This is a genomic window from Lysinibacillus sp. FSL H8-0500 (assembly GCF_038051955.1).
Lineage (GTDB): Bacteria > Bacillota > Bacilli > Bacillales_A > Planococcaceae > Lysinibacillus > Lysinibacillus macroides.
In genome coordinates this window covers 4,602,501-4,825,430 of record NZ_CP150292.1, presented here as the reverse complement: position 1 = coordinate 4,825,430, position 222,930 = coordinate 4,602,501, and the positions used below count along the sequence as shown (strand labels likewise).

General features: G+C 37.0%; 224 protein-coding genes, 2 rRNA genes, 2 pseudogenes and 2 other annotated features (1 of these 230 cut by a window edge). Of the genes and pseudogenes, 180 read left to right on the top strand and 48 right to left on the bottom strand.

Annotated elements, in window-relative coordinates; genetic code table 11:
- Window positions 1-536 precede the first annotated feature (536 nt).
- From rpmH to noc, 8 genes are all read left to right on the top strand, one after another.
- A complete protein-coding gene (rpmH, locus tag MHB44_RS23285) occupies window positions 537-671 on the top strand; it encodes a 50S ribosomal protein L34 (protein WP_004233310.1) in 135 nt (44 codons plus the stop codon).
- A 100-nt stretch (window positions 672-771) separates the two neighbouring features.
- A complete protein-coding gene (gene rnpA / locus MHB44_RS23280) occupies window positions 772-1,116 on the top strand; it encodes a ribonuclease P protein component (RefSeq protein WP_341301089.1) in 345 nt (114 codons plus the stop codon).
- A gap of 340 nt (window positions 1,117-1,456) precedes the next feature.
- Window positions 1,457-2,227, top strand: a complete 771-nt coding sequence (gene yidC, locus MHB44_RS23275; protein ID WP_341301088.1) for a membrane protein insertase YidC — start codon at window positions 1,457-1,459, stop codon at window positions 2,225-2,227.
- Window positions 2,224-3,030, top strand: a complete 807-nt coding sequence (gene jag, locus MHB44_RS23270) for an RNA-binding cell elongation regulator Jag/EloR (protein ID WP_341301087.1) — start codon at window positions 2,224-2,226, stop codon at window positions 3,028-3,030. The genes yidC and jag overlap by 4 nt, the downstream gene beginning before the upstream one ends.
- Before the next feature lie 240 nt (window positions 3,031-3,270).
- Window positions 3,271-4,656, top strand: coding sequence for a tRNA uridine-5-carboxymethylaminomethyl(34) synthesis GTPase MnmE (mnmE, locus tag MHB44_RS23265; protein WP_341301086.1), 1,386 nt, complete (start codon window positions 3,271-3,273; stop codon window positions 4,654-4,656).
- A gap of 27 nt (window positions 4,657-4,683) precedes the next feature.
- The gene (mnmG, locus tag MHB44_RS23260) at window positions 4,684-6,576 is read left to right on the top strand and encodes a tRNA uridine-5-carboxymethylaminomethyl(34) synthesis enzyme MnmG (protein ID WP_341301085.1); all 1,893 of its coding nucleotides are present in this window, start codon (window positions 4,684-4,686) and stop codon (window positions 6,574-6,576) included.
- Between the two features lie 101 nt (window positions 6,577-6,677).
- Window positions 6,678-7,394, top strand: coding sequence for a 16S rRNA (guanine(527)-N(7))-methyltransferase RsmG (gene rsmG, locus MHB44_RS23255; protein WP_341301084.1), 717 nt, complete (start codon window positions 6,678-6,680; stop codon window positions 7,392-7,394).
- A 179-nt stretch (window positions 7,395-7,573) separates the two neighbouring features.
- Entirely contained in the window at window positions 7,574-8,470 is an 897-nt protein-coding gene (noc, locus tag MHB44_RS23250) for a nucleoid occlusion protein (RefSeq protein ID WP_341301083.1), read from the top strand.
- 193 nt (window positions 8,471-8,663) lie between these two features.
- On the opposite strand, the gene MHB44_RS23245 is transcribed toward noc, so the two are convergent.
- Window positions 8,664-9,605 (bottom strand): IS3 family transposase, encoded by a 942-nt coding sequence (locus MHB44_RS23245; RefSeq protein WP_341303033.1) that lies wholly within the window; start codon window positions 9,603-9,605, stop codon window positions 8,664-8,666.
- Window positions 9,491-10,054 (bottom strand): helix-turn-helix domain-containing protein, encoded by a 564-nt coding sequence (locus MHB44_RS23240; RefSeq protein ID WP_341301082.1) that lies wholly within the window; start codon window positions 10,052-10,054, stop codon window positions 9,491-9,493. The genes MHB44_RS23245 and MHB44_RS23240 overlap by 115 nt, the downstream gene beginning before the upstream one ends.
- A 208-nt stretch (window positions 10,055-10,262) precedes the next feature.
- On the opposite strand from MHB44_RS23240, the gene MHB44_RS23235 reads away from it, so the two are divergent.
- The 3 genes from MHB44_RS23235 (at window position 10,263) to MHB44_RS23225 (ending at window position 12,659) form a co-directional block, all read left to right on the top strand.
- Window positions 10,263-11,024 carry an AAA family ATPase gene (locus MHB44_RS23235; RefSeq protein ID WP_053997078.1) on the top strand — a complete coding sequence of 254 codons (762 nt, stop codon included), beginning with the start codon at window positions 10,263-10,265 and terminating at the stop codon, window positions 11,022-11,024.
- Window positions 11,017-11,868, top strand: coding sequence for a ParB/RepB/Spo0J family partition protein (locus MHB44_RS23230; RefSeq protein WP_053997079.1), 852 nt, complete (start codon window positions 11,017-11,019; stop codon window positions 11,866-11,868). The genes MHB44_RS23235 and MHB44_RS23230 overlap by 8 nt, the downstream gene beginning before the upstream one ends.
- A gap of 74 nt (window positions 11,869-11,942) precedes the next feature.
- On the top strand, window positions 11,943-12,659 hold the full coding sequence (locus MHB44_RS23225) for a DUF554 domain-containing protein (RefSeq protein ID WP_053997080.1): 717 nt from the start codon (window positions 11,943-11,945) through the stop codon (window positions 12,657-12,659).
- On the opposite strand, the gene yyaC is transcribed toward MHB44_RS23225, so the two are convergent.
- The gene (gene yyaC / locus MHB44_RS23220; protein ID WP_341301081.1) at window positions 12,576-13,208 is read right to left on the bottom strand and encodes a spore protease YyaC; all 633 of its coding nucleotides are present in this window, start codon (window positions 13,206-13,208) and stop codon (window positions 12,576-12,578) included. The two genes, MHB44_RS23225 and yyaC, sit on opposite strands and share 84 nt — an antisense overlap.
- 91 nt (window positions 13,209-13,299) lie before the next feature.
- Between yyaC and MHB44_RS23215 the strand changes: the two genes are divergently transcribed.
- From MHB44_RS23215 to MHB44_RS23195, 5 genes are all read left to right on the top strand, one after another.
- On the top strand, window positions 13,300-14,172 hold the full coding sequence (locus MHB44_RS23215; protein WP_341301080.1) for a mechanosensitive ion channel family protein: 873 nt from the start codon (window positions 13,300-13,302) through the stop codon (window positions 14,170-14,172).
- Between the two features lies 1 nt (window position 14,173).
- Window positions 14,174-14,374: a DUF951 domain-containing protein gene (locus MHB44_RS23210; protein ID WP_341303032.1), complete on the top strand. Its 201-nt coding sequence runs from the start codon at window positions 14,174-14,176 to the stop codon at window positions 14,372-14,374.
- Between the two features lie 97 nt (window positions 14,375-14,471).
- Complete coding sequence (gene ychF / locus MHB44_RS23205) at window positions 14,472-15,572, top strand: redox-regulated ATPase YchF (RefSeq protein ID WP_341301079.1); 1,101 nt, start codon at window positions 14,472-14,474, stop codon at window positions 15,570-15,572.
- A 193-nt stretch (window positions 15,573-15,765) separates the two neighbouring features.
- On the top strand, window positions 15,766-15,966 hold the full coding sequence (locus MHB44_RS23200) for a hypothetical protein (RefSeq protein WP_341301078.1): 201 nt from the start codon (window positions 15,766-15,768) through the stop codon (window positions 15,964-15,966).
- Between the two features lie 87 nt (window positions 15,967-16,053).
- On the top strand, window positions 16,054-16,776 hold the full coding sequence (locus MHB44_RS23195; protein ID WP_341301077.1) for a hypothetical protein: 723 nt from the start codon (window positions 16,054-16,056) through the stop codon (window positions 16,774-16,776).
- A 57-nt stretch (window positions 16,777-16,833) separates the two neighbouring features.
- Here MHB44_RS23195 and MHB44_RS23190 read toward each other — a convergent pair whose 3' ends face one another.
- Window positions 16,834-17,382 carry a DUF3267 domain-containing protein gene (locus MHB44_RS23190; protein ID WP_341301076.1) on the bottom strand — a complete coding sequence of 183 codons (549 nt, stop codon included), beginning with the start codon at window positions 17,380-17,382 and terminating at the stop codon, window positions 16,834-16,836.
- 166 nt (window positions 17,383-17,548) lie between these two features.
- On the opposite strand from MHB44_RS23190, the gene rpsF reads away from it, so the two are divergent.
- The 10 genes from rpsF (at window position 17,549) to MHB44_RS23140 (ending at window position 26,892) form a co-directional block, all read left to right on the top strand.
- Window positions 17,549-17,836, top strand: coding sequence for a 30S ribosomal protein S6 (gene rpsF / locus MHB44_RS23185; RefSeq protein ID WP_053997086.1), 288 nt, complete (start codon window positions 17,549-17,551; stop codon window positions 17,834-17,836).
- 40 nt (window positions 17,837-17,876) lie between these two features.
- On the top strand, window positions 17,877-18,446 hold the full coding sequence (gene ssb / locus MHB44_RS23180; protein ID WP_341301075.1) for a single-stranded DNA-binding protein: 570 nt from the start codon (window positions 17,877-17,879) through the stop codon (window positions 18,444-18,446).
- Window positions 18,447-18,487: 41 nt separating this feature from the next.
- The gene (rpsR, locus tag MHB44_RS23175) at window positions 18,488-18,724 is read left to right on the top strand and encodes a 30S ribosomal protein S18 (RefSeq protein WP_004233359.1); all 237 of its coding nucleotides are present in this window, start codon (window positions 18,488-18,490) and stop codon (window positions 18,722-18,724) included.
- Between the two features lie 142 nt (window positions 18,725-18,866).
- Window positions 18,867-19,127 carry a hypothetical protein gene (locus tag MHB44_RS23170; RefSeq protein WP_341301074.1) on the top strand — a complete coding sequence of 87 codons (261 nt, stop codon included), beginning with the start codon at window positions 18,867-18,869 and terminating at the stop codon, window positions 19,125-19,127.
- 449 nt (window positions 19,128-19,576) lie between these two features.
- Entirely contained in the window at window positions 19,577-19,978 is a 402-nt protein-coding gene (locus MHB44_RS23165) for a topoisomerase (RefSeq protein ID WP_341301073.1), read from the top strand.
- Window positions 19,979-20,631: 653 nt separating this feature from the next.
- Entirely contained in the window at window positions 20,632-21,573 is a 942-nt protein-coding gene (locus MHB44_RS23160) for a YybS family protein (protein ID WP_341301072.1), read from the top strand.
- Window positions 21,574-21,586: 13 nt separating this feature from the next.
- Complete coding sequence (locus MHB44_RS23155; RefSeq protein WP_341301071.1) at window positions 21,587-23,560, top strand: DHH family phosphoesterase; 1,974 nt, start codon at window positions 21,587-21,589, stop codon at window positions 23,558-23,560.
- On the top strand, window positions 23,557-24,003 hold the full coding sequence (rplI, locus tag MHB44_RS23150; RefSeq protein ID WP_341301070.1) for a 50S ribosomal protein L9: 447 nt from the start codon (window positions 23,557-23,559) through the stop codon (window positions 24,001-24,003). Before MHB44_RS23155 ends, rplI begins: the two co-directional genes overlap by 4 nt.
- A 13-nt stretch (window positions 24,004-24,016) precedes the next feature.
- Window positions 24,017-25,378: a replicative DNA helicase gene (gene dnaB, locus MHB44_RS23145; protein ID WP_053997098.1), complete on the top strand. Its 1,362-nt coding sequence runs from the start codon at window positions 24,017-24,019 to the stop codon at window positions 25,376-25,378.
- 224 nt (window positions 25,379-25,602) lie between these two features.
- Window positions 25,603-26,892, top strand: a complete 1,290-nt coding sequence (locus tag MHB44_RS23140) for an adenylosuccinate synthase (RefSeq protein WP_341301069.1) — start codon at window positions 25,603-25,605, stop codon at window positions 26,890-26,892.
- 42 nt (window positions 26,893-26,934) lie between these two features.
- Here MHB44_RS23140 and MHB44_RS23135 read toward each other — a convergent pair whose 3' ends face one another.
- Entirely contained in the window at window positions 26,935-27,774 is an 840-nt protein-coding gene (locus MHB44_RS23135; RefSeq protein ID WP_341303031.1) for a YitT family protein, read from the bottom strand.
- 449 nt (window positions 27,775-28,223) lie between these two features.
- On the opposite strand from MHB44_RS23135, the gene MHB44_RS23130 reads away from it, so the two are divergent.
- From MHB44_RS23130 to rlmH, 9 genes are all read left to right on the top strand, one after another.
- Window positions 28,224-29,687, top strand: a complete 1,464-nt coding sequence (locus tag MHB44_RS23130; RefSeq protein WP_341301068.1) for a M23 family metallopeptidase — start codon at window positions 28,224-28,226, stop codon at window positions 29,685-29,687.
- A 373-nt stretch (window positions 29,688-30,060) separates the two neighbouring features.
- Window positions 30,061-30,774 (top strand): response regulator YycF, encoded by a 714-nt coding sequence (gene yycF / locus MHB44_RS23125; protein WP_341301067.1) that lies wholly within the window; start codon window positions 30,061-30,063, stop codon window positions 30,772-30,774.
- Window positions 30,775-30,779: 5 nt separating this feature from the next.
- Window positions 30,780-32,645, top strand: a complete 1,866-nt coding sequence (walK, locus tag MHB44_RS23120) for a cell wall metabolism sensor histidine kinase WalK (RefSeq protein ID WP_341301066.1) — start codon at window positions 30,780-30,782, stop codon at window positions 32,643-32,645.
- On the top strand, window positions 32,642-33,970 hold the full coding sequence (yycH, locus tag MHB44_RS23115) for a two-component system activity regulator YycH (RefSeq protein WP_341301065.1): 1,329 nt from the start codon (window positions 32,642-32,644) through the stop codon (window positions 33,968-33,970). Before walK ends, yycH begins: the two co-directional genes overlap by 4 nt.
- Window positions 33,957-34,781 carry a two-component system regulatory protein YycI gene (gene yycI / locus MHB44_RS23110; RefSeq protein WP_341301064.1) on the top strand — a complete coding sequence of 275 codons (825 nt, stop codon included), beginning with the start codon at window positions 33,957-33,959 and terminating at the stop codon, window positions 34,779-34,781. Before yycH ends, yycI begins: the two co-directional genes overlap by 14 nt.
- A complete protein-coding gene (locus MHB44_RS23105; RefSeq protein ID WP_341301063.1) occupies window positions 34,781-35,569 on the top strand; it encodes an MBL fold metallo-hydrolase in 789 nt (262 codons plus the stop codon). Before yycI ends, MHB44_RS23105 begins: the two co-directional genes overlap by 1 nt.
- 291 nt (window positions 35,570-35,860) lie before the next feature.
- A complete protein-coding gene (locus MHB44_RS23100; protein ID WP_341301062.1) occupies window positions 35,861-37,159 on the top strand; it encodes a trypsin-like peptidase domain-containing protein in 1,299 nt (432 codons plus the stop codon).
- Between the two features lie 212 nt (window positions 37,160-37,371).
- Window positions 37,372-37,536 (top strand): CxxH/CxxC protein, encoded by a 165-nt coding sequence (locus MHB44_RS23095; protein WP_341301061.1) that lies wholly within the window; start codon window positions 37,372-37,374, stop codon window positions 37,534-37,536.
- A 90-nt stretch (window positions 37,537-37,626) separates the two neighbouring features.
- Window positions 37,627-38,106 carry a 23S rRNA (pseudouridine(1915)-N(3))-methyltransferase RlmH gene (rlmH, locus tag MHB44_RS23090; protein WP_053997108.1) on the top strand — a complete coding sequence of 160 codons (480 nt, stop codon included), beginning with the start codon at window positions 37,627-37,629 and terminating at the stop codon, window positions 38,104-38,106.
- Here rlmH and MHB44_RS23085 read toward each other — a convergent pair.
- The 3 genes from MHB44_RS23085 to MHB44_RS23075 form a co-directional block, all read right to left on the bottom strand.
- A complete protein-coding gene (locus MHB44_RS23085; protein WP_341301060.1) occupies window positions 38,047-39,762 on the bottom strand; it encodes a recombinase family protein in 1,716 nt (571 codons plus the stop codon). The genes rlmH and MHB44_RS23085 overlap by 60 nt on opposite strands.
- A gap of 306 nt (window positions 39,763-40,068) precedes the next feature.
- On the bottom strand, window positions 40,069-41,298 hold the full coding sequence (locus tag MHB44_RS23080) for a recombinase family protein (protein ID WP_341301059.1): 1,230 nt from the start codon (window positions 41,296-41,298) through the stop codon (window positions 40,069-40,071).
- 7 nt (window positions 41,299-41,305) lie between these two features.
- A complete protein-coding gene (locus MHB44_RS23075) occupies window positions 41,306-41,479 on the bottom strand; it encodes a hypothetical protein (RefSeq protein WP_341301058.1) in 174 nt (57 codons plus the stop codon).
- A gap of 533 nt (window positions 41,480-42,012) precedes the next feature.
- Here MHB44_RS23075 and MHB44_RS23070 point away from each other — a divergent pair.
- The 10 genes from MHB44_RS23070 to MHB44_RS23025 all read left to right on the top strand — a co-directional run bounded on the left by MHB44_RS23070 (window position 42,013) and on the right by MHB44_RS23025 (window position 54,581).
- On the top strand, window positions 42,013-43,011 hold the full coding sequence (locus MHB44_RS23070) for a hypothetical protein (protein WP_341301057.1): 999 nt from the start codon (window positions 42,013-42,015) through the stop codon (window positions 43,009-43,011).
- A gap of 290 nt (window positions 43,012-43,301) precedes the next feature.
- A complete protein-coding gene (locus MHB44_RS23065; protein ID WP_341301056.1) occupies window positions 43,302-43,736 on the top strand; it encodes a helix-turn-helix transcriptional regulator in 435 nt (144 codons plus the stop codon).
- A 295-nt stretch (window positions 43,737-44,031) separates the two neighbouring features.
- Window positions 44,032-45,123 carry a hypothetical protein gene (locus MHB44_RS23060; protein ID WP_341301055.1) on the top strand — a complete coding sequence of 364 codons (1,092 nt, stop codon included), beginning with the start codon at window positions 44,032-44,034 and terminating at the stop codon, window positions 45,121-45,123.
- 135 nt (window positions 45,124-45,258) lie between these two features.
- Window positions 45,259-45,855, top strand: coding sequence for a restriction endonuclease subunit S (locus MHB44_RS23055; RefSeq protein ID WP_205180320.1), 597 nt, complete (start codon window positions 45,259-45,261; stop codon window positions 45,853-45,855).
- A complete protein-coding gene (locus MHB44_RS23050) occupies window positions 45,852-47,381 on the top strand; it encodes a type I restriction-modification system subunit M (RefSeq protein WP_341301054.1) in 1,530 nt (509 codons plus the stop codon). The genes MHB44_RS23055 and MHB44_RS23050 overlap by 4 nt, the downstream gene beginning before the upstream one ends.
- A gap of 111 nt (window positions 47,382-47,492) precedes the next feature.
- Window positions 47,493-48,509, top strand: coding sequence for a virulence RhuM family protein (locus tag MHB44_RS23045; protein ID WP_341301053.1), 1,017 nt, complete (start codon window positions 47,493-47,495; stop codon window positions 48,507-48,509).
- A 39-nt stretch (window positions 48,510-48,548) separates the two neighbouring features.
- On the top strand, window positions 48,549-49,682 hold the full coding sequence (locus MHB44_RS23040; protein ID WP_341301052.1) for a restriction endonuclease subunit S: 1,134 nt from the start codon (window positions 48,549-48,551) through the stop codon (window positions 49,680-49,682).
- 47 nt (window positions 49,683-49,729) lie between these two features.
- Window positions 49,730-52,837 (top strand): type I restriction endonuclease subunit R, encoded by a 3,108-nt coding sequence (locus tag MHB44_RS23035; protein WP_341301051.1) that lies wholly within the window; start codon window positions 49,730-49,732, stop codon window positions 52,835-52,837.
- A gap of 14 nt (window positions 52,838-52,851) precedes the next feature.
- Window positions 52,852-53,577 (top strand): SprT family zinc-dependent metalloprotease, encoded by a 726-nt coding sequence (locus MHB44_RS23030; RefSeq protein WP_341301050.1) that lies wholly within the window; start codon window positions 52,852-52,854, stop codon window positions 53,575-53,577.
- Window positions 53,578-53,666: 89 nt separating this feature from the next.
- A complete protein-coding gene (locus tag MHB44_RS23025; protein WP_341301049.1) occupies window positions 53,667-54,581 on the top strand; it encodes a hypothetical protein in 915 nt (304 codons plus the stop codon).
- An 84-nt stretch (window positions 54,582-54,665) separates the two neighbouring features.
- Here the strand turns inward: MHB44_RS23025 and MHB44_RS23020 are convergent, their stop codons facing one another.
- Window positions 54,666-55,160, bottom strand: a complete 495-nt coding sequence (locus tag MHB44_RS23020) for a hypothetical protein (RefSeq protein WP_341301048.1) — start codon at window positions 55,158-55,160, stop codon at window positions 54,666-54,668.
- A 78-nt stretch (window positions 55,161-55,238) separates the two neighbouring features.
- On the opposite strand from MHB44_RS23020, the gene MHB44_RS23015 reads away from it, so the two are divergent.
- Both MHB44_RS23015 and MHB44_RS23010 read left to right on the top strand, forming a co-directional pair.
- The gene (locus MHB44_RS23015; protein ID WP_341301047.1) at window positions 55,239-56,381 is read left to right on the top strand and encodes an SIR2 family protein; all 1,143 of its coding nucleotides are present in this window, start codon (window positions 55,239-55,241) and stop codon (window positions 56,379-56,381) included.
- Between the two features lie 63 nt (window positions 56,382-56,444).
- A complete protein-coding gene (locus MHB44_RS23010; RefSeq protein WP_341301046.1) occupies window positions 56,445-56,825 on the top strand; it encodes a hypothetical protein in 381 nt (126 codons plus the stop codon).
- 175 nt (window positions 56,826-57,000) lie between these two features.
- On the opposite strand, the gene MHB44_RS23005 is transcribed toward MHB44_RS23010, so the two are convergent.
- Entirely contained in the window at window positions 57,001-58,137 is a 1,137-nt protein-coding gene (locus MHB44_RS23005; protein WP_341301045.1) for a Fic family protein, read from the bottom strand.
- Window positions 58,138-58,862: 725 nt separating this feature from the next.
- Here MHB44_RS23005 and MHB44_RS23000 point away from each other — a divergent pair.
- The gene (locus MHB44_RS23000; RefSeq protein ID WP_341301044.1) at window positions 58,863-60,326 is read left to right on the top strand and encodes a hypothetical protein; all 1,464 of its coding nucleotides are present in this window, start codon (window positions 58,863-58,865) and stop codon (window positions 60,324-60,326) included.
- A gap of 53 nt (window positions 60,327-60,379) precedes the next feature.
- On the opposite strand, the gene MHB44_RS22995 is transcribed toward MHB44_RS23000, so the two are convergent.
- The gene (locus MHB44_RS22995) at window positions 60,380-60,820 is read right to left on the bottom strand and encodes a MarR family transcriptional regulator (RefSeq protein ID WP_341301043.1); all 441 of its coding nucleotides are present in this window, start codon (window positions 60,818-60,820) and stop codon (window positions 60,380-60,382) included.
- 100 nt (window positions 60,821-60,920) lie between these two features.
- Between MHB44_RS22995 and MHB44_RS22990 the strand changes: the two genes are divergently transcribed.
- The 7 genes from MHB44_RS22990 to MHB44_RS22960 all read left to right on the top strand — a co-directional run bounded on the left by MHB44_RS22990 (window position 60,921) and on the right by MHB44_RS22960 (window position 68,868).
- Window positions 60,921-61,934 (top strand): GNAT family N-acetyltransferase, encoded by a 1,014-nt coding sequence (locus tag MHB44_RS22990; RefSeq protein ID WP_341301042.1) that lies wholly within the window; start codon window positions 60,921-60,923, stop codon window positions 61,932-61,934.
- A gap of 326 nt (window positions 61,935-62,260) precedes the next feature.
- Window positions 62,261-63,859, top strand: coding sequence for a nickel ABC transporter substrate-binding protein (nikA, locus tag MHB44_RS22985; RefSeq protein WP_341301041.1), 1,599 nt, complete (start codon window positions 62,261-62,263; stop codon window positions 63,857-63,859).
- Window positions 63,860-64,807 (top strand): nickel ABC transporter permease, encoded by a 948-nt coding sequence (gene nikB, locus MHB44_RS22980; protein WP_341301040.1) that lies wholly within the window; start codon window positions 63,860-63,862, stop codon window positions 64,805-64,807.
- Window positions 64,804-65,652 carry a nickel transporter permease gene (nikC, locus tag MHB44_RS22975; RefSeq protein ID WP_341301039.1) on the top strand — a complete coding sequence of 283 codons (849 nt, stop codon included), beginning with the start codon at window positions 64,804-64,806 and terminating at the stop codon, window positions 65,650-65,652. Before nikB ends, nikC begins: the two co-directional genes overlap by 4 nt.
- Window positions 65,649-66,449 (top strand): ABC transporter ATP-binding protein, encoded by an 801-nt coding sequence (locus MHB44_RS22970; RefSeq protein ID WP_341301038.1) that lies wholly within the window; start codon window positions 65,649-65,651, stop codon window positions 66,447-66,449. The genes nikC and MHB44_RS22970 overlap by 4 nt, the downstream gene beginning before the upstream one ends.
- Window positions 66,446-67,207, top strand: coding sequence for a dipeptide/oligopeptide/nickel ABC transporter ATP-binding protein (locus MHB44_RS22965; protein ID WP_341301037.1), 762 nt, complete (start codon window positions 66,446-66,448; stop codon window positions 67,205-67,207). Before MHB44_RS22970 ends, MHB44_RS22965 begins: the two co-directional genes overlap by 4 nt.
- A 419-nt stretch (window positions 67,208-67,626) precedes the next feature.
- Window positions 67,627-68,868 carry a VWA domain-containing protein gene (locus MHB44_RS22960; RefSeq protein ID WP_341301036.1) on the top strand — a complete coding sequence of 414 codons (1,242 nt, stop codon included), beginning with the start codon at window positions 67,627-67,629 and terminating at the stop codon, window positions 68,866-68,868.
- Between the two features lie 419 nt (window positions 68,869-69,287).
- Here the strand turns inward: MHB44_RS22960 and MHB44_RS22955 are convergent, their stop codons facing one another.
- Both MHB44_RS22955 and MHB44_RS22950 read right to left on the bottom strand, forming a co-directional pair.
- Window positions 69,288-69,764 (bottom strand): DUF4188 domain-containing protein, encoded by a 477-nt coding sequence (locus tag MHB44_RS22955; protein ID WP_341301035.1) that lies wholly within the window; start codon window positions 69,762-69,764, stop codon window positions 69,288-69,290.
- 3 nt (window positions 69,765-69,767) lie between these two features.
- Window positions 69,768-70,313 carry a PadR family transcriptional regulator gene (locus tag MHB44_RS22950; RefSeq protein WP_341301034.1) on the bottom strand — a complete coding sequence of 182 codons (546 nt, stop codon included), beginning with the start codon at window positions 70,311-70,313 and terminating at the stop codon, window positions 69,768-69,770.
- A gap of 146 nt (window positions 70,314-70,459) precedes the next feature.
- Between MHB44_RS22950 and MHB44_RS22945 the strand changes: the two genes are divergently transcribed.
- Window positions 70,460-72,325, top strand: a complete 1,866-nt coding sequence (locus MHB44_RS22945; RefSeq protein ID WP_341301033.1) for a leucine-rich repeat domain-containing protein — start codon at window positions 70,460-70,462, stop codon at window positions 72,323-72,325.
- 402 nt (window positions 72,326-72,727) lie between these two features.
- Entirely contained in the window at window positions 72,728-73,372 is a 645-nt protein-coding gene (locus MHB44_RS22940; RefSeq protein ID WP_341301032.1) for a peptidylprolyl isomerase, read from the top strand.
- Between the two features lie 50 nt (window positions 73,373-73,422).
- Here MHB44_RS22940 and MHB44_RS22935 read toward each other — a convergent pair whose 3' ends face one another.
- The gene (locus MHB44_RS22935) at window positions 73,423-73,746 is read right to left on the bottom strand and encodes a BRCT domain-containing protein (RefSeq protein ID WP_341301031.1); all 324 of its coding nucleotides are present in this window, start codon (window positions 73,744-73,746) and stop codon (window positions 73,423-73,425) included.
- A 135-nt stretch (window positions 73,747-73,881) separates the two neighbouring features.
- Between MHB44_RS22935 and MHB44_RS22930 the strand changes: the two genes are divergently transcribed.
- Entirely contained in the window at window positions 73,882-75,420 is a 1,539-nt protein-coding gene (locus MHB44_RS22930) for a diguanylate cyclase (protein WP_341301030.1), read from the top strand.
- A gap of 219 nt (window positions 75,421-75,639) precedes the next feature.
- Here MHB44_RS22930 and gnd read toward each other — a convergent pair whose 3' ends face one another.
- From gnd to MHB44_RS22910, 4 genes are read right to left on the bottom strand one after another with little or no spacing between them, the layout of a single operon-like run.
- On the bottom strand, window positions 75,640-77,043 hold the full coding sequence (gnd, locus tag MHB44_RS22925) for a decarboxylating NADP(+)-dependent phosphogluconate dehydrogenase (protein ID WP_341301029.1): 1,404 nt from the start codon (window positions 77,041-77,043) through the stop codon (window positions 75,640-75,642).
- A 33-nt stretch (window positions 77,044-77,076) separates the two neighbouring features.
- Window positions 77,077-78,423, bottom strand: a complete 1,347-nt coding sequence (locus MHB44_RS22920; protein WP_341301028.1) for a GntP family permease — start codon at window positions 78,421-78,423, stop codon at window positions 77,077-77,079.
- 20 nt (window positions 78,424-78,443) lie between these two features.
- Entirely contained in the window at window positions 78,444-79,979 is a 1,536-nt protein-coding gene (gene gntK / locus MHB44_RS22915) for a gluconokinase (RefSeq protein ID WP_341301027.1), read from the bottom strand.
- Window positions 79,972-80,700: a GntR family transcriptional regulator gene (locus tag MHB44_RS22910; protein ID WP_053997141.1), complete on the bottom strand. Its 729-nt coding sequence runs from the start codon at window positions 80,698-80,700 to the stop codon at window positions 79,972-79,974. The genes gntK and MHB44_RS22910 overlap by 8 nt, the downstream gene beginning before the upstream one ends.
- Before the next feature lie 282 nt (window positions 80,701-80,982).
- Here MHB44_RS22910 and MHB44_RS22905 point away from each other — a divergent pair, with 282 nt between their 5' ends.
- The 6 genes from MHB44_RS22905 to MHB44_RS22880 all read left to right on the top strand — a co-directional run bounded on the left by MHB44_RS22905 (window position 80,983) and on the right by MHB44_RS22880 (window position 86,379).
- Window positions 80,983-81,183, top strand: coding sequence for a hypothetical protein (locus tag MHB44_RS22905; protein ID WP_341301026.1), 201 nt, complete (start codon window positions 80,983-80,985; stop codon window positions 81,181-81,183).
- Between the two features lie 172 nt (window positions 81,184-81,355).
- On the top strand, window positions 81,356-81,631 hold the full coding sequence (locus MHB44_RS22900; protein WP_341301025.1) for a hypothetical protein: 276 nt from the start codon (window positions 81,356-81,358) through the stop codon (window positions 81,629-81,631).
- 506 nt (window positions 81,632-82,137) lie between these two features.
- Complete coding sequence (locus tag MHB44_RS22895; RefSeq protein ID WP_341301024.1) at window positions 82,138-82,695, top strand: RNA polymerase sigma factor; 558 nt, start codon at window positions 82,138-82,140, stop codon at window positions 82,693-82,695.
- Entirely contained in the window at window positions 82,692-83,633 is a 942-nt protein-coding gene (locus tag MHB44_RS22890) for a hypothetical protein (RefSeq protein WP_341301023.1), read from the top strand. The genes MHB44_RS22895 and MHB44_RS22890 overlap by 4 nt, the downstream gene beginning before the upstream one ends.
- A 536-nt stretch (window positions 83,634-84,169) precedes the next feature.
- Entirely contained in the window at window positions 84,170-85,651 is a 1,482-nt protein-coding gene (locus tag MHB44_RS22885; protein WP_341301022.1) for a malate:quinone oxidoreductase, read from the top strand.
- 146 nt (window positions 85,652-85,797) lie between these two features.
- Entirely contained in the window at window positions 85,798-86,379 is a 582-nt protein-coding gene (locus MHB44_RS22880; protein ID WP_341301021.1) for a Crp/Fnr family transcriptional regulator, read from the top strand.
- Here MHB44_RS22880 and MHB44_RS22875 read toward each other — a convergent pair.
- Window positions 86,363-87,007: a DUF4386 domain-containing protein gene (locus MHB44_RS22875; RefSeq protein WP_327037055.1), complete on the bottom strand. Its 645-nt coding sequence runs from the start codon at window positions 87,005-87,007 to the stop codon at window positions 86,363-86,365. The two genes, MHB44_RS22880 and MHB44_RS22875, sit on opposite strands and share 17 nt — an antisense overlap.
- Before the next feature lie 224 nt (window positions 87,008-87,231).
- Here MHB44_RS22875 and MHB44_RS22870 point away from each other — a divergent pair, with 224 nt between their 5' ends.
- Window positions 87,232-88,305, top strand: a complete 1,074-nt coding sequence (locus tag MHB44_RS22870) for an ankyrin repeat domain-containing protein (protein WP_341303030.1) — start codon at window positions 87,232-87,234, stop codon at window positions 88,303-88,305.
- 410 nt (window positions 88,306-88,715) lie between these two features.
- Here the strand turns inward: MHB44_RS22870 and MHB44_RS22865 are convergent, their stop codons facing one another.
- The 6 genes from MHB44_RS22865 to MHB44_RS22840 form a co-directional block, all read right to left on the bottom strand.
- Window positions 88,716-89,375, bottom strand: a complete 660-nt coding sequence (locus MHB44_RS22865; RefSeq protein WP_341301020.1) for a hypothetical protein — start codon at window positions 89,373-89,375, stop codon at window positions 88,716-88,718.
- 147 nt (window positions 89,376-89,522) lie between these two features.
- Window positions 89,523-89,930 (bottom strand): MarR family transcriptional regulator, encoded by a 408-nt coding sequence (locus MHB44_RS22860; protein WP_341301019.1) that lies wholly within the window; start codon window positions 89,928-89,930, stop codon window positions 89,523-89,525.
- 87 nt (window positions 89,931-90,017) lie between these two features.
- On the bottom strand, window positions 90,018-91,049 hold the full coding sequence (locus MHB44_RS22855) for an alpha/beta fold hydrolase (protein ID WP_341301018.1): 1,032 nt from the start codon (window positions 91,047-91,049) through the stop codon (window positions 90,018-90,020).
- A gap of 12 nt (window positions 91,050-91,061) precedes the next feature.
- The gene (locus tag MHB44_RS22850) at window positions 91,062-91,718 is read right to left on the bottom strand and encodes a hypothetical protein (RefSeq protein ID WP_341301017.1); all 657 of its coding nucleotides are present in this window, start codon (window positions 91,716-91,718) and stop codon (window positions 91,062-91,064) included.
- 2 nt (window positions 91,719-91,720) lie between these two features.
- Window positions 91,721-92,128 carry a permease prefix domain 1-containing protein gene (locus tag MHB44_RS22845; RefSeq protein ID WP_341301016.1) on the bottom strand — a complete coding sequence of 136 codons (408 nt, stop codon included), beginning with the start codon at window positions 92,126-92,128 and terminating at the stop codon, window positions 91,721-91,723.
- Window positions 92,125-92,454 (bottom strand): PadR family transcriptional regulator, encoded by a 330-nt coding sequence (locus MHB44_RS22840; protein WP_341301015.1) that lies wholly within the window; start codon window positions 92,452-92,454, stop codon window positions 92,125-92,127. The genes MHB44_RS22845 and MHB44_RS22840 overlap by 4 nt, the downstream gene beginning before the upstream one ends.
- 184 nt (window positions 92,455-92,638) lie before the next feature.
- Here MHB44_RS22840 and MHB44_RS22835 point away from each other — a divergent pair, with 184 nt between their 5' ends.
- Both MHB44_RS22835 and MHB44_RS22830 read left to right on the top strand, forming a co-directional pair.
- The gene (locus MHB44_RS22835; protein WP_341301014.1) at window positions 92,639-95,380 is read left to right on the top strand and encodes an ATP-binding protein; all 2,742 of its coding nucleotides are present in this window, start codon (window positions 92,639-92,641) and stop codon (window positions 95,378-95,380) included.
- 5 nt (window positions 95,381-95,385) lie between these two features.
- Complete coding sequence (locus MHB44_RS22830) at window positions 95,386-96,240, top strand: protein-glutamate O-methyltransferase CheR (protein WP_341301013.1); 855 nt, start codon at window positions 95,386-95,388, stop codon at window positions 96,238-96,240.
- Window positions 96,241-96,319: 79 nt separating this feature from the next.
- Here the strand turns inward: MHB44_RS22830 and MHB44_RS22825 are convergent, their stop codons facing one another.
- The 3 genes from MHB44_RS22825 to psiE all read right to left on the bottom strand — a co-directional run bounded on the left by MHB44_RS22825 (window position 96,320) and on the right by psiE (window position 99,267).
- Entirely contained in the window at window positions 96,320-97,453 is a 1,134-nt protein-coding gene (locus MHB44_RS22825; RefSeq protein ID WP_341301012.1) for a fused response regulator/phosphatase, read from the bottom strand.
- A gap of 115 nt (window positions 97,454-97,568) precedes the next feature.
- A complete protein-coding gene (locus MHB44_RS22820; RefSeq protein WP_341301011.1) occupies window positions 97,569-98,576 on the bottom strand; it encodes a hypothetical protein in 1,008 nt (335 codons plus the stop codon).
- Between the two features lie 235 nt (window positions 98,577-98,811).
- Window positions 98,812-99,267 carry a phosphate-starvation-inducible protein PsiE gene (gene psiE / locus MHB44_RS22815; protein WP_341301010.1) on the bottom strand — a complete coding sequence of 152 codons (456 nt, stop codon included), beginning with the start codon at window positions 99,265-99,267 and terminating at the stop codon, window positions 98,812-98,814.
- Window positions 99,268-99,593: 326 nt separating this feature from the next.
- On the opposite strand from psiE, the gene MHB44_RS22810 reads away from it, so the two are divergent.
- Window positions 99,594-99,818: a phosphate-starvation-inducible protein PsiE gene (locus MHB44_RS22810; RefSeq protein WP_341301009.1), complete on the top strand. Its 225-nt coding sequence runs from the start codon at window positions 99,594-99,596 to the stop codon at window positions 99,816-99,818.
- 46 nt (window positions 99,819-99,864) lie between these two features.
- Here MHB44_RS22810 and MHB44_RS22805 read toward each other — a convergent pair whose 3' ends face one another.
- Complete coding sequence (locus MHB44_RS22805; RefSeq protein ID WP_341301008.1) at window positions 99,865-101,598, bottom strand: cache domain-containing protein; 1,734 nt, start codon at window positions 101,596-101,598, stop codon at window positions 99,865-99,867.
- A gap of 183 nt (window positions 101,599-101,781) precedes the next feature.
- Window positions 101,782-102,765, bottom strand: coding sequence for a GMP reductase (guaC, locus tag MHB44_RS22800; protein ID WP_341301007.1), 984 nt, complete (start codon window positions 102,763-102,765; stop codon window positions 101,782-101,784).
- 225 nt (window positions 102,766-102,990) lie between these two features.
- On the opposite strand from guaC, the gene MHB44_RS22795 reads away from it, so the two are divergent.
- Window positions 102,991-103,410 carry a VOC family protein gene (locus tag MHB44_RS22795; protein ID WP_341301006.1) on the top strand — a complete coding sequence of 140 codons (420 nt, stop codon included), beginning with the start codon at window positions 102,991-102,993 and terminating at the stop codon, window positions 103,408-103,410.
- 56 nt (window positions 103,411-103,466) lie between these two features.
- On the opposite strand, the gene MHB44_RS22790 is transcribed toward MHB44_RS22795, so the two are convergent.
- Window positions 103,467-105,416 carry a methyl-accepting chemotaxis protein gene (locus MHB44_RS22790; protein ID WP_341301005.1) on the bottom strand — a complete coding sequence of 650 codons (1,950 nt, stop codon included), beginning with the start codon at window positions 105,414-105,416 and terminating at the stop codon, window positions 103,467-103,469.
- Between the two features lie 700 nt (window positions 105,417-106,116).
- Window positions 106,117-106,842: a hypothetical protein gene (locus MHB44_RS22785; RefSeq protein WP_341301004.1), complete on the bottom strand. Its 726-nt coding sequence runs from the start codon at window positions 106,840-106,842 to the stop codon at window positions 106,117-106,119.
- 281 nt (window positions 106,843-107,123) lie between these two features.
- Here MHB44_RS22785 and MHB44_RS22780 point away from each other — a divergent pair, with 281 nt between their 5' ends.
- From MHB44_RS22780 to MHB44_RS22760, 5 genes are all read left to right on the top strand, one after another.
- Window positions 107,124-108,293 carry an acyl-CoA dehydrogenase family protein gene (locus tag MHB44_RS22780; protein WP_341301003.1) on the top strand — a complete coding sequence of 390 codons (1,170 nt, stop codon included), beginning with the start codon at window positions 107,124-107,126 and terminating at the stop codon, window positions 108,291-108,293.
- Window positions 108,294-108,357: 64 nt separating this feature from the next.
- Window positions 108,358-109,227 (top strand): transporter substrate-binding domain-containing protein, encoded by an 870-nt coding sequence (locus MHB44_RS22775; RefSeq protein WP_341301002.1) that lies wholly within the window; start codon window positions 108,358-108,360, stop codon window positions 109,225-109,227.
- Between the two features lie 84 nt (window positions 109,228-109,311).
- A complete protein-coding gene (locus tag MHB44_RS22770) occupies window positions 109,312-110,019 on the top strand; it encodes an amino acid ABC transporter permease (RefSeq protein ID WP_341301001.1) in 708 nt (235 codons plus the stop codon).
- Between the two features lie 12 nt (window positions 110,020-110,031).
- Window positions 110,032-110,733: an amino acid ABC transporter permease gene (locus MHB44_RS22765; RefSeq protein WP_341301000.1), complete on the top strand. Its 702-nt coding sequence runs from the start codon at window positions 110,032-110,034 to the stop codon at window positions 110,731-110,733.
- 13 nt (window positions 110,734-110,746) lie between these two features.
- On the top strand, window positions 110,747-111,502 hold the full coding sequence (locus tag MHB44_RS22760) for an amino acid ABC transporter ATP-binding protein (protein ID WP_341300999.1): 756 nt from the start codon (window positions 110,747-110,749) through the stop codon (window positions 111,500-111,502).
- A 50-nt stretch (window positions 111,503-111,552) separates the two neighbouring features.
- Here the strand turns inward: MHB44_RS22760 and helD are convergent, their stop codons facing one another.
- A complete protein-coding gene (gene helD, locus MHB44_RS22755; protein ID WP_341300998.1) occupies window positions 111,553-113,856 on the bottom strand; it encodes an RNA polymerase recycling motor HelD in 2,304 nt (767 codons plus the stop codon).
- A gap of 794 nt (window positions 113,857-114,650) precedes the next feature.
- Between helD and MHB44_RS22750 the strand changes: the two genes are divergently transcribed.
- From MHB44_RS22750 to MHB44_RS22740, 3 genes are all read left to right on the top strand, one after another.
- On the top strand, window positions 114,651-115,607 hold the full coding sequence (locus MHB44_RS22750; RefSeq protein ID WP_341300997.1) for an AAA family ATPase: 957 nt from the start codon (window positions 114,651-114,653) through the stop codon (window positions 115,605-115,607).
- Window positions 115,608-115,622: 15 nt separating this feature from the next.
- Window positions 115,623-116,261 (top strand): RNA ligase family protein, encoded by a 639-nt coding sequence (locus MHB44_RS22745; RefSeq protein ID WP_341300996.1) that lies wholly within the window; start codon window positions 115,623-115,625, stop codon window positions 116,259-116,261.
- Between the two features lie 264 nt (window positions 116,262-116,525).
- Entirely contained in the window at window positions 116,526-116,960 is a 435-nt protein-coding gene (locus MHB44_RS22740; RefSeq protein WP_341300995.1) for a hypothetical protein, read from the top strand.
- Between the two features lie 75 nt (window positions 116,961-117,035).
- On the opposite strand, the gene MHB44_RS22735 is transcribed toward MHB44_RS22740, so the two are convergent.
- Complete coding sequence (locus MHB44_RS22735; RefSeq protein WP_341300994.1) at window positions 117,036-118,226, bottom strand: coenzyme F420-0:L-glutamate ligase; 1,191 nt, start codon at window positions 118,224-118,226, stop codon at window positions 117,036-117,038.
- A 121-nt stretch (window positions 118,227-118,347) separates the two neighbouring features.
- Here MHB44_RS22735 and MHB44_RS22730 point away from each other — a divergent pair, with 121 nt between their 5' ends.
- Complete coding sequence (locus tag MHB44_RS22730) at window positions 118,348-119,265, top strand: LysR family transcriptional regulator (protein WP_341300993.1); 918 nt, start codon at window positions 118,348-118,350, stop codon at window positions 119,263-119,265.
- 12 nt (window positions 119,266-119,277) lie between these two features.
- Here MHB44_RS22730 and MHB44_RS22725 read toward each other — a convergent pair whose 3' ends face one another.
- The gene (locus MHB44_RS22725; RefSeq protein WP_341300992.1) at window positions 119,278-120,162 is read right to left on the bottom strand and encodes a LysR family transcriptional regulator; all 885 of its coding nucleotides are present in this window, start codon (window positions 120,160-120,162) and stop codon (window positions 119,278-119,280) included.
- A 113-nt stretch (window positions 120,163-120,275) separates the two neighbouring features.
- Between MHB44_RS22725 and MHB44_RS22720 the strand changes: the two genes are divergently transcribed.
- Window positions 120,276-121,289: a YeiH family protein gene (locus MHB44_RS22720; protein WP_341300991.1), complete on the top strand. Its 1,014-nt coding sequence runs from the start codon at window positions 120,276-120,278 to the stop codon at window positions 121,287-121,289.
- Window positions 121,290-121,374: 85 nt separating this feature from the next.
- On the opposite strand, the gene MHB44_RS22715 is transcribed toward MHB44_RS22720, so the two are convergent.
- Entirely contained in the window at window positions 121,375-121,707 is a 333-nt protein-coding gene (locus MHB44_RS22715; RefSeq protein ID WP_341300990.1) for a heme oxygenase, read from the bottom strand.
- Between the two features lie 812 nt (window positions 121,708-122,519).
- Between MHB44_RS22715 and MHB44_RS22710 the strand changes: the two genes are divergently transcribed.
- The 5 genes from MHB44_RS22710 to MHB44_RS22690 all read left to right on the top strand — a co-directional run bounded on the left by MHB44_RS22710 (window position 122,520) and on the right by MHB44_RS22690 (window position 126,389).
- The gene (locus MHB44_RS22710) at window positions 122,520-122,834 is read left to right on the top strand and encodes a hypothetical protein (RefSeq protein WP_341300989.1); all 315 of its coding nucleotides are present in this window, start codon (window positions 122,520-122,522) and stop codon (window positions 122,832-122,834) included.
- 183 nt (window positions 122,835-123,017) lie between these two features.
- Window positions 123,018-123,281, top strand: a complete 264-nt coding sequence (locus MHB44_RS22705; protein ID WP_341300988.1) for a hypothetical protein — start codon at window positions 123,018-123,020, stop codon at window positions 123,279-123,281.
- A 217-nt stretch (window positions 123,282-123,498) separates the two neighbouring features.
- Window positions 123,499-123,933, top strand: a complete 435-nt coding sequence (locus MHB44_RS22700) for a hypothetical protein (protein WP_341300987.1) — start codon at window positions 123,499-123,501, stop codon at window positions 123,931-123,933.
- A gap of 382 nt (window positions 123,934-124,315) precedes the next feature.
- Window positions 124,316-125,002, top strand: coding sequence for a response regulator transcription factor (locus tag MHB44_RS22695; protein ID WP_341300986.1), 687 nt, complete (start codon window positions 124,316-124,318; stop codon window positions 125,000-125,002).
- On the top strand, window positions 124,986-126,389 hold the full coding sequence (locus MHB44_RS22690) for a HAMP domain-containing sensor histidine kinase (RefSeq protein ID WP_341300985.1): 1,404 nt from the start codon (window positions 124,986-124,988) through the stop codon (window positions 126,387-126,389). The genes MHB44_RS22695 and MHB44_RS22690 overlap by 17 nt, the downstream gene beginning before the upstream one ends.
- Before the next feature lie 55 nt (window positions 126,390-126,444).
- Here MHB44_RS22690 and MHB44_RS22685 read toward each other — a convergent pair whose 3' ends face one another.
- Window positions 126,445-126,570 carry a hypothetical protein gene (locus MHB44_RS22685; RefSeq protein ID WP_341300984.1) on the bottom strand — a complete coding sequence of 42 codons (126 nt, stop codon included), beginning with the start codon at window positions 126,568-126,570 and terminating at the stop codon, window positions 126,445-126,447.
- A 181-nt stretch (window positions 126,571-126,751) separates the two neighbouring features.
- On the opposite strand from MHB44_RS22685, the gene MHB44_RS22680 reads away from it, so the two are divergent.
- From MHB44_RS22680 to MHB44_RS22640, 9 genes are all read left to right on the top strand, one after another.
- A complete protein-coding gene (locus MHB44_RS22680; protein ID WP_341300983.1) occupies window positions 126,752-127,453 on the top strand; it encodes a polyphosphate polymerase domain-containing protein in 702 nt (233 codons plus the stop codon).
- 19 nt (window positions 127,454-127,472) lie between these two features.
- Window positions 127,473-128,156 carry a DUF4956 domain-containing protein gene (locus tag MHB44_RS22675; RefSeq protein ID WP_341303029.1) on the top strand — a complete coding sequence of 228 codons (684 nt, stop codon included), beginning with the start codon at window positions 127,473-127,475 and terminating at the stop codon, window positions 128,154-128,156.
- A gap of 17 nt (window positions 128,157-128,173) precedes the next feature.
- Complete coding sequence (locus tag MHB44_RS22670) at window positions 128,174-129,934, top strand: CotH kinase family protein (RefSeq protein WP_341300982.1); 1,761 nt, start codon at window positions 128,174-128,176, stop codon at window positions 129,932-129,934.
- An 86-nt stretch (window positions 129,935-130,020) separates the two neighbouring features.
- On the top strand, window positions 130,021-130,623 hold the full coding sequence (locus MHB44_RS22665; protein ID WP_341300981.1) for a class I SAM-dependent methyltransferase: 603 nt from the start codon (window positions 130,021-130,023) through the stop codon (window positions 130,621-130,623).
- 457 nt (window positions 130,624-131,080) lie between these two features.
- Complete coding sequence (locus MHB44_RS22660) at window positions 131,081-132,313, top strand: ABC transporter substrate-binding protein (protein WP_341300980.1); 1,233 nt, start codon at window positions 131,081-131,083, stop codon at window positions 132,311-132,313.
- 144 nt (window positions 132,314-132,457) lie between these two features.
- Window positions 132,458-133,333, top strand: coding sequence for a branched-chain amino acid ABC transporter permease (locus MHB44_RS22655; RefSeq protein ID WP_341300979.1), 876 nt, complete (start codon window positions 132,458-132,460; stop codon window positions 133,331-133,333).
- A gap of 12 nt (window positions 133,334-133,345) precedes the next feature.
- Window positions 133,346-134,281 (top strand): branched-chain amino acid ABC transporter permease, encoded by a 936-nt coding sequence (locus MHB44_RS22650; RefSeq protein WP_341300978.1) that lies wholly within the window; start codon window positions 133,346-133,348, stop codon window positions 134,279-134,281.
- The gene (locus tag MHB44_RS22645) at window positions 134,281-135,060 is read left to right on the top strand and encodes an ABC transporter ATP-binding protein (RefSeq protein WP_341300977.1); all 780 of its coding nucleotides are present in this window, start codon (window positions 134,281-134,283) and stop codon (window positions 135,058-135,060) included. Before MHB44_RS22650 ends, MHB44_RS22645 begins: the two co-directional genes overlap by 1 nt.
- Window positions 135,060-135,767 carry an ABC transporter ATP-binding protein gene (locus tag MHB44_RS22640; protein ID WP_341300976.1) on the top strand — a complete coding sequence of 236 codons (708 nt, stop codon included), beginning with the start codon at window positions 135,060-135,062 and terminating at the stop codon, window positions 135,765-135,767. The genes MHB44_RS22645 and MHB44_RS22640 overlap by 1 nt, the downstream gene beginning before the upstream one ends.
- Before the next feature lie 55 nt (window positions 135,768-135,822).
- Here MHB44_RS22640 and MHB44_RS22635 read toward each other — a convergent pair whose 3' ends face one another.
- Both MHB44_RS22635 and rluF read right to left on the bottom strand, forming a co-directional pair.
- On the bottom strand, window positions 135,823-136,542 hold the full coding sequence (locus tag MHB44_RS22635; RefSeq protein WP_341300975.1) for a hypothetical protein: 720 nt from the start codon (window positions 136,540-136,542) through the stop codon (window positions 135,823-135,825).
- A gap of 26 nt (window positions 136,543-136,568) precedes the next feature.
- Window positions 136,569-137,270 (bottom strand): 23S rRNA pseudouridine(2604) synthase RluF, encoded by a 702-nt coding sequence (gene rluF / locus MHB44_RS22630; RefSeq protein ID WP_341300974.1) that lies wholly within the window; start codon window positions 137,268-137,270, stop codon window positions 136,569-136,571.
- Window positions 137,271-137,510: 240 nt separating this feature from the next.
- Between rluF and adh the strand changes: the two genes are divergently transcribed.
- From adh to MHB44_RS22605, 5 genes are all read left to right on the top strand, one after another.
- On the top strand, window positions 137,511-139,031 hold the full coding sequence (gene adh, locus MHB44_RS22625) for an aldehyde dehydrogenase (RefSeq protein ID WP_341300973.1): 1,521 nt from the start codon (window positions 137,511-137,513) through the stop codon (window positions 139,029-139,031).
- 21 nt (window positions 139,032-139,052) lie between these two features.
- Window positions 139,053-139,412, top strand: a complete 360-nt coding sequence (locus MHB44_RS22620; protein ID WP_341300972.1) for a DUF779 domain-containing protein — start codon at window positions 139,053-139,055, stop codon at window positions 139,410-139,412.
- A 389-nt stretch (window positions 139,413-139,801) separates the two neighbouring features.
- On the top strand, window positions 139,802-140,770 hold the full coding sequence (locus tag MHB44_RS22615; protein ID WP_341300971.1) for a DUF4003 family protein: 969 nt from the start codon (window positions 139,802-139,804) through the stop codon (window positions 140,768-140,770).
- A 43-nt stretch (window positions 140,771-140,813) separates the two neighbouring features.
- On the top strand, window positions 140,814-142,241 hold the full coding sequence (locus MHB44_RS22610; protein ID WP_341300970.1) for an aldehyde dehydrogenase family protein: 1,428 nt from the start codon (window positions 140,814-140,816) through the stop codon (window positions 142,239-142,241).
- A gap of 68 nt (window positions 142,242-142,309) precedes the next feature.
- Entirely contained in the window at window positions 142,310-142,789 is a 480-nt protein-coding gene (locus MHB44_RS22605; RefSeq protein WP_341300969.1) for an acyl-CoA thioesterase, read from the top strand.
- Window positions 142,790-142,835: 46 nt separating this feature from the next.
- Here the strand turns inward: MHB44_RS22605 and MHB44_RS22600 are convergent, their stop codons facing one another.
- Window positions 142,836-144,146 carry a globin-coupled sensor protein gene (locus MHB44_RS22600; RefSeq protein ID WP_341300968.1) on the bottom strand — a complete coding sequence of 437 codons (1,311 nt, stop codon included), beginning with the start codon at window positions 144,144-144,146 and terminating at the stop codon, window positions 142,836-142,838.
- Between the two features lie 252 nt (window positions 144,147-144,398).
- Between MHB44_RS22600 and MHB44_RS22595 the strand changes: the two genes are divergently transcribed.
- Window positions 144,399-144,608 carry a hypothetical protein gene (locus tag MHB44_RS22595; protein WP_053997198.1) on the top strand — a complete coding sequence of 70 codons (210 nt, stop codon included), beginning with the start codon at window positions 144,399-144,401 and terminating at the stop codon, window positions 144,606-144,608.
- 44 nt (window positions 144,609-144,652) lie between these two features.
- On the opposite strand, the gene corA is transcribed toward MHB44_RS22595, so the two are convergent.
- Both corA and MHB44_RS22585 read right to left on the bottom strand, forming a co-directional pair.
- Complete coding sequence (corA, locus tag MHB44_RS22590) at window positions 144,653-145,615, bottom strand: magnesium/cobalt transporter CorA (RefSeq protein ID WP_341300967.1); 963 nt, start codon at window positions 145,613-145,615, stop codon at window positions 144,653-144,655.
- A 133-nt stretch (window positions 145,616-145,748) separates the two neighbouring features.
- The gene (locus MHB44_RS22585) at window positions 145,749-146,432 is read right to left on the bottom strand and encodes a class I SAM-dependent methyltransferase (protein WP_341300966.1); all 684 of its coding nucleotides are present in this window, start codon (window positions 146,430-146,432) and stop codon (window positions 145,749-145,751) included.
- A gap of 126 nt (window positions 146,433-146,558) precedes the next feature.
- Between MHB44_RS22585 and MHB44_RS22580 the strand changes: the two genes are divergently transcribed.
- From MHB44_RS22580 to ispD, 8 genes are all read left to right on the top strand, one after another.
- Window positions 146,559-146,864, top strand: coding sequence for a DUF4870 domain-containing protein (locus MHB44_RS22580; protein ID WP_053997201.1), 306 nt, complete (start codon window positions 146,559-146,561; stop codon window positions 146,862-146,864).
- A gap of 268 nt (window positions 146,865-147,132) precedes the next feature.
- Window positions 147,133-147,606 carry a CtsR family transcriptional regulator gene (locus MHB44_RS22575; protein WP_341300965.1) on the top strand — a complete coding sequence of 158 codons (474 nt, stop codon included), beginning with the start codon at window positions 147,133-147,135 and terminating at the stop codon, window positions 147,604-147,606.
- Between the two features lie 10 nt (window positions 147,607-147,616).
- Window positions 147,617-148,159, top strand: a complete 543-nt coding sequence (locus tag MHB44_RS22570) for a UvrB/UvrC motif-containing protein (RefSeq protein WP_341300964.1) — start codon at window positions 147,617-147,619, stop codon at window positions 148,157-148,159.
- Window positions 148,156-149,268, top strand: a complete 1,113-nt coding sequence (locus MHB44_RS22565) for a protein arginine kinase (RefSeq protein ID WP_341300963.1) — start codon at window positions 148,156-148,158, stop codon at window positions 149,266-149,268. Before MHB44_RS22570 ends, MHB44_RS22565 begins: the two co-directional genes overlap by 4 nt.
- Window positions 149,258-151,702 (top strand): ATP-dependent Clp protease ATP-binding subunit, encoded by a 2,445-nt coding sequence (locus tag MHB44_RS22560; RefSeq protein WP_341300962.1) that lies wholly within the window; start codon window positions 149,258-149,260, stop codon window positions 151,700-151,702. The genes MHB44_RS22565 and MHB44_RS22560 overlap by 11 nt, the downstream gene beginning before the upstream one ends.
- An 89-nt stretch (window positions 151,703-151,791) precedes the next feature.
- Window positions 151,792-153,168, top strand: coding sequence for a DNA repair protein RadA (gene radA / locus MHB44_RS22555; protein ID WP_053997206.1), 1,377 nt, complete (start codon window positions 151,792-151,794; stop codon window positions 153,166-153,168).
- Window positions 153,169-153,451: 283 nt separating this feature from the next.
- Entirely contained in the window at window positions 153,452-154,537 is a 1,086-nt protein-coding gene (locus MHB44_RS22550) for a PIN/TRAM domain-containing protein (protein WP_341300961.1), read from the top strand.
- Window positions 154,538-154,548: 11 nt separating this feature from the next.
- Entirely contained in the window at window positions 154,549-155,241 is a 693-nt protein-coding gene (gene ispD / locus MHB44_RS22545) for a 2-C-methyl-D-erythritol 4-phosphate cytidylyltransferase (protein ID WP_341300960.1), read from the top strand.
- 56 nt (window positions 155,242-155,297) lie between these two features.
- On the opposite strand, the gene MHB44_RS22540 is transcribed toward ispD, so the two are convergent.
- The gene (locus tag MHB44_RS22540) at window positions 155,298-156,932 is read right to left on the bottom strand and encodes an SWIM zinc finger family protein (protein WP_341300959.1); all 1,635 of its coding nucleotides are present in this window, start codon (window positions 156,930-156,932) and stop codon (window positions 155,298-155,300) included.
- 177 nt (window positions 156,933-157,109) lie between these two features.
- Between MHB44_RS22540 and ispF the strand changes: the two genes are divergently transcribed.
- The 23 genes from ispF (at window position 157,110) to MHB44_RS22425 (ending at window position 183,077) form a co-directional block, all read left to right on the top strand.
- Window positions 157,110-157,586 (top strand): 2-C-methyl-D-erythritol 2,4-cyclodiphosphate synthase, encoded by a 477-nt coding sequence (gene ispF, locus MHB44_RS22535; protein WP_341300958.1) that lies wholly within the window; start codon window positions 157,110-157,112, stop codon window positions 157,584-157,586.
- 90 nt (window positions 157,587-157,676) lie between these two features.
- Window positions 157,677-159,137 carry a glutamate--tRNA ligase gene (gene gltX, locus MHB44_RS22530; RefSeq protein ID WP_341300957.1) on the top strand — a complete coding sequence of 487 codons (1,461 nt, stop codon included), beginning with the start codon at window positions 157,677-157,679 and terminating at the stop codon, window positions 159,135-159,137.
- A gap of 51 nt (window positions 159,138-159,188) precedes the next feature.
- Window positions 159,189-159,408: a binding site (T-box leader), on the top strand.
- Window positions 159,409-159,657: 249 nt separating this feature from the next.
- On the top strand, window positions 159,658-161,058 hold the full coding sequence (gene cysS / locus MHB44_RS22525) for a cysteine--tRNA ligase (protein WP_341300956.1): 1,401 nt from the start codon (window positions 159,658-159,660) through the stop codon (window positions 161,056-161,058).
- Between the two features lie 5 nt (window positions 161,059-161,063).
- Complete coding sequence (locus tag MHB44_RS22520; RefSeq protein ID WP_341300955.1) at window positions 161,064-161,483, top strand: Mini-ribonuclease 3; 420 nt, start codon at window positions 161,064-161,066, stop codon at window positions 161,481-161,483.
- Window positions 161,483-162,235, top strand: a complete 753-nt coding sequence (gene rlmB, locus MHB44_RS22515) for a 23S rRNA (guanosine(2251)-2'-O)-methyltransferase RlmB (RefSeq protein WP_341300954.1) — start codon at window positions 161,483-161,485, stop codon at window positions 162,233-162,235. The genes MHB44_RS22520 and rlmB overlap by 1 nt, the downstream gene beginning before the upstream one ends.
- Before the next feature lie 2 nt (window positions 162,236-162,237).
- Window positions 162,238-162,750 (top strand): NYN domain-containing protein, encoded by a 513-nt coding sequence (locus MHB44_RS22510; protein ID WP_341300953.1) that lies wholly within the window; start codon window positions 162,238-162,240, stop codon window positions 162,748-162,750.
- Window positions 162,751-162,818: 68 nt separating this feature from the next.
- On the top strand, window positions 162,819-163,466 hold the full coding sequence (gene sigH / locus MHB44_RS22505; RefSeq protein ID WP_341300952.1) for an RNA polymerase sporulation sigma factor SigH: 648 nt from the start codon (window positions 162,819-162,821) through the stop codon (window positions 163,464-163,466).
- Window positions 163,467-163,544: 78 nt separating this feature from the next.
- The gene (gene rpmG / locus MHB44_RS22500) at window positions 163,545-163,691 is read left to right on the top strand and encodes a 50S ribosomal protein L33 (RefSeq protein WP_341300951.1); all 147 of its coding nucleotides are present in this window, start codon (window positions 163,545-163,547) and stop codon (window positions 163,689-163,691) included.
- A gap of 47 nt (window positions 163,692-163,738) precedes the next feature.
- Window positions 163,739-163,924 carry a preprotein translocase subunit SecE gene (gene secE / locus MHB44_RS22495; protein ID WP_053997217.1) on the top strand — a complete coding sequence of 62 codons (186 nt, stop codon included), beginning with the start codon at window positions 163,739-163,741 and terminating at the stop codon, window positions 163,922-163,924.
- A gap of 331 nt (window positions 163,925-164,255) precedes the next feature.
- On the top strand, window positions 164,256-164,789 hold the full coding sequence (gene nusG / locus MHB44_RS22490) for a transcription termination/antitermination protein NusG (protein ID WP_341300950.1): 534 nt from the start codon (window positions 164,256-164,258) through the stop codon (window positions 164,787-164,789).
- A 229-nt stretch (window positions 164,790-165,018) separates the two neighbouring features.
- Window positions 165,019-165,444, top strand: coding sequence for a 50S ribosomal protein L11 (rplK, locus tag MHB44_RS22485; RefSeq protein WP_004233593.1), 426 nt, complete (start codon window positions 165,019-165,021; stop codon window positions 165,442-165,444).
- A gap of 116 nt (window positions 165,445-165,560) precedes the next feature.
- Window positions 165,561-166,259, top strand: coding sequence for a 50S ribosomal protein L1 (gene rplA / locus MHB44_RS22480; protein ID WP_341300949.1), 699 nt, complete (start codon window positions 165,561-165,563; stop codon window positions 166,257-166,259).
- 51 nt (window positions 166,260-166,310) lie between these two features.
- Window positions 166,311-166,457 (top strand) — a sequence feature (ribosomal protein L10 leader region).
- Between the two features lie 32 nt (window positions 166,458-166,489).
- Window positions 166,490-166,990, top strand: coding sequence for a 50S ribosomal protein L10 (gene rplJ, locus MHB44_RS22475; RefSeq protein WP_341300948.1), 501 nt, complete (start codon window positions 166,490-166,492; stop codon window positions 166,988-166,990).
- Between the two features lie 73 nt (window positions 166,991-167,063).
- Window positions 167,064-167,426, top strand: a complete 363-nt coding sequence (rplL, locus tag MHB44_RS22470; RefSeq protein ID WP_341300947.1) for a 50S ribosomal protein L7/L12 — start codon at window positions 167,064-167,066, stop codon at window positions 167,424-167,426.
- 78 nt (window positions 167,427-167,504) lie between these two features.
- Window positions 167,505-168,107 (top strand): methyltransferase, encoded by a 603-nt coding sequence (locus MHB44_RS22465; RefSeq protein WP_341300946.1) that lies wholly within the window; start codon window positions 167,505-167,507, stop codon window positions 168,105-168,107.
- A gap of 241 nt (window positions 168,108-168,348) precedes the next feature.
- The gene (rpoB, locus tag MHB44_RS22460; protein WP_341300945.1) at window positions 168,349-171,924 is read left to right on the top strand and encodes a DNA-directed RNA polymerase subunit beta; all 3,576 of its coding nucleotides are present in this window, start codon (window positions 168,349-168,351) and stop codon (window positions 171,922-171,924) included.
- A 203-nt stretch (window positions 171,925-172,127) separates the two neighbouring features.
- The gene (gene rpoC, locus MHB44_RS22455; RefSeq protein WP_341300944.1) at window positions 172,128-175,811 is read left to right on the top strand and encodes a DNA-directed RNA polymerase subunit beta'; all 3,684 of its coding nucleotides are present in this window, start codon (window positions 172,128-172,130) and stop codon (window positions 175,809-175,811) included.
- 139 nt (window positions 175,812-175,950) lie between these two features.
- Entirely contained in the window at window positions 175,951-176,199 is a 249-nt protein-coding gene (locus tag MHB44_RS22450) for a ribosomal L7Ae/L30e/S12e/Gadd45 family protein (RefSeq protein ID WP_341300943.1), read from the top strand.
- Window positions 176,200-176,297: 98 nt separating this feature from the next.
- Window positions 176,298-176,717: a 30S ribosomal protein S12 gene (gene rpsL / locus MHB44_RS22445; RefSeq protein WP_004233609.1), complete on the top strand. Its 420-nt coding sequence runs from the start codon at window positions 176,298-176,300 to the stop codon at window positions 176,715-176,717.
- Between the two features lie 41 nt (window positions 176,718-176,758).
- Entirely contained in the window at window positions 176,759-177,229 is a 471-nt protein-coding gene (gene rpsG, locus MHB44_RS22440; protein ID WP_053997226.1) for a 30S ribosomal protein S7, read from the top strand.
- Between the two features lie 42 nt (window positions 177,230-177,271).
- Window positions 177,272-179,353: an elongation factor G gene (gene fusA, locus MHB44_RS22435; protein ID WP_341300942.1), complete on the top strand. Its 2,082-nt coding sequence runs from the start codon at window positions 177,272-177,274 to the stop codon at window positions 179,351-179,353.
- Window positions 179,354-179,487: 134 nt separating this feature from the next.
- Window positions 179,488-180,675, top strand: a complete 1,188-nt coding sequence (tuf, locus tag MHB44_RS22430) for an elongation factor Tu (RefSeq protein WP_053997228.1) — start codon at window positions 179,488-179,490, stop codon at window positions 180,673-180,675.
- Window positions 180,676-180,899: 224 nt separating this feature from the next.
- The gene (locus tag MHB44_RS22425) at window positions 180,900-183,077 is read left to right on the top strand and encodes a malate synthase G (RefSeq protein WP_341300941.1); all 2,178 of its coding nucleotides are present in this window, start codon (window positions 180,900-180,902) and stop codon (window positions 183,075-183,077) included.
- A gap of 198 nt (window positions 183,078-183,275) precedes the next feature.
- Here MHB44_RS22425 and MHB44_RS22420 read toward each other — a convergent pair whose 3' ends face one another.
- A complete protein-coding gene (locus MHB44_RS22420) occupies window positions 183,276-184,163 on the bottom strand; it encodes a LysR family transcriptional regulator (RefSeq protein ID WP_341300940.1) in 888 nt (295 codons plus the stop codon).
- Between the two features lie 178 nt (window positions 184,164-184,341).
- On the opposite strand from MHB44_RS22420, the gene MHB44_RS22415 reads away from it, so the two are divergent.
- From MHB44_RS22415 to rpsI, 40 genes and pseudogenes are all read left to right on the top strand, one after another.
- Window positions 184,342-185,025, top strand: coding sequence for a response regulator transcription factor (locus tag MHB44_RS22415; protein ID WP_341303028.1), 684 nt, complete (start codon window positions 184,342-184,344; stop codon window positions 185,023-185,025).
- Between the two features lie 6 nt (window positions 185,026-185,031).
- Window positions 185,032-186,048, top strand: coding sequence for a sensor histidine kinase (locus MHB44_RS22410; protein WP_341300939.1), 1,017 nt, complete (start codon window positions 185,032-185,034; stop codon window positions 186,046-186,048).
- Window positions 186,049-186,145: 97 nt separating this feature from the next.
- Window positions 186,146-186,907, top strand: coding sequence for an ABC transporter ATP-binding protein (locus tag MHB44_RS22405; protein WP_341300938.1), 762 nt, complete (start codon window positions 186,146-186,148; stop codon window positions 186,905-186,907).
- A complete protein-coding gene (locus MHB44_RS22400) occupies window positions 186,897-188,918 on the top strand; it encodes an ABC transporter permease (protein ID WP_341300937.1) in 2,022 nt (673 codons plus the stop codon). Before MHB44_RS22405 ends, MHB44_RS22400 begins: the two co-directional genes overlap by 11 nt.
- A 390-nt stretch (window positions 188,919-189,308) precedes the next feature.
- Complete coding sequence (gene rpsJ, locus MHB44_RS22395; RefSeq protein ID WP_004233624.1) at window positions 189,309-189,617, top strand: 30S ribosomal protein S10; 309 nt, start codon at window positions 189,309-189,311, stop codon at window positions 189,615-189,617.
- A 46-nt stretch (window positions 189,618-189,663) separates the two neighbouring features.
- Window positions 189,664-190,293, top strand: a complete 630-nt coding sequence (rplC, locus tag MHB44_RS22390) for a 50S ribosomal protein L3 (RefSeq protein WP_053997234.1) — start codon at window positions 189,664-189,666, stop codon at window positions 190,291-190,293.
- A gap of 26 nt (window positions 190,294-190,319) precedes the next feature.
- Entirely contained in the window at window positions 190,320-190,943 is a 624-nt protein-coding gene (gene rplD / locus MHB44_RS22385) for a 50S ribosomal protein L4 (protein ID WP_053997235.1), read from the top strand.
- Window positions 190,943-191,227, top strand: a complete 285-nt coding sequence (rplW, locus tag MHB44_RS22380) for a 50S ribosomal protein L23 (protein WP_004233628.1) — start codon at window positions 190,943-190,945, stop codon at window positions 191,225-191,227. The genes rplD and rplW overlap by 1 nt, the downstream gene beginning before the upstream one ends.
- A 48-nt stretch (window positions 191,228-191,275) precedes the next feature.
- Window positions 191,276-192,106 (top strand): 50S ribosomal protein L2, encoded by an 831-nt coding sequence (gene rplB / locus MHB44_RS22375; protein ID WP_036124661.1) that lies wholly within the window; start codon window positions 191,276-191,278, stop codon window positions 192,104-192,106.
- A 60-nt stretch (window positions 192,107-192,166) separates the two neighbouring features.
- Window positions 192,167-192,445, top strand: a complete 279-nt coding sequence (gene rpsS, locus MHB44_RS22370) for a 30S ribosomal protein S19 (RefSeq protein WP_004233637.1) — start codon at window positions 192,167-192,169, stop codon at window positions 192,443-192,445.
- Between the two features lie 22 nt (window positions 192,446-192,467).
- Entirely contained in the window at window positions 192,468-192,812 is a 345-nt protein-coding gene (gene rplV, locus MHB44_RS22365) for a 50S ribosomal protein L22 (protein ID WP_004233639.1), read from the top strand.
- 3 nt (window positions 192,813-192,815) lie between these two features.
- Complete coding sequence (gene rpsC, locus MHB44_RS22360; protein ID WP_004233642.1) at window positions 192,816-193,469, top strand: 30S ribosomal protein S3; 654 nt, start codon at window positions 192,816-192,818, stop codon at window positions 193,467-193,469.
- Window position 193,470: 1 nt separating this feature from the next.
- Window positions 193,471-193,905 carry a 50S ribosomal protein L16 gene (gene rplP / locus MHB44_RS22355; RefSeq protein ID WP_341300936.1) on the top strand — a complete coding sequence of 145 codons (435 nt, stop codon included), beginning with the start codon at window positions 193,471-193,473 and terminating at the stop codon, window positions 193,903-193,905.
- Window positions 193,895-194,095, top strand: coding sequence for a 50S ribosomal protein L29 (gene rpmC, locus MHB44_RS22350; RefSeq protein WP_004233646.1), 201 nt, complete (start codon window positions 193,895-193,897; stop codon window positions 194,093-194,095). Before rplP ends, rpmC begins: the two co-directional genes overlap by 11 nt.
- 18 nt (window positions 194,096-194,113) lie before the next feature.
- Entirely contained in the window at window positions 194,114-194,377 is a 264-nt protein-coding gene (rpsQ, locus tag MHB44_RS22345) for a 30S ribosomal protein S17 (protein ID WP_004233648.1), read from the top strand.
- 43 nt (window positions 194,378-194,420) lie between these two features.
- Entirely contained in the window at window positions 194,421-194,789 is a 369-nt protein-coding gene (gene rplN, locus MHB44_RS22340) for a 50S ribosomal protein L14 (RefSeq protein WP_004233650.1), read from the top strand.
- Window positions 194,790-194,824: 35 nt separating this feature from the next.
- The gene (gene rplX / locus MHB44_RS22335; protein ID WP_053482809.1) at window positions 194,825-195,133 is read left to right on the top strand and encodes a 50S ribosomal protein L24; all 309 of its coding nucleotides are present in this window, start codon (window positions 194,825-194,827) and stop codon (window positions 195,131-195,133) included.
- Between the two features lie 28 nt (window positions 195,134-195,161).
- The gene (gene rplE, locus MHB44_RS22330; RefSeq protein ID WP_053997238.1) at window positions 195,162-195,701 is read left to right on the top strand and encodes a 50S ribosomal protein L5; all 540 of its coding nucleotides are present in this window, start codon (window positions 195,162-195,164) and stop codon (window positions 195,699-195,701) included.
- Between the two features lie 21 nt (window positions 195,702-195,722).
- Window positions 195,723-195,908 (top strand): type Z 30S ribosomal protein S14, encoded by a 186-nt coding sequence (locus MHB44_RS22325; RefSeq protein ID WP_004233656.1) that lies wholly within the window; start codon window positions 195,723-195,725, stop codon window positions 195,906-195,908.
- 29 nt (window positions 195,909-195,937) lie between these two features.
- Window positions 195,938-196,336, top strand: a complete 399-nt coding sequence (gene rpsH / locus MHB44_RS22320; RefSeq protein ID WP_053997239.1) for a 30S ribosomal protein S8 — start codon at window positions 195,938-195,940, stop codon at window positions 196,334-196,336.
- A 30-nt stretch (window positions 196,337-196,366) separates the two neighbouring features.
- Window positions 196,367-196,906: a 50S ribosomal protein L6 gene (gene rplF, locus MHB44_RS22315; protein ID WP_341300935.1), complete on the top strand. Its 540-nt coding sequence runs from the start codon at window positions 196,367-196,369 to the stop codon at window positions 196,904-196,906.
- Between the two features lie 32 nt (window positions 196,907-196,938).
- Window positions 196,939-197,298, top strand: a complete 360-nt coding sequence (rplR, locus tag MHB44_RS22310) for a 50S ribosomal protein L18 (RefSeq protein WP_341300934.1) — start codon at window positions 196,939-196,941, stop codon at window positions 197,296-197,298.
- A gap of 21 nt (window positions 197,299-197,319) precedes the next feature.
- Complete coding sequence (gene rpsE / locus MHB44_RS22305) at window positions 197,320-197,823, top strand: 30S ribosomal protein S5 (RefSeq protein WP_341300933.1); 504 nt, start codon at window positions 197,320-197,322, stop codon at window positions 197,821-197,823.
- 13 nt (window positions 197,824-197,836) lie between these two features.
- Complete coding sequence (rpmD, locus tag MHB44_RS22300; RefSeq protein WP_053997242.1) at window positions 197,837-198,019, top strand: 50S ribosomal protein L30; 183 nt, start codon at window positions 197,837-197,839, stop codon at window positions 198,017-198,019.
- Window positions 198,020-198,053: 34 nt separating this feature from the next.
- Window positions 198,054-198,494 (top strand): 50S ribosomal protein L15, encoded by a 441-nt coding sequence (gene rplO, locus MHB44_RS22295; RefSeq protein ID WP_053997243.1) that lies wholly within the window; start codon window positions 198,054-198,056, stop codon window positions 198,492-198,494.
- Window positions 198,494-199,789: a preprotein translocase subunit SecY gene (secY, locus tag MHB44_RS22290; protein ID WP_341300932.1), complete on the top strand. Its 1,296-nt coding sequence runs from the start codon at window positions 198,494-198,496 to the stop codon at window positions 199,787-199,789. Before rplO ends, secY begins: the two co-directional genes overlap by 1 nt.
- Before the next feature lie 70 nt (window positions 199,790-199,859).
- On the top strand, window positions 199,860-200,513 hold the full coding sequence (locus tag MHB44_RS22285) for an adenylate kinase (RefSeq protein ID WP_341300931.1): 654 nt from the start codon (window positions 199,860-199,862) through the stop codon (window positions 200,511-200,513).
- A 249-nt stretch (window positions 200,514-200,762) separates the two neighbouring features.
- Window positions 200,763-200,840 (top strand): annotated as a pseudogene (locus MHB44_RS22280) (type I methionyl aminopeptidase); the annotation flags it as partial.
- An 86-nt stretch (window positions 200,841-200,926) separates the two neighbouring features.
- Window positions 200,927-201,145, top strand: a complete 219-nt coding sequence (gene infA, locus MHB44_RS22275; RefSeq protein WP_004233690.1) for a translation initiation factor IF-1 — start codon at window positions 200,927-200,929, stop codon at window positions 201,143-201,145.
- Between the two features lie 37 nt (window positions 201,146-201,182).
- The gene (rpmJ, locus tag MHB44_RS22270; RefSeq protein ID WP_000868344.1) at window positions 201,183-201,296 is read left to right on the top strand and encodes a 50S ribosomal protein L36; all 114 of its coding nucleotides are present in this window, start codon (window positions 201,183-201,185) and stop codon (window positions 201,294-201,296) included.
- Between the two features lie 23 nt (window positions 201,297-201,319).
- Entirely contained in the window at window positions 201,320-201,685 is a 366-nt protein-coding gene (rpsM, locus tag MHB44_RS22265) for a 30S ribosomal protein S13 (RefSeq protein ID WP_053997246.1), read from the top strand.
- Window positions 201,686-201,710: 25 nt separating this feature from the next.
- Window positions 201,711-202,100 (top strand): 30S ribosomal protein S11, encoded by a 390-nt coding sequence (gene rpsK / locus MHB44_RS22260; protein WP_004233731.1) that lies wholly within the window; start codon window positions 201,711-201,713, stop codon window positions 202,098-202,100.
- Between the two features lie 139 nt (window positions 202,101-202,239).
- Entirely contained in the window at window positions 202,240-203,184 is a 945-nt protein-coding gene (locus MHB44_RS22255; RefSeq protein ID WP_004233733.1) for a DNA-directed RNA polymerase subunit alpha, read from the top strand.
- 56 nt (window positions 203,185-203,240) lie between these two features.
- On the top strand, window positions 203,241-203,621 hold the full coding sequence (gene rplQ, locus MHB44_RS22250) for a 50S ribosomal protein L17 (RefSeq protein ID WP_008181938.1): 381 nt from the start codon (window positions 203,241-203,243) through the stop codon (window positions 203,619-203,621).
- A gap of 502 nt (window positions 203,622-204,123) precedes the next feature.
- Complete coding sequence (locus tag MHB44_RS22245) at window positions 204,124-204,969, top strand: energy-coupling factor ABC transporter ATP-binding protein (protein ID WP_341300930.1); 846 nt, start codon at window positions 204,124-204,126, stop codon at window positions 204,967-204,969.
- A complete protein-coding gene (locus MHB44_RS22240; protein ID WP_341300929.1) occupies window positions 204,945-205,817 on the top strand; it encodes an energy-coupling factor ABC transporter ATP-binding protein in 873 nt (290 codons plus the stop codon). Before MHB44_RS22245 ends, MHB44_RS22240 begins: the two co-directional genes overlap by 25 nt.
- Window positions 205,814-206,611: an energy-coupling factor transporter transmembrane protein EcfT gene (locus tag MHB44_RS22235; RefSeq protein ID WP_341300928.1), complete on the top strand. Its 798-nt coding sequence runs from the start codon at window positions 205,814-205,816 to the stop codon at window positions 206,609-206,611. The genes MHB44_RS22240 and MHB44_RS22235 overlap by 4 nt, the downstream gene beginning before the upstream one ends.
- Before the next feature lie 13 nt (window positions 206,612-206,624).
- Window positions 206,625-207,368, top strand: a complete 744-nt coding sequence (gene truA / locus MHB44_RS22230) for a tRNA pseudouridine(38-40) synthase TruA (protein WP_341300927.1) — start codon at window positions 206,625-206,627, stop codon at window positions 207,366-207,368.
- A 175-nt stretch (window positions 207,369-207,543) separates the two neighbouring features.
- Complete coding sequence (gene rplM, locus MHB44_RS22225; protein WP_341300926.1) at window positions 207,544-207,981, top strand: 50S ribosomal protein L13; 438 nt, start codon at window positions 207,544-207,546, stop codon at window positions 207,979-207,981.
- 25 nt (window positions 207,982-208,006) lie between these two features.
- Window positions 208,007-208,399, top strand: coding sequence for a 30S ribosomal protein S9 (gene rpsI / locus MHB44_RS22220; RefSeq protein WP_004233744.1), 393 nt, complete (start codon window positions 208,007-208,009; stop codon window positions 208,397-208,399).
- A 105-nt stretch (window positions 208,400-208,504) separates the two neighbouring features.
- On the opposite strand, the gene MHB44_RS22215 is transcribed toward rpsI, so the two are convergent.
- Window positions 208,505-209,491: a site-specific integrase gene (locus MHB44_RS22215; RefSeq protein ID WP_341300925.1), complete on the bottom strand. Its 987-nt coding sequence runs from the start codon at window positions 209,489-209,491 to the stop codon at window positions 208,505-208,507.
- A gap of 746 nt (window positions 209,492-210,237) precedes the next feature.
- Between MHB44_RS22215 and MHB44_RS22210 the strand changes: the two genes are divergently transcribed.
- The 4 genes from MHB44_RS22210 (at window position 210,238) to MHB44_RS22195 (ending at window position 213,009) form a co-directional block, all read left to right on the top strand.
- The gene (locus MHB44_RS22210) at window positions 210,238-210,732 is read left to right on the top strand and encodes a phage holin family protein (protein ID WP_341300924.1); all 495 of its coding nucleotides are present in this window, start codon (window positions 210,238-210,240) and stop codon (window positions 210,730-210,732) included.
- Entirely contained in the window at window positions 210,729-211,391 is a 663-nt protein-coding gene (locus MHB44_RS22205; RefSeq protein ID WP_341300923.1) for a M15 family metallopeptidase, read from the top strand. Before MHB44_RS22210 ends, MHB44_RS22205 begins: the two co-directional genes overlap by 4 nt.
- Before the next feature lie 390 nt (window positions 211,392-211,781).
- Complete coding sequence (locus MHB44_RS22200; protein WP_053997257.1) at window positions 211,782-212,396, top strand: hypothetical protein; 615 nt, start codon at window positions 211,782-211,784, stop codon at window positions 212,394-212,396.
- Window positions 212,397-212,535: 139 nt separating this feature from the next.
- Complete coding sequence (locus tag MHB44_RS22195; protein ID WP_053997258.1) at window positions 212,536-213,009, top strand: hypothetical protein; 474 nt, start codon at window positions 212,536-212,538, stop codon at window positions 213,007-213,009.
- Between the two features lie 158 nt (window positions 213,010-213,167).
- Here the strand turns inward: MHB44_RS22195 and MHB44_RS22190 are convergent, their stop codons facing one another.
- Complete coding sequence (locus MHB44_RS22190) at window positions 213,168-213,929, bottom strand: hypothetical protein (RefSeq protein ID WP_341300922.1); 762 nt, start codon at window positions 213,927-213,929, stop codon at window positions 213,168-213,170.
- 1,086 nt (window positions 213,930-215,015) lie between these two features.
- On the opposite strand from MHB44_RS22190, the pseudogene MHB44_RS22185 reads away from it, so the two are divergent.
- From MHB44_RS22185 to MHB44_RS22175, 3 genes and pseudogenes are all read left to right on the top strand, one after another.
- Window positions 215,016-215,843: pseudogene (locus MHB44_RS22185) on the top strand (DUF4822 domain-containing protein); the annotation flags it as partial.
- A 132-nt stretch (window positions 215,844-215,975) separates the two neighbouring features.
- Complete coding sequence (locus MHB44_RS22180) at window positions 215,976-216,689, top strand: N-acetylmuramoyl-L-alanine amidase (protein WP_341300921.1); 714 nt, start codon at window positions 215,976-215,978, stop codon at window positions 216,687-216,689.
- A 73-nt stretch (window positions 216,690-216,762) separates the two neighbouring features.
- The gene (locus tag MHB44_RS22175; RefSeq protein WP_341300920.1) at window positions 216,763-217,818 is read left to right on the top strand and encodes a P-loop NTPase; all 1,056 of its coding nucleotides are present in this window, start codon (window positions 216,763-216,765) and stop codon (window positions 217,816-217,818) included.
- Between the two features lie 53 nt (window positions 217,819-217,871).
- Here MHB44_RS22175 and gerD read toward each other — a convergent pair whose 3' ends face one another.
- The gene (gene gerD / locus MHB44_RS22170; RefSeq protein ID WP_341300919.1) at window positions 217,872-218,483 is read right to left on the bottom strand and encodes a spore germination lipoprotein GerD; all 612 of its coding nucleotides are present in this window, start codon (window positions 218,481-218,483) and stop codon (window positions 217,872-217,874) included.
- Window positions 218,484-218,634: 151 nt separating this feature from the next.
- Here gerD and MHB44_RS22165 point away from each other — a divergent pair, with 151 nt between their 5' ends.
- Window positions 218,635-219,309 (top strand): KinB-signaling pathway activation protein, encoded by a 675-nt coding sequence (locus MHB44_RS22165; RefSeq protein WP_341300918.1) that lies wholly within the window; start codon window positions 218,635-218,637, stop codon window positions 219,307-219,309.
- 158 nt (window positions 219,310-219,467) lie between these two features.
- Here the strand turns inward: MHB44_RS22165 and MHB44_RS22160 are convergent, their stop codons facing one another.
- Window positions 219,468-220,124: a hypothetical protein gene (locus MHB44_RS22160; RefSeq protein WP_341300917.1), complete on the bottom strand. Its 657-nt coding sequence runs from the start codon at window positions 220,122-220,124 to the stop codon at window positions 219,468-219,470.
- A 267-nt stretch (window positions 220,125-220,391) separates the two neighbouring features.
- Here MHB44_RS22160 and MHB44_RS22155 point away from each other — a divergent pair.
- Together MHB44_RS22155 and MHB44_RS22150 are read left to right on the top strand one after the other, a co-directional pair.
- Window positions 220,392-221,943: ribosomal RNA gene (locus tag MHB44_RS22155) — 16S ribosomal RNA — on the top strand.
- Window positions 221,944-222,342: 399 nt separating this feature from the next.
- Window positions 222,343-222,930 (top strand): 23S ribosomal RNA (locus MHB44_RS22150); it runs 2,341 nt beyond the window's last position.
- The 16S and 23S rRNA genes sit together here, the layout of an rRNA operon.

Sequence of the window (222,930 nt, the reverse complement as noted above, 5' to 3'; positions counted from 1 at the left end):
GCTGCTAATCTCCTTTACATAGTTCAATACATAAAAACGCGCATTTATAGAAAAGGTAAATACGTTCATTTTACAACCCATCCACATACTCACATATTGTGGATAACAGTTAACCAAAGGCTGTGATAAAAATTATCCACAACATATTAACAACTGTGGATAATTTAATTATTCATTTTAGTTTTCAACAAAGTGAAGCACAGTAATCGTATCAGAAAAACAAAGCTATTTCAATAGTTTGTGAAACTTATCCACACACCTTATAGTTATGCACTTTTGAGTTGTCCACAGGAGCTGATTATGTGAAAAAGCTGTAGATAATGACTGTGGATAAAAAATATTGCAAAAAATACTATACACAACCCTGTGTAAAAAAAACAAGAGGTCTGTGGATAATTATTTTTTACAATCAATGCTGTAGATTAATTGGTTAAAAGAAAATTATGAAATACATTGACAGATTAGCTAGATACCTTATATAATATTCGAGTCTGTATGTTGAAAAATTCAACTCATTCAGGAGGTGTCTATATACAATGAAACGTACTTACCAACCAAAAAAACGTAAGCACAGTAAAGTTCACGGTTTCCGCGCACGTATGAGCACGAAAAACGGTCGCAAAGTTCTTGCTGCTCGTCGTCGTAAAGGAAGAAAAGTTTTATCAGCATAAAATAAGTCCACTGAGCCACATCAGTGGTCTTTTTTTTCTTTATTTTTGGTAAACCTAGAAATGAGGATCAAAAGATATTATCTAATAGCAGGTGAAAGTAATGAAAAAACGCCAGAGGGTTAAAAAAAATGAAGATTTTCAAAAGGTGTTTAAAAAAGGTAAATCTTTCGCTAATCGTCAATTTGTCGTTTATTTCTTACCGAAAGAGGGACAAATAGAATTTCGTGTAGGTTTATCGGTTAGTAAAAAGCTAGGTAATGCGGTAACTCGCAACCAAATAAAACGCTATATTCGACAAAGCATGCATGAATTAAAAGATGAGCTAAAGCCGAATATGGATTATGTTATTATCGCCAGACATCCGGCGGCCACTATGGATTTTCATGAAGTGAAACAAAGTTTGCAGCATGTACTACGAATCGCAAAAGTATTAAAAAAAGTGTAATATATGCAACCAAGTGGTCTGTATTGTTAACAATAAAAAAGGAAAATTTATATCTTTAAAATACACTAAGGGGTATTTTTTGCAGGATTTTACTGACATATATGTAAATTTTCCAGAAAACTTAATGTATAAATATATATAGTTAGAATATTTAGTAGAGTGAAACGTTATAGGCATGATAAAATAACTGATAGCTTTACCTTCATTTATCAGTGAGCGTCTAAGCACAAAATGAATGAAGTGGCGATGTCACTGATTTTTGAGGCGAGAAACTGTCAGTGAAGAAAGAAAATGCATATAGAATAAGAAAAAGTGAATAGTAATTGTAGGAGGAAGAAGGTTGAAAAAACAACATTGGGTAATTTTGTCGCTAGTATCAGTAGCTTTATTACTGTCTGGTTGTACAGAATTCAATGAACCAATTTCCAAAGACAGCACTGGCTTCTGGAATGAATTCATTGTTTGGCCACTTGTATCAGCGATAAAATTCTTTGCTGATCTGCTTGGTACGTATGCATGGGGAATCATTGCCGTAACGATTATTATCCGTTTAGCAATTTTGCCATTAATGATTAAACAAACAAAGAGCTCTAAAAAGATGCAAGAAATTCAGCCAAAATTGAAGGAATTGCAAAAGAAGTATGCTTCTAAGGATGCACAGACACAGCAACAGTATCAGAAAGAAATGATGAAGCTAATGAGTGAATCTGGTGTAAACCCAATTGCGGGATGTTTACCAGCACTCATTCAAATGCCAATTTTAATTGGCTTCTATCATGCCATTAGTCGTATGAATGCTACATCTGCGTTTGATTTAGGGAATTTCTTTATCTTCCCGTTAGCAGATCCTGCACCAGCATTGGCGATCATCGCAGGCTTAACGCAATTTATTGTATTACGTACAGGACCAGCAATGGATAATCCTCAAATGAAAATGATGATGTATATTATGCCATTTATGATTATTGCCTTTGGTATGGCTTTACCAGCTGCATTACCACTATATTGGGTAATCGGAAACATTATTTCGGTTGTTCAAAACCTGCTTATTTACAAACCTTGGAATAAAGATAAAACACAACCTGCTCAAAATGGAGGGGCTAAAAAGTGAAACAACTTACGCAAATAGGCGCAACAACACAAGAAGCGATCTCATTGGCGTTACAGAAACTTGGCAAAACCCGTGAACAAGTAGATGTTGAAGTTTTACAAGAAGGTAAAAAAGGATTTTTAGGTTTTGGCGCACGTTCTGCAGAGGTACGTGTAATAGTAAAGGAAGTTCAGGTTCCAACAATTGAAAGTGACAAAGCCGAACCGCAAAATGCTACTCAATTAGACGAACCATTATTAGTAGTAGATGATGTTGAAACAATAAGTTCACAAGTTTCTGAACAACCAAGTGAAATCGAAGAAGTTCAACAAGTTGTGAAAGAGCAAAATGATGAAATAGACTCGGCAAACCCAATTGAAGAGGCAAAAGCTTATTTAATAAGTATTGCTGAACAATTGGCTATTAATGATCTTGAGATTACAACGACACGTGAGGGGAAATATGTATTATTTCAACTAAAAAGTGAAAAAGCTGCACTGCTTATAGGAAAACGTGGTCAAACATTGAATGCCCTACAGCATTTGACACAGCTAATGTTAAATAAAAGTGCCAAGCAGTTCTTAATGGTGAAATTAGATGTAGAAAACTATCGTGAACGTCGTCAAGAGGCTTTAGAATTACTGGCAGATCGAATGGCGGACAAAGCGTTACGCTTAAATCAACGTGTGGCATTTGAACCAATGCCGTCTTACGAACGAAAAATAATTCATAATCAATTAGCCAATCGTTTAGATCTTGAAACGTATTCTGAGGGCACAGAGCCTAATCGTTATTTAGTGATCGAACCGGTAAAAAATAATTAAACGAATCACATACAGACAATATAGTTTGAAAGGTCATTTTATCTTCGCGATAAAGTGACCTTTTTTAATGAGACAGAGCAAATTTTGTCGAAAATAACAGTAGCTAAAAAAAATGATTTTATCCACATTTGGCAATGATCCTTACTTTAGATTTTGTTGAAAATATGTTAGTCTAAGGTGTTAGTAAGTATTGGTCGGTTTCGATTATCCACATGTGGATAACATTGAGGAGGTCATGAAATGGAGTTCGATACAATTGCTGCGATATCCACACCGATGGGTGAAGGTGCCATCGCTATTGTTCGCTTAAGTGGAGACGAAGCTGTGGCGATTGCAGATAAAATATTTAGATCACCAGGTGGAAAAAGTTTAATAACGAAGGATTCGCACACCATTCATTATGGACATTTAATTGATCCTAAAACAAATGAGGTAGTAGAGGAAGTTATGCTATCGCTGATGCGTGGACCAAAAACATTTACACGTGAGGATGTAATTGAAATAAACTGTCACGGTGGACTCGTTTCTGTTAATCGTGTATTGCAACTTGCGTTAACGAATGGAGCAAGATTAGCTGAGCCTGGCGAATTCACAAAACGAGCATTTTTAAATGGACGTATTGATTTATCACAGGCTGAAGCGGTTATGGATTTGATCAGGGCCAAAACAGATCGTGCGATGAATGTTGCTTTGGGTCAAATGGATGGAAAATTATCGAGACTTATTGGTGATTTACGCCAAGCTTTACTAGAGACATTAGCACAAGTAGAGGTTAATATAGATTATCCAGAGTATGATGATGTAGAAGAAATGACAGTACCTGTATTAGTCGAAAAATGTACATGGGTAAGCAATGAAATTCGTAAACTTCTACAAACATCTTCTCAAGGAAAAATTTTGCGTGAAGGCTTATCAACTGTTATTTTAGGTCGTCCAAACGTAGGGAAATCTTCGCTTTTAAATAGCCTAGTCCAAGAAAATAAGGCCATAGTGACAGATATTGCAGGGACGACTCGTGATATTATAGAAGAATACGTCAATGTACGTGGTGTTCCGCTTCGTTTAGTGGATACAGCAGGTATTCGAGAGACAGAAGATATTGTGGAACGAATTGGTGTAGAACGCTCACGGGAAGCCCTCCGTGGAGCAGATTTAATTCTGTTTGTATTAAACTATGCAGATGAATTAACTACTGAGGATGAGCGTCTATTCGAAACAATTGAAGCGATGGATTACATTGTCATTGTCAATAAAACAGATTTACCGCAAAAAGTTGATTTGGCACGAGTCAAAGAATTAGCTGGTGAGCATCGCATTGTAACGACATCTCTGTTACAAGAGGAAGGTATTACAGAGCTAGAGGAAGCTATTGCTGCATTATTCTTTGAGGGACAAATCGAAGCAGGCGATTTAACATATGTTTCAAATGCAAGACATATTGCACTTCTGCATCAAGCACAAGCAACGGTGGAGGATGCAATAGCAGCTGCACAGGCTGGAGTACCCGTGGATATGGTACAAATTGATGTCACAAGAACATGGGAAATACTTGGTGAAATCATTGGTGACACTGTACAAGAGAGCCTTATTAATCAACTATTTTCACAGTTCTGTTTAGGAAAATAATTTTATTATAGAGAGGAAGATACGAGCATGCCAACAAAATATGAGGCAGGCACGTTTGATGTTATTATAATTGGCGCAGGCCATGCAGGTGCTGAGGCTGCACATGCTGCGGCTAAAATGGGTGCTAAGACACTCATGTTAACAATCAATTTAGATATGATTGCATTTATGCCATGTAATCCATCTATCGGTGGCCCTGCCAAAGGAATTGTCGTACGTGAAATTGACGCTTTAGGTGGCGTCATGGGAAAAGTTATTGATAAAACACATATCCAAATGCGAATGTTAAATACAGGGAAAGGTCCAGCAGTACGTGCATTGCGCGCCCAAGCGGACAAAGTTTTATACCAACAAGAGATGAAACGTGTGTTGGAGGAAACTGAAAACTTAACAATCCATCAAGGAATGGTGGAAGAGCTGATTATTGAAGAGGAGGAAGTGAAAGGAGTTATTACACAAATTGGTGCTGTTTATCGTGCTAAAACAGTCGTTGTAACAACTGGTACTTTCCTACGTGGTGAAATTATTATTGGTAGCATTAAATATTCAAGTGGTCCTAATAACCAACAACCATCGATCCGCTTAGCAGATAATTTAAAAGAGCTTGGTTTTGACCTTGTTCGTTTTAAAACAGGTACACCACCACGTGTGAATAACCGTACAATTGATTACGATAAAACAGAGATTCAACCGGGAGATGATGTTCCACGTGCATTCAGCTTTGAAACAACTGAATTCATTATGGATCAACTACCTTGCTGGTTAACCTATACAAGCCCCGAAACACATGAAATTATTGAGGCGAATTTACATCTTTCACCAATGTATTCGGGAATGATTAAAGGGACAGGCCCTCGTTATTGCCCTTCAATTGAGGATAAAGTTGTGCGCTTTAATGATAAGCCACGACACCAAATTTTCTTAGAGCCTGAAGGCCGTAATACGCGTGAGGTCTATGTACAAGGTTTATCAACGAGCTTACCAGAGCATGTCCAAACCCGTTTACTAAAATCTATACCCGGCTTAGAAAATGCGGAAATGATGCGTGCTGGTTATGCGATTGAATACGATTCAATTGTGCCAACACAGCTATGGCCAACACTCGAAACAAAGCGTATTAAAGGCTTATATACAGCAGGGCAAATTAATGGTACATCTGGTTATGAGGAAGCGGCTGCACAAGGCTTAATGGCAGGAATGAATGCTGCTGCGAACGTCCTTGGTAAAGCTGAGTTAATTTTAAGTCGTTCTGATGCTTATATTGGCGTTTTGATTGACGACCTTGTGACAAAGGGAACAAATGAGCCATATCGTTTATTAACATCTCGTGCAGAGTATCGTCTACTGCTACGTCATGATAACGCTGATTTACGCTTAATGGAGCTAGGCTATAAAATGGGCATGATTTCAGAAGAACGTTATGCAAAATTCAATGAGAAAAAACAATTGATTGACAATGAAATTGCCCGTCTTCGCGAGGTAATTATTAAGCCAAATGAAGCAACACAGACTGCTATTCGTTCTGTTGGTGGTAGTGAACTAAAAGATGGTATACGTGGTGCAGATTTATTGAAACGTCCAGAAATGCATTATGAACTGATTTCCTCATTAATTCCTACAGATATCGAACTGACAGAAGAAGTGAAGGAGCAAATAGAAATTCAGCTTAAATATGAAGGCTATATTGAAAAGGCACTGCAACAAGTAGAAAAGCTGCATAAAATGGAAAATAAAAAAATTCCTGAAAATATTGATTATGATGCTATCTCAGGCTTAGCCACAGAAGCACGTCAAAAACTAAAACAGGTTACACCACTTTCCATTGCACAAGCTTCTCGTATTGCAGGTGTGAATCCAGCAGATATTTCAATTCTTCTCGTGTATATCGAACAAGGTAAAATTGCACGAGTAAGCAGCTAATAACCGTAAAGTGAATAAGAGGCGGGCATACGATTGTGCCCGCTTCCTATTTTTAAGGCTATACTATAATAGTACCGCCAGATTGATAAAGGAGACTTTACATGAATGAACAACAATTTATTGAGGCACTAAAAGAAAAGGGCATTGAGCTTTCCGAAAAGCAGATTGCGCAATTTAAAAAATACTTTGAATTACTTGTTGAGTGGAATGAAAAAATGAACTTAACTGCTATTACCGATGTAGAAGGCGTTTATTTAAAGCATTTCTTTGACTCAATTAGTGCCTCATTTTATTTTGATTTTTCAAAGGTAGTAACAGTATGTGATGTTGGGGCAGGAGCAGGTTTCCCAAGTATCCCTATTAAAATCTGCTTTCCGCATTTACAGGTCACAATTGTAGACTCTTTAAATAAAAGAATTACATTTTTAAATCACCTTAGTGATGCATTACAATTAGAGAATATGCACTTTGTACATGCTCGAGCAGAGGAATTTGGTCAAAATGCAAATTATCGTGAACAATTTGATGTGGTAACAGCACGTGCTGTAGCTCGTTTAGCTGTTTTATCAGAGCTATGTGTCCCACTAGCAAAACAGGGTGGATATTTTGTCGCTTTAAAAGCCGCAGCCGGAGCAGAAGAATTAAAGGACGCTAAAAAAGCGCTAACAACATTCGGAGCTCAATTGAAAGAAGAGTATTCTTTCAAGCTACCTGTTGAAGAAAGTGACCGCATTTTATATATATTTGATAAAATAAAAGGAACGCCTAAAAAATATCCGCGTAAATCAGGTGTACCAAATAAAACACCAATTCAATAATTAGTGTTTCATGTGAAACTTTTCAAAGTAGAAAATATTTTTTCTATTTTGAGCATACATACTAGTTAGGGATGGTTCACGCAAAAGACATCTATGAACTATATACATTTGAGGAAATATAATAAATAATAATAGAATGACACAGAGCAAGATAGTTACTTAAAGGTGGTGCCACTTGGATGAAAAGTCCTTTTTCACGTTTTTTTGGAGGCGGAAGTAAAACAGAGCCTATTGTGAAAAATGAAGTAGAACAAGCAGAGGCGGCTCATGCAGCGGAAGAAGTTATAAAATTGCCTATTGATCAAATAGTACCTAATCGTTTTCAGCCCCGGACTATTTTTGATGATGAGAAAATTGAAGAATTATCGAGAACCATCCATACACACGGTGTGATTCAGCCAATTGTTGTACGTAAAACATCAGAATATCAATATGAAATCATTGCCGGTGAACGTCGTTATCGAGCGATGAAAAAACTACAATGGACAGAGGTCCCTGCTATTGTACGTAATTTAACTGATAAGGAAACAGCCTCTATTGCATTAATAGAGAATTTGCAGCGTGAGGAGTTAACTGCAATTGAAGAAGCAGTAGCCTATCAAAAATTATTAGAGCTTCATGAGCTAACACAGGAAGCACTGGCCCAACGACTTGGAAAAGGACAATCCACTGTAGCCAATAAATTACGTTTATTGAGGCTGCCTGATGAAGTACAACAAGCCATTTTAAAGCGTAAGATCTCTGAACGACATGCGCGTGCATTAATTGCGGTTAAGGATCAACCACTGCAATTAGAAATCCTACAGCAAACACTTGTTAATGATTGGAATGTTCGTCAGCTAGAAGAGCAAATTCAAGCCATATTACATCCAGAAACAGATGAACAGGAAGAAGCACCAAAGAAAGCCAAGCCCAAGCGTAAGGCTATCAGTAAAGATGTACGCATTGCTTTAAATACGATTAAGCAATCAGTAACAATGGTAACAAAAAGCGGTATTACAGTAAAAACAGAAGAAGAAGATACAGAAGAGTATTACCAAATTACAGTAAAGATACCTAAAAAGAAAAAGCTGTAATAAAGGATGGGGCAATATCAAAAGGTGAGTGTGTAATTAAATAAGCTGTAATGGAATAGGGCAACAAACGCATGTTCTAATAAAGAGCTTAAATAATTGTAAAAAAACAATTTAAAGACTTTACCTTTACAAAATAAAAAGAGACATCTCAGAAAGTCGATAGGGTAGTGACCCCTTAAAGTTAGAGTTTTTATTATGCAGCTAATTGGCTGGCTAGAGTTCGGTATTTTACTGGACTCATGCCAGCCAATTTTTGTTTAATACGTTCATTGTTATAGTAGTCGATATATCGTTCGATTTTTTCCTTCAATTCTTCAAACGGGATTAATACTTCACCGTAATACATCTCTTGTTTGAGTATACCAAAGAAGTTTTCCATCGCCGCATTGTCTGCACATGTCGCTTTGCGAGACATGCTTTGGAAAACCTTGTTTTGCCGTAATGTTTTCACCCATGAATTATGTTGATAATGCCAGCCTTGATCCGAATGAATTGTTGCACGATATGTAGCTTGGTTCTGAATAATTGGCAGAACTTGATGTAGCGATTCTAATACGAAATCCAATGTTGGGCGTTTAGACATACTAAACCCAATAATTTCGCCATTATAGAGATCCATAATTGGACTTAAATAAAGTTTTTCATCTTCTGTACACTTGAATTCTGTTACGTCTGTCACCAGTTTTTGTAAAATGTTTGGCGTATTGAAACGGCGGTTTAATCGATTATTTGCGACTTTGCCCACCTTGCCCTTGTACGATTTATAACGAGATTTACGAACGAATTTCACACACTTTAAGCCCAATTCCTTCATGATTCGCTGTACTTTTTTGTGATTGATGGCGTATCCTTGCGCTTTTAATTCTGCATGGATTCGGCGATAACCATATCTACCTTCATGCTTCTCAAATAGCGCTAAAATCAACGTTTTCCATTCTTGATTGGGATCTTCATTTTTTAACTGTTGAATATGATAATGATACGTTGCTTCTGGGATCTCAACGATTTTCAATACATCTTTCAATCGGAACCCTTCTTCTTTGAGTTTGAATGCCAACGCTGCTTGTGCTTTTCGAGGAAGGCATCCGGATTCGCCTCGAAAGCGTCTAACTTTTTTAAGTACGCAATCTCTAATCGGAGAAGCTCATTTTCACGTTCTAGCTGTTCTTCATGAGACAATGTGTTTGGTCGTTTGACAGGTTTATTTTTAGGATTAGTAGACATAGGTGGCCGTCCCTTCGCTTTTTCTTGCAGGCCTTCTATACCTTCCTTCAAAAATTTACTGTTCCAGTTCGCTATTAACCCTGGATTATTCATGTTAAATTCAATCGCTGTATCTTGATAAGAAGCACCTGTTTGTTTCATAAAGTGTAATACATCGAGCTTGAATTGAACAGAGTAAGCCTGTTTTGTTACTTTTCTACGTAATCCAACTTCTCCAAATTCTTTGAAGGCACGTACCCACCGCTTTATTTGCGAATGATTTGGTATGTCATGTTTTTTCGCTAATAATTTATAACCTAAAGGGCCTTTCATGTATTCATTAACCACATGTATTTTGAATTCTTCGCTGTATTTCGCCATATAAAAACACCCCTAAAGTTTAGATTTTTGACTCTAACTTTAGGGGTGCAGGACCATAGAGATGTCTCTTTTTTGTTTATATTCTCAATATTTTATACAACTCTTTTCTGTTTTTTTGATAGAATGAAAGATAGAGAGCGGATTAAACAGTGATTTTACAAATGATTTATCAAAGTAAACTTTGATGGATGAAAGCAGGTGCTTTTAAATGGGTAGAATTATAGCAATCGCCAATCAAAAGGGTGGCGTAGGTAAAACAACAACTTCGGTCAATTTAAGCGCTTGCCTAGCATACTTAGGTAAGAAAGTGCTATTAATCGATACAGATCCGCAGGGGAATACAACAAGTGGACTTGGTATCGATAAGGGAGAAGTCCAAGGATGTATTTATGATGTGCTAATTGACGATGAAGATGTTGAAAATGTCATTCAAAAAACAAGTGTAGAAAACTTATCAATAGTACCAGCAACCATCTCACTAGCAGGTGCTGAAATTGAATTAGTTTCAACCATTTCAAGGGAAGTGCGTTTAAAGCATGCACTTCAGAATGTAAAAGATGATTTTGATTATATTATTATTGATTGTCCACCATCCTTAGGACTATTAACGATTAATGCCTTAACAGCTTCGGATGCATTGATTATCCCTGTACAATGTGAATATTATGCATTAGAGGGGTTAAGTCAGTTATTATCAACAGTTCGTCTTGTCCAAAAGCATTTGAATCAGCAGCTATATATTGATGGTGTGTTACTTACAATGCTGGATGCACGAACAAATTTAGGCTTACAAGTTATTGATGAGGTAAAAAAATATTTTCAAGATAAAGTATATAAAACAATCATTCCTCGTAATGTGCGCTTAAGTGAGGCGCCGAGTCATGGGCAACCAATTATCACTTATGACGCAAAGTCAAGAGGTGCAGAAGTTTATTTAGAGATGGCGAGGGAAGTGATTAAAAATGGCTAAAGGTTTAGGAAAAGGCATTGGTGCATTATTTCCAGGAGAGTCATTAGAACAAAGCGGACAGGTAGAAGAAATTCAATTAGATAGTATTGTTGCGAACCCATTTCAGCCTCGGAAAGTTTTTGATGAAGAAACTTTACAAGAGTTAGCAGATTCTATAAAGGAACATGGTATTTTACAACCAATTGCTGTACGAAAAAAAGCACGTAAATTTGAAATTGTTGCGGGTGAACGTCGCTATAGAGCCTGTGTAATGGCTGGTTTAGAGGTAATTCCAGCTATTGTTAAAGATCTATCAGATGCACAAATGATGGAGCTAGCGATTTTAGAGAATCTTCAACGCGAAGATTTAACCGTAATTGAAGAAGCTGAAGCCTATCAAAGCCTAATGGAAAACTTGCATTTAACACAAGAAGAGCTTTCTAAGCGTTTAGGGAAAAGTAGACCACATATAGCCAATCATGTTCGCCTGCTAGCTTTACCTCCAGATGTGCGTCACTTGCTAAATGAAGGCATTCTATCAATGGGACAAGGGCGTGCATTACTTGGCTTAAAAAATAAAAGAAGAATATCAGAGGTAGCTGATAAGATAATTAAACAAGGCTTAAATGTACGGCAGGTTGAGATGCTTGTACAAAACCTAAACGAAGAAGTTTCACGTGAAACAATTCCACCGAAGAAAAAGGATATTTTTGTAGCAGCTAAAGAATCACAGCTACGTGATTACTTTGGAACGAATGTTCAAATCAAAAAAACAAACAATAAAGGGAAAATTGAAATCGAATTTTATTCTGAAGATGATTTAGAGCGTATTTTAGAAATATTAAATTTACAGGAACAGGAATGATTATTTCTATAATTTAATTAGAGCGCCGAGCAAGCAGGCGCTCTCTATTTTTTAGAGAGAAGGAAGGCTTTAGCGTGGTATTACTTGGAGCATTAATTAATGCAGGGCTAATTGTAGCAGGGGCATTAGTTGGGCGTATTTTTAAAAATATTCCTGAATCAATGAAGTCTACTGTATTATCTATTATTGGATTGGCAGTAGCATTATTAGGAATAAAAATGGGCTTTGAAAGCGATAATTTTATCATATTAGTAGTAAGTTTAGTGGTAGGAACAGTAGTAGGTGAATGGTTAGATTTAGACCGACAAATGAATCGTCTTGGAAAATGGGTGGAAACATTATTTCATACAAAACGTAACGCTCAAAATCAAATTAGTATAGCAGAGGGCTTTGTAACAGCCTCACTAATATTTGTTGTTGGTTCAATGGCTGTTATTGGGGCACTTGATAGCGGTCTTCGTAATGATCATAATGTACTTATTACAAAAGGATTGATAGATGGTTTTACCTCTATTATTTTAGCATCTACATTAGGTATAGGTGTACTGCTATCTGCGGTGCCCGTTTTTATTTATCAAGGGTTAATAGCTCTTTTTGCTGGTGTTATTAGTTTATTTATTCCGGATGCTGCCTTACAAATGTTTATTACAGAAATGACAGCGGTCGGTGGTGTAATGATTATGGCTATTGGTTTAAATATAGCAGGCCTAACTAAGATCAAGGCTGCTAACCTGCTGCCAGGTATTATCGTTGTTGGAGTTATGGTTGCTATCTTCTACATTTTTCAATGAGTAACGATGAGCAGCTAGTAAAAGGGCTCTTGCAAGTTTTTCAGCCATTGCATAAGAAATATGAAGTCTTGTATTTTGTAACACAAGCATTTCCATAAAGCCTCCAATATTGACGATTCCCTTCACGGAAATGTCTCCAATTGGAGGTAATTCTTTTTTAACCGCTTTTCCAGGAAAGATAGGTCCACTTTGTACTGAAATATGCCCCACATTTTCTTCATTGCCAAGGCAGGCATCAATCGCAATAATAAATGGTTTTGTAGTATGATTATATAGCTGTTGCATGGTAGTACCTAAATTTAGAGCATGTAAGGGCTCATCTAAAGAACCTATAACTTCATAGGGAAAACTAACGGATTTTTTTAGGAAGCTACCTGTTAATGGCCCAAGTGTATCGCCTGTGCACCGATCACTGCCAATACAACAAAAAATTAATCGTTCATGTTGAAATGGTATATGTTCTAAAAATAATGTGCTTAATTGCCAAACAGTATTTTTACTTTCATGATGAAGGGAATAAGGTAGTAATAAATTTGGTATAGTATTCATAAAAAAACTCACTTTCTTCTTAAATTTAGAAGTGCCTAATTTTTATGCAGTATACACAAATTTTTAACATGTTATTCAAGAGGTGGTAATAATGGAAGAGAGTAAGAAATTAGTGGATAGATACTGGGATAAGCTAACATCTCAGGCATTATGGGAGCGGGTTATTGATGCATCCATTGAAATAATCATTATTTTATTAGTATCATGGCTAGCTGTAAGATTAGGGAAAAAATTTATTAATAAAGTATTTTTGATGCGTATGCGTTCACCATTAAATCATTCAGAGCGTCGGCAACGTACAATTGCAAGATTGTTACAAAGTGTCATTTCCTATGTTGTTTATTTTTCAGCAATTATTGGTATTCTTTCTTCACTAGAAATTAAAATTGCTGGGTTGTTAGCGGGTGCGGGAATTGTTGGTTTAGCAATAGGTTTTGGTGCTCAAAGCTTAGTAAAGGATGTTATTACTGGATTCTTTATTATTTTTGAAGATCAATTTGGTGTAGGGGATTATATAAAAATTAATGCGGCAGAAGGTACGGTTGTAGAAATTGGTTTACGTACAACAAAAATTAATGGTGCTACTGGTGAGCAGTTCATCATACCTAATGGTGCCATTGGCGAAGTTGTCAATTATTCTATTAACAACTCTAAAATTTTTATAGATTTACAAATGACCACAAATGCTGATTTTGAAAAAGCTGAAGCCATTATTCATAAGTATTTAGAGACATTGCCTAATTTGCATGAGGAATTAATAGCGACTCCAGCATTTTTAGGTGTGCAAAATGTTAAAGGGACAGAGGTAACCATTCGTATAGCTGCTGAAACATTACCACAGCAACAATATGGTATTGCACGTATTATTCGTAGAGATGTTACAAAGCTCTTTGAGGAAAATAATATACCAATGGCCTATCCAAAAATGATGTTCTATGGCAAAGATGAGGGGAGAAGTGAGTAAGATGGAAGCAAAGAAATTTGGTTTAAATGATGTTGTTGAAATGAAAAAACAACATCCATGTGGTACAAATAAATGGAAAATTATTCGGATGGGTGCGGATGTACGTATTAAATGTGAAGGTTGTCAGCACAGCGTAATGATTCCACGCCGTGAATTTGAGAAAAAAATGAAAAAGGTTTTAATTTCTGCTAATGAGGCTTAACATCAGGCATATTAGACTTTTTCTAAGTGAATCAATATAATAGATAAGGTTATATAAGAGAAAATTTGAACTGAGTATAGAAAGGTTGTGTCCATTCATGGCATTAACAGCTGGAATCGTTGGTTTACCTAACGTTGGTAAATCAACATTATTTAACGCAATTACAAAAGCGGGCGCATTGGCTGCAAACTACCCATTCGCAACGATTGATCCGAACGTTGGTATCGTTGAGGTCCCTGATGCACGCTTAGATAAGTTAACAGAATTAGTGGTACCCAAAAAAACAGTCCCAACAGCATTTGAGTTTACAGATATTGCAGGAATTGTAAAGGGTGCTTCCAAAGGCGAAGGATTAGGAAATAAGTTTCTCGCTCATATTCGTGAAGTAGATGCAATTTGCCAAGTTGTTCGTTGCTTTGTAGATGAAAATATTACACACGTATCAGGTGCAGTGAATCCAATTGATGATATTGAGGTTATTAACTTAGAGCTTGCACTTGCAGACTTAGAATCTGTCGATAAACGCTTACAACGTGTTAGCAAAATGGCAAAGCAAAAAGATAAAGAGGCGATGATGGAAGAGCCTGTGCTGGTAAAAATTAAAGAGCAATTAGAAAATGGACGTCCAGCCCGTGCTGCCGAGTTATCGGTTGATGAGCTAAAGGTTATTAAAGGTCTTCATTTGCTAACAATTAAACCAATGCTATATGTGGCAAATGTTTCTGAGGATGAGGTAGCAGATGCTGATAACAATGAGTATGTTAAAAAGGTGCGTGAATATGCGGCTGCTGAAGGTGCTCAAGTGATTACAATTTGTGCAAAAATCGAAGAAGAAATTTCTGAGCTTGATGATGAAGAAAAAGCAATGTTTTTAGAAGAGCTAGGTATTAAAGAATCTGGTTTGGATCAACTAATTCGTACATCCTATGATTTATTAGGCTTAGCCACATACTTCACTGCAGGTGTACAAGAGGTGCGTGCATGGACTTTCCGTAAAGGGATGAAGGCTCCACAATGTGCAGGTATTATTCATACAGACTTTGAACGTGGCTTTATTCGCGCAGAAACAGTTGCCTATGAGGATCTACTAGAGGCTGGATCTCAAGCAGCAGCGAAAGAAGCGGGTAAAGTACGTCTCGAGGGGAAAGATTACGAAGTTCAAGATGGCGATATTATGTTATTCCGCTTCAATGTATAAGCTATATGCAATGACTTAAAAAGCCCTTTAATGTCACATTATAAAAATCTGCATCGCTTTCTGTGAGCAAGGCACGAGGTGTATCTGTTGTATACGTATCTGCTAGATTTCGTGCTCTTCCTACAGTAGCTACGCGGATTTTTATTTTTATAAAGAATTAGCTGAACTTTTAACATGTGGAGGCGAAGAAGAAGTGGATGTAATACGAATTAAAGAACGTGGATTAGAATTTGAGCAGCTAGGAAAGCTACCACAGGATATATTGAATTTTATTTATGAACAGCAATTGTTTAAATTATTTACAGCGAAAGAATTAGGTGGTAAAGATTTAGATTTATTAGAGGGGATAAAGGTATTTCAGCAAATGTCTGCACTTGATGGTAATTTTGGCTAGCTTATTACAATTGGTACAGGTGGCAATGCATTTATTCCAGCATTCAATAAAGATATTTGCGAAAAGGTCTATACACCTAAAAATGCTGTGATAGCAGGTAGTGGCTATCCAACAGGTATCGCTGTTAAAACGGATAACGGCTATTATGTAACGGGACAGTGGAAATATTGTAGTGGCGCTGATTATGCCACAACCTTTACAATGAATTGCTTTGTGGAACAGGATGGTGTAAAAACAGAAAATATTATTAGTTGCTCGATGGATCGTCAGCATGTTGAGGTGTTAAATGATTGGCGAGCAATGGGGCTAAAGGCTACAGCTAGCCATACCATTCGTGTTCATCATATATGGGTGTCACAGGAGGCTACCTTCCAATTAGGAACGATTAAAAATAATTATGGTAACCCAGTACATAGCTTTCCATTTACCACTTTTGCGGAAGCATCCTTTTTAAGTGTCTGTCTAGGGATAACAGCAAACTTTTTAGAGGAATCTTTTCTTTTAATAAAACAGCGACAACGTGATAGTAGCATGTTACAAGTTCAGCAAAAGCATTTTAAGCAATACGAGGAACAATTTTATAAAACCTTATCTACATATTGGCAGAAGCATCAACAAGATGTGGAATTAACAGCCGAAGAACTACTTCAGTTTACACAAATGAGTAAAGAGATCGCTGCAGCTTGTGTAGAAATAGCAAATAGTTTAGTGCGTAGCTTAGGGATGGATGCTATTACTGAAACAGCTACCATTAACCGCATTTGGCGAAACCTGTATACAGCAGCACAGCATGGATTTTTAACACCTTAAAGGAAAGTAGGCTGTTAAGGGAACATTTACTTTCCTAACAGCCTACTTTTCTTTTTGCTAAGGGAGATATACATATAACTTTGGCAAATGGGGGTCATCCTGAATAAGCGCATCTTTTGGATATTTGCGTAATTCTTTATACATAGCAAAATCACCTACAGCTCCTGCTATTAAAAAAGCACCGATCAATACAAAAACGGTGCTATTACAATAAAACCCAATGATAGTTGGTAGGACGCCAGTTGTCCAAAATGGTAATAATAAAGCCTTTTTCATAGCATGATTAGGGAGAGGCTGATTAGTTGTTGCATAGGCAATACCAAGCTTTAAATTAATGCCATAGTTTAAAGATTTATAAGGCACCTTCCCAAAAATCATAAAGCCGATTAAATGAAAGGCTTCATGCAGAACAATAAAAACAATATATAAAATAGCAAATAATACTGTGCCGCCCATCATGGTCCAAATAGAAAAATGAAAATCCTTAAAGCAAATGTATTGAATGGCTGTAAATAATAGGACAAGACCAAGTGTAACAACAATATTGTCCATCATTAGCTTTTTTAAATCGACTTCAATGATGATCGGCTCTTTGTCTGGTAGCATAAAAGCTCTCCTTTCCGCTCTTTAATTATATAAAATGAATTATTACTTTGCGACTTGAAAGACACCTATCTATGTGTTACAATTCATTGATGTGAGTAATAATTAATTACTTACTCCTTGCTCCCTTACTAGAGGAGAGCCTAAGTCCATAAGGAGGTGTAAATAGATGAGAAAATATGAATTAATGTACATTGTACGTCCAAACATTGAAGACGAAGCGAAGAAAGCATTAGTTGAACGCTTCAACGAAATTCTATCTTCTAACGGTGCAGAAGTTATCGAGTCAAAAGAGTGGGGCAAACGCCGCTTAGCTTATGAAATTCATGACTTCCGTGAAGGTTACTACCAAATCGTAAAAGTAAACGCTACTTCAGAAGCAATCAACGAGTATACACGTCTTGCTAATATCAGTGAAGATATCATTCGTCACATTGCTGTTCGTGAAGAAGCTTAATCATTTTTTAACAAAATGCTGAAAAGGAGGTTGTATTCTGATGATAAACCGTGTCGTATTAGTTGGAAGACTAACAAAAGATCCTGAGCTGCGTTATACACCAAATGGCATTGCGTCCACAAGATTTACAGTTGCTGTTAATCGTACATTCTCAAACCAACAGGGTGAACGCGAGGCAGATTTTATAAGCTGTGTTGCATGGCGAAAACAAGCTGAAAACCTAGCGAACTTTATGCGAAAAGGAAGTTTGATTGGGGTAGAAGGTCGGATCCAAACAGGCAGCTATGAAGGACAAGACGGTAAACGAGTATACACAACAGATGTTGTAGCGGATAGCGTACAGTTTTTAGAACCCCGTAGTGGTGGCGGTGCTCCTGCTCCTCAATACGGTGCTGGACAAACTTACGGTAATAACCAACCACCATATGGCGGTGGTCAGCCACAACAACAGTTTGGTGGTGCTATGCCAGGTCAAGGTGCTTATGGCGGCGATACGTATCAACAAAATCAACCACCTATGAATCAGCCAAATTATACACGTGTAGATGAGGATCCATTTGCAAATAGCAAAGGACCAATCGAAGTATCTGAGGATGATCTTCCATTCTAATGCTTCAAAATAATAAAAAAAGATAAGGAGGAGAACACACTATGGCACCACGTCGCGGAGGCCGCAAACGCCGTAAAGTTTGCTATTTCACTTCTAATAACATTACGCATATCGACTATAAAGATGTAGATTTATTAAAAAAATTCATCTCTGAGCGCGGTAAAATTTTACCACGTCGCGTAACTGGCACTAGCGCTAAGTACCAACGTAAATTAACTTCAGCTATTAAAGTATCTCGTATCATGGGATTACTTCCATTCGTAGCAGAAGATAAATAAAAATATGAAAAAGTACAACGAGGTTTAATTAACCTATGTTGTACTTTTTTATTTTGGCTATTCATAACAAGTAGTGGAAACTAATTTTTAAAAATTATATTTCACTATACATTTAAAAGATATTGTGAAGAAAGGAATTCACATGATGTTTAATGTATATGTAGATGATTTAAGAGATTATCCTATTGGTTTTGTTGTGGCTGAAATATGGGTAAGAAATGATGATACTCAAAGATTGCATTTTAAAGTTAAACGAAAGGACCTTCTTTTTGATAACCAGATAGGACCAACATACGAAGTAGGAGTAGGTAAAAGTGGTTCAGTAAATGTGTCACTTGATGCGTCTTCTAACTATTATATTGAATTTCAGGGACCATGTAAATTTAGTGGATGGATCCGATAATTTTTAAACAATATGAGTACATCTTCATTGAAATTGATTATACTAATTTTTATGGTGATTACTCATATTGAACAGTTTATACAAAACACTTCTGATAAAAAAGAGAAATCAAACGGCATCGATTTCTCTTTTTTAAATATCAGCTAGGTCCCTACTTACTAATTTATGTATAATCAATTAACTTAAATTCACATTTTAGGTGATTTGGAACAAAGAATACAAACATACACGTTATATATAATGAGAACAAGTAGGGGTAACACCAGAAAAATGCGGATTTCTAACGTTAAGCAAAGAAAAGTCCCAAACGACGCTTCAGATGCATTATTTGTCAGCACTTAATCAAAATGCAAAAGGGTATATTTTGGAACATTTATTTTTTATTTACGTTAAATTTACAAGAGTTATTTTTTCACAATTTATAATTTATTTGAAATGAGGGAGTAGAAGTGTTAAAAAAAGCTATAATTTCGGGAATTATATTTAGTTCAATTTTGTTAGGTGGGTGTAATGAAGAGAAAGAAAAAACATCAGAATTAGTATTAACTGATAGCGAGCAGGAAGTAGCAGCTGATGACCAGGAAAATGCTGAATTATTATTAGAGTTAAAAAATGAAATAATAGATTCCATTGCAGAGCAAACAGGAATTGATAGTAAGTCAATAGTAATTATGGTAGGTGGTAACCCTATTAAAGAGATTATTAATGTATCAGTAAGTTTCCCTAAGGATGTAAAAGTTGACGATACGATGATTCAACAAATAGCTGAAGATTCTATAAAGAAATTTTCTGAAACAGAAAGTATAAAAATTAGCGAAGAAAATATAACAATAAAAATTGAGAAATACTAACGCTAACTGCATATTTTCTATTCATCTCGATAAAAAACGTTACCAAATGAAAGTTTGAAAATGTACTAAAAAGCCACAAGCCCTGATTTGTCAGTGTTTGTGGCTTTTTTGGTGGAATATTCTTTATACAGCTTTTTTATGCAAACGTCTTAAACGGTTGATCCAGCTGTGTTTTTGGTTATAGGGCGTGTGCTTCTTTTTGTATAAAATCCTGTATATTTTTAGCGTTGCAAACCCACATTTTCTGGAGAGATTCCCCTCTTGATCCAAGCTACTTTTAATTTCCCATAAATTGTCCAAAAATTTAATTAGATATGTTCAATTACATACGAATATTATCTTCCACAATATAGCACGAATTACACACTAAATTCCAAAATCGTATACAAACTCATTTATACCAACGAATTATACACATTATACTAAACATAACTTCCATTCGTAGCAGAAGATAAATAAGATTGATGACGTTAAGGTAATAATGACCTTACATCAACCTCAAATACCAGCATATGACGATATTTTTATCGGAGTATGCTGGTATTTTATTATTGTTCAACAGGCTGTTTATAAGCTAAGCGTGTTTTGTTCAATGCTATAAAAAATGGTACAATAAAGGGTAGTAAGTTTGACTGAAAAAAGGAAGGTTTTCAATGCCGAATAATCAAACAAAAGCGCTTGTACAAGGCTCGATGATGGTCGCAATTTTTACAATTTTAATGCTCATTTCTGCATATGTACCATTCATCTTTATAGTAGCTTTACTATTCGCTCCACTGCCAATTGCTTGGTATAGCGCAAATTACAAGCGTTCTGCATCAATACTTGTAGCAGTAGTAGGCTGTATTTTAACAACACTTACAAGTGGCATTACAATGTTGCCATTTGCCTTTATGTTAGGGTTAGTGGGTGTTGTTATGGGGAGCGCTATTTACCAGAAGAAAAGTAAGCTTTATCTATTTTTATCAACTGGCATCACTAATCTAATTTCTATGGCAATTATTTATATGGCTTATGTACAGCTTGCAGGCATCAATTTTATTAGCATGAGCTTAGAGATGGTTCGTGAAAATTATGAGCAATCTAATGAATTTGCCAAAAGTGTGACGGGTCAGGTAGCGATTACGCCCGAACAGTTGGAGACGATGTTTAACACCATTGAGTTAACGATGCCTGCAACAATCACGATTTCAGCATTTTTTGTAGCGTTTATCATTATAACGGTAAATTTACCGGTTTTAAAACGACTTGGTGTAGACGTTCCAAAATTTGCTCCATTCCAACATATGCGTTTACCACGATCTATTTTATGGTACTATATGATTGTTTTATGCATTAATTTATTTATGCGACCAGAGGCTGGTTCTACATTAGATATTATTGTCTTAAATGTTTCTTATGTTTTATGGATGTTACTTATTCTACAGGGGATATCTTTTATCCATTACTTTATTGCTAAAAAAGGTATGCCGAATGCGGTTAAATGGGTGGCTACCTTGTTAGCTATTCCATTGTCATCCTTTATTATCTTATTAGGTATTATTGATTTAGGCTTTGACGTACGTTCACTTGTAAAGGGGAAGACTAAAGAATAAGGGGCTGATTGTAATGGGGGCTTTTAGAAAACGACCAATTCGCTATCCGCTTTTTGTTCTTTCCATTTTTGGCATTGTGACGTTCGTGCTTCTATGTATATGGAATTTTGGGATAGGTATTGGTTATGGGATAGGCTTTGTGGTGCTAATGGTCTATACATGGAAGGTGGAGCAACATGTCTTTGTAGAAACTGAAAAGCATATAGAATCCATTTCCTTCCGTATGAAAAAAGTCGGAGAAGAGGCATTGCTGGAAATGCCGATTGGAATATTGCTAGTGAATGAGCAATATGAAATAGAATGGTCAAATCCGTATATGCAAGGTGTTTTAGACAAGGAAACATTAGTAGGAGAAGGCATCGTTGATATATCGGATGATATATATGTATTAATGAAGACTGAAGAGACCAATGAAGCGACGATTACATTACGTGATCGTAAATATCGAGTGTATTATAAAAGAGAAGAAAGACTACTATACTTTTTTGACATAACAGAACAAATTGCTATAGAAAAACAATATTATGCGGATCGTACAGTTATTGCGATTTTATTTGTTGATAATTATGATGAAATTACCCAAGCAATGGATGACCAACTACGTAGTTTAACCAATACAATGGTTACTTCGATTGTCAATGAATGGGCTGCAGAGCATGGTGTATTTGTTAAGCGAATATCATCTGATCGATTTTTAGCTGTATTAAATGAATCTATTTTAACAGAGCTGGAAAAGAAAAAATTTGCTATTTTAGATACGATTCGTGAAAAAACAGCACAAAAGAATTTATCATTAACACTTAGTATTGGTGTTGGTGCAGGGTCATCCTCTCTAGTAGAGCTGGGTGAATTGGCACAGTCCAGCCTAGACCTTGTCTTAGGGCGTGGAGGCGACCAGGTAGCGATCAAGCAGCCAACTGGAAAGCTTAAATTCTATGGTGGGAAAACGAATCCAGTCGAGAAGCGCACACGTGTAAGAGCACGGGTTATTTCACATGCATTACGTGACTTAATTCAGGACAGTGACCAAGTGTTTGTAATGGGACATAAAAATCCTGATATGGACTCTATCGGTGCATCAGTAGGGGTACGTAAGATGGCACAAATGAATGATGTAAAAGGTTATGTTATCATTAATTTTGATGAATTAAATGGTAGTGTTACACGGTTAATGAATGAGATTGAGCGTAAATCAGACTTCTATGAAAATTTCCTAACACCTGAAGAAGCTGCAGGAAAAATGACAGAAAAATCATTGCTCGTTATTGTTGATACACATAAACCTAATTTAGTGATTGATGCACATTTATTGAAAATAGCTGAAAAGGTAGTTGTGATTGACCACCATCGCCGTAGTGAGGATTTTATTGAAAATCCAACACTTGTTTATATGGAGCCATATGCCTCGTCTACAGCTGAATTGGTGACAGAGTTACTAGAATATCAGCCAAAGCGTGCAAAAATTAATATGCTAGAGGCTACGGCATTATTAGCAGGGATTATTGTCGATACGAAAAGCTTTACACTTCGTACAGGTGCGCGTACATTTGAGGCAGCCTCATATTTGCGCACAAATGGTGCAGACACCGTGCTTGTACAGCGTCTCTTAAAAGAAGATATAGACACCTATATTGAGCGCTCAAAAATTGTGCAAACTGTTCAATTTATAAAACCTGGGGTAGCTGTAGCGGTAGGTGAGGAATCGAAAATATACGATTCTGTTTTAATTGCACAAACAGCAGATATTTTACTGACAATGAAGGATGTGGGTGCTTCCTTTGTTATTGCGCATCGTGCAGATGGTAAAATTGGTATAAGCGCACGTTCGCTAGGTGAGGTGAATGTACAGCTGATTATGGAAAGGCTTGGCGGCGGTGGACATTTAACAAATGCAGCGTGTCAAATAGAGGAAAAATCCATTAATAGGGTGAAAGAATATTTAGAAGAAGCCATAAATGAGGTCTTTGAAGGGAGTTTTGACGAATGAAAGTTGTGTTTTTAAAGGATGTTAAAGGAAAAGGGAAAAAAGGTGAAATTAAAAACGTAGCTGATGGCTATGCACAAAACTTTTTAATTAAAAATGGCTATGCGGCTGAAGCAAATGCTCAAGCGTTAAGCCAGTTAGAAGGGCAAAAAAAATTAGCAGAAAAAAATGCTGCGGCTGAATTAGCAGAAGCACAAGCTTTAAAGGACAAAGTAGAGACTTTAACAGTGGAGCTAAAAGCGAAATCAGGTGAAGGTGGACGCTTATTTGGTTCCGTATCTACAAAGCAAATTGCAGATGCTTTGCAAAAAGTACATGGCATTAAAATTGATAAACGCAAAATGACTTTACCTGATGGAATTCGTGCACTAGGCTTTACAAATGTTCCTGTAAAACTACATCAAGAAGTAACAGCTACATTAAAAGTACATGTAACAGAAGAATAAGGAGCGACTATGCATGAGCGAACCGATGATAGACCGCGTTCCACCGCATAACCGCGAGGCGGAGCAATCGGTTATCGGTGCTATTTTCCTTGAGCCCCAAGCACTTATTACAGCATCTGAAATTTTATTAGCAGATGATTTTTATATTAATGCGCATAAAATGATTTTCGAAACGATGCTACGCTTGAGTGACCAAGGAAAGGCGATAGATGTTGTAACAGTTACGGAAGAATTATCAGCTAAAAAAGAGATTGAAGACGTTGGCGGGCTATCTTATTTATTAGAGCTCGCCAATGCTGTCCCTACAGCTGCAAACGTTGCCCATTATGCCAAAATTGTTGAAGAGAAAGCACTATTACGTCGATTAATTCGTGTAGCTACTAAAATTGTTGAGGATGGCTACACACGTGAAGACGAGGTAGAGGCATTACTAGGCGAAGCAGAAAAGAAAATGATGGAGGTCGCCAATCGAAAAAATGCGGGCGACTTTAAGCATGTGAAAGATGTACTTGTAGAAACCTTTGATAATATTGAGCAGCTTCAATCACAAAAGGGAGAAGTAACAGGTATACCAACAGGCTTCCGTGATTTAGATAATATTACTGCTGGCTTTCAACGTAATGACTTAATTATTGTAGCAGCACGGCCATCTGTAGGGAAAACAGCCTTTGCCTTGAATGTGGCGCAAAGCGTTGCTGTACAGGCACGTGAAAATGTGGCGATCTTCTCCTTAGAGATGGGAGCTGAGCAGCTTGTTATGCGTATGCTTTGTGCAGAGGGTAATATCGATGCACAAGTTTTACGTACAGGTGCTTTAACTACAGAAGATTGGGGTAAACTAACGATGGCAATGGGGAGTTTATCGAATTCAGGAATTTTTATTGATGATACACCAGGAGTACGTATCAATGAAATTCGTGCAAAATGTCGTCGTTTAGCACAGGAAAATGGACTAGGAATGATCTTAATCGATTATTTACAGTTGATTCAGGGTAGTGGCAAGCCAGGAGAAAACCGTCAGCAAGAGGTATCTGAGATTTCTCGTTCATTAAAGGGGTTAGCCCGTGAATTAAAAGTTCCCGTCATTGCATTATCACAGCTATCTCGTGGTGTGGAGCAACGTCAAGATAAACGGCCAATGATGAGTGATTTACGTGAATCTGGAAGTATTGAGCAAGATGCTGATATTGTTGCCTTTTTATATCGTGACGATTATTACGATAAAGAGTCAGAGAATAAAAATATGATCGAAATTATTATTGCAAAACAACGTAATGGTCCAACCGGCACTGTTACCCTTGCCTTTAAAAAGGAATTCAATAAATTTATCAATGTGGATTGGTCACAAATGCCACCACCACCGCCACGTGATTAATTTATCATAGGTTATTCAGATAAATATCTCCTATTATCTGCCATTCATCTGAATGTTCGATAATATTCATATTATTTGGTTATCAAACACGAACATTGAATCAGATTTATTGATTTTATGTTCGTGTTTTTGGCTATTTTTTATTGACGGGGTGTTTCAATCATTGTTACAATGAGTGAGGCTTGAAAATTGAGATACAAAGGTATCTAACGGAGGTGCTGATTATGACATCAGTTGTAGTTGTAGGAACACAGTGGGGAGACGAAGGAAAAGGTAAAATTACAGATTTCCTTTCGCACAAAGCCGATGCCATCGCTCGTTTTGCCGGTGGAGATAATGCAGGACATACCATTAAAATTGATGGTGAAACATATAAACTACATTTAATCCCATCAGGTATTTTCTATAAAGATAAAACGTCAGTCATTGGCAATGGATTAGTCGTCAATCCAAAGTCATTAGTAACGGAACTGAAAGGCTTACAAGAGCGTGGCATTAACACAGAGAATCTACGTATTTCTAATCGTGCACATGTGATTTTGCCTTATCATATTAAACAAGATATTGCTGATGAAGAAAGTCGTGGAGACAATAAAATCGGCACAACTTGTAAAGGTATTGGACCTTGTTATCAAGATAAAGTAGCACGTATTGGGATTCGTATGGCTGACTTACTTGATAAGGAAATCTTTGAGGAAAAACTACGTCATAATTTAGCCATTAAAAATAAATTATTTGAGAAGTTCTATGAAATCGAAGGCATAGCATTTGAAGAAATTTTTGAGGAATACTATGGTTATGGACAAGAGATCGCAAAATATGTAACAGATACCTCTAAAATTTTAAATGATATTCTCGATGAAGGCGGTAAAGTGTTATTTGAAGGGGCTCAAGGTATTTTACTTGATGTTGATCAAGGTACGTATCCATTTGTAACTTCTTCAAACCCTGTTGCAGGTGGTGTAGCAATCGGTGCTGGTGTTGGACCCTCACAAGTAACAAGTGTTATTGGTGTATCCAAGGCTTATACATCTCGTGTAGGTGATGGTCCATTTCCAACAGAATTATTTGATGAAATAGGTCAGCAAATTCGTGAAGTAGGTCGTGAATATGGTACAACAACAGGTCGTCCACGCCGTGTAGGCTGGTTCGACACAGTCGTTGTTCGTCATTCACGTCGTGTAAGTGGGATTACCCATCTTGCTCTTAACTCTATCGACGTTTTATCTGGTTTAGAGACAGTAAAAATCTGTACAGCCTATAACTATAAAGGCGAAACCATTACAGAATATCCAGCAAATCTTCATATTATTGAACAATGTGAGCCAGTTTATGAGGAACTACCTGGCTGGTCAGAGGATGTCACAAGCTGTCGAACTTTAGAGGAGTTACCCGAAAATGCACGACGCTATGTAGGGCGTATTAGTGAATTAACAGGTATTCAAATTGCTACTTTCTCAGTTGGACCTGCTCGTGAGCAAACGAACGTTTTAATTGATGTTTGGGAAGCATAATTACACATAAAATGGGTGTGCCATATAAGGTACACCCATTTTTTAATGAATATCCTTTTTCTTAAAGCGGCCACCCTTAACCTCTGCAATATTACCAATGGCTAAAAAGGCATTGTCATCAATTTCAGCAACAATTGATTTTAGCTTGGATTCCTCTAAACGAGTAATAACGGTAAAAATGACTTTCTTATCGTTTCCCGTATAAGCTCCCTCCCCATGAAGGAAAGTAACGCCACGACCAAGTCGATCCATAATGGTTTGACCAATTTCATCAATGTCATCACTTATGATATAGACAGATTTCGATTCTTCTAATCCTTGAATAACGATATCAATCATTTTATAGGCAATATAGTAAGCAATGATGGAGTACATAGCTTGCTCCCAATTAAAAACAAAACCTGCCACTGTAAATATAATGACGTTGAAGAACATAATAATTTCGCCAACTGAAAAGGGTGTCTTGCTATTAAAAAGAATGGCTAGTATTTCAGTTCCATCCAATGAACCACCATAACGAATGACAATACCAACCCCAACTCCTAAAATCATTCCTCCAAAAACTGTAGCCAATAATGTGTCTTCGGTAAATGGATGTATATTATGTAAGACAAGTGTTGCTACTGAGAGTACGGTAATACCCAGCCCTGTAGATAGTGCAAAGGTTTTACCAATTTGTTTGTAGCCTAAATAAATAAAAGGTAAGTTTAAAATGAAGATGAAAATACCGAGGGGTAATTTTAATAAATGCGCTGTAATAATTGAAACACCTACGATGCCACCGTCCATAATGTGATTAGGTACTAAAAATAGCTCTAGGCCTAATGCCATAATGATGGCACCTAGTGACACCATGATAGTTCTTGCAAAAACCTTCTGCATGTTTTTTTTCTGAGATTTCAACGTTTTTGTTGTAGTCCCAGAGGTCTGTGAATCACTCAATTTAATCGCTCCAATCCAATAGTATCTTTCTTTTTTATTTTATCGAAATATTAGAAAAGTGAAAGTATTATGGCAAAATTCATGCAAAAAATAATAGAGAAGTATACTAATGACCTGATTTTTTCCGATACATGCCTTATTTAGCCCTAATCATTTTAATAATATATAACAATCATTTATCATCTAACTATTTATAGTGCTCTTAACAGACGAAGAAGTTACACTATAATTTATTGCTATGTAACAATGAACGACTAAATAATACATTTATATTACAAAAAGATGAAATCATTTAAACGATATTTTTTTTATGGTACATTATAAGGGTGCAAAAATTTATTATGGGTAAATTATCCTATCTTAAGGTGAAGTTGGAAGGGGCCTTATTAATGAATTCGTTTTGGAAAAATAAAGAAGAAAATAATAGAATTAGCTACAGTGTTTCTTCTTTTAAAAAAGTTTCAATTATTACTGTTTTAATGTCAAGCTTAATGCTTAATATGGGGTTTGCAAAAGAACCTAATAAAGAGAATCTGAATAAAATTTTCCATATTTACATAGGAAATGAATATATTGGTGCTGTATCTGATGAAACAGCCGTTCAAAAAATTATTGCAACTAAAGAACAAGAGGTAAGCCAGAAATTTGAGGAATTATCTATTGATGCAAGCTCAGCTATTAAAATAATCCCAGAGCAAGTATTTACAAATGAAACAAAAGATGCAGAAACTTTGTCGAAACTTGAGCAATCTTTGGAGATTAAATCTGATGCTTTTACACTATTAGTAGATCATAAACCAGTAGTATCTTTAAAAGATACAGAGGCGTATGAAAAAGCTGTCCGTATGTTAAAGCTACAATACATTTCTCAACAAGAGCTGGATAAATTACAACAAAACCAGCAATCTACTAATCAGTTACTAGAATTACAACCAGATGAATCAAGGCTGTTAAATATTTCTTTTAAGCAGGGAGTATCAGGAGTATCACAAAAAGTTGCGCCATCTCAGATTGTAACACCTGAGCAGGCAGTTCAATATTTAATGACGGGTTATCTTGAGCAAGAAACTTATCAAATTCAAGCAGGTGACGTTTTAGGTTCAGTGGCTAAAAAACATAATTTATCAACAGCTGAACTGCTAGCATTGAATCCTGATATTACTGTTGATACGGTTTTACAAATTGGACAGGGGCTAAATGTAACAGTCGCAAAGCCATTTGTAACACTTGAGATTAAAAAGGCTAAGAAAGTTGCTGAAGTTGTTCCGTTTAAAACAGTGGTAGAAGAAGATCCTTCAATGTATAAAGGTGAAAAAGTAGTGAAGCAAGAAGGCGCGAACGGTAAAAAAGAAACTATCTATGCATTAACATCTGAAAACGGTACACAAACATCGAAAACAATACTAGAAGAAAAAGTTACTCAACAGCCAGTCGATCAAATTGAAGTGGTGGGAACAAAAGTAATTTCTTCACGTGGCACAGGTGAATTTGTATGGCCAGCAGTTGGAGGCTATGTTTCAAGTGGCATGGGTGAGCGTTGGGGAGAATTCCATCGTGGAATTGATATTGCCCGTCCAAGCAACTATAATATTTTAGCAGCTGATAACGGTGTAGTTGTTGCAGCAGGCCAATCAGGTACTTATGGTAATCGAATTGTTATTAATCATAATAACGGCTATACAACACTTTATGGGCACCTATCTTCAATAAATGTTGGAGTAGGGCAAGTTGTAGAAAAGGGTTCAGTGATTGGTATTATGGGCTCCACTGGTTATTCAACAGGTACACATCTCCACTTTGAAATTGAAAAAAATGGCTCATTAGAAAATCCTTTATCATATGTTGGTCGATAAGTATAATGAATAGAGGGCAGTCCAATAAGTCAGAAGCAAAAATTTAGTATAGTATTTTTCTCTGAAAAAAAAGAGATTTTAATATATTTTTGTATCTGATGCTTTGCTTTCGCACAGAAGGGGTTTGTTGCTGATATTTCGTTACACACCACTTTCGCACAGAAAGGGTTTGTCTCAAATGACTTTTGAGACAAACCCTTTTGCTATTATTTCCCGAGAAATATTTGTTGAAATATAGCTTATAATGTCACAGACTTAGAAAGATCAGCCTCCAATTAATGCATAGAACTTGAAAGCATGATAGAGTTAAGGGTAGTGAATTTGCCAATACACATTGTTTAAATATAGAGAAAAAGTGAAAGGATGAAAATGTATGAACAAAACAATATTAGTTGTTGATGATGAAAAACCAATTGCAGATATTTTACAATTTAATTTAATAAAAGAAGGATATAAGGTAATTTGCGCTTATGATGGTGATGAGGCACTAAAAAAGGTTGAGGAGGAGCAACCAGATTTAATGCTTTTAGATATTATGCTGCCAAAGCGTGATGGAATGGAAGTTTGTAGAGAGGTACGCAAAAAATACGACTTCCCTATCATTATGCTAACAGCAAAAGGCTCTGAGATTGATAAAGTATTAGGCTTAGAAATGGGCGCAGATGACTATGTCACAAAGCCATTTAGTACTCGTGAGCTGATTGCACGAGTAAAGGCAAATATGCGACGTTTACAAGTAGTGGCTCCTATAGCAGAGGAGGCTGAAGAGGAATCCAATGAGATTGTTGTAGGCTCTCTTGTTATTCAGCCAGATGCTTACTTAGTGATGAAGCGTGATGAAGCCATTGAACTGACACATCGCGAGTTTGAGTTATTACATTATTTAGGAAAACATATTGGTCAGGTTATGACACGTGAGCATCTGCTACAAACAGTATGGGGTTATGATTATTTTGGAGATGTTCGAACTGTGGATGTGACAATTCGCCGTTTACGAGAAAAAATTGAGGACAATCCTAGTCATCCAGCTTGGATTGTGACACGACGAGGTGTAGGTTACTATTTACGAAATCCTGAACAGGAGTAAAAAGAATGCAAAAAGTAAGCTTCTTTAAATCTATTCATGTCAAATTAGTGCTAATTTATATTTTATTAATATTGCTTGCTTTACAAATTATCGGTATCTATTTCGCTCGCCAATTAGAACAAAATTTGAAGAGCAACTTCCAAGATTCTATTTTTCAGCGAGTTGACTTAATGCAATATAGTCTTCGTGAGGAAATTTTAAAGGAACGCGATGAAAGCATGCCTAAACTTGAGGAAAGCTTAAAGTCAATTGTTATGGAGTTTTCTACAGGTTTAAGGGATGTTTCGAATGGCGATATTTTAGAAATTCGTGTTATTGATGATAGACAAAGAATACTTGCAACATCTGAGCTTGAAAATCAGAATTTAATTGGACAACGCTCTAACACAGACCTTGTGCGTCGTGCGATCTCTGCTGAAACGCTCTTTGATATTATTAAACTTGATAACAAAACAAGGAATCGAGTATGGGTATTAGCTAACCCGATTCGAGCGGGTGCAGGGCCAGATGATGAAATCATTGGTGTTCTCTATATTGAAGCGAATATTGAATCCGTTTTTGAACAAATGAATGATATTAATCAAATTTTCCTTGGTGGCACAGCCATGTCTTTAGTGATTACGGTTTTTTTAGGTATTTTAGTTGCACGGACAATTACACAGCCAATTGCTGATATGCGAAAGCAAGCGCAGGCGATGGCGAAGGGGAACTACTCTCGAAAAGTACGAGTATATGGTACAGATGAAATTGGACAGCTCGCAATTACCTTTAATCATTTAACGAATCGTTTACAGGAGGCCCAATCTACTACAGAAGCTGAACGACGCAAGCTGGATTCGGTTCTAAGTAATATGACAGACGGCGTTATAGCAACAGATCGCAAGGGACGTATTATTTTAATTAATGACCCTGCATTAGAGTTACTGCATATTTCAAGAGATATTACATTAGGACGTCCAATTGCCTCTGTGTTAGGGATTGATCAGGAATATAGCTTTGAAGATTTAATTCATATGCATGATGCTATTAACTTAAATTTTAGTACTGTGGATGCACCTTATATTTTACGTGCAAACTTTTCTGTTATTCAAAAAGAAACAGGCTTTATTAATGGGCTGATTACTGTGCTACATGATATTACAGAGCAGGAAAAGATAGAAATGGATCGTCGGGAATTTGTATCGAATGTTTCACATGAATTAAGAACACCATTGACAACCATGCGCAGTTATTTAGAGGCACTAGCAGATGGGGCATGGAAAGATGAAAATATTGCTCCTACATTTTTAAATGTAACACAAACCGAAACAGAGCGTATGATTCGTCTAGTAAATGATTTATTGCAATTATCGCGAATGGATAGTTCAGATTATGAGTTGAATAAAGATATTGTGTTATTTAATTCATTCTTTAATCGTATTATTGATCGATTTGAAATGTCTAAGTCTGACAAAGTCCGGTTTGAACGATTATTTCCTGAAACATCTTTCTATGTAGAAATTGATACCGATAAGATAACGCAAGTCATTGATAATATTATTTCGAACGCTATTAAATATTCACCAGATGGTGGGAATATTCGCTTTGGCTTTACGGGGCAAGAGGATATGCTGAAGGTCATGATTTCAGATGATGGCATGGGGATTCCTAAAGAAAATGTAAGCCGAATTTTCGATCGCTTCTATCGTGTGGATCGTGCACGTGCTCGCTCCATGGGTGGAACAGGTCTAGGCTTGGCTATTGCGCGGGAAATGATTGAGGCACATGGTGGTAAGATTTGGGCTGAAAGTGAGGAAGGGCAAGGTACAACCATTTTCTTTACATTACCTTATGATGCAGATGAATTTAGTGAAGCAGGTGAGTGGGAATGAGATATGTAGAGCCAGTTAAATCTGTTGTATTATTTCTACTTGTTATGCTAAGCGTTGTATTAACCTTTTTAATTTGGACCTATACACCTGATTATAAATATATTGAAAAAACTGAGGGTGAGGAAATTTTAATTAAGCCACAAAAGGGTATGGAGGATATTATTCGTCCATACAAGGCAATTTTCCGTTCCGAAGAAGGGTTTACAGGCACAGTATCTAACACGACTATGAAAGATATTATGCAAATATTTAAGGGTTGGAATGTTCTCGATTTAGCGCCTATTAATAATAGTCTTTCATCAAATTATATCAATGAAATTATTCGTGCAGATAAGCGTATGACGGTATTTTTTACAGGTGAAGTACCATTCTCGGCCTTCAACACTATTTTCCAATTTACGGATAAGGAGCTTCCAGAAACTACTTTTAACCGTATGATTATTGACTGGAGTAATTATGATAATAAAGAGCTAACACTTTATTATATTAGTAATAATAACCAATCGTTATTTCGTTCACATGTTAATGTTTCAAATATCAATCAATTTATGCAAGAGGTTATTGAACCTGCCCAAAAATATGACACATTTAAAGAAATAGAACGAGCTGGTTACACATCACTTTATCTCGCTAATAGTAACATTGAATCTGTAAAATATACGTATTATATTGAAGATATCACACCAGAGTTATTTAAAAATATACTATTCCCTGATGCAAACATTGTGCAGCGCAATGTTGAAAGTGCAACTTCTGAAAAATATACAGATGGAATGTCGTTAATGACATTGGATACAAATCTTAAATCATTAAACTATGTCTATCCTGCTGCAGAAAGTAGTATAAGAGTTGAGCCGTCCAAGTTATTAAAGGATAGTTTTGAATTTATTAATGAACATGGGGGATATACCTCTGATTTTCGTTATGTCTCAACTGGAACCAATAAAAATCAAATGGATTATCAATTGTATTTGCAGGGATTACCCGTTTATAGTAATCACGTTATTACGCGAATGACAACTATTTGGGGAGATAGCCGGATTTTCCACTATAAGCGCCCATACTTTTCTTTAGATATGGATATTCCAACTGAAAAAGAAATTATAGAATTACCGTCTGGTGCAGAAATTGTAGAGCTTATCCAACAATCAAACAATCTCGTATTATCAGATATTGATGAAATTGTGCTAGGCTATTATTTAATTACACAAAATCAAGAATTAAATATATTTACATTTGAGCCTTGTTGGTTTGTTATTCGTAAAGGTACATGGACAAAGTTGACACCTGAAATATTAGGAGGTGTCAAAAATGGATTGGAGTAGAACGAAATCTATTTTTATCGTTGTTTTTTTAATTTTAAATATCTTCCTCTATTCGCTATATTTAAATCGTTATAATGAAGCAAAGGATATTGAAGTACCTGGAGAAAAGACAATAGAGGCTCGATTAAAAGATGATAATATTACGTATGGAACATTACCAAATAATATTGAATCTGCTTCGTATATGACAGCTCAAGTGCATAAATTCATACCACCTGAATTTAGTAATAGCAACCAACAAATTGAATTTAAGGATGATAATAATACAAAGGCACGTGTTATTTTTATGAGGCCTGTTAAATTACGTAATGTGAGTGATGATGCAAGCTTTACAGATTTTGCCCTTGCAAACATAATTGAAGGAGCATCTTATGCTTTATGGAAAATAGACCGCGAAGAACGAGTCGCAATTTTTTTCCAAAAGGCAAACAACCGAATGTTCTATTATAGCGGTTCATTAAAAATAAAATGGAATGCTAATAACGAAGTAACAATGTATGAACAAACAATGATTGATAATATTGAGGAAATGGAACAGCAGGAAAGTGTAATTCCACCACTACAAATTATTCAAACGTTGTATGCCAAGGGAACACTAAAGTCAGAGTCACAAATTACGCAAATGAAGCTGGGTTACTCAACACTTGTGAAATTAACACGTACACAAGTATTGGTACCAACATGGGAAGTACGAGTCAAGCTATCGGATGGCACATCAGAGGAGTATTTTGTAAATGCTGTTGAGGGGAAAGTTATCGAAATTCAAGAGGACAAGCAAGAGATTGAAGAAGAAGACTGGGGAGTTGAATAATGCGATTTAGTGTTTTAGCAAGTGGCAGTACAGGCAATTCGATTTATGTAGAAAATGATGATTATGCCTTTATCGTTGATGCTGGTCTTAGTGGGAAAAAGATGGAGCAGCTTTTTGCAAAAATCGATCGTAATATGAAACAGCTTAACGGTATTTTTGTTACCCATGAGCATAGTGATCATATTAAAGGAATTGGTATATTGGCGCGAAAATATAATGTCCCCATTTATGCAAACGCCAAAACGTGGCAGGCTATGGATGGACTTGTAGGCGATATTCCTCTGGAGCAGCGTTTTGAATTTGAAATGGATACAGTGAGGCACTTTGGTTCATTAGCTGTTGAATCCTTTGCCGTATCACACGATGCAGCTGACCCGATGTTCTATACTTTTCATGAAAATAACCGAAAGCTCGTAATTATCACGGATACAGGCTATGTTAGCGACCGTATGAAGGGGATTATTCGTGGGGCAGATTCCTTTGTTTTTGAAAGTAATCACGATGTGAATATGCTGCAAATGGGCCGCTATCCATGGTCCATTAAACGTCGCATTTTAAGCGATGTAGGGCATGTATCCAACGAGGATGCTGCCATTGCTATGAGTGAGGTTGTATTTGATAAACCTACAAATATTTATCTCTCCCATTTAAGTAGAGATAATAATATGAAGGAGCTTGCACGTATGAGCGTTACACAAACCTTGCACTCTTGTGGCATTATTGTAGGCGAGCATATCCATCTTTTTGATACAGATGCAGACGAACCAACAAAATTAGTGACTGTTTAAGGGTTTCTCGATAAGTAAAATAATAACTGCTATTTCTATATGAAAAGCAAGAGCTTGTGGCATCACCTTATCGATCTAAAGAAAACTAAAATCGCTTTGATTTTAAGAGAATGAAGATAATTGTTATTGGAAGTATTTAAAAAAATAAGGCTGTTCAATTGCATTTTTAGCATAATGCATTGGACAGCTATTTTTATGCCCATTTTATTTGTTTTTCATCTAATTTTAATGTTTGAATTGTAAGATTAGGGTAACAATTAACAAATAGCAGTATATGAAAGGATGAAGAACATGAGTTATTTTCAAGATGATGATAAAAACAATGATTTCCTAAAGAACGATGAAATCCCAAAAACACCTCTTCAAGAACGACTAGAGCGAGAGGAGCAAGAATTGCAGGCTAAGCGCTATAAAAAGAAAGGCGGCGGCAGCAAGGGAGGCTATTTTTTCAGTGGCCTAATCGGTGTTATTATAGGCGCTTTACTTGTATGGCTGCTATTACCTGGCCTTGTTAATCAAATGCCAGGCACAACAACAAGTAACTCAACTGCAAATCATAATACAACAATTAATCAAGTAGCAACAGAGGTACAAACAGATGTGACAGCAGCAGTGGATAAAGCTTCAGCAGCAGTTGTCGGCATCACAAATATTCAAGAAGTAACAAGTGGTGGCTTTTGGAGTCCACCATCAACAACAACACAGGAGGCAGGAAGCGGCTCAGGTGTTATTTATAAAGTGGAAGGAGATAAAGCCTTTATCGTCACAAATAACCATGTAATTGAAGGAGCTAAACAGTTAGAAGTGACAATGCCAGATGGCACAAAAGAGGAAGCCCAATTGGTAGGTCTTGATGTTTGGACAGATCTTGCCGTCATTTCAATTAACTCAAAAAATGTAAAAACAGTCGCAACTTTTGGCAATTCTGATGTTTTAAAGCAAGGTGAAACGGTTATTGCTATCGGAAATCCGCTTGGCTTAGACTTTTATGGTTCTGTTACAACAGGTGTTGTGTCTGGTAAAGATCGCTCTGTACCTGTTGACTTAAATGGTGATGGTACAGAAGACTGGCAACAAGAAGTTTTACAAACAGATGCAGCGATTAACCCAGGTAATAGTGGGGGAGCCCTTGTTAACTTAGCTGGAGAATTAGTAGGCATTAACTCCATGAAAATTGCTGAATCCTCCGTTGAAGGCTTAGGTTTCTCCATTCCTGTTAACTCAGCTATTCCAATTATCGAGGAATTAGAGAAAAATGGCAAAATGGAACGTCCAACAATGGGTGTATCCTTAGCAGATTTAACAGATGTCCCTGCATTCTATCAGCAACAAACATTAAAATTACCTGAAGAAGTAACAACAGGTGTGGTTGTAACAGATGTCATCAATAACTCACCAGCATCAAAAGCAGGTGTTCAACAATATGATGTTATCGTAGAAATGGATGGTCAAAAAATCGAAACAGCCATTGATTTACGTAAGCATTTATATAATGAGAAAAAAATTGGCGATAAACTTACATTAAAAGTATACCGTCAAGGTAAATTAGAGGAACTAACATTAACTTTAACAAATGGTAACACACTGTAAACAAAAAGCGATGAGGACTTAAAAATCCCCATCGCTTTTTATAGTTATGTGGATAACTTGAAAATTGTGAATAATAAATTTACACAGAAAATGTAGAGAAAAAGGCACTTCTTCCATACAAGCTATTCCTTTGTTACAATAGATTGTGGATAACATAGACGAGATTGTGAATAAGTTTGTGGAAATTTCGGAAAATAAGGAGATATGAAAAAATGATAAAGTATAGCTGTGAAAACCATATAGATCACGCTTTAGACATGTTTGTGGCTGAGCAAAAAGTATTCCCAATTATGGATAAAATCGATGAGGATAAAAAGTTATCCACAAAATGTAGCTACTGTGAACAGCCAGCAGAATATATTGTATCAAGTAAATAACTTTACACAATATATAGGATGGTCTTGTGGATATGTTGATAACTTTTGTGGATAAATTGTTTGTAAATGAATTGTAAAGGTGGATAACGTGTGAATATAACGATTGTATCAGTCGGCAAGCTAAAAGAAAAGTATTTAAAAATGGGTATTGATGAATACGTCAAACGTCTAGGTAGCTATGCAAAAATAGAGATCATCGAGGTGCCAGATGAAAAAGCCCCTGAACAACTAAGCGATGCCGAAATGGAGATCGTCAAGAAAAAAGAAGGCGAGCGCATACTAGCCAAAATTAGTCCAGACACCTACATCATCGCCCTAGCCATCAACGGCAAAATGAAAACCTCCGAACAAATGGCAGCCGACCTCGAAGCCCTTATGACCTACGGCAAAAGCAAAATCGCCTTCGTCATTGGCGGCTCCCTCGGCCTGCATGAGGATGTGTTAAAGAGAGCCGATGAGCAACAATCTTTTGGTAAGATGACACTTCCTCACCAGCTCATGAAGCTCGTGCTAGTCGAGCAGATTTATCGGAGTTTTAGGATTATGAAGGGCGAACCGTACCATAAATAGAGGCAAAAAATGATGTAAATAAGGTGGTATTTTGTTGTCGGAAGCGGGTATTGGCTGTGGAAAACCATTTGCATTATCCGTTTTTCGATACAACATGTGGATAAGTGTAAAGGACTTAGAAATATTGACCTCTGAAAAGTCAAAGTCGAGTTCAACTTGATCGACCATTCGTGATTGCCCAATTGGGTGCTTTACTGTAATTTTGTTAAGCAAGAGTTGAAGTAAATGTTTTTGTCTTTCTCTTGATGATTGTTTATAGACTAAAAGGAATTTGTCTAAAAGCTTTTGGATAAGCTCTGGTTGGATTACTTTTGCATCGTTCGAGCTTAATTGCCCAGTGATTTCATTGTGCCTTTGTTCTAACTCTGCTTTTTCTTTAGACACATGCTGTAATCGTTCTTGCAAGATTGCTATTGGTAAGGTCTTTCGCTCAAATGCTTCCAAGTAACGATTCTGTAACTCTTGTATTTCAGAAAGGCGATTTTCTACTTGTTTCAATTCATTGCTGAGTTGGTTTAAAGATTCAATCGAAGTAGAATTTATAGATTGAAGTGTAGAGAATAACTGTTTTTGGTTGGAAAGGATCTTCTCAATCTTATTAATTACTTCGTATTCTGCTTCATAAGCTTTTATTGAATTTGCTCTACATGCTGATGAACCTTTGTTATGAAAGTTAGAGCAAACATAATAACGATATTTCTTCTTTGTTCCATCCTTTCGTTTATGTGTTGTAATTGCAGGAACCATACCTTGACTACAATCAGGGCAACGTAAAAGACTGCTAAGTAAAAAAGGTTCATTGGATTGCCTTTGTTTAAATGATTTGCTTTTCCGCCTTGCTTGAACCATACTCCATAATTCATCGGAAATAATGGCTTCATGCTGTCCTTCGACAATAATGGGATTAGGGTTTTTACCTCTCCTGCGTTTTGTATCCCAATTTTCTACCTTTAGCCAACTGATTTTACCGTTGTAAGTAATATTATCTAAGATTTGAGCAATACCATTGATGGAGAAAAGGCGATTTCGTTTAGTACGATATCCTGCTTTGTTTAGGTGGTTTGCTATTGCCTTTAAACCTTTACCATTAGCATATAACTGATAGATTAATTGCACTATCTTTGCCTCTTTTTGATTAATTACAAGTTCTTTTTCAATATTGTCATAACCGAATACAACGCCTCCGTTCCATGAACCTTCTAATGCTCGTTGTTTCATTCCCAATTTAACATTCTCTGCTAATGTGTTACGCTCCATTTCCGCAATGGAAGCCATTAGCTGAACAACTAAACGACCAATTGGACTGCCTGTATCAAAGTTTTCAGAGTAAGAGATGAATTTTACTCCATAATCTTCGAATTTGTCTAATAAAGTGAGAGTATCTAACATATTTCGTGATAGGCGTGAGATCTTCCAAACAAGAACAGCTTGAAATTTATCCTTTTCAACATCTGAAATAAGTTTTTGCATAGCAGGGCGACCGCTAATGTTCTTTCCGCTTATTCCCTCATCTACATATTCCTCTGCAATCTCCCAACCATACAATTGAGTGTATTGACGTAATGTTTGTAGTTGGGCTGATATACTATATCCCTCTGTTGCTTGTTCTTCAGTGCTGACACGACAATAAATAGCAACTCGTTTTATTTCATGCATAAAAATCCTCCCTTCCTTGTAATTTTAATATGAAACACAAAAAAGAGAAAGGATGTTCCCCTTCTCTTAGTTCAATTGATTCAAATATTTTAAATCAAATTTATAGATGATTTCTTTTATAGTTCTATCCTTAGTAGTCTTCCCTGGATTTACATGAATCTCTTCAATGAGAGAACGAAGCAATTCCTTTTTGTCATCATCTTCAATCATATCGAAAAAGGCTTTTAAATCGTGGAGTGAAGTTGAAATAATATCAGCTAAAAAGGTTTTATCTCTGAGTTTAATGAGGTGCTGTAAATTTTCAATTCAACTTAAAATCGTTTTCTCTTCCTCTTGTAAATCTACTATTTCCTCTTTCAAAATCGCTTCTGAAATAATATCTTTCAACTTCCAGTTTATAAGTTCTTTTCTCTTTGTTTTTAATTCATCTAATTCAACTTCATACGTCTTTAATTTCATTTCCAATGGCTCTATTTCACTCATAGCGTATGCGTGTAGCATACTGGTTATAGGTTCTATAATGTTGTATTTTTGTAACGCTATAAACACTTGGTTGAATACATGTTCTTCAGCATAATCCTTTTTTACAAGGTTTGAGGAACACGCCTTACTACCGCTATTTTTGTTTCTTGAACATTGATAGTATTTGTATTTTGGACTGCTATTTCCTTGTACCATGGCTGAGCCGCATTCTGGGCATTTTAGTAAGCCTGATAAGGGGAAGCTTCCAGGATGAACTTTCTCTTGTATATAACTACTTACTTTCAATACTTCTTGTGTTTTCTCCCATAACTTTGGGTCAACAATAGGGGCATGCTTTCCATCTCTCAGTTCACCACGCCATTTCATCTTACCAATATAGACGGGGTTGGTGAGTATCGTTTTTACAGCAGTTATTGACCATAAATTACTTTTTTTCGTAGTGATACCCAAAGTATTTAAGTTTGATGCTATTTTTCTATAACCCCACTGGTCAATTGCATACTTTTCAAAAATATATTTTACGACTCTTGCTTCTTCAGGAACAATTTTAAGCATCTTATTCTTCGATGCATATCCATAAATAACGCCTCCATTGAACTCTCCCTCGGAGGCTCTTTTTTCCATGCCAGAATTAGTTCGAAATATAATCATATCTCTTTCTAATTCAGCAACTAATGACATGATTTGATAAAGTATTTTTGCTCTTGGATCTCTTGTATCTATATTGTCAGCTATACAAATAAGATGTTTTTCAGCTTGGGTCAATCGCCTATAAATATAAAGGGATTCTAAATTGTCCCTTGATATACGGTCTGAATCATAGACGACAACGTAATCTATTCTATTTTGTTTATCAAAAACAAATGAGTACAACTCTTTAAACTCAGGGCGATTTTTAAATGATTCCGCCGATTTTGCCCCTTCATCGAAAATGCGAATGAGGGATAAACCATTATCATTGCAATATTTTTCAATTTCCTCTTTTTGTTTTGCAATAGAAGTATTGTCCAATTGTTTATCAGTACTAACACGAACGTAGCCAACAGCCCGCATAGATCAATCACGCTCCAACTCTGTTTTCCTTGAATTCATCATAAATAGTAGATTCGTATTTGACAATCATATCGGACAGTAAGTTAATAAACTTTCGTGCATTATATCTTTCCAGCTCAGGTCCAATTAATAATTGCTCTTCCATTTCTTCATTAAGATTTAAAGTAGGGGATTCTTTCATAGGGGATCTTCCTTTCGCAGTGGAAATTTGAGGTTATTAAGGTTAATGACATGAGGAATGGGTCAGTAACCTATATAAAAAAGAGGAAAATGTTCCGAAACAGAACCTCGGTACATCTAAAACAACAAAAAAGACTGCTTTACTTAGACATACGAAAAAACACAATAGGTAGTTAAACAAGAGAGCATACTCCTCCCCTTGAAACAAATACACCTATTGAATTGTTCATGTATCTAAGTAAAACAGTCTATAATCTATCAAAATATGTTATATAAAAAATTCTATAAACTATAATAAGAAATATTTTGCCTAATGTCAATAGTTAATTGACTGTTTCAATTTTTTATAGAAAAAACACCTCGAACACAAAACTTATTTATTTCAATTTGACTTTTTCGCTATATTGTCAGTAGCCCATTTGATTTGGGGGCAAGGAAGAATAAATATAGTGGGGCTGGGTGCAAAAATGTAACAGTAAACCCTTGGTGTACAAAGGTTCCCAGCCTCCCAAGATTCACTTGGAGGTGGAAAAAGTGATCCATACAATCAAGTTGTTTTTCCCTATCGAGTACTATGAAGTGATGGATTTACAAAAGAGGTTTAATATTTACTACAGGCAATTGAATGATTACTTCGCTGATCACTATGGCGGTAGGTTCAAAGGAATCACAATTCATATTTCAAACAAAGGGAACGGACAATGGAAATTATATATGTTCATAGATGGGATTCTTCTTCTTGGTAAGTCTGATCTGACGGAAGATGACTATCCTTTAATAGAACAAGAGATAAAAAATATTCTTTGGATTCTTTTTAGACACTTTTCGCATTTCAAACATCATATTTTGCAAAGAATTGATTACCGATACGATGTGGTTATAGAGGAAAAGCTCCACCGAGATATTCTGCTACACTTGTATCAGAAGCTTACTAAATCACATCGGTATCAAAAAAAGTATATAGGTAAGCTTGATGCAGAAGGTGTCTTTCAAAAGTATGAAACGACAGTTTATCATTCATCCAAATCGGTTCAAGCTGTAGTTTATTCTAAAGAAGAAGAACGAATGTTTAAAAAGGAAGAAATCCAGGAGTATGAAAAAAACGTATTAAGATTTGAAGTACGGATTTTACAAGATCATATTAATTATATGGCACGACAGGACAAAGGGAATAGTCGGTCTAAGAAATTAAAGGAATATATGAAAGAAGAAATTTATCGAGATTATTTCCAGAAATATATGTCTCCCATTTACCACGCTGGAGATTTTTATAAGTTAGACGAAGCACGAAAAAGAATACGAAAATCATCCTTCACTGATTCCAATAAAAATAAGCTCATAGAATTTTTAAAACAAGTCTCCTCCCACAGTATAGATACCCCATTGAAATCCATGACAAAATCCACATTTCGAAACCGTATAAATATGCTAAGTGAACTTGGCATCAACCCAATTCCCATTCCAAAAAATTATGCGAAAGCACCAAATACCTTATGCAATCCTCTTGACAGATTTTTATGGAAAAAGGATTAGGGTTTTTAGAAGAATTATGGTTGATGTATGGTTATTCATGGTTATAATAATAGTAAGCACGATATTGCGAGTATCGTGTACCATAACTGAACTTTAGGTTCGGTTCGGCAATAAGTAGATCCATGTGAAGAACCATTCCGCTTTCGAGGCTTCGAGTGGTTCTTTCATTATCTTTAAAGTTACTATCTTTCTTTTGTTATCAAATTCCTCAACCTGTCTATGATATAAAGATCATCCGATCAATTAAAACAGGATTCCTTGAATGGAAAGATTAAAAGGAGAGGATTTGTATGACAAGAGGAAAGCGAGAACTTGGAAATGATTTTGGAAAGTTATTAAAACATCTGAGGCAATCCAAAGGCTATTCCCTACAAGAGTTAGCAACATTGTGTAACGTCACGCCTTCGTACTTGAACCGCCTTGAAATGGGTCATAGGAAAAATCCAAGTGTTAATATTCTGGAAGATATTGCGATGGCGTTGGGAACTGGAATTGATACTTTTCTCGGTACAAAGTTTGATTCTATAGGAAGAGAAGCTACGCTTGAGGAACTATTCTTTGGCAATGAAATCGAGTGGGAAAATAAAAAGTTAAGTGCCAATACGAAAGATTCTTTGCTAAGAATTTGTACAACCATTTTAGCAATCGAATGGACAGCCGAGACTATATTGGAGGATTTGAAAAGGGTTGGAGAATTGATAAAAGAGCTTAAAGAAGAAATATGAAATTGGGGGAGGATTTTCTCCTCCTATGTATATAAGTTATCTATGTAGTTACTACAATATATTCAAGAAATATATATAATGTAATTATGCTATGATACTCTTTGACATACAATCTTTTTGCTATATTGTTAGGACAGTATGATTATTAAGGATTGATTACAATGGCGACTTTATTTGTAAAAGCTCAACTATATATGTTAAAAAACAGCACTTACCGTCTTGGCATGGGAGGTGCTTTTCTTTTTGTAAAAAATAAATGACAAAAATATAAAACAAATGTAGGAGGTATGGAATTATGAGCAAAAACGGAAGCAACAAGGAGTCAATTTTTGCAATTTATTTAAAGGAATTCTATAAAGGATGGCAAGCCTTGTTAGGATTTGAATTAAGCAATATCTCATTGGAACAAAGACATGCCAATCGCAACATTGATTTAATAGGGATAGATGTAAAGCGAAGAATCCCTGTTTATATGGAAATCCAATTAACTAAAGCCAACCGTTCCTATTTGGAAAGAATCAAAAAGATGGTAATGGCTAATCAAGAGGGGATCATCGTATGGCTGGCGTTATCATTCGATGAAGAAATATTAAAAGATCTTACCAATTGGATCGACAACAATAACTTCCACTATACAGATTTTTATGCAGTTTCCATTAATCCTTTAGCTATTGAAGTTTTAGAGCAGTTAAACCGAATGTACAAGCTTGAAGTATATGAAAACATGGTGCAATTGAGCGAAATCAAACAGCTTTTAACTGTGGAATATACGGTTGAAAACATTCATCCGCTACATGCTGGGCGTGCTTTATCATTCGCACCGCAATTCGATATGTCACGACTTGAAGACGTTAAAAGAGCAATGTTAGCTGTTCTTCGTAAGCGTATACCATACTATTTAAACTTTCATTACGACAAGAAAATGAATTTAAACGATTATACGCTAACAGTCGGAGCAGGACAAAGTGGTTTGCTATTTAGATGCTCATGGAATAATGCAAAATCACTTGCATTTGTAGAGCTGTATTTTGAAAAGCAAAGAATAGATTGGTACGAATCATTTTTACAACATAAGAAGTTAATCCAAAATAAGGTACATCCTGATATTCAATTTGATAATAGAAAGATTGGTGTTTACTTTGAACCAATGGATTCATTATATGAAACTTTTGAAATGATTGCTGAAGTATTTGAGAAATTTATTTTGTTTTTCTGCCCTTACACATATGGGAAAAAAGAAATATCGTATGAAGCCGATCACTTTATAATTAAGGAAGAGGGAAAGTTACACCACCAACAGCCGATAATGATTGAAGACGTATATGAAACCGAAGATAGCTACCGAATACGGCAAGAGGAACTGGCAGATTGCTTTTTATATCATTAATTGGATGAGAACCTTGTGTGAAATACACGAGGTTCTTTTTTCAAGAAAATTAGGGTTGATTTAATATCCATTTTGTTATATATTCAATTTAACGTATTTTAAATAGAGTATTTAACAAAAGAATGGAGGTGCAATATGTTACTTGGCGAGATTGCTGAAATTAAAACAGGTATGGTATTAACGAGGAAAAAGGCGGAGTTTCCAAAAGATGTGAAAGCTACTTATCGACTAATCACGTTAAAAAATATTACTGAAAATGGAATATTGAATGATGAGCCGTTTGAAGAATTCCAAAGCAATGATGTATTAAATCCTCAACACTTCACAGGGAACGGGGATGTATTAATCAGGCTAAGCTTCCCCCATACTGCGATTCACATTAATGAGGCAACGACAGGTCTGTTAGTCCCATCATACTTTGCTATTATTAAAGTAGATTCCCATAAGTTTTTACCAGAGTATATCGCATGGTACTTGAATACGGATGAAGTCAAAAAAGAGCTGGAACGTTCACAAGCTGGGACCCGTATTCCAAGTACAAATAAAACAGCATTAAGTGCGATCCCGATAGTAGGAATCCCATTAACAAAGCAACAGGCAATAGTGAATCTTTATAATCTGCATCAAAAAGAAAAGCTATTGTATTCACAACTGATTGAAGAAAAAGAGAAATGGTTCACAGCATTAACAAAGAAAATGATAAAAGGTGAAATGAAGGAGGATATATCATGAGTGAAAAAGTGACAAAAGACCAAATTAACGGTGTACTATGGCAAGCGGCCGATACATTTAGAGGAAAGGTAGATTCCAGTACATATAAAGATTATATACTGACAATGCTGTTCATCAAGTATTTAAGTGATGCGTATAAGGAGCATTTAGAAGAATATACAAAGCGTTATGATGGTGATGAACAACGCATTCAGCGTGCGTTATCAAGAGAGCGATTTGTGTTAGATGAACAGTCTACATTTGATTACTTGTATAGCAAACGCAATGATGCTGAGATTGGTGAAATCATCAATAAAGCATTGGAACGGCTTGAGAATGAAAACACAGGCAAACTTCGTGGCGTGTTCCGTAATATTGATTTTAACAGCGAAGCAGTTCTCGGTAGGGCAACAGAACGTAATGCAATGTTGCGTTCCTTATTGGAGGATTTTAATAAGCTTACATTAAAGCCATCAGTTGTAGGAAATGAAGATGTCATTGGTGATGCTTACCAATACATGATTGAACGTTTTGCATCAGATGCAGGTAAGAAGGGCGGAGAATTTTACACGCCGTCAATGGCTTCAGAATTGTTAGCATGCCTTGTCAAACCTCAAGAAAATGATCGTATTTATGACCCTACATGCGGATCTGGCTCTCTTCTTATACGTGTTGCAAACCAAGTGCCAAATAAGAAAGTAGCCATCTATGGTCAAGAACGCAATGGGGCAACACATTCATTAGCATTGATGAATATGTATTTGCATGGGATTGATGATGCGAAAATTGAGTGGGGCGACACATTGGCAAATCCTCTTCATTTAGAAGATGGAAAGTTAATGAAATTCCAAGCAATCGTAGCAAATCCGCCATTTTCGTTAGATAAGTGGGCAATGGGCTTTGCAGGTGAAGGCAATACGGACAGTAAATTTAAAATGGATGCAAGTTTGGATCCTTACAGACGTTTTGAATGGGGTGTCCCACCAAGTTCAAAAGGAGATTATGCTTTTGTTCAGCACATGCTCTATTCGTTAGCGGAAAATGGCAGAATGTCTACGATATTGCCTCATGGAGTATTGTTCAGGGGTGCAAGCGAAGGGAAAATCCGTCAGCAAATCATTGAGATGAACTTGCTGGATGCTGTAATCGGACTACCAGAAGGGTTGTTTTATGGGACTGGAATCCCTGCTTGTATTCTTGTATTCAAAAAGAACCGTACCCGCAAAGAAGTGCTTTTCATTGATGCGTCTGCGGAAGGCAATTATGAAAAAGGAAAGAACCAAAACCAATTAAGAGAACAGGATATTGCTAAAATCGTAGAAACATATGACAACTGGGAAACAATTGATAAATACTCTTATGTCGCTACATTAGATGAAATTAAAGAAAATGACTATAACTTGAATATTCCTCGTTACGTGGACACATTTGAAGAAGAAGAGCCTGTTGATATGGCACAAGTGAAGGGGAATATTCAGAACATTAAGCAGGAGCTTGCAGAAGTGGAAGAACAGATGGAGAAGTATTTGCAGGAGTTAGGGTTGTAGAATTTGCTTCACCTATACAAGCTTAGACCATTTTGCTGATGTCGGCAAAATGGTCTGGCAAGGGGTGTTTAATCTTTATTCATCCTACTTTTAAAGAAACGAGGTGTTGACATGAATAATGAATCGAATTTTTTAATGTATCAAACTGAAAATGGAGATACAAAAATCCAGGTACGTTTGGAAGGGGAAACGGTTTGGATGACACAAAAAGCGATGGCTGAATTATTTCAAACTTCTCCACAGAACATTACTTTGCATATAAAAAATATATATGAAGAAAGAGAATTATTAGAGGAGGCAACTTGTAAGAATTACTTACAAGTTCAAAATGAAGGTGAACGTGAAGTTAAAAGAAGAGTTAAACACTACAACCTTGAAATAATTATTGCAGTCGGCTATCGTGTACGATCGCATCGTGGAACACAATTTCGTCAATGGGCAACAGAGCGTTTAAATGAATACATGGTAAAAGGTTTTACGATGGATGACGAACGTTTAAAAGAAATTCGAAATATTGGTGCAGATTATTTTGATGAATTACTGGAACGTATTCGTGATATTCGTGCTTCTGAAAGACGTTTTAATCAAAAAATTGCTGACATTTATATGACTTCAATTGATTATGATAAAAATTCGTCTGTTACAAGAGAATTCTTTGCAACTGTTCAAAATAAGCTTCATTTTGCCATACATGGACATACAGCATCGGAGCTGATTATGAAACGAGCAGATGCCTCGAAGCCTAATATGGGGTTAACAAGTTGGAAAGGGGACAAAGTTCGTAAACAAGATGTAACTGTAGCGAAAAATTATCTTTCACAAGAGGAATTGAGTGATTTGAACCGTATCGTGACAATGTATTTAGACTACGCAGAAACACAAGCGAAAAAGAAGAAGCCGATGTACATGAAGGACTGGGCAGAAAAATTAGATGCATTTTTAGAATTCAATGAGCATGAAATTTTAACGAATGCAGGGAAAATTAGTGCGAAGTTAGCGGAACAATTTGCAACAGAACAATATGGAATTTTCCATCAGCAACAGTTAAATGAGCCGAAAAAAAATGACTTTGATTATTTTGTCGAACAGAATGATAGGTTGAAGAGGTTAGATAGTAGAAATAATTAAACTGGACCTAAATTAGTGAAATGACAGGAGGTGTACCGAATGGGAGAAACATTAAACGGCTGGAAAACTTTGAAACTGGGAGATATCTTAGATGTAAAACATGGTAAAAATCAAAAGGAAGTAGAGGTTCTTGGTGGAAAGTACCCAATTCTTGGTACAGGAGGGGAGATTGGAAGAACTAATGTCTATCTTTATAACAAGCCCTCTGTTCTAATAGGGAGAAAAGGTACAATTGATAAGCCAAGATATATAGATAATCCTTTTTGGACAGTTGATACATTGTTTTACACAAATATAAAAGCTGGGTATGATCCAAAGTGGCTATACTATAGGTTTTGTAAGATTCCTTGGAAGAAATACAATGAAGCTACTGGTGTTCCAAGTCTAAGTGCTTCAACTATAAAAAGTATAAAAATTGAAATTCCTACTTTTGATGAACAAAAAAAAATCGCCTCCATCCTCTCCACTTGGGACAAGGCAATTGAGCTAAAAGAAAAGCTAATCGAGCAGAAGAAAGAGCAGAAAAAAGGATTAATGCAGAAGTTGTTGACGGGTGAAGAAAGGTTACCTGGATTTGAAGGTAAGTGGCAAAATAAAAAAATTAAAGATATTGCACAAATTTTCCTTGGGCTAACCTATACGCCAAAATATGTTACTAAAGGTGTACCGTTTTTATCAGTAAAGGATTTAGATGGAGACAAACTTAATTTTGAAAATGTAAAATATATAAGCAGAGAAGAGTTTGAAAACTCTACAAGCAATGCAAAGCCTAAGAGGGGAGATTTATTGTTTGGCAGGGTAGGTACATTAGGTAATCCAGTAATTTTAAATGAGGATACGGAGTTTTGTATATTTGTAAGTTTGGGTTTCTTAAGAATGAAGAATAATAATTTTTTAAATTATTTTGTAAAGTATTGGATGCAATCAGATTTATTTATTAGACAGATAGAGTCAAAAGTTTCAGGTTCATCACAGAAAAATCTAAATACTGGGTGGTTAAAAGAGTTTGAACTAATACTACCAAAAATAGAAGAACAACAAGCAATTGTGAATATTCTAACTGAAGCTGATAAAGAGATAAATCTTCTTGAACAAGAACAAACTTTATTAAAACACCAAAAACAAGGTCTCATGCAATTACTTCTTACAGGAAAAGTCCGAGTAAAGGTATAAGTCCTTTGCTCCTTTTCCTATATTCTAAAAAAAATGGAGGTGGAAAGATGTCAATCCCACAAAATTATGATGAACGTACGATTAGCCAACAGCCTGCAATTGAAGTATTGCAAGGCTTAGGGTATGAGTACATAGAGGCAGAGCGAGCTGAAGCGATGCGTGAAAATCTCTATACTGTTTTGCTGAAAACGGTATTGGAAGAGAAACTGAAAGAGTTAAACTCCTATCAGTATAAAGGTGTCACATACAAGTTTAGCGATACAAATATCCAACAAGCGATGCGTGATTTAGATGAACCACTGACAAACGGGCTTGTAAAGGCGAATGAGAGCATTTATGAAACATTGATGTTAGGAAGAACGTACACCGAATTTCTGCCTGATGGTTCTAAAAAGTCATTTACGATTCAATTCATTGATTGGGAAAATATCGAGAACAATGATTTTCATATCGTTGAGGAGTTTTCTGTAGAGCGGGTTGATGGTAGGGGTATTGTTCGCCCTGATATCGTGTTATTTGTCAATGGTATACCTTTTTCAGTTATCGAGTGCAAAAAAGCATCAATTTCGATGGAACAAGGCATTAGCCAAATGATTCGTAACCAAAAAAACGATTATGCCCCGCAACTGTTTAAGTTTGTACAGATCGTCATGTCGACGAATAAAAACGAAACGAAATATGCGACATGTGGGACACCGAAGAAATTCTGGTCTGTTTGGAAGGAAGAGCAGGAAACGTGGCTCGACCAATGGTTAGATCAAACGGTTTCAGGTCGCTTACCAACGATGCAAGACAAAAACATCATTTCCTTGTTTCACCCAGAGCGTCTGCTGGAATTGACTTGTTTCTTTACATTGTTTGACAAAGACGTAAAAAAGGTGACTCGTTACCAGCAATACTTTGCGATTAAGGAAATATTGAAAACAATCCAGGAGCGAGATGAAAGCGGTAATCGACAGAGCGGGGTTATCTGGCACACCCAGGGGTCAGGTAAATCACTCACAATGGTCATGCTTGCTCGTTATATTTTGTCGGAATTAAATGACTACCACCCTAAAATTATTGTCGTAACAGACAGGGTAGAACTGGATAAGCAAATTCACAAAACGTTTAATCACACGAGATTAAAAGCAAGTAGAGCCATATCTGGAAGCCATTTAGTTTCGCTGATTAAAGATGGGAATGCTGATATTGTCACGACATTAGTGCATAAATTCGATACGGCATCAACAATACAACAGCCAATTGAATCAAGAGACATCTTTGTACTTGTCGATGAATCGCACAGAAGCCAATATGGAGAATTGCACATTAAAATGAAAAAAGTGTTCCCTTATGCCTGCTACTTAGGCTTTACAGGAACACCCCTGATGAAAAAAGAAAAAAGCACAATGATTAAATTTGGTAAGCTCATTCATAAATACACAATTGCAGATGGCGTAAAAGATCGTGCAATTGTTCCGTTGCTGTATGAAGGGAAAATGGTTGATCAAACGGTCAACAAAACAGCGATTGATAACCGACTTTCAATGATAACTCGTCATCTGAATGATAAACAAAAGGATGAAGTAATGAAGAAATGGAGTCACTTTGAACGAATTGCTTCATCTGATCAACGCATTAGCATGATTGCTTTTGATATTAATGAACATTTTAATCGCAATTACAAAACACAAGGATCACAGTTCAAAGCAATGCTTGCAACGAACAGCAAAATGGAAGCCATTCGTTATTTGGAAGCTTTTGAAGAGCTGGGCGATTTAAACTGTGCTGTCGTTATCTCACCTCCTGACCAAAGAGAAGGTCATGATGCGATAGATGAGGAATCAAATGACAAAATCCAACGTTTCTGGCAACGGATGATGAATCGTTATGGAACGGCTGAAGACTATGAAGACGCAATCAAAGATGAGTTTATACATGGTGACGATATTGATTTACTTATTGTTGTGGATAAGCTATTAACTGGCTTTGATGCACCACGAGCGTCAATTTTATATATTGATAAGCCAATGAAAGAACATACGCTACTGCAGGCGATTGCCAGGGTGAATCGTCTGTATGAAGGCAAAGACTACGGTTTAATCATTGATTACCGAGGGCTTTTATCTAAGCTGGATGAAGCTTTGCAAATGTATTCAGGAGCAGGCTTAGAAAACTTCGATCCAACTGATTTAAAAGGTGCAATCCATGATGTTATTACTGTGATTGGTTCACTTCGTCAGCATCATTCCGACTTACTGCAACTCTTTTCTGCTATTAGAAATAAACGAGATGTAGAAGAGTATGAGGTATTGTTAGAAGACGAGGAAAAAAGAGAAACGTTTTATGATACACTAAGCCAGTTCGGCCGCAACCTTGCTATCGCATTGGAATCCGAACGAATCTATAATGCATTACAGCCAGAAGAACTTTCCACATACAAAAGGGACTTGAAGTTTTTCCAAGAACTACGAAAAAGCGTGAAGTTACGTTATTCGGATACGATTGATCATAAAGAATATGAAGCGAAAATGCAAAAACTAATGGATCAATATATCTCTGCTGAACAAGTCATTCGTATAACAAACCCAGTTGATATCCTCAATGAAAAGCAGTTTGAGGAGGAACTGGAGCGTTTGGAATCGAAACGTGCTAAAGCTGATGCAATTCGGACCCGTCTAACGAAAAGTGTCCATGCAAAATGGGATGAAAACCCCGCTTATTATAAGAAGTTTTCTGAGCGGATTCAGGAAGCGATTCAGGAATATAAGGATAAGCGGATTTCCGAAGCCGAATACTTAAATAAGATGAAAGATATTATGAACGATTATCGTAACGGTGAATCAAAAGAGGACTATCCGAGCGTCATTAAAGAAAATATAGATGCACAAGCTTTTTACGGCGTGACAAAAGATATATTATCTGAAACGAAGGAAACACCCGCAAGTTACGGAGAGGACCTTCTTGGCGAATTAGCTTTGAAGATGGATGAAATTATTAAACAACATCAAAAGGTAGATTGGCACAATAACCTGCAAATACACAATCGCATCGCACAAGACTTAGATGACCTTTTATACGACTTTTCAAAAGAACAGGGTGTCAAGCTTGATTATGATACGATTGATAAGGTGATTGAACAAATCAAAACAGTAGCGATCAGACGTTACTAAGGGTTGTGAACAACATGGAAAGACATCAAATCTACTACAGCAATAAACGAATTGACTTTTTTATCGAACGTAAAAACGTTAAAAATATCAATTTAAACATTAAGCCTGATATGACGATTCAAGTATCGGCGAATGAGAAAGTGCCACTTGACGTTATCTATGATTTTGTGAAAAGCAAAGGGGCATGGATTGTTAAGAACGTAAAAACTTTCGAGGAAGCCATGCCACATAGGCGAAGTGAACGAGAATATGTAAGCGGAGAATCTTTTCGCTATTTAGGGAAGCAATACCGCCTGCGTGTCGAAAAGACGACAGACGAGGAAATAGTCAAGTATTTTCGAGGTTTTATTTACTTATATGTGAAAGACCTGCAAAACTTTCAACGAAAAGAAAAGCTGATGGATAGCTGGTATCGAGAAAAGGCACTCAAAATATTTCAAGAATCCCTCGATAAAATGAGTGAGTGTATGAAGAAATACGGGGTAGGAAAGCCATCTTTGGACTTTCGAACAATGAAAGCACGCTGGGGATCAGCATTAATCGAGAAAAACACCATCCTTCTTAATACAGAGCTGATAAAAGCTCCTAAGCATTGCATTGACTATGTTGTTTTACATGAGCTGATTCATTTTAAATATAACGATCACAGCGATAACTTCTACAACATGCTATTCACGCTTATGCCTGACTGGCAGAAGCGGAAAGCCATACTCGACGAAGAGATTGTCCAAGAACTTTAACAACACGAACTCACAACAAGATAAGAAGGAAAGGCAGTTTCTAATTGGATTAGAGCTGTCTTTTTTTTATTGAGAGGAGAAGGTGCAAAATGATTCAAGGAAAAAGTTATATTAGATCTATTGAAAAATATGTTAAGTCGATTGACGAAGTTTTTAGGTTGGGAGTAAAAATTACGAAAGAAAATAAAGAGCAAATAGGAAAGATAGGTTTTCCATCTTTAGAAGTTGGACAAGCAATGTTCCCGCCTGTAGTTGGAAGGTTCACTCGGTTTAATGTAGAGGGTAAGGAAATTACAAGGAGAGATCTTCCTAAAGAAACTATCTATGTTTCTATGTATTCTACACGTAGGGAGTTCAGAGGGAGAGATCAAACGGAGGAAGTTACTGATTTTGTTGATATTCCTCGACAAGTGTATAAAAAGGAGAGTATAGCTGGGACAGGATTTGAAATTGTAATAGAAGCAAAAGATGACGATTTATTTTTATTGATTAACGCAACTTTTAACAGAGAAACGGACTTGGAGAAAGCTGTAGTTGGAGCAAATATTATTTTAGAATTAGTAGGATATTGCGAAGTTTTTTCGGAACAATTGGATACCTATTATAAACCTTCACAGTTGAAGCGATACAATTGGGTCTTTTTAGAGAGTAATGGATGGCCATGGGAAAAAAGAAAGGAACGTTTTAAGAATATCGTTGAGTCAGGAAAGAAATCAAAACAAATGGTCATCTGGGAAAGACTCGAAACGATTGCTAACTATAATCCAGATTTCGAAGCGATAGGACAAAACGGTTTTTCTGGATATGTCATATTTGGTTTTAAAGATAAGGGATTATATGTATTTGAAAGTGCAAATGTAGGAAACGCAACCTATATTGTAAGAGGGGATTGGGAAAGCGTGTCTAAAATGAGTAAAGCAGAAATTATTCAAAACAATCTCCATGAATGGCGGCTTATTCATCGGAATGATTGGAAAGGAAAAGTAAAAAAGGTACTTGGATAATTAATTTTAAAATATTGATCCTTTAAATAAGGCAGTTCCATTCGAGTATTGCTATTGGCACTGCCTTATCTTTCAATTGTCTTCTTACTTGTCGGAGTATTTATCTGTGAAATCAAGAAGAAGCTGTGCAATTATGTCTTGGATTTTCAGATGAGGAAATTCATTCTCACAAGTAGCTACAAAGTTTTGATAGAGGTCATCAGGCATACGGAAGTTTTTACTGGAGATTTTAGAGGTGGAACGGAAAATACGCTTGTCAATGATGAAGTCGCCGTTGTGTTTATATCGTTCTATTAAACTCTTCAAAAGGGAAAAGTTCTTCTTAATATAGTCCATTTCGGAATCGGTTTGGTCAGAAATAGTGGAAACCTGACTCTCATCACGAACAAATTTGTAATACTGGTTTTCCCGCTTGATATAAACATAATCGTCTTCTTGCATTAGTTTTGTAAAGGTGGAATAGTTCATTTCAAGAGCATCCGCTACTTTTTGTAAATCAAAACCATCCCGTTTTAGCAACTCGTTTACGATGGCTACACGATTTTTGCTATTGGCTGTTTGGAATTTGTCTTTGTCCATGGGTACACCTCCTTTGTAATTGTCGATGTATTGTATTTTAGTATTTTGTTAGAAAAATATTCATTTGAGGTGAGGAAAATGAGAAAAGTAATACTAACTGGAAATGGATTATCGGTAGGGTTGAACGGAGCTTTCTCATTGCAAAATATTACACAAACTTTTTACAATAATTTACCTAATGAGCATCAAAAATTTGTTGAACATCACATGGAGAGAATTCAAAAGGGAAATTATGTGCAAGTAGACTTTGAAGAAGCAATTGCAAGTATAGAGCAAGTTCATGATTCATTGGACAGTTATGTAGCATTCTTAGACACGACAGACGAGGGAAAGATATACCTTGAATCTGAAAATTTATCAGTTGATGAGTTAAGAAGTCATTTAGAAAAGATTAAACAAATCATACTATCGTATACTTCTTCGATTGTAGAGATAATTGACGGGAATGTTCATTGGAATCAAATAGACGAAAAATTGTCTGGATTTATTAGGTGGCTACAAACTCAAGTGCAAGAAAATAATCAAGTAGACTTTTTCACGTTGAACTTTGATTTACTTCTTGAAACAATCCTTCTGAGTGTGGTTGGTACTGATGAATTTACTGATTTTCATGTACCAAGGGGCTATTTGGATGGTGCTGAAAAATTTAATTTTAGTCCTCATGAAAATATAGCTGATTTTGGGCGAAGAAACATTAGGTTGCATCACTTACATGGCTCACTGTCTTCATTTAAGCGATTAAATGATGGTCGGGTGTTTAAGTTAAAGACCGAGGATATTAGACTAAAAGATTTTTACAAAAGACTAAATACATCTGAATACTTCCCTTCAATAATAACTGGGGGTTATAAAAGTGCCAAAGTACAGATGTCCCCCTTCAATTATTACTACAATAAATTTAAAGTAAAAATGATGGATCCAGACGATATTTGTGATGAGTTATATATAATTGGATACAGCTTTAGAGATGAACATATAAATGAGGCAATAAAAGCAAGGTTGGAACTAACGAGAAAAAGAGGAGAAAAGCAAAGACCTTTAAGTCGATTTGTTATTGTAGATTTCAAGGCTGAAGAAGCAGATAAAATTGAATTTGTTAAATATGTAAATGAGGTGTTAGGATTGAAATCAGCAAGAACACAATTAAGCATAGAAAAGGGTAACTTTCTATTTGATGGTGCTGATTCGATTGAACAAATTAGCGATGAATTAGTTAAGTGATTTATAAGTGTTAGGGAAATATGCCCCATTCATTTTATAATGCAAAAAACGAGGAGGATGGAAATGAATAATGTTTTACTTTGTTCAGTTTGTAAGTTCGATTACACACATTTTATAGGGACAATACAAGTAACAGATAATGATGAATACCAAGCATGTGACTTTATAGTAAATCAAAAATATCCTATAACTGTAAAGACTAAATATGAATATCGTTCACAAGGCAACCTACATCTATTATTTAGATGTGAAGATGGACATTTCTTTATAAAAAGCTTTGACGGTCATAAAGGAAACGTTTTTATTGATAATAATCAATTGATGGATGATCTGGCAAGTTACTTGAATGAGGTTTACAAAGAAGAGGAAAAACGAAGTCTTTCTTTTGATTATGGATTATTAGGTAATATCGAGAAGTTTCTTTTTTCAAAGAAGATTGACTAAATCAAAGCAATTAGAAATCAAATAGATTAGTTGAAAAAGACGAGAGAAAAAGTCTCTCGTCTCTATTTTTTGCCTCTTAAATCACTACGGTGAACCTTATCATAAGTAAGTGAGGTTTTTAAAAAGAAGTAAACCTGCATCGAGTATCAATAGATTAGATGCAGGTTTAAAGTATTTAAGATTGAATCAATTGAGTAATATCGTAGTTATAATAAGCCACATTTCTTTTTGATTGATCATCTTTATAAAGTAACTGATTATCAACTAAAAAGTTTAAAGCTTGTCTAGCTGTAGATGGGGAAATATTTAAAGCTTGTGCCATTTCTACAGCATTTGTTTTAGGGTAGCGGAACGATAGTAAGTAAACATTTTTTTGTACATCTTTTTCACACTTTGTAAGACCATCAAAAGCAATTTTTTCAGCAGTTTCTAATAAAAGATTTAACTTATCGGCCATTCTATTAGAAGCTTCTAGGAAGAATTCAATCCACTGAGTCCAACTTGCATTATGACCTCTTGTGCTATTTAAAAAGTGGTAATATTTAAATCTTTGTTTCTCAAGTTCTTCACTAACAAAAAAGATTGGGCTTGCTATTAAATTTGATTGTACTGTATATAAAGCAATTAAGATCCTACCTAAACGACCATTACCATCTAAAAATGGATGTATAGATTCGAATTGGGCATGCATAATAGCAGCTTTTAACAACGCAGGACTGTTTTCATCAATTATAAATGTATTTTCTTTCTCTAGATGTTCTGTTGAGAGTTTTTGACCATAAGGATGTTTATTAATAAAGTTTTCCCAGTTATTTAAGTAATTGGGTATCTCGTTAGCTTCAATAGGGATATATGAAGCATCTTCAATTTTATTATTAGGTCCAATAAAATTTTGAATTCTCCTAAATTCACCACTTCCTTCTGTAGTTCCCCTAGAATTTTTCATTAAAATTTCATGTAATTCCAAAATTAATCGGGTGGAAATTGGATAGCCATTTCGAATTTGCTCATAACCATAATTTAAGGCCTTTCTATAATTATCTACTTCATGAATCTTAGGAGCAGTATTTTTTTTATGTGCCTGTTCAACCATTTCTATGAATGTAACTTGAGTGCCTTCAATTCTAGTAGATTGAACAGATTCATTTAATGAGAGTGTGTTGATTAATTCAGTACCTAGTAATGAATATTTAAATCGTTCATCTAATCTTCCCAGCTTATTTGAGACTTCATTTAAAAGAATCAATATCTTAGTTGCATCCGTTACAGGAATGCTAATAGGAAGCTTTTTAATGCCTCTAATTGGTGACATAATAAATCCTCCTTAAATAAATTTTTTTATTTTTTTTACTTAAATAAGTATAATATATCATTTAAAGTTTAAAAAATGAAGAAAAAAACCTTATTTTATGGGATTTAGTATATGTTTTTTAAATCCACTTTATTCAAACTAAAATAATTTATAAAAATTGCACTTACACTAGTTACGGTGAACCGTATCATAAGTATGTGAGGTTAACGAAAAGAACTGCTAAAGATATTTAAATTGGTAACTTATAATTTATTGTAGGGAAAAACAATTGTAAGTGAAATATGTTATCCAATTTCATTAGTAAAACAGAGAAATTTTCCATTTTCAATAAAAAAATTCTTGGAAAAGTGATGTAATGAATGAAGGACAAATCTAATTTTGAGATGGATAGTCAACTTTTTATTAAAAATCTATACAGGATAGAATAAACAGATCAATTTAATAACCCCTCCGAAATAGTGATGAATTATTATTTTTGGAGGGATTATTGTTTTGAGAACATAGATTTTCCAAGCGTTAAAGATTGTTTCATTATTCCGAAACACTATATTTTATGATAAAGGCGGTGTTTAGAAACAATGATATATCTAAAGAAATCGTTATTATTATGGCAGTAAAAAGCAGGATCTCACTTTAGAATATTTCTGAAAAAATTGACATTTGTATTCTTACAATATATAGTTAAGTAAAGTTAACTTAACTAAAGGATATAGGAGTTGAGATTATTGAGACTATTTGAAGGTATGTTGATTGTCATTCATATTGTATGGTTTTTTTCTTTTCTATTAAAAATTAATGTAAAGGTGAAAGGAACTCTTAATCTGATGGCTTTTCTCCTTTTAATTATTCATTTAAGGCTTGAGGGTGATCGGTGGCAAATGGGATTGACCTATATATTGTTTATACTTTTAACGGTATTTACAATAAAGTCCTATATGCAAAAGAATGCAGAAAAAGTCCTCCTTGAAGGCGTGAAAAATAACAGGAAAGTTAAAAGATTTGTACATATTTTGTGTATGCTTATTTATTCATTTGGCAGTGTGGGCTTAGTCACGATGATGCCTGTATTTCAACTTCCAAAGCCTACGGGTCCATTCGAAGTAGGTATGAATTCAAGACATTTGATAGATGAATCCAGATATGACTCGGAACAAAAAGCTCGGGAATTAATGATTCAAATATGGTATCCAGCAGAGATAAGGGACACATTGAAGGATATGCAGTATGAACCTTTTCCTTATGTAGAATGGTCAGGAACGATGGAATTTATTTTTTCTGTTCCACGCTCTTTATTTGAGTATTTAAAGTATGGGCAAACTAATAGCATAAAGGATATAGCTGTCTCTAATCGAGAAGACAAATTTCCAGTTCTTTTATTTTCTCATGGATATGGTAGTACCAGAATGCAAAGCTTTTCCCAAATGGAGGAATTGGCAAGTCACGGATATATTGTTGTCAGCGTTGACCATACAAATGATGCAGCTTATACAAGGTTTCCGGATGGACGGGAAATCATGAATCAGACAGATGCCTATTCCTATTCTTTTAATATTGATGATGAGAAAGATGTTAAAAGGCGCTCAAAAGATATAAGCTATGTGTTAGATCAATTAACAATAATTAATCATAGGGATCCTCAAGGTTTATTTAATGGAAAGATGGATATGGGCAAAATCGGTATATTTGGTCATTCATATGGAGGTTCAACGGCTGCTCAAGCACTGTTAGACGATAGCAGAATTTCTGGAGGAATCAATATAGATGGCCCCTTACATGAACCGGTAGCCAGCTCAGGGTTTGAACAGCCTTTTATGTTTATTTTAGATGAAGATTATCTTTATATACCAGATGAAGAAATTCAGTATACAAATATTACTCCAGCGGAATTTCAAAGGTATCATAGTAAAATTACAGAGCTTGCTGACTTTCACTATAAAGAGGGGATAAAGGGAGATACCTTTATGCTTACTTTTATAGCAGGCGATCATTATACTTTTACAGATTTCCCCTTTCTCTCGCCTCTATTATCATGGAATATAGATGTAAATCAATTCCATGAAGTTATGAATAAGTATGCTTTGGCTTTCTTTGACCATTATGTGAAAGGTAAAGAAGCTGACTCATTACTTAGGGAGGCGAAAAGGGAAGATGAGTTCTACTATTTTAAAGCGAATATGAAAAAGGATTGATAATAGTCAGTGTAGAAAAATTTGTTGAATGCTAAATATGGAATCAAACAGCTTTAAATTTTTTTAGTCCCAACAATCTTATTTAATGTATCCAGAACATTTTTTAACTCTGTTAAGCTTGCTTTCGAGTAGTATTTTTCTACAAGAATAGCATCAATTTTTTTTAGAAGTTGATGGAACTCTTGGCCCCTTTCGCCAAGATAAATAAGGGCCTCTCTACGGTTTACTAAATTTTCCTGGCGATAGATCATGTTCATTTCTTCAAGTTTTGAAATGACTTGACTAACTGCACTTTTTGAAATATCAAAATGGTTTACAATATCTTTTGCAATTACTGGTTCATGACGAATGATATAATACATTATCATTTCTTGTTGAGGAGTTAGATGAAAGCTTTCTAATTCCTCAGCCTCTTTTGTTTCTTGTAAAACTAATAATTTGAACTGCTCAAATTGTTGGTTAATTTTGTCTATAAGTACTAAATAATCATGCACAGATTTATCATCCTTAATTTATTTGAAAGATTTATAGTTAAGTTAATTCTCCTTAACTATTATAGAATTGTCAATGAATAAGGATAAGTGAGGAGGAATAATGTTGAAAGTATATGAGTTCAAAGCAATTAGTATTAATGACATACCCGCAATGGCTGATTTACTAATTCATCGGCAAAATGTTGAAGGTGAAGTATTTCCATTTTTAAAAAACAGTTGTCTCAATGTCAAATATACAATACGCATACTTGAGGAATTATTTATAAATAACAAAATGATTGGGATGGGAGCATTTACGAATAATGAGCTAGTAGGCTATATCATTGGAGAGATAAAGATCGATACTCTTAGAGGCAGATATGCATGGGTGCCCTATGAGGGTGTAGCAATCCGAATGGATCAATCCTCTGAACTGATACGAAATCTATATGCAAGGGTTTCAGAGGCATGGCTTGAGCAGGGTTGTTTTATGCACTATACAATCATCCCTCTTGGTAATCAGGCATACTATGATGCTTACCAACGATTAAGCTTTTTTATCCAGCAAGTCCATGCCGTAATGAACATAAAAGATTATAAATCCTTTGAAAATGTGTCGGATGTAGAGATTAGGGTTGCTAATAAAATGGATAGTGACATGATGGGGAAAATGTCTAGTATCATTCAATCGTATCATAATGCGGCACCTACGTTTGAGCCTGCGTTACCTGAAGTAGTATCGAATATAAAAGCTGCCTATAAAAGTATAGTAGAGGACAATGACGAAATATGTCTTATTGCGATAAAGGATACGGAAGAATTAGGCTTTCAATATTATTGTCCGATCACCTCTGATTTGATGACACCTGACAACGGAGTAGAGTTAAGCATTGCAGGCACGTACCATTCTCAAATGGGAAGAGGTGTAGGGAAAAAGCTAATGAATGAAGGCTATAGAATTATGAAAGAGAAAGGATACAATAGTATGATAACAGATTGGAGAATGACCAACCTTGCCTCTTCAACGTTTTGGCCTAAGTGTGGGTTTAAGCCAGTTGCTTATCGAATGGTTAGATATATTGATAGTAATATAGCATGGGCAAACTTTAACAATCCTAGTATAAAGCTGTTATAGCAAATTCAATTAGGTATTTTAAGCCTTTATTGCTATTATGTAGAAATTTATTATAAGTATGTCTTTTTGATAGATATGATGAATGGCCATCTCCTCTAAAATTTTTTGAGTAGATGGCTTTTTCATATTTATTAGATGAAGCTTAACCTTGTAGGACATGTTCCTATCCTTCATTCCTCCCTTCTAATTGTAAAATCCTCCGTATAAGTAGTTTAAAAAGTTATATTTTTGCTAAAAAAACCGTTGTTAAATAGTAACGATTACGATATAATGCAAAACGTAATGATTACTATTTTAAATGCGGATTAGAAAAGAGGTAGTTAACTATGAAATTTGTTAATGGAAATAAGAGGTACAGCCTGGCAAATATAAAAGATACCCCAACGTTTATAGGCAATTCAATATTAAAAGTAGGTATCTTACTAGTATGTCTTTGCTTATTGAGTGCTTGTACAACACCCTCTAAGGAAACAGCTAAAGAGAATACCACGGACAAGCATATTAACTTTCTCTATAATTTTTCCACGAATTCTTTAGATCCTCATGTTGATTCAAGTTATGTTCCATTAAGAGCTGGAATAACAGAAACACTTGTGCGTTTAGATGAGGAAAATTTAACTGTCGCTCCATGGCTTGCTGAAAGCTGGGAGGGGGAGGATGGTCGACATTGGACGATTCATCTTCGTGAGGATATTACATTTCAGAATGGTAAAGCAATGGATGCAGAGGCAGTGAAGGCTTCTCTTGAACGGGCATTGCAGGAGAGTGTGGCAATTCAGAACGCTCTTAAAATAGACAAAATTGATGCAGATGGATATACCTTAACTATTGCTACAAAGGTTCCTTTTCCAGAGTTTATTTCTGAGCTAGTGAATCCGAATGTTTCAATTATCGATGTAACAGAAGAGGATATTGTCAATAAACCAGTTGGTACAGGTCCCTTTGTACTAGAGTCATTTTCACCGGGCAGTAAATTGGAGCTTAAGCGTTACGATAATTATTGGGATGGTGCTTCCAATCTTGATTCAGTAACATTCTCCTTTAATGAGGATGCAAATGCTCGCTCCCTTGCGTTGAAGTCTGGACAAGTGGATATTGTGTATCGTCCAGAGGTAGAGAGCTTGGAATCGTTAGAAGCATTAGATGGAATAAAAGTAGAATCTACTGCGACATTCCGTGTTCATCAAATGACGATGAATATGCAACAAAAAAGTTTACAGGATATAAATGTCCGTCGTGCGGTGGATGCCTTAATTAACCGTCAGAAAATTGTAGATAATATACTTTTAGGGTACGGAGAACCTGCTGTTAGCCCCTTTTTACCATCATTGCCGTTTGCTCCATCCTATGAGAAAAGTGAAACTGGATCAGATATAGCAATTAAGTACTTAGAAGAAGCGGGTTATTCCCTTAAAGATGGCAAGATGCAAAAAGACGGAGAGCCGCTTAAATTTACACTTTTAACGTATAGTGCGAGAGCAGATTTGCCATTAATCGCTCAAGTATTTCAATCGGATGCTAAACAAATAGGCGTCGATGTAGAAATTCGTCAAATTGATATACCCGAGGAATATATGGCATCAAATCGGGATTGGGATTTGGCGACATATAGCAACCTAACGGCTCCAAGAGGGGATGCAGGCTATTATTTAAATGCAACCTATCATCCAACTGGTGCGCTTAACTTTAGTGGAGCTCATGAGTCAGAGTTGACTGCCATTATCGATAAGCTCAATCAAACTGTTGGTCAGGAGGAGCGAGCTGTACTAGCAGAGCAGGCAGCTAATTATGTTCATGACCATGTAATTAATTCATTTGTTCTGCATCCTTCTACAATTGTTGCTTATAAAGAAAATAAAGTGAAAAATTGGGTAACAACGAGAAGTGAATATTATATGATTACCAATCTGTTGGATGTGAAATAGATGCTAAGAATTCTTGCTCGAAAAATCTTTGAGGTTCTAATTTTTCTATTATTTATTACATTTATTAGTTTTTTAGTTGTTAGACTTGCGCCTGGTGACCCTGTTTTAACGATTTTAAATGTTGATGAACTATCTGTTAATCAGGAGCAGCTAGAGGCATTAAGAGAGGATATGGGATTCAACAAGCCATTGCTTGTACAGTATGGACTATGGCTACTAAAATTCTTTACGCTTGATTTCGGAGTATCCTATGTTACAGGTCAACCCGTAATGGATATGATTTTAATGGGCTTGCCTGCCACTATGGAATTAGCGGCTGGAGCATTAATTGTTATGGTGGTTATATCGGTTCCATTAGGATCGCTATCTGCACTTTACCGCAATAGCTGGATCGACCAATTAGGGAGAACCTTATCTGTTCTTGGTGCAGCCATCCCTAGTTTTTGGCTAGGTCTTATTCTTATTGAGCTATTTGGTGTTCGTATGCATTGGCTTCCGACTATGGGAAGAGATGGGTTCATATCTTTAATTTTACCATCATTGACACTGGGTCTAGCTATTTCGAGCGTATATGTTCGTTTGCTTCGTTCTAGCCTTCTCGATTCATTCAGTCAGGAATTTATCCGTGCTGCAAGAGCGCGTGGTTTATCAGAAAAACGTATTTTTCTCATGCATGCATTTCGACACAGCCTTCCTCCTGTTATTACTGTTTTTGGCGTTAGCTTAGGAAGCCTGATTGGCGGTGTAGTAGTAATTGAAGTGTTGTTTGCGTATCCAGGGATAGGAAAGCTTGTGGTTGATGCTATACGCCAACGTGATTATCCCCTTATCCAAGGATATATTTTAATTATGGCAATTATTGTTTTTATTGTAAACGCATGTGTCGACCTATCTTATAGATACTTAAATCCTGAAATGAAGCTAAAAGAAAGGGAGGCGAATCGATGAGTGGATTATCTTTACGTTTGCAAAAATTAAAAAAGTTCAGTTGGTCAGGTATAGTAGCTTTAATATGCCTAATCTTTATTTTATTTATTGTTCTGTATACTTTTTTCCATTTGCAACATGATCCAAATTTAACAAACCTTGATGAACGACTTCAGGGGATGAGCCTCCAGCATCCATTAGGGACAGACCAACTTGGTAGGGATGTTTTGACAAGATTAGTGCTAGGGGCTCAGCAGACAATTGGGTACAGCTTATTAGCCCTTCTTGCTGCGCTTATTATTGGTGTACCTTTTGGGCTTATTTCTGGCTACAAACGTGGGCTAGTTGATCGTGTATTTATGCGTATTGCAGATGGATTTTTAGCTTTTCCAGATACAATTATAGCCATTGTATTAAGTGGTTTACTTGGTCCAGGTATAGGTAATCTAGTGCTTGCTATTATTATGGTTAAGTGGGTAAGTTATGCACGTCTGGTACGTAGCACGGTTTTATCTGAGTCTCAAAAGGAATATGTACTGGTTGCACGTACGAATGGTCTTTCTCCAATAAAAATCATAAGAAAGCATTTATTTCCTCATATCATCGGGCATGTTTTAGTACTCGCAAGCCTTGATTTTGGCAAAATTCTTTTGCTTATTTCAGCTTTTTCCTACATTGGTTTAGGAGTACAGCCTCCAACACCTGAATGGGGAGCAATGTTGAATGAATCACGTCCGTACTTTCAATCGAGACCTGAATTAATGATTTATCCAGGATTGGCAATCGTAGTAGTGGTGTTACTAACGAATATGCTGGGCGATTATTTACGTGATCATTTTGATGTGAAGAAGGAGGTGAAGCAATGATTTTATCAATGGAGCAAGTTTCCATTCGTAGTGGAGAGAAAAAAATTATTGATAATGTGTCATTCTCCATTGATAAAGGCGAATGGTTTGCATTAGTGGGGCAAAGTGGAAGTGGGAAAAGCATTCTTTCCCAGGCAATAGGACAATTGCTTCCTAAAAATTTTCAAGTAGAAGGTAAGATCCTTTTAAACGAGGAGGATTTGTGTTCACTGTCGCCAAAGCAAATGCGTACAATTCGTGGTCAAACTCTGTCCTATATTTTTCAGGACTATCAAGGTACCTTTACACCATTTAGAACGATTGGACAACACTTAGAGGAATATCAAAAGGTGCATGGCAACCTAGATGCTAGACAGAGAAAAATAAAGTCAATTGAGGCCCTTCATTCAGTTGGATTAGATGAAGCCTTTTATAATAGCTACCCCTTTCAATTAAGCGGAGGGCAACTTCAACGCGCTTCAATTGCAATCGCACTTTTATTATCTCCGGATTTATTGATTGCAGATGAAATAACAACTGCATTGGACAGTGTATCAGGACATCGCATTTTAGAGCTGCTTGCAAAAAAGCAAAAGGAAATAGGTTGTACCATTCTATTTATCACGCATGATTGGCGGCATGTAAGACGGTATGCTGACCGTATAGCAATCATGAAGGATGGGGTAATTGTCGAGTCTGGTGGGAAGCATCGTATACTTGACCATCCAAAGCATGCGTATACAAAGCAGCTAATTCATGCTACACCAATTTTAGGTAAGGGTCTGCTATCAGGTTTGCAGGAGGTAGGAAAAGAATGAGTTTGCTTACAGTAAAAGAACTGACCAAATCCTATCAATCAGGAAAAGTGGCGGTAGATGATCTTTCATTTACATTAAATAAAGGTGAGTGTTTAGGTCTTGTTGGGGAAAGTGGCTGTGGTAAAAGTACACTAGCTCGATGTTTATTGCGCATTGAACCAATTAACAGTGGTTCCATCTATTTTAACAATGAGCCAATCGAAAGTCTCAATGGACGACAGTTATATTCTTATCGAAAAAAGCTGCAAATCGTGTTTCAAAATCCCTTAGCTGCCCTAAACCCAAAGCTAAAAATAAAGGATTCACTGCTTGACCCCTATTTGGAGTATTCAAAGGAGCTGAATCTTAGTTATTTTTCATTTACCTCTAAGGCTGCTTTCGTCAAACAACTATTAGAAGCGGTTGAATTGCCATCTAATTTAGCTGAGCGATATCCCCATGAAATAAGTGGCGGGCAACGGCAACGGGTAACAATTGCTCGGGCTATAAGTATTGAACCAGAGCTAATTGTTTTGGATGAGCCAACTGCCAGTCTGGATGTTATTTCACAAAGGGCAGTGCTCACTTTATTAACGGAGCTTCGTGAAACATTAAATCTTTCTTATCTCTTTATATCTCATGACCTTGCTGCTGTTAACCAAATGTGTCAGCGCATACTAGTAATGAAGGAAGGTCATCTGATTGATGAATTTAATAGCCGTGATTTATTTGATAATGAACGTCATCCTTATACAAAAGAGCTTATTTCAATTTATTAGCTTTATAGAGAACTAACTCCTAAGCAGATGTTAAATAAATTGTATTAAAAATAAGAAAAATCGTCTTTCTAAGTTAGATAGGAGCAATTTCTTTATCTAAGAAATTATATATTTAGCCTTATAGCTATGAAGGAATATAAAGTAAGCTTAAACTATCACAAATATGCGTTATACATAAAGAGCAGTCATCTATCTCAAATTTAGATAGGTGGCTGCTCTTGATATTTAAAATCTTTGTTTACTGTAATTTTAGGGTCTTTCAAAATTTATATCAATTGAACTTTTTTTAGAATCAAATGTTATAATTTTCTTAAATATCAGCATAATTCATCAATCTTAAAGGGATAAGGTATTAGATGTTTATAGTGATTATAGCGAAAAAAATAGCAATATTTATTAACTATTAAAGGAGTTTTGAGATGACTAATATTGTTTCTTTACAAAAGGGTGGAAATACCATTCTTGCAGAGAGTGGCACGATTACAGTGGAGTTACGATGGAGTTCTACGTCGATATTAGATGTTAGTTCTTTTTTAGTAGGCGCTAATGGCAAGGTGCCATCAGATGCTTATATGGTATTTTACAATCAAGAAACAGAGCCAGAGCGAAGTGTTTGGTTAACAACGAATGAAACGAATAAAGTAGTTTTTACGATACAGTTAGAGAAGCTTTCACCAACTATTCAGCATTGCTTTTTTACAGCAACATTAGAGGGAAACGCAACATTTGCTACAGTTCAAGGGCTGAGTATTACAGTAAAAAGTAGGCAAGGAGAGGTTTGCTATCAAATAGATGATGCTACTGAAGAAAGGGCATTGGTTCTTGCTGAAGTATATCGACATCAAGCAACATTTAAATTTCGAGCGATTGGTAGGGGATTTAATGGTGGGCTAAAGCCACTAGCTGAATCGTATGGAGTGGAGGTTGAAGAGCCTGAAGTTCCATCTATTCCTTCTAGCGAGCCTGTTCAAGAAGTTCATTTAACAAAAATTGATTTATTGAAAAAGAAGGTTTCCATTTCATTGGAAAAGAAAAAAATTGGATTTGAAAAGTCGCGGATAGCTGTTGTTTTTGATGCATCAGGCTCAATGACACAGCTATATCAAAGAGGCACCATTCAACGTGCATTTGAACGAGTGTTAGCTGTTGCTGCCTGTATGGATGACAATGGCGAATTAGATGTTTGGTTCTTTGGCTCTAAATTTATGAAAGCTAGAAGTGTGACAGAGAGAGATTTTGAGGATTATATTCAACAAACCTATCCTGTGCCCCAAATGTTTGGTGGTTTAGGCTCAGGGAATAATGAGCCACCTGTTATGAAGGATATTATCCGTCACTATGTAAAAAAAGAGCCTCGCAAGGACATACCTGCATATATTATATTTTTCAGTGATGGTGGGATTTATAAAGATAAAGAGATTGCTAAAATTTTGATTGATGCTTCACAACATAATATTTTCTGGCAATTTGTTGGTCTAGGGAATGCGAATTACGGTGTTCTACAAAAATTAGATGATTTACCAGGGCGATTTATTGATAATGCCGATTTTTTTGCTTTGGATGATTTAGATAAAATAACAGATGAAGAATTATATGATCGACTTCTTAATGAATTCCCACAATGGCTGAGGGAGGCAAGAGCAAAGGGGATTTTGCATTAAGATCCAATGGATTGTAATTGCAGTGGATATTTTCTCTGAAGCACAGGGATGCTCAAACTTTCGTAACTGTTATACAGCCTGCATTAGGGCCTTATTTAGTAATTATAGTGACCTTTTTAACATTCTTTATGTCCAATAATGCCTTTTATTTTGGCACAGTAATTGGTAGCTTTGATTGTAGGTGTTATTTCGATTGAAACCTAAGTCTGTTAAATTTGAATATCATAAAAGCGCCGAACAAGCTTTGATACCATATTAACAGATATTTTTTGAGCGAAAGCGAAGCGGCAGCTACAGATATTTTTTGAGCGAAAGCTATAGGATGTAAGCCTCCACTGAATGAAGGTTCATTTTATTTCTTTTATGGATAAAGCCGGGAGATGTTATAAAAATATCTCCTAGCTTTTTCATTAACAAAATTATTCATTGTTCAGCCTTTTAGAAGCAGAATTCTTTTCGGCAGTCACAGCAATATGCGGCAAGGCCTTTCCTAAACCATAATGGGGCATATTGACATAAATGGCTTCATAGGTACCCTTACGAATTTGATAGGTTTCATGATAAATACCAACCGCCTCATTATTGTTTACTTTTCGATTGAATTGCTTCCAAGCAGCTAAATGCTTTTCGTTTTTAGCATAGACGAGCAAGTCTTCAAGTGAACGCCAATATTGAATCATCGTTGTTGTTTTTAGTCCAAAATAGCTTTCCATTGATAAAAAGCCCAGCTCTTCCTTGTTTGTATAAAGCTCCTTAACCATGCCAGGCATTGCTGTAAATACAGGAAACCATTTGTGAATAGCGAGACGTTTGTTTACTCTCATACCAATAATAAAAACGACCATATCCTCTGTATTATCCACTGTATAGCGGCCAGTGTAAACTTTGTTAGCCATGTTCTATTCCTCCCTTTGAAGTTGCTCCAGCGTAAAATCACACCATTCAATTGTGGCTTGCGTTGTTCTTTTTCCATAATCCAATGTAAAGAGCCAATACTTTAAATCTTCACTTGCTTTCTGCTGGATCGCTTGTTCAATTGTTATATAAGTTTGATAGCGCCCCTCAAGTGCTTCTTTATAATTTTGTAGCAGCAATAGTTGACTTTCCTCAGATTGATGGTGTCCAAAAAATAATTTAAGCAAAACTTCATTGCGTTCTGTTGGAAATAGTTCAATGGGCTGCTCTAACCAATTTTTTAATACCTCTAGCCCTTTTGCAGTTAAATAATATTCATTCTTATCAGGTCTGCCATTGCTTGCGGAAGTGCGTACCTCTGCTAATCCTTCCCGGGAAATTAATTTAAGCGTTGGATAGATTTGACCATAACTAATTTTCCAAAAATGTTGAAGGCTTCGATCAATCAACTGTTTAATGGCATAGCCTGATTTACATTCTGTCGTCAATATCCCTAATATTGCATATGTTGTGTCGTTATAATTCTTCATATTTTCACACCTATCTAAATGATATATATCATTTAGATATATAATAATGGGTGGTATTAAAAAATGCAAGACCCAGCAAGAGGGTATCTTCTCCTATTTTTATCTATATAAAAATTTGCTTTAATAAATGAAAAGGAGGGTGGCTAATGGCATTAATTAAATTAAATTGTCCAAATTGTAATGGAAAGCTTGAATACAAAGAAGGGCAAGTGATTAAATGTCCTTATTGTGATACAGAGTTATTATTGAAGGAAAATAAAGTTTATTATATTAATCAAACGATTAACAATTATTATGGGGTATCTCCTACTCAACAGACAGCACATACGCCTCAAAAATGGAAAGCTTTACTGTTGTTGATACCAGTGATTATTATCCTGATGTTTTTAGGGTATTTTACGTTGGGGGATACAAAAACAGATAGTGAGCATAAAGTAGAGGTTCGTACAATGCCTGAAAGTGAAGCGCTCCTATTTTTCCTACAGGATATTTTCAATAAAGGGGATGCGCTACCTACTAAAGAAGAAATTTCGACAATCCGCTATTTCTCTGCTCGTAATTTCGATGAGCAGTGGCATTTTGAATATAGTTTTGATGATCCATTTTCAAACGAACAGGCTAAAATTTTTAACTATACAATGATGGATAAGCTGTTAAATAAACAAAGAATCGAGCAAAAGGATTTTGAAGCTTTTACAGGTTTAACGAAGCTAAAGCTAGATAATGAATATGAAATCGAGCAAAGCGAACAAATAAGCTTTGAACATTTAAAAGGTTTAAAAAGCTATTCAACAGCATTCAACGAATCATTTACTAAAGTAGCAGAGTTTATAGGGGATAAATCGAAAATTATAGAGCTTACGACACAGATTCGCAATAATCAAGAGCTTGCTTTACTACTAGACTTTCCGAATTTACAGTCACTAGAAATTACGTATGTCGATGAGTCGGTCATAGATTTTCATTTATTACATCAGCTAAAGTTAAAATCATTTACCATATACGGTGTCGATGATTTTCACTGGTTATCCTCGTTAACGGATTTACAAGCTTTAAACATTATGTATACGGATGCAACAGATTTTAATGCACTATATTCGTTAAGTCGATTGCGTGAATTATGTATAGAGCATGCTAAGAACTTAAAAACAGTGGATTTTCTGCAAAGCATGCCAAATTTACAGTCGCTTTATCTAAATTACACATCAATCACAAATTTAGAGCCTATTAGAAATAAGCAGTCTTTGACGAGGCTAACCTTAGAAAGCCTTCTCGAGTTAGATTCACTTGAAGCTATAGGTTCTTTATCGTCTTTAACAGAGCTGAAAATAACAGGTTATTATAAAGGGATAGTGCCAGAAATTATTGCACAAAATTTAAAGGTGGCAGAATTGGATGAAGCCTTTATTCCTAAATTAAATGCACCAGCATTAAAAGATTTGACTGTTCATCTTTCCTCGGATTTTGATGTAACGCAACTATTGAAATTTCCACAGTTGGAGCAGCTTTCCACAGTGGAGGGCGAGGAATTTATTAATATTCGCTCGTTAAATCAATTACCTAGCTTGCAAACGTTACATGTAAGTGAGGCATATTTTTTCAATGAAACACATGAATTATTTAATTTGCAGCATATAAAAACATTTGATTGCGGAAGCTGTTCTTTTAGCATCAACAGTGAAAAGCCATTTGTAAATAATACATTAGAGCAATTAGTCCTCTACAAGCCATCTTTTAAAATTGATGGAGGGGATTGGTTGAATGATGTGAACAAAATGATGCCTTACTTTAAGAATATGACTGCCTTACATTCATTTACAATGCAGGATAGCACATTGCAATCACTAAGCTTTATGGAAAATTGGCAACAAATTGAGGTGCTTCATTTGGAAAATAACGCTATTTCAAATATTGAGCCTTTAGTAGGTTTAACTAATTTAAAAAAGCTATATATTTTAGGAAATCCAGTGCAAAATAAATCAATGCTCGATAAAGGAGTTGTGTACGAATAACAAGGTTGTTTAAAAGTATGGAAAATTAAGATATAAACTAAGACGAATACAAAAAGGAGGAAGGTCACTGAATAACCCAATAATTAATCTATTTTCATTGATGGAAAGAGCATATTTATTTAGTGAAAATTTACTTTTTTAGTGGTCTTAAAGGCTATTCATATAATTCTAAAATATCTACTAACCTTGTTAACTAAAGAATAGGAAGTAAGGATAAATCAAGATTTACATGATAGTCAGGAAGTATACCATTATGAAAATGACTAATACACTTTTATTAAGAGAAAAGGGTTATTCAAAAGAGGTTGACTTAGGTAGCTTATCTAAGAGTTTTTGTTCACAATAGAATGATAATGCGATAAAGTTAATAATGCGAAATATTGATCAATAGGAGTTGAAAAAATGGTTGTACGCTCTAAAGGGTTACTGGTATTACTAACACTTGTCCTCCTTTTGGTGGGCTGTGGCACAACAGAAGATACGAACAATGAGGATAATACGGTGGTGGATTATGCATCAGAGGTAAAGGAAAATCCAATTGTAACCATTACCATGAACAATGATGAAAAAATTGTGATTGAACTAGAGCCTGCTGTAGCGCCAAATACAGTAGCAAATTTTATCTCTTTAGTAGAAAAGGGATTCTATGATGGACTTATTTTCCATAGAGTTATTCCCGGCTTTATGATTCAAGGTGGTGATCCATTAGGGAATGGTACAGGTGGTCCAGACTATTCGATTGATGGTGAATTTTCATTGAATGGTTTTGAAAATAAACTGCAGCATGAGCGCGGTGTGATTTCAATGGCTCGTTCACAGGATCTAAATTCAGCAGGCTCACAATTCTTTATTATGGTGGAGCAAGAAACACGTCTCGATGGTGAATATGCGGCTTTTGGGAAAGTGATTGAGGGCATGGAAACAGTCGATGCCATTGTTGCGGTTGAGCGAGATGGCGCGGATAAACCTTTAGAAGATCAGCAAATGAAAAAGGTAGAGGTTGATACGAAGGGCTTTGATTATCCGGAGCCAAGAGTTCATAAATAGTTACTAGAATAGTAAGTCGATTTTTGAGCATTCAAAAATCGACTTATTTTTTAAATTTGAGGCTTTGTTGGGATGGAAATTAGCCATAAGAAATCATCCTCTACAATTATTTGAATATCTATCCCAAGAGTGATCAGCTGCTCTGCTTTCAGTTGCTTTGTGCTAGAGCCCCTACGTTTATTACCAAGAATAACGAAATCCGTTTTTGATGTAACGGCTCCTTGTACTATCCCTCCACAAGCATTTATGTGTTTAGTAGCCTTTGAGCGTGTCATTGTAGAAAGCGCACCTGTAAAGACGATATATTTATGATAAAAAGGATGTACAAGGCTTTCGGATAAATCAGAAAGGAAGATAATATCTGAATTTGTCATATGAAAGGCTCCTTGCTAAAAGAAATATGAAAGTGATTTAATTGTAATAATTTGTAATAAAAACCTTTATAAACTAATCTACAAAACTTTGCATTTATGTTACATTAAAATTAAAAATTAATGAGGTACATAAATATGAATTCGCAATTGACTGCTTTTATTACTCTTAGTTGCATATCGGGCGTATTAAATTTGTATTTATGTTTATATGTATTTCTAAAGCGCTATCACTATACAAAAATCGCTCACTTATTTGTTGGCTACACAGCCTTTGTAGCTTTGTACTGCTTTGCTTGTGCTTTTGGTATGATTGCGACAACATTAGGATCTATAAAGTTTTGGACAACTATTTCATATACTGGAATGGCTATTTCGGCTCCTCTAGGCTTATTGTTTATTATGCAATATATAGGCTTTAATATTACCAAGAAAAAGATAGTAATACTTCTTGTAATTCCCTTTATTAGTTTAATCATGGTTGCTACAAATGATATACACCATTTTCATTATAGAGTATTTGAGATTGATCTTGTACGTGGAGTTCCTTATATTCATCAAGAAATTGGTGTATGGTACATCATTCATGGTGTATTTACATTTGCCTGTATGTTTGTAGCATTTTTATTAGTATTAGCCCATTGGAAAGAAACTGTTAAGACGTATCGATGGCAATTAATTGCGCTAATGTGTGGTCAATTTATCCCAATGATCATGGGCTTTGTATATTTAATGGGTTTTACACCTCAAGGAATTGATCCTGTTCCAATGACTTTATGGGTTTCTTCGCTATTGTACTTATGGTCCATTCATTCTTCTCGTTTATTTAGGGTAATGCCGGTTGCCAAAGATGCAATATTTCATAGTATTAATGATGGTGTGATTGTGTTAGATCAATTCTATCGATTAATTGAGTTTAACCAAGCATGTCGAAAAATGTTTCCGCAGTTATCAAAATCTATGTTTGGTATGGATTTTGCTCAAGTATGGTTTATTGTAGCTGGACAATCCATGCCATTTACATTAGAGACGCGCGAGTTTGAGATAACTCTGACAACAGCTGAGCAAACTATCCGTACTTATCAGGTTCGTATTACAGCACTACAGCATGACAAAGGAATATTACTTATTTTTACAGATATTACAGCGCTGAAAAATTTACAAACAATACTAGAGCAACAAGCTTATTATGATGAATTAACCCAGATTTATAACCGTCGTGCATTTTTCAAGCAATGTAATCAAGCTTATCGCGAGGCCATAGAAGCATCAACCGCCTTTACAGTGATTTTAATGGATATTGATTATTTTAAAAAAGTAAATGATACGTATGGTCATGCGATTGGCGATCAAGTCCTTGTCCATGTTGCAAAGGTTTGCCAAAGTCAATTAACAAAGGGAGAGCTTTTTGCGAGGTATGGGGGTGAGGAATTTGTACTTGCGCTTAAAGGTAGTACATTGGCAGAGGGTGAGGCCTTAGCAGAGCAGCTTTGTCACAGTGTAGCATCACAGTCCCTGCACACTACTGAGGGAATGATTACAACTACCATTAGCTGTGGTGTAGCAGAAGTCATACATCCCGAGGAAACATTGTATCAACTTTTAAATAAAGCAGATCAAGCACTTTATTTAGCAAAACGGGCAGGACGGAATCGAGTATATATTTATAAAGAGTAAAAAAAGCTCAACTATACAATCATAACAGGATGATGTATGGTTGAGCTTTCTCTTGATTCAATAAAAGGCTTCAATTGTTACGCAAGCCCCCAAAAATCTAGACATAGACTGTGTACAAAGTAAACATCATTTTGCACAGCCTTTTTCTGCTAAACAAGCGGTGGTCACAATAAATTGTCACCCTTCAGCGCAAAGGTTTGTCCTTAAACAAATTTCTCACTACCAGTTGGTGTGGAAAATGCCTTCTTGGTCACGTCGTTCATACGTGTGAGCACCAAAATAATCGCGCTGTGCCTGTAGCAGATTAGCATTAGATGTTCCAGCTCGATAGCTATCATAATAGGAAAGAGAAGCACTTAAGCATGGTAAGGCAGTGCCTGATAAAATGCCTTCACAAACCATTTTTCTTAATCCATTTTGATAGTCTTTTGTTTTTTGGGCAAAATATGGCGCAATCAATAAATTAGCAAGCGCAGGTTGGCTTTGGTAAGCTTCACTAATTACATTTAAAAATTCTGCACGAATAATACAGCCGCTACGAAAAATAAGCGCAATATCCTTTAATGGCAAGTTCCAGTTATAAAGCTCAGACGTCATTTTATATTGCGTAAACCCTTGGGCATAGGCACAAATTTTCCCCATATATAAGGCTTGTCTTACAGATTCAATCCACATATCTTTGTTTGAGTCATGAAGAAGGTTTTTATTAGGTCCTGCTAAAATCGTTTCTGCATGGACACGCTCCTCCTTTAACGCAGATACATAGCGAGCGAATAGCGCCTCGGTAATAATAGATGTAGGGATGCCGTTATCAATGGATTGCATACTTGTCCATTTGCCTGTTCCTTTTTGACCAGCTTTATCGAGAATCACATCAATTAATGGTAAGCCTGTTATATCATCCTTTTTCCTTAAAATTTCCGCAGTAATTTCGATTAAATAACTTTTTAACTCACCTTGATTCCACGTTTCAAAAGTATCAGCAATTTCCTCAACCGATAGGCCTACATTTTCCCGTAAAAATGTATAGGCTTCTGCAATAAGCTGCATATCTGCATATTCAATACCATTGTGCACCATTTTCACAAAATGCCCTGCACCCTGAGGGCCAATATACGTACAGCAAGGTGTACCATCAGCTTGCGCGGCTATTTTTGTTAAAATAGGAGCAGCTTTTTCGTAAATATCTTGATCGCCACCAGGCATAATCGAAGGACCTGTTAACGCACCAACCTCTCCACCTGAAATACCAATTCCTAAATATCCGATACCTTGTGATTTTAACTCATTGTATCTACGCTCAGTATCTTTATAATGAGAGTTCCCACCATCCATAATAATATCGCCTTTTTCAAGGAGAGGCACTAAGGATTGAATCACCGAATCAATCGCCTTGCCTGCTGTCACCATTAGAAATACTTTACGAGGTTTTTCTAATGATTGTACAAAGTCTTCTAGTACATAGTAGGGCGTAAGCGTTTGTCCTTCGACTTTTTCCAAAAGTTTATCCGTTAAATCCCTTGTATAATTATAGATTGATACATGTTCACCTTTATTGGCCATATTCAGAGCAAGATTACTACCCATAACGCCTAAACCAATAATGCCTATTGTATTTAACATTTTTTTCGCTCCTTTAGTAAATGGTGATGATTGTTAGACAAATAAACTAAGTAATAAAATAAAACCTAGCCCAGCTACGGATACAATTGTTTCTAGTAATGTCCATGTTGCAAATGTTTCCTTCATGCTTAAGCCAAAATATTCTTTAAACATCCAAAAGCCTGCATCATTTACATGTGAGGCAATTAAGCTTCCTGCTCCTGTAGCGAGAACGACCAGAGCAAGGTTAACATCACTTTGACCTAGCATTGGGATAACAAGTCCTGCTGTTGTTAACGCAGCAACTGTAGCAGACCCTAATGAAATACGTAAAATTGCAGCGATCATCCACGCAAGTAAAATAGGTGATAACGTAGTGCCATTAAATAGTTCGGCTACATAGTCACCAACGCCACCATTAATCAGCACTTGTTTGAAGGCGCCACCACCCCCAATAATTAACAGCATCATCCCGATATGCAGGATAGCTGTTGTACAAGATTCCATTACTTGTTTAATTGGAATATTTCTTGCTATCCCCATCGTATAAACTGCAACTAATAAGGAGATTAACATGGCAGTACCAGCCTCTCCAATAAAACGGATAGCTGCTAATAGTGTATTATCCTCAAAGCCTATTGTTTTTTGTAGCAACGTAATAACTGTGGCAATTGACATTAAAATAACAGGTAATAGTGCAGTGAAAACACTGATACCAAAGCTGGGTGTTTCTTCTATTTTAAATGTTTTTTGCTCACCTAAAGATTCAATATTCCCTTCCTTGTTGAAGGATTCAGGCACTAGCTTTTTTGCCACCTTTGTAAAGAGTGGGCCAGCTAAAATAACAGTTGGAATGGCAATAATAAATCCGTAAAGTAATACTTCCCCAATATTCGCTCCAAATTCCCCAGCAATTACGGTAGGGCCTGGATGTGGCGGTAAAAATCCGTGTGTAACAGATAAGGCTGCTGTCATGGGAATACCAAGGTATAAAATCGAAACCTTTAATTCCCTTGAAATCGCAAAGACAATTGGGATTAATAGCACTAGCCCTACTTCAAAGAACAAAGCGATACCAATAATAAATGATGCTGCTACAACAGCCCATTGGATATTCTTTTCCCCAAATTTATTGACAAGTGTCATGGCAATACGCTGGGCACCACCTGCATCAGCAATTAATCGACCTAGCATAGCACCTAAACCAAATATTAATGCCAAGTGACCAAGTGTTCCGCCCAAGCCAGCTTCAATTGTTGGCACAATTTCTGTTAAAGGCATGCCAAGGGCTAAAGCCACGCCAAACGATACGATGATTAATGAAATAAAAGTATTTAGTTTAAAGCCCATGATTAAAATTAGTAGCGCAATAATTCCAATACCAACAATAACTAATGGCATATATGTTCCTCCTCTGAAGCTTATTTATTTAAGTTTCTTTGATAATTGGCAATAGCTGTATAGTCATCTGTTAATAATCGTGATAGACGTATAAAAATAGGCAGTAGCTGTCTATATTCCTTTACAGCTTCTTCTCTTGGTGTATGTTTATACGTATCACCGATCATCTCAGCAACAATTTCAAAGGAATTAATTTTTCCAGTAGCATATAAGCCTAAAATGCAAGCACCTAAACAGGAGCTTTCATAGCTTTCAGGTACGACTACATCTGATTCAAAAATATCTGCCATCATTTGTCGCCAAATTTCAGAGCGTGAGAAGCCTCCTGTTGCTTGAATACGAGTGACAGAGCTTTCCATACATTCAAGTAAAGCTAAATAAACCGTATATAGATTATAAATAACCCCTTCTAGGGCAGCTCGAATCATATGCTCTTTTTTATGGGACATTGTTAAGCCGAAAAATGAACCGCGTACATCTGGATTCCATAAAGGTGCACGCTCTCCTGATAAATATGGATGGAATAATAATCCGTCAGCACCAGGTCTAACACGTTCGGCAATTTTCGTTAATACTTCGTATGGATCAATGCCTAATCTTTTAGCTGTTTCAATTTCAGAAGAAGCAAATTCATCTCGAATCCAGCGGAAAATCATACCACCATTATTGACAGGACCACCAATAACCCAATGATGTTCAGTTAAGGCATAACAGAAAATTCTCCCTTTTACATCTGTTTTTGGTTTATCAATAATTGTACGAATCGCACCACTTGTGCCAATTGTGACAGCAATTTCGCCTTCTTTAATGGCATTTACACCTAAATTGGATAGGACACCATCACTCGCACCAATGATAAAGGGTGTTTGTGGGTTAATGCCAATTTGTTTTGCTAGCTTAGCATTGCAATTGGTAAATTGTTTAGTCGTTGGTACGAGTGTAGATAATTGTGCTTTTGTAATACCTGCAACTGCTAATGCTTCTTCATCCCAATCTAATGTATGAAGATTCATCATGCCCATAGCTGAAGCTAATGAATAATCGACCACATATTGATCGAAAAACTTTTTAAAAATGTATTCTTTAATGCCAATATATTTTTTTGTTTTACTTGCTATTTCAGGGTATTCATTGACAAGCCATGTAATTTTACTTAACGGTGACATTGGATGAATAGGTGTACCTGTTCTTTTATAAATTTCATGTCCATTCCATTCATCTTTAATTTTATGTGCCCATGCTTCGCTACGATTATCTGCCCATGTAATAACAGGCGTTAATGGCTGATCGTCTTCATCTATGGCAATAACACTATGCATAGCACTACTAAAGGAAATAAATAAAAGCGGCTTGTCCGAATGATCTTTTATAATATTTTTAATAGCTTGAAGGACAGCATGAAAAATTTCATCTGGATTTTGCTCAGCTGTTGAAATATCAGGTGTATGAAGCGGATATCCAATATTCTCATGTTGAATTACTTTGCCTTGCTCACTGAATAGAACAGCTTTTGTGCTTGTAGTCCCGATATCGACCCCTAACATATAGCTAGTCATCTTGTGCTTCAACTCCTTTAGATAGCATTTGAGATCTCCATAAATCTTCTACCTTACCTTGGACATCATCGAAGTTTTCATGCAAGGATTTAATCATAAGCTTTCTATCCTTTGTTTTAATAGCATCAATGTATAATTCATGGTTTTTAATAATCCGATCAAAATCTTCATATTTTTCTTTAAAGCGCATCCGCATTGATAGCAGAATAAAACCTTCCATTACTGGCTTTAGGTTATTCCAAATCATGGTGATATAAGAGTGTCCAATGGAGCGAATAATGGCTTCATGGAACAGTATATCCTGATAAGAAAATTCATCAGCGTCATTATATTTTATGGCAACCTTCATCATTTCTAAGGTTTTACTAAGCTCCATGGCTAGGTTAGTTGTATCTATTTTGATAAGGCGTTCAAACACAAATGTTTCAATCAATAAACGCACATCATAAATTTCTTCAATTTCTTTTTCTGACAAGCCTAGTACAACAGCGCCTGTTTTTTCTAAGCGGATAATATTTTCAGATGACAGTGTTCTTAATGCTTCACGGATAGGTGAACGGCTTACTTCAAAATCAGCAGCCAATTTATTTTCAGAAAGAATGGTACCGCTTTCAATTATGCCTGCAATAATCCGCATTCTAAGTTCATATGCGACGCGATCTCCTGTCGAAGCCTTAGAAAGCCATTTTTGTGGATATAAATAGTCCTTAGATTCGCTCATAATATCACCTTTTTTATTTTTAAGTATACTTGTATACAAGTATTATAGCCAAAAAGAAAATAGGATTGCAAGAGTCTTGAAAATTTTTTCAAACTTTTGGTAATGATAATAAATAAAGATTCATCAATATATTTACCCTAAATAATGACTTTTTATGTCTAACCACGAGGAGAATATAAAGCTTTTATTTATAAATTTTCTAGTCATGGATAAACTTTAGGAATGAAAGGTTTATAAAACAAAGGGCTTTATAACCTTTCAAATAATCAATGGAGGATGGTTATGTCAAATATAAAGAACAATCGTAACAGTGCAAAAGTCAATGGGGCGAGAAGTGCAAGCAAAAGCAACCATCATCACCAAAAGCTTCAGCAGGAGGAGTTTGGATCTGAATTTGAGCTTGATAATGTAAATAACTTAGCCCAAATGCGAGAGAAAACAGATACCAAACAACCTGTAAGCGAGCGAACTGCATGGCACTAAGATATATTTGACGGCTATTCAACACATTGAGAGGAGGGGCTAAGGTGTATACCTTAGTTCCTTTTTATAACCTGGGAAATAATGTGTTGTGTTCTTCGGGTTATATTTTTTGAATATTTTATAATACTACATTTAGAACATTTAACTTTTTTAAGAAGGGAAGATGGATAAATTGGCGAAACACTCAGATACAAGTTGGAAGCAGGATCATCCTAGTACATTGTTTAGTAATTCTGTTCAAAAAGCTGATCGTTTGTTAAAGCATGCAAAATCACATCCAGAGGAGATAGCGATAGAGCATGCCTTCAATCAAATAGAGCATGCAGAAAATGCACGTGTCAATGCAGAACAATATGGTGAACATTTAGATACAGTGCAGCAAAACAAAGAATACCTAGCGCAGATTAAGCAGCAATTACATGAAATGAAGAAAAATATAACAGAATAATAAAAAGTAAAAAAGGCTTAAGTCCAAATAGACGGGCTTAAGCCTTTAACGTTTATTGCAAATATTCTTATGTGTAATGACATTATTTTTACATAAATAGGGATTACTATTATGCAGGAACCTCATCTATACTTATAGATGTTTACTATAAAGCTAGAGGAGTGGTCTCTATTGAAATGGATTTCCGAAAATAAGAAGATATTTGTATTTTTAATAATTATCGTAATTATTATTGCTAGTGTACTTGATATTCAATATAAAGGGTTGTTTTATCAGCTTTTGATGAAGTTATTGTAAATGCATGTGGAAAAAGTCGTATTTGCTCTGTGCAAGTACGGCTTTTTGAATGAGATGGATAGCATATTGCAAATGCTTGATAGGTTCTATCAAGTGATGGATAGCATATGACCATTGAAGGTTGACGAAAATTTTTTGTTCTAAAGTGCAACCAATTTTAAAGATTTTCTACTTTAATAAGTAACAGTGAATAAAAGGAGAAGAAATGTATGGAAGATGAAAAAATAGTTGCTCTCTATATCCAACGCTCCCAACAAGCTATTGCGGAAACGAAGGATAAATACGGTGCTTACTGTAAGGTGATAGCAAGAAATATTTTGTCAAGCTATAGAGATATTGAAGAATGTGAAAATGATACATATCTGGCAGCTTGGCATACAATACCCCCAACCATACCGAAAAGACTAGCAGTATTTCTAGGCAAAATTATGCGTAATATAGCACTTGATAGATATAGCTATAATACAGCTAAAAAGAGAAATCCTGAATTTAATATGATATTAGCCGAGCTGGAAGAGTGTATTGCCTCTCCATATACGGTTGAAACAGAGTATGAGGCTGGCGAAATAGCAAAGTATATTAGTCAATTTTTATATACGATAGATCAGCAATCCCGTAATTTATTTATTCATAGGTATTGGTATTCTTATTCCATTGCTGAGTTTGCAATACATTTTCAAATGAGTAGTAGCAAGGTGAAATCTAGATTATTTAGGACTCGTAATAAACTAAGATTTTATTTGGAAGAGGAGGGGGTTCAATTATGAAGAAAGAGGATTTATATAAAGAGATTGGCTTAATTGATGAAGATTTAATTGAAGCGGCTGGTCGAGAGAAAATAAAGAGAACAAATTTACCTAAAAAGTGGATAGCTATAGCTATATGTTTGATGATTATCAGTTCTATTTCCACAGCCTCATTAGCAGCGGTTTACTATAAAAATCAAAATGCGGAGCTTTATATTCGTTATTTAACAACAGAAAATATAGAGTTAATGCCAGTTACACAATATGATGCTGATAAGTTTTTAAAGGCTTTAGATAGTGATAATGACGAGTATATTTATATAGCGATTAATAGGTTAGTTGAAAGCTTTAATAATCAAAAGATGAGAAAGAAGGCACTTACAAAAATTAAGCCTTTTATGCAAGATGATAATGGAAAAATTGCTGATGCGGCGGCTTTTGCAGTGGATATTTTATCACAAAAATTTCAAAGTCCATATGTATATAAATTGGCAGATGATAGTATCATATTTACATTATTTAATAATTATTCGGATTATGGTAGTCAAAATGTTCTTTGGCGTATTAAAGAGAATAGGCTTGAAACCAGTGTTAGCTTTTCAACGCCATCAATGTATATTAAAGAAATCATTCCTTCGCCAGATCGGAATTTAGTCGCAATTGTCACCAATTCTAATAAAAGTGATTTTGTGGAGATACTTAATATTGAAGAAGGGCTGGGAAGTCCTGAATTAATAGAGTCGGCAAGGGTCAAATACGGGGCACAAAAAGAGTTAACTACGTGGATTCGCATGGACCATGAAAGCTATAGCTATGCAGATCATCTTGTATGGAAGAACAATGATACATTAGAATTTAGAGGAAGCCTTTCATATGAAGATACAGCTCTTATTGAAAACGTAGTAGTAAGCTATATAGTGAGTCGTAAGGAATTAACTGTTAAAGAATATGGAGAATAAATATATCTTAATATAATGATATTGTTTTTAAAAAATAATATTACAGAAAAATAAATAGAGGCATCTGACGGAATAGATAAAGATGCTTGGGATGTTTTTAAAAAAATAGAGGGGAATAGTGTTAAAAGATTGATTCAAAATAGCTGTTTCTTGATAAAATTCTTATGAATATGGAGCTAGTTTAGAAACAAGGTGAGCTCCTTGTTTTTATGTTATTATATAGATATAACAACATAAAGAATTGGTTTATATGAAAATGTCAACTATTTAGCTGTCGATAATTTCATAACAGCTAAATTACCTATAAAATAATAGTAGGTTTTTTGCTTGAATTATGAATAGAAAGGCTCGAAAAAAACGGATAAGCCTCATATAAATTGTTGATATTTTATTCTTGAATTAATTGTGATAAACTGCAAGAAGGTAATAATTGATACAGAAATGGTGTGCTCCACGGTTACTCCAAGGCTTACTGTACTTCTAAGCAGGAGAGCTTACATCCTTTCTGCAAATCTTAATATATAAGGAAGGTAAAAATGAGTAACAGACAAATTAAATCAGATGTTATCTTAATTGGTGCCGGAATCATGAGTGCAACTTTGGGAACACTGCTCAAAGAATTAGCACCAGATTGGAAAATTACAGTATTCGAAAAGCTAGAAAAAGCAGGAGAAGAAAGTTCTCATGAGTTGAACAATGCGGGAACTGGACATGCTGCGCTATGTGAGCTGAACTATACTTCTGAGAAAAAAGATGGATCCATTGATATCAAAAAAGCGATTAATGTGAATGAGCAGTTCCAAGTTTCAAAGCAATTTTGGTCGTATCTTGTAAACAATAAGTTGATTGCTAATCCACAAGACTTCATTATGCCTCTACCACACATGAGTTTAGTACAGGGAAAAGAAAATGTTGAATTCCTAAAAAAACGTTATGAAACGATGAAGAAAAATCCATTATTTGAGGGAATGGAATTTTCTGATGATCCTGCAACACTAAAAAATTGGATTCCATTGATTATGGAGAATCGTCCAGCAGATGAAGATATTGCTGCAACGAAAATCGATGCGGGTACAGATGTTAACTTTGGTGCTTTAACACGTATGTTATTTGATCATTTAAAAACACAAGATGTCGATATTAACTACAATCATAGTGTTGAAAGCTTAAAACAAAATAGTGATGGTTCATGGGAAGTACATGTTCACGATTTAGATGGTTGTAAAATGGAATACCATACAGCGAAATTTGTTTTCCTTGGCGCTGGCGGAGGAAGCCTTGAATTACTACAAAAATCAGGTATTCCTGAAGGAAAACATATCGGTGGATTCCCTATTAGTGGTCTATTTTTAGCATGTAAAAATCAAGAGGTTGCTAATCAGCACCATGCAAAAGTATATGGAAAAGCAAAAGTTGGTGCGCCACCAATGTCTGTTCCACATCTCGATACACGCTATATTGATAATAAAAAATCATTATTATTTGGACCATTCGCAGGTTTCTCACCAAAATTCTTAAAAACAGGTTCAAATATGGATTTATTTGCTTCTGTAAAACCGCATAATATTGCAACATTACTAGCGGCAGGCGTTAAAGAAATGGCATTAACGAAATATTTAATCCAACAGCTTATGCTATCAAAAGAGCAACGCATGGAAGAATTACGTGAATTTATTCCAAATGCAAAAAGTGATGATTGGGACATTATTGTCGCTGGTCAACGTGTACAAGTTATTAAAGATACAGAAGCAGGCGGTAAAGGAACACTTCAATTTGGTACAGAGGTTGTAAGTGCTGCTGATGGCTCAATTGCAGCGTTACTGGGAGCTTCACCAGGTGCGTCTACGGCTGTACATGTTATGCTTGAGGTTATTAATAAATGCTTCCCACAACAAATAAAAGAATGGGAACCAAAAATTAAAGAAATGATTCCATCTTACGGTTTATCTTTAGCGGAAAACCCAGAGCTTTTAAAAGAAGTAAATGAAACTACAGATCAAGCACTTCAGTTAAAATAAAGGTAACTTATGTAAGCGTTTCTATATGGAACCTTCAATCATCTAAAGATTGAGGGTTCCATTTTTATTTGATGGAAAATAGCTTATATTATTATATATATTAAAATACTCTGTAAAATATACCATTTATTTAAAAGGAGGACCCAATGAAAGATATCCTTATAAAGTACATGGATAAATATACAACCCTTAGTGAAGAACAGAAGTTAGCTATTGTAAATGAAATACAAATTGAGGAAGTTAAAAAAGGAACAATACTTCTTCAACAAGGAGATATTCCAACAAAATGCTACTTTGTCTTACAAGGCTGTATTCGACAATATTCTTTAGATGAGGCAGGAAAAGAGGTAACCTCCAATTTTTATACAGAGGAGCAGGCTATTACAAGCTTTCAGCATCATAAGCAGGATAAAGCATCTTCTTATACTTTTGTTTGCTTAGAAGACTGTATAGTGGTTGTAGGTGACCTTATTGTTGAAGAACAGATGTACAACAAATATACACAGCTTGCAATCATGACCCGTAAAATGATTGAGCATAATTTTGGCGAGATGCAAGATGAATTAGCAACTTTTATTGCATTATCACCAGAAGAACGCTATAAAGCATTCATCAAGAAAAGACCTTCGTTAATCAATCGTGTTCCTCAGCATCAATTGGCAAGCTACCTTGGCATTACCCCTGAATTATTAAGCAGGATTAAAAAGCGTCTTAATAACCATTTTTAATGATTTTTCCACCTTTAACTACTAGCCATATACCAAAGCTAATTTCCCCTAGAAGCATCGGAATGCTTAAAATAGCTTGGAAAATGGCTATCGTCTTTTCAAATTGCAGGAAAAACGTCAACAATGTATGCATGATAATATAGCTTAAGCCAGCTAGTAATAATAAAAAGCTTATCATTTTAGGTATGGTAGAAGACTGCATTGTAATATAGCCTACAACCATTAAATGCCCTCCGAAAATAATCAATCCCATATCCCAAATTACTTGAAATCCATTCAAAAACAACATCGCTTGCTCTTCGACATTTAACAATGGAGCGGAATTGCTTGTTAAAAGTAGCACAAGGATTAAATGAGCAATAGCGATAGCCAAAATAGCTGTATATATAAGACGAAGCCAAGCTGCAAGAAGTGCAAGTTGCTTGTGTATCGGCTTCAAAAAAATGAAAAATGCCCAAGCAACAATAATATCTGCAATTAAAATAATAAGCCAAGAGAAAATCTCAGCTTTGAAAAGAGTGGAGGACGACTTTAGATTAGCAAAAGTATCATAGGCATTTCCGTTAACTACAAGACTTTGATGAGCATAGCCATAGGAAAAAAATGCAGCCGCAGCCATGATAATCAAAAATATTCCTCCAATAAAAGCGGATTTCCTTTGAGAGGAAAGCTTTTGTGTAGTGATGTGCATTGCAAATATAGCCCCTTTCTATATGTTTACTTTTATTTTAAGAGAAAGTATTGTGCAGAGGCATTAACTTAAATCAAGAGAGTTATTTAATTGACTAAATTACCTGAAAGCAGTATGTTTTCTATACTATTTGTAAATGCAGGAAAGGGGCTATTTATTTGATGATTAAGCTACAAGATATTGGAACGTTTCCTCAGTTACCGAAAATCGCCATGCATATCTATAATGGTGATATTTCTGCTTTACAAAATGCACTGGATAATGGTTGGAGTATTGAAGGGGCTATTCCATTAAGTAAGCACACATCATTAAGTCCATTAGATTTAGCGTTGATTTCACAACAATTTGATGTAGTAAAACTATTGGTAGCGCATAATGTGAATCTGAATGTTGAAAAGAACCCTGCTTTCTTAAAGGCTGTTCGATATTGTAAGGAAAGGATAGTCCGCTATATTGTTGAGCATGGGGCAAAATTAGATGGAGATAATCAGGTTGGATCTGGAGCCTATTCGCAAGCGTACTATGGGAATAAAGGGAATATTCCACTTATCCACGAACTGGGGCTTGATATTCGACAGCATGGGGGAGCGCTATTGCGTCAGGCTGTATCAAATTATGATATGAAAATAGTTTCATATTTACTTGTGCAAGGGGTAAATATTAATTATCAACAGTCAGATATGGTCTATCCTTATGGCGCCACACCATTAACCGTTGCCACACGTATGGGTAATTTAGACATGGTAAAATATTTGGTTGAACAGGGAGCAGATATTACGTTAGCAGAGAAAGATGGAGAAAGAGCTTATACAATTGCGGTAGGTATGAAAAATAAAGAGTTAGCGGATTATCTGAAAGCACTTGAGCCTATAGAACTTCATACAATAGAGCACAAAAAAGAGGCATTAAAAAAATACAAACTACCAGATGAATTGGTTGAGTTTCTAACAGGAGATCAATTGCATCTTAAGCTTGCCCCAAATGATTATGACATTCAGTATATTGAGTTTTTTAAACTCACTGACACAATTGAGATGAAAATTGGTCGTCAAAAACTTCTCCGACTTTCAGCATCTGTCGGTAATTATTCTGATATAGAAATTGTTTGGAATCCAAAGGGAAAGATCGGATGCTATGATGTGGAGCATGAGGAATATGCTGATTTATGTAGTTTTAAAGAGTTCCTTGCTAAACCGGAAAAATATCTTATTCATTTTCTTGAAGGGGAGCTTTAGCAATGTTGCTTAAAATGCCCCTTTTTGAGGATGAGCTTGATTCGCGTATCATTAAAGGTATATTTATAGACGATATAAAAGCTAAATAAAAGCGTTAAAATATCTATTTCTTTAACGCTTTTATTTATCGCTCTATCCCCGAAGCTTTGATATACAGAATACGATAGAACGTTTGATGTATATGGCACAAAAGAGCAGAAATATAGCTACTAGGAGTGCTAGAGGAATGCTGAACACAACAGGAATATCTATGTTATACCCGATACTCATTTTAATTTGCTCCAATCCCAATGTTCGTAAAAAACCAGCGAGTACGGATAATGCAGCACTTAAGAGTAATCCAACATAAAGAACGGCCAATACAATAAGAGCTAGTGAGCAAAAAAAAGCTTGTAGCATTTTTAGGAATGTCATTCTTTTTCTCTCCGAATAATGTGATGCACTACTGCGTTTGAAGCGATTGAATACTCATCTGTATAATAAAGCCTCTCAATTAAACAATTTTCTCCTACTATAACTACTTCACCTTCAACAATCGCAGCACTTGTATAAGATAGTTTTAACTGTTTTCCACTGATCGTGTGACAAATTAACCTTTTCTTAAATAAGGGAATAAGTGTTACTTTATCCTTTTCTATCACCACGTTTTCAGCCAGTAGCCTGTCAATTTTACTTTCTCCTGATAATTTCAAATGAAAATGATTAGTCACTAATTCTGCGGCTTTCACTATGCCAAGAGCCTCGAAACGTTCACTCTGTAATTTTCCTTCAATCATTAATTTCCCAGAACTATTGATCTTTTGGACACAACCATCGCTTATTTTAATGTTACCTGCATTTGTCAGTTCATCGATTTCACAATAATCCTTTAATGTACATGAGCCTGTACTATTAAATACCTGTACAATAGTAGGAAAATAAAAGGAGCTATGACCATGTGTAGACACCTTTTTCATGCGAACTTCTTGATGCAACGCTACAGCTCCTCGAATATTTAATTGCTCATACTCAACATCTAAATGTTTAATACGGCCATTTGTAAGTGTTAGCGTACGCAGTTGTTGAAACATAAAATTCACCTCAATTTAATTTAATTAATATATATTTTAATAATTAAAATATATATTAATTAAATTATAGGTAACTCCTCTTTGTCAATAATAAAAATATTGCTTAAAATTGAAGCAATAAAAAAAGGATTTCAATTTGTTGAAATCCTAAAAAATTTTATTCATTAATTGATTGACTTCACGTAAGATGCTTGCCATATCTGTGAGTTTATCCTGAGAAAACTTTAAAAAAATATTTTGGACCTTTTTGTCACCAGCATTTGTTAAAGCCATTTTGACGACACGACGATCATTATTTTCTCTAATGCGTTGTATCAGCTCTAATTTTTCCAGTTTATCGCACATGGAGGTCACAGCTCCAGGAGTGACACTGAAGAATTCAGCAATTTCGGTTGCCTTCATCCCATTATTTATTTTTAGCTGTAGAAGCAAAATTAATTGGTTTTGTGATAACGCTTCTCCTTCAGATAAAAGATCTACAAACATTTTCGACTTCTGCTGTATTTCCAGCATTTCCTTCATAATAATTTCTACATGGTTTAGATTTTCTGCCATATAATCACGTCCGTTAAAATATTTAATAATTAAATTATATAGCAATTAAATAAATGATACCAAGTGTAGAAGTACTTCAAGAAATATTTACTTTTTAAAAGTCGTATGCATCCATTCGAAAAACCTCTCTTTTTCCTCGAATTGGGGGTAGTGAGCAGATTGTTCATATGCTATGAATTCTTTTTTCGTGGCAACCAGTTGGTCGAAGTACTTTTTAGCACTATTCGATGATGTTTGATAATCATAGTTCCCCATTACAAAATAGAAGGGAAGGACTAGTGAATTGACTTTAGCTGAAAGTGGGTGCTGTAGGACATCTTTCACTAATACTTCTTGGGATAAGGATAAACCCTTGTTATAGCGAATAATATCCAGCAAATTATATTCTGTACTAAAAAGCATCCCTAACATATTTCCATCAGGATTATCAATGAGTCTTGTAGCCCCTCCATATTTGCTCACTAAATGACGAGGCGTAAATGTTTTACCATTACTGGTTTCTTCCATTAATCTTTGTAAATGTACAACATCCTCTGTGTTATTCTTAAGTTGAGCCTGTTTGATCGTAAAGTGTAAACTGTCCATCTCACTTTCAATGGTATTACTCATTTGTCCAATCCCTACATAGGCCTCATATTTTTCAGGAGCTTTAGCAGCTGCTTGTGTGGCAATGTATGTACCGTAGGAATGACCAATTAAGATGATTTTTTCTTTATTTAGCTGATTAGCAATATAGTCAGTCAGTGCTAATAAATCCTCCACAAGCAAATCAGATGAAAGATTTGAGTAGTCCTCAAAAAAATGATAGGACTTCCCACTAGCTCGTTGATCATAATTTACCACTGTAAATTCAGTTTCCAATAAATCTTGATATTTTTTAGCGTAGGGTATTTCAGAGCAACCAGGCCCACCATGAACAAAGATGATAACGGGATTATTCTTGTTATGACCGCGGATCATAATTTCATGGTCACTACCGTTGATTTCTACCTGTTCTAGCGTACTGATGCTGTTTATGTCTTTTATAGATGATGTCCATGTTGGAAATATAAGTGCCAATAAAAGTAAGGAGGTTATGATCAAGACAAGATATTTAATGAACTTTTTAAATGTTTTCATAGCATACCTTCTTTACATGCGTTTCATAAAAGTAGCATGATACATTCTTCTTTTATACACATAAAAGTACATACTTAGAGGCCACCATAACGTAACAAAAATAGGGTAGACTGCCCATATAACACCTGGTGAAGAAACAACATTGACTATAATGAAAAAGATACTAATCAGCAATGTAGCTGTAACGGAGAATGCTACAAAAGTTTTTCGTTGTGCATGATATAAAGCTAGAGGCCACCATAACACTAAAAATGCAGGATAAATCACCCAAGGATATTGAGGAGACACAATCATATTTAATAAAGAATAATAAATAATTGTGGATACACAGCCAATTAGTGCTACCTGTAATGTTTTAGCTTTTTCATCTAAGTACATCAGGATTGGCCACCAAATAATCGGATAAATGGCATAAGCAAACCAGAGATGATGTGGCGCATATAAATAGTTTTCTACGATAAGAAATGCGATAATTATCGCACTACAAACGAGTGAATATTGTTTGTACATTTTTTTTACCATAAAAATTAACGTAATTGGCCATAGCAATAGCAATAAACAGGGATAAATAAGCCATAATGTTTGAGGAGAGGTAATGAAATTGACGATGCCTAAAAAAATAATGGTCATTAAACTTCCTGCTATTGAAAAGTTAATGAGGTTTTTCATAGTTATTCACTCCATTTCTTGCGTGACCATACGAAATACATAGATAGTGGCCACCAAAGGATTGCAAAGATTGGATAGATCGCCCAAATTGTGTGTGGTGTGTAATACAGGTTCATAAAAATAAAAACTGCAATAATTAGACCGCTGCCCCAAATAGAAAACTCCAAATTTAATTTTGCCATGCTTTTTTTTGTAGGCTCTTTAACACCAAGCTCCTTTTTTAAATCCTCCATATCGCCAAACTCTACAATAGCTTTGTTAATGGCATCCTCTTGTTCTCTTCCTTGCTCCATCAAATAAAATACTTTTTCTTCAAGATTTTCGATGATTTCTTGTTTGACCATTTCAATTTCATGGTTATGAGGAATATCCTTAAAAAGCTCATCAATATGGTTTTTTATTCTTTTCATTCTAAGCCCTCCATAAATAAGTCGATAATTTCTTTTACTGCCGACCACTCTTTTACTAATTCACTTAAATAGGCTTTACCTAATGGAGTAATACGGTAATACTTTCTTTTGCCACCATGAGAAACATCTCCATAGTAAGCTTCAATAATTTCTTTTTTCTCAAGTCGCTGGAAAACTGCATACAACGTTGCTTCCTTAATTTGAAAGCGATTATTTGTACGGAGACTTATTTCCTGAGAAATTTCGTAGCCATAGCGGTCCTTTTCTGAAATTAGCCGTAAAATAATTGCATCCAAGTGTCCTCGAATAATATCGCTTCGAACCATAAGTCACCTACTTTAGTTTATTGCTCTATCTGTCAGAGTAATATTAGCAAACATTACTCTACCTGTCAAAGTAATTTATTTTTATGGAAAGGGAAATGAGCCACTGCGGAAATCAACACATTTATTCTTTTTGATTGTATACTAGTAATAAGAATAGAATGAGATGTAAAGGTAGGAGAACCAAATGTTGAATAGACTTAAATTAGGAATACGCTCCAAGATTACATTAGGTTATATCGTTATAATCCTTTGCTTACTTGCAGCAATTATTATATTAAATCATCAAATTACCTCTTTACAGGAAGAAAGAAATTATATTATTAAATATGATGCAAAAGTTCAGGAGCTTACGAATAATATTGAGAAATATATATTAGATATGGAATCAAGTCAGCGAGCCTTTATTATTACGGGTGAACCAAGTTACCTTGAGCCTTATGATAATGCGGCTAAAAGTTGGAAAACTGATTTTAATGATCTTTATCTCCAATTAAAAGAGAAACCAGCTCAGCGGGAAAAATTAAAAGAGATAGAGGAGACGATTGAGCATTGGATTGAAACTTCAGGTAATCCAACGATTCAATTTACCAAGGATAATGATACAGCAGCACTAAATGAATTTTTTAAAGTAGATAATGGACGTCAAGACATAGAAAAAATGCGTAATTTATTTGAGTCTTTTCGCTCGGCTGAAAATGATTATACACAGGCTAAAGCTCATCAATTAGATAAGAAAAATAGTCAGTTAACGAGTGGTTTATTTGGCATTTTAATCGTTATTTCTACTATTTCTATTATTATAGCTAATGGAATTTCCCACTCGATTGTGAAGACGATCACAGAAGTAATGCAAACAATCCAAGAAATTGCAGTGACAAAGGGTAATTTCAAGAGAAGAATACATGTTAAGACGAACGATGAAGTGAATGAGCTTGCAGATGCCACAAATCTATTACTAGAGTCTGTTGAAAAAAGAGAATGGCTACAAACAAATATTGCTGATATTGTGAAGAAATATCAGGGTATTTCAGCGATTACAGGATTGGCTGAGACCTTTCTATCAGAGGTGGCACAAAAAACAGAAGCTTCTCTTGGTGCATTTTATGTCCGAGAGGAGACAGAGGACCAGATACTATTTGTGAAAAAGGCTGCTTTTGCTGATGGGGATGATCGCGTTGGGATAAATAGCTTTAAAATAGGGCAGGGGTTAATTGGCCAATGTGCTTTAGAAAAAAGGATATTATTTTATGATAATATACCACAAGACTATCGTTTAATTCGAACAGGTTTGGCAGAAGTGAAGCCTCAAAATATTTTACTGGTTCCAATTATCTTTGAAGACGAAGTGATTGCAGTTGTTGAACTGGCAACAATGACTGGCTTTAATGATTTACAGCAGAAATTGGTGAAGCAGGTGATTGAAAACTTTGGATTAACGATTAATAGTGTCTTAGGACGTATGGAAATAGTGCGTTTATTGAACGAATCGAGAGCAATGACAGAGGAATTACAAGTTCAATCAGAGGAGCTTCAAACACAGTCTGAGGAATTACAAATGCAGACAGAGGAGCTAACAATCATTAATGAACAGCTTGAGGAACGCACAAAAGAGGCAGAGTCAAAATCAAGAGAACTAGAAAAGGCGAAGAAGGAATTAGAGGAAACCGCAGAACAGCTTATCTTAAATTCCAATTATAAATCTGAGTTTTTAGCCAATATGTCACATGAATTAAGAACACCTTTAAATAGTATTTTAATTTTATCGGAAATGTTAGCAGAAAATAGCCACAACAATTTAACAGATGAGGAAGCAGAATTTGCTAAGGTTATTCATTCTTCTGGTGAGGATCTACTTGCACTAATTAATGATATTTTGGATTTATCGAAGGTGGAGGCAGGAAAGCTCGATATTATTTTTGATGAAGTAAATATGCATGAGATACCTATACAAATGGAACATACCTTTACACCTGTTGCGACAAAGAAAAATTTAGCTTTCCAAATTTTGAAAGCAGATGATGTTGTGGATATATTTTATACAGATGAAAAAAGATTTCATCAAATATTAAAGAATTTATTATCAAATGCCTTTAAGTTTACCGAGAGAGGCTCAGTAACCTTAACGATTCAGCAGCTTACACAGCAGCAGTTAACAAGTAATATGCAAGAGGTTAGTGCTGATTGGCTAGAAATTACAGTATCAGATACGGGTATAGGCATCCCGAAGAACAAGCATCAACTTATCTTTGAATCGTTCCAACAAGCAGACGGGGCTACTGTTCGGAAATATGGTGGCACAGGATTAGGCTTATCTATTTGTAAGGAGTTTGCTAAATTACTTGGTGGTTGGATTACACTCCAAAGTGAAGAGGGGCAAGGTAGTAGCTTTACATTAACGATTCCGAGCCTACCAAATGGTATCGAGGAGGAGCAATGCCAGAAGCTTGCTATGAATGAGGTTGCGGTTACAGCAGAGGAAGTTATGTTAATAGAGGAACAGCCACAAGAAAAAGAAAAGGTTTCTCAACATGAGGTAGAGGTCTTTCAAGGGAAAAATATTTTAATCGTAGACGATGATAACCGTAATATTTATGCGTTAAAAACGACTCTCGAAAAAAGAGGTATGAACATTCTTGTTGCCAAAGATGGACTCGAATGTATAGAAATTATGCAGGCTAATCATAATGTTGACCTCATTCTTATGGACATTATGATGCCAATTATGGATGGCTATGAGGCAATGTCCATTATTCGACAGCAAATGAAACAAATAGATTTACCAATTATCGCATTGACTGCAAAGGCGATGAAAAATGATCGTGATAAAGCATTGCAGGCTGGTGCATCTGATTATATTAGTAAGCCATTAAATTTAGATCAATTATTATCAGTTTTAAGAGTATGGCTAGTATCTAAAGGGAGTTAAGACACATGGAACAAATGCAGCCTTTGGAGCAGAAGATACAATTAAATAAACAAACAAATTTAGAAATCGAGTTGTTACTAGAGGCTGTTTATCGTTTATCAGGCTTTGATTTTCGACAATATAACCGTTCCTCCATTTCGCGAAGAATCTATAATAGGATGAAAATAAATAATATCCCAACGATTTCTCGTGTACTAGAAAAGGCTATTCACGATAAAGCATTTTTAGAACAGCTGTTAAACGATTTTTCAATAAATGTTACAGAAATGTTTCGCAATCCTAGCTTTTTTAAAGCCTTTCGTGAAAAGGTTATCCCATCTTTACGAGACTATCCAGAAATTCGTATATGGCATGCTGGCTGTGCAACAGGTGAGGAAGTATATTCAATGGCTATTTTGCTTCAAGAAGAGGGGCTTATAGAGAGAGCTATGATTTATGCAACGGATATGAACGAGCAAGTTTTAGAAAAGGCAAAAAAGGGCGTCTTTCCAATCCATAAAATGCAAGCGTATACGAAAAACTACATGCTGGCTGGAGGGACACATGCTTTTTCAGAATACTATAAGACTGACTATCAATACGCCTACTTCCACCCTACTTTACTGAAAAATATTATTTTTGCTCAGCATAATTTAGTAACAGATCAATCATTTAATGAATTTCATGTTATTTTATGTAGAAATGTGTTGATTTATTTTTCACCTCAGCTACAAAGTTATGTGCATCAGTTATTTTATGAAAGCCTAAGTGATCAGGGATTTTTATGCTTAGGTGATAAAGAAACATTGCGATTTGAAGAGGTGATTTCAAACTATACGGAAATTGCATGTAACGAGAGAATTTATCAAAAAAAGCATTGATTATAAAAAATATGTTACTTTAAACTGCGCCCCAATTGTTAGATACTATCTAACAATTGAAGGTGCGGTTTTTTTTCATTTAAGAGTTTGCATTTGCTTGGATCATTAATACACACATATCATCAGGCTGATTTCTTTGTTTATCCGTTGGCAATAAATTATCAATTAAATTTTGCGAGTAATTCCATTTAGAGGATGTAAGCGCCTGCAAATGTTGCTCTGCTTCTATTTCACAGGGTCCCATTGCCTCTAATACACCATCTGTAAACAGCACAATTTGAATATCTTGCTCATATTGAATAAATTGCTTTGTCACATTAATTTCATCAAAAAAGCCGACAGCGCAGCTACCTTGGTTTAATGGGATACATGTTTTTTCATCAATGAGTGCGTATCCAGCAGGATGACCAGCGTTTATGTATTCAACTGTTTTTTCCTTTGTATCAATGACTAAATAAATCGCTGTGAAATAATAGAGATTATTATCTTTTCCATCTTGTAAAAGGGTCATATAGCGATTCAGATCCTTAATAACAAGCTCTGGGTCATTTAATTGCTTCACAGCCTCCCTTAGTACAGAGGAAATAAACATACAAACGAGCGCTGCAGATATGCCATGCCCCATCATATCTAATAAAATAATGGCATAGCGATGGTCGTCTATTTTATGCCAATAATACATATCCCCTGCTAAATTAGAGCAGGGCAGGTAGGAAACTTCTATGCGAATACCCTTTTCATCTAATGGAGGGCTAAGTAAGCTTCTCTGTACATGGGTTGCTAAATCGAGTTCATAGGTTATTTTCTTTTCATGCTGTTTGTGCCAGTCTAATTCTGTTTTTAAACGTAAGGCAACTCGAATTCTAGCAAGCAGCTCTGTTTTATTAATCGGTTTTGTAATGTAGTCTACACCCCCAATATCTAATGCTTCAGCTAGTTTACTTTTATCCTCAAGTGCTGTAACAAATATAATGGGAATATCCTTCAATCTTTCATTCTGCTGAATACGCTTACAGGCTTCAATCCCGTCTATTTCGGGCATCATGATATCTAATAAAATTAAATCTACTGTATTTTGTGCATCTAAATGTAAATAATCAAATAGCTCATAGGCAGATGCCAAAGAAACACAGTTTGTATAACCTGCGCTTTTTAGTATTTTTTCAATGACAAATAAATTGACCGGATTGTCATCTACTAGAAGAATGGTCATAGTTATTTCCCCTTACTCTGATTGATTTGGCATACATATCAATTATTATTAATTCTATTATTATACAAAACATTAGGGAGTAAGGGTATTTTGATGATCTAAAAGTATAGGGAATTTAACTTTTTGCTTTTTTAAACCCTTGATAAATATCAAATGCATTGGCTAAAACAGCAATAATAATACTAGCAAGTAAAATTTTATCTATGGTAAAAGTAACCTTTGCTGAAGACGTTTCGATAATAGTTGCAATGTAAGGAATAGCAGCACTATGAAGGAGATCAGGATGAATGGCTATTAGAATAAAAACAATAGTTCCTAGAATTTGAAGCAGTGCATTCATAATGGCAATGAGTATGGTCCATTGACCTGTACGCCATTTTAAAAATATTAAAATAAGGCTTAAAAGAATACAGAACGAAATAATTGGAGCAAATAGAAACAAAATATTTTGATTGAAGATTGGCATAACAAATTTTAAGCTACCATTATCATTGGTAGTGTAAATGCCTAAAAGGCGATTGGCATTCCAATAAACAAAAGAAAAAATAGCGATTCCTATAAGGCTAGAAATAGCTTCACTTAAAGAAATAATCTTTGCTTGAGGGATGATTTTAATGTCTGCTAAATCATCAGGTGTCCATTGCTTTGTATTTTTGAGAAAGGGCAATTGAATAGTATCCTTGCCAAATCGATCAATCACAATAAAAATAACTGTAATCCAAAACAATACATGAAATAACACAGTAATAATAGCGACAAGAGTCATGGCAAAGGCTGAAATAACTGTAGAAAGAAGTGCCTCTTCACCTGTATAAAGCATAACTTTCTCGATAATTTGAACAATAATTGTAATAAAAATCGCCCAAGGTATAGCAAGTTTCAGTGTTCTTATATATTGGTCATAAACATTGGCGCTTATAAAAAAACGAGGCGTTTCCTGATAGCTTGCGGCAACCTCTACAGGGCTTCCCAGCTTTTTTAGTGCTTCCTTCACCTCTGATTCTGAATATTCCTGTGGTAACATAGCTTCAATGCTAGCCTTTAACTCAAGCCTTACTTCTTCACGCTTATTTTTATGGAGTCTTTTCGTTACTTCATCAATATAAATATCCATTAAAGTCATTGATGGATGCCTCCTCAATCATTATGTTCCAAGCTTATTCAATTATAGTGGTAATATATGTTATTGTGGAGTATAAAAATGAATATGAAATATTTTTATACGAAATGCCAAGCTTCGAAAATGGAGAGAAACGAGTGAGGCCTATATAAAAGAACAGGATTTTTTAGCATTTGTAAATATTGTTGTAGGAGCTTAACGCCAACAAAAGAGCGGTTGCAAAATAGGAGCAATTCATTTAATGCTCTTTTGTTATAAAAAGCGATGATCGTGAGGGTCTTTCGAGCGGTGTGATATTAATAATAAAATAACTGATGATCAGTATGAGAATAATCAATGAATAAATTAAAGTGTTTAGGGGGTGATCGTGCTCCACAATAATTAAACGAATCATGGCTGTAATACCGATATAGATAAAATAGCGGAGTGGAAAATGATAATCCTCTTTAAAATATTTAATAATCATTGTGATAAATTCAAAATACAAAAAGAAAATAAGAATATTAGCAAGGAATAGCTTGTAATCGCCCTCTTCCTTAGAAAATATTAAGATTTTCAGAAATTCAATAAGTTCTTTAAATAGCAAAAAGGACAGGATAAGCGCTAAGAGGACAAGACAGGCATTAAGAAAAAGTTGTAGAGACTTTGGAATAGCCTTTATAAGCTGTAAATATGTTGAATTTTTTTGATGCATACAATTCCTCCAGTTCCTTGTTAGAAATGTTTCAAGTTTATTATATGACATTATGATATAAATATAACAATTTACTGTAAACTTTTGTTTTCCTTTTTGTAAAGTTTTAGTTTATTTTTTATCTTGATTTAGCAGTAAGGTGCTAACTTGCTAGGTAGTGAGACGAGTGCATATTTTTGTTCTCTTCAAAATGCCTACGAAAATCAAAAGAAAAGCCCAGAGGCAGTTACACTAATGCGGAATTGATAAAAGAAAATTTTCAAAATAATTTACTGGTATGCTAAAATAGATATGCATGAATATAAAATTTAAAAGGGGTTTTTAAAATGGCAAAATCTGAAAAATCTGATGCGAAAATTACACCAGAACGCTTAGAAGAAGCATTAAATGTCCGTGATCGACTTATTATTGAACTACTTGTACAAGTGCTTGATGAAAAGCTGGTAATTGAGCGCCCTGTATTACGTGAACGTCTAGGAAACCTTGTAGGTCTTTCTGAACATGATGCAGAATTAAAGGAAACACTTTACGCACTCATTAACAAACTATAATAATAAAAAGAATGCTACAGCTAATTCGTAGCATTCTTTTTTTATGTCATGTAAAGCGTTCTACTAAGTCATGCATCTGTTCTGCCTCTGTATGAAGCTCTGTGGAGGAGTGCATGATGGATGTTATAGCCGATTTTTGCTCGTCAATAGATGCATTAATTTGTTCAGTTGCCGCAGCGGATTGTGTAGCAACACTAGCTATTTCATTAATAGCATTGATCACTACTACACGGTTTTCGTCCATTTCATTCATCCCTTTATCAAGCGAAACAAGATGTACTGCAATATCCTGAATGGAATCAGCTAAAAATGTAAAGGCTCCTTTTACTTCAGTAATTGACAGTGCCTGATGTTCTGAAAGCTGAAGTGTGTGGATCATTTTTTCATCCGAACTAGCAGTATCGACCTCAATACGTTGCAATAAATTTCTGACACGATTAGTAGCTTCATTTGTATTCTCAGACAGGTGGCGTACTTCCTCTGCAACGACAGCAAAGCCTTTGCCATGCTCACCTGCACGTGCAGCTTCTATACTTGCATTTAATGCCAATAAATTGGTTTGCTCAGAAATAGATGAAATTGTTTGGACAACTTGATGAATCTCCTTCATTTGATTTGTTAAGCTTGAAAAGTTTGCGCGTAACTCCTCGATCACTTGCGTATATTCAGTTGAATTTTGTAGTAAGATATCAACCTTTTGTCGACCATTTTCTTGTGATTGATTGATAATATTCATGCTTTTAGTGATCTCGCTATATTTGTCAGTTGCATTGGAAATAAGTACTGATAGAGTTTCAACTTTACTAATAGCCATTTCAGCTTCTTCTGCTTGGATGACGGCTCCCTGTGAAATATCATTGATGGCTTGGTGGATTTCTTCAGCAGAAGCTGTTGTTTCCTCTGTAATAGCGCTTAGTACCTCTGAGGAGACTCTCATTTGAGCGGCACTACTCTTTGTATTATTGACCATTTCATGCAAGCTTTGTTTCATATTATTGACGTTATTAGCCAGTATTCCTAGTTCATCTTGTGTTGTAACAGGAATATTCTCGCCTGTTAGCTTACCTTGTGCAATATCCGATGTCATTACCATAATTTTACGAATATAAGCTGTCATACGACCTGAGAAGAACCAAAAAAGTGCCATACCAATTGTTGTCGCAAGAAGTGTCATACCAAGTGTGTAATATAAAACTTTTTTAGTGCCCGCATTAAAGTCCATTTCATATGTACCAGCGGCGATAATCCAGCCCCAATGCTCATCCATCTCCACATACGTAATTTTCGGGGCTACTATGTCAGGATTTGAAGGGAGTGCCCAATCATAGCGAACATAGCCACCACCAGCCTTTGCTTCTTCGATCATTTCCCGTACAAAATAGCGCCCATCCTCTGTTTGCAAATCAGAAATATTTTGCCCGTCTAGTGTTGGATGGGATTCTACTATACCATCCTCTTTAAAAACATAGAAATAGAAGTTTTCACCATACTTTACGGGATTATCAATGGAGCGTTTATTATCTTCAATTTTTTTACCAACAATCTGTGTTCTGGCCCTTTCCTGAGCCTCTGCTAATGTCATAACTCCCTCTTGAACCTGACTATCGAGCTGTCCAATCGATTCAAGTATACTGAGTGTGCCGTTTTTAAGACTTTGTCGACCTACCTCGTCCATTTCGCCTTTTGCGATAAAATAATTCACTGTGCCAACTAGTACGGTTGCTATTAAAATAACAATAATCGCAAGGCTAACAAGCTTAATACGCACTGATTTAATCATAGATAAAACCTCCGTTCCTCTATTACATGCATTATAGTTCTATTATAATATATATATTTCCAATAAAATAGAAAATTCTGATAATATAATAAGTGATTTTAAAATGCATTATAATCATAATGTTTATAGAGTTATAAAACCCCAGCTAGGAGTAGTTATGCTCTTAGCTGGGGTTATAAATTATTAGTACACTTTATCTCCATTGAAGATAGAGTTTTTCACAATAACATAATCAACATTTCGAATAGCCTCTAGCTTTGTACCACCTGCATAAGAAATAGATGATTGTAAGTCTTGTTGCATTTCGATTAATGTATCTTGAATGCGACCTTTATGTTCCACATACATTTTCTTGCCTTCGACATTTTTACGTTCACCTTTTTGGAATTCAGAGGCAGAGCCAAAGTATTCTTTTACAACTTTACCATCGATTTCAATTGTTTCACCAGGTGATTCTTCATGACCTGCAAATAAGGAACCGATCATCACCATGGATGCGCCAAAACGTACAGATTTAGCAATATCTCCATGTGTACGAATACCACCGTCAGCAATAATAGGCTTTGTAGCAGCCTTTGCACACCAGCGTAATGCTGCTAGTTGCCAGCCGCCTGTACCGAAGCCTGTCTTGATTTTAGTAATACATACTTTACCTGGTCCTATCCCGACCTTTGTTGCATCTGCACCAGCATTTTCAAGCTCGCGAACCGCTTCAGGCGTCCCTACGTTACCAGCAATGACAAAGCTGTTTGGTAAATACTTTTTGATATGTTGAATCATACGAATCACAGCATTTGAATGACCATGTGCAATATCGATTGTAATAAATTCAGGTACTAAATGAGTGGCTGCTAATTCTTCAATAAATGCATATTCTTCTTCTTTTACACCGACACTAATTGAGGCGATAAAGCCACGGCTCTGCATATCTCGAATAAAGCCTATACGTGTTTCTGGCTGGAAGCGATGCATAATATAAAAGTAACCGTTTTCAGCTAACTTCGTAGCAAGATTTTCATCAATGATGGTTTGCATATTTGCAGGTACTACAGGAAGCTTGAATTTATGACCTCCTAAAGTAACAGAAGTATCACATTCTGAGCGGCTTTCTACAATACATTTTGCAGGAATTAGTTGAATATCCTCGTAGTCAAATACATTATCCATTATATACACTCCTAAAATACGAATATTTTTTAATAATTAATTTAAATCGTTCGTCATTTGGTAATTTACATGATTTTTGAGTAAATGTCAAAGCATTTGCTAAAATAATATAAAATTTTTACAGGGGAAGCTAAAAATAAGGAGATTTTTGCTTATAATTTGTGTGGTGAGTTGTCAACCATGTACAATAAAGAGGCTTTAAAATATAGCAAGGGAGTGTTGGAAATGGCAGTAGATGTTTATTTAATTTTTAATGGTAATTGTCGAGAGGCTGTAGCATTTTATGAGGATGTTTTTAACACAGAGAAGGCTGAAATTATGACATTTGGAGAGTCGCCTCAAAGTCCTGATTATCCATTACCAGAGGAAGCGAAAGACCTTGTGATGCATACACGACTTTCCATTTTTGGTAGTAGGGTCATGTTCTCAGATACATTTCCAGGCTCACCTTTTACAGTAGGGAACAATATTACATTAGCTATTGTTTCTGATAATGAGGAGCAGATGCGACAAGCATTTGACAAGCTGAAAGATGATAGCGAAGTAAAAATGGAGCTACAAGAAACATTCTGGAGTAAATGTTACGGCTCATTAGTGGATAAATTTGGTATAGAATGGCAATTTAGTCATGAGGAAAATAAATAATTAATAATAGAAAAAAGGCTGTAGGGAATGGGGAAATTCTCTACAGCCTTGCTTATTTAATAGTGAAAGCGATCTACATAGCCTTGTAGTTCATCTGCCATATCAAGTAATGTTTTGGCAGATGAAGCAATTTCCTGCATAGAAGACAGGGTTTGCTCTGTTGAAGCGGCTACTTCCTCAGATGCAGCAGCATTTAGTTTAGCATGATCGGATAATTCGATAGCTGTTGCAGAGACTTCTTCGACAACTGCGGATATTTCTTGAGATGAAGCTGAGATATCCTCCATTTTAGGTGCCATCTCTCGTAGGCTATTGACAATACTTGCAAATTTCTCCTTTGTATCCTCTGATAATTGTAAGCCTTTCTGCACATCTGTTGAAGCCTTTGTCATCGTTTGTACAGATTTAGCTGTATCCTGATGAATTCCTGAAATAAGGACTGAAATCTGCTCTGCGGATTGATGGGATTGCTCCGCTAATTTACGTACTTCATCTGCTACAACAGCAAAGCCTTTGCCATGCTCACCTGCTCGTGCCGCTTCAATTGCAGCATTTAGAGCTAGCAGATTGGTCTGATCTGAAATGGCACTAATAATTTCAATAATAGAGCCTATTTCTTTGGTACGATCAAACAGTGATTTAATCATTGCATCTGATTGTGTAACAGAGTCATGAATGGAGACCATCTGATTAACGGTTTGCTCAACAGATTGTCCACCTTCTTCCGCTAATTGAATAGCCTGACTGGACAGATCTGAAACTTGCAGAGCGCTATCTGCTACCTCTACAACTCCCTTAGCAATTTCTTCAACGGAAATAGCATTTTGATCGATACCCGTTGTTTGTTTCTCGGTGCTGATGGCTACCTGCTGCATAGCCTCTGTTACCTGTTCAGATGCAGCAATATTTTGTTCGGCATTGGCTGACAGCCCTTGTGCAGCTGTTTGAACATGTTGTGAGCTTTGGTCAACATTGCGAATAAGCCTTTTCAAGTTCACTTTCATGGCAACAAAAGCCTCACCGAGCTGCCCAATTTCGTCTTTTGTATGAATATCAATAAATTCTGTTAAATCACCCTCACTAATTTTCAATGCACTTTGCTGTAAACTTTTAATTGGGTGAACAATTGATTTAATCATATAGAGCATAAAGATAATACCTGCAATAATAGAAACGGTGATAATGATTAAGTTAATGCGAAGGGTAGAGATAGCGGCATTTGTAGCCTCTACAGTAAACATTGTGCCAACAACCTTCCAGCCTGTTAGCTCATTTGTAGCAAATTGTAAATGACGCTTATTTTCCATGACAGTACCCGCATCTTGTGCATAAATCTTATCAATGTAGCTTTCGGTAGCTTCAGAGCCACTTTCTTTATCCTTTTCTACAATATAGAGCTTATGGTTATCAAGAATAGAGGCAAAGCCCGTTTTACCTATGCGTGTTTCGTCTGTCAGTGCGCTTAAAACAGAGATATTTAAGTCTAAGGCAATGACACCTGATTCATCAGGGAGGGTTTGCATAACCGTAACAACAATATTATTTGTAGATTTTGCTACATACGGAGATGTAATCGAAACTTGTCCTTTATTATCAAAGGCTTCCGTATACCAAGAGCGAACACGTGGGTCATAATCACTTGGATAATCGTGAACAGGTTCATCGATAATTCTACCGTCAGCAGTACCTATATACAGCAATTCTACTTCTGGATGGGTATTGATATATTCCTGAAATAGGCTTTTCAGTTCAGCTCTTCTATCATCCTGCAAATAAGATCCATTTAATTTTTTGGCAAAATACTCAATATCATGTACCTTTGGGGCAATCATGCTTGTAATATTGGTATTCAGCATATTGACACTTTCAGTTGCGCTCGCTTGTTGCTCCGCCAAAATTTGACTCTTGGTACTTTGAAAGGAAATCACGCCAATTAAAATGGTAGGAACAAGAAGTATTATTAAAAAGGCAAAGATAAGCTTCTTTCTTAAACTGATTCGTTTCATAAATATGTAACCCTCCCTTGATAGTATCTATGTATTTATTGAACAACTCGGGTGATAAAATAAACGGGGTTGTGTATAAGAAAACCACACTAATATCGATTGGATTTGCTAGTAATTCAAAGGTTTTAATCTGATTCTAAGAGTAAAATGACTATTAATCAACATAATCTTCCAAAAAATGTGGAAATAAAATTCACACTACTATATTTTTATAATAAAACACCTTATATTGAAGCTTTTCTGCATAAAATTTCTCTGGGAGCCTTGAATGTAATAACTAAAAACTTTGCGTTCATGCTATGAATAAACGCAAAGTTGATAGAGGTCTTACTATCTACAACGATTTATATATTTCACAATAGTAAGTGCTAACCTTTGCTATTAACAGTACCATTTTTCTGTTCGTAAATTTTTGTGATATAATTCTTCATTGTATGGCACAATAAAGAGCTTATTGTCAAAATGCAGCCAGAGCTAAATTTAGCTACGCCTTCTATTTATGTTTTATGCTGAACAATGTGAGGGGATGTAGCAAAATTTTTAGCAGAAGGGGATTAAAGTGGGCGATTAGTGATGATGCCAATGGGAAGAGTTTTTAACTTGGTGGCTCCTGAACATAACTACTTTGCCTTGATTGAAAAATAAAAGCTTAGTAGAATCTGCTCAACCTTTGTCTAAAAGGGGGAGCAGATTTTGTCTTTTATGATAAATCCTCTCCAAATATCCCAACAGTTTGGCGCTCTACAATAAATTCATGACCGTTCCATGTTAAAATATTTTCTACATAGCCAAGGCCATCTGCATGATACCTACCTGCAATGGCCTGATATGCTAAAATTTCATATACGCCATCTCGATTATAATCTACAGGGTATAGCCCACTAATAGGGTCTACCCAGCCCTCAATAGGCTGTTTTAATGTACCATCTGGATTATAAATTTCTGCTAAATACTCAGCACCTTTATATTGTAAGTCAATTGTGTATTTTTTGGCAGGATTTCTGCTTTGAACAATAGCTTTGTAGTTGTCTGCATAATTGACAGTATATTGAAGCTTATTACTAAAAGACTCTGCGTCAAAAATAGAACGTACTTGATTGCTTACGGAAGAAAATATTTCCCCATTAATAATACCCCCGCTACCCCCTGTATCAGAAATAGCCATAATATCTTCAATATGATTGCCCGTAAAATCACCTAAAAAAATAGTTGGATTATAGCCAAGGCCCTGCTTTAATGGGATTTGTTCCATTTGTTGTGTTTGCCCATAAAAAATAACTAATGTGAGGTTTTGCCATAAAGGACTATCAGGCTGTTTTGTCCCCATTAAAAAAATAGTCTCAAAAAAGCCATCACCATTAATATCTCCAAATTTTGTTTGAATCACCTGTGGAGAAGAATGTGATGGGTGTATATGATTGGTCATAGATGCACCTCTTTCCTTAGTGCTAGCATATGTTAAAAATAAAACTGTGTGCATAAGATTTAAAGCTTATTAAACTAATAAAAAAAGTTGAAATTAACCCATTGACAATTTTTGAGGTAAATCGTATTATAAATCTCAACGAATCAGAAAATTCAGTGTAGATAATCATAACTAATAGGGATTTTTTTTCGCTTAAATCATAGTAAATTTATAGGTTTTATATTCATTAGATATAAAATTTATTAAGGCATCAATGAGACATAAGGAAGAAGGAGATTTATTTGAAAAATTTATTTATAAAAACAGAGCGACAACGATTTTTGTTAGAGCAGATAGCGGCTATTGCAGAGCCCATTAAAGCAGAAGCCGCTGAAGTAGATGAGCAATCTCGTTTTCCGTTTAAAGCGCATCAATTACTTCTACAAATTGGCTACCCACAGTTCACTTTACCAAAGGAATATGGTGGAGAAGGATTATCAGTCTATGAGATGGTGCTTGTGCAAGAAACGCTAGCAAGCTACGACGAGAATGCCTCCCTTTCACTTGGCTGGACGCTAGGGGTTGTTGGTGAAATATATGAGAAAAAGCTATGGGCAGAGGAGCTATTAACAGCATTTGCTCAAGAAATAAAAAAGGGAGCCATTATCAATAGAGCTGTTAGTGAAGCGGCAACGGGAAGTCCGACACGTGGAGGTCGACCAGGAACAAATGCAGTTTCCACTAAGGATGGCTGGCGCTTAAATGGACGCAAAATTTTTACAACAGCATCTCCAGTGCTGGATTATTTCCTTACGTCTGCCTGGATTGAAGAACAACAACAAATAGGTTTTTTCCTTATCCATAAAGATTCACAAGGAGTATCTATCGAAGAAAACTGGGAAATGTCTGCCATGCGTGGCACAAGTAGTCATGATCTTGTATTACAGAATGTTATTGTTGCAAAAGAACATTTAGTAGAACTACCCAATCATCCTAGTGGCGGTAAAATAAATGGTTGGTTACTACATATTCCAGCAACCTATTTAGGTATTGCACAGGCAGCTCGGGACTATGCGCTACATTTTGCAAACCATTACCAGCCAAATAGCTTAAACGCACCTATTGGCACATTACCAAATGTACAGCAGCTTTTGGGTGATATTGAGTTAAAGCTAGATCAGGCTCGATTTGTGCTATATGGAGTAGCTGATGCTTATGATGACCCAGTAAGACGGGCATTGTTAACAAATGAAATGGCCGTTGCTAAACATACCGTTACAAATATAGCTATTGATATCGTTGATAAGGCTATGCGTGTTGTGGGGGCAAAAAGCTTGCAACTGTCCAATCCATTGCAACGCTATTATCGCAATGTGCGGGCTGGCCTTCATAATCCACCAATGGATGATATGACAATTATCAAATTAGCAACGGCTGTGCTTGAGCAGCAAAAGTTAGATGAACAAAAATAATAGCTTAAAGCTAAATGGCTTATTGCCAGTGAAAATACATGGGATATGAAGGAGAACGATGATTATGTTAAAACAAAAAAATAAAATTTTTCAATTTGCTGCGGTGGGGTTAGCTGCCATTGCACTTTTAACAGGCTGTAATTCAAATGAAGCCTCTGATAAGGATTCAGGTAATGGCGATAAGGTTCGTACAGTTAAGGTGGCATTTGATCAGGCAACAAAGCCGATTAGTTATATTGATGATAATGGCAACCCAACAGGCTATGACGTGGAGGTAATGAAGCTTGTGGATGAATTACTACCAGAGTATGAGTTCGAATATGTGGGGACAACAAGTGATGATTTATTAATTGGGGTAGAGCAAGGTAAATATCAGGTAGGTGTCAAAAATGCATTCTTTACCGAGGAGCGTAAAGAGAAATTTATTTACCCGCAGGAGTTTATAGGGCTAAGTAGTGCGGGTCTTGTATTGCGCAAAGAGGATGAGGATGTGAAAACATTAGCGGACTTTGCGACAAAGGGTTATTCACTAGCTCCGATTGCAGCTAATAATGCACAATATACAATTATTGATGAGTACAATAAAACGAATCCAGATAATAAAGTAAAGCTAGAAGCTGGTGATGCATTTACGGTCGATGTTGTGCAGTGGGTGAATGAAGGTCGTGTTGATGGCGGTGTTATGATTGAAGGTCCATTTAAACAGCAAGTCCTTGCAGAGGATGGCCCTTACCATAACTTAAAAGATGATGTTGTTTATAATGAGTTTGCTGTTATCAAAACATGGCCGCTGTTCAATAAAAAGGAACAAAAGTTTGCTGATGCCTACGATAAAGCTATTGCTCAAATTAAAGAACAAAAGAAAACAAATGACATTAGTACAGAGTTTTATGGTCGTGATCTATTTGAAGTGTTAGAGAACGTTAATCGTTAGTCAATCCTTAAAGAATGTTTAAGAGACTGCTGGGTCAGTAATCACTCAGCAGTCTCTATTCATAAAAGTAAAGTTGGTGAGGTAATGGATAAATACTTTGACGCATCGTATATTTGGAATTCGATTCCAGTGTTATTGCCGTTTTTAAAGATTACGTTTTTAGTGGCAGGGTCTGCGATTATTTTAGGTGTAGTATTTGGCGTATTGCTAGCCGCTGCTAAGCTATCTTCTATCAAGCTACTTCAGAAATTAGCAAATTTATATACAACAATTATGCGCTGTACACCATCCATTGTATTATTATTTCTGATCTATTATGGTGTGCCAGCATTAGCTCAGAATTTTGGCATGAATCTACATTCAATTGAAACAGCTATTTTTGTAGTGATAACATTTACACTACAATTTGCAGCAATTATGTCAGAGGTGATTCGTTCAGCTTATTTAGCTATTCCAAAAGGACAATTTGAAGCGGCTGTTAGTGTAGGACTAACACCATTCCAAGCTTATCGACGAATTATTTTTCCGCAGGCACTTGTCGTTGCATTGCCGAACTTTGGCAATGGCATGATTGCTTTATTACAGGAGGGTGCTTTAGCTTATACAATTGGCTTAATTGATATTGTTGGTAAGGCAAATTTAATTATTGCAAGTAATATTAATGCCCATGCGTTAGAGGTCTATATCGCCTTAGCCGTTGTTTATTGGGTGCTATCCATTATTATCGAGAAAATATTTACGGCATTAGAAAAAATATTTGGTAAGGGTAAAAAGACATTAGAAACATCCTAAGGAGGCGTAACGATGAATTGGCAATTTTTATTTGAAACATTTTTTGTAGCATTATCAGGTGTGCCAGTTGCGCTTCTTGTAACAGTTGTTGCTTTGTTAATTGCACTACCACTTGGCTTTTTGCTGGCATTAACACGAATTAATAAAATACCTGTTATCCATCATCTAGCAAAAATTTATGTGTCCTTTGTACGAGGAACACCGATTATTATCCAAATCTTTATTATCTATAGCAGTATCCCATTAATATTAAAAATGATTTTTGAAAAATATAATATTGCCTATGATATTTATAAAATCAATCCCATTTGGTATGCCTTTATCGTTTTTGCATTTAGCTCAACAGCGATATTAATCGAGGTTTTCCGTTCTGCATTAAGTACAGTTGAAAAGGGGCAGTTAGAGGCGGCATATTCTGTAGGGTTGACGACGTTCCAAGCATATCGTCGTGTTATTATTCCCCAGGCTTTGGTCGTTGCACTGCCAAATATTTGTACAGCTACGGTTAATTTGATTAAAGCAACCTCTCTAGGTTATGCCATGTCTTTACCTGAGATTACCTTGAAGGCAAAGGTAGCCGCTAATGTAGGCTACAATTATGTAGAGGCTTATTTGGATATCTTTATTGTATATTTAATTTTATGTAGTACGGTCGAATACTTATTTAAGCGTTATGAAAAATATTTAAGCAAATACAAAGCGGCGAATGTCTAAGAGGTGAATAAGCATGTTAGAAATTAAAAATATCCATAAATCATTTGGGGCTAATGAAATTTTAAAAGGTGTCGATTTAGTGATTGATAAAGGGGATGTTGTTGTTATTTTAGGTCCTAGTGGCTCAGGGAAAACAACATTATTGCGCTGTATTAATTTTTTAGAGAAGGCTGATCAAGGACATGCGACATTTGGCGATATTGAAGTTGATTTTCAACATATTAAGAAAAAGGATATACATGCCATTCGTCAGCGTGTCGCATTTGTCTTCCAAAACTATAATCTTTTTACCAATAAAACAGCATTGGAGAATGTGACGGAGGGACTGATTATTGGACGTAAAGTGCCAAAAGTAGAGGCAATTGACATTGGGAAAAAGGCGCTTGATAAAGTAGGATTATCTGAAAAATATGATGCCTATCCAAGTCAGCTATCTGGCGGTCAGCAGCAGCGAGTAGGAATTGCACGTGCTGTCGCATTAAATCCTGATATTATTTTATTTGATGAGCCAACGTCTGCGCTTGACCCTGAGCTAGTAGGTGAGGTTTTGCAGGTTATGAAAAATATTGCAGCAGAGGGTACAACGATGCTTGTGGTCACACATGAAATGAGCTTTGCCAAAGATGTTGCCAATCGTGTTATTTTTATGGATGGCGGTGTTGTCGTTGAGGAAGGCAATCCCCATGATATTTTTGTAAACCCAAAAGAGGAGCGTACAAGAAAGTTTTTAAAGCGCGTCATTCCAGAGGATTATACATTCTATATTTAATAAACAGCAAAAATCCACTCTCAGCACGATAGCGAGGTGGATTTTTAGTGTTATTGCAGGAAAGGTGTTAATTTATTGATAGAATAAATATACAGCTCATGCATAGCTCGTGTGCAGGCTGTATAAAAATAATAACGCTCCGTTTCCCTTGAATAAGTAGCAGCAGAGGCATTATAGATAATCACAGCATCAAACTCGATTCCTTTTGCCATATAAGCTGGTAGCAGTAAAATACCCTTTTTAAATTGCTTTGTATTATGGGTAATGAGCTGAATATCTACTTGACGATTTAATTGCTTATAGGCAGCGGCACATTCAGCGGCAGTTTTACAAATAACCGCGATCGTGTCGAATTTATGTGATAGGTCATGAATGTTTTGAATAATTTGTGCCGTTAATTCTACTTCATTTGGCACAATTGTAATTGAAGGCTCGGGCCCATTTCGATTTAATGCCTCTACCTTGCTGCCATTATTTAAAATTTTAGCTGTAAGCTGAATAATTTGCTTTGTCGAACGATAGCTTTTCGTTAAAATCATTTTTTCTGCCTGCTCGCCATATAATTGGGAATTAAGCAGAGAAGGATTATCAAAAGTATGGGGATGAATGGTTTGATGCCCGTCACCTAAAATGGTCATGTGCGCCTTGGGAAATAGTTGTTGTAATAATATGAATTGAAATGGTGAATAGTCTTGTGCTTCATCAATCAAAACATGATGAATCATTGTATTGGTTTGCTGTCCTTCAATTTTGTCCTGTAAATATAAAAATGGTGTAGCATCTTCATAAGTAATCGTACGTTTGGCTAAATAGGGAAGCGTTTGCTGACAAATATCCTCCCAATGATCTGGTACAAGATGCTGTAATTTTTGATAAACAGTATTATTCAAATCAAAGAGCTGACGATAAATGCCTAATATATGCACAAATTTTAAGTGTTTAATGGAGTTGCGTAGTGGCTTTAACTGCTTTTTAACAATTTGCTTGGCTAATTTCTTTTGTTCTTGATCAAAGTCATCGAAGGAATTTTCTGTAAAATGCCCTTCGTATAATAGTTCGCTATAAGATTTAGTGTAAGCCTCCGTATCTAATAAATCCATGGCCTCCTCTACCCATTCCTTTGTCCATTCCGTCTTTTCAAATTTTGTGAGTCTTTGCAATAGCCATTTCTTTACGAGCTGTAGACGATCTGGTATGGAAAGAGAGGAAGGAAATGAATAAAAGTATTCAGCAATTTCCTGTGCCGTAATAATTCGTTCTCCACGAAAAACAATATTTTTAAATAATAAACCTTTGTTAGACAAATAGCTGATATATTCATCCATTAATTGCTTGTAAGCAAGGCTTGCTTTGAAAGTAATACTATTCAGCTTCATTTCATAAAAGGTACTATCCTTTTCCGTTAAAAGCTGTTCAAGCTGCTCATAAGGATATTCCAACTGAAACTGGCGGCCTAAACGCTTTTCGATATACTCTGTAAACGTTAGCTGCTGCATATTATCCTCACCCAAATCAGGTAAAACGGTATGGACATATTGATTAAATAGCTGGTTAGGTGTGATCAGTAGAATTTGATCAGCTGTTATATCATGACGATAACGATACAATAAATAGGCAACTCGTTGAAGGGCAACAGCCGTTTTACCACTACCTGCAACACCCTCTACAATTAGATAGCGTGAACGAAGGTGGCGAATAATTTTATTTTGCTCAGCCTGAATTGTGGCAACGATACTGCGAATATGCTCATTGGCATTTTGTGCAAGAATATCAAGCAATAAATCATCACCAATTGTAAGACCAGTATTAAACATTGATTGAAGCTCGCCATTTTTAATAATAAACTGTCGTTTTAGTAGCATCTTGCCATGAATTTCTTCCATACTTGTTGTATAGTAAGCATCGCCAGGGGTGTGATCATAATACATACTGGATATAGGCGCTCGCCAGTCATAAATGACGATATTTTCATCCTGTTGATCCAATAATGTAGCAACACCAATATAAATCTTTAAGGGCTCTTGCTGACCATCCTGTAAAAAATCAATACGCGCAAAATAGGGGGATTGCTGTAAACGTTCATACACCTTCATATTTCGGATTGCGCGCTGTTGTGCAAGTTCAGAATCTGATAACAGCTCTACTTGTTGTTTAATTGCCATAAATGTTTCATCCACATCTTCAGCAGTATCTAAATTGACACGAACATCATCCCAAAAGGTTTTCCTAATCGTGCCAGCATTTTCTTTAAAGCCCTTTTCTTTATGCAGGAGTTCCTTTATTTTATGGTCAATGATCGTTAAACAATGTGCAAGATAATGTTTTTCCTCTAGCCAGTCCTTTTGATTTTCCAACGTCTCCTCACATTCCTCTCCATAATCATTTAAGAAATTTATCATACTGCTAGTTACGAAAGAAATATAGACTAATAATTTTTGTAAATTTATGTTATAATAAAGGTACAAAGTAAGAGTGAATTGAATGATAGAGGCTGTTCCATAAATAGTTGGAGCAGTCCTTTTTTATTATGAAGAATGCTCCAATAGTATTCCTAATTTCAGCAAAGTTATAATAAACCACTATTGAAGAATCCCCAAAAGCCCTTGCTACCTCCATTGTTTTTAAAATGCCCATTCAATTGAACAATTTTGTGTATTACCGTATATATAATTTTACCTTTTAACCTAATTTGTGTTAAGGTCAGGGTTACCTAAAGCGGGAATATAAGGGTATTTGTTCAGGTGAAGTGAGTGTTCGATTGATTACAAATATCTAATATAGGTGTATAGTTAGAGCAGTCTTTTTAATCCCGTATTAACAGGCTGTAAAGTTTTTAACTTGTGTTCTTTTATCACCAATCAGTGGAGATGAGAAGAATCCTCCACTGATTGAAGGTTCATTGTATATTCAAAAATAGTATTTATAATTTGGTTGCAAAGGTAGGGATAAGATGAATTTACAATATTATTTCTCGGGGAATGAATTAATAAATTGTATGGATGAAAGTAGACCATACAGGCAGGGGAATAAGGTAGTTCATGTCTCCTGTCTTTTGTATGGCTAATAGCTTCCATAGTCCAGTATTGCAAGCGAAAGCTAAAGGATTGCTTTGTGAGAACGATATAGACCTTTGAAGGGAGGTGAGAATATGAAGGTTATTTTTACAGTAGGGTTACCTGGGAGCGGAAAAAGTACATTTGTACAAAAGCTAGCAAAGGAGGAAAATGCATTTATTCTTTCAAGTGATACGATACGTCAGGAGTTATTTGGTGATGCATCCAAACAGAAATCGCGAGTTGTTTTCCGTGTTTTGTATGAGCGACTGCATGAGCATATGGCAAAGGGTCACTCTGTTATTGTAGATGCTACCAATATCGAACGAGAGCGAAGAATATTTGCATTGCATAAGCTACCAAGCTCACTCCAAAAGGAATGCTATTACTTTGACACGCCTTATGCTAAAAGTGTTGCAAGAAATCAACAACGCAAGCGACAAGTACCGTTAGCGATTATGGAAAAAATGAGAAAACATTTAGAGTTTCCAACAATAGGAGAAGGATTTGATCAGGTACATATTGTGCATGAGGCAGAACCTTATAGTATTTCAATGCAGCAATTTATCGAGCTTATTCAGCGACAGCCTACTTATGAGGAGCTTTTTCAGGCGTTACAGGCTATCCCATGTTTTAAAGAAATTTATCGCTTTCATCAAAAAAATCCGTACCATCAATTTTTACTATGCCAGCATACGTATTTTGTTTTCTCCTATATAAATGAATACTATATGGAAAACGATAAGCTAGCATTGCAAATTGCTGCACTATTCCATGATATTGGCAAGCCATTTTGTAAAAAATATAAACCATTGCAACAGCGATATGGTTATTTTGGACATGAAAATGTTTCTGCACAAATCGTTTGCCATTTTTTATTGGAGTTAGGCTTTAAGGAGGATTTTGTGCTAAAGGTTGTTTATTTAGTACAGTTTCATATGCTTATTCAGTATGGTGGTGATAGAGGCAGTAGCCAAATTTATCATTTACTAGATGGTGATTTATTGACAAGGCTTTATTTTTTCCGTGAGGCAGACCAATTTGCAAAATAACAAGGAAGTGAGAAAATGACCAATTATATTAAATATCCACGGAGCTTTCATTTACCATGGAGCAGGGGCTATACACATGATGATAAGGTTATGAAAAATGTCGACCATTTTATTGGAAAGGAAGTAGTCGTAACTGAAAAGCTAGATGGGGAAGGCACAACGCTTTACAAAGATTATATGCATGCAAGAAGTATTCATTCAGCAAATCACCCTTCGAGAAATTGGGTGAAAACATTCCATGCAAGCTTTGCTTATCGAATCCCAGATGGTTGGCGCTTATGTGGTGAAAATGTGTATGCTAAGCATTCTATTTACTATCAAGCATTAACAAGCTATTTTTATTTATTTAGTATTTGGAATGAAGACAATATATGCTTAAGCTGGGATGAAACAGTAGCATATGCAACTAAATTAGGCATTGAAACGGTTCCTGTTTTATATAAAGGTCTTTTTGATGAAGTGAAAATTAAACGTATATTTACAGGGAAATCGATATTCGATGGTGAGCAAGAGGGTTATGTAATTCGTAATGTGGAAGCCTTTCATTATGATGATTTTCAATATAACTTAGGGAAATTTGTTAGACCACAACATATTCAAACAAGCGAGCATTGGCTAAAGGAAGAAATGATTCCAAATAAATTAAACGTCTAATAAGTGAGCGAGAAGGGACTGAGAACAATGTAAAACTGAACAAAAATAATCATCCATTTTAAATTATGAGGAAGAATGCAAAGGTCGCATAGTCCTATATAAAAGGGACTTACAGGTTCGATTCCTGTCATCCTCCTATGAATACGCAAATGTCAAAGTATTGTTCAATCAATGTTTTGATATTTTTTATTTTTTTTAGCCTAAATTTAACCTTCAACTGTTATTTTTGATAAAGAGTAGATGAAGAATGGGAGGTAGATGGATATGAGGGAAACATTAATTGGTAATGCAGTAGTGTTAAGTTTATTGATAGGCGGAGGAGAAATAGTCTCTGCTCATAAAGCAATTCAGTCACTTAATATAGAAGGAATAGATTTAGAAACAGCTTTAATGGAAATCCAAGCAAAGCGAATACAGCTATTAGATGAGCAGCTAAGAGCTCAAACAGTGGTTGTTGAGCAGAAGTATCAGGAAATGATTAGATTAAATGAACAGATCGCTGCGCTATATAACGAAGGGGTAGCAACGTCAGACCAACAGATGGAAGCATTAAAGGCTCAATTAGATGCTGTAAGTAATTCGCATCAAATAAAAATACAATATCTACAAAGTCTAAAGAAAAAACGCAATGAGGTGATGACGAACTTTATGAAAACAATGCAAGGTCATCGCTCAGCTATTTTTAAAAATTTGCGTTAATAGTATAAACAAAGAATCTACTATATATAAAAAGCGGATTCGGACAATTTTTAATGTACCGAATCCGCCTTTTTATTATTTTGTATAGTTATCAAAATAGCCTTGAATATAAATCATTGGTGTTCCTTTATCGCCCGAGCCTGATGTTAGGTCAGATAGGGAGCCGATAAGGTCTGTTAGGCGACGAGGTGTTGTCCCTTGGGCAGCCATTTGACCTGTTAAATCCTCATCTTTATTCTGGATATAATCAGAAATGGCTGCTTTTAGTTCTTCTCCTCGCAGGTCTGCAAAATCGTTATCCGCTAGGTATTTTAATTTAACCTCATTAGGTGTCCCATTTAATCCTGCTGTAAAAGCTGGGGAGACCACTGGGTCCGCAAGCTCCCAAATTTTTCCTACAGGATCTTTAAATGCGCCATCACCATAAATCATAACTTCGATAGTTTTTCCAGTAGCTTCTTTAACTTTTGCTTGGATACCATCAACGATTGGCTGACATGTATGTGGGAATAGCTTGATACTATCCTCCGTTGCTTTATTGGAGCCAAGTAAACCGTACTCAGCGTTGAAGCCAGAGCCATTAATAGATTCAGCTAAAATATTATCAAGGCTATAAACTTTTTCAGCACCGTTCGCCGTTAAAATACGTTTTGTGCGGAAGCGTGTATGAATATCACATGTTAACACATTCTTGGTATAATCTAAAATAGTTTTAGGGTTATTCGAGAAGATAACCTCACATGTAGCGCCCTCTGCTTCAATGAGCTCTTTATAGTATTCAATATAATCTACACCTGTAAAGGTATGCTTTTTATAGCCAAAGTGCTCACGGAATTCAACCTCATTTAAGGTATCTGTCCAAGGGTTAATGCCTTTTACATCTAGCTCGTCAATATCTACAAGATGATTGCCAACCTCATCAGATGGGTAGCTTAGCATTAAAACAACCTTTTTAACACCCTTAGCAATACCACGTAAACAGTTTGCGAAGCGATTTCGACTTAAAATTGGGAAAATCACACCCACTGTATCGTCACCAAATTTTGCTGCCACATCTACAGCGATATCATCAATTGTTGCATAGTTACCTTGAGCACGTGCCACAACAGACTCTGTTACTGTGACGATATCACGATCCTCGATAGTATAGCCTTCAACTTTTGCAGCATTTAGCACTGTATCGACAACGATTTGTTCAATATTATCACCTTCGTTAATAATAGGACCACGAAGACCTCTTACTACTGTACCGATTACACGTTCCAACTTAATCTCTCCTTATTCGACAATCGTAAAGTGAAGTAAAATTCATATGGTTTTACTATACGCTCCAATAATGCTATAAGTAAAATTAATAGTTTATATAATAGTTATAAGGAGTGCTTATATGATAGGGAAATTAGATTTATATCGTGTTTTTAGTGTTGTCGCTAAAAATAATAGCTTTTCGAGAGCCGCCAAGGATTTATATATGACACAGCCAGCTGTTAGTCAAGCTATGATGCAATTAGAAAAGGAGCTAGGTACACGTCTTTTTAATCGAACGCCTAAGGGGGTAACATTAACAACAGAAGGTAGCCTGCTTTTTGAATATACCAACTCTGCTTTAGGGCTGTTGGACGCTGGTGAGGAAAAGTTGCTAGAATTTAAAAATTTAACAACAGGACAGTTAAAGATTGGGGTAGGGGATACGATTTCTCGTTTCTTTTTAATGCCCTATTTAGAGGCATTTCATACGATGTACCCCAATATAAAGCTACAAATGCTAAATGGCACAACCTCTGAAATTTGTAATTTTATTAAATCAGGTGAGGTAGATATTGGACTTTGCAATTTTCCGATAGAAGATGCAACATTACAGTTGACTGTATGTACAGATGTTCAGGATATTTTTGTCTGTGGGGAAAAGTATAAAACATTAGTGTCTAAAAGCCTGAGCTATCAAGACCTTTTAAAATTCCCACTTGTTTTTCTCGAAAAAAAATCGAATTCAAGAAGATATGTAGAGGATTATTTAGTTAGTAACGGAGTCCATATTGAGCCAGAATTTGAGCTAGGCTCACATGATCTTGTGCTCGAATTTGCGCGTAGTAATTTAGGAATTGCTTGTGTGACAAAGGAATTTTCAAAGGATTATCTACAACGAGGGCTTCTTTATGAACTAGCTTTACAGCAAAGCATTCCTCCAAGAAGCATTGGTATATGTTATTTAAAAACGGTACCCCTTTCTAGGGCAGCAGCAAAATTTGTCGACATCATTGAACATAAGCGTTTAAATACTAGAAAAACAGTGAAGAAAGCTTAGCGACATTAAGAGTCAGTTAAGCTTTTTTAGTAATGCATTTATCAATATATCAACATTGTGCTTATTCTTCATGGTTGGTGAGTAAAGATAGGAAAATGTTCGCATAAAATGTTGTCCTTCAAGAGGAATGGTTGTCAGATCACCGTTCTTTAACTCACGCTCAATTACACAGGCAGATAGTAAGGAAAGACCAAGTCCTTGTATAACACTTTCCTTGACTCCCTGATTACTACTAATTGTTAAAAGCGAATGAATCTGTAAACCATTTGCTCTAAATAAATGATCTAAATAATTTCGTGTTCCTGAGCCTTCCTCACGCGCAACCCAGCTTTGTTGTTGAAGTTTATCAGCAGTAAGGGGCTGTTGTCTTGCTAGAGGATGATCACTTGCACACACAATAAATAGCTCATCTTGCATAAATGATTGTATGAATAGTTCCTGATCCTGAGCTTGCCCTTCTATTAGACCAATATCAACTTGCAATAATTTAGTATATTGAATGATTTCCTTTGTATTACCAATAATAACTTGAATCTCAAGTTGCGGGAATTGTTGATGGAGATTGGCTAGGATGGGTGGCAATATATATTCTCCAATGGTAAAGCTTGCTCCAATGATGAGTGATCCTTGTACCTCGTGATGATAGGTAGCAATATCGTCCCTAGCTGCCTCAGTGATAGCCATGATTTGTTTTGCTCGTTTATAAAGGATTTCGCCAGTTGGTGTAATTTGAACAGATTTTGGTGAACGAATAAATAACGTTGTGTGTAATTCTTGCTCTAAGTTTTTAATGTGTAGGCTAACACTTGGCTGTGAAATATGAAGTATTTCTGAGGTCTTTGTAAAATTATTGACCTCTACCAGTGTGATAAATGTTTTTAAAGCATCATATTGCATATCTCCACCCCTATTATTAGAAATATTAATAATAATAATTATATATATCTATTTTACTAATGATGAGCTTTTTAATAAAGTAGGAAGCAACAAGAGAGAAAGAAGTGAACATCATGGTAAATAGACAGAATAAGATAAAATATTTCCCTCATCTAGCCTTTTTTAAGGGAATTTTATTAACGCTTTTTATAGCTTTAGTGGCAAAATATATTGCTACATTTTCGTTATTTTCAATAGTGGGGCAACTAGTGATAGCCATGGTATTAGGAGTGGCTTGGCGAGCAGCTTTTAAAGTACAGGATTCATGGCAAGTAGGTATCACATTTTCCAGTAAGAAGCTACTACGGTTCGGTATCATTTTATTGGGCATGCGCTTAAATTTGGTAGATATTTATCATACAGGAGCCAGCGTTTTTTTAATCGCAATTATTGATCTGCTATTTGCATTAATAGTTGTGTATGGATTAACGAAAATGTTTAAAGTCGAGCAGAAGCTAGGGATCTTAACAGCTTGTGGAACGGCTATTTGTGGAGCTGCTGCTGTAGTAGCTATTGCCCCTCAAATTAAAGCAAATGAAAAGGAAACGGCAGTAGGAGCGGCTATTGTGGCATTGCTAGGGACAGTATTTACACTTATTTATACAATACTTTATTCCATTATTCATTTAACCCCAACTGAATACGGGATTTTCGCAGGTGGCACGTTACATGAAATTGCGCATGTCATTGCGGCTGCATCTGCTGGTGGTAATGAAGCGGTGGATCTGGCGGTTATTGTAAAATTAACGCGTGTGGCGCTGCTTGCACCAATTGCTATTATTATCGGAGTTTTCTATCAAAAGGTGGATAAGGGTGAGGAAAAGGTCTTGTCATTATCGATTATTCCATGGTTTATTGTAGGATTTTTAGCGATGGGAGCTTTTAATTCATTAGGTATTGTAGATGCCAATACAGCACAAATCATTGTGAATATTGCCTATATTTTAATTGCTATGGCGATGGCTGGTCTTGGCTTAAATATTGAAATTAAAATCTTTAAGGAGCTTGGTGTAAAGGCATTTATTGCTGGCTTAATTGGTTCAGTTTGTCTAGCCATAATGGGCTATATACTCGTTATTTTTTTATAAGAAAAGACCCTGCATAAAATTTTTATATGCAGGGCTTTTTCAGATAGAATCAGAAGATCATGTATAAAATGTTACTTGTTGTTTATTATCGTAAAGCTTCAATGGAAGATGCGAGTTCAGCAACTACAATTTTGCTGCCGATAATTGGACTATCAGCTTTGTTACCCTCAGAATCCGAACCGGGACGTTGATGAGCTGCAGCAAATGCATCGCTATTGCGCCATGCTTGGAAATGCTCCTTGGATTCCCAATACATATTCACACTCATTTCGTCATAAGTAGGATCATCCGTTGAAATTAACACCTCTACTTTATGGAAGCCTTCAAATTGTTGTAGAGGACCTGGTTTTGTAAAATTTGGTGCCATTCTTGCAGCAAAGCCTGGTTTTACTTGAATGCGGTTCGTTACAATAATCATGCTTTTCCCCCCTTACTATTAGTTACTAAGTATTTGAATGAGTTATCATTGATTATCATTCGCAATCAATCATAAGTGGCATAAGAAGCCATTGTCAATAGTTGCCCCTTATATCGGCTAATATTTTCCCGACAGTATTTGGTTAGTGATTTGCGGTGGATACTATTCTAGTAAAGTATGAGATTGTCGATATTAGTCAATTTCTATTGGAAGCGGTGGAAGGTTATGAAAAAAGATAGAATGTATAGATGTCCAATTATATTTGCTAAACCAATAAGATTAGTATTTATTTTGATGACAAAAGGAAGCATGCAATTCATCGGAAGACCTGGTGTTGGTGATCGAAATGTTATCTTTTTTCCTGTCAATTTAATTAAGGGATGGATAATAATTTTATCGGCGCCATTTTTTAAAATCAAAAATATTTATTTAACTATCTTTATATAAAGGAGTAGTAATGTTATAATATGGAATTATATAATAAATTTGGATTATATAGTCGCAATATTTATAAACCTTTTTACAACACATCCACCACCCTCACTAACAAGATGCCACAACATGAAACGAAAAAACAGTTGGAGAGTTGAGGTGATAAATAGTCTTTATGATACAGTAAAATTTGAATTTAACGTTTCAATTTAAAAAAATGCAGGGAGAACAAAATTAAAAATTTTATCTGTAATAGGTTTGGCGTTAACAATAATATTTACAGAGGCTATGCCCACATTTGCACTAACATCAGAAAACAAGCTTTCCCCTATTATACAAACTTAAATCATGTTGAATTGACGGAAGCTCAATACAATAATTTGGCAAGGGTATTCGATGAAGATACAATCGCAACATTCACGCAAGATATGGTAGATATACTTGCAAATGATACAGCTTTAGAAACAAGAGGTCATTCTAAGTATATAAAGACAGATACAGTTGTTGATTTCCTCGGAAATGTAATTTCTACAACAGATACAGAAGTTACTGAAGAGGAGGCGATGGAATTTATAGAAAATCCGCCAGTTCAATTGAAAGGATATCCTGTTCACCAAACGACTATGAAACGATTAACAATTAATGTTACTGCTGGATCACTTTCGAGTAAAACTATCACAGTGACCTGTGAGTAGTTAGTGGGTCAAATGCCTGCAACTCGTTCCCACGATGTGATCGCTATAAGACCTGGTCTTAGTATAGGTCTAAATGATCGTAGCAGTATTACGGGATATTTAAAACATAATGGTTCTATTGTTCAAAATTATACTAAAGGTCATAGTAATATAAGAGATATTTCAGGTGGTGTAGGTCTTAGTATGTCTTTACCAAGCGGTGGAACGTCCATGTCACATGGGTTAACCATGATTGTTATATCTAATAGGGATCCATTTACTGCTTATGGTAGTTTCCAACATGCCCAATCTGCGGTTACGTTAGCGGATTCAAAAGCATACAATATTAATAGTAGTGGATTGGGATCAGTCATCGACTTTACGAATACAACTAACTACAAGATCAAAATACGATGCTATGCAAGGCGTAAATGTACATGGAGTACTGATACATTAGATTGTAGATAATAAATGTAAAGGTCCAAAAAGTTGAATGATCGACTAAATGTGACAAAATGAGAAACCAAAGAATGTTGATTTTACAGCATTCTTTGGTTTTAAATATATAGGAACAAGTTAAATGATGTAATAAATGTAAAAGTGCAATCTAGTTCATGATATGAATCGTAGGTAACACATGATCGTATAATGTCAAAAACATGATTTGATCCATCGGGGATATATTATGAAAAAATATATATTTTTATTTTTCACTGTAATTTGTATGTTAATTATAACAGGGTGCGAGAACGATAAAAATAAAGATTTGACTTGTACTAAAATAGCTGGTGAGAATGAGGAATTTATTTTGAAGTATTCGTTTAAAGAGGGGAAAGTCTATTTATTGGATTGGACCTTGACAGCACCAGGGAATCCAGATGTTTATGGTAGACCCTATTATGAAAGAGAATTAAAAAAGCTTAATTGGATACCAGGTTGTACACAAGCAATCACAGAAAACAATGAGACAAGACATACGCTAAAGCAAGTTTGTGATCTTAGTAAAATGTCAGACCAGGATATCCAAGCCGTGTATTCAACTGACAGAAGTTCATTAGAGACTACAAGAAAGGAAACGTTAGATTGGCACGAACAGGATTCGCTTACAAAATGCGAATAAAATAAACCTTTAAATCAGTAGCACATTTTTTCCATACCTTAAAGAATAAATGCTCATGGATTATCTATTCTTTAGGTTTAATGTCGCCCTCACATCTTCTCTGTTAGAGTTCTAGTATTGATAAAGACCTTCTTTGCTCTTTATTGTTACAGTTAAGCGTAATAGTCGCTAAAACATAACCATATCCAATGCATTTGGGTATGGTTTTTACTTTTGGGCATGCTAAAATAAAGCACTCTTTACTGAGGAAATTTTTTGAGTGGGTTATCATGCGCAATCAATCATAAGTAAAGTAGAAAGACATTATTGATAGCTGACATTTTCCTGACATTATTCGGTGCTATACTGATAGAAAAAAGGCTAAATAGTGAGGTGGATGGCTGTGGCAAATATATTAGTGGTGGAAGATGAATATGCAATCAGCCAAGTTTTAACGGTTTATTTAAAAAAGGTAGGCTATGAGGTGACACAATGCTTTAACGGTGGACAGGCATTAGATGTATTTCATAAGGTACAGCCAGACTTAGTATTGCTAGATATTATGCTACCAGAGAAAAATGGATGGTTGATTTTAAAGGAAATAAGAGAGCTAAGTGCTTGTCCCATTATTATGTTAACCGCATTAGGCGAGGTGAATAATCGTTTAGAGGGCTTTGAGCAAGGTGCAGACGATTATATTGCTAAACCTTTTATTGCAGATGAAGTTGTGGCAAGAGTAAAGGCAGTGTTACGACGTGCCACAGGGAATCTTGATCCAACTTCTATAAAGCGCTATGGAGCTCTTCAAATTGATCGTAAGGCACATCAGGTATTTTTAGGAGAGGAAGAAATTGTATTAACACCAAGAGATTTATCGGTGCTGTTGTTTTTAGCTGACCATCCGAACCAGACGTTTACACGTGACCAGCTTATTGATCAAATTTGGGGTTGGGAATATGAGGGGAGCGATCGAGCCGTCGATTTAGCTATTAAGAGGTTACGTAGGGCATTAAAGGAATGGGATGAAGCAGAGGGAGAAATAAAGACACTACGTGGATTGGGGTATCAGCTAAGTGTTTCAAAAAAATAAACGAATTGCCTTACTCCATTACTGGACAAGCCGCTATTTACTCACCCTTTTCATCGGGCTAGCGATTATTTCATTGATTTCTGCAGCATGGATTCGTCATACAACTTTTGAAAATCGCTTAGAGATGATGGCGTTTTTAGCAGATGAAACCGTTTATCGTCTTACTGATACATCTGAGCCAAATGGTATTCCGGGCTTTATCGGTGATCGAGAACGTTTTACTATGAGGGAAATTGATCCTATTTTATATGTGGTAGATACAGCAGGCAATATATTGACAAGTAATCGTCCTGTGCCACCTGATCGTGTTAAAAATATTGCTAGTTTATTGGATGGCAAAGAGGGCATAGCGAAAATAACGGATGAGCAAGCATCTATTCAATATGTTGTGAAAAGAAAAATAGAAAGTAATCATAAGTTAATGGGCTGGGTACTTGTGATGGAAAAAAGCGACAATTTAACAAGAGTGAACCAGGCATATGGTCAGCTTGCACTGTTAATTGGGGCGTTAGCTGTTTTAGGCTGGATCGCTATTTATTTTTTATCAAAGCGTTTAGCCTATCCAATTAAGCAAGTAGCGAAAGCCGCAAAGCAAGTGCAGGAAGGAAATTATGCCATTGATTTGCCTCAGGATAGTAAGGAAGAAGAGGTATATGAGCTTGTGACCTCCTTTGAAAATATGGCACATAAGCTAGAGCAGCTGGAGAAAACCCGAACGGAATTATTAGCAGGTGTGACGCATGAGCTGAAAACACCTGTGACATCTATAAGTGGCTTATTACAGGCTGTTAGAGATGGCGTTGTAACTGGACAGGATGCAAAGGAATTTATTGATATGGCGATGGTCGAAACAATGAAGATGAAAACAATGGTCGGTGATTTACTGGCGTTTAATCAATTTGCTGTGGATGCTATTCCAGTCAAGCTTGAGGTTGTGAATGTTAATCAGCTTCTGCGTGATGCGGTGATGCAGTGGAAAGGCATGCAAGAAGAGGAACGGGTAGATGTACAATTACATTTACTAGAGCAAGCCGTAATGGTTCAGGCAGATATTGTACGTGTTCAGCAAATTATGACAAATCTATTTACCAATGCCAAACAGGCAATGGACAATGGCACGATTACAATCACTGTAATGGATCAGGGGGCTACACTAGCTATTGTGGTGAAAGATACAGGTGATGGTATCCCGCTGGAAGATCAGGCATTTATTTTTGAGCGTTTTTATAGAGGGGAAAATAAAAAATATACTATTAGAGGACTAGGTCTAGGGTTACCACTTAGTAAAATGATGGCACAATCAATTGGTGGTGACTTGCGTTTAATCGAAAGTGACATCTCTGGGACATGCTTTGAATTTGTACTGCAAAAGGCTACTACGCTGTAAGAGCGTAGTAGCCTTTTCTTATGTTTGTAGGCAAAATAAAAAGAATTAAGTCCAATTAGATCCAATCTTTTACATATGCGATTAATCCTAGGAATGCACCTATCCCTGCACCAAAGAAAATAGGAATTATAATATTGGGATTATGCCTTTTTTTATTTAGTAGTTCATTATTATGATTCATTAAAATTCCTCCTACCATTCTTTATTCACTATACGGAAAAATCAAGAAAATGTTTCAGGCTTTCTTCAACAGGACAAAAAGAAAATAGTAGACTGACATCTGCCTGACACAAAGGCCCTTTATAGTAGGTCATGTAAGCAACACTAGCACGACTAAAGAAAACGAAAGAAAGGTGATGTATATGCCTATTGTTACTTCATTTAACCCAAATGGTCGCAAGGAAATTAAGCAGGCGATCTCCTATCCAGATTATGCGTTATTAAAGGTTAAGCTTCAATATGTGATGCAACTAGATAAACATGCAGGCAAGAATGGCAAATATTTAATTCGGAGCACATACTTCGATAATTTTGCCAATAAAGTGCTCAATGAGAAAAAAGAGGGCTATATTAATCGCGATAAATATCGAGTGCGTATCTATGGTAAATCCAGTGCCATTATTAATTTGGAGCGCAAGAGTAAGCGCAATAATTTAACCTTTAAAACAAAATGTGCCATCTCACAAGCAGAGTATGAGAAAATGCGCGTTGGAGATATAGCGTGGATGGAGGAAGATAAACGAGCGCTTATTCGAGACCTATACCAAGAGATGCATTATAGCCAGCTTAAGCCAACAACAGTAGTAGATTATGAGCGAGAGGCCTATATCTATCCATTTGGCAATGTGCGCGTAACTTTTGATAGTAAGGTGCAATCAAGTCTACGCAATACAGATATGTTTAATCCAGAGTTACCTATGGTGGGTGTATTGGAGCCAAACCTTGTCATTTTAGAAGTGAAATATGATGAATATTTACCAGATATCATCAAGTATTTACTACAGTCTGTGGATACACGTGCAGAAGCCTATTCAAAATATCAACTCAGTCGTATGTACGGCTAATATAAAGGAGACATGAATGATGGATACAATTAATTTTAGTGATATTTTTAAATCCAATTTTTTAGAAAAAACAACATCATTTTCATTGATTGATTCTGTGATTGGATTAGTAGTAGCATTTTTTATCGGGCTTTTTATTTATGTGGTTTATAAGAAAACCTTTAATGGTGTGATTTACTCACATTCCTTCAATATTTCATTATTAATTATGACAATGGCCACAGCACTTGTTATTATGGGCATTAGCTCCAATGTGCTGCTATCGCTTGGGATGGTCGGAGCCCTATCAATTGTGCGATTCCGTACACCGATTAAGGACCCAATGGATTTAGTATATATTTTCTGGGCAATTGTTTCTGGTATTTTATGTGGTGCAGGCTTTATTCCTTTAGTGATTATTGGTGCTGTGCTAATAGGGCTTGTATTGCTTGTATTTGTCAATAAAATTACTGTAGAAAATCCTTATTTATTAATTGTAAAGCTTGAGGAAGAGCTTGCTAATGCAGAGGTAGAACGCATTATTGCTGCTGAAACAAAAAAATTCGCGCTGAAGTCTAAATCCATTATGCAAATGGGGGAAATTGAAACAACTTATGAAATTCGTATCAAGCAAAATGATGCTAAATTAATGGATCACTTAACAAAGGTTCCAGGTGTGCAATCTGCCATTATGCTTAGCTATGATGGGAATTTCACGGCGTAATAAAAGAGGTGCAGACCATGATAAAAACACGCATTGTCTATCTGTGCATGGCGATACTGCTTGTTCTCTTTGCTGTGCTATATACGGTGCTTCCGAATATAGGCATTGAAACAAAAAATACTGAGTTTTCCTATGAGAATTTGGTATTTAATAAAAATAAAGTCACAACCGTTGATATTGAAATAGCTGGGGAAGATTGGGCTGATATGCTTGAAAATGCAGCAGAAGAGGAGTTAAAGCAGGCCACTATCACAGTTAACGGTAAGAAAGTAGAAAATGTTGCTATTCGCACAAAGGGCAATTTATCGTTACGTTCGGTGGTGAATAGTGACTCTGATCGCTATAGTTTAAAAATTGATTTTGATTATTATGATAATACACAAAGCTTATATGGTTTGAAAAAATTAAACTTAAATAATAATTATAGTGACACTACATTGATGCGAGAATATATTTCCTATGAATTGATGGAGCAAATGGGCTTACCAACGCCAGCTCATTCCTATATGTATGTCACTGTAAATGGTGAGGAACGCGGCTTATTTTTAGGTGTGGAGGCCGTGGATGAAACCTTTTTAGCAAATAACTATGGCTCTAATGATGGTTTTTTATTTAAACCAGATGGAACAGGCAGTGATTTACAATATATTAGTGATGATCTAGCAGACTATACAGGTATTGGCTTAAAGACCAATGAAGGCAATAGTGATGAATCGAAGCTTATTGAAATGCTGGATGCTATCAATAATGGCGGAGATATTGAGCAATACATTGATGTCGATGAAATGTTGCGCTACTTTGCCGTAAATACAGCAATTGTGAATTTAGATAGCTATCAAGGAAATATGAAGCACAATTACTATCTGTATGAACAAAATGGGGTGTTTTCTATTATTCCATGGGATTATAATATGGCATTTGGAGGCTTTGGTGCTGGTGGTGGTAGAATGGGTGGAGAAAATGATCAAAATTCAGCCAATACTTCTACTAATAGACAAAGACCTTTTGCCCAAAATAATGAACAGCTTGCTCAGGCAGATGGTGGAGATAAACAGCAACAAGGTGGCTTCTTTAACATGGGAATGGGCATGTCAGGCAACCTAATAGATGAGAGTGCCATTAATTTTAGTGTGACGACCCCTGTTTCTGGTACAACGTTAGAGGAGCGACCATTGCTCAATGCTTTACTTGCGAATGAGGAGTACCGTGCCAAATATGAAAGCTATTTAGAAAAGCTAGCAACCACTTATTTAACAGAGGATTATATACAATCCATCACTAAAAATTTAGCGGTGCTATTAACAACCTATGTGGAGGCAGACCCTACAAAATTCTCAACAACAGAGCAGTTTTTAGCAGCAGTTGAGGGTGACAACAGCCTTCCTGAATTTGCTAAACAACGCTCGGATTCTATTTTAAAGCAGTTATCAGGAGAGCTTGTGGTGGAAGCATCTACAACAGCAAATATGCCAGCACCTAATGAAAATGGTGCTATGCCAGAAAACTTTGATCCGAGTCAGCTCCCAGAGGATTTTGATCCAGCACAAGGTCCACCGTTTAACAGGGAAGGTAATGGTCCAGGGGAGGGACAGAATGGTGAACCTATGCAACCTCCTGGTGGAAACGGATTTAAAATGGGGGAGCCAGGTGCAAATGGTGAAGCATCGAATCAAGCAACTGTTATTGATAAAAATACAGTACTTACAGTAATGGTATCCTTAGTATTACTCCTCCTAGCCATCTTATTTGTTTTTAAATTTAAACGTAGGGGTCACTAAAAAATAACCATATCCAATGCGTTTGGATATGGTTATTGCCCTTTCTCATGCTAAAATAAAGCATTCTTTTCTGAGGAGTCTTTTATATGAATGAATATCAGTTTGATAAATATTTACATATTAACACTGTGGGAGAACAATATGGATTTCCTAAGCTGGCTCATTATCATCGCTATGAGCCAACGCCTTATACTGGACTAGAACAGCTATTTGCTATCTATGAGATGCCAGCTCAGCCTGTTTTTATTGATATGGGCTGTGGGAAAGGACGCGTACCCATTTATGTGCATGATAAATTCCATATTCCAACAATTGGGATAGAAATAGATGCAGGGTTTTATGCAGAGGCTGAAGAGAATAAGCGAAGTTATCTTCAAAAAAAACGAGCACATATGCCTATTTCATTTATTCATACAATTGCTGAAGCCTATGAGGTAAAGTCGCGCGATAATGTGTTTTTCTTTTTTAATCCTTTTTCGATTCATATTTTTCGTACGGTTATTCATAATATTTGGAAATCCTATGAGCAGCGAATGCGTGATATTCATATCATTTTATATTATCCACCCTATGATTATTTGCAGTTTTTACATTATGGCACATCTTTCGAATTACTTTATGAAATTCATTTAGAAAATGAAACAAATCTTAATGAACGCTTTTGTGTGTTTGTCTTAAAAAAAGCTTAGAGCAATGAAAACCATCTCTAAGTTTTTTATTTTGCCTCTTATATAATCTTTTTTTTGAGGTATTTTACTGAATTATTTTCAGGGAAATAATCATTATTCTTGGGCAAGTTGATTAAATAGTTGTGTCTATTTTTGTATATTCAGCTTTTGTCTTTAGTGATTATTGTAGTGAGAATCGATGATTTGTTAGGCTTATCTATGAAAAAGAATAAGCATTTAATAACATTGCTAGTTTATGTATAAAGCTAATAGATAATTCATAAAAACAATTATACTGAAAAATCACACTAGACTAAATATAAAGAATGCTTTACAATGTAAAAGGCTTAAATGAATACTATTTTCTTTTATTTAAGATAGTTATAAATAATTATTTTTCTATTGAGCAAATGCAATTTATTGTTTATAATTATCAGAAATATCTAATATTTGAAAAACTTTCAGGGGGAATTTAATTATGAAAGAGAGCAAAAAGCTTAAGAAGTTCGGTTCACTTTTAGTAGCATCATCATTGCTTGCTGGCGTTTTAGCTGGTTGTGGTAATGGAGGCGATTCAAGCTCTGGTGGAGGCTCATCTTCATCAGGTGGTGGTTCATCATCATCAGATGGCGATACAATCAAAATCGGTGCAAACCTAGAGCTTTCAGGAAATGTAGCTTCCTATGGTTCCTCTATCGGATTAGGAGCAGAACTAGCTGTAAAGGAAATTAATGATAATGGCGGTATTGATGGTAAGAAAATAGAATTAATTAAAGTAGATAATAAATCTGAAAACGCTGAGGCAACTACAGCGGCTATTAAACTAATCACACAAGATAACGTAGTAGCTATGTTAGCGCCTGCAACTTCAGGTAATACAGTAGCAACTGTTCAAATTGCAAATGACAATAAGGTTCCGATTGTTACTGGTTCTGGTACAGCACCGAATATTACCGTAAATGAGGACGATGGTAGTGTTAACGAATATGCATTCCGTACATGCTTTATTGATCCTTTCCAAGGAATTGTAGCTGCTAACTTTGCTTCAAATGAGTTAGATGTGAAAAACGTAGCTATTTTTGCAGATAACGCATCTGATTATGCAAAGGGCTTAGCAAAATCCTTTAAAGAAACGATTACAGCAAATGGTGGAAACATTGTAGCTGAAGAAGCATACGTAGCGAAGGATGCAGACTTCCGTACACAGTTAACAAGTATTAAATCAAAAAATCCAGACTTTATTTTTATTCCTGGCTATTATGAAGAGGTTGGTTTAATTGTTAAGCAAGCACGTGAATTGGGTATTGATGTACCTTTAATGGGTGCTGATGGTTGGGATTCACCAACTTTAGTAGAGCTAGCTGGTGCAGAGGCATTGAATAACACATATATTACAAACCACTACTCTGCAGAAGACCCAGAACAAAAAATTCAAGATTTTGTAAAGGCATTTAAAGAGGCAAATGGTGACAAAGCACCTGATGCATTCAACGCACTTGGTTATGATTCTATTTACTATATTGCAGATGCAATTAAACGTGCGGGCTCTACAGATGGAGAAGCGATTAAAGATGCATTAGCTGACACAAAAGATCTTTCTTTAGTAACAGGTACTTTCTCAGTTGACGAAGACCATAACCCAATTAAAACAGCAACAGTTCTTGAATTTAAAGACGGTAAACAAGTGTTCAACTCTAAAGTAAATCCTTAATGTTTTGTAAGTAAGGGGGAGGCGGGTAAACACGCCTTCCTTTTTTATGCTGTAGATTACTAGAATGATAGTAGAGAGCATAAATTTTTATAGATGTATGCATTTATTTTTCAATTTTCAGAAAATTAAAAGGAGTGAACGCACATGGAATGGATACAGCAGCTTGTGAATGGTATTTCACTAGGTAGTATCTACGCGTTAATAGCGTTAGGGTATACGATGGTATACGGAATTATTAAGCTGATTAACTTTGCTCATGGTGATGTTTTCATGATCGGTTCGTTTATTGGCTTTTACGCAATTGCTAAATGGGAGCTTGGCTTCTTTCCTGCACTGTTATTGGCGATGACAGTCTGTGCGATTATGGGTGTGTTAATTGAACGTATTGCCTATAAACGTTTACGGAATGCCACACGTATTGCGGCATTAATTACAGCGATTGGTGTATCGTTATTAATCGAATATACAACAATTTTCTTTAGAGGCGCACAGCCAGCAGCCTATCCTGAAGTATTTACAAATAAGTCATTAAATATTTTTGGCGTACAAATCGGTAGTACATCGATTTTGATTTTATCGGTCGCAATTGTATTGATGATTCTTTTACAATTCATCGTACATAAAACTAAAATCGGGAAAGCAATGCGAGCTGTTTCTCATGATGCAGATGCAGCGCGTTTAATGGGGATTAATGTAGATAATACAATCTCTGCAACATTTGCCATTGGTTCTGCCTTAGCAGGTGCAGCAGGTGTAATCTTCGGTATTTATTATACAAAGATTGACCCATTGATGGGGGTTATTCCAGGAGTAAAAGCATTTATTGCAGCCGTTCTTGGTGGTATTGGTATTATTCCAGGTGCTATGGTTGGTGGTATGCTACTTGGTGTTGTGGAATCATTAGTAAGTGCGCTTGGCTTCTCGTTATGGCGTGATGCAGCCGCATTCGTTATTTTAATTTTAATCTTAATCTTCAGACCATCGGGTATCTTTGGTAAAAATGCCCGTGAGAAAGTGTAGGTGAGCGGTATTATGAAAAAGTCTAAAGTTTTCTGGGGCTATGCCGTATTAGCGCTAGTCATCTATGCAATTGTCCAAGTGTTAATTTCAACAGGTGCAATCGATATCTATTATAAAAATATGCTGATTACGATGTGTATTAATATTATGCTGGCTGTCAGCTTGCATATTGTTATCGGGGTTACAGGACAATTCTCGATTGGGCATGCCGGTTTCTTAGCAGTGGGTGCCTATATATCCGCTATTATTACAACAAAGCTAATGCTACCATTCCCATTGGCAATCCTTTTAGGTGCACTTGCAGCAGCGGGGGCTGGCTTAATTGTAGGGATTCCTACTTTACGTTTAAAAGGGGACTATCTAGCGATTGCAACACTAGGATTCGCAGAGATTATTCGTATTATCTTTTTAAATACGGATTATGTGGGTGGCGCAGCAGGGATGCAGGTAAAGTATTTGTCTAACTGGACATATGCATTTGTTGGTGTTGTGTTAACGATTTTAGTTATCTCTAACTTTACAAATTCTCGTCATGGTCGTGCATGTATTTCGATTCGTGAGGATGAAATTGCAGCAGATGCGATGGGTATTAATACAACTTACTATAAGGTAGTTGCATTCGTTATCGGCTCCTTCTTTGCTGGGCTGGCTGGTGCTATTTTTGCTCACAACTTTTACATCATTCAACCAACGACATTTGGCTTCTTAAAGTCGTTTGATATTTTAATTTATGTGGTACTTGGTGGTTTAGGAAGTCTTTCAGGGTCAGTAATTGCAGCTATTTTCTTAACAGTGGTATCAACATACCTAGCAAACTTCCCTGAAACACGTATGATTATTTACAGTTTAGTATTAATTATCGTTATGCTTTATCGTCCAACAGGCTTAATGGGCACAAAGGAAATTACGGATTTATTTAAGTTTGGTAAAAAAGGAGGTACAAAATAATGACTGGGAACCTTCTTATCAAAGTTGAAAATATGGGCATTCAATTTGGAGGCTTAAAGGCAGTACAGGCTGTGAATATGTACCTCAATCAAGGAGAACTAGTGGGACTTATTGGACCAAATGGTGCTGGAAAGACAACAAGCTTCAATATGTTAACGGGCGTTTATACACCAACGGAAGGGACAATTACATTTGATGGGATTAAATTAAATGGGCTTGCACCTTATCAGGTAACACAAAAAGGAATTAGCCGTACATTCCAAAATATTCGTCTATTTAAAGAGCTATCTGTTTTAGATAATGTAAAGGTAGCCAATCATTCACTTGCAAAGCATTCCATGTGGTCTTCTATTTTCCGTCTACCAGCTCATTTTAAGGGCGAGGCAGAAATGGAGAATCAATCAATTGAGTTCTTAAAAATCTTTGGCTTAGATGTCTATAAGGATGAGCTAGCAAAAAATTTACCGTATGGGATGCAGCGTCGTCTAGAAATTGCGCGAGCACTTGCAGCAAATCCAAAGCTGCTATTGTTGGATGAGCCAGCAGCAGGGATGAATCCACAAGAAACGCATGACTTAATGGAGTTAATTGCCTTTATTCGTAAGGAGTTTGGCTTAACTATTTTACTAATTGAGCATGATATGAGCTTAGTTATGGGAATTTGTGAACGCATCTATGTACTCGATCATGGACAATTAATTGCTGACGGAACACCAGAGGAAATTCGCAATAATCCAAAGGTAATTGAAGCATACCTTGGTGAGGAGGTTATCGGCTAATGCTAAAAGTACAAGATATAGATGTTTATTATGGCAATATTCAAGCATTAAAGGGCCTCTCTTTAGAAGTAAATGAGGGTGAAATTGTCACATTAATCGGTGCAAATGGTGCTGGCAAAAGTACATTGTTAAAGACTTTGTCAGGCTTGTTAAAGCCAAAGGGTGGCATTATTGAGTACGAAGGCTTCTCGATTGCAGGAAAGGCAGCTCAAACTATTGTAAAGTCAGGCATTTCTCATGTTCCGGAAGGACGTCGTGTTTTTGCCAATATGACCGTAGAGGAAAACTTAGAGCTTGGTGCTTATTTGCGTAATGATAAAGTAGGAATTAAAAAAGATATGGATCATGTTTTTGAGTTATTTCCACGATTAATGGAGCGTCGTAAGCAGCAATCGGGTACACTGTCAGGCGGTGAGCAGCAGATGCTTGCAATGGGGCGTGCATTAATGGCAAAGCCAAAGCTGTTATTAATGGATGAGCCTTCAATGGGTCTTGCACCGCTTATGGTTAAAAATATTTTTAATATTATTGAGCAGGTCAATAACGAGGGTACAACTGTCTTACTTGTTGAGCAAAATGCTAATATGGCGTTATCTGTTGCTAATCGTGCGTATGTACTGGAAACAGGAAAAATAGTTTTATCAGGTACAGCACAAGAGCTTCAAGAAAGTGAACAAGTGAAAGCAGCCTATTTAGGCGGCTTATAAAAGAAGGAAGGGGTGTGAGAAAGATTTCGTCTTTCCTAGCACCCCTTTCGCTTATTTACCATAAAATTTCTTCTGGATATTTGAGCTGAATTTGAATATTGTGTAGTGGCTGTTTTGTTGTAATAGCAGCGTCCATTAGCTGAGCCTTTAATGCAGCATAGTCATGATCCTCAATCATGAATCGCACTGCAAATGCAGCTAAATGGGCTTTACGCTCCTCTTTGTCCAATTGGAGATATTCTAAATTGAGTACATCAACATATTGTGTTGCATAACGGAAGGTTAATGGATTTTTCGCATGCAGCATTTTTAAAAACACCTCATAATCTTCCTCATTCATTTCTTGCTCTAGGCAATCAGCAATAGCAGCTTGAAACTTACGAATAATAGCAATGTCATAATCCCACATGGACGAATCATTTAACTGCTGGTGTAGATCAATAAAATCGTTTAAGGCAATTGCACTAAAAATGATTTCAGGCCACAGTATTTCAGTTGCAAAATAGACATTTTTATTTGGGAAGATTAACTCATGCTGTGTAAGAACATTTTTATTAAGCCCATTATTGACAAAATCTAACTGGTGTTCGCCAAGCGCAGCGTGCCTTAGTTTATAGCAAACACTTAAAATACGCAGCCGAGGACCTTGATAATCATAGTATTTATTTTCATCCCCGGTTATTTTGTAAATGGCATTAATCAGTTCATCTAAATCCCAAAAATCTCCGCTAATCCGTACCCCTGTTAATTGTTCCGTGCTTTGAATAACAATCATTGTCCTCGCACCTCCCCTTTAATCACTTATTTTGGTGTGTAGTTGAGTAGTTTAAATAATTCTGTTCGTTCTTTGTCGGTTAAGTCACGCCATTGCCCAATCTTTAAATTTCCAAGCTTAATATTCATAATGCGAATTCGCTGTAGACGCTTAACAGAATAACCTAACGCTGTACACATTCTTCGTATTTGGCGATTTAAGCCTTGCTCCAAAATAATTTTAAAGACTCTGTCCGATATTTTTTCGATATGACAGGGCAATGTTGTTGTATCTAAAATATCTACACCTGCACCCATTTTTTTAATAAATGCCTCTGTAATTGGCTTATCAACCTGAACGATGTATTCCTTTTCATGGTGGTTTTCAGCACGTAAGATTTTATTGACGATATCACCATCATTGGTTAATAACAATAACCCCTCTGATTCTTTATCGAGCCTTCCAATATGAAAAATACGTAAAGGATGATTAACAAAGTCGACCACATTCCCTTTAATATGGCGTTCCGTCGTACTTGTGATGCCGACAGGTTTATTCAGGGCAAGATAGACAAGTTGCTGTTCCTTCTTTACCTCTTTTCCATCAACGCAAACAGTATCACCAGCCTCAACTTGACTGCCTACTGATGCAGGCTTTCCATTAATCGTAACTCTCCCTTCCGCTATCCATTTGTCAGCGCCTCGGCGAGAGATAATGCCTGTTTCACTCAAATATTTATTAATACGCATAAGGTTCTCCTATATTTTATATTAATTTAAGTATACCTTAACGTTGCGTCTAGCGTGAATGCTAGAAACTTTTCTTTTAAAAATAAATTGGATGGAAAATTTTTCGAAAAAGTTGAAATTATTTTTCGTTTCTGACAATATATTAAATGAGAGGGTTTCTATAAAAATATGGTTATTCCGATATAAAATAATGTTTTTTGTAGACAATTCTCATTAAATTGTGTAAAGGGGAGAAGTAAAATGGTTTATGCATTTCCAAACACTGAAGGATCGGTAGTTCAATTCAAAGAGAAATATGATAATTATATTGGTGGCGAATGGACACCCCCAGTGAAAGGTCAATACTTTGATAACGTCACTCCTGTTACTGGACAAGTTTTTACACAAATAGCGCGTTCCACGGCTGAGGATATTGAACTTGCACTTGATGCAGCTCATGCAGCTAAAGACGCGTGGGGAACAACATCGCCGACAGAGCGTGCAAACATTTTACTTAAAATTGCAGACCGTATTGAGCAAAATTTAGAAAAGCTGGCCGTTGCTGAAACATGGGATAATGGTAAAGCAGTACGTGAAACATTAAATGCAGACATCCCTCTTGCAATTGACCATTTCCGTTATTTTGCTGGCGTTTTACGTGCCCAAGAAGGCTCAATTAGCCAAATTGATAACGATACAGTTGCCTACCATTTTCATGAACCAATTGGGGTAGTCGGTCAAATTATCCCTTGGAACTTCCCGATACTAATGGCTGTATGGAAACTGGCACCAGCACTTGCAGCTGGAAACTGTGTTATTTTAAAACCAGCAGAGCAAACACCAGCATCTATTATGGTGCTGTTTGAATTAATTGAAGATTTATTACCACCAGGTGTTGTAAATATTGTAAATGGATTTGGCTTAGAGGCAGGCAAACCACTTGCGTCCAATCCACGTATTGGTAAGATCGCCTTTACAGGTGAGACAACAACAGGTCGTTTAATTATGCAATATGCTTCTCAAAATCTAATTCCTGTTACATTAGAACTGGGTGGTAAATCGCCAAACATCTTCTTTGAGGATATTATGGATGAAGATGATTCCTTCTTAGATAAAGCAGTAGAAGGCTTTGTATTATTTGCGTTAAATCAAGGAGAGGTGTGTACATGTCCTTCTCGTGCATTAATTCAGGAATCAATTTATGATAAATTTATGGAGCGTGTGATACAGCGAGTGGAGGCCATTAAAATTGGTAACCCACTTGATCCAAATACAATGATGGGTGCACAGGCTTCAAGCGAGCAAATGGAGAAAATTCTTTCATATTTAGATATTGGTAAACAAGAAGGCGCAGAATGTCTAATTGGGGGAGAGAAAAATAATGTAGGAGAAGGCTTTGAAAATGGCTACTACATTAAACCAACTGTCTTCAAAGGGCATAATAAAATGCGTATCTTCCAAGAAGAAATTTTCGGACCAGTTGTGGCAGTTACAACATTTAAAACGAAAGAGGAAGCATTGGAAATCGCCAATGACACATTATATGGCTTGGGGTCAGGTATTTGGACAAGAGATATGAACACAGCTTATCGCTTTGGTCGTGGAATTGAGGCAGGACGTGTTTGGACAAATTGCTACCATGCTTATCCTGCACATGCTGCATTTGGTGGTTATAAAATGTCTGGTGTCGGACGTGAAAACCATAAAATGATGTTAGCTCATTACCAACAAACGAAAAATTTACTGGTTAGCTATAGCGAAAACAAACTGGGCTTCTTCTAATTTACAGGGAGGTGCATGAGCGTGGTTGAACGTGTACTAGCTACGGCACAAGCGCTGGCACTAATCGATTTATTAAAAGAAAAGCATGGTCCTATTATATTTCATCAATCTGGTGGCTGCTGTGATGGCTCATCCCCTATGTGTTATCCAGAGGGTGACTTATTATTAGGTGATCAGGATATATGCCTTGGAGAAATAGGCGGTGCTCCTTTCTATATGCATAAAAATCAGTATGATTACTGGAAACATACCCAAATCATTTTAGATGTTGTCGATGGTAGAGGTGGAATGTTTTCATTAGAAGGTGTAGAAGGGAAGCGCTTTTTAACAAGGTCAAGAGCGTTCTCATCAGAGGAGCTACAAGAGCTAGGGTTAATTTAATAAGATATGGGACAGCGGCAGCAAGATATGCCGCTGTTTTTTATTGTATGTACACCTTTAATTTTTAGAGAAAAGGCTATGTAATGAGATGGTCTTCGGCGAGTTGCGTAAAGATAAAAATAACTGAAAGCGCTCATGTAAAGTCACTGTAAATAATAATTTTTTAGTGGTTTTTGCGATCAACGTAAACATCTCCCTTTCATCCTGTATGAACAGGTTGTAAGACCTTCACTGATTGAAGGTTCACTTTATGTTGTTGATATTCCTTATTAAACCAAATAAATGAGGTAACATATATTAAATTAAGTTTACTTTTTATGTTAATTGTTACAAGAAGGTGAATCTTTCAAGCATTCTGTCACGTAAATTAAGAAAAGGAGTGGACAAGGATGGATTATGCGATGATCGAAAATCAATTTACAAATACAGTTGAGGATGTATCAAAAGCTGCTGGCTGGACAGTTGACCGAAAGATTATTCTAGCGATTGCTAGTACATTTCTAGCTTCCGGAAAAATATTTGATGCAGACAAGTATAAAGCAGTACTGCAGGAGATGAAAATGCAGAGCTCATGGATGTCCCCTTTACGAACAACCGTTGGCTATAGTATCGCTGCAAATTTAATGGAGCAAGAAGATACAGAAAAGGCAGTAAAGGATTTATTAATAAATGTACGTGTTTTGAAAGAAGCTAAATTTAGAAATGGCAATTTTAGCTTTATAGGTGCACAGTTTTTAACGGAGAATGAACATGAAAAAAAGGCACATGCTCAAAAGGCTAGAGCTTTATTTGATGCGATTCGTAAGCACCACCCATTTTTAACATCCTATGAGGATATTCCTTATGCGATTTTATTAAGCAGTCCTTCTGATGATATTGAGTTACGTGCAGATACAATGAATCGCTACTATAAAGAATTACGAGCATATAATTTTACTGCGGGTAATGATCTTCAATGGCTTTCACAGGTATTAACGCTGTTATCTTCACAATACAATAATCAACTTGTCGCAAATACTGTAGCGATACGTGACACATTCAAACAACAGCATATAAAAGTAAAGACTATGCATTATCCGCTACTTGGCTTTTTAGCAATACTTAATCTTAATCAAACACAGCTTTTGGATATTATTAATTTGTATCATGAATTAAAAGGTTTAAAAATATTAAAATGGCATCGTGAATTTGTACTCTTTATGACTGTACAAATTGCTATTTACGATATGGCAAATGTCCAAAAATCTTTGTCGATGACGATAATGGCTTCTATTGAGTTATTAATTCAAGCACAGCAAGCAGCAATGATCGCAGCGGTTAGTGCAGCCGCCATAGCATCTAATTCCAGTTCTTCATGATAAAATAAAGGAGAACTTGATTATTTGGAGGTGCATGTGAAGGATGAAGAAAACAAAACTATGGATAAATGGTCAATGGCAAGAGGCAGAGGATAGTTATGAGTTAACATCTCCGTATAGTGGAGAGGTCGTTGCACATGTAGCTAAGGCATCCATCCAAGATGTTGAGAGAGCGATCGAGGGTGCACAGCAAGCATTTCAATCATTTAAAAAGACAACAGCCTATGAGCGTGCCGAAATATTATATAACGTAGTTAATGGTATGCGACTACGAAAGGATGAATTTGCCGAAATTTTAGCATTAGAGGCAGGGAAACCTTTGGCGGCAGGATTAGCTGAAGTTGAACGTACCATTGCAACATATCAATTTGCGGCAGAGGGTGCTAAGCAAGCAAAGGGTGAGACTGTACCAATGGATGCCGCACCAGGTGCAGGGGATCGTATAGGCTGGACAAAGCGGGAGCCATTAGGTGTTATCTCAGCCATTACACCGTTTAATTTTCCATTTAATTTAGTAGCACATAAATTAGGTCCAGCCTTTGCAGTCGGCAATACGGTTGTATTAAAGCCAGCGACACAAACGCCATTAAGTGCCCTTATAATGGCTGAGATTTTTAAAGAGGCAGGCTTACCAGATGGGGCGTTGCAAATAGTGACAGGCAGTGGTGGTGAGCTGAGTGATACACTTATTACACATCCATATGTTAAAAAGGTAACATTTACAGGTAGCGGTAAGGTTGGCTTAGGTATAAAAGAAAAAGTTGGCTTACGGAAAGTAACGTTAGAGCTAGGTTCCAATGCAGCAGTAATTGTCGAACCATCGACACCCATCAACAAAATTATGAAGCGTTGTGTAGGCGGCGCGTTTAACTTTGCTGGTCAAGTATGTATTTCTTTACAGCGTATTTATGTACATGCCTCTATTATTGGCGAGTTTACAAAAGCATTTGTAGAAGAAACTGAAAAACTTGTAGTAGGTGATCCATTCGATAAAAATACGGATGTCAGTGCCATGATTCATCCAAACGAAGTTGAACGAATAAGAGAATGGATTGAGGAAGCCCAGGCCCAAGGTGCTGTTATTGCAACAGGTGGTGTTTTTACAGAGCGTACTTTAACACCAACTGTTATGACGAACGTAACTGCGGATATGAAAATTGTCTGTCAGGAAACATTCGCGCCAATCGCCTCAATTGTTTCATATGAAACATTAGACGACGCCATTCGACTTGTCAATGAGTCGGACCTTGGCTTAAATGCAGGAATCTACACGAATATCTTATCAGATGCTCTGTATGCAGCAGATGAGTTACAAGCTGGTGCTGTGATGATTAATGATATTCCGACCTTTAGGGTAGATAATATGCCATATGGTGGTGTAAAAATGAGCGGCTATGGTCGTGAAGGTATTAAATGGGCGATTGAGGAAATGACGGATATGAAATTTATTACGATGAAAAAATCGTTCTAAATTTGCATCGACTCTTTTTCTGCGCTACGATGACGAAAGAACATACATGAAGGGGAGTTGCAAGAACCATGACAAACACCACTGTACCAATGAGCCAATCACGTACGGTTCAATCACGTCTCGTATTACCTCCAGATACCAATAATCACAATTCTATTTTCGGTGGAAGAGTGTTAGCTTATATTGATGAAATTGCTGCTATTACAGCGATGAAGCATGCTAAAGGGCAAGTAGTAACAGCTTCGATTGATTCAGTTGATTTTTTATCGGCAGCACATGTAGGAGATATTCTTGAAATAGAAAGCATTGTTTCTTCTACGGGACGTTCTTCAATGGAGGTTTATGTGCGCGTTATTTCTCGCAATATAGAGACGGGAGAAGAAAAATTAACAACAGAATCATTTGTGACGATGGTGGCAGTAGATGATAAAGGGAAGCCAACACCAGTACCTGCTATTTATCCTGAAACAGATGAAGAAAAGCGTTTGTTTGAAACAGGACCAGTAAGACGAGAGTATCGTAAACAAAAGCGTGCCTTGCCGCATTAAAGAAAAAGGGAACTTGCCTGCTAACAGCGAAGTTCCCTTTTTTGTACTAGATATTTAGCTCATTTACAACATTAATAAGCGAGTCAGATGAGGAAGAAACAAGTGTTGCTCCCTGTGATAGCTCAGTAATTAAATTAGAAATGGCTGAAATATCTCTGGATGTATGAATATATTGCTGCTGAATACCAGCGACAGCATCAGCAATATCATTAAATGATTTCGACAAATTTTCCTGTGTAGTCACACTATGCTGAATTTTTTCATCCACATTTACCACAGAATTCGACATTGTTGTAATATTACTTTCGGTTTCTTTGATAAGATGCGAAACATTTTGTACGGCATTTTTTGTTTCCTCTGCAAGCTTACGAACTTCCTCTGCTACAACTGCAAAGCCCTTACCATGCTCACCTGCGCGAGCTGCCTCAATTGATGCATTTAAGGCTAATAGATTGGTTTGGTCAGCAATTCCTGTAACAAGTCCTACAATTTCAGAGATTTTTTGAGAGGAGGTACGCAACTGATTCATGGTTACTTCAAGGCTGTTGACACTCTTTAAAATAATTTGTATTAAATCATTTTGTTCTTGAAGCTGCTGCTGACCACGTCTCGATTTTTCCTGTGTATCAGCAACGAAACTCAATCCCTGCTTTGTGGCTACTGCAATATCATCTGTTTGAGAGGAAATCACTAGTAAGGAAGCTGCCGTTTCTTCACTAATAGCATTAAGTTCCTCAGCCGTTTTGTGAATCGTTGTAACAAGGGCATTTTTTGTCTCACTCGTAGCCGTACGAATGCGCTCTTCCTCTTTTTCATAGGCCTCGATTACTAGCTGCTGCTCAAAATTGATAATTTTACTAAAGGCATTAATCGCACAAATTGCATCTTGTTTCGAAATATCGAGATCATTCACGAAATTTGTAAATGTAGTAGTGAGTGATTGGAAGGATGCAATATACCATTTCGATTGCAAGCCAATTCGGACGTGGGCTTCAGCAATAGCTTTTCTTTCATAAATGTAAGCGTTATTAATATGACTTTCAAAAATATCACTTAAATGTTTGTGTAGTGTAACTTTTAAACGATCTATATGCGATGTCCGATTAATAATATCGAGTAAGTCTTGACTCAGACTAATGGCTGCATAAAACTGTTCCACCATTGTTGGTATTAAATCCTTTGCAAATGGCTGTAATTGCTTAATAATCGCTAGATCCCTTATTGTTAAATTTAACAGCGCTAATTGTTTCTGAAGGATTGGATGGCTTGAAACGTCTAATTGTACATGACCCTTGAAATTTTCAGGCATTAAGACAATTGAGTAGTGAGGACTACTATTTTTTGTAAACCAACTCATGATTAATTACTCCATTCTTAATATCTATAATAAGTGAATATAAAAGAAACTTTTGTCGTTTATAAATATATGGTATTAAATCCATTTTACTATTTTTTGTTGGATATTTGGTTAAAAATTTAGTTTATTTCTTTATTTTTTTACTTATGCTAGAAGCGAAGTAAATTTGAATTTGATAGAGGAAACCTGTAAAATACGAACTGTTTAAGGTCATAGAACTGTGCGTAAAAAGGATAGAGAAGGAGGTATTGTATGGAGAAAAAACGCTTTAAATTCGTTATTCCAGTGATGGTTATTGTGGCAATTGGCTCTGTTTATATGTTGCGTAACTATTATGCAGAGGTGCCAGCCATTGAACAATTATTAATAACGATTTGTGCAACATTAGGGTCAGGCGTGTTAGCATACTTTTTATTCCCACAGCAAGGCGAAAATAAAATTGATGACCGTGGTCCATATTAATAGCATTAGAAAGCTGCTCGTTTGATGAAAAACGAGCAGCTTTTTTAGGGCTTAAATAATTTAAACCAGCCTTTCAGCTTAAAGATGATGAGCATTAAAATGGCAATAATAATCATTATAGCAAGTATAATAAAATAGCTATATCGCCCATGTAGCTCAGGCATATTATCAAAATTCATACCGTAAACGCCAGCAATAAATGTTAAGGGAATAAAGATTGTTGAAACAATGGTTAATGTCATCATAATACCATTCATGCGACTTGAGCTTATGGCCATATAACTATCTCGCATATCTGCAGTAAGCTCTCGATTGGATTCTACCATTTCTGTTAGCTTAAGGAGATGGTCATATATATCTCCAAAGTAAGCTCTTTCGGATTTTTTTAATGAGAAGCGGTAAGAATTCAATATCCGATAGAGCAGATCTCGCATTGGTAAAATAGTACGTCTTAAGTCGAGCAAATCACTACGGAATTCAAAGACAATCTTCATAGCATTGACATTGCTTTGATAGGTAAGTTCGTCTTCAAGTACATTTAAGTGATCTTCGATTTCATAGACAAGTGGGAAATAACTATCAACAATTTTGTCGATAGTCTGGTAGGTTAAGTAAATCGTACCGCGTTCCCAGCTTTTTGATTGATTTTCCAACATTTTTTGTAGCTTATCTATTTCAGGAGCAGGGTTTTTATGGAATGTTACAATGAATTTATGGGAAGTAAAAATATTAACCTCCTCCGCAGCTAATGTTTCTGCATTCAGGCGATGAATAACAAAAAAGTGAAAATCATCATAAAAATCGAGCTTCGGGCGCTGTAATCGCAGTAAGCAATCTTCAATCGCAAGTGGATGAAAATGGAAAAATGTATCTAGCAACGATTCTTCCTCAATGGTAGGGCAATTAAAATCAACCCAGTACCATTCAAATTCATGTTGTTCTATGATCTCCAAGGGGAAATCCTTCAATAGTTGTTGTTGTTTTGTAATTCCAATGGTGCGTATCACAGCATTCACCTCAAATTTTTTACTACAAAATCAGCCGTGGTGGGGATGGGGAGCTTGTTAAGATTTTTAGCCCCATGTGCCCTCTGTTTAGCTAGAACGGGTCCGCAGAAACCAACACGACTGTTATAAAATTTTAACGTTCTTTTTTAAAGCATACCCAACCACCAAACAAAGTAGTGGCAAAGAATCTCGAAGGTTTTGTAAAGCCTGCATGCTGAAGCAATGTTAAAATATCCTTTTCCGACATAAATGAAAGGGCACGGATAGATGTCTCCATATCTGCTACATCTTCAGCGGATAGCCTTGTCTGCTGTAACCAATAGGCACGCCATAAGTCAAATTGTAGCTCTGTTTCTAACGAGCCAGACTGTCCATATTTGGAGACAAGAACAAATGGTGCACCAGGCTTTAAATGATGTACTATTTGCTTTAAGGTAGAGAGCTTTTCTTCATAATCCTGAATAAAGTGAAGAACTAGTACACAGCTAGCTGCATCATATTGTATGGTTGGTAATGTTGTATTGAGTATGGTTCCTTGATGGAATGACAGAGTATTTGTTAGAGATTGTAAACGCTCCTTTGCTACACGGAGCATGGATTCAGATGGATCAATGCCTGTAAATGACCAGTGCGGTCGTTTTTCTGCAAGCTGTGAAATTTCATTGCCGCTTCCTGCTCCTACAATTAACAGCTCAGCTTTTTCAGGCAATGTGGAATAATAAAAAGTCTGTATTAAACGAAGCATTGCATCATAGCTTGGAAGTGTACGTCGAATGCCCTTTTCATATTCGTTTGCCAATGTGTTGTTAAATTCCATCTCACATCACTACCTTTCAAAAAAATTTTAAAAATCTCTTTTTACTATGAAACTATTAGGGGTATAGTTCCGTAAATAGTAGTACATAAAAACATAAACAGCCATAAAGAAAGGATTGATAGATATATGGAGAGTAAATGGTCTAAAGTCATCATACACGCAAGTGCGTTTTTTGCGCCATGGTTAGTACCAATTATTTTTTTCTTAATTAGTTCAGACGAGGAAGTAAAAGCGATTTCGATTCAGGCATTGTTATTCCAAATTGTGATGGGTGTTTTAATAGCGATTGCTGGTGTATTAAGCTTTGTTTTAATTGGACTTCCATTTTTACTGATTTTCGCAATTATGGTATTTATCGTACCAATTATTGGTATCGTGAAAGCATTGTCTGATGAGCCTTGGCGTTATCCAATTGTTGGTCGTTGGGTATAATTTTCATAAACGCAAGTATATGCTAGTTGCATATGCTTGCGTTTTTTTGATAACAAAAAGGGGTACAGTATGTGTGCAAGTAATTTATAAAGTACCCGTCCTATTAGCGAAAATGACATATTGTTTGACGCTTGAATAACTACTTTTATGACTTTTTATTTTTCTGTAGGCGAATTAATTGCAATTATTTTCAAGCGTTTTGTATAATATACTCAAAGAAAGTCAAAGATAGTCAAAGTCAGTGAAGTAAGCGAGGTGTATTCCTAAAATGCGTAATATATCAGACATCATAGAAGGTTACTTAAAGCAGGTACTTGAATTAGGTGGAGAAGGGCATATTGAAATAAAACGTAGTGAAATCGCTGATAAATTTCAATGTGTACCGTCACAAATAAATTATGTCATTAATACAAGATTTACTGCTGAACGGGGTTACCTTGTTGAGAGCAAACGTGGCGGTGGTGGATACATTCGAATTTTACGTGTCCGTGCGAATTCACAAATTGATTTAATTGACGATGTTCTTAAGCAAATTGAAGGTGGGGCATCGCAAACGATGGCAGAGGATTTAATCTATCGACTTATTGATGAGCAGGTAATTTCAAAACGAGAGGCGAAATTAATGTTAGCAGCAATTGATCGCTCAACAATCGATTTACATCTTCCTTTAAGAGATAGCATTCGAGCTAAAATCTTACGAGCGATGCTGACAACAATAAAATATGAACAACAGAAATCGTGAGGTGATGGAAATGATATGCGAACATTGTCAACAGCGTAATGCGACAGTTACTGTAACACAAGTTCAAAATGGGCAAAAGGTGGAGCACCATTATTGTGACGTCTGCGCCTCACAATTCCATCCATTTCATGCAGAGTTTAAGCAAGAGCCAGTATCGATTCAACAGCTATTGTCCAACTGGTTTGGCTCGCCGACATGGCAAAAGGTGGGGGAAAAACAGCAGGCACAACCGCCACAGCAAACATGCTCACAATGTGGATTTACTTATAAGCAATTTTTAAAAGAGGGGAAATTTGGCTGTCCGAACTGTTATGACATCTTTAGTGAGCATTTGCCGAAGCTCTTTAATCGTATACAGGCGGGACCGCAGCATATTGGAAAAATGCCTGGCGCTCACAGTAATGTATATGTTATTAAAAAGCAAATTGAGGATATTCGTAAACGTATGAAATTAGCGGTGGATGAAGAACAATTTGAGGAGGCAGCCAAGCTTCGGGATGAAGTGAGGGAGCTTGAGAAGCAACTACAATTTAAAGGTGGTGATGTGTCATGATGATTGAATCGTTTTTAGAGCATGCGACCCCGATGTGGATGTATGTTGAGGACGATTATTCAGATATAGTCATTAGTACACGAATTCGCCTTGCTCGAAATTTAGATGGCTATCGTTTCCCATTAGCATTTTCTGAGAATGAGGCATTGCAGGTGGAGCAGGCGGTTACACATGCTGTAAGTGATAGCCCAACGCTTCAAAATGATTATGCTTATTTTGCTATAAAGGATTTAACGCCTCTGCAGCGTCAAATTCTAGTAGAAAAGCATTTGATTAGTCCGCAGCTAGCTAAAAAAGAGCAAGTGGGCTCCATACTACTTTCAGAAGATGAATCCGTTAGCATTATGGTAAATGAAGAGGATCATTTACGCATCCAGTGTATGACAGCAAGTTTTCAATTGCAACGTGCCTATGAACAGGCAAATAAAATTGATCGTATTTTAGAAAAGGCGTTACCATATGCATTTCGAGATACCTTTGGTTATTTAACAAGCTGCCCAACAAATATCGGTACGGGTCTTCGAGCATCTGTGATGATGCATCTACCAGCACTTACACTCACTGGACAGATGAATCAAATTATTAATGCGATGACGCGTTTAGGCATGACGGTACGAGGGATATATGGTGAAGGAAGCGAAAATTTAGGTAATATTTATCAAGTGTCTAACCAAATTACGCTTGGCAAGACAGAAGAGGATATTTTAACAGATATACAAAGTGTCGCTGAAAAAATTATACAAAAAGAACGGCATGCAAGAGGTAAGTTGATGGAAAAAGCAGAACTTGCCTTAGAGGATCGTGTTTATCGAGCTTTAGGCACCCTTACACATGCAAGAATTTTAACAAGTGAGGAGGCAGCAACCTGTCTATCCAATGTCCGTTTAGGTGTAGATTTACAGTTGATTACAGGGATACAACCAACAACTTTAAATGAGTGTGTTGTAAGTATGCAGCCAGCATTTTTACAACATTATGCAGGTGAGGTATTGCCGCCTGCTGAACGCGACCGTGTAAGAGCAAAAATGCTTCGTGAAGTATTATTAGCTCAAAAATATACGAATAAGCCTATGAATGGTGAAAAGGGAGAGGATTTATATGATGTTTAATCGTTTTACACAACGCGCGCAAAAAGTATTACAGCTTGCTCAGGAAGAGGCTATTCGTTGGAAACACGAATCCATTGGCACAGAGCATATTTTATTAGGGCTTATACGTGAAGGCGGCGGTATTGCTGCAAAAGCGTTAGAAGCTATTGATATTAGTCCTCAAAGAATTGAAGCAGGTATTGAAGAATTAGTTGGCAAAGGTAAAGAGGACGTTGGACCAATTGTTCACTATACACCACGCGCTAAAAAAGTTATTGAGCTTTCAGTTGATGAATCACGTAAATTAGGTCATTCCTATATTGGTACAGAGCATTTATTATTAGCGTTGATTCGTGAAGGGGAAGGTGTAGCAGCTCGTGTCTTAAATAATGCAGGTGTGGGCTTAAATAAAGCTCGTCAGCAAGTATTATTGCTTTTAGGCAATAATGATAATGCACAATCTGGACAACAAGCGGCTCAGGCTGCTAATACACCAACACTAGATAGCTTGGCACGTGATTTAACACAAATTGCACGTGAAGGCTCTTTAGACCCTGTTATTGGTCGAAGCAAGGAAATTACTCGTGTTATCGAAGTATTATCGCGTCGTACAAAAAATAACCCTGTATTAATTGGTGAACCAGGTGTTGGTAAAACAGCGATTGCGGAAGGGCTAGCACAGCAAATTATTAATAATGAAGTACCAGAAACATTAAGAGACAAACGTGTAATGACATTGGATATGGGCACAGTCGTTGCAGGTACAAAATATCGTGGTGAATTTGAAGATCGCTTGAAAAAAGTAATGGATGAAATTCGCCAAGCAGGCAATATCATTTTATTTATCGATGAATTGCATACATTAATCGGTGCAGGTGGCGCAGAAGGTGCAATCGATGCATCCAATATTTTAAAACCATCGTTAGCACGTGGCGAACTGCAATGTATCGGTGCAACAACATTGGATGAATACCGTAAATATATTGAAAAGGATGCAGCTTTAGAGCGTCGTTTCCAGCCAATCCAAGTAGATGAGCCAACAGTAGAAGAGGCTATTCAAATTATTCAAGGCTTACGTGACCGTTATGAAGCGCATCATCGTGTGAAAATTACAGATGAAGCAATTGAAGCAGCAGCTAAAATGAGTGATCGCTATATTTCAGACCGCTTCTTACCAGATAAAGCAATTGACTTAATCGATGAAGCTGGCTCTAAAGTGCGCTTACGTTCATTTGCAGTGCCACCAAATTTAAAGGCACTTGAAGATAAGCTTGAAAATGTGCGCTCTGAAAAAAATGCTGCTGTATCAGGTCAAGAGTTTGAAAAAGCAGCATCATTAAGAGATACAGAGCAAAAGCTAAAAGATGAAATTGAAGCAACACGCAAAAATTGGAAGGAAGAGCAAGGGAAAGCTGAATCGCAAGTGACTGTAGATGATGTGGCAGCAGTTGTCTCAATGTGGACAGGAATTCCAGTATCGAAAATTGCCTCTGAAGAATCTGCAAAATTATTACACCTTGAAGAGGAGCTACACAAACGTGTTGTAGGGCAAGGAGAAGCGGTAGAAGCGATTTCTCGTGCGATTCGCCGTGCAAGAGCAGGCTTAAAAGATCCAAAACGCCCAATTGGTTCATTTATCTTCTTAGGACCTACAGGTGTTGGTAAAACAGAGCTGGCTAGAGCACTAGCTGAAGTAATGTTTGGTGATGAGGATGCAATGATTCGTGTGGATATGTCCGAGTACATGGAGAAACATTCGACTTCTCGCTTAGTAGGCTCACCTCCAGGCTATGTAGGCTTTGATGATGGGGGTCAATTAACAGAGAAAGTTCGCCGCAAACCATATTCTGTCGTGTTGTTAGATGAAATTGAAAAGGCACACCCTGATGTATTCAATATTCTATTACAAGTGCTTGAGGATGGTCGTTTAACAGATTCTAAGGGACGTGTAGTGGACTTCCGTAATACAGTGGTCATTATGACTTCGAACGTTGGTGCGGATGCTCTTAAATATCAAAAGAGCCTTGGCTTCAATGTGGGTAGTGCAGAATCTAAGCATAAAGACATGAAGGGTACAATGCTAGAAGAATTGAAAAAAGCATTCCGTCCAGAATTCTTAAACCGTATCGATGAAATGATTGTCTTCCACTCATTAGAAAAAGAGCATTTAAAAGAAATTATTGCAATGATGGGCAATGCACTAACAAAACGCTTGAAAGAGCAAGATATTTCGTTAGAGCTAACAGATGCAGCACTTGAAAAAATTGCTGAGGAAGGCTATGACCCTCAATATGGTGCTCGTCCACTACGTCGTGCATTACAAAAGCAAGTAGAGGATCGCTTATCGGAGGAATTACTAAAAGGTAATGTAGAAAAAGGAAATCAAGTTGTTATTGACTATGTAGATAATGAATTTATTGTAAAGAAAAAAGAGGGAGTTTCTATCTCTAAATAATTTCATGCAAAGACAGCGAGGCTTGAAGTGCCAAGCTGTCTTTTTTTCTGTACAATGAATATAAGAACAAATATTCGAGGTGAAGCAACTTGGCAAAGAAAAAAACGAAATTTATCTGTTCGGGCTGTGGCTATGAATCTGCAAAATGGATGGGAAGATGTCCAGGCTGTGGAGAATGGAATAAGATGGTGGAGGAAGTTGAGGTTGTGGCAAAAGGACCTCGTGGAGCATTCCAGCATTCCGCAACAGTGACCCAAAAGGCACTGCCCATTATTCAGGTCCAGGCCACGGAAGAGTCTCGTGTAGCAACGGAAATGAGCGAACTGAATCGTGTGCTAGGTGGAGGAATTGTGGCTGGCTCGTTAGTGTTAATTGGGGGTGATCCTGGGATTGGGAAATCAACGCTTTTATTACAAGTTTCAGCATTGCTCTCAAATAAAGGGCATCGTGTGCTTTATATTTCTGGAGAGGAATCAATTCGTCAGACAAAATTACGAGCAGAACGTTTAGGCGTAGTTTCTCAAGAGCTATATATCTATTCTGAAACGAATCTTGAATTTTTACATCAAACGATTGATGAGGTGCAGCCGAAATTTGTCATTGTTGATTCTATACAGACGATCTTTCATCCTGAAGTTACAAGCGCACCAGGGAGTGTTTCACAGGTACGAGAATGTACAGCTGAGCTAATGCGTATAGCCAAAACAAAGGGGATTGCTATCTTTTTAGTGGGGCATGTTACAAAAGAAGGACAAATTGCTGGACCACGTATTTTAGAGCATATGGTGGATACGGTATTGTATTTTGAAGGAGAAAGACATCATAATCATCGTATTTTACGGAGCCAAAAAAATCGCTTTGGCTCTACCAATGAAATTGCGATATTTGAGATGCTTCAGGGAGGTTTAAAGGAAGTGCTAAATCCTTCTGAGCTATTTTTACAGGAACGCTCACAGGGAGCTGCGGGGTCTACGATCGTGGCGTCAATGGAGGGGACAAGACCTATTCTTGTTGAAATTCAATCTTTAGTAACGCCTACAAGCTTTAATTATCCCAAACGTATGGCAACGGGTGTTGATCAAAATCGGGTGCAGTTGCTGATGGCGGTGCTTGAAAAGCGTATGGGGCTTATGCTGCAAGCGCAAGATGCATATATTAAAGTTGCTGGTGGTGTGAAATTGGATGAGCCCGCCATTGATTTAGCTGTGTTGACAAGTATTGTCTCGAGCTTTAAGGATCAAGCGGTACAAGCAACAGATTGTTTTATTGGAGAGGTCGGATTGACAGGAGAGGTACGTCGAGTCTCACGTATTGAGCAGCGTGTTATTGAAGCCGCGAAACTTGGATTTAAAAGGGCTTTTATTCCAGCATCTAATATCGGTGGATGGGATTTCCCCCAAGGTATTGAAATTGTAGGAGTAGAAACGATCAAGGATGCCTTAAAACTCTGCTTTAGAGAGCTATAAAGAAATCATACATGTTGGATAGTATTCTAACATGTATTTTCTTTCATTTTTGATCATCAAATCGGAAACTCAGGTAAAGGAATAGACGTCCTAGAAAATACCAGGCAATAGGAAGGAGGAAATCGTAACCGAAGCCAACTTAAAATAGAAGGTTAGTAAATTGTCTAAAGAGGTTGTGATGGCTGGCAAGACTGTTAAAAATAATGTTAATTTGCTGAGTTTATAAAGGATTTTCTACCATAAACTATGTATAATCTTAAATAACAATAGGAGGTGACAGCTTGTGAAAAAATTTGTACAAATTGCCTTTTTACTGATTGGAGGAGCATTAGGCCTTGTTTTCTTACCGCCATTATACGAATTGCTTCATTTATCATCTAATCCTTGGCTAGATAATCCTTATGTATCAGTAGCATTAGGGGCACTTTTGTTGTTTACATTATCATTTGCATTTTCAGATTATTTTGTGAAGCTCATTAGCTGGATGGAAGAGGTACTATTTAAAATTCCAGTCGGAGATTTATTATTTGGTACACTGGGTTTAATTATTGGGCTGATTGTAGCTTATTTTCTAGGTTTTGCTATAGGTAGTGTGCAAATACTTGGTATTACAGAGATAGTGCCCATTATTCTATCATTTGTATTAGGGTATCTAGGCTTCCGTATAGGCTTTAGAAAAAGGGATGAATTGATACAGCTTTTTACATTACGTGGCTCTAATGCAAAGAAAAAAGCTGCTGAAGATGCTGAGGTGCTGGAAGTACGAGGCAGCTATAAACTGCTGGATACAAGTGTTATTATCGATGGCCGTATTGCGGATATTTCTGAAACCGGCTTTATTGAAGGAGTTTTAGTGGTCCCACAGTTTGTACTCACAGAGCTTCAGCATATTGCGGATTCTTCTGATACATTAAAGCGTACAAGAGGACGTCGAGGTTTAGATATTTTAAGGAAATTACAAGATGAACGTCAGACACAAGTTGAGATTACAGATGAAGACTTTGAGGATGTGCAAGAGGTAGATTTGAAATTGGTAAAACTCGCAAAAAAAATGGGCAATGATACACAGATTGTCACAAATGATTTTAATCTTAATAAAGTGTGTGAGTTACATCATGTAAAGGTGTTAAATATTAATGATTTAGCAAATGCTGTAAAACCTGTAGTTATCCCTGGTGAGGATATGCAGGTTGTCGTGATTAAAGATGGGAAAGAGCATAATCAAGGTGTTGCCTATTTAGACGATGGAACGATGATTGTTGTAGAGGGTGGGCGCAGTTATATTGGGCAGGCGATTACAGTAACGGTCACAAGTGTACTGCAAACATCGGCAGGTCGGATGATATTTGCGAAGCCAAAGGACGATTAGGATGTGAAGAGATGCAATATGAAGTAGTTTTACCTGCTGCTGGTAGTGGCAAGCGTATGGGGGCAGGGCACAATAAATTATTTTTAAAGCTTTTAGAGAAGCCAATTCTTATCCACACACTAGAAGTATTTCAGCAGGATGCGCTGTGCACAGGTATTTGGTTAGCCGTGAAACCAGAGGAACGTCTATATATTCAAGCAATGCTACAAGAATACGGTATTACGAAAGTTAAGAGCTTACCTGATGGCGGTGCTGAACGACAGCATTCTGTTCATTCGTGTATGAAAGAAATGAAGCAGGTCGATATTGTACTTGTCCATGATGCAGCGCGCCCTTTTATTACACATGATATTATTGCTAACCTTGTCCGAAGTGCACACACATATGGTGCAGCGATCGCAGGTGTTCGAGCGAAAGATACCATGAAAAAGGTTCGCAATGGTGTTATTGAAGAAACAGTGGATCGTGATAGCCTATGGATGATTCAGACACCACAAGCCTTCCAATATGATTTAATTGTCGAGGCAGAGGATGTAGCTGAGAAGGTAGGTTTCCTTGGTACAGATGAAGCCATGCTTGTTGAACGTCTTGGACATGCAGTGCATATTGTAGAGAGCAGCTATGAAAACGTCAAAATGACGACACAAGAGGATTTAATATTCGGAGAAGCGATTTTGCATAAACGGGCTTTGGATCTGGCGTAGCTCATTGGAAATCCCATCGAAAAGTCGATTACATACAACTTTTCGATGGGATTTTATCATTTCTGTATATATTTCAATTCCTCTATAAAAGCACGACGTTTTGGATAGGTCTGTAACAGATCTTTAATAAGCTGCCCTGCTTCCACGCTATAGCCTGCTTGTCGCATTTTATTAATTGAATAGCAAACATCCTGATATCTTTTTCGATTAGAAGCTATTTTAGCTTCAGCAGTAATAGTATCAATAAATAGTGCACAGACCTCTTCATAATAAGATTCTTTGATATGAGGATAATACTGTATGATACGTTGCGGCTGTTCTTGGCAATAAGCTAGAATGCGTGCCGTGTGTTGTTCCTCTACAATTAATTTTGGATATAAATAGGAATTTATAAGATGATCTAATAACTCCTCTAAAGCTTCTGGCCATTGTTCAACAGTATAAAGAGCCTTTAATTCTCGATAAAAATCATAATCTCCATTTAATAATAGCTGTAAGGCCAATTGACGCATCTCTTCTGTATGTCCTAAATGCTTATGTGCAATAAAGGCATTGTTTTGCCACTTTCTTAAATTCTTTAAAGATAATTGATGTTGCTTCATTCCGTCTGTTGTTAAATGCAAAACTTTTTCATAATCCCCACGAGTCATAGCAGATTGAATAAGTTGATCACGCATTTCGGCGTTACTAATATGCTGTTCTAAAAATGCTTCTACCTCTTTTTGACTGTATTTTGTCTCTAATAAGTGCAGCTTAATTTGCAGGAGCCTATTGTTATGGCTAGACCCCACGGTGCCTTCTAGCGATTGCAGGAGCGTTTTAAACTGCTCTTCAATGGCATCATCTGCACAAAGAGGGATGCAAGCATGCAGTAGAGATATTCGATATTCTGCCCAATCTTCCAATATAGGCTGCATAGCTTTTTGAATGACAAGCTGATACACGTTTTCATATTGCCCCTTTGTCCAAATCTCAACACCGTCTTGAATAGCCCCATTAATCACTGCAATGCTATTATCAAGCGCTTGGCTAAAATCACCATAAAAGTCATCGCCATATTGTCCTGCTTCGATTGTGTATTGTAGACATAGAAAGCTTAGTTCAATAGCTGTTAGATAGTCGCCATTATCAAGCTGTTCCTCTGCCTGATGAATTGTTGTATAGATGCCTTTGAGTGCTTTTGTTGCTCGATGTTGTGGGATAAAGTTATCATGCCTGTCTTGCTCAGCTCGTAGATGATGGACAATTAATTTTTCTGAAGCTGCTATAATATCTGTCGGCTTCATTAAGTGTATTTCCAATTCTTTTAGAAATTGAGGCGTACTTTTGCCCACTGTTAAAATTAAGTTGATTAAATTCTCCTTTGATTGTGCTACTAACAATTGCTGTAATGTGGATTGCTGTTTCTGTGATACTAGAGGTGGCTTATTAAACTGCTCTTGTATGGTGTATAAAACAGCAACCATATGCTTACAATCATTATCATAAGGACAATCACAATCCACATAGGTAATATGACCGTTTTCTTCAATCTCTACATTTACAGTATAGAGCTCACTGCCTTCGACCTCTGCTTGCCAATTGTGTTCATCAATTGCGATAACATCAATAACATATTCATTGATAAAGTAATCGTAACCACGCTGCAAAATTATTTTATTAAAGTGCTTTTCAAAAGTATGAATGTTCATTGTGCCCCACCTATCATATTAGCGTTACAATAAGCATATCAAAAATGGCTAGAATGTTAACAATCATGTAATGAGAATTAGTCACAACACTTATTGCCTAGGAAATATGGTAAACTGTCTATACATAAAAAATCGTAAAGGTAGGTGAATGCTGCTACTAATAGGTGGCAGTATCATATGTTTCGAATTGGACAAGGTTTTGATGTACATGCATTTGAGGAAGGGCGTCCATTAATTATTGGAGGTATTACAATTCCGCATGAAAAAGGGCTTGTTGGCCACTCTGATGCAGATGTTTTATTACACACGGTTACAGATGCAGCACTAGGAGCAATTGGAGAAGGTGATATTGGTCGTCATTTTCCAGATACAGACCCTGCCTTTAAGGATGCGGATTCAGCCAAGTTATTAGAACATATTTGGAAGATTGTTGAGGATAAAGGCTATGTTCTCGGTAATATAGATTGTACAATTATGGCACAGCGTCCAAAAATGGCTCCATATATTGAGCAGATGAAAAATTGTATTGCGGAATTATTACACGCAGAGCCGTCACAGGTGAATGTAAAGGCAACGACAACGGAACAACTGGGCTTTACTGGACGTGAGGAAGGTATAGCAGCAATGGCTACCATCCTCTTGATTAAGAAATAAATAGGCAAGAACCTTGCTTTTATTTCCCGTAGCAGAATGGTAAAATAAACAAAGTCAATTTTTGATCGAAAATTTAGGAGGCTTTTAATTATGACGAAAGAAGTTCGTGTGCGCTACGCCCCATCTCCAACAGGTTATTTACATATTGGTGGAGCACGTACAGCATTATTCAATTATTTATATGCCAAACATCATAACGGTAAATTTATTGTACGTATTGAGGATACAGATATTGAACGTAATATAGAGGGCGGAGAGGCATCTCAGCTAGAAAACCTCAAGTGGCTAGGTATTGAATATGATGAGTCAATTGATATTGGTGGCCCTTATGCACCTTACCGACAAATGGAACGTCTCGATATTTACAAAGAGCATGCTGAGAAATTATTGGAGCAGGGCTTAGCTTATAAATGTTTCTGTTCTTCAGAAAAGCTTGAAGCATCTCGTGAAGAGCAAAAGGCTAGAGGTGTAGCAGCGCCTACTTATGATGGCACGTGTCGTCATCTATCAGCAGAGGAAGTTGCAGCGAAAGAGGCAGCAGGCGAGCCATACACAATTCGCATGCGTGTACCTGAGAATGTAACATATGATTTCGAAGATTTAGTGCGTGGACAAGTTACATTTGAGTCCAAAGATATTGGTGATTGGGTACTTGTAAAAGCAAATGGTATCCCGACATATAACTTTGCGGTTGTGTTGGATGATCACTTTATGGAAATTTCTCATGTTTTCCGTGGTGAAGAGCATTTATCGAATACACCAAAGCAAATAATGATTTTTGATGCATTTGGCTGGGAATACCCAACCTTTGGACATATGACACTAATTGTTAATGAAAACCGCAAAAAGTTATCAAAACGTGATGAATCAATTATTCAATTTGTTACACAATATAAAGATTTAGGCTATCTTCCTGAAGCAATGTTTAACTTCTTTGCATTGTTAGGCTGGTCTCCAGAAGGGGAAGAAGAAATTTTCTCAAAAGAAGAATTGATTAAACTATTTGATGAACAACGTCTATCTAAATCACCATCTATGTTCGATAAGCAAAAGTTAACATGGATGAATAATCAATATATTAAAAAATTGCCTTTAGAAGAGGTGGTAGCGTTGTCATTACCGCATTTACAAAAGGCTGGGTTATTGCCTGAGGAACTAACTACAAAGCAACATGCATGGGCAACAGATTTAATTGCACTTTATCATGATCAAATGAGCTTTGGTGCGGAGATTGTTGAATTATCAAGCCTATTCTTTAACGATCATATTGAATATGATGAAGAAGCAAAAGCCGTTTTAGCAGGTGAACAAGTACCTGAGGTTATGGCGGTATTTAAGGCACAGCTTGAAGAGTTAGACGAATTTACACCAGAAGCCATAAAAGCTGCTATCAAGGCTGTACAAAAAGCAACAGGCCATAAAGGGAAAAATTTATTTATGCCAATCCGTGTTGTAGCAACAGGGGAAACACATGGACCAGAGCTACCAAATGCAATTTGCTTAATTGGTAAAGAAAAAACGATTGATCGCGTAGAAAAGTTTGCACAATAAAGAGAACTTTATTGACAATTAATGCGTTCGTTGTAAAATGTATTTACATTGAAAAAAGCGTTGAGAAGGAGAAGTAAGTGGCGCATGCTCTCAAGAGAGGACCATCACCGGCTGAAAATGGTCTGAGCCTAGGCAAAACTGAAATGCACCTTTGAGCATAGAGCTGAACATATAGTAGGCTTTATCGAGTCGTTCCCGTTAAAGAACGTCCAGAGTGGAAGGTTTTTTGCCTTCAATCAGAGTGGAACCACGCAAATTAGGCGTCTCTGTCATTCCTTTTGGGGATGATAGGGGCGTTTTTTTATTTTACGAACATAAGGAGGTATAGAAATTTAAGTGATAAGATGCGTGGAGCATCTCAGGATTACCTGTAACTGATAGGGATGTGGTTGTTTTAAAAGAAGTACCACCCATACTACAGTTGTCAAATTCCTGATAAAATGGGGAGAAGGCTAGATCATCAGAATATGGTAGGTAGATTAGTAAAGAAATTAAATATTTAGAAGGAGAGGGGAACACAATGAGTATTCAAATTTTTAACTCATTAACAAGACAAAAGGAAACCTTTGTACCACTAGAAGAAGGCAAAGTGAAAATGTATGTTTGCGGGCCGACTGTCTATAACTATATCCATATTGGGAATTCTCGCCCTGTCATTGTCTATGATACAGTACGTCGATATTTCCAATATAAAGGCTATGATGTGAAGTTTGTCTCAAATTTTACAGATGTAGATGATAAAATTATTAAAGCAGCAAATGAGCTGGGCGAAGAAGTAAATGAATTAACAGAGCGTTTTATTGCTGCCTATTTTGAAGATGTGACAGCATTAGGCTGCAAAAAGGCAGATGTTCATCCACGCGTAACAGAGCATATGGATGATATTATTGAATTTATTAAAGTGTTAATTGCTAAAGGCTATGCGTATGAATCTGCTGGTGATGTCTATTACCGCACGCGTAAATTTGATGGTTATGGTAAATTATCACATCAATCAGTGGATGATTTAAAAATTGGCGCTCGTATTGAAGCGGGTGAGAAAAAAGACGACGCATTGGATTTTGCATTATGGAAAGCGGCTAAGCCGGGCGAAATTCGCTGGGAAAGCCCTTGGGGAGCGGGTCGTCCTGGCTGGCATATTGAATGCTCTGTCATGGCTCGTGAACATTTAGGAGATACTATCGATATTCATGCTGGCGGGCAGGATTTAACCTTCCCACATCATGAGAATGAGATTGCTCAATCAGAGGCACATAATGATAAAACATTTGCACGTTATTGGATGCATAATGGCTATATTAATATTGATAATGAAAAGATGTCTAAATCTCTTGGAAATTTTGTTTTGGTCAATGATATTCGTAAGCAAATTGATCCTCAAACGTTACGTTTCTTTATGCTTTCGGTTCATTATCGTCATCCAATTAACTTTGCAAAAGATTTGGTGGAGGCAGCGGCAGCTGGTTTAGAGCGCATTCGTACAGCCTACAACAATGTTAAGTATCGTTTAACGACGACGGTAAGCCTAGGCGATCATACAGAAGAATGGCTAAGCAAAATTGCTGATCAAAAAGCACTCTTTGAAGAGGCGATGGATGATGATTTTAATACAGCTAACGCTATTTCAGTATTATTTGAGCTAGCACGTATTGCTAACATTTATTTGAACGAAACAAATACTTGCAAAAAAGTATTGGAAAGCTTTATTGAAACTTTTGAGGTACTAGGTGACGTCTTAGGTATTGAATTTGTAAAAGAGGAAGAGCTATTAGATGAAGAAATTGACGCATTACTACAAGAGCGCGTAGAGGCACGTAAAAACCGTGATTTTGCTCGTTCTGATGAGATTCGTGACCATTTGCAAGCACAAGGTATCATTTTAGAGGATACGCGACAAGGAACTAGATGGAAACGAGGGTAAGTAACTTGGATAAACTTCGTAATGAAGATATTAAGCAATTAAATGCACTGGCGTTAGCCTATATGGGTGACGCCGTGCTAGAACAAAAGGTGCGTGAGCATTTACTGCGCTCGGGCCGAGTTAAACCAAATACACTTCATCGAGAGGCAACGAACTACGTATCAGCAAAAGCACAGTCTTTGATTGTACATCGTATGATGGATGAATGTTATTTAACAGAGGAGGAGTTGGCTGTGTTCCGTCGCGGACGCAATGCCAAATCGGGCTCTGTACCGAAAAATACAGATGTTCAAACTTATCGTAATAGCTCAGGCTTTGAGGCGGTGCTTGGTAGTTTGTATTTATTAAATGAACTAGAACGCGTCTATGAAATTATTGCATATGCTATTCAAATAATCGAGGAATCGAAAGGAGTGTTAAAATAATGGTAGAACAAAATGGTGAAATCATTGCTGGTAAAAACCCAGTATTAGAGGCACTTCGTTCAGGTCGTGATATGAATAAAGTATGGATTGCAGAAGGCGTCAAAAAATCGGGTATCAATGAATTGCTAGATTTAGCACGTGAACGTGGTATTATTGTTCAATTTGTACCGAAAAAGAAAGTCGATCAATTATCAAGTGCAAATCACCAAGGAATTGTTGCTGCTGTTGCTGCATATAAATATGCTGAGCTTGAGGATTTATTTACAGCAGCGGTCAAAAAACAGGAGGATCCTTTTTTTCTAATTTTAGATGAACTAGAGGACCCACATAACCTAGGCTCAATTATGAGAACAGCTGATGCAATTGGTGTGCATGGTATCATTATTCCAAAACGTCGTTCAGTAAGTTTAACGGCTGTAGTAGCAAAGGCATCCACGGGTGCTATTGAACATGTGCCAGTTGTACGTGTGAATAATCTTGCTCAAACAGTCGATGAATTAAAAGAACGAGGTATATGGATTGCTGGTACTGATGCAAAAGGCTCTGCTGACTATCGAGAAATGGATGCAACATTACCCTTAGCGATTATTATTGGCAGTGAAGGCAAGGGCATGAGTCGCTTGTTAAAAGAGAAATGCGATTTTTTATACCATTTACCAATGATAGGGCATGTTACATCACTAAACGCCTCAGTTGCTGCAGCGCTTTTAATGTATGAAGTGTATCGTAAGCGTCAAGAAGCGAATGAGTAACAATGAAAACCATTTTGCTTGTTGATGGCTATAATATGATTGGGTCTTGGAAGGAACTACGGCCATTACGCGATACAAATTTTGAAGATGCGCGCAGAAGATTAATTGAACTGATGGCTGAGTATAAGGCAGCTATGGGCTGGCGTGTAATTATCGTTTTTGATGCACATCTTGTATCTGGCATTGAGCAAGCTTATATAGAAAATGATGTAGAAGTCATTTATACTCGAAAAAATGAAACAGCAGATGAGCGTATTGAAAAAATGACGCATGAATTAAAAGCGAGGAATGTCCAAATTCATGTAGCAACATCTGATATGGCAGAGCAAAGTGTGATTTTTGGTAATGGCGCTCTACGCAAATCAGCTAGAGAGCTAGAAATTGAAATAAATATTATTCAGCATAAAATTTCGCATGATGTAAAGCGTAAGCAAGAAAGTAAGCCACCTTCTCGTATCGAATTAAAGCCAGATGTTGCACTGGCTTTCGAAAAATGGCGACGAGGCTTGAAATGATTGATTGACGCATATTTTCCAATTCCGTTATACTGTTCCTAATTATCTGTTGTAACTGAGGTGATACCATGTTTAAAAATAGCATTGTAAAAGTGGCAAAAGATTTTGAACAATTCAATGATGAAGAGCTTATTGAAATGGTGCATCAAGGTAATACAGATGCGTTGGATTATTTAATTACAAAATATCGTCTGTTAGTAAGAGCCAAGGCAAGGTCCTATTTCTTAATCGGAGCAGATAAAGAAGACATTGTGCAGGAGGGCATGATCGGTTTATATAAAGCGATTCGTGATTTTAAGGGAGATAAGTTGGCATCTTTTAGAGCTTTTGCGGAGCTATGTATTACAAGACAGATTATTACGGCCATTAAAACAGCAACCAGGCAAAAGCATATACCACTCAATTCCTATATTTCTTTGGACAAGCCTATCTTTGACGAAGAGTCAGATCGGACGCTAATGGATGTATTAACAGGCGCTATTATGGATGATCCAGAAGAATTAATGATTCATAGAGAAGAATTTGGGTACTTGGAAGAAAAGATGAGTGAAATTTTAAGTGAATTAGAACGTCAAGTTTTAGCTTTATACCTAGATGGTCAGTCCTATCATGAAATTTCTGCAAAACTAAATCGTCATGTAAAATCTATCGATAATGCATTGCAACGGGTAAAACGTAAATTAGAACGCCATTTAGTGCTTGAAGAAATGTTTTAGTGGATATAGGCCTTTATTGACATTGACAAATGTAGGTGTTAGTCTTAAAAAGATAAAGTGCCGAAAAAGGTGATTGTATTGGCAAAAAAAGTCGTGCTAAATTGCGAAAAATGCGGATCGAGAAATTACACATTTCAGGCTAAAGAAGGTTCTGTTGTACGCCTTGAATTAAAGAAATTTTGCACCCATTGCAATGAACATACAGTGCATAAACAAACACTATAAAATGATATGTAAATAGACGGATATAATTATTTGGAGGTTAGGCTAGAATGGGCAAGATCAAAGGCTTTTTAAGCAATGTAATGTCGGAAATGCGCAAAACGAGCTGGCCAAAAAGTAAAGAGCTGACGAAATATACAGTCGTTGTAATTTCCACAGTCGTGGTGATGGCTCTGTTTTTTGTGTTAGTTGACTTAGGTATTTCATCATTATTCCGCTGGTACTTAGATTTATAAACTTTAGTAAATAGCATGTTAATATTTTTGAAATAGCCCGTCCAATGCAATAACGGGTTTTTTCGTTTGTTCGATCTTCATGGCAAATAGATGGAGTGAAGGGCAGTAAATGATTCTCGTTTACGATAAATATGCTACTAACTAGAGAGTATGGTGGTAGCAATAGATGACAATGCTAGATTTGGTATAGAGCATCGTGCTTTTGCTAGCTAGTGAGCAAGGGCTGTATTTAATCGAATGAGATACTTGTGGAAAAGAGTGAGAGCAGCATATCACGATTCATTTTCACTTTTATTTGTAAGGGAGGGACGGACGAGAAGTCCTAATAGTTATGGAGAAAAATTGGTATGTTGTTCATACGTATTCAGGGTATGAAAACCGTGTAAAAGCAAACCTAGAAAAGCGTGTAGAGACAATGGGCATGCAAGATAAAATCTTCCGTGTAATTGTTCCTGAACATGAAGAAACAGAAATGAAGGATGGGAAAAAGCGTACAATGATGCGTAAAGTTTTCCCTGGTTATGTGTTAGTAGAGTTAATCATGACTGATGACTCTTGGTATGTAGTACGAAATACGCCTGGTGTTACGGGCTTTATCGGTTCATCTGGTGGAGGAGCAAAACCAACACCTTTATTACCGGAAGAAGCGGATCGACTACTGCAACAAATGGGTATGACTGATAAAGTTGTAGAAGTGGACATTACTGTTGGTGAATCAGTGGAAGTATTAGAAGGGCCATTTGCTCATTTCCAAGGACGTGTTGAAGAAATTGACACAGAAAAAGGCAAAATAAAAGTGACGGTTGATATGTTTGGCCGTGAAACGATTATGGAGCTAAACTTTGAACAAGTTCAAAAATTATAGTTTTCGTAACAGAATCGCGATTCGCCAAGTGGTAGATATTTCGCAGATTTTGTTAATTACTACTTGCTTAAAGATTTCAAAAGTGGTATCATTTCATAGGTCAGACTGTCATACTTTGTTTTGACGTCTGTAATGATAATTTTAATGTTATCGGCACTAGCTGACAGACAGATATTGAGTGGGAGGGGCAACCCAATTACCACATCACGGACTTAAGGAGGTGTGTCTCGTGGCTAAAAAAGTTATTAAAGTTGTAAAACTTCAAATCCCTGCTGGTAAAGCTAACCCAGCTCCACCGGTTGGTCCTGCATTAGGTCAAGCAGGTGTGAATATCATGGGATTCTGTAAAGAATTTAATGCACGTACTGCTGATCAAGCTGGTCTTATTATTCCAGTTGAAATTTCAGTATTCGAGGACCGTTCTTTCACTTTCATTACAAAAACTCCACCTGCAGCAGTTCTACTTAAAGTAGCAGCTGGTATCCAATCAGGATCTGGTGAACCAAACCGTAAAAAAGTGGCAACGGTTAAACGTGACAAAGTTCGCGAAATCGCTGAAACTAAAATGCCAGACCTTAACGCTGCTTCAGTGGAAGCTGCTATGTTAATGGTTGAGGGTACTGCGCGTAGCATGGGTATTGTTATCGAAGACTAATACCAATTACTTGATGTATTGTTTTTTGGAAGGTTGCGAAGTTTCTTTGTGAACACGCAACCTTTATTCGTGGGAGGTAAAATCCGTTATAACCACAATCAAGGAGGAATTATATAATGGCTAAAAAAGGTAAAAAACTGCAAGATGCAGCAAAATTAATTGATCGTAACGCACTATACAGTGCACAAGAAGCAATCGAACTTGCTCAAAAAACTAGCACAGTAAACTTCGACGCTACTGTAGAAGTTGCTTTCCGTTTAGGTATTGATACTCGTAAAAATGACCAACAAATCCGTGGTGCAGTAGTGCTACCAAACGGTACTGGTAAAACTCAACGTGTATTAGTGTTCGCAAAAGGTGAAAAACTTAAAGAAGCAGAAGCAGCTGGTGCTGATTATGTAGGCGATGCAGAGTACATCCAAAAAATCCAACAAGGTTGGTTCGATTTTGATGTAATCGTAGCAACTCCTGACATGATGGGGGAAGTTGGTAAGCTTGGTCGTGTATTAGGACCTAAGGGCTTAATGCCAAACCCTAAAACTGGTACAGTTACTTTTGATGTAACAAAAGCTATCGAAGAAATCAAAGCTGGTAAAGTAGAATACCGTGCTGATAAAGCTGGTATTATTCATGCTCCTATTGGTAAAGTTTCTTTCCCAGCAGAAAAATTAGCAGAAAACTTCTTAGCTGTTTTTGATGTAGTACAAAAAGCAAAACCTGCAGCAGCTAAAGGTACTTACATGAAATCTGTAAATATTACAACTACAATGGGCCCTGCTGTAAAAGTGGATGCTGCTAACGTAGTAGTAAAATAATTTATATATATGTTGACTACAGTATTTATATGTGATAATATAAACGCTGTTGTGAATTATCCATTTGTACCGTAGACAGTAGGAGTGACTTGTCACTTAATGTTCCTACCGAGGACATCGGAATTCAGATTCTTATTTTAAAGATGATGACTTTCAGCCTCTGTGTCTATTTGACCCAGAGGCTTTTCTTTTGTCGGTATAAATGACCCATTCTAATAGGAGGTGTCATCATGAGCAAAGCAATCGAAAACAAACAAGTACAAGTTCAAGAGATTACTGAAAAATTCCAAAACGCTACTTCTGTAGTAGTTGTGGATTACCGTGGTCTTAATGTTGCACAAGTAACTGAGCTTCGTAAACAACTTCGTGAAGCTGGCGTTGAGTTTAAAGTTTACAAAAACACTTTAACTCGTCGTGCTACTGAAGCTGCTGGTCTCGAAGGAATCAATGAAGTATTAGTTGGTCCTAACGCAATTGCGTTCTCAAATGAAGATGTTGTAGCGCCTGCTAAAATCATCAACGAGTTCGCTAAGAAAAACGAAGCTTTAGAAATTAAAGCTGGTATTATTGAAGGTACAGTTGCTTCTGTTGAAGATGTTAAAGCACTTGCAGAACTTCCATCACGCGAAGGTCTACTTTCTATGCTTTTATCTGTACTTCAAGCTCCAGTGCGTAACTTCGCACTTGCAACAAAAGCTGTTGCAGAACAAAAAGAAGAACAAGGCGCGTAATATAATTCGCACTAACGCTTCTGTGGCATAGTCCACAAAAATAAAACCTTATCCAACTTAGGAGGAAATTATAATGAATAAAGAGCAAATCTTAGAAGCTATCAAAGCTATGACAGTTCTTGAATTAAACGATTTAGTAAAAGCTATCGAAGAAGAATTCGGTGTAACAGCTGCTGCTCCTGTAGCAGTAGTTGCTGGTGGTGCTGCTGGCGCTGCTGAAGAAAAAACTGAGTTCGATGTAGTATTAGCAGCTGCTGGTGCAGAAAAAATTAAAGTAATCAAAGTGGTTCGTGAAATCACTGGTTTAGGTCTTAAAGAAGCTAAAGAAGTTGTAGATAACGCTCCTAAAGCTCTTAAAGAAGGTATTTCTAAAGATGAAGCTGAAGAAATCAAAGCTAAACTTGAAGAAGTTGGCGCATCTGTAGAAGTTAAGTAATCTCACCATTACTTTTTTAACAAAAGGAAAGCTCGTCATTTTGGCGAGCTTTTTTCTTCATTCTGAGGAGGCGTGGAAATGTCAGATCATTATTATACAAATAAGCCTCAAACTGAGAGTAAACCTCGTCACTGGACATTTAAGTTACTAGGGCATACGTTTTCCTTTGAAACGGATGCAGGTGTATTTAGTAAAAGCGAAGTAGATTTTGGATCCCGTGTTTTAATAGACGCTTTTCAAATGCCTGATATTGATGGTGCAATTTTTGATGTAGGTTGTGGATATGGGCCGATAGGGTTATCAATTGCCAAAGCAAATCCAGACCGTACCGTTTTTATGATGGATATAAATGAACGTGCAGTTGCGCTTTCACAAAAAAATGCGCAAGTAAACGGTGTTCAAAATGTGCGAATATTTGTGAGTGACGGCCTATCGATGGCTGATAAAGGTGTAAAAGCCGCAGCTATCTTAACGAATCCACCAATTCGTGCAGGGAAGGAAACAATTTTCCGTTTTTATGATGGAGCCTATGATCAATTAGTATCATCTGGTGAGCTGTGGGTAGTTATTCAGAAAAAGCAAGGAGCGCCATCAACAGTTAGTTACTTAGAAGAAAAATTTTCAACAGTCGATGTTGTAGAGAAGAAAAAAGGGTACTGGATAGTACGCGCAAAAAAATAAATGAAATATGTATAATTTATTGACTTGACAATACGGCTATGATAATATGGTAAAATGCAAAAATATTATTTTGAGGTCGTATGCCCTTTTGTATAAAAATGTTTTAATATGGGTATACTTGCCAAGATAAGTTTAGTTAACCGAAAATGAGATCTTTTTGAAGACTCGTTTTCTTTTTGTCTTTCGAAATCATACACTATTTGTATGATTTTGCAAAGACCTAATATCGCTTTATTGAGGGGTGAATGAGTTGACAGGTCAACTAGTTCAGTACGGACAACACCGCCAGCGTAGAAGCTTTGCGCGTATTAAAGAGGTGCTTGAGCTTCCAAATCTGATTGAGATTCAAACGGCGTCTTACGAGTGGTTCCTTGAAGAAGGTTTACGTGAAATGTTCCGTGACATTTCACCGATCGAGGACTTTACAGGTAATCTTTCATTAGAATTCATCGATTATTCATTGGGTGATCCTAAATATGATGTTGATGAATGTAAAGAGCGAGATGTTACTTACGCAGCTCCATTACGTGTGAAAGTGCGTCTTTACAACAAAGAAACAGACGAAGTGAAAGAACAAGATGTCTTTATGGGTGATTTCCCGTTAATGACAGAAACAGGGACGTTCATTATCAATGGTGCTGAACGCGTTATCGTTTCACAATTAGTTCGTTCACCAAGTGTATATTTCCATGATAAAACTGATAAAAACGGTAAAAAAGGTTTTGGCGCTACAGTTATTCCAAACCGTGGTGCATGGCTAGAGTATGAAACGGATGCTAAGGATGTAGTATACGTACGTATTGATCGTACACGTAAACTACCTGTAACAGTGTTACTTCGTGCATTAGGCTTTGGCTCAGACCAAGAAATTATCGATATTATTGGTGATAATGAATATTTACGTAATACGTTAGAGAAGGATAACTCTGAAAGTACAGAAAAAGCACTTTTAGAAATCTATGAGCGTTTACGTCCAGGTGAGCCGCCAACAGTTGAAAGTGCGAAGAGCTTATTATATTCTCGTTTCTTCGATGCAAAACGCTATGACTTAGCGAATGTTGGTCGCTACAAAATGAATAAAAAGCTTCATATCAAAAATCGCTTATTCAACCAAACGATTGCTGAAACGCTTGTAGATCCAGAAACAGGCGAAATTTTAGTAGAAAAAGGTACAGTGCTTGACCGTCGTACTTTAGATAAAATTTTACCTTACCTTGAAGATGCTTCAAAAGGTATTGGTTACCGTACTTTATCACAGGTTGGTGGGGTGCTTGAGGATGATGTAACCATCCAATCTATTAAAATTTATGCACCGAATGATGAAGCACAAAAGGAAATTAATATTATTGGTAATGCGTACATTGAAGAAGAAGTGAAAAATATTACGCCTGCTGATGTTTTAGCTTCAGTAAGCTATTTCTTCAACCTCCTTTACCATGTAGGGTCAACGGATGATATTGACCATTTAGGTAACCGTCGCCTGCGCTCTGTTGGTGAGTTACTACAAAACCAATTCCGTATCGGGCTATCTCGTATGGAACGTGTAGTACGTGAACGTATGTCTATTAACGATACGGCTTCTATTGTGCCACAACAGTTAATTAATATTCGTCCTGTTATTGCGTCAATTAAAGAGTTCTTCGGAAGCTCACAATTATCACAATTCATGGACCAAACAAACCCATTAGCGGAGTTAACGCATAAGCGTCGTCTATCTGCTTTAGGACCTGGTGGTTTAACACGTGAGCGTGCTGGTTTCGAAGTACGTGATGTTCACTACTCTCACTATGGTCGTATGTGTCCGATTGAGACACCAGAGGGTCCAAACATTGGTTTAATCAACTCCTTATCTTCATTTGCCAAGGTAAATAAATTTGGTTTCATTGAGACACCTTATCGTCGTATTGACCATGAAACGGGCAAAGTGACAGATCAGATTGATTATTTAACAGCTGATGAAGAAGATAACTACTATGTAGCACAAGCAAATTCATCATTAAATCCAGATGGTACTTTTGCTAATGATGAAGTAGTAGGTCGTTTCCGTGGTGATAACACGGTATTCAGTAAAGCGCAAATGGACTACATGGATGTATCTCCTAAACAAGTTGTCTCTGCAGCGACTGCATGTATACCGTTCTTAGAAAACGATGACTCAAACCGTGCACTTATGGGTGCCAACATGCAACGTCAAGCAGTTCCACTACTTAACCCAGAAGCACCATTCGTTGGTACGGGTATGGAACATGTTGATGCGCGTGATTCAGGTGCAGCTGTAGTAGCGAAGTATGATGGTATTGTTGAGCACGTTGAAGCTCGCTCTATCCATGTACGCCGCATTGAAGTTGTAGACGGCAAAGAGGTTAAAGGCGATTTAACAAAATATAAATTACAGAAGTTCATTCGTTCTAACCAAGGTACTTCATATAACCAACGTCCACTTGTAAAAGTAGGCGAACGTGTGAAACCTCGTGATATTTTAGCAGATGGTCCATCAATGGAAAAAGGCGAACTAGCTCTTGGACGTAACGTACTGGTTGCATTCATGACTTGGAACGGCTTTAACTATGAGGATGCTGTTATTATGAGTGAGCGCCTTGTAAAAGACGATGTCTATACATCTGTTCATATCGAAGAATATGAATCAGAATCTCGTGATACAAAGCTTGGACCAGAAGAAATCACTCGTGATATTCCAAACGTCGGAGAAGATGCACTTCGTAACCTAGACGAACGTGGTATTATCCGTATTGGTGCGGAAGTACGTGACGGTGACATTCTTGTTGGGAAAGTAACGCCTAAAGGGGTTACAGAATTAACCGCTGAAGAGCGTTTATTACATGCAATCTTCGGTGAAAAGGCTCGTGAGGTTCGAGATACTTCATTACGTGTACCACATGGTGCTGGCGGTATCATTCTTGATGTTAAAGTATTTAACCGTGAAGATGGCGATGAATTACCACCAGGTGTTAACCAATTAGTTCGTGCTTACATTGTTCAAAAACGTAAAATTCGTGTTGGGGACAAAATGGCCGGACGTCATGGTAACAAAGGGGTTATCTCTCGTATCTTACCAGAAGAAGATATGCCATTTATGCCAGATGGCACGCCTGTTGATATCATGTTAAATCCACTTGGTGTACCTTCCCGTATGAATATCGGACAAGTTTTAGAGTTACACTTAGGTATGGCTTCTCGTTATCTAGGCGTTCATATGGCAACACCAGTATTTGATGGTGCTAATGAAGAAGACGTTTGGGAAACAATGGAAGAAGCTGGGATGAACCGTGATGGTAAAACAATCCTGTATGATGGACGTTCTGGTGAACCATTCGATAACCGTGTATCAGTAGGTATCATGTATATGATCAAACTTGCTCACATGGTTGATGATAAACTTCATGCACGTTCAACTGGTCCTTACTCACTTGTTACGCAACAACCACTTGGTGGTAAAGCGCAATTTGGTGGACAACGTTTTGGTGAAATGGAGGTATGGGCACTTGAAGCTTATGGTGCTGCTTATACACTTCAAGAAATCTTAACAGTTAAATCCGATGACGTTGTTGGTCGTGTGAAAACATATGAAGCCATCGTTAAAGGTGAGAGTGTACCAGAACCAGGTGTTCCGGAATCATTCAAAGTATTGATTAAAGAACTTCAATCGCTTGGTATGGATGTTAAGATGTTAACAGTTAATGATGAAGAGGTAGAACTTCGTGATTTAGATGAAGAAGAGGATCTTCAACCTGCTGATGCACTTAATATCGCACCACAGCCAGATACAGAAGAAGAGCCAGTAGAGTCTTTTGAATAATGGATAACCAAAGTTCACAGTTGTGAATATGGCAAAACTTATTTTTCAAACTAGCCGGGCAGGATTTAACGCCCTGTCTGGCTTTTTCTTTCAATAAACTATTCTATTTTTAATCATTTGTTAAAGAGATCGTTCTTTACAAACGATTATCGAGCTGCGTAAAGAGTCTTTATAAAGACCTATACTAAAGGGAGGTAGGCTCCTTGATAGACGTTAATGAATTTGAATATATGAAAATTGGTTTAGCATCGCCTGACAAGATTCGTTCTTGGTCATATGGTGAAGTTAAAAAACCTGAAACAATCAACTATCGTACATTAAAACCAGAAAAAGATGGTTTATTCTGTGAGCGTATTTTTGGTCCAACAAAGGACTGGGAATGTCATTGTGGTAAATACAAGCGTGTACGTTATAAAGGCGTAGTTTGTGATCGTTGTGGCGTTGAAGTAACACGTGCGAAAGTTCGCCGTGAACGCATGGGGCACATTGAATTAGCAGCACCAGTTTCTCATATTTGGTACTTCAAAGGTATTCCAAGCCGTATGGGTCTTATTTTAGATATGTCTCCGCGTGCTTTAGAAGAAGTAATCTATTTTGCTTCTTACGTTGTGATTGACTCAGGTGCTACTAATTTAGAAAGTAAACAACTGCTTTCTGAAAAAGAGTATCGTGCGTACCGCGAAAAATTCGGAAACACATTTGAAGCATCTATGGGTGCAGAAGCTATTAAAAAATTATTAAACAAAATTGACCTAGAAGACGAAACACAATCTTTAAAAGAAGAGTTGAAATCTGCACAAGGTCAAAGACGTACACGTGCTATTAAACGTTTAGAAGTTGTAGAATCATTCCGTAACTCAGGTAACTCTCCTGAATGGATGATTTTAGATGTACTACCTGTAATTCCACCTGAGCTTCGTCCAATGGTGCAATTAGATGGTGGACGTTTTGCAACTTCAGATTTAAACGATCTATACCGTCGTGTTATCAACCGTAATAACCGTTTAAAACGTTTATTAGATTTAGGGGCTCCAAGCATCATCGTACAAAACGAAAAACGTATGTTACAAGAAGCTGTTGACGCATTAATTGATAATGGTCGTCGCGGACGTCCTGTAACAGGTCCTGGTAACCGCCCATTAAAATCACTTTCGCATATGTTAAAAGGTAAACAAGGTCGTTTCCGTCAAAACTTATTAGGTAAACGTGTTGACTACTCTGGTCGTTCGGTTATCGTAGTAGGACCTAATTTAAAAATGTACCAATGTGGTTTACCAAAAGAAATGGCTATCGAATTATTCAAGCCATTCGTTATGAAAGAGTTAGTGGAACGTGGTCTTGCTCATAACATTAAATCTGCTAAGCGTAAAATCGAACGTTTAAACAACGACGTCTGGGATGTTTTAGAAGATGTTATCCGTGAGCATCCAGTATTACTAAACCGTGCACCAACGCTTCACCGTCTTGGTATTCAAGCATTTGAACCAACACTAGTTGAAGGTCGTGCTATTCGTCTGCACCCCTTAGTATGTACAGCCTATAATGCTGACTTCGATGGTGACCAAATGGCAGTTCACGTACCGTTATCAGCAGAAGCTCAAGCAGAAGCTCGTCTTCTAATGCTTGCTGCACAAAACATTTTAAACCCAAAAGATGGTAAGCCTGTTGTAACGCCATCTCAAGATATGGTATTAGGAAACTACTACTTAACACTTGAGCGTGAAAGTGCTCGCGGTGAAGGTTCTGTTTTCTATGGTCCAAATGAAGTGTTAATTGCTTATGATACAGGTCATGTACATTTGCATACACGTATTGCGATTAAAGCTGGTTCGTTAAATAACCCAACATTTACTGAGGAACAAAATAATATGTTCCTATTAACAACTGTTGGTAAAGTGATCTTTAACGAAATCTTACCAAAATCATTCCCATATATTAACGAGCCAACTGACTTTAACTTAGAGCAAGCAACACCAGAGAAATACTTTGCTAAGTTAACAATTGATGAAGAAACACTGAAAGAGCTTGAAACAGATAGCACTTATAACAGTCTTGATGAAAAAGGAAAGATTGCTGCACAACGTTCGGCTGTACTGCGTAAGTATTTTGAATCAGTACCTGTTGTCAATCCATTCCGTAAAAAATTCTTAGGTAATATCATTGCTGAAGTGTTTAAACGTTACCATATTACGGAAACATCTAAAATGCTTGATCGCATGAAAAATCTAGGTTTCAAATATTCCACACGTGCAGGTATTACAGTAGGTGTATCTGATATCGTGGTATTACCTGATAAAGGTGAAATTTTAGCAGAAGCTCAAGAAAAAGTGGATAAAGTTCAAGCGCAATTCCGTCGTGGTTTCATCACAGAGGATGAGCGTTATGATCGTGTTATCTCAAGCTGGAGTGCTGCGAAAGATGAAATTCAAGCGAAGCTGATGAAGTCACTCGAAAAAACAAATCCAATTTTCATGATGTCTGACTCAGGTGCCCGTGGTAACGCATCTAACTTTACACAGTTAGCAGGTATGCGTGGTCTGATGGCCAACCCGGCTGGTCGTATCATCGAACTTCCAATTAAATCTTCATTCCGTGAAGGTTTAACAGTATTAGAATACTTCATCTCTACGCATGGTGCTCGTAAAGGTCTTGCCGATACAGCTCTAAAAACAGCCGATTCAGGTTACTTAACGCGTCGTCTTGTTGACGTTGCACAGGATGTTATTGTGCGTGAAGATGATTGTGGAACTGACCGTGGCTTAACGATTGGTGCATTAATGGAAGGCACAGAATTAATCGAGGCTCTGGACGAACGTATTGTTGGGCGTCATACGAAGAAAACAATCTACCACCCTGAAACTGGTGAAGTTATTCTTGCCAAAGACGGTTTAATCGACCAAGATATCGCTCGTGCAATTATCGAGGCTGGTATTGAAGAAGTGACAATCCGTTCAGCATTTACATGTAATACAAAACATGGTGTATGTAAAAAATGCTACGGCATGAACTTAGCAACAGGTGAAAAGGTTGAGGTTGGAGAAGCAGTTGGTATTATTGCAGCTCAATCAATCGGTGAGCCAGGTACACAATTAACAATGCGTACATTCCATACAGGTGGGGTTGCTGGAGATGATATTACACAAGGTCTTCCACGTATCCAAGAGATCTTTGAAGCGCGTAATCCAAAAGGTCAATCGGTTATTTCAGAAATTGCGGGTACTGTTTCCGATATCACTGAAATCCGTGAAGGCTTAAAAGAGATTACAGTTCAAGGTGACGTAGAAACCCGTAAGTACCAAGCACCTTATAATGCACGCTTGAAAGTTATCGAAGGTGACAATGTAGAGCGTGGTCAAGTTTTAACAGAGGGTTCTATCGATCCAAAACAATTGTTAAAAGTCAAAGACGTTTCAACTGTTCAGGAATATTTATTAAAAGAGGTTCAAAAAGTATACCGTATGCAAGGGGTAGAAATTGGGGATAAACATATCGAGGTAATGGTTCGTCAAATGCTTCGTAAAGTGCGTGTAATTGAAGCTGGCGATACAGAGTTACTACCAGGCTCATTACTAGATATTCACCAATTCTCAGAGGCAAACGCAGATGCTGTGATGAATGGCAAAAACCCTGCAACTTGCCGTCCTGTCATTCTAGGTATTACAAAAGCTTCTCTTGAAACAGAATCATTCTTATCAGCAGCATCATTCCAAGAAACAACACGTGTGTTAACAGATGCAGCAATTAAGGGTAAACGTGACGAGCTTCTTGGCTTAAAAGAGAACGTAATTATCGGTAAGCTTGTTCCAGCAGGTACGGGTATGCAACGTTATCGTCAAATCCGCATCGAAAAAGATGAGCTTGACGCAGAAGTCATTTCTGCTGAATAAATATTAAAATAAGGCCGAAGAGATGCATATTTTTATCATCTCTTCGGACTTTTTAAAGATATTAGTTGACAGTGCAAATGAGTAATGATAATATATTGAAGGTTGATAGTTAACTGTCTGTACTTCGGAGGATATGTAAATGTCTTATGATAAAGTAAGGGCTAGTCAAACAATCATAGGTACAAAGCAAACAGTAAAAGCAATGCGAGCTGGTTCAGTGAAAGAACTTTTTGTGGCACTTGATGCAGACAATTGGGTAACCGATTCGGCCATATCTTTCGCGAGAGAAATCGGTATACCAGTTGTTCTTGTTGAGTCAAAAAAAGAGCTGGGCAAAGCCTGTGGAATCCATGTTGGAGCTGCAGTAGTTGCAATTACTGTAGAGTAGTTTTTGTGTAAAAAGCACAAAGACTTTGTTTTTACCCAAAAAATGAACCACCTGGATGTGTGGTATTAAAAAAGAAGGAATGAAGGGAGGAAAAATCGATGCCTACAATTAACCAATTGGTACGTAAGCCTCGTAAATCTAAAATCACGAAATCAAATTCACCAGCGTTAAACAAAGGATACAACTCATTTAAAAAATCTTTAACTGATGTTAAATCTCCTCAAAAACGTGGTGTTTGTACTCGTGTAGGTACAATGACGCCTAAAAAACCAAACTCAGCGTTACGTAAATACGCTCGTGTACGTTTAACTAACCAAATCGAGGTTACAGCGTACATTCCTGGTGAAGGTCACAACTTACAAGAGCACAGTGTTGTTCTTATCCGTGGCGGTCGTGTAAAAGACTTACCAGGTGTTCGTTACCATATCGTTCGTGGTGCTCTTGATACTGCTGGTGTAAACGGCCGTATGCAATCACGTTCTCTATACGGAACAAAACGCCCTAAAGAAAAAAAATAATCTGATTTTAAAAAGATAACTATTTGAAAGGAGGAAAACACATGCCTCGTAAAGGTCCTGTTTCCAAACGTGACGTGTTACCAGATCCAATTTATAATTCAAAGCTAGTAACTCGTTTAATCAATAAAATGATGGTTGATGGTAAAAGAGGTACTTCTCAAAAGATTTTATACGGTGCGTTTGAATTAGTAAAAGAACGTTCTGGTGAAAATCCAATCGAAGTATTTGAAGCTGCTCTAAATAACGTAATGCCAGTTCTTGAAGTACGTGCTCGCCGTGTTGGTGGTTCTAACTACCAAGTACCAGTTGAAGTACGCCCAGAACGTCGTACAACTTTAGGTCTTCGTTACCTAGTTAACTATGCTCGTCTTCGTGGTGAAAAAACAATGGAAGAGCGCTTAGCTAACGAAATTCTTGATGCTTCTAACAATACTGGTGCATCAGTTAAGAAACGTGAAGATATGCACAAAATGGCAGAAGCGAACAAAGCATTCGCTCACTACCGTTGGTAATCTAAACATCGCATAAGCCCAATATGGAAGGAGAAATACCTAATGAAACGCGAATTCTCACTAGAGAATACTCGTAATATTGGGATCATGGCTCATATTGATGCTGGTAAAACAACAACAACAGAGCGTATCCTTTATTACACAGGTAAGATTCACAAAATCGGTGAAACTCATGAAGGCGCTTCTCAAATGGACTGGATGGAGCAAGAGCAAGAACGTGGTATCACAATCACTTCTGCTGCAACAACAGCTCAATGGGACGGTCATCGTGTTAACATCATCGATACTCCTGGACACGTAGACTTCACTGTAGAAGTTGAACGTTCTTTACGTGTACTTGATGGTGCAGTAACAGTTCTTGATGCTCAATCAGGTGTTGAGCCACAAACTGAAACTGTATGGCGTCAAGCTACTACTTACGGTGTTCCACGTATCGTATTCATTAATAAAATGGATAAAATGGGTGCAGACTTCCTATACTCTGTAGGCACTTTACATGAGCGTTTACAAGCAAATGCACATCCTATCCAATTACCAATCGGTGCTGAAGATGAGTTCAAAGGAATCATTGACTTAATCGAAATGAATGTTACTTACTACGATAACGAAGAAGGTACAGCATTACGTGAAGGCGAAGCAATTCCTGAAGAACATCAAGCACAAGCAGAAGAATACCGTGAAAAATTAATTGAAGCAATTGCTGAAATTAATGAAGATATCATGGAAAAATACTTCGCTGGTGAAGAGATTACAAAGGAAGAGCTGAAAGCAGCAATCCGTAAAGCAACAATTGCGGTAGAATTCTACCCTGTTCTTTGTGGTACAGCATTCAAACACAAAGGTGTTCGTAAAATGCTTGATGCAGTAATCAACTACCTTCCAGCTCCAACAGATGTACCTGCTATTAAAGGTACTTTACCAGACTCAGAGGAAGAAATTGTACGTCATTCTTCTGACGAAGAACCATTCTCGGCTCTTGCGTTTAAAGTAATGACTGACCCATTCGTTGGGAAATTAACATTCTTCCGTGTGTATTCTGGTATTTTACAATCAGGTTCATATGTACAAAACTCTACGAAGGGTAAACGTGAGCGTGTAGGTCGTATCCTACAAATGCACGCTAACTCTCGTGAAGAGATCTCTCAAGTGTTTGCAGGGGATATCGCTGCAGCTGTAGGTCTTAAAGATACTACAACTGGTGATACATTATGTGACGAGAAAAACCTAGTTATTCTTGAATCAATGGAATTCCCAGAACCAGTTATCTCTCTTTCTGTAGAACCAAAATCAAAAGCAGACCAAGATAAAATGGGTCAAGCTTTACAAAAACTACAAGAAGAAGATCCAACATTCCGTGCACATACAGACCAAGAAACTGGTCAAACAATCATCTCAGGTATGGGTGAGCTTCACCTTGATATCTTAGTTGATCGTATGCGTCGTGAATTCAAAGTAGAAGCTAACGTTGGTGCTCCACAAGTTTCTTACCGTGAAACATTCCGTGGCTCTGCTCAAGTTGAAGGTAAATTCGTTCGCCAATCAGGTGGTCGTGGTCAATTCGGTCACGTTTGGATTGAATTCTCTCCAAACGAAGAAGGAAAAGGCTTTGAATTTGAAAATGCTATCGTTGGTGGTGTAGTTCCACGTGAATACATTCCTGCTGTAGAAGCTGGTCTTAAAGACTCTCTACAAAACGGTGTACTTGCTGGTTACCCATTAATCGACATCAAAGCGAGACTATTCGATGGTTCTTACCATGATGTTGACTCTAACGAAATGGCTTTCAAAATCGCTGCATCAATGGCTCTTAAAAACGCGGTTTCTAAATGTAACCCAGTTTTACTTGAACCAATGATGAAGGTTGAAGTTGTAATTCCTGAAGAATACCTTGGTGATATCATGGGTAACATCACTTCTCGCCGTGGTCGCGTAGAAGGTATGGAAGCTCGCGGTAACGCTCAAGTTGTTCGTGCAATGGTTCCACTTTCAGAAATGTTTGGATATGCAACAACTTTACGTTCTGCAACGCAAGGTCGTGGTGTATTCTCAATGGTATTCGATCATTATGAAGAAGTACCAAAATCAATTTCTGAAGAGATCATCAAAAAAAATAAAGGTGAATAATTGAAATTTCATCTTGCATCAAGTATAACTAATCTGTAAGCTATGATTGCAGGATAGGGAATGGGCCCGTTCCCTGTCAGCATTCATACTATAAATTAAAAAATAAACATATAATTTTGAGGAGGCAATCTCTAATGGCTAAAGAAAAATTTGACCGTTCTAAAACGCATGCTAACATTGGTACAATCGGACACGTTGACCATGGTAAAACTACTTTAACTGCTGCAATCGCTACAGTTCTTTCTAAAAAAATGGGTGGTACAGCTAAATCTTACGCTGACATCGACAACGCTCCAGAAGAAAAAGAGCGTGGTATCACAATCAATACTTCTCACGTAGAGTATGAAACTGAAACTCGTCACTATGCACACGTTGACTGCCCAGGACATGCTGACTATGTTAAAAACATGATTACTGGTGCTGCACAAATGGACGGCGGTATCTTAGTAGTATCTGCTGCTGATGGTCCAATGCCACAAACTCGTGAGCACATCCTTTTATCTCGTCAAGTAGGTGTTCCATACTTAGTAGTATTCATGAACAAATGTGATATGGTTGATGACGAAGAATTATTAGAATTAGTAGAAATGGAAATCCGTGACCTACTATCTGAATATGACTTCCCAGGTGACGATATTCCTGTAATCAAAGGTTCTGCTCTTAAAGCTCTTGAAGGCGAACCAGAATGGGAAGAAAAAATCGTTGAATTAATGGACGCTGTAGATTCTTACATCCCAACTCCAGAACGTCAAACTGACAAACCATTCATGATGCCAGTAGAGGACGTATTCTCTATCACTGGTCGTGGTACAGTTGCAACTGGCCGTGTTGAACGTGGTCAAGTTAAAGTTGGTGACGTAGTTGAAATCATCGGTATTGCTGAAGAAGCGAAATCTACTACTGTAACTGGTGTAGAAATGTTCCGTAAATTATTAGACTATGCTGAAGCTGGTGATAACATCGGTGCTTTACTACGTGGTGTTGCTCGTGAAGAAATCCAACGTGGTCAAGTATTAGCTAAACCAGGTTCAATCACTCCACACACTAACTTCAAAGCTGAAGTTTATGTTTTATCAAAAGAAGAGGGTGGCCGTCATACTCCATTCTTCTCTAACTACCGTCCTCAGTTCTACTTCCGTACAACTGATGTAACAGGTATCTGTAACTTACCAGAAGGCGTTGAAATGGTAATGCCTGGTGATAACATTGAAATGACAGTTGAACTTATCGCTCCAATCGCTCTTGAAGAAGGTACTAAATTCTCTATCCGTGAGGGTGGCCGTACTGTAGGCGCTGGCGTAGTTTCTTCTATCCAAAAATAATTTTAGCTTTTGCTAATTCCTTAAACCAATCTGTGGGGACGCCTACAGATTGGTTTTTTGTATTTGTTCTTTAAAGTGTAGATGGCTAGGATTTATTCAATATAGCTAAATAGAATAATGAATATTCTAAATATATATTTTATTTATACAAAGGTTTTCTATTATAATAAACATAATGGAAAGAGGAGTAGATCACTCTTCAAAACAAGGGGGACTATATTTTTATGTCTAATTATGTTCAAGTAGGAAATTTGCAAGTAGCATCCATTCTTTTTGATTTTATTAATACACAAGCACTTCCTGAAAGTGGTGTTGAACAACAAGCATTTTGGACAGGCTTTGAACAGTTAATTGAGGAGCTTACACCTGAAAATAAGGCATTGCTTGCACGACGTGATGAACTACAAGAGACGATTAACCAATGGCATAAAGATCATGAATTTGATTTTGCCGCGTATAAATCATTTTTAGAGGGAATTGGTTATTTAGAGCCAAAAGTAGAAGATTTTAGCGTAGCTACTGAAAATGTTGATGAAGCAGTTGCTGTCCAAGCTGGACCTCAGCTAGTAGTGCCAGTAAATAATGCACGCTATGCCATTAATGCAGCAAATGCCCGTTGGGGAAGTCTATATGATGCTTTATATGGTACAGATGCAATTAGTGAAGAAGATGGGGCAGAAGTGGGGAAAGGCTATAATCCAGTACGCGGTGCGAAAGTAATTGCTTATGCAAGAGAATTTTTAGACAAAGCTGTTCCGTTAATGAATGCTTCTCATACAGATGTAGCTAAATATGCTATTGTAAACGGTCAGTTGCTGGCAACATTGCTGAACAATGATGAAGCAACACTTGTTGAATCTAATAAATTTGCTGGCTATCAAGGAGAGGCTGACGCACCAAGCGCTATTTTATTAAAAAATAATGGTCTTCATATTGAAATTCAAATTGATCGTAATCATGCAATTGGTAAGGATGATGCAGCAGGTGTGAAGGATGTTGTTTTAGAATCGGCGGTGACTACGATTATGGATTGTGAAGACTCTGTAGCAGCTGTAGATGCAGAAGATAAAGTGGAAGTATATACAAATTGGCTTGGTTTAATGAAAGGTGATTTAGCAGCAACATTTGAAAAAGGCAGTAAAACAATGACCCGTACACTGAATCCAGATCGTGTGTACAAGGATGCAGATGGCAATACACTAACACTTCCAGGACGCTCGCTAATGTTTGTACGGAATGTAGGACATTTAATGACAAACCCAGCAATTTTAGATAAGGATGGTTTTGAGGTTCCAGAGGGAATTATGGATGGGGTTATGACGAGCTTGATTGCAAAGCATGAACTGCTTGGTAATGGTCAATATAAAAATTCACAAAAAGGCTCTATTTACATTGTTAAGCCAAAAATGCATGGCTCACAAGAAGTAGCATTTGCTAATAAACTATTTGGCCGTATCGAAGATTTATTAAATTTAGAGCGTTTTACATTGAAAATTGGTGTTATGGATGAGGAGCGCCGTACATCGTTAAACTTAAAAGCGTGTATAAAGGAAGTAAAAGATCGTATTGTCTTTATTAATACTGGGTTCCTTGATCGTACAGGTGATGAAATTCATACATCAATGGAAGCAGGTCCTATGATTCGTAAGGGTGAAATGAAGGCATCTACATGGCTAACAGCTTATGAAAAATCCAATGTAGTAGTAGGCTTAAATACAGGATTACAGGGACGTGCACAAATTGGAAAAGGTATGTGGGCAATGCCGGATTTAATGGCAGCAATGCTAGAGCAAAAAATTGGTCATCCAAAAGCAGGGGCTAATACAGCTTGGGTTCCTTCACCAACTGCTGCAACTTTACATGCTACACATTATCATCAAGTCGATGTAAAGGAAGTACAAAAGGGCATTTCTAGCTCAGAGGATTTACAAGATGGTATACTTGAAATCCCATTAGCAATCGAAACAAATTGGAGTGCTGAAGAGATTCAGCAGGAACTAGATAATAATGCACAAGGCATTTTAGGCTATGTAGTACGCTGGGTAGAGCAGGGAGTAGGATGTTCGAAGGTTCCTGATATTAATGATATTGGTCTAATGGAAGACCGTGCAACATTACGTATTTCTAGTCAGCATGTAGCAAACTGGTTGCATCATGGGGTTTGCACAGAGGAGCAAGTGCGTGAAACAATGGAACGTATGGCAAAGGTAGTAGATGGTCAAAATGCTGACGATGCTGAATACCGACCAATGTCCTCTAACCTAAATGAATCTGTGGCATTCCAAGCAGCATGTGATTTAGTGTTTAAGGGTTACGAGCAACCAAGTGGTTATACAGAGCCAATCTTACACAAAAAGCGTTTAGAAGCAAAGGCAAAATATCAAGCAAAAATAAATGCATAAAAAATCTCTTAATAAGTAAAGACGATGAGTAGTTAAGTGAACAGCTTTAACAGAGATTAAGCTAGCCATCTGGTATCAATAGTCTATTGGTGCCAGATGGCTAAGCTATTTTTAGAAGTAGTGGTAATTATAAAAGTACGCATATACGTACATTTTTCTTGGCGTATAAAAATTACCTATCAATAATCTATAGTTTTGTTAATGTGGAATAAAATCATAGGCAAGCGCAATAAATTCACGTACAGCATAAGAGAGATACTTGTTTTTTTTCCAAGTCATACCAAGCTCTAAATAAATATTTTCTTCTTTAAATGGAACAGCCTTTATTGTATTATATTGGATTTTATCACAAATTCTTTTCGGTAAAAGTGCGATACCGAGCTTAGCGGCTACCATTTCAATCATTAAATCCTTCTGAGTAGACTCACAGGCGATATTTGGGAAAAATCCATTTTTTGAACACTCCTCAATAATACGGTCATAGAGTGTGAAATCTTTGCGATAAAGAACAAACATTTCCTGCTGTAAATCAATCATATCGACCGTCTCTTTCTGAGCAAGTGGATGCTCATGATGGACAATTAACATGAGCGGATCTTTTAAAATACTAATGACTTCTACGTAATCATTTACCACACATAAATTACAAATAAGCCCAATATCAAGGTCTCCTGATTCCACACCTTCTCTAATTTTTTTTGTACCCACCTCTGTTAGCACGATTTCCACATATGGATAACGTTCCTTGTATTGACTAACGAGCTTTGAAAAAAATTCCGCGCCGACAATGGGGGGAATACCAATACGAATTTTCCCTTTTTTGAGTTCCATTAAATCTGTTAGCTCTGAGCGTATATTTTTAAATGCTTCTAGGACATGTTGCGTATTAATGAGAACAGCATGCCCTGCATCCGTTAATTCTAACTGCTTGGAGGAGCGATAAAATAGTGGGACATCTAGCTCTACTTCTAACTGTTGGATAGCTTTACTAATAGATGGCTGTGATACATGAAGCGTTGCAGCCGCTTTTGTAAAGCTAAGTTGTTTTGCTACCTCAGCAAAGTATTCTAGCTGTCGAATATCCATTGTGGGAACCTCCTTTATTAGATGTAACCCTATTATAGCATCTGCGAGGACGTCTATAGATTGTTTTTTGTGTTAAAATAAGGGAAATTAGAAGATGTCCATTGGTGTTTGTATACATAATAGCTAGCACGTTATATGGGATAAATTATTAAATAGAAAGAGGGATTTGAAAGTGGAGATGAAGATTTTACTTATTGAAGATGACCCATCCATTTTTCAGATGATTCAAGAACGCTTTGCACAATGGTCATTACAAGTAATCGGACCTAAAAATTTCCAAAAGGTGATGGATGATTTTATAGAGGAAAAACCTCATCTTGTGCTTATTGATATTCAATTGCCTGCCTATGATGGCTTCCATTGGTGTCGTGAAATTCGTCATCTTTCAAAGGTTCCAATCTTGTTCCTATCCTCTCGTGATCACCCAATGGATATGGTGATGGCTATGCAGATGGGGGCAGATGATTTTATACAAAAACCTTTTCACATGGAAGTATTACTTGCTAAAACACAGGCTATTTTGCGCCGTACATACGACTATGTTGAAGAAAAAATGGATATAAGTCGCTTTAATGATGCTGTAATTGATTATGCAAGGAGTGAGATTGTATATGATGGAGCTATTGCCTCGTTAACAAAAAATGAGCTCTTTATCTTGCGGATCTTAGTGGAAAAGGCGAATCAAATTGTATCGAGAGATGAGCTGATGAGAAAGCTTTGGGATGATGAACGTTTTGTAAACGATAATACATTGTCAGTTAATGTTAATCGCCTGCGCACAAAGCTTGAGGAGATTGGTTTACAAGAAGTGATTCAAACAAAAAAGGGACTTGGCTATATAGCAGTAAACCAAGGGATGTGAGTAAAATTGCTACTACTATTTATACGCGAACGATTAGCATGGCTAGGCTATTTTGCCTTTATTTCGGCAATATTGAACCTATTATTTGCTTTAGATATAGGGTTAGAGAGCATTTCTATTTGGTATGTAAACATGAGTTTGTTTATTAGTTTTACACTCTTTTTTGTATGGCGTTACATTGTTGAAGTTGGGAAATTAAAAGATTTCCTGGGAAATATGGAGAGTTATTTAGATGAGATTGATAAAAATCGTCTCACTTTGTCCCCTTTTCAAGAACTTTATTTTCGAAAAATGGGAGCTATCTTTGATGAGAAGAAAGTGGAGTTAAATCAAGCGAAAGTGCAGCTTCAGGAATATTCGGATGGGTTGCTGGCATGGGTGCATGAAGTAAAAGCCCCTTTAACAGCTATTAATTTAATGCTAGAGCATGTTGAAGACTTAGAGTTGCGTCGAAAATTAGAGAATGAATGGCTAAGGCTACATTTATTGGTGGATCAGCAGCTACATCAAACGCGATTACACTCAATCGAAAAGGATAATTACTTAACAGAGGTTGAACTAAAGCCGATTATCTATAAGGAAATTCGAGCTATGCAAGCTTGGTGTATCGAAAAAGGTATTGGCTTTGAGGTGGATAAGCTTACGGAAACCGTTCTAACCGATAGCAAGTGGTTAGCATTTATTGTTCGACAAATTCTTTCAAATGCTATTAAGTATAGTCCAGTAGATTCTGAAATAATAATATGGGCAGAAGTTGATACTACAGAAGCAATATTATTGCATATCAAAGATATAGGCATTGGTATTGCTTCAGAAGATTTACCTCGTATTTTTCAAAAATCATATACTGGTACAATTGGAAGAGAATCCACACAATCTACAGGTATGGGCCTTTATTTAGCATATAATGTAGCACAAAAATTAGGTATTCGTATTCATGTACAATCAAAAGTTGGCGAAGGCTCATTATTTACATTACGCTTTCCGCTACAAAATGCATATGCCAAACTAACAGGTAGATGACAAAATTGTCACCTATCTTTTTATATTGTCATGTAAAACGCACGAATTACTAGTGACGGCAGGGTACACTTGAAAGAGAGAAAGGGGCGTTTACAAATTGACAGTTTTAATTGGTCGTAAAATAAAAAAGGTTTATGGAAAAAAATCAACAGCTCAAGAAGTATTAAAGGGCATTGATGTAGAAGTAAATAAAGGTGAATTTGTAGGGATTATGGGACCATCTGGCTCAGGGAAAACAACGCTTTTAAATGTTTTATGCTCCATCGATTATGCAACAGAAGGTGTTATTGAAATAAACGGGCAAAATTTACGTGGCATGAAGGAAAAGGCCTTAGCAAATTTCCGTCGAGAACAACTCGGCTTTATATTTCAAGATTATAATTTATTGGAAACTTTAACAGTAAAAGAAAATATTCTTTTACCATTAGCTATTAGTAAACTACCTAAAGCTATTGCAGAAAGTCGTGTGAAAGAACTAACACATTTACTTGGTATCACAGAAATTTTAAATAAATACCCAAATGAAATTTCAGGTGGGCAAAAGCAGCGTACATCAGCAGCTCGTGCATTGATTACAAATCCATCCCTTGTCTTTGCAGATGAGCCTACAGGTGCACTTGATTCTAAGTCGGCTACAGCACTATTAAAAAATTTACAAAGTATCAATGAAACAAAAGAGGCTACGATTATGATGGTGACACATGATGCTGTAGCAGCTAGCTTCTGTACACGTGTGTTATTTTTAAAAGATGGCTTGATTTATAGTGAGCTTTATAAGGGCGATAAAACAAGACAAGTATTCTTTCAGGAAATTATGCATACGCAAAGTGTGCTAGGCGGTGATGGCTATGAGTCTTAGCAAGCTTGTGCTACGCAGTATGAAGAAAAACATGAAGCATTACTATCTCTACTTTTTTGCACTTATTTTTAGTGTCACATTATATTTTTCCTTTGTTACACTGCAATACAATGCTGAAGTATGGGAGGCTGTTCAAATAAGTGGAACAGCTACAGCAGGGTTTAAAGCAGCAACATACATTTTATATTTTATTGTGCTATTTTTTGTGCTCTATGCCAACCACCTATTTATGAAGCGCCGCAGTAAAGAGGTCGGCTTATATCAATTAATTGGCATGACAAAGGGATTGATTGTACGTTTATTAGCGATTGAAAATATATTATTATTTGTTGGAGCTGTTCTCATAGGCATACTAGCAGGCTTCTTTAGCTCACGTGTATTTGCCATGATTTTATTGCGTGTACTTGAAAAAGAAGCTCTTGTTACAATGGCATTTAGTACACAGGCATTACAACAGTCCATCCTTGTATTTGCCATACTTTTAATCATTGTGCTTATCCAAATGGCATGGATGATTCATCGTGTTTCATTGCTATCATTATTTAGCGCTGCAAAACAAGCTGATGAGCGTGTAAGACGCTTTAGTGGCATACAAATGGTAATTGGCTTTTTAGGACTTATTATGATTGGTTACGGCTATTATGCTTCTACAAAGCTATTTAATATTGATGATGCAGGTTATCTTTTTACGAATATGATTATTATTTTAGCTACTACCATTGGTGGAACCTTCCTTGTTTTCCGTTTCTCTATAGCATTTATTATGAATACAATTCGCTTAAAGAAAAAAGGACATTTATCGGTTCAGGATGTTTTAGCTCTGACGCCGATTATGCATCGTATGAAAAGCAATGCAAAATCATTAACACTTATTACAGTATTAACAGGCGTATCTCTAGGTATTACAACTTTGTCCTATATTTCCTACTATTCATCAGAAGCAACAGCGTATAGTCAAGTTCCGGGTGATTTTATATTGCTTGAAAATGATGGGGAGGAATTTTTAAAGGCATTAGAACAGCACAATATTGCATTTACTCAAGTAGATTACCGTTTACAAGGGGTATCAGCTACGGTGGGGCAATTAATGTCTAAAGAGCAAAAAGACAATCCTTTATATACAATGGAAGGTGTTATTTATACGATTCCACTCTCTGATTACCAGCAAAAAGTTCCCACAGCTTCATTATCAGATAATAATGTGATTTTAACAAACTATGGTGGCTATATGGCTGAGATGTTTCCGTTAGAGAAAGATCGAGATATCGAGGTATCAATAGGGCAACTTAAAGAAACCTTTCATGTGGAGGATATTCAAAAGCATAGCCTGATAAGTAGTATTGTCACTGCTGGAGGTGGGGGGCCTATCTTTGTTGTAACAGATGAAATGTTTAACCATTTAGTAGCATCATCGGAGCAAGGCAATCAGCAGCAGGCTATCTCTTTACAATTAGCAGATGTATATCCTTGGCATCAACAAACAACCATTACATTAAAATCAAAAGAGGATATAGAAAAAGCAGAGCAATTGTATCGGGAAACGGGTGCGGATGTTCTGACGGTTGTAGATAATGAAGGAGACTCACATGAATATAAGCAATCGTCTTATGAAATGCAACGTAAGGGTAATATTGAATCATTAGGACTTACAATCTTTATTACAGCATTTTTAGGATTAGCTTTTTTAATGACGACAGGTAGTATTCTATATTTTAAACAGATGTCTGAGGCAGAGGAAGAACGTGATTCCTATACAATTTTAAGAAAGATTGGCTTTGCAGAAAAGGATATTATGAAGGGAATTTATATGAAGCAAGCTTTTAATTTCGGTGTTCCATTAGTGATTGGTTTATTGCATAGTTACTTTGCTGTGAAGTCAGGATGGTTTTTGTTTGGCACAGAGTTAACAACACCACTTTGGCTAGCAATGGGCTGTTATATCGCGCTATACGCTATCTTTGCTGTTCTCTCAGTCGGTTATTATAAAAAGGTAGTTCGAGAATCATTATAACTATTAAATAAGAAGAAATTCAAAAAGGGCTATCAAGAAAGTCAGATAACATTGGACTTTTTTGATAGCTCTACTTTAACTAAAATTATTTGAAAGTTTGAAAATATTAATAAGATAACCTTAAGTATTGCAATATGTCTTGAAATTTTATATACTAATAAACGGCTTAATAAGCGAAGAAAATAGTAGTAGTAAGAATATCAGCAACATTTAAAAGAATTTAGCGAAAAGACTTGCTTATTCTTTTTTTATTGTATATAATGTTGAATGTTGGTCTTTGACTGCGATGAAGCGAGAGGTTGCCGACACACCCGGCCGCTTTGCCATGGCGGTGTGTGGGAGAATTTTCGTGGAGAATGTCTAGAAAATAGGCGAGAAGGAGGGAAAATAATGGCAAAACAAAAGATTCGTATTCGTTTAAAAGCGTATGATCACCGTATTTTAGATCAATCTGCTGAGAAAATTGTGGAAACTGCAAAACGTTCAGGTGCAAGTGTATCAGGTCCGATTCCACTTCCAACTGAGAAGTCTGTGTACACAATTCTTCGTGCTGTTCACAAGTATAAAGACTCTCGTGAACAATTCGAAATGCGTACGCATAAACGTCTGATCGATATCGTTAACCCAACACCACAAACTGTTGACGCGTTAATGAAACTTGATTTACCATCTGGCGTTGATATCGAAATCAAACTTTAATGGTAAAAACAATATAACTTTTTAAAATTTACAGGAGGTGTGACAGATGGCTAAAGGAATCTTAGGTAGAAAAATTGGTATGACACAAGTTTTCGCTGAAAACGGCGATTTAATCCCAGTAACAGTTATCGAAGCTGCTCCAAACGTAGTGCTTCAAAAGAAAACTGTTGAAACAGATGGCTACGAAGCAATCCAAGTTGGTTTCGAAGATAAGCGTGTTAAGCTTTCTAACAAACCGGAACAAGGTCACGTAGCAAAAGCGAATACTGCTCCTAAGCGCTTCATTCGTGAATTCCGCAATGTGAACGTGGAAGAGTACGAAGTTGGTCAAGAAGTCAATGTAGAAATTTTCGCAGAAGGCGATGTAATTGATGTAACAGGTGTTACTAAAGGTAAAGGTTTCCAAGGTGTAATTAAACGCCACGGACAATCTCGTGGTCCAATGGCCCATGGTTCTCGTTACCACCGTCGTCCTGGTTCAATGGGTCCAGTTGCTCCGAACCGTGTATTCAAACAAAAGAAATTACCTGGTCAAATGGGTGGCAATGTAGTTACAATCCAAAACTTAGAGATCGTAAAAGTTGATGCAGAACGTAACTTACTACTTGTTAAAGGTAATGTTCCTGGTTCTAAAAAAGCTCTAGTTACAGTAAAAACTGCAATTAAAGCTAAGTAATTATTGAAAGAAAGGAGGAAACAGGAATGACAAAGGTATCTGTACTTAGTCAAACAGGTGCTTCAGTTGGCGAAATCGAATTAAACGATGCGATTTTCGGAATCGAGCCAAATGAAGCAGTATTATTCGACGCAGTAGTTGCACAACGCGCTTCTCTACGTCAAGGTAATCACAAAGTGAAAAACCGTTCTGAAGTTGCTGGTGGTGGTCGTAAACCATGGCGTCAAAAAGGAACTGGACGTGCTCGTCAAGGTTCTATCCGTTCTCCACAATGGCGCGGCGGTGGTATCGTATTCGGCCCTACTCCACGTAGCTATTCTTATAAATTACCTAAAAAAGTTCGTCGTTTAGCTCTTAAATCAGCTTTATCAGCTAAAGTAGTAGAACAAAACTTCTTAGTTCTTGATGCTCTGACTTTAGAAGCACCAAAAACAAAAGAATTCACAAAAATTCTTAAAGATCTTTCTTTAGAGAAAAAATCTTTATTCGTAACTGCTGACCTAGATGAAAACGTAGCATTATCTGCTCGTAACATCCCTGGTGTAACAGTGTTAACTGCAAATGGTATCAACGTTCTTGATCTATTAGGTCATGATAAAGTTGTATTCACTAAATCTGCAGTAGAAAAAGTTGAGGAGGTGCTTGGATAATGGAAGCACGTGATATTTTAAAACGTCCGGTCATTACTGAGCGTTCTTCAGAACTTATGGCAGAGAAAAAGTATACTTTCGAAGTAGACACTCGCGCTAACAAAACTCAAGTAAAAGACGCTGTAGAAGAAATCTTTGGCGTAAAAGTTGAGAAAGTAAACGTTCTTAACTACAAAGGTAAATTCAAGCGTGTTGGCCGTTATGGTGGTTACACTAACAAACGTCGTAAAGCGATTGTTAAATTAACTGCTGATAGCAAAGAAATTGAATTATTCGAAATGTAATCCTTAAAGGATTTATGATTTGAACACTCAAGAAGGAGGGAAAACACAATGGCGATTAAAAAGTATAAACCTACCTCTAATGGCCGTCGTAACATGACGTCATTAGACTTTGCGGAAATTACAACGAACAAGCCTGAGAAATCATTGCTTGAACCAACTAAACGCAAAGCTGGTCGTAATAACCAAGGTAAAATCACTGTTCGTCATCATGGTGGTGGTCATAAGAAGCAATACCGTGTTATCGATTTCAAACGTGTTAAAGATGGCATTCCGGCAAAAGTTGCTACTATTGAATATGATCCAAACCGTTCTGCGAATATCGCATTAATCAACTACGCTGATGGAGCAAAAGCTTACATCTTAGCACCAAAAGGATTAGAGGTTGGTCAAACAATCGTTTCTGGTCCAGATGCGGATATTAAAGTAGGTAATGCATTACCATTAGCAAACATTCCAATGGGTACTACAATCCATAACATCGAGTTAAAACCTGGTAAGGGCGGGCAATTAGTACGTTCAGCTGGTACTTCTGCGCAAGTACTTGGTCGTGAAGATAAGTACGTTATCGTTCGTTTACAATCTGGTGAAGTACGTTTAGTTTTAGCTACTTGCCGCGCTACAATCGGTCAAGTTGGTAACGAGCAACACGAACTTGTACACATCGGTAAAGCAGGTCGTAGCCGTTGGTTAGGTAAACGCCCAGAAGTTCGTGGTTCTGTAATGAACCCTAACGATCACCCACACGGTGGTGGTGAAGGACGTTCTCCAATCGGACGTAAATCACCAATGACTCCTTGGGGTAAACCAGCACTTGGTTACAAAACTCGCAAGAAGAAAAACAAATCGGATAAATTTATCATCCGTAGTCGTAAAAAATAAAGTGGTTAAACTACGGTTCTATGGGAGAGCCGTGGTGGAATCACGGAGGGAGGTTCCTACATGGGTCGCAGCTTGAAAAAAGGACCTTTTGTCGACGACCACTTAATGAAAAAAGTGGAGGCACAAGAGGCTTCTGAGAAAAAACAAGTTATCAAAACTTGGTCACGCCGTTCTACAATCTTCCCGAACTTCATCGGTTTAACGATTGCTGTATATGATGGACGTAAACATGTTCCTGTATACGTAACAGAAGATATGGTAGGCCATAAACTTGGTGAGTTCGCACCGACACGTACTTATAAAGGTCACGGTGCAGACGACAAGAAAACAAGACGCTAATTTTGAGAGGAGGTAAATCCTAATGACACAAGCTAAAGCTATCGCTCGTACAGTACGCATTGCTCCTCGCAAAGTACGTCTAGTTGTAGACTTAATCCGAGGTAAGCAAGTTGGTGAAGCAGTTGCAATTTTACGTCATACTCCAAAAGCGGCGTCTCCAGTCGTTGAGAAAGTATTAAAATCTGCAGTTGCTAACGCTGAGCACAACTACGATCTTGACATCAACTCTTTAGTAGTATCTGAAGTATTTGTTGACGAAGGTCCAACATTAAAACGTTTCCGTCCACGTGCACAAGGACGTGCAAGCGCAATTAACAAACGCACAAGCCACATTACATTAGTGGTATCTGAGAAGAAGGAGGGTTAATCCGTGGGTCAAAAAGTACATCCAATAGGACTACGCGTTGGTATTATTCGTGACTGGGAGTCAAAATGGTACGCTGAAAAAGACTATGCAACTCTACTTCACGAAGACATCAAAGTGCGTAAATATATTGAAACGGCTCTTAAAGACGCTTCTGTTTCTAAAGTAGAAATCGAACGCGCTGCAAACCGTGTAAACATTACAATTCATACTGCGAAACCAGGTATGGTAATCGGTAAAGGTGGTACTGAAGTTGAAAACCTTCGTAAATACCTTAGCGATTTAACTGGTAAACGTGTACACATCAACATTATTGAAATCAAACGCGCTGATCTTGACGCTCGTCTAGTAGCTGAAAATATCGCTCGTCAATTAGAAAATCGTGTATCATTCCGTCGTGCGCAAAAGCAAGCGATCCAACGCACAATTCGTGCTGGTGCAAAAGGAATTAAAACACAAGTATCTGGTCGTTTAGGTGGCGCTGATATCGCGCGTGCTGAACATTATAGTGAAGGAACTGTTCCACTTCATACTCTACGTGCTGACATTGATTATGCACACGCAGAAGCTGATACTACTTACGGTAAATTAGGCGTTAAAGTATGGATCTACCGTGGTGAAGTTCTTCCTACGAAGAAATCTGTGGAAGGAGGCAAATAATATGTTATTGCCTAAACGCGTTAAATACCGTCGTGAACACCGCGGCAAAATGCGTGGCGAAGCGAAAGGCGGTAAAGAAGTAACTTTCGGTGAATGGGGCTTACAAGCTCAAACTGCTAGCTGGATTACAAACCGTCAAATCGAATCTGCTCGTATCGCGATGACTCGTTACATGAAACGTGGCGGTAAAGTTTGGATTAAAATCTTCCCACATAAACCTTACACGAAAAAACCACTAGAAGTCCGCATGGGTTCTGGTAAAGGTTCTCCTGAAGGTTGGGTAGCAGTAGTTAAACCAGGAAAAGTAATGTTCGAAATTGCTGGCGTATCTGAAGAAATTGCACGTGAGGCACTTCGTTTAGCAGCACACAAACTTCCTGTTAAATGTAAGATCGTAAAACGTCAAGAAACTGGTGGTGAATCTAATGAAAGCTAATGAAATCCGTGACCTTGCTACTTCTGAAATAGAATTAAAAGTGAAATCACTGAAAGAAGAGCTTTTCAACCTTCGCTTCCAATTGGCGACTGGTCAATTAGAAAACACAGCTCGTATTCGTGAAGTGCGTAAAGCAATCGCGCGTATGAAAACTGTTATTCGTGAAAGAGAAATCAGTGCAAATAACTGATAAAGGAGGTTTTCAAGTATGACTGAGCGCAATCAACGTAAAGTTTACACAGGCCGCGTTGTTTCAGATAAAATGGACAAAACTGTTACTGTTTTAGTGGAAACATACAAAAAGCACAAACTTTATGGCAAGCGTGTAAAATATTCTAAAAAGTTTAAAGCTCATGATGAGTTAAACACAGCGAAAATCGGTGATATCGTACGTATCATGGAAACTCGCCCGCTATCAGCTACAAAACGTTTCCGTCTAGTAGAAGTTGTAGAAAAAGCGGTTATTATTTAATAACTATTTCGGAACAACCAATTTCCGAAGGGAGGTAACCTAAGTGATCCAACAAGAAAGTCGTATGAAAGTTGCTGACAACTCAGGTGCACGTGAAGTTCTTACAATTAAAGTACTTGGTGGTTCTGGTCGTAAAACTGCTAACATCGGTGATATCGTTGTTTGTACAGTTAAGAAAGCAACACCAGGTGGCGTTGTCAAGAAGGGTGACGTTGTTAAGGCTGTTATCGTTCGTACTAAATCAGGCGTTCGTCGTAAAGATGGTACGTACATTAAATTTGATGAAAATGCTTGTGTGATTATTCGTGATGATAAATCACCACGCGGAACTCGTATTTTCGGACCTGTTGCACGTGAATTACGTGACAGCAACTTCATGAAAATCGTTTCTCTAGCTCCAGAAGTTCTTTAATTTCATGATAGTGCCAATCAAGGAGGTGCGACAGCATGCATGTAAAAAAAGGTGACAAGGTTAAGGTAATCACTGGTAAGGATAAAGGCAAAGAAGGCGTTATTCTTGCTGCTTACCCAAAACAAGATCGCGTTCTTGTTGAAGGTGTGAACATCGTGAAAAAACACGTAAAACCTAACCAATTGAATCCACAAGGTGGTATTGTAAGCCAAGAGGCTGCAATTCACGTTTCGAACGTAATGCTAATCGATCCTAAATCTGGCGAGCCGACTCGTGTAGGTTACAAAATCGAAAACGGTAAAAAAGTTCGTGTAGCAAAAAAATCAGGTGCAGTAATCGACTAATTAGTATAAATAGAAGGGAGGTACACACATGAGCCGCCTAAAAGAAAAATATTTAAGTGAAGTTTCACCTGCTCTTATGAGCAAATTTGGATATAAATCAGTTATGCAACTACCAAAAGTTGAGAAAATCGTGATCAACATGGGTGTTGGTGATGCAGTTCAAAACTCTAAAGCGTTAGATGCAGCTGTTGAAGAATTAACAACTATTACTGGTCAAAAACCAGTTGTAACTAAAGCAAAAAAATCGATCGCAGGTTTCCGTCTTCGTGAAGGTATGCCTATCGGTGCTAAAGTTACATTACGCGGTGAGCGTATGTATGAATTCTTGGATAAATTAATTTCTATCGCACTACCTCGTGTACGTGACTTCCGTGGTGTTTCTAAAAAAGCATTCGATGGTCGCGGTAACTACACTTTAGGTGTGAAAGAACAATTAATTTTCCCAGAAATCGATTACGATAAAGTTTCAAAAGTACGCGGTATGGACATCGTGATCGTAACGACAGCGAACTCTGACGAAGAAGCTCGCGAGTTATTGACACAATTCGGTATGCCGTTCCAAAAGTAATCAAACAAGGAGGGCGAAAACGTGGCTAAAAAATCTATGATCGTTAAACAACAACGTAAGCAAAAGTTTAAAGTGCAAGAATATACACGTTGTGAACGCTGTGGTCGTCCACATTCAGTATATCGCAAATTCAAACTTTGCCGTATTTGTTTCCGAGAACTTGCATATAAGGGACAAATTCCTGGCGTGAAAAAAGCCAGCTGGTAATCCCCTAATTTGGGAAGGAGGTAAATGTAATGACAATGACTGATCCGATTGCAGATATGCTTACTCGCATTCGTAATGCGAACATGGTTCGTCACGAGAAGTTAGAAGTACCAGCTTCCAACGTGAAAAAAGAAATCGCTGAAATTTTAAAGCGTGAAGGTTTCGTACGTGACGTAGAATACGTGGAAGACAACAAACAAGGTATTATCCGTATCTTCTTAAAATATGGAAAAGATAACGAGCGCGTTATCACTGGCTTAAAACGTATTTCTAAACCAGGTCTACGTGTATATGCTAAAACAAATGAAGTACCTAAAGTATTAAGTGGTCTTGGTATCGCTTTAGTATCAACTTCACAAGGTTTATTAACAGATAAAGAAGCTCGCGCTAAACAAGTTGGCGGAGAAATTCTAGCATACGTTTGGTAATTAGCAATAAATGAATGGAGGTGCAACTAAATGTCTCGTGTAGGTAAAAAAATTATCGAGGTACCTGCTAACGTAACAGTTACTGTTGACGCAAACAACTCTGTTACTGTTAAAGGTCCTAAAGGCGAACTTGTTCGTTCTTTCCACCAAGATATGAAAATTGAGCAAGAAGGCAACGTAATCACTGTATCACGCCCTTCTGAATCAAAAGAACACCGCACAAACCACGGTACTACTCGTGCGCTTCTAGCGAACATGGTTACTGGTGTTTCTGCAGGTTTCGAAAAAGCTTTAGAACTTATCGGTGTTGGTTACCGTGCGCAATTACAAGGTAAAAAACTTGTACTTAACGTTGGTTACTCTCATCCAGTTGAGTTCACACCAGAAGATGGTTTAGAAATTGAAGTTCCTTCTAACACTAAAATCATCATTAAAGGTATTAGCAAAGAACGCGTTGGTGCTCTTGCATCTAACATCCGTGACGTTCGTCCACCAGAGCCTTATAAAGGTAAAGGTATTCGTTATGAAGGCGAATATGTACGTCGTAAAGAAGGTAAAACAGGTAAATAATGCGGCCTAAGCATTAGAAAGGAGTGACCCTTGTGATTACGAAACAAGATAAAAATCAGGTTCGTAAAAAACGTCATGCACGCGTACGTTCTAAAATTTCGGGTACTGCTGAGCGTCCACGCTTAAACGTATTCCGTTCTAACAAGAACATTTACGCGCAACTTATCGATGACGTAGCAGGCGTAACAATTGTTAGCGCATCTTCTCAAGAAAATGGTTTTGAAGGTGCTGGTAACAATGTTGATGCAGCAACTAAAGTCGGTGAAACAATCGCAAAACGCGCTGCGGAGAAAAATATTACTGCTGTAGTATTTGACCGTGGTGGTTACTTATATCATGGACGTGTTAAAGCTTTAGCTGAAGCTGCACGTGAGAACGGTTTAGAATTTTAATAAGAAGGAGGGACACATTTCATGAGTCGTATTGACGCAAACAAACTTGGAGAACTTGAAGAACGCGTAGTTACTATTAACCGCGTTGCTAAAGTTGTTAAAGGTGGACGTCGCTTCCGCTTCACAGCATTAGTTGTAGTTGGCGATAGAAATGGACATGTAGGTTTCGGTACTGGTAAAGCTCAAGAGGTGCCAGATGCTATCCGCAAAGCTGTTGAAGATGCGAAGAAAAACTTAATCGAAGTGCCACGCGTAGGTGGAACAACTCCACACTTAGTGCAAGGTCGCTTCGGTGCAGGAGAAATCCTAATTAAACCTGCTGCTCCTGGTACAGGAGTTATCGCTGGTGGTCCGGTACGTGCTGTACTAGAACTAGCTGGTATTACTGATATTCTTTCAAAATCACTTGGATCTAACACACCAATCAATATGGTACGTGCTACTATTCAAGGTTTAGCTGAATTAAAACGCGTAGAGGACGTAGCTAAATTACGTGGTAAATCAGTGGAAGAACTATTAGGATAAGGGGGGAAAGATAATGGCTAACAAATTAGAAATCACCCTTACTAAATCTGTGATTGGCTCTAAACCTGCACAACGCAAAACTGTTGAAGCTTTAGGTTTACGTAAATTACACCAAACTGTAGAGAAAGCTGATAACGCAGCTACTCGCGGTATGCTTGACAAAGTAGCTCACTTAGTTACTGTAAAAGAAATTTAATTTTCAATTATTGAACAAGGAGGTGCCACCCACTATGAAACTGCATGAGTTAAAACCAGCAGAAGGTTCTCGTAAACAACGCAACCGCGTTGGTCGTGGTATCGGTTCTGGTAACGGTAAAACAGCAGGTAAAGGTCATAAAGGTCAAAACGCTCGTTCTGGTGGCGGTGTACGCCCAGGCTTTGAGGGCGGTCAAAACCCACTATTCCGTCGTTTACCAAAACGTGGCTTTACGAACATTAACCGTAAAGAATACGCGATCGTTAACCTTGATGCTTTAAACCGTTTCGAAGACGGTGCAGAGGTAACTGCTGCATTATTACTTGAAACTGGTCTAGTGAGCAATGAAAAAGCTGGAATTAAGATTCTTGGCAACGGGACGCTTAATAAAAAGCTTACTGTTAAGGCTCATAAATTCTCAGCTTCAGCGAAAGAAGCAATTGAGAATGCCGGCGGATCTACTGAGGTGATTTAATGTTTCAAACAATCTCTAACTTTATGCGTGTTCGAGATATAAGAAATAAGATCATTTTCACCCTTTTAATGTTAATCGTTTTTCGTATTGGGACATTTGTTCCAGTGCCAAACGTTGACGCTGACGTATTAAAGGCAACTGATGAGTTCAGTCTCGTTGGTTTCCTCAATACCTTTGGCGGTGGTGCTTTAATGAACTTCTCCATCTTTGCGATGGGAATCATGCCTTACATCACAGCCTCAATTATTGTTCAGTTATTGCAAATGGACGTAGTACCGAAATTTGCTGAATGGGCAAAGCAAGGTGAAGTTGGAAGACGTAAACTTGCACAATTTACTCGTTACTTTACAATTATTCTTGCTTTTATTCAATCATTTGCAATGTCATTTGGGTTTAATAGAATGTATGGCGGATCTTTGATTAAAAACGAGGGGATTCTAACATATGTTACAATCGCTATTGTATTGACAGCGGGCACAGCCTTCCTTGTATGGCTTGCAGAGCAAATTACTGCACATGGTGTAGGAAATGGTATTTCGATTGTCATTTTCGGAGGTATCGTTGCAGCATTGCCTACAGGAGTTAACCAAATTTATGCACAACAAATCGAGGGTGCTGGCGATAAATTATTTATCAACATTATCATCCTTGCTCTACTTGTGTTAGTATTACTTGCTGTTGTAGTTGGTGTTGTCTATGTGCAACAAGCACTACGTAAAATTCCAATTCAATATGCAAAACGAGTTACTGGACGTAATCAGCAAACTGGTGGACAACAAACACATTTACCGTTAAAAGTAAATGCTGCAGGGGTTATTCCGGTAATCTTTGCGTCAGCGTTTCTTGTAACACCTCAAACACTTGCTGTATTCTTTGGTGAAAATAGCGCGACAAAATGGATTGCTAATAATCTGCTGTATACGCAGCCTATCGGTATGACAATTTACGTTATTTTAATCATTGCATTCACATATTTCTATGCATTCGTACAAGTGAATCCTGAAAATGTGGCAGATAACTTGAAAAAACAAGGTGCTTATATTCCAGGCATTCGCCCTGGTGAAAACACTCAAACGTATTTAACAAGCGTGTTATATCGACTAACATTTGTTGGTGCGATATTCTTAACTGTGATTGCAGTAATGCCGATTATATTTATGAACTTCATGAATTTACCTGCCTCAGTGCAAATCGGTGGTACAAGTATTATTATCGTAGTCGGCGTAGCGCTCGAAACGATGAAGCAGCTAGAATCTCAACTTGTTAAACGTCACTACAAAGGCTTTATGAAATAATGTTGGTTTTTAGGGAACGTGATATCGTTTCCTTAAATCAGCAAACCTTTTGTGGGAGGAATATTTCCTAATGAATATCGTTTTAATGGGTCTGCCAGGTGCTGGTAAAGGCACTCAAGCAGATAAAATTGTTGAGAAGTACGCAGTTCCTCATATTTCTACAGGCGATATGTTCCGTGCCGCTATTAAAGAGGGTACTGAATTAGGCTTACAAGCTAAATCGTTTATGGATCAAGGTGCACTTGTACCTGACGAAGTAACGATTGGTATTGTTCGTGAGCGACTAGCTAAACCTGATTGTGAAAAGGGCTTCCTATTAGATGGATTCCCACGTACTGTTCCTCAGGCTGAAGCATTAGACAGCATTCTTGCTGATTTTGGTAAAGCTATTGAATATACATTAAACATTCAGGTTGAAAAGGATGAGTTAATTGCTCGTCTGTCAGGTCGTCGTATTTGTAAAGTTTGTGGTACATCCTATCATTTAATTTTCAATCCTCCTGCCGAGGAAGGAAAATGTGATAAAGATGGTGGCGAGCTTTATACACGTGCAGATGATAATCCTGAAACGGTTGCGAACCGTCTGGAAGTAAATATGAGTCAAGCACAACCTTTACTTGATTTCTATGAAGCTAAAGGTGTATTAACTAATATCGATGGACAGCAAGATATTAACAAAGTGTTTGCTGATCTTGATGCTCTATTACAGGGCAGCCGCAGCTGATACCCGGCTCCGGGCGCAGAATACTGCTTCCGCGGGAGGCATGCGGGAGCAACAACGAAACATAATTTTTTTGAGAGTTGCAAAAGCATATTGTGCCCGGTATATATTTCTTGTAAAAAGTGCAACATTATTTTTAGAAGAGTATAATGGGTTTCGTGGAAGCATCTGTGTAACGGGTATGAATATCTCATCCAAGACATTCCGGTATTCGTGTAAACATGGGGGATTCAGTGCCCTTACTGGTTCTGTATTTTCCGTGGATTGTGTGAAGCGAAACCAGACGAGCGTCTTTCAAACATCTCTCATACAATCCAAACATATGTTGAAACGAGGTTGCTTCTATAGTTGCAGCAGATATCCGTTTGATGTAACGATGAGAACTTTAATTTGCATATAGAGAGGAGACAGAGTAGATGGCGAAAGATGATGTAATTGAAGTCGAAGGGACAGTTGTTGAGACTTTGCCAAACGCGATGTTTAAGGTAGAATTAGAAAATGGACATGTGATTCTAGCACACGTATCTGGTAAGATTCGTATGCACTTTATCCGTATTCTACCTGGAGATAAGGTTACTATCGAGTTATCTCCATATGATTTAACTCGCGGTCGTATCACATACCGTTTTAAATAATCTTTTGCGCTCCGGACTACTAAGGAGGTTAGGTTAGATGAAAGTGAGACCATCTGTGAAACCGATCTGCGAAAAATGTAAAGTAATTCGCCGACGCGGTAAAGTAATGGTAATCTGTGAAAATCCTAAACACAAACAAAAACAAGGTTAATTCTAAAGGAGGTGCTCTAGCGAATGGCACGTATTGCTGGTGTTGATATTCCTCGCGAAAAACGCGTGGTAATTTCATTAACGTACATTTACGGTATTGGTAAAAATACAGCTCAAAAAGTACTAGCTGACGCAGGTGTTTCAGAAGATACACGCGTACGCGACTTAACTGAAGATGAGCTAAACAAAATCCGTGAACAATTAGATTCTTACAAACTTGAAGGTGACTTACGTCGTGAAACTTCATTAAATATTAAACGCTTGATGGAGATCGGTTCATTCCGTGGTATCCGTCATCGTCGTGGCTTACCTGTTCGTGGTCAAAATACGAAGAACAATGCGCGTACGCGTAAAGGTCCTCGTAAAACAGTTGCGAACAAGAAAAAATAATTAGTAAAGGAGGTTCCTTCTTAACATGGCTCGTAAACAACAAACTCGTAAACGTCGTGTGAAAAAGAATATCGAATCTGGTATTGCACACATCCGTTCTACTTTTAACAATACAATTGTAACGATTACAGATATGCAAGGTAACGCTGTATCTTGGTCAAGCGCAGGTGCTCTTGGTTTCCGTGGTTCACGTAAATCTACACCATTCGCTGCTCAAATGGCTGCAGAGACTGCTGCTAAAACATCCCTTGAACATGGTCTGAAAACGTTGGAAGTAACTGTTAAAGGTCCTGGTGCTGGGCGTGAAGCTGCTATTCGTGCACTTCAAGCTGCTGGTTTAGAAGTAACTGCTATTAAAGACGTTACACCAGTTCCTCATAATGGTTGCCGTCCGCCAAAACGTCGTCGCGTGTAATGGGTGCGTCTCATATTGTATGAGAACATCATTTTTTGTACAGACTGTCTTGTGCAGATAATAAACGATACGTCATTGACGATCGCATCTATGATGGAAAGAACCTATACATTCGATGTTTTGAAGGAGGGTAAATGAAATGATCGAAATTGAAAAACCAAAGATTGAAACGGTGGAGATCAGCGAAGATTCCAAATATGGAAAGTTTGTTGTAGAACCGCTTGAGCGCGGATATGGAAACACTTTGGGTAATTCTTTACGTCGTATCCTTCTGTCTTCATTACCAGGGGCTGCTGTCACTTCAATTCAAATTGACGGTGTACTTCACGAATTCTCAACTGTAGAAGGCGTAGTAGAAGATGTAGCTTCAATCATTTTGAACGTGAAAAAACTAGCTCTTAAAATCTACTCTGACGAAGAAAAAGTTATTGAGATTGATGTAAAAGGCGATGGTACAGTTACGGCTGCTGACATTACACATGACAGTGATGTAGAAATTTTAAACCCAGATCTATATATTGCAACAATCGCTAAAAACGGTCATTTACGTATGCGTATGTATGCACAACGTGGTCGTGGTTACACTCCTGCTGATCAAAACAAACGTGAGGATCTTCCTATCGGCGTGATCCCGATCGACTCTATTTACACTCCAGTATCACGCGTCAATTTCCAAGTGGAAAATACTCGTGTAGGTCAGTCTTCTGACTATGATAAACTTTCTCTTGATGTGTGGACAGATGGTAGCATCGGTCCAAAAGAGGCGATTTCGCTCGGAGCAAAAATTTTAACCGAACATCTTAACATCTTCGTTGGCATGACAGATGAGGCACAAACTGCTGAAATCATGGTCGAAAAAGAAGAAGATCAAAAAGAAAAAGTTTTAGAGATGACTATTGAAGAACTTGATCTTTCTGTTCGTTCTTATAACTGCTTGAAACGCGCTGGTATCAATACGGTACTAGAACTTGCGAATAAATCAGAAGACGATATGATGAAAGTTCGTAACCTTGGACGTAAGTCACTAGAAGAAGTAAAAGCGAAGTTAGAAGAGCTTGGTTTAGGATTACGCAAAGAAGACTAAGCGATTTATACCAAACTGATAAGATCAGATATTTTCTATAAAGGAGGGAAACATCCATGGGTTACAGAAAACTTGGTCGTACAAGTTCTCAACGTAAAGCGATGTTACGTGACTTAGCTACTGATTTAATCATTAACGAGCGTATCGAAACTACTGAGGCTCGCGCTAAAGAAGTACGTAAAGCTGTTGAAAAAATGATTACTTTAGGGAAACGCGGAGATTTACATGCACGCCGTCAAGCTGCTGCATTTATCCGTCGTGAACTAGTAACAACGACTGATGCAGAAGGTAACGAATCAACATCATTTGCACTTCAAAAGTTATTTGATGATGTTGCACCACGTTATGCAGAGCGTCAAGGTGGTTACACTCGTATTCTTAAAGTAGGTCCTCGTCGTGGTGACGGAGCACCTGTTGTTGTGATTGAACTAGTTTAATCATAAGAGAAAACTTGTGGTGAAGAGGGTGGGAATCACCACCCTCTTTCTTTATAAACGATTTATACGACAAATAATTAAGCTGAGCGTTATGATGAGCGGACACTTGAACGTGTGGCGTCTCGTTTAGCTCTCCGCACCTCATTCAGGAGAAATAAGGGCTTGAGCACCCGTGTTTCTTGTAAATGTAACGACTAGCGCATTTCTATCGAATGAGGTGCGCGCTTTTTTATTATGAAAGATAGCGCCAATTTGTGGTGCTTTTTTTAATATCTGGGGTAGAATGTATGTTAGTTAGCCGTTAAGGTTTTTGTGTTGTGAAAGCAATAGCTAGCAGGGAATCTTCTGGGCAAGTTTAAAAATAGAAGCATCATTTATCGTTATAATAATGGTTTTGTTTTTTACTATTTTTCTTAATCGACATATGGATTGTAGTAGAATTCATACATAAAAAAGTGTAAGTTAGTTAGTAGAGTGGAGCATGTAGAGAGGAGTTCTAGTTATGTCTGAAATTTTATCTTTAAATAATGTCACTTTTTCATATACACCAGAAGAACCAAACAGTCGTAATGCTGTTGAACATGTCAGCTTTGCAGTGGAAGAAGGCGAATGGATTGCGATAGTTGGTCATAATGGCTCTGGTAAATCTACCATTGCCAAGCTAATGAATGGGCTATTATTTCCTCAACAGGGGGATGTACGAATATTACGTGAGCCATTAAATGAAGAAAACCTTTGGCAATCACGCTCTTTAATGGGAATGGTTTTTCAAAATCCAGACAATCAATTTGTAGGAGCTACAGTGCAGGATGATGTTGCCTTTGCCTTAGAGAACAATGCGGTACCGTTTGAAGAAATGGTGAAGCGTGTACATGCGGCATTGGAACAAGTAAAAATGAGCCAGTTTTTAGACCATGAGCCACATCATTTATCGGGAGGGCAGAAACAGCGTGTTGCCATTGCTGGTGCACTTGCGTTAAAGCCAAAGCTTCTTATTTTAGATGAGGCTACATCCATGTTAGATCCGCAAGGGCGTGCAGAAGTGTTACAAACTGTCCAAACATTACGTGCTGAAACAGGACTTACCGTGCTATCGATAACACACGATTTAGAAGAAGCAATGCTAGCAGATCGTGTGCTTTTTATGAATGATGGCAAGAAGTTTGCAGAAGGACCACCTGCTGAAATTTTTGCCCTTGGCGATAAACTAGTTGAATTTGGACTAGATTTACCATTTGCCTTAAAGTTATCAAAGTTACTGCAAAAGGAAGGTGTTCCATTAATGGGACAACATATGACAGAAGAAGAGTTGGTGAATGATTTATGGACATCAAACTTCAACAAGTAAGCTATGCCTATGCACAGGGAACGCCATTTGAAAAACGGGCATTATTTGATGTGAATTTTGATATTCCTTCACAAACGTATCAAGCGATTATTGGCCATACTGGTTCTGGTAAATCCACAATTCTTCAGCATTTTAACGCACTTCTAAGACCTACTTCAGGACAAGTACATATTGGAGATCGTCTCATAGTAACTGGAAAAAAGGCAAAGGATTTAAAGGCAGTACGACAAAAGGTTGGGATTGTCTTTCAATTCCCTGAGCATCAACTATTTGAAGAAACCGTGTTAAAGGACATTATGTTTGGTCCTATGAACTTTGGTGTATCCGAGGAGGAGGCAGAAGCAAGAGCAAGGAAGCTTGTTCGCTTAGTAGGCCTACCAGCAAATGTTCTTGAAAAATCACCATTTGATTTATCAGGTGGTCAAATGCGCCGTGTTGCGATTGCAGGTGTTTTAGCAATGGACCCAGAGGTTATCGTTTTAGATGAGCCGACAGCGGGTCTTGATCCACGTGGGCAGAAGGAAATTATGGATATGTTTTATGAGCTTCACAAAGAACGTCAGCTAACAACGATTTTAGTAACACATAGCATGGAGGATGCAGCCCGATATGCAGATAATATTGTGATTATGCATGAAGGCAAAAATGTGTTAAGAGGAACACCAAGGGATATTTTTAAAGATGTCGAAACATTAAAGAGTTTCCGCCTAGAGCCACCACGTATTGTTCGCTTTCAGCAAAAAGTTGAGCAAATGATTGGGCAACCCTTCTCCAAGGTTTGTTTGACAGAGGAAGAGCTTGCCGCTGAAATAGCGCAACTGTTAAGAGAGGGGCGGATAAAACCATGATGGAAAAAATGATTTTTGGACGCTTCCTCCCAGGAAATTCCCCTGTTCATAAACTCGACCCACGATCAAAGCTAATTTTTGTATTTGCCTTTATTATTATTGTGTTTTTAGCAAACAATACAGTGACATATGCCATACTATTGGCATTCACACTACTGATTGTTTTTATAGCGCGTATTCGCCTATACTTTTTGATTAATGGACTAAAGCCCGTACTCTTTTTGATGGCCTTTACATTCATTCTTCATATTTTTATGACGAAGGAAGGCGTCCCTGTTTTTGAATCGAAGTTTATTACGATTTACGATGAGGGGATTAGACGAGGAATCTATATTTCCATACGCTTTTTAGTATTAGTATTTATGACATCCATCTTAACATTAACAACATCGCCTATCTCTATTACAGATGGTATTGAGGTGCTTTTAAATCCATTAAAGGCATTGAAAGTACCTGTTCATGAATTGGCGTTAATGATGTCTATTTCACTGCGTTTTATCCCAACATTAATGGATGAGACAGATAAGATTATGAAGGCACAAATGGCACGGGGCTCGGATTTATCCGCTGGCCCAATTAAAGACCGTATCAAGGCTGTCGTGCCCCTGCTAGTACCGCTCTTTGTCAGCGCCTTTAAACGAGCAGAGGACCTAGCTACAGCGATGGAAGTAAGGGGTTACCGCGGCGGAGAAGGGCGTACAAGATATCGCAAGCTGAAATGGGATATGGGTGATACATTGGCACTTGTGCTATTAGTAGCAATAGGCGTATTGCTATTCTTCTATAGAGGTTAAAGGAGTAGGCTGTATGCGACGATTAAAAGGTATTATTAGCTATGATGGCACACATTTCTCAGGCTATCAAGTACAGCCTGGGGAGCGCACCGTACAGGCTGAGCTTGAGCGTGTGCTAGCCATTATGCATAAAGGAGAAAAGATCAAGGTAACGGCTAGTGGCCGTACGGATGCAAGAGTACATGCAACAGGGCAGACCGTGCATTTCGATACGTCGCTCGCCATTCCTATAGAAAAATATGGCAAGGCTTTAAATGTACAGCTCCCTAGAGATATTCGTGTATTGTCGATAGAGGAAGTAGCACATGATTTTCACGCGCGCTATAATGTTACTGGGAAGCGTTATCGCTATATTTGGTCCTGTGAGCCGATTCAAAGCCCATTTCGTAGACATTACACAGTTGAGACGAATGGCGTCAAACCTAACGTGAATGCAATGCAGCAGGCAGCGAAGGCTATTATTGGCACACATGACTTTTCATGCTTCTGTGCAGCCAATACAAGCGTAAAGGATAAAGTACGCACAGTGACAGCTCTACAGTTTGAATGGCATGGGGAAGAGCTTCATATGGTTATTGAAGGAAATGGCTTTTTATATAATATGGTGCGCATTATTGCAGGGACACTTTGGGAGGTTGGCATAGGTCGCCGTACAATTAATAATGTGGCACTTGTTATTGCATCAAAGGATCGTAATCAAGCAGGAAAAACAGCACCACCACATGGCTTATACCTAGAAAAAGTGTTCTATTCATAGCGTTCTATGATTCTTAACAACATCGCCTGGTGTTTAATGAAATTGCTTGACTTTGAAAGTCATTCATTATATGATAACAGATGGTATTTTCATTACCACCACAAATAAGCCCCGAAACTTATAGTGTAGTCTAATGAAAAATAACGGTAATCGAATCGATTAGGAGGATATATACATGCGTACAACATTCATGGCTAAAGGTCACGAAGTAGACCGTAAATGGTTAGTAGTTGATGCAGAAGGCCAAACTCTTGGACGTTTAGCTTCTGAAGTAGCTGCAATCTTACGTGGTAAACATAAACCAACATTCACACCAAACGTTGACACAGGTGATCATGTAATCATCATCAATGCTGACAAAATCCATTTAACTGGTAACAAATTAGAGGGTAAACTTTACCGTCACCATACTCAATTTGCAGGTGGTTTAAAAACTCGTACTGCTGGTGAAATGTTAGATAAATACCCAACACGTATGGTCGAATTAGCAGTTAAAGGAATGCTTCCTAAAAACTCTTTAGGTCGCAAAATGTTCACTAAACTTAATGTTTACACTGGAACAGAGCATCCACATGCTGCACAAAAACCGCAAAGCTACGAGCTTCGCGGATAATATAAATTAAGAGGAGGATATTACTTTGGCACAAGTTCAATACATCGGCACTGGTCGCCGTAAAAGCTCTGTAGCTCGCGTACGTTTAGTACCAGGTACAGGTAAAATTGTTATCAACAAACGTGAAATCGAAGAATACGTACCATTCGCTGCATTACGCGAAGTAATTAAACAACCATTAGTAGCTACTGAAACTACAGGAAGCTATGATATCCACGTAAACGTTAACGGTGGTGGATACACTGGTCAAGCTGGTGCTGTTCGTCACGGTATCGCTCGTGCTCTACTTCAAGTAGACCCAGATTTCCGTGCTGCATTAAAATCAGCTGGATTACTTACTCGTGATTCACGCATGAAAGAACGTAAAAAACCAGGTCTACGCGGCGCTCGTCGTGCACCTCAGTTCTCAAAACGTTAATACATCAATGTTTATCGGCTCTTTCCCCTGTCCGGGAGAGAGCCATTTTTATTGTCGATTTTACGTTTTGACCCCATTTTGACCCCACAATCATTTAAAAGTTTTTTAAAGGACATCTTTTTTCATGAAGTCGCTTAATTTTTGGGTGACTCCCTGTTGAGTATCCTCCAATATATGAGTGTAAATATTTGCAGTAGTTTCGAGTCGAGCATGACCAAGTTGCATTTGAACTTCTTTTAATTGAGCTCCAGCTGCAAATAATAATGATGCATAGGTATGTCGCAGTCCATGTACTTTAATATATTTAATCTTAAATTGTTTACATAAAGATTTTAATGTTTCATTCGGATAACCTAATCGTAGTGGTTGTAATTCATCGCGAATAAATAAAAACTTCTGTCTATCATTTTGTCGGCCAAGTGAGAAGCGGATTTCTCTATTTACTTTCATTAACCTAGTCAACAATTCAAACGTTGTGTCATCCAGCTTAATTTTACGTCTAGCGTTCTTTGTTTTAGGAGTGAGTAAAAGGTATTCACCATCCTCCCAATACAGTGTACGACGCACATACAGCTCCTGTGACTCTTTTATAATGTCTTGGTCTTGTAAGGCTAGTAATTCACCCTTACGCAAACCAGTCCATATCAGAGTGTGGAACATAGCATAATTACGCAAATCACATTTTTCCTTTGCCATTAATAAGAATTTTGTAGTTTCCTCTCTAGTCCATACGCCATCAAATGGTTCTTCATCTTTTGCTATGTGTTTATCTAGCACAGGGTAAATAATATGCTCTGTAGGATCAGTTGAAATATATTCTTCTTGTAGGGCGTATTTGAATACCAAACGTGCTTGAATGACATAATCTTTAAAAGAAGGCATGGAAGCAGCCATTTTATTCACAAAGTCTTGAAAATATTTTTTGTTTATTTCACAGATTTTCAGTTGAGCAAAATGAGGTAAGATCCACTTATTAAATTTATTTTTCTTTGCTTTAATAGTTGATGGTTTAAGTGTTTGAATTTGACCTTCCCACCATTCCTTAAAAACATCTGGATAAGTAAGGTCTTTGTTATTTGCATACCCTTCCATTTTATTTTCTTTTAATATTTTTTCTACTACAACTACAGCTTCGCCTTTTTTAAAAAACCACGCCTCGTAATACGCACAGCTTCACCGGTTTTTGGATCTTTCCCGACATACATTTTAAATAGCCACCGTTCTCCGGACTTAGTCTTATACTTTTGATAGGATGCCATAATAATCTCCTTCTAAATTTCTAATAACTTAATTAAGAAATTTACATTTTGCTCTTCTGTTTGCAACGAATTAAGTAAAACAAGATACATGCCATCGAATTTAATCACTTTAGTATCTTTTTCCCAATAATTGATATGCAAATATTCCTCGTGCTGCTCTAAAATTTTTTGAACACTTTCTATAATAAACAAACTAAGAACGTTTGTTCTCATTTAGTTAGAAAAAAATAGCCCATGCGAGCTTTAAAACTAAAAAAGAGCATTTTATTGTTTTTTTATGTTATCACTATAATCTATCACCTCCAATATCCTAATAGGTCGGGAACTAGAACATAGTTATAAAATGTCCTAGTCCTTATTTCGAATGCTTCTTGACAATAAAAGTGTCGTAAAATACTTTCAAATCATTCAGATCATCTTCAGGTTACTACTGAGAGTAATCCATTTGGAGAAATTTCCTCCGAAGAATACAAGGACATTACAGGAAAAGATTTTTAATTGAAAATCCCAAGCGCTTGGGATTTTGAAAGATACGCATTTGCGTGTCCTTTTTATTATGGAGAAAAAGGAAGTGTTGCAATGAATTTAGTTAAAGAGTATTCACAGTTATTAGTTGCCCATCCTGCTGTAGGTGCAGTTGGTACAGTGGCAATGATGATGGTTAATTTTATGTTTGGAACAGGAATTACACTCACAGCAGGCTTAGTATTTTTAACAGTGCTTGCGCTTGATTGGGTTTCTGGTCGAGCTGCATCTAAAAAAGATGGGACAATGGCAAGCGAATACGGTATTAATGGTGCGTATCGATCAGCGTTTATGGTAGGGATTATTGTATTAGCCTATCGTGTAGATATTGCGTTGGGCTTACCCTATATTGTATTTGCCTATTTTTTATTTAATTTTGGACTGCCTACATGGAAATCCATGACGGCAAATGTATATCGAGCAGGTTGGGAACGTTGGATTCCTGGGTTTGTATTGGATCGTGTAGCAGATGAAATTGAGCACAAAACTGCACGTGCTAATAAGCGCTTAGTAGAAAAGAATAAATATTTGGAAGGTGAAACGAAATGAGCACAAGCGTAACTCAAACATGCCGAGATTTAAGCGAATTAACTGCAGCTGCTCAAACAGCTTGTCGGCTACTCTTTCAGGAATGCTTCAAAGCTGGCATTGTAGATGTTTTTATCACAGAGACATATCGCTCGCAAGCGAGACAAAATTATTTGTATGCCCAAGGTCGATCACGCCCAGCACAAGTAGTAACATGGACACTCAATAGTAATCACAGTAGCCGTTTAGCTTGGGATATAGCTGTAGCACCACCTAAAAAATTATATGATATTTCCACATTGTCAAAAGTGGGGGCCATCGCTAAAAAATTAGGCATCGAATGGGGCGGCTATTGGCCTGCTAATCGGTATGACGCGCCCCATTTTGAGATCAAGCCAAGTTGGAAAGTGCCAGCAGAATATAAATTGGAAGGGCAAGTTATTGTGCCAATAAGCAGTGCTGTAAGGGTGCAACTTACTATAGATGATAAAACAGAAAAGGATGATGATACAATGCAATTTACAAACCCAACAACAAAGGCTGCTATACATAATTACGTTAAACAGGCTGTAGACAAAAAGCTGATCGACAAATCTTGGTTAGATAAATTTGACGCTGGCTCTTTAATAAGTGGCGATTATGAAGGCTTGAAGATTATTATTGCTCAACGTAGTGCTTAATCGCAGAAGCCTGTTATCTTAATTGGTAATGGGCTTTTAAGTTGAAAACATAGAATGACATAGAAAGTCAATGAAAAAAATAGAACAAATTGTTAATTTTATATTACAAAATGAGTAGTCGCTATAATATAAATGGTATCTAAATATATGATGTGAAAGTGTTAAAAATAGCATTTTAGTATTGAAATGTACAATGACCGCCAAAAAGTGGCGGAAGGAGTGGCGTGAAACGGCGGTTTATGTAAATTTAATGTAAATTCCACGCCAAAAACTGGCGTGATTCAATAATTGAAATGGAAAAGTTTCCAATGATAGGATGTTAATAACTCGAGGGAAAGTGAAAATGTTATAACATTTTTTCAAAATGTAGTAAATGGAGGACATCAAAAAATGACGAAAGTAAAATTTTTAAAAGGTTTTGTAGCATTAGTTTGTTTTGTTTTAGCATTCAGTATAATTTCTCCAAGTTTGGCTTTTGCAAGTGAATCACAGGATGCAGACTTAATAAGTCCTATAAATCAAGAAACAGTAATTGTTAACGAAAGTGATAATGATACAAAAGCTGAAAATCTAGAAATAATTCAAGATGAAACTACGCAAATAGATGATATAAATCCACCTAGTATTAATAATGAAATCGAAGCTCAACCATATGCATTACCTGTAGTTCCATTATTAGCAGGCATTGTTATTAAAAAAGGTGTTGAATATATTGTAAAGACATCTGCAGGTCGTATAGTTAAAATTAGCGCTCATGCTGCTGATCAAGCCGTAGCTCGTAAAATTACAGGGGAAATGATAGATCAGGCTTTGTCTAATGGTACAAAATATGTAGATATTTTGAGTGGAGAACGTATCAGTTGGTTAGATGGAGCACCTATGAACCAAAGAACTGCAGTCCTACTTAATAAAAATACTGATGTTATTGATACAGTATATGATCAAAAAGATAAGAAATTGAAATGGTTTAAAAGCAATTGGCAGTACAAAGGAGATATTAAATAAAAATAGCATTATAGGAGATCCAGTATAAAAAACTTACTGGTAATTCATATATATCTTACAACAATCCATGGTATAGTACTGTGGATTGTTGTAGTTTAGTTAGTATAACCATTGCTAATAGTGAAAAGGGGATTTATTTATGGCTTTATTACAAGATTATTTTGATCAACCTATTTGTGAGGTTGAAATAAATTTAGTAGTAGTTAATGAATCTAGTGTTAAATTTAATATTAAATTACGATCAGGTAACTGCTTTCCTGAAATAAGTTCTGAAATAGTTTGTATGAGAAAAGATTTTTTAAAATTATTAGACGATTTAAGACAAATCGATACCAAACATCTAAGTATGTTAGAGACTCATGATCCTGGTTTGTGTATTTATCATATCCCGTTATTTGGTTCTTATTATTATCCTGGACATGGTTTTCTTCAAATACCTGAACATGAAAGAGATGAATGGGAGCCATATTATAGATTAATTTTTGTGCTTGATGCAGGTGAGAAGAATAATCATAGTGCATCAGAAACTGGTCCTGCGCTATGTTTAAAAGTAAAAATGGAGCAAATTAATGAATTTGTAGAGAGCTTATTATCAGAGGTAAATAGATTTTGAGTTTATTATGAAAATCAATGTAGTAGGATATTTAACAAATAGAACATAATAAAGCCCTTAAAACGCAAGTGGAAGAATTACTTCTAAGTCATCAAAAAAGGCCCAGACACTCAATTAATTTGAGTCTCTGGGCTTTGTTGTGTTTATAAAAACTACGATTATTTCACTATAGCATCATTAATCAAGACACTAAAATCCTCAACTGTATCTCTATCTTTACGGATAACATAATTAGCAATGATACCTTCAGCAGTGATTTGTTGACCAACACTCAAGTCAACTTCCTCCTTTAAATCGATAACAGCAAAATTAATAATCTCTTCAGGATATTTACCTAAAAATCGCTGATCCTTTTCTACTTTATGTACTAATTCATCGTATGAAATGTTATCAAAACTTGAAATATCTTTATCATCCATATAAATAGTAAATTTATCTGTACGAACCGCAGTAGTTGAACCTTCTCTTCTTCTCTTTTGACCAATGTTAGAACTTTCAAAAGCAAATTCAGTAATTACGCCAGTTACTGTTGCAGTTCTGCCTAGCAAATCAAAATCATTAGTGAACTGTTGACCATTTTTATGGCCAAGAATAATCATATCTACTAGTTTCTCATCTTCTACAGTTAGTAATTTGTTGGTAAAATCCGCAATTGTTTTACCTTCTAATTCTAAATTTTCATCGATAAACTGTTTGCTTTGTTCTTCCAACGATAATTTTTTAGGTTTAGCAGGTTTTTCTTTTTCAATTTCTTGTTTGATTTCCTGCTTGTCAGTTGACTCAACTGCATTCTTTTTATCTGCTGCTGGACCAGTAGGAATCATGATAAATCCAATAACAAAAAGCGCAATCGAAACTCCTAAGATAATGCCACCTTTGTTTTTCTTTTTTATAACAATTCCTGCTATTAATAAAATCAAACCTATAAAAATACCAGTAGTGCTCAAAAGTATGAGTAGAATACCTATGTTAATCTCTCCCTTGTATAAGATGTTTGTGAAATAACTATACCGAAATTTCCATATTTCGTTAATACTAAATATTTTATTAATATTATGACCCTTCGAGATAGTATAAGGTTGAGTATATTTGATTCGATATTTCTTAAAAATAGAGAGAAATATGAATACATGAGTAAGAATGATAAATATTGATACCACAATGATTTGATACGCATATAAGAACGTAAAAAACCAGGTCTACGCGGCGCTCGTTGTGCACCTCAGTTCTCAAAACGTTAATTTTACGTTTTATACCAAACCCTACAGTCCTTGCGACTGTAGGGTTTTCTTGTTTATAAGTTTGTATAAAAAAGCATGAAATTCAATGCGTAGCCGACCAATAAAAGGTTTTTATAAAGCCCCGCAGTTCTTATAGTTATGGAGTTTTACTATATAAGTGACAGTATAAAATTCAGTACATAATACACAAGTCGTATACAAAAAATGGGGCGCATAGAGCAGCATATTAAATCAACAGCTTTTTATAGCCACTCAATATTTTTGGCTGCGGCAGCTTTCCTTGAGCTTCAAGTTACTTCATGCATTGAGATTCAATCATTCCGCCTGAGCAATGCAAAATAGCAAGACTTTTTAGCGATGTTGTTGATGAATGCAATGATTAAACACGATATAAAATTATGGAGGTCTCTGTTGCACTTAGCGGATATGATTCCATATGGATTTCAAATGATTAAAAATATTTTCGTATAAGTTTATTCTTTTTTAAGAAATTATTTAGAGGGAGTTTAACATTCCGTTTTAGTATAGTTTTTGAAGGTACAACAAACCCTGTATTTTGTCGAGGCTTGATGTAACTCAAAAATATAATGTAAAAAACGGAGGTAAGGAGATATGAAAAAATTATTGATAATATCGGTTGCGGCAATGGCACTACTTGCAGCATGTCAAGATAAGGAGCCTGTCAAAGGCAACAATGCGAATAGTGAGGAAGTAAAGACAGAAAGTACTGCAACAGAAAATACAACAAAGGGTCAAGCACAGAAACAATTAACAAAAGGGCAAGAAATGGCCAATATCCTAAGTAGTACAAATTGGCAAGGTACAAAAGTGTATGATAAGGATCATAATGATTTAACTGCGGAGAACACAAACTTCATTGGTTTAGCAAAATACGAGGCTGAGACAGGTCATTATGAATTCTTTGACGCTGCTACTGGAGAAAGTCGTGATGATCAAGGAACATTCTTTATCACAAATGATGGGCAACAAAGAATTTTAATATCTGAATCCAAAGACTATCAAGCAATTGTAGCCATTACAGAACTGAACGATGATCTCTTTACGTATAAAAGGATGGGCAAAGATGGCGCTGGTAACGATATAGAGGTATTTGTGGAGCATATCCCGTATAAAGAAAATGAACTGACCTTTACAGATCCAGACAAGATACTGAATGCTTCTACAGGTAAAATTGTTACAGACATTGACGGAGACAAAATTTTAACTGATACACTATGGCATGGAACTGTTGTATTAGATGAAGCGGGTAATGATGTAACAGAGTTCAATTCAAATTTCATCAGTATTGCAAAATATGAGGCAGATACAAATAAATATGAATTTTTCAATCCTGAAACAGGTGAGAGTCGTGGGGATTATGGATATTTTGATGTCATGCATAGCAATAAAATTAGAGCTCATGTTTCTGTTGGTGATAATAAATATGGTGTCGCTCTTGAAATTACAGAACTGAATGATAAGAAGTTTACGTATAAAAGGGCAGGCAAAGACAAAGATGGTAATGTTCTCACAGTGTTTGTTGAGCATGAGCCTTACGAGGGTGAGTTTAAACCTGAATTCACATTACAATAAAATTGTTCCTTCTTACTTCATTATAGAAGAAATTAAAAACTTTCAAGTTCAATACTTGGGAGTTTTTTTCACTTTCTAGCATAGATCATCCACCAATTTCGTACACTAAATGTAAAAGGGTGGTGGATATGGGTGAAGCGCTGGCTTGCACTAGGAGTAATTATGCTGATGAGTATAGTGGTCGTGGCATATGAAACAAATGCTTCGGACCGTAACTTCTTCTTACCAGACCCACTTGGTGGCATAAAGATTGTCATTGATGCAGGGCATGGGGGGGAGGATGGAGGAGCTTCAAAGGGCGAAGTAATTGAAAAAGATATTACACTGGCAATTGCTCAGCATGTGGAAAAGCAATTAAAGAAAAAAGGCGCAACGGTAATCATGACACGAACAAAAAATGGGGATGTGATTGATGAGCATGCGCCATCAGAAAAATATGGAACATTAAGGGAACGAAAAAAACAGGATATCTTTTTACGAAAGGATATTGTTGAAAAAGAAAAGCCAGATATATTTATTACAATTCATGCAAATGCTATTCCTGAGACAAAATGGAGAGGTGCACAGGTATTTTACCATAAAGAAGGACATGCTGATGGTGAGCTTCTTGCCAAAAGTATTCAACAATCTATTCGGACTAATTTAAAAAATACAGATCGAGAAGCATTGTCGATTAAACAAATTTATTTATTGAAAAAAGCAGAAGTACCTGCTGCATTAGTGGAAACAGGCTTTATCAGCAACGATGAGGAACGTGCGTTATTAATCGATAAGAGCTATCAGAAAAAGATGGCAGACGCTATTGTTGAAGGGATTGAAGAATATTTATTGGCTAAAGTTGAGTAGAGCACCATCTACAACGTAAATCAAGTCATTATGATATACTAATAATTGAGACAATATAAGGGGAGTGTTCGTCGTGATTACTGAACAACAAGTACGAGAAATACTAGGACAACTACAAGATCCATTTTTACATAAATCATTTGCAGAAACTGACGGTATTATAAACGTAGCAATTAAGGAAGAAAAAAATCATGTCAGTGTAAAAATTGCGATTGCTAAGCTGAATACACCAGAACAATTACAGTTACAAATGAAGGTTGTGGAGGTACTAAAAGAAGCGGGTGCAAATACGGTAGGCATTCGTTTTGAAGAACTATCAGCAGAAAAGCTTCAAAGCTTCCGTGGTACGGCTACAGAGTCAGAAGCACAGGATATTTTATCCCCATTGAGCACTGTTCAAGTGATCTCAGTTGCTTCTGGTAAAGGCGGTGTAGGGAAATCTACTGTGTCGGTTAATTTAGCAGTTGCTTTAGCACGTTTAGGAAAAAAAGTAGGCTTAATCGATGCAGATATTTATGGCTTTAGCGTCCCAGATATGATGGGGGTTACGGATATGCCAAAAGTATCTAACAATCGAATTTTTCCAGTTAACCGCTTTGATGTAAAAATGATTTCAATGGGCTTCTTTGTTGAAAATAATGCACCGATCGTATGGCGTGGTCCAATGCTAGGGAAAGTATTAGATCAATTCTTCCGTGATGTAGAATGGGGAGAGCTTGATTATTTACTATTAGATTTACCACCAGGTACAGGTGACGTTGCATTAGATATCCATCAAATGTTACCATCATCAAAAGAAATCGTTGTGACAACACCGCATCCAACAGCAGCATTTGTTGCAGCGCGTGCGGGGGCAATGGCTTTACAAACAGATCATGAAATTCTCGGTGTAATTGAAAATATGGCTTGGTTTGAATCGAAATCAGGTGAGCGCGAATTGGTCTTTGGCCAAGGTGGAGGGCCTAAACTAGCAGAGGAGCTACGTACAGAGCTGCTTGGACAAATCCCGCTTGGTCAACCAGATTGGACAGATGAGGATTTTGCACCTTCTGTTTATGCAGAAGACCATCCGACAGGACAAATTTATTTAGACATCGCGACAAACATCATTCAAAAATTAAATAAATAATAAAAAACGGGTTTCCACCACTGTTGAGGGAAATCCGTTTTTTATATGCATGGTTATTCTGTATCTTTTTGCCCTGTACCTGCTTCGTTATTACCTCCGTCGCTTGATTCTTTCTTATCGCCACTTTCTGATGAAGCGGTATCGCCACCACTCTTTTTAATCAACTCTTGCCATTTAGACTGCATTAAAGGGCTTTCGATCGTTTCCTTTACCACCTCTTCCATTTGCTTGCGCATATTGGATGATTTAAGGATAGTTTCTAATTGCTTTTGCATATCAGGTTGTCCAAAAAAAGCCTCCATATCTTTTTGGAAAGTAGGATCTTTTATTAAAGCCTTCATAATATCCTGCTGTTGTTTTTGCATACTTTTTGCAACAGTTTCTTTAAACTTTGGATCTTCAAATGTCTTCTTCCAAAAGTCTTCTGCTTCTTTGGAAAGTAATGTTTCCTCAGTAGCTTTTTTCACTTCATCATGCTCTAAAATCAAAAGCTCACGGAAGCTTGGCTCTTCTAAAAGCTGTCGCAATGCCTTTTTACCATCCTCTGTTTGTAAAGAGTCGATCATGATTTTTTTGATTTCATCATAGGACATGGTAGAAGTTTTATCTTGTGCACAGGCAGAAAGAAAAAGCATTAGCATTAGTAATAAGGTGAATTTTCGCATCGACAATCAGTCCTTTCTATAGATAGACTCTTTCAATTATTGTTCACATTTCTGATGACTTTATGTATTGGTTAAGATGAGAAATAGCTTTTTTAACAAGGCATTGATAAAATAAGGACAGATACATTGAGAAATTGGGGGACTTTTAGTTGTGACGATACGAAATTGGGCAAAGTTTTTCTTCTTTGCAATGCTCGTTGGTGGTGTAGTCAATGGCGTTTTTAGTTTATTTATTCGTTGGGAATTTTTCCAACCATACATAACAAATGGCCAATGGGGTGAATTTTTCGCTGGGCTTTTATGGATGGTGTTCCTAGGGTTTACTATGAGTGTTATTGCACAGGCTGGCTTTTTTGCATATTTAACACTTCATCAAGTAGGTGTGAATATTTTCAGAACACTTACATTGTGGAATTGGGTACAGTTATTACTGATTGCAATTACTATTTTTGATATTATTTTCTTCCGCTTTATACCTGGTGTGAAAGAAGGGCAAAGCTGGTTATTCTATATTGGATTATTAATTGTTCTCATCTTTGGAGCCATAGCGACAGCTGTTCAAAAGGTAAAGTTAACGGGCAAAAAACATGTATTCATTTCTGCGTTATTCTTTATGATTGTCATTACAACATTAGAATGGACAATTGCGTTAATGGGGCGTGATGAAAATATTAATGAGTATGTGGCATTATTATTATTCCCGTTATTAGCTGTTAATGCATATCAATTGTTAGTCTTACCTAAATATAATGCAAAATCAGATGAAGATCGTCAAAAATTAGAAGCACGCCGCAAAGCACGTCGCGAGCAAGTTAAAAATGCATAAGTAAAAATTGCCTCTTGATGATGGAGGGCACTGAAAAAATTACAAATCCATAGAAATTGCATAATTAGTTATTTCTATAGATGTAAAAGTCGATTGCTATTCAAAATTTTGAGCTACATCGACTTTTCCAGTGCCTTCTTATGGATAGAGGCAATTTTTTATGGAGATTTTTTAGTTTGCACCTTATAGCCAAATATATTTTCTTCAATTGACATAAATTTATGTTGCTGTAACAATGCATTAAGTTCTTTAAAAGAAATATGATGATCTCGATGTAATGGAATAAAGACAAAATCGCCCTTTTGTATTTTAGGTGTTTGCCCGCCTTGCCAAATCAAAGAAGGCGACAACAAGTTCATTTGCTGTTGAAACAAAGATTTTTGTAAATCCTGCGAGTATTGATGATTTTGAGTGGCAAACCATAGTGGCGTTTCTTTTAAATACTTTTCATACGTATCAATATCTTTTTGAACAACAGTAATATCAATTGGTTTATCTAATGAATCTGCTGGACCTAGTAAGCCTGTAGGTAGTTTTCGTTCTTGGATGACTTTGATATGTTCTGGTGAGCGTTTAATCCAAGCAGCATCTAAAAGTAGTAGCGGATAGGGCTCTTTCAAGGTTTGCAGCCAATCCAATAGAGATTCATCGGAGAATGAAATCTCCATGATCAGAGATGTACCGTAATGTCCTTTCGTGACTACTGTTGGTGCATTGGCAATATTAAATACAGAAATCATTGTTGAATTTATAGGCTTGAAAAAAACAAAGAGTGTTACGATTAAAAGCAGTGAAATCAATGTTTTGCGAATCATAATAACTACCTCGCTTCTAAGATTTTAAATAAAAAATAGATCTCTTTAAAAAAACTTATGATTTAGTGTTGACTTTCATGAATAATCGATGTTATTATGTATAAGTCGCCAAGAGGTGACACACTAAATTAAAATGAACCTTGAAAACTGAACAAGCAAAACGTAATCAATCAAGTTTTAAGTAGCTAGCTTTGGCTAGTGAACAAAACAAAAATTTTGGACATCAAAATTGATGCCAGCAAAACAATTTGAGCAAATCAAATTTCTTTTATGGAGAGTTTGATCCTGGCTCAGGACGAACGCTGGCGGCGTGCCTAATACATGCAAGTCGAGCGAACAGAGAAGGAGCTTGCTCCTTCGACGTTAGCGGCGGACGGGTGAGTAACACGTGGGCAACCTACCCTATAGTTTGGGATAACTCCGGGAAACCGGGGCTAATACCGAATAATCTCTTATGCTTCATGGTAAAAGACTAAAAGACGGTTTCGGCTGTCGCTATAGGATGGGCCCGCGGCGCATTAGCTAGTTGGTGAGGTAATGGCTCACCAAGGCGACGATGCGTAGCCGACCTGAGAGGGTGATCGGCCACACTGGGACTGAGACACGGCCCAGACTCCTACGGGAGGCAGCAGTAGGGAATCTTCCACAATGGGCGAAAGCCTGATGGAGCAACGCCGCGTGAGTGAAGAAGGTTTTCGGATCGTAAAACTCTGTTGTAAGGGAAGAACAAGTACAGTAGTAACTGGCTGTACCTTGACGGTACCTTATTAGAAAGCCACGGCTAACTACGTGCCAGCAGCCGCGGTAATACGTAGGTGGCAAGCGTTGTCCGGAATTATTGGGCGTAAAGCGCGCGCAGGCGGTCCTTTAAGTCTGATGTGAAAGCCCACGGCTCAACCGTGGAGGGTCATTGGAAACTGGGGGACTTGAGTGCAGAAGAGGAAAGTGGAATTCCAAGTGTAGCGGTGAAATGCGTAGAGATTTGGAGGAACACCAGTGGCGAAGGCGACTTTCTGGTCTGTAACTGACGCTGAGGCGCGAAAGCGTGGGGAGCAAACAGGATTAGATACCCTGGTAGTCCACGCCGTAAACGATGAGTGCTAAGTGTTAGGGGGTTTCCGCCCCTTAGTGCTGCAGCTAACGCATTAAGCACTCCGCCTGGGGAGTACGGTCGCAAGACTGAAACTCAAAGGAATTGACGGGGGCCCGCACAAGCGGTGGAGCATGTGGTTTAATTCGAAGCAACGCGAAGAACCTTACCAGGTCTTGACATCCCGTTGACCACTGTAGAGATATAGTTTCCCCTTCGGGGGCAACGGTGACAGGTGGTGCATGGTTGTCGTCAGCTCGTGTCGTGAGATGTTGGGTTAAGTCCCGCAACGAGCGCAACCCTTGATCTTAGTTGCCATCATTTAGTTGGGCACTCTAAGGTGACTGCCGGTGACAAACCGGAGGAAGGTGGGGATGACGTCAAATCATCATGCCCCTTATGACCTGGGCTACACACGTGCTACAATGGACGATACAAACGGTTGCCAACTCGCGAGAGGGAGCTAATCCGATAAAGTCGTTCTCAGTTCGGATTGTAGGCTGCAACTCGCCTACATGAAGCCGGAATCGCTAGTAATCGCGGATCAGCATGCCGCGGTGAATACGTTCCCGGGCCTTGTACACACCGCCCGTCACACCACGAGAGTTTGTAACACCCGAAGTCGGTGAGGTAACCTTTTGGAGCCAGCCGCCGAAGGTGGGATAGATGATTGGGGTGAAGTCGTAACAAGGTAGCCGTATCGGAAGGTGCGGCTGGATCACCTCCTTTCTAAGGATATTTACGGAAGGTTTCATCGAGGATGAAACAATGATTACGTTTTGCGTTCAGTTTTGAAGGTTCATTCTTTCTGAATGAAACACTTCATATATGTGCTCCTGTCGCTACACTTTCGTCGCAAAGCTGCGAAGAAGTAGAAGCAGGCAGTAGCTTTGTTCTTTGAAAACTGGATAAAACGACATTGAAATTGTAACAAGCTGTTTTTGTGCGAAAGCGCAGCGACAGCAACAAACACATTTTTTAAGTTTTTTTATAGGCTTAATAATTTAAGGGTTTTGAGATACGAGTTAGGCAAGGAAGCGATTGAGTGAGTGAAGGAGCGTACCTCTGTACGTGACTGAACAAGTGAATGAAGCTGACGCTGTATAACGACGTATATCGAAAGCCGTAGGTTAAGTTATTAAGGGCGCACGGCGAATGCCTTGGCACTAGGAGCCGATGAAGGACGGCACTAACACCGATATGCTTCGGGGAGCTGTAAGTGAGCTTTGATCCGGAGATTTCCGAATGGGGGAACCCACTACGTTTAATCGCGTAGGATCTTGACGTGAATTCATAGCGTCTTGAAGGCAGACCCAGGGAACTGAAACATCTAAGTACCTGGAGGAAGAGAAAGAAAAATCGATTCCCTGAGTAGCGGCGAGCGAAACGGGAAGAGCCCAAACCAAGAGGCTTGCCTCTTGGGGTTGTAGGACACTCTATACGGAGTTACAAAAGAGCGAGTTAGATGAAGCGACTTGGAAAGGTCCGCCAGAGCAGGTAACAGCCCTGTAGTCGAAAGTTCGTTCTCTCCAGAGTGGATCCTGAGTACGGCGGAACACGTGAAATTCCGTCGGAATCCGGGAGGACCATCTCCCAAGGCTAAATACTACCTAGTGACCGATAGTGAACCAGTACCGTGAGGGAAAGGTGAAAAGCACCCCGGAAGGGGAGTGAAAGAGATCCTGAAACCGTGTGCCTACAAGTAGTTAGAGCCCG

What these genes read in the sequence shown, in the direction of transcription:
- rpmH (WP_004233310.1), top strand. Translation starts at nt 537, where the DNA reads ATGAAACGTACTTACCAACCAAAAAAACGTAAGCACAGTAAAGTTCAC.
- rnpA (WP_341301089.1), top strand. Translation starts at nt 772, where the DNA reads ATGAAAAAACGCCAGAGGGTTAAAAAAAATGAAGATTTTCAAAAGGTG.
- mnmE (WP_341301086.1), top strand. Translation starts at nt 3,271, where the DNA reads ATGGAGTTCGATACAATTGCTGCGATATCCACACCGATGGGTGAAGGT.
- mnmG (WP_341301085.1), top strand. Translation starts at nt 4,684, where the DNA reads ATGCCAACAAAATATGAGGCAGGCACGTTTGATGTTATTATAATTGGC.
- rsmG (WP_341301084.1), top strand. Translation starts at nt 6,678, where the DNA reads ATGAATGAACAACAATTTATTGAGGCACTAAAAGAAAAGGGCATTGAG.
- noc (WP_341301083.1), top strand. Translation starts at nt 7,574, where the DNA reads ATGAAAAGTCCTTTTTCACGTTTTTTTGGAGGCGGAAGTAAAACAGAG.
- MHB44_RS23240 (WP_341301082.1), bottom strand. Translation starts at nt 10,054, where the DNA reads ATGGCGAAATACAGCGAAGAATTCAAAATACATGTGGTTAATGAATAC.
- MHB44_RS23235 (WP_053997078.1), top strand. Translation starts at nt 10,263, where the DNA reads ATGGGTAGAATTATAGCAATCGCCAATCAAAAGGGTGGCGTAGGTAAA.
- MHB44_RS23230 (WP_053997079.1), top strand. Translation starts at nt 11,017, where the DNA reads ATGGCTAAAGGTTTAGGAAAAGGCATTGGTGCATTATTTCCAGGAGAG.
- yyaC (WP_341301081.1), bottom strand. Translation starts at nt 13,208, where the DNA reads ATGAATACTATACCAAATTTATTACTACCTTATTCCCTTCATCATGAA.
- MHB44_RS23215 (WP_341301080.1), top strand. Translation starts at nt 13,300, where the DNA reads ATGGAAGAGAGTAAGAAATTAGTGGATAGATACTGGGATAAGCTAACA.
- MHB44_RS23210 (WP_341303032.1), top strand. Translation starts at nt 14,174, where the DNA reads ATGGAAGCAAAGAAATTTGGTTTAAATGATGTTGTTGAAATGAAAAAA.
- ychF (WP_341301079.1), top strand. Translation starts at nt 14,472, where the DNA reads ATGGCATTAACAGCTGGAATCGTTGGTTTACCTAACGTTGGTAAATCA.
- MHB44_RS23190 (WP_341301076.1), bottom strand. Translation starts at nt 17,382, where the DNA reads ATGCTACCAGACAAAGAGCCGATCATCATTGAAGTCGATTTAAAAAAG.
- rpsF (WP_053997086.1), top strand. Translation starts at nt 17,549, where the DNA reads ATGAGAAAATATGAATTAATGTACATTGTACGTCCAAACATTGAAGAC.
- ssb (WP_341301075.1), top strand. Translation starts at nt 17,877, where the DNA reads ATGATAAACCGTGTCGTATTAGTTGGAAGACTAACAAAAGATCCTGAG.
- rpsR (WP_004233359.1), top strand. Translation starts at nt 18,488, where the DNA reads ATGGCACCACGTCGCGGAGGCCGCAAACGCCGTAAAGTTTGCTATTTC.
- MHB44_RS23170 (WP_341301074.1), top strand. Translation starts at nt 18,867, where the DNA reads ATGATGTTTAATGTATATGTAGATGATTTAAGAGATTATCCTATTGGT.
- MHB44_RS23160 (WP_341301072.1), top strand. Translation starts at nt 20,632, where the DNA reads ATGCCGAATAATCAAACAAAAGCGCTTGTACAAGGCTCGATGATGGTC.
- MHB44_RS23155 (WP_341301071.1), top strand. Translation starts at nt 21,587, where the DNA reads ATGGGGGCTTTTAGAAAACGACCAATTCGCTATCCGCTTTTTGTTCTT.
- rplI (WP_341301070.1), top strand. Translation starts at nt 23,557, where the DNA reads ATGAAAGTTGTGTTTTTAAAGGATGTTAAAGGAAAAGGGAAAAAAGGT.
- dnaB (WP_053997098.1), top strand. Translation starts at nt 24,017, where the DNA reads ATGAGCGAACCGATGATAGACCGCGTTCCACCGCATAACCGCGAGGCG.
- MHB44_RS23140 (WP_341301069.1), top strand. Translation starts at nt 25,603, where the DNA reads ATGACATCAGTTGTAGTTGTAGGAACACAGTGGGGAGACGAAGGAAAA.
- MHB44_RS23135 (WP_341303031.1), bottom strand. Translation starts at nt 27,774, where the DNA reads ATGCAGAAGGTTTTTGCAAGAACTATCATGGTGTCACTAGGTGCCATC.
- MHB44_RS23130 (WP_341301068.1), top strand. Translation starts at nt 28,224, where the DNA reads ATGAATTCGTTTTGGAAAAATAAAGAAGAAAATAATAGAATTAGCTAC.
- yycF (WP_341301067.1), top strand. Translation starts at nt 30,061, where the DNA reads ATGAACAAAACAATATTAGTTGTTGATGATGAAAAACCAATTGCAGAT.
- walK (WP_341301066.1), top strand. Translation starts at nt 30,780, where the DNA reads ATGCAAAAAGTAAGCTTCTTTAAATCTATTCATGTCAAATTAGTGCTA.
- yycH (WP_341301065.1), top strand. Translation starts at nt 32,642, where the DNA reads ATGAGATATGTAGAGCCAGTTAAATCTGTTGTATTATTTCTACTTGTT.
- yycI (WP_341301064.1), top strand. Translation starts at nt 33,957, where the DNA reads ATGGATTGGAGTAGAACGAAATCTATTTTTATCGTTGTTTTTTTAATT.
- MHB44_RS23105 (WP_341301063.1), top strand. Translation starts at nt 34,781, where the DNA reads ATGCGATTTAGTGTTTTAGCAAGTGGCAGTACAGGCAATTCGATTTAT.
- MHB44_RS23100 (WP_341301062.1), top strand. Translation starts at nt 35,861, where the DNA reads ATGAGTTATTTTCAAGATGATGATAAAAACAATGATTTCCTAAAGAAC.
- MHB44_RS23095 (WP_341301061.1), top strand. Translation starts at nt 37,372, where the DNA reads ATGATAAAGTATAGCTGTGAAAACCATATAGATCACGCTTTAGACATG.
- MHB44_RS23085 (WP_341301060.1), bottom strand. Translation starts at nt 39,762, where the DNA reads ATGCATGAAATAAAACGAGTTGCTATTTATTGTCGTGTCAGCACTGAA.
- MHB44_RS23080 (WP_341301059.1), bottom strand. Translation starts at nt 41,298, where the DNA reads ATGCGGGCTGTTGGCTACGTTCGTGTTAGTACTGATAAACAATTGGAC.
- MHB44_RS23075 (WP_341301058.1), bottom strand. Translation starts at nt 41,479, where the DNA reads ATGAAAGAATCCCCTACTTTAAATCTTAATGAAGAAATGGAAGAGCAA.
- MHB44_RS23065 (WP_341301056.1), top strand. Translation starts at nt 43,302, where the DNA reads ATGACAAGAGGAAAGCGAGAACTTGGAAATGATTTTGGAAAGTTATTA.
- MHB44_RS23060 (WP_341301055.1), top strand. Translation starts at nt 44,032, where the DNA reads ATGAGCAAAAACGGAAGCAACAAGGAGTCAATTTTTGCAATTTATTTA.
- MHB44_RS23055 (WP_205180320.1), top strand. Translation starts at nt 45,259, where the DNA reads ATGTTACTTGGCGAGATTGCTGAAATTAAAACAGGTATGGTATTAACG.
- MHB44_RS23050 (WP_341301054.1), top strand. Translation starts at nt 45,852, where the DNA reads ATGAGTGAAAAAGTGACAAAAGACCAAATTAACGGTGTACTATGGCAA.
- MHB44_RS23045 (WP_341301053.1), top strand. Translation starts at nt 47,493, where the DNA reads ATGAATAATGAATCGAATTTTTTAATGTATCAAACTGAAAATGGAGAT.
- MHB44_RS23040 (WP_341301052.1), top strand. Translation starts at nt 48,549, where the DNA reads ATGGGAGAAACATTAAACGGCTGGAAAACTTTGAAACTGGGAGATATC.
- MHB44_RS23035 (WP_341301051.1), top strand. Translation starts at nt 49,730, where the DNA reads ATGTCAATCCCACAAAATTATGATGAACGTACGATTAGCCAACAGCCT.
- MHB44_RS23030 (WP_341301050.1), top strand. Translation starts at nt 52,852, where the DNA reads ATGGAAAGACATCAAATCTACTACAGCAATAAACGAATTGACTTTTTT.
- MHB44_RS23025 (WP_341301049.1), top strand. Translation starts at nt 53,667, where the DNA reads ATGATTCAAGGAAAAAGTTATATTAGATCTATTGAAAAATATGTTAAG.
- MHB44_RS23020 (WP_341301048.1), bottom strand. Translation starts at nt 55,160, where the DNA reads ATGGACAAAGACAAATTCCAAACAGCCAATAGCAAAAATCGTGTAGCC.
- MHB44_RS23015 (WP_341301047.1), top strand. Translation starts at nt 55,239, where the DNA reads ATGAGAAAAGTAATACTAACTGGAAATGGATTATCGGTAGGGTTGAAC.
- MHB44_RS23010 (WP_341301046.1), top strand. Translation starts at nt 56,445, where the DNA reads ATGAATAATGTTTTACTTTGTTCAGTTTGTAAGTTCGATTACACACAT.
- MHB44_RS23005 (WP_341301045.1), bottom strand. Translation starts at nt 58,137, where the DNA reads ATGTCACCAATTAGAGGCATTAAAAAGCTTCCTATTAGCATTCCTGTA.
- MHB44_RS22990 (WP_341301042.1), top strand. Translation starts at nt 60,921, where the DNA reads ATGTTGAAAGTATATGAGTTCAAAGCAATTAGTATTAATGACATACCC.
- nikA (WP_341301041.1), top strand. Translation starts at nt 62,261, where the DNA reads ATGAAATTTGTTAATGGAAATAAGAGGTACAGCCTGGCAAATATAAAA.
- nikB (WP_341301040.1), top strand. Translation starts at nt 63,860, where the DNA reads ATGCTAAGAATTCTTGCTCGAAAAATCTTTGAGGTTCTAATTTTTCTA.
- nikC (WP_341301039.1), top strand. Translation starts at nt 64,804, where the DNA reads ATGAGTGGATTATCTTTACGTTTGCAAAAATTAAAAAAGTTCAGTTGG.
- MHB44_RS22970 (WP_341301038.1), top strand. Translation starts at nt 65,649, where the DNA reads ATGATTTTATCAATGGAGCAAGTTTCCATTCGTAGTGGAGAGAAAAAA.
- MHB44_RS22965 (WP_341301037.1), top strand. Translation starts at nt 66,446, where the DNA reads ATGAGTTTGCTTACAGTAAAAGAACTGACCAAATCCTATCAATCAGGA.
- MHB44_RS22960 (WP_341301036.1), top strand. Translation starts at nt 67,627, where the DNA reads ATGACTAATATTGTTTCTTTACAAAAGGGTGGAAATACCATTCTTGCA.
- MHB44_RS22955 (WP_341301035.1), bottom strand. Translation starts at nt 69,764, where the DNA reads ATGGCTAACAAAGTTTACACTGGCCGCTATACAGTGGATAATACAGAG.
- MHB44_RS22950 (WP_341301034.1), bottom strand. Translation starts at nt 70,313, where the DNA reads ATGAAGAATTATAACGACACAACATATGCAATATTAGGGATATTGACG.
- MHB44_RS22945 (WP_341301033.1), top strand. Translation starts at nt 70,460, where the DNA reads ATGGCATTAATTAAATTAAATTGTCCAAATTGTAATGGAAAGCTTGAA.
- MHB44_RS22940 (WP_341301032.1), top strand. Translation starts at nt 72,728, where the DNA reads ATGGTTGTACGCTCTAAAGGGTTACTGGTATTACTAACACTTGTCCTC.
- MHB44_RS22935 (WP_341301031.1), bottom strand. Translation starts at nt 73,746, where the DNA reads ATGACAAATTCAGATATTATCTTCCTTTCTGATTTATCCGAAAGCCTT.
- MHB44_RS22930 (WP_341301030.1), top strand. Translation starts at nt 73,882, where the DNA reads ATGAATTCGCAATTGACTGCTTTTATTACTCTTAGTTGCATATCGGGC.
- gnd (WP_341301029.1), bottom strand. Translation starts at nt 77,043, where the DNA reads ATGTTAAATACAATAGGCATTATTGGTTTAGGCGTTATGGGTAGTAAT.
- MHB44_RS22920 (WP_341301028.1), bottom strand. Translation starts at nt 78,423, where the DNA reads ATGCCATTAGTTATTGTTGGTATTGGAATTATTGCGCTACTAATTTTA.
- gntK (WP_341301027.1), bottom strand. Translation starts at nt 79,979, where the DNA reads ATGACTAGCTATATGTTAGGGGTCGATATCGGGACTACAAGCACAAAA.
- MHB44_RS22910 (WP_053997141.1), bottom strand. Translation starts at nt 80,700, where the DNA reads ATGAGCGAATCTAAGGACTATTTATATCCACAAAAATGGCTTTCTAAG.
- MHB44_RS22905 (WP_341301026.1), top strand. Translation starts at nt 80,983, where the DNA reads ATGTCAAATATAAAGAACAATCGTAACAGTGCAAAAGTCAATGGGGCG.
- MHB44_RS22895 (WP_341301024.1), top strand. Translation starts at nt 82,138, where the DNA reads ATGGAAGATGAAAAAATAGTTGCTCTCTATATCCAACGCTCCCAACAA.
- MHB44_RS22890 (WP_341301023.1), top strand. Translation starts at nt 82,692, where the DNA reads ATGAAGAAAGAGGATTTATATAAAGAGATTGGCTTAATTGATGAAGAT.
- MHB44_RS22885 (WP_341301022.1), top strand. Translation starts at nt 84,170, where the DNA reads ATGAGTAACAGACAAATTAAATCAGATGTTATCTTAATTGGTGCCGGA.
- MHB44_RS22880 (WP_341301021.1), top strand. Translation starts at nt 85,798, where the DNA reads ATGAAAGATATCCTTATAAAGTACATGGATAAATATACAACCCTTAGT.
- MHB44_RS22870 (WP_341303030.1), top strand. Translation starts at nt 87,232, where the DNA reads ATGATTAAGCTACAAGATATTGGAACGTTTCCTCAGTTACCGAAAATC.
- MHB44_RS22865 (WP_341301020.1), bottom strand. Translation starts at nt 89,375, where the DNA reads ATGTTTCAACAACTGCGTACGCTAACACTTACAAATGGCCGTATTAAA.
- MHB44_RS22860 (WP_341301019.1), bottom strand. Translation starts at nt 89,930, where the DNA reads ATGGCAGAAAATCTAAACCATGTAGAAATTATTATGAAGGAAATGCTG.
- MHB44_RS22855 (WP_341301018.1), bottom strand. Translation starts at nt 91,049, where the DNA reads ATGAAAACATTTAAAAAGTTCATTAAATATCTTGTCTTGATCATAACC.
- MHB44_RS22850 (WP_341301017.1), bottom strand. Translation starts at nt 91,718, where the DNA reads ATGAAAAACCTCATTAACTTTTCAATAGCAGGAAGTTTAATGACCATT.
- MHB44_RS22845 (WP_341301016.1), bottom strand. Translation starts at nt 92,128, where the DNA reads ATGAAAAGAATAAAAAACCATATTGATGAGCTTTTTAAGGATATTCCT.
- MHB44_RS22840 (WP_341301015.1), bottom strand. Translation starts at nt 92,454, where the DNA reads ATGGTTCGAAGCGATATTATTCGAGGACACTTGGATGCAATTATTTTA.
- MHB44_RS22835 (WP_341301014.1), top strand. Translation starts at nt 92,639, where the DNA reads ATGTTGAATAGACTTAAATTAGGAATACGCTCCAAGATTACATTAGGT.
- MHB44_RS22830 (WP_341301013.1), top strand. Translation starts at nt 95,386, where the DNA reads ATGGAACAAATGCAGCCTTTGGAGCAGAAGATACAATTAAATAAACAA.
- MHB44_RS22825 (WP_341301012.1), bottom strand. Translation starts at nt 97,453, where the DNA reads ATGACCATTCTTCTAGTAGATGACAATCCGGTCAATTTATTTGTCATT.
- MHB44_RS22820 (WP_341301011.1), bottom strand. Translation starts at nt 98,576, where the DNA reads ATGACTTTAATGGATATTTATATTGATGAAGTAACGAAAAGACTCCAT.
- psiE (WP_341301010.1), bottom strand. Translation starts at nt 99,267, where the DNA reads ATGCATCAAAAAAATTCAACATATTTACAGCTTATAAAGGCTATTCCA.
- MHB44_RS22810 (WP_341301009.1), top strand. Translation starts at nt 99,594, where the DNA reads ATGGCAAAATCTGAAAAATCTGATGCGAAAATTACACCAGAACGCTTA.
- MHB44_RS22805 (WP_341301008.1), bottom strand. Translation starts at nt 101,598, where the DNA reads ATGATTAAATCAGTGCGTATTAAGCTTGTTAGCCTTGCGATTATTGTT.
- guaC (WP_341301007.1), bottom strand. Translation starts at nt 102,765, where the DNA reads ATGGATAATGTATTTGACTACGAGGATATTCAACTAATTCCTGCAAAA.
- MHB44_RS22795 (WP_341301006.1), top strand. Translation starts at nt 102,991, where the DNA reads ATGGCAGTAGATGTTTATTTAATTTTTAATGGTAATTGTCGAGAGGCT.
- MHB44_RS22790 (WP_341301005.1), bottom strand. Translation starts at nt 105,416, where the DNA reads ATGAAACGAATCAGTTTAAGAAAGAAGCTTATCTTTGCCTTTTTAATA.
- MHB44_RS22785 (WP_341301004.1), bottom strand. Translation starts at nt 106,842, where the DNA reads ATGACCAATCATATACACCCATCACATTCTTCTCCACAGGTGATTCAA.
- MHB44_RS22775 (WP_341301002.1), top strand. Translation starts at nt 108,358, where the DNA reads ATGTTAAAACAAAAAAATAAAATTTTTCAATTTGCTGCGGTGGGGTTA.
- MHB44_RS22770 (WP_341301001.1), top strand. Translation starts at nt 109,312, where the DNA reads ATGGATAAATACTTTGACGCATCGTATATTTGGAATTCGATTCCAGTG.
- MHB44_RS22765 (WP_341301000.1), top strand. Translation starts at nt 110,032, where the DNA reads ATGAATTGGCAATTTTTATTTGAAACATTTTTTGTAGCATTATCAGGT.
- MHB44_RS22760 (WP_341300999.1), top strand. Translation starts at nt 110,747, where the DNA reads ATGTTAGAAATTAAAAATATCCATAAATCATTTGGGGCTAATGAAATT.
- MHB44_RS22750 (WP_341300997.1), top strand. Translation starts at nt 114,651, where the DNA reads ATGAAGGTTATTTTTACAGTAGGGTTACCTGGGAGCGGAAAAAGTACA.
- MHB44_RS22745 (WP_341300996.1), top strand. Translation starts at nt 115,623, where the DNA reads ATGACCAATTATATTAAATATCCACGGAGCTTTCATTTACCATGGAGC.
- MHB44_RS22740 (WP_341300995.1), top strand. Translation starts at nt 116,526, where the DNA reads ATGAGGGAAACATTAATTGGTAATGCAGTAGTGTTAAGTTTATTGATA.
- MHB44_RS22730 (WP_341300993.1), top strand. Translation starts at nt 118,348, where the DNA reads ATGATAGGGAAATTAGATTTATATCGTGTTTTTAGTGTTGTCGCTAAA.
- MHB44_RS22725 (WP_341300992.1), bottom strand. Translation starts at nt 120,162, where the DNA reads ATGCAATATGATGCTTTAAAAACATTTATCACACTGGTAGAGGTCAAT.
- MHB44_RS22720 (WP_341300991.1), top strand. Translation starts at nt 120,276, where the DNA reads ATGGTAAATAGACAGAATAAGATAAAATATTTCCCTCATCTAGCCTTT.
- MHB44_RS22715 (WP_341300990.1), bottom strand. Translation starts at nt 121,707, where the DNA reads ATGATTATTGTAACGAACCGCATTCAAGTAAAACCAGGCTTTGCTGCA.
- MHB44_RS22705 (WP_341300988.1), top strand. Translation starts at nt 123,018, where the DNA reads ATGTCTTTACCAAGCGGTGGAACGTCCATGTCACATGGGTTAACCATG.
- MHB44_RS22700 (WP_341300987.1), top strand. Translation starts at nt 123,499, where the DNA reads ATGAAAAAATATATATTTTTATTTTTCACTGTAATTTGTATGTTAATT.
- MHB44_RS22685 (WP_341300984.1), bottom strand. Translation starts at nt 126,570, where the DNA reads ATGAATCATAATAATGAACTACTAAATAAAAAAAGGCATAATCCCAAT.
- MHB44_RS22680 (WP_341300983.1), top strand. Translation starts at nt 126,752, where the DNA reads ATGCCTATTGTTACTTCATTTAACCCAAATGGTCGCAAGGAAATTAAG.
- MHB44_RS22675 (WP_341303029.1), top strand. Translation starts at nt 127,473, where the DNA reads ATGGATACAATTAATTTTAGTGATATTTTTAAATCCAATTTTTTAGAA.
- MHB44_RS22670 (WP_341300982.1), top strand. Translation starts at nt 128,174, where the DNA reads ATGATAAAAACACGCATTGTCTATCTGTGCATGGCGATACTGCTTGTT.
- MHB44_RS22665 (WP_341300981.1), top strand. Translation starts at nt 130,021, where the DNA reads ATGAATGAATATCAGTTTGATAAATATTTACATATTAACACTGTGGGA.
- MHB44_RS22660 (WP_341300980.1), top strand. Translation starts at nt 131,081, where the DNA reads ATGAAAGAGAGCAAAAAGCTTAAGAAGTTCGGTTCACTTTTAGTAGCA.
- MHB44_RS22655 (WP_341300979.1), top strand. Translation starts at nt 132,458, where the DNA reads ATGGAATGGATACAGCAGCTTGTGAATGGTATTTCACTAGGTAGTATC.
- MHB44_RS22650 (WP_341300978.1), top strand. Translation starts at nt 133,346, where the DNA reads ATGAAAAAGTCTAAAGTTTTCTGGGGCTATGCCGTATTAGCGCTAGTC.
- MHB44_RS22645 (WP_341300977.1), top strand. Translation starts at nt 134,281, where the DNA reads ATGACTGGGAACCTTCTTATCAAAGTTGAAAATATGGGCATTCAATTT.
- MHB44_RS22640 (WP_341300976.1), top strand. Translation starts at nt 135,060, where the DNA reads ATGCTAAAAGTACAAGATATAGATGTTTATTATGGCAATATTCAAGCA.
- MHB44_RS22635 (WP_341300975.1), bottom strand. Translation starts at nt 136,542, where the DNA reads ATGATTGTTATTCAAAGCACGGAACAATTAACAGGGGTACGGATTAGC.
- rluF (WP_341300974.1), bottom strand. Translation starts at nt 137,270, where the DNA reads ATGCGTATTAATAAATATTTGAGTGAAACAGGCATTATCTCTCGCCGA.
- adh (WP_341300973.1), top strand. Translation starts at nt 137,511, where the DNA reads ATGGTTTATGCATTTCCAAACACTGAAGGATCGGTAGTTCAATTCAAA.
- MHB44_RS22615 (WP_341300971.1), top strand. Translation starts at nt 139,802, where the DNA reads ATGGATTATGCGATGATCGAAAATCAATTTACAAATACAGTTGAGGAT.
- MHB44_RS22610 (WP_341300970.1), top strand. Translation starts at nt 140,814, where the DNA reads ATGAAGAAAACAAAACTATGGATAAATGGTCAATGGCAAGAGGCAGAG.
- MHB44_RS22605 (WP_341300969.1), top strand. Translation starts at nt 142,310, where the DNA reads ATGACAAACACCACTGTACCAATGAGCCAATCACGTACGGTTCAATCA.
- MHB44_RS22600 (WP_341300968.1), bottom strand. Translation starts at nt 144,146, where the DNA reads ATGAGTTGGTTTACAAAAAATAGTAGTCCTCACTACTCAATTGTCTTA.
- MHB44_RS22595 (WP_053997198.1), top strand. Translation starts at nt 144,399, where the DNA reads ATGGAGAAAAAACGCTTTAAATTCGTTATTCCAGTGATGGTTATTGTG.
- MHB44_RS22585 (WP_341300966.1), bottom strand. Translation starts at nt 146,432, where the DNA reads ATGGAATTTAACAACACATTGGCAAACGAATATGAAAAGGGCATTCGA.
- MHB44_RS22580 (WP_053997201.1), top strand. Translation starts at nt 146,559, where the DNA reads ATGGAGAGTAAATGGTCTAAAGTCATCATACACGCAAGTGCGTTTTTT.
- MHB44_RS22575 (WP_341300965.1), top strand. Translation starts at nt 147,133, where the DNA reads ATGCGTAATATATCAGACATCATAGAAGGTTACTTAAAGCAGGTACTT.
- MHB44_RS22570 (WP_341300964.1), top strand. Translation starts at nt 147,617, where the DNA reads ATGATATGCGAACATTGTCAACAGCGTAATGCGACAGTTACTGTAACA.
- MHB44_RS22565 (WP_341300963.1), top strand. Translation starts at nt 148,156, where the DNA reads ATGATGATTGAATCGTTTTTAGAGCATGCGACCCCGATGTGGATGTAT.
- MHB44_RS22560 (WP_341300962.1), top strand. Translation starts at nt 149,258, where the DNA reads ATGATGTTTAATCGTTTTACACAACGCGCGCAAAAAGTATTACAGCTT.
- ispD (WP_341300960.1), top strand. Translation starts at nt 154,549, where the DNA reads ATGCAATATGAAGTAGTTTTACCTGCTGCTGGTAGTGGCAAGCGTATG.
- MHB44_RS22540 (WP_341300959.1), bottom strand. Translation starts at nt 156,932, where the DNA reads ATGAACATTCATACTTTTGAAAAGCACTTTAATAAAATAATTTTGCAG.
- ispF (WP_341300958.1), top strand. Translation starts at nt 157,110, where the DNA reads ATGTTTCGAATTGGACAAGGTTTTGATGTACATGCATTTGAGGAAGGG.
- gltX (WP_341300957.1), top strand. Translation starts at nt 157,677, where the DNA reads ATGACGAAAGAAGTTCGTGTGCGCTACGCCCCATCTCCAACAGGTTAT.
- cysS (WP_341300956.1), top strand. Translation starts at nt 159,658, where the DNA reads ATGAGTATTCAAATTTTTAACTCATTAACAAGACAAAAGGAAACCTTT.
- rlmB (WP_341300954.1), top strand. Translation starts at nt 161,483, where the DNA reads ATGGTAGAACAAAATGGTGAAATCATTGCTGGTAAAAACCCAGTATTA.
- MHB44_RS22510 (WP_341300953.1), top strand. Translation starts at nt 162,238, where the DNA reads ATGAAAACCATTTTGCTTGTTGATGGCTATAATATGATTGGGTCTTGG.
- sigH (WP_341300952.1), top strand. Translation starts at nt 162,819, where the DNA reads ATGTTTAAAAATAGCATTGTAAAAGTGGCAAAAGATTTTGAACAATTC.
- secE (WP_053997217.1), top strand. Translation starts at nt 163,739, where the DNA reads ATGGGCAAGATCAAAGGCTTTTTAAGCAATGTAATGTCGGAAATGCGC.
- nusG (WP_341300950.1), top strand. Translation starts at nt 164,256, where the DNA reads ATGGAGAAAAATTGGTATGTTGTTCATACGTATTCAGGGTATGAAAAC.
- rplA (WP_341300949.1), top strand. Translation starts at nt 165,561, where the DNA reads ATGGCTAAAAAAGGTAAAAAACTGCAAGATGCAGCAAAATTAATTGAT.
- rplJ (WP_341300948.1), top strand. Translation starts at nt 166,490, where the DNA reads ATGAGCAAAGCAATCGAAAACAAACAAGTACAAGTTCAAGAGATTACT.
- rplL (WP_341300947.1), top strand. Translation starts at nt 167,064, where the DNA reads ATGAATAAAGAGCAAATCTTAGAAGCTATCAAAGCTATGACAGTTCTT.
- MHB44_RS22465 (WP_341300946.1), top strand. Translation starts at nt 167,505, where the DNA reads ATGTCAGATCATTATTATACAAATAAGCCTCAAACTGAGAGTAAACCT.
- MHB44_RS22450 (WP_341300943.1), top strand. Translation starts at nt 175,951, where the DNA reads ATGTCTTATGATAAAGTAAGGGCTAGTCAAACAATCATAGGTACAAAG.
- rpsL (WP_004233609.1), top strand. Translation starts at nt 176,298, where the DNA reads ATGCCTACAATTAACCAATTGGTACGTAAGCCTCGTAAATCTAAAATC.
- rpsG (WP_053997226.1), top strand. Translation starts at nt 176,759, where the DNA reads ATGCCTCGTAAAGGTCCTGTTTCCAAACGTGACGTGTTACCAGATCCA.
- fusA (WP_341300942.1), top strand. Translation starts at nt 177,272, where the DNA reads ATGAAACGCGAATTCTCACTAGAGAATACTCGTAATATTGGGATCATG.
- tuf (WP_053997228.1), top strand. Translation starts at nt 179,488, where the DNA reads ATGGCTAAAGAAAAATTTGACCGTTCTAAAACGCATGCTAACATTGGT.
- MHB44_RS22425 (WP_341300941.1), top strand. Translation starts at nt 180,900, where the DNA reads ATGTCTAATTATGTTCAAGTAGGAAATTTGCAAGTAGCATCCATTCTT.
- MHB44_RS22420 (WP_341300940.1), bottom strand. Translation starts at nt 184,163, where the DNA reads ATGGATATTCGACAGCTAGAATACTTTGCTGAGGTAGCAAAACAACTT.
- MHB44_RS22415 (WP_341303028.1), top strand. Translation starts at nt 184,342, where the DNA reads ATGAAGATTTTACTTATTGAAGATGACCCATCCATTTTTCAGATGATT.
- MHB44_RS22400 (WP_341300937.1), top strand. Translation starts at nt 186,897, where the DNA reads ATGAGTCTTAGCAAGCTTGTGCTACGCAGTATGAAGAAAAACATGAAG.
- rpsJ (WP_004233624.1), top strand. Translation starts at nt 189,309, where the DNA reads ATGGCAAAACAAAAGATTCGTATTCGTTTAAAAGCGTATGATCACCGT.
- rplC (WP_053997234.1), top strand. Translation starts at nt 189,664, where the DNA reads ATGGCTAAAGGAATCTTAGGTAGAAAAATTGGTATGACACAAGTTTTC.
- rplD (WP_053997235.1), top strand. Translation starts at nt 190,320, where the DNA reads ATGACAAAGGTATCTGTACTTAGTCAAACAGGTGCTTCAGTTGGCGAA.
- rplW (WP_004233628.1), top strand. Translation starts at nt 190,943, where the DNA reads ATGGAAGCACGTGATATTTTAAAACGTCCGGTCATTACTGAGCGTTCT.
- rplB (WP_036124661.1), top strand. Translation starts at nt 191,276, where the DNA reads ATGGCGATTAAAAAGTATAAACCTACCTCTAATGGCCGTCGTAACATG.
- rpsS (WP_004233637.1), top strand. Translation starts at nt 192,167, where the DNA reads ATGGGTCGCAGCTTGAAAAAAGGACCTTTTGTCGACGACCACTTAATG.
- rplV (WP_004233639.1), top strand. Translation starts at nt 192,468, where the DNA reads ATGACACAAGCTAAAGCTATCGCTCGTACAGTACGCATTGCTCCTCGC.
- rplP (WP_341300936.1), top strand. Translation starts at nt 193,471, where the DNA reads ATGTTATTGCCTAAACGCGTTAAATACCGTCGTGAACACCGCGGCAAA.
- rpmC (WP_004233646.1), top strand. Translation starts at nt 193,895, where the DNA reads ATGAAAGCTAATGAAATCCGTGACCTTGCTACTTCTGAAATAGAATTA.
- rpsQ (WP_004233648.1), top strand. Translation starts at nt 194,114, where the DNA reads ATGACTGAGCGCAATCAACGTAAAGTTTACACAGGCCGCGTTGTTTCA.
- rplX (WP_053482809.1), top strand. Translation starts at nt 194,825, where the DNA reads ATGCATGTAAAAAAAGGTGACAAGGTTAAGGTAATCACTGGTAAGGAT.
- rplE (WP_053997238.1), top strand. Translation starts at nt 195,162, where the DNA reads ATGAGCCGCCTAAAAGAAAAATATTTAAGTGAAGTTTCACCTGCTCTT.
- rpsH (WP_053997239.1), top strand. Translation starts at nt 195,938, where the DNA reads ATGACAATGACTGATCCGATTGCAGATATGCTTACTCGCATTCGTAAT.
- rplF (WP_341300935.1), top strand. Translation starts at nt 196,367, where the DNA reads ATGTCTCGTGTAGGTAAAAAAATTATCGAGGTACCTGCTAACGTAACA.
- rpsE (WP_341300933.1), top strand. Translation starts at nt 197,320, where the DNA reads ATGAGTCGTATTGACGCAAACAAACTTGGAGAACTTGAAGAACGCGTA.
- rpmD (WP_053997242.1), top strand. Translation starts at nt 197,837, where the DNA reads ATGGCTAACAAATTAGAAATCACCCTTACTAAATCTGTGATTGGCTCT.
- rplO (WP_053997243.1), top strand. Translation starts at nt 198,054, where the DNA reads ATGAAACTGCATGAGTTAAAACCAGCAGAAGGTTCTCGTAAACAACGC.
- secY (WP_341300932.1), top strand. Translation starts at nt 198,494, where the DNA reads ATGTTTCAAACAATCTCTAACTTTATGCGTGTTCGAGATATAAGAAAT.
- MHB44_RS22285 (WP_341300931.1), top strand. Translation starts at nt 199,860, where the DNA reads ATGAATATCGTTTTAATGGGTCTGCCAGGTGCTGGTAAAGGCACTCAA.
- infA (WP_004233690.1), top strand. Translation starts at nt 200,927, where the DNA reads ATGGCGAAAGATGATGTAATTGAAGTCGAAGGGACAGTTGTTGAGACT.
- rpmJ (WP_000868344.1), top strand. Translation starts at nt 201,183, where the DNA reads ATGAAAGTGAGACCATCTGTGAAACCGATCTGCGAAAAATGTAAAGTA.
- rpsM (WP_053997246.1), top strand. Translation starts at nt 201,320, where the DNA reads ATGGCACGTATTGCTGGTGTTGATATTCCTCGCGAAAAACGCGTGGTA.
- rpsK (WP_004233731.1), top strand. Translation starts at nt 201,711, where the DNA reads ATGGCTCGTAAACAACAAACTCGTAAACGTCGTGTGAAAAAGAATATC.
- MHB44_RS22255 (WP_004233733.1), top strand. Translation starts at nt 202,240, where the DNA reads ATGATCGAAATTGAAAAACCAAAGATTGAAACGGTGGAGATCAGCGAA.
- rplQ (WP_008181938.1), top strand. Translation starts at nt 203,241, where the DNA reads ATGGGTTACAGAAAACTTGGTCGTACAAGTTCTCAACGTAAAGCGATG.
- MHB44_RS22245 (WP_341300930.1), top strand. Translation starts at nt 204,124, where the DNA reads ATGTCTGAAATTTTATCTTTAAATAATGTCACTTTTTCATATACACCA.
- MHB44_RS22240 (WP_341300929.1), top strand. Translation starts at nt 204,945, where the DNA reads ATGGACATCAAACTTCAACAAGTAAGCTATGCCTATGCACAGGGAACG.
- MHB44_RS22235 (WP_341300928.1), top strand. Translation starts at nt 205,814, where the DNA reads ATGATGGAAAAAATGATTTTTGGACGCTTCCTCCCAGGAAATTCCCCT.
- truA (WP_341300927.1), top strand. Translation starts at nt 206,625, where the DNA reads ATGCGACGATTAAAAGGTATTATTAGCTATGATGGCACACATTTCTCA.
- rplM (WP_341300926.1), top strand. Translation starts at nt 207,544, where the DNA reads ATGCGTACAACATTCATGGCTAAAGGTCACGAAGTAGACCGTAAATGG.
- MHB44_RS22215 (WP_341300925.1), bottom strand. Translation starts at nt 209,491, where the DNA reads ATGGAAGGGTATGCAAATAACAAAGACCTTACTTATCCAGATGTTTTT.
- MHB44_RS22210 (WP_341300924.1), top strand. Translation starts at nt 210,238, where the DNA reads ATGAATTTAGTTAAAGAGTATTCACAGTTATTAGTTGCCCATCCTGCT.
- MHB44_RS22205 (WP_341300923.1), top strand. Translation starts at nt 210,729, where the DNA reads ATGAGCACAAGCGTAACTCAAACATGCCGAGATTTAAGCGAATTAACT.
- MHB44_RS22200 (WP_053997257.1), top strand. Translation starts at nt 211,782, where the DNA reads ATGACGAAAGTAAAATTTTTAAAAGGTTTTGTAGCATTAGTTTGTTTT.
- MHB44_RS22195 (WP_053997258.1), top strand. Translation starts at nt 212,536, where the DNA reads ATGGCTTTATTACAAGATTATTTTGATCAACCTATTTGTGAGGTTGAA.
- gerD (WP_341300919.1), bottom strand. Translation starts at nt 218,483, where the DNA reads ATGCGAAAATTCACCTTATTACTAATGCTAATGCTTTTTCTTTCTGCC.
- MHB44_RS22160 (WP_341300917.1), bottom strand. Translation starts at nt 220,124, where the DNA reads ATGATTCGCAAAACATTGATTTCACTGCTTTTAATCGTAACACTCTTT.